This is a genomic window from Halovenus anhuiensis (assembly GCF_037080055.1).
Classification (GTDB): Archaea; Halobacteriota; Halobacteria; order Halobacteriales; family Haloarculaceae; genus Halovenus.
On record NZ_JBAOJI010000001.1, the window covers coordinates 224,868 to 448,231 of the forward strand.

Annotated in this window: 226 protein-coding genes, 2 tRNA genes and 1 pseudogene (2 of these 229 cut by a window edge); 116 read left to right on the top strand and 113 right to left on the bottom strand. The window is 60.6% G+C overall.

Features of this window, described 5'->3' with window-relative positions:
• From V8P86_RS01140 to V8P86_RS01150, 3 genes are all read right to left on the bottom strand, one after another.
• Nucleotides 1–442, bottom strand: partial view of a ferritin-like domain-containing protein gene (locus tag V8P86_RS01140; RefSeq protein WP_336325399.1) — the 5' end (the start) only. 599 nt of this gene lie to the left of the window's left edge; only the first 442 of its 1,041 coding nucleotides appear in the window; it begins with the start codon at nt 440–442; its stop codon lies beyond the left edge, outside the window.
• A 522-nt stretch (nt 443–964) separates the two neighbouring features.
• Nucleotides 965–1,525 carry a class I SAM-dependent methyltransferase gene (locus V8P86_RS01145; RefSeq protein WP_336325400.1) on the bottom strand — a complete coding sequence of 187 codons (561 nt, stop codon included), beginning with the start codon at nt 1,523–1,525 and terminating at the stop codon, nt 965–967.
• Between the two features lies 1 nt (nt 1,526).
• Complete coding sequence (locus V8P86_RS01150) at nt 1,527–1,967, bottom strand: DUF302 domain-containing protein (RefSeq protein WP_336325401.1); 441 nt, start codon at nt 1,965–1,967, stop codon at nt 1,527–1,529.
• Between the two features lie 260 nt (nt 1,968–2,227).
• On the opposite strand from V8P86_RS01150, the gene V8P86_RS01155 reads away from it, so the two are divergent.
• The 7 genes from V8P86_RS01155 to V8P86_RS01185 all read left to right on the top strand — a co-directional run bounded on the left by V8P86_RS01155 (nt 2,228) and on the right by V8P86_RS01185 (nt 8,489).
• A complete protein-coding gene (locus tag V8P86_RS01155) occupies nt 2,228–3,577 on the top strand; it encodes an FAD-dependent oxidoreductase (RefSeq protein ID WP_336325402.1) in 1,350 nt (449 codons plus the stop codon).
• Entirely contained in the window at nt 3,574–4,824 is a 1,251-nt protein-coding gene (locus V8P86_RS01160) for a M20 family metallopeptidase (RefSeq protein WP_336325403.1), read from the top strand. The genes V8P86_RS01155 and V8P86_RS01160 overlap by 4 nt, the downstream gene beginning before the upstream one ends.
• Nucleotides 4,825–4,955: 131 nt before the next feature.
• Complete coding sequence (locus V8P86_RS01165; RefSeq protein ID WP_336325404.1) at nt 4,956–5,192, top strand: sulfurtransferase TusA family protein; 237 nt, start codon at nt 4,956–4,958, stop codon at nt 5,190–5,192.
• On the top strand, nt 5,189–6,334 hold the full coding sequence (locus tag V8P86_RS01170; protein ID WP_336325405.1) for an NAD(P)/FAD-dependent oxidoreductase: 1,146 nt from the start codon (nt 5,189–5,191) through the stop codon (nt 6,332–6,334). The genes V8P86_RS01165 and V8P86_RS01170 overlap by 4 nt, the downstream gene beginning before the upstream one ends.
• 2 nt (nt 6,335–6,336) lie before the next feature.
• Nucleotides 6,337–6,957 (top strand): helical membrane plugin domain-containing protein, encoded by a 621-nt coding sequence (locus tag V8P86_RS01175; protein ID WP_336325406.1) that lies wholly within the window; start codon nt 6,337–6,339, stop codon nt 6,955–6,957.
• 60 nt (nt 6,958–7,017) lie between these two features.
• Complete coding sequence (locus V8P86_RS01180) at nt 7,018–7,356, top strand: thioredoxin family protein (protein WP_336325407.1); 339 nt, start codon at nt 7,018–7,020, stop codon at nt 7,354–7,356.
• A 14-nt stretch (nt 7,357–7,370) separates the two neighbouring features.
• Nucleotides 7,371–8,489: an aminotransferase class V-fold PLP-dependent enzyme gene (locus tag V8P86_RS01185; protein WP_336325408.1), complete on the top strand. Its 1,119-nt coding sequence runs from the start codon at nt 7,371–7,373 to the stop codon at nt 8,487–8,489.
• 99 nt (nt 8,490–8,588) lie between these two features.
• Here V8P86_RS01185 and V8P86_RS01190 read toward each other — a convergent pair whose 3' ends face one another.
• From V8P86_RS01190 to V8P86_RS01200, 3 genes are read right to left on the bottom strand one after another with little or no spacing between them, the layout of a single operon-like run.
• Nucleotides 8,589–8,810 (bottom strand): HalOD1 output domain-containing protein, encoded by a 222-nt coding sequence (locus V8P86_RS01190; protein ID WP_336325409.1) that lies wholly within the window; start codon nt 8,808–8,810, stop codon nt 8,589–8,591.
• 4 nt (nt 8,811–8,814) lie between these two features.
• Entirely contained in the window at nt 8,815–9,387 is a 573-nt protein-coding gene (locus V8P86_RS01195) for a DsrE/DsrF/DrsH-like family protein (protein WP_336325410.1), read from the bottom strand.
• Between the two features lie 2 nt (nt 9,388–9,389).
• Nucleotides 9,390–9,635 (bottom strand): sulfurtransferase TusA family protein, encoded by a 246-nt coding sequence (locus tag V8P86_RS01200; protein ID WP_336325411.1) that lies wholly within the window; start codon nt 9,633–9,635, stop codon nt 9,390–9,392.
• 249 nt (nt 9,636–9,884) lie between these two features.
• Between V8P86_RS01200 and V8P86_RS01205 the strand changes: the two genes are divergently transcribed.
• The 4 genes from V8P86_RS01205 to V8P86_RS01220 all read left to right on the top strand — a co-directional run bounded on the left by V8P86_RS01205 (nt 9,885) and on the right by V8P86_RS01220 (nt 13,394).
• Nucleotides 9,885–11,078: an MBL fold metallo-hydrolase gene (locus V8P86_RS01205; RefSeq protein ID WP_336325412.1), complete on the top strand. Its 1,194-nt coding sequence runs from the start codon at nt 9,885–9,887 to the stop codon at nt 11,076–11,078.
• Nucleotides 11,079–11,085: 7 nt separating this feature from the next.
• On the top strand, nt 11,086–11,643 hold the full coding sequence (locus V8P86_RS01210; protein WP_336325413.1) for a YeeE/YedE family protein: 558 nt from the start codon (nt 11,086–11,088) through the stop codon (nt 11,641–11,643).
• Nucleotides 11,644–11,725: 82 nt separating this feature from the next.
• On the top strand, nt 11,726–12,187 hold the full coding sequence (locus V8P86_RS01215; protein ID WP_442909340.1) for a YeeE/YedE family protein: 462 nt from the start codon (nt 11,726–11,728) through the stop codon (nt 12,185–12,187).
• A 25-nt stretch (nt 12,188–12,212) separates the two neighbouring features.
• Complete coding sequence (locus V8P86_RS01220) at nt 12,213–13,394, top strand: inorganic phosphate transporter (protein ID WP_336325414.1); 1,182 nt, start codon at nt 12,213–12,215, stop codon at nt 13,392–13,394.
• Nucleotides 13,395–13,399: 5 nt separating this feature from the next.
• Here the strand turns inward: V8P86_RS01220 and V8P86_RS01225 are convergent, their stop codons facing one another.
• Entirely contained in the window at nt 13,400–14,245 is an 846-nt protein-coding gene (locus V8P86_RS01225) for a universal stress protein (RefSeq protein ID WP_336325415.1), read from the bottom strand.
• A 286-nt stretch (nt 14,246–14,531) separates the two neighbouring features.
• Between V8P86_RS01225 and V8P86_RS01230 the strand changes: the two genes are divergently transcribed.
• The 4 genes from V8P86_RS01230 (at nt 14,532) to trxA (ending at nt 16,826) form a co-directional block, all read left to right on the top strand.
• Nucleotides 14,532–14,696, top strand: a complete 165-nt coding sequence (locus V8P86_RS01230; RefSeq protein ID WP_336325416.1) for a DUF7512 family protein — start codon at nt 14,532–14,534, stop codon at nt 14,694–14,696.
• Nucleotides 14,686–15,744, top strand: a complete 1,059-nt coding sequence (locus V8P86_RS01235; protein ID WP_442909341.1) for a sulfite exporter TauE/SafE family protein — start codon at nt 14,686–14,688, stop codon at nt 15,742–15,744. The genes V8P86_RS01230 and V8P86_RS01235 overlap by 11 nt, the downstream gene beginning before the upstream one ends.
• A 166-nt stretch (nt 15,745–15,910) precedes the next feature.
• Nucleotides 15,911–16,315: a helix-turn-helix domain-containing protein gene (locus V8P86_RS01240; RefSeq protein WP_336325417.1), complete on the top strand. Its 405-nt coding sequence runs from the start codon at nt 15,911–15,913 to the stop codon at nt 16,313–16,315.
• Nucleotides 16,316–16,469: 154 nt separating this feature from the next.
• Nucleotides 16,470–16,826, top strand: coding sequence for a thioredoxin (gene trxA, locus V8P86_RS01245; protein WP_336325418.1), 357 nt, complete (start codon nt 16,470–16,472; stop codon nt 16,824–16,826).
• Between the two features lie 15 nt (nt 16,827–16,841).
• Here the strand turns inward: trxA and V8P86_RS01250 are convergent, their stop codons facing one another.
• Both V8P86_RS01250 and heR read right to left on the bottom strand, forming a co-directional pair.
• Nucleotides 16,842–17,291: a universal stress protein gene (locus tag V8P86_RS01250; RefSeq protein WP_336325419.1), complete on the bottom strand. Its 450-nt coding sequence runs from the start codon at nt 17,289–17,291 to the stop codon at nt 16,842–16,844.
• A 113-nt stretch (nt 17,292–17,404) separates the two neighbouring features.
• Nucleotides 17,405–18,217, bottom strand: coding sequence for a heliorhodopsin HeR (gene heR, locus V8P86_RS01255; protein WP_336325420.1), 813 nt, complete (start codon nt 18,215–18,217; stop codon nt 17,405–17,407).
• 233 nt (nt 18,218–18,450) lie between these two features.
• Here heR and V8P86_RS01260 point away from each other — a divergent pair, with 233 nt between their 5' ends.
• Nucleotides 18,451–18,627 (top strand): hypothetical protein, encoded by a 177-nt coding sequence (locus V8P86_RS01260; protein ID WP_336325421.1) that lies wholly within the window; start codon nt 18,451–18,453, stop codon nt 18,625–18,627.
• 261 nt (nt 18,628–18,888) lie between these two features.
• On the opposite strand, the gene V8P86_RS01265 is transcribed toward V8P86_RS01260, so the two are convergent.
• Nucleotides 18,889–19,926 carry an AAA family ATPase gene (locus V8P86_RS01265; protein WP_442909342.1) on the bottom strand — a complete coding sequence of 346 codons (1,038 nt, stop codon included), beginning with the start codon at nt 19,924–19,926 and terminating at the stop codon, nt 18,889–18,891.
• Between the two features lie 304 nt (nt 19,927–20,230).
• Here V8P86_RS01265 and V8P86_RS01270 point away from each other — a divergent pair, with 304 nt between their 5' ends.
• Nucleotides 20,231–20,920: a CapA family protein gene (locus V8P86_RS01270; RefSeq protein WP_336326287.1), complete on the top strand. Its 690-nt coding sequence runs from the start codon at nt 20,231–20,233 to the stop codon at nt 20,918–20,920.
• Nucleotides 20,921–21,314: 394 nt separating this feature from the next.
• On the opposite strand, the gene V8P86_RS01275 is transcribed toward V8P86_RS01270, so the two are convergent.
• From V8P86_RS01275 to V8P86_RS01285, 3 genes are read right to left on the bottom strand one after another with little or no spacing between them, the layout of a single operon-like run.
• Nucleotides 21,315–22,394 (bottom strand): metal ABC transporter permease, encoded by a 1,080-nt coding sequence (locus V8P86_RS01275; RefSeq protein WP_336325422.1) that lies wholly within the window; start codon nt 22,392–22,394, stop codon nt 21,315–21,317.
• Nucleotides 22,391–23,299, bottom strand: a complete 909-nt coding sequence (locus V8P86_RS01280; RefSeq protein WP_336325423.1) for a metal ABC transporter ATP-binding protein — start codon at nt 23,297–23,299, stop codon at nt 22,391–22,393. The genes V8P86_RS01275 and V8P86_RS01280 overlap by 4 nt, the downstream gene beginning before the upstream one ends.
• Complete coding sequence (locus V8P86_RS01285) at nt 23,296–24,336, bottom strand: metal ABC transporter substrate-binding protein (protein ID WP_442909360.1); 1,041 nt, start codon at nt 24,334–24,336, stop codon at nt 23,296–23,298. Before V8P86_RS01285 ends, V8P86_RS01280 begins: the two co-directional genes overlap by 4 nt.
• A gap of 466 nt (nt 24,337–24,802) precedes the next feature.
• Between V8P86_RS01285 and V8P86_RS01290 the strand changes: the two genes are divergently transcribed.
• Nucleotides 24,803–25,270 carry a hypothetical protein gene (locus tag V8P86_RS01290; protein ID WP_336325425.1) on the top strand — a complete coding sequence of 156 codons (468 nt, stop codon included), beginning with the start codon at nt 24,803–24,805 and terminating at the stop codon, nt 25,268–25,270.
• The gene (locus V8P86_RS01295; RefSeq protein WP_336325426.1) at nt 25,270–26,202 is read left to right on the top strand and encodes a tyrosine-type recombinase/integrase; all 933 of its coding nucleotides are present in this window, start codon (nt 25,270–25,272) and stop codon (nt 26,200–26,202) included. Before V8P86_RS01290 ends, V8P86_RS01295 begins: the two co-directional genes overlap by 1 nt.
• A gap of 24 nt (nt 26,203–26,226) precedes the next feature.
• Here V8P86_RS01295 and V8P86_RS01300 read toward each other — a convergent pair whose 3' ends face one another.
• Both V8P86_RS01300 and V8P86_RS01305 read right to left on the bottom strand, forming a co-directional pair.
• Nucleotides 26,227–26,490, bottom strand: coding sequence for a type II toxin-antitoxin system RelE family toxin (locus tag V8P86_RS01300; RefSeq protein WP_336325427.1), 264 nt, complete (start codon nt 26,488–26,490; stop codon nt 26,227–26,229).
• On the bottom strand, nt 26,483–26,761 hold the full coding sequence (locus tag V8P86_RS01305) for a ribbon-helix-helix domain-containing protein (protein ID WP_336325428.1): 279 nt from the start codon (nt 26,759–26,761) through the stop codon (nt 26,483–26,485). Before V8P86_RS01305 ends, V8P86_RS01300 begins: the two co-directional genes overlap by 8 nt.
• Nucleotides 26,762–27,024: 263 nt before the next feature.
• Between V8P86_RS01305 and V8P86_RS01310 the strand changes: the two genes are divergently transcribed.
• Nucleotides 27,025–28,386: a hypothetical protein gene (locus V8P86_RS01310; protein ID WP_336325429.1), complete on the top strand. Its 1,362-nt coding sequence runs from the start codon at nt 27,025–27,027 to the stop codon at nt 28,384–28,386.
• A 230-nt stretch (nt 28,387–28,616) separates the two neighbouring features.
• Here the strand turns inward: V8P86_RS01310 and V8P86_RS01315 are convergent, their stop codons facing one another.
• From V8P86_RS01315 to V8P86_RS01330, 4 genes are all read right to left on the bottom strand, one after another.
• Nucleotides 28,617–29,315, bottom strand: coding sequence for a TMEM165/GDT1 family protein (locus tag V8P86_RS01315; RefSeq protein WP_336325430.1), 699 nt, complete (start codon nt 29,313–29,315; stop codon nt 28,617–28,619).
• A 98-nt stretch (nt 29,316–29,413) separates the two neighbouring features.
• Nucleotides 29,414–30,937, bottom strand: coding sequence for an aldehyde dehydrogenase family protein (locus tag V8P86_RS01320; protein WP_336325431.1), 1,524 nt, complete (start codon nt 30,935–30,937; stop codon nt 29,414–29,416).
• Nucleotides 30,938–31,003: 66 nt separating this feature from the next.
• Nucleotides 31,004–31,837: a proline dehydrogenase family protein gene (locus tag V8P86_RS01325; protein WP_336325432.1), complete on the bottom strand. Its 834-nt coding sequence runs from the start codon at nt 31,835–31,837 to the stop codon at nt 31,004–31,006.
• A 101-nt stretch (nt 31,838–31,938) separates the two neighbouring features.
• Nucleotides 31,939–32,211: a DUF7553 family protein gene (locus tag V8P86_RS01330; RefSeq protein ID WP_336325433.1), complete on the bottom strand. Its 273-nt coding sequence runs from the start codon at nt 32,209–32,211 to the stop codon at nt 31,939–31,941.
• A gap of 171 nt (nt 32,212–32,382) precedes the next feature.
• Between V8P86_RS01330 and V8P86_RS01335 the strand changes: the two genes are divergently transcribed.
• Genes V8P86_RS01335 through V8P86_RS01345 form a run of 3 tightly spaced genes read left to right on the top strand, consistent with a single transcriptional unit; the run spans nt 32,383 to nt 36,124 of the window.
• Nucleotides 32,383–33,126 (top strand): PH domain-containing protein, encoded by a 744-nt coding sequence (locus tag V8P86_RS01335; RefSeq protein WP_336325434.1) that lies wholly within the window; start codon nt 32,383–32,385, stop codon nt 33,124–33,126.
• Entirely contained in the window at nt 33,123–34,628 is a 1,506-nt protein-coding gene (locus tag V8P86_RS01340) for a PH domain-containing protein (protein ID WP_336325435.1), read from the top strand. The genes V8P86_RS01335 and V8P86_RS01340 overlap by 4 nt, the downstream gene beginning before the upstream one ends.
• A complete protein-coding gene (locus V8P86_RS01345) occupies nt 34,625–36,124 on the top strand; it encodes an FAD-binding domain-containing protein (RefSeq protein ID WP_336325436.1) in 1,500 nt (499 codons plus the stop codon). Before V8P86_RS01340 ends, V8P86_RS01345 begins: the two co-directional genes overlap by 4 nt.
• Nucleotides 36,125–36,136: 12 nt before the next feature.
• Here the strand turns inward: V8P86_RS01345 and purB are convergent, their stop codons facing one another.
• Nucleotides 36,137–37,522, bottom strand: coding sequence for an adenylosuccinate lyase (purB, locus tag V8P86_RS01350; RefSeq protein WP_336325437.1), 1,386 nt, complete (start codon nt 37,520–37,522; stop codon nt 36,137–36,139).
• 304 nt (nt 37,523–37,826) lie between these two features.
• Between purB and V8P86_RS01355 the strand changes: the two genes are divergently transcribed.
• Nucleotides 37,827–38,273, top strand: coding sequence for a UPF0179 family protein (locus tag V8P86_RS01355; protein ID WP_336325438.1), 447 nt, complete (start codon nt 37,827–37,829; stop codon nt 38,271–38,273).
• A 6-nt stretch (nt 38,274–38,279) separates the two neighbouring features.
• On the opposite strand, the gene V8P86_RS01360 is transcribed toward V8P86_RS01355, so the two are convergent.
• The 6 genes from V8P86_RS01360 to V8P86_RS01385 all read right to left on the bottom strand — a co-directional run bounded on the left by V8P86_RS01360 (nt 38,280) and on the right by V8P86_RS01385 (nt 42,995).
• Nucleotides 38,280–38,687 (bottom strand): hypothetical protein, encoded by a 408-nt coding sequence (locus tag V8P86_RS01360; protein WP_336325439.1) that lies wholly within the window; start codon nt 38,685–38,687, stop codon nt 38,280–38,282.
• Between the two features lie 61 nt (nt 38,688–38,748).
• Entirely contained in the window at nt 38,749–39,558 is an 810-nt protein-coding gene (locus V8P86_RS01365) for a M14 family metallopeptidase (protein ID WP_336325440.1), read from the bottom strand.
• 267 nt (nt 39,559–39,825) lie between these two features.
• Complete coding sequence (locus V8P86_RS01370) at nt 39,826–40,203, bottom strand: DUF2237 family protein (RefSeq protein WP_336325441.1); 378 nt, start codon at nt 40,201–40,203, stop codon at nt 39,826–39,828.
• Nucleotides 40,204–40,251: 48 nt separating this feature from the next.
• Complete coding sequence (locus V8P86_RS01375; protein ID WP_336325442.1) at nt 40,252–40,959, bottom strand: DUF1028 domain-containing protein; 708 nt, start codon at nt 40,957–40,959, stop codon at nt 40,252–40,254.
• A gap of 68 nt (nt 40,960–41,027) precedes the next feature.
• Nucleotides 41,028–41,555 (bottom strand): Holliday junction resolvase Hjc, encoded by a 528-nt coding sequence (gene hjc / locus V8P86_RS01380; RefSeq protein ID WP_336325443.1) that lies wholly within the window; start codon nt 41,553–41,555, stop codon nt 41,028–41,030.
• Nucleotides 41,556–41,612: 57 nt separating this feature from the next.
• A complete protein-coding gene (locus tag V8P86_RS01385; RefSeq protein WP_336325444.1) occupies nt 41,613–42,995 on the bottom strand; it encodes an LVIVD repeat-containing protein in 1,383 nt (460 codons plus the stop codon).
• Nucleotides 42,996–43,106: 111 nt separating this feature from the next.
• Here V8P86_RS01385 and V8P86_RS01390 point away from each other — a divergent pair, with 111 nt between their 5' ends.
• Both V8P86_RS01390 and V8P86_RS01395 read left to right on the top strand, forming a co-directional pair.
• Complete coding sequence (locus V8P86_RS01390; protein WP_336325445.1) at nt 43,107–44,048, top strand: LppX_LprAFG lipoprotein; 942 nt, start codon at nt 43,107–43,109, stop codon at nt 44,046–44,048.
• Nucleotides 44,048–45,367, top strand: a complete 1,320-nt coding sequence (locus V8P86_RS01395) for a hypothetical protein (protein WP_336325446.1) — start codon at nt 44,048–44,050, stop codon at nt 45,365–45,367. Before V8P86_RS01390 ends, V8P86_RS01395 begins: the two co-directional genes overlap by 1 nt.
• A gap of 6 nt (nt 45,368–45,373) precedes the next feature.
• On the opposite strand, the gene V8P86_RS01400 is transcribed toward V8P86_RS01395, so the two are convergent.
• The gene (locus tag V8P86_RS01400; RefSeq protein WP_336325447.1) at nt 45,374–46,753 is read right to left on the bottom strand and encodes an FAD-binding oxidoreductase; all 1,380 of its coding nucleotides are present in this window, start codon (nt 46,751–46,753) and stop codon (nt 45,374–45,376) included.
• A 131-nt stretch (nt 46,754–46,884) separates the two neighbouring features.
• Between V8P86_RS01400 and rpl18a the strand changes: the two genes are divergently transcribed.
• Genes rpl18a through V8P86_RS01420 form a run of 4 tightly spaced genes read left to right on the top strand, consistent with a single transcriptional unit; the run spans nt 46,885 to nt 49,200 of the window.
• Entirely contained in the window at nt 46,885–47,058 is a 174-nt protein-coding gene (gene rpl18a, locus V8P86_RS01405) for a 50S ribosomal protein L18Ae (RefSeq protein ID WP_336325448.1), read from the top strand.
• Nucleotides 47,055–47,522, top strand: coding sequence for a prefoldin subunit alpha (gene pfdA / locus V8P86_RS01410; RefSeq protein WP_336325449.1), 468 nt, complete (start codon nt 47,055–47,057; stop codon nt 47,520–47,522). The genes rpl18a and pfdA overlap by 4 nt, the downstream gene beginning before the upstream one ends.
• 6 nt (nt 47,523–47,528) lie before the next feature.
• Nucleotides 47,529–48,725, top strand: coding sequence for a signal recognition particle-docking protein FtsY (gene ftsY, locus V8P86_RS01415; RefSeq protein ID WP_336325450.1), 1,197 nt, complete (start codon nt 47,529–47,531; stop codon nt 48,723–48,725).
• Between the two features lie 46 nt (nt 48,726–48,771).
• The gene (locus V8P86_RS01420) at nt 48,772–49,200 is read left to right on the top strand and encodes a universal stress protein (protein ID WP_336325451.1); all 429 of its coding nucleotides are present in this window, start codon (nt 48,772–48,774) and stop codon (nt 49,198–49,200) included.
• Nucleotides 49,201–49,221: 21 nt separating this feature from the next.
• Here V8P86_RS01420 and gyrA read toward each other — a convergent pair whose 3' ends face one another.
• The 4 genes from gyrA to thpR all read right to left on the bottom strand — a co-directional run bounded on the left by gyrA (nt 49,222) and on the right by thpR (nt 54,786).
• Entirely contained in the window at nt 49,222–51,756 is a 2,535-nt protein-coding gene (gene gyrA / locus V8P86_RS01425) for a DNA gyrase subunit A (RefSeq protein ID WP_336325452.1), read from the bottom strand.
• Between the two features lie 3 nt (nt 51,757–51,759).
• Nucleotides 51,760–53,700, bottom strand: coding sequence for a DNA topoisomerase (ATP-hydrolyzing) subunit B (gyrB, locus tag V8P86_RS01430; protein WP_336325453.1), 1,941 nt, complete (start codon nt 53,698–53,700; stop codon nt 51,760–51,762).
• A 106-nt stretch (nt 53,701–53,806) separates the two neighbouring features.
• A complete protein-coding gene (locus V8P86_RS01435; protein WP_336325454.1) occupies nt 53,807–54,187 on the bottom strand; it encodes a TRAM domain-containing protein in 381 nt (126 codons plus the stop codon).
• A 47-nt stretch (nt 54,188–54,234) separates the two neighbouring features.
• Nucleotides 54,235–54,786 (bottom strand): RNA 2',3'-cyclic phosphodiesterase, encoded by a 552-nt coding sequence (thpR, locus tag V8P86_RS01440; RefSeq protein WP_336325455.1) that lies wholly within the window; start codon nt 54,784–54,786, stop codon nt 54,235–54,237.
• 53 nt (nt 54,787–54,839) lie between these two features.
• Between thpR and V8P86_RS01445 the strand changes: the two genes are divergently transcribed.
• Both V8P86_RS01445 and V8P86_RS01450 read left to right on the top strand, forming a co-directional pair.
• Nucleotides 54,840–55,583: a tetratricopeptide repeat protein gene (locus tag V8P86_RS01445; RefSeq protein WP_336325456.1), complete on the top strand. Its 744-nt coding sequence runs from the start codon at nt 54,840–54,842 to the stop codon at nt 55,581–55,583.
• 3 nt (nt 55,584–55,586) lie between these two features.
• Entirely contained in the window at nt 55,587–55,886 is a 300-nt protein-coding gene (locus V8P86_RS01450; RefSeq protein ID WP_336325457.1) for a DUF424 domain-containing protein, read from the top strand.
• A gap of 27 nt (nt 55,887–55,913) precedes the next feature.
• On the opposite strand, the gene V8P86_RS01455 is transcribed toward V8P86_RS01450, so the two are convergent.
• Entirely contained in the window at nt 55,914–56,624 is a 711-nt protein-coding gene (locus tag V8P86_RS01455) for an SDR family oxidoreductase (protein WP_336325458.1), read from the bottom strand.
• 111 nt (nt 56,625–56,735) lie between these two features.
• Between V8P86_RS01455 and V8P86_RS01460 the strand changes: the two genes are divergently transcribed.
• Nucleotides 56,736–57,209 carry a hypothetical protein gene (locus V8P86_RS01460; protein WP_336325459.1) on the top strand — a complete coding sequence of 158 codons (474 nt, stop codon included), beginning with the start codon at nt 56,736–56,738 and terminating at the stop codon, nt 57,207–57,209.
• On the opposite strand, the gene aroA is transcribed toward V8P86_RS01460, so the two are convergent.
• Nucleotides 57,210–58,496 (bottom strand): 3-phosphoshikimate 1-carboxyvinyltransferase, encoded by a 1,287-nt coding sequence (gene aroA / locus V8P86_RS01465; protein ID WP_336325460.1) that lies wholly within the window; start codon nt 58,494–58,496, stop codon nt 57,210–57,212. It lies immediately after the preceding gene.
• 89 nt (nt 58,497–58,585) lie between these two features.
• Here aroA and V8P86_RS01470 point away from each other — a divergent pair, with 89 nt between their 5' ends.
• The 13 genes from V8P86_RS01470 (at nt 58,586) to hypF (ending at nt 69,714) form a co-directional block, all read left to right on the top strand.
• The gene (locus tag V8P86_RS01470) at nt 58,586–59,092 is read left to right on the top strand and encodes a CinA family protein (RefSeq protein ID WP_336325461.1); all 507 of its coding nucleotides are present in this window, start codon (nt 58,586–58,588) and stop codon (nt 59,090–59,092) included.
• A 129-nt stretch (nt 59,093–59,221) separates the two neighbouring features.
• Nucleotides 59,222–59,374, top strand: coding sequence for a hypothetical protein (locus V8P86_RS01475; RefSeq protein ID WP_336325462.1), 153 nt, complete (start codon nt 59,222–59,224; stop codon nt 59,372–59,374).
• A 2-nt stretch (nt 59,375–59,376) separates the two neighbouring features.
• Nucleotides 59,377–60,636, top strand: coding sequence for a hydrogenase small subunit (locus V8P86_RS01480; RefSeq protein ID WP_336325463.1), 1,260 nt, complete (start codon nt 59,377–59,379; stop codon nt 60,634–60,636).
• Nucleotides 60,636–62,198: a nickel-dependent hydrogenase large subunit gene (locus V8P86_RS01485; RefSeq protein WP_336325464.1), complete on the top strand. Its 1,563-nt coding sequence runs from the start codon at nt 60,636–60,638 to the stop codon at nt 62,196–62,198. The genes V8P86_RS01480 and V8P86_RS01485 overlap by 1 nt, the downstream gene beginning before the upstream one ends.
• Nucleotides 62,195–63,004 carry a cytochrome b/b6 domain-containing protein gene (locus V8P86_RS01490; protein WP_336325465.1) on the top strand — a complete coding sequence of 270 codons (810 nt, stop codon included), beginning with the start codon at nt 62,195–62,197 and terminating at the stop codon, nt 63,002–63,004. Before V8P86_RS01485 ends, V8P86_RS01490 begins: the two co-directional genes overlap by 4 nt.
• Nucleotides 62,988–63,494: a hydrogenase maturation protease gene (locus V8P86_RS01495; protein ID WP_336325466.1), complete on the top strand. Its 507-nt coding sequence runs from the start codon at nt 62,988–62,990 to the stop codon at nt 63,492–63,494. The genes V8P86_RS01490 and V8P86_RS01495 overlap by 17 nt, the downstream gene beginning before the upstream one ends.
• Entirely contained in the window at nt 63,491–63,667 is a 177-nt protein-coding gene (locus V8P86_RS01500) for a hypothetical protein (protein ID WP_336325467.1), read from the top strand. Before V8P86_RS01495 ends, V8P86_RS01500 begins: the two co-directional genes overlap by 4 nt.
• A complete protein-coding gene (locus tag V8P86_RS01505) occupies nt 63,667–64,026 on the top strand; it encodes a HypC/HybG/HupF family hydrogenase formation chaperone (RefSeq protein WP_336325468.1) in 360 nt (119 codons plus the stop codon). Before V8P86_RS01500 ends, V8P86_RS01505 begins: the two co-directional genes overlap by 1 nt.
• On the top strand, nt 64,019–65,185 hold the full coding sequence (hypD, locus tag V8P86_RS01510) for a hydrogenase formation protein HypD (protein WP_336325469.1): 1,167 nt from the start codon (nt 64,019–64,021) through the stop codon (nt 65,183–65,185). Before V8P86_RS01505 ends, hypD begins: the two co-directional genes overlap by 8 nt.
• Nucleotides 65,182–66,228, top strand: coding sequence for a hydrogenase expression/formation protein HypE (gene hypE / locus V8P86_RS01515; protein ID WP_336325470.1), 1,047 nt, complete (start codon nt 65,182–65,184; stop codon nt 66,226–66,228). The genes hypD and hypE overlap by 4 nt, the downstream gene beginning before the upstream one ends.
• A gap of 25 nt (nt 66,229–66,253) precedes the next feature.
• Nucleotides 66,254–66,628, top strand: coding sequence for a hydrogenase maturation nickel metallochaperone HypA/HybF (locus V8P86_RS01520; RefSeq protein WP_336325471.1), 375 nt, complete (start codon nt 66,254–66,256; stop codon nt 66,626–66,628).
• 12 nt (nt 66,629–66,640) lie between these two features.
• The gene (gene hypB, locus V8P86_RS01525) at nt 66,641–67,420 is read left to right on the top strand and encodes a hydrogenase nickel incorporation protein HypB (RefSeq protein ID WP_336325472.1); all 780 of its coding nucleotides are present in this window, start codon (nt 66,641–66,643) and stop codon (nt 67,418–67,420) included.
• 2 nt (nt 67,421–67,422) lie between these two features.
• Nucleotides 67,423–69,714, top strand: coding sequence for a carbamoyltransferase HypF (hypF, locus tag V8P86_RS01530; RefSeq protein ID WP_336325473.1), 2,292 nt, complete (start codon nt 67,423–67,425; stop codon nt 69,712–69,714).
• An 18-nt stretch (nt 69,715–69,732) separates the two neighbouring features.
• Here hypF and V8P86_RS01535 read toward each other — a convergent pair whose 3' ends face one another.
• A complete protein-coding gene (locus tag V8P86_RS01535) occupies nt 69,733–71,088 on the bottom strand; it encodes a restriction endonuclease (RefSeq protein WP_336325474.1) in 1,356 nt (451 codons plus the stop codon).
• A gap of 59 nt (nt 71,089–71,147) precedes the next feature.
• Here V8P86_RS01535 and V8P86_RS01540 point away from each other — a divergent pair, with 59 nt between their 5' ends.
• The gene (locus V8P86_RS01540; RefSeq protein WP_336325475.1) at nt 71,148–71,630 is read left to right on the top strand and encodes a DUF309 domain-containing protein; all 483 of its coding nucleotides are present in this window, start codon (nt 71,148–71,150) and stop codon (nt 71,628–71,630) included.
• Between the two features lie 48 nt (nt 71,631–71,678).
• Here V8P86_RS01540 and V8P86_RS01545 read toward each other — a convergent pair whose 3' ends face one another.
• Entirely contained in the window at nt 71,679–72,680 is a 1,002-nt protein-coding gene (locus tag V8P86_RS01545; RefSeq protein ID WP_336325476.1) for a flagellin, read from the bottom strand.
• 189 nt (nt 72,681–72,869) lie between these two features.
• The gene (locus tag V8P86_RS01550; RefSeq protein WP_336325477.1) at nt 72,870–73,631 is read right to left on the bottom strand and encodes a TrmB family transcriptional regulator; all 762 of its coding nucleotides are present in this window, start codon (nt 73,629–73,631) and stop codon (nt 72,870–72,872) included.
• Between the two features lie 211 nt (nt 73,632–73,842).
• On the opposite strand from V8P86_RS01550, the gene V8P86_RS01555 reads away from it, so the two are divergent.
• The 4 genes from V8P86_RS01555 to V8P86_RS01570 all read left to right on the top strand — a co-directional run bounded on the left by V8P86_RS01555 (nt 73,843) and on the right by V8P86_RS01570 (nt 78,820).
• Complete coding sequence (locus tag V8P86_RS01555) at nt 73,843–76,413, top strand: efflux RND transporter permease subunit (RefSeq protein WP_336325478.1); 2,571 nt, start codon at nt 73,843–73,845, stop codon at nt 76,411–76,413.
• A 117-nt stretch (nt 76,414–76,530) separates the two neighbouring features.
• Nucleotides 76,531–77,274 carry a 3-oxoacyl-ACP reductase FabG gene (fabG, locus tag V8P86_RS01560; protein WP_336326288.1) on the top strand — a complete coding sequence of 248 codons (744 nt, stop codon included), beginning with the start codon at nt 76,531–76,533 and terminating at the stop codon, nt 77,272–77,274.
• Entirely contained in the window at nt 77,271–78,440 is a 1,170-nt protein-coding gene (locus V8P86_RS01565) for a thiolase domain-containing protein (RefSeq protein WP_336325479.1), read from the top strand. Before fabG ends, V8P86_RS01565 begins: the two co-directional genes overlap by 4 nt.
• A complete protein-coding gene (locus V8P86_RS01570) occupies nt 78,437–78,820 on the top strand; it encodes a Zn-ribbon domain-containing OB-fold protein (protein WP_336325480.1) in 384 nt (127 codons plus the stop codon). Before V8P86_RS01565 ends, V8P86_RS01570 begins: the two co-directional genes overlap by 4 nt.
• A gap of 11 nt (nt 78,821–78,831) precedes the next feature.
• On the opposite strand, the gene V8P86_RS01575 is transcribed toward V8P86_RS01570, so the two are convergent.
• From V8P86_RS01575 to V8P86_RS01595, 5 genes are all read right to left on the bottom strand, one after another.
• Nucleotides 78,832–79,488: a DUF6517 family protein gene (locus V8P86_RS01575; protein WP_336325481.1), complete on the bottom strand. Its 657-nt coding sequence runs from the start codon at nt 79,486–79,488 to the stop codon at nt 78,832–78,834.
• 49 nt (nt 79,489–79,537) lie between these two features.
• The gene (locus V8P86_RS01580) at nt 79,538–80,311 is read right to left on the bottom strand and encodes a fumarylacetoacetate hydrolase family protein (protein WP_336325482.1); all 774 of its coding nucleotides are present in this window, start codon (nt 80,309–80,311) and stop codon (nt 79,538–79,540) included.
• A gap of 141 nt (nt 80,312–80,452) precedes the next feature.
• Nucleotides 80,453–81,082 carry an RAD55 family ATPase gene (locus V8P86_RS01585; protein WP_336325483.1) on the bottom strand — a complete coding sequence of 210 codons (630 nt, stop codon included), beginning with the start codon at nt 81,080–81,082 and terminating at the stop codon, nt 80,453–80,455.
• A gap of 76 nt (nt 81,083–81,158) precedes the next feature.
• The gene (locus V8P86_RS01590) at nt 81,159–81,860 is read right to left on the bottom strand and encodes a MinD/ParA family ATP-binding protein (RefSeq protein ID WP_336325484.1); all 702 of its coding nucleotides are present in this window, start codon (nt 81,858–81,860) and stop codon (nt 81,159–81,161) included.
• Between the two features lie 38 nt (nt 81,861–81,898).
• Entirely contained in the window at nt 81,899–83,728 is a 1,830-nt protein-coding gene (locus V8P86_RS01595; protein ID WP_336325485.1) for an ATP-binding protein, read from the bottom strand.
• Between the two features lie 395 nt (nt 83,729–84,123).
• Between V8P86_RS01595 and V8P86_RS01600 the strand changes: the two genes are divergently transcribed.
• Nucleotides 84,124–84,918: a sulfite exporter TauE/SafE family protein gene (locus V8P86_RS01600; protein ID WP_336325486.1), complete on the top strand. Its 795-nt coding sequence runs from the start codon at nt 84,124–84,126 to the stop codon at nt 84,916–84,918.
• A 12-nt stretch (nt 84,919–84,930) separates the two neighbouring features.
• Here the strand turns inward: V8P86_RS01600 and V8P86_RS01605 are convergent, their stop codons facing one another.
• Nucleotides 84,931–86,739 carry a PAS domain S-box protein gene (locus V8P86_RS01605; protein WP_336325487.1) on the bottom strand — a complete coding sequence of 603 codons (1,809 nt, stop codon included), beginning with the start codon at nt 86,737–86,739 and terminating at the stop codon, nt 84,931–84,933.
• Between the two features lie 156 nt (nt 86,740–86,895).
• Nucleotides 86,896–87,753: an eIF2B alpha/beta/delta subunit family protein gene (locus V8P86_RS01610; RefSeq protein ID WP_336325488.1), complete on the bottom strand. Its 858-nt coding sequence runs from the start codon at nt 87,751–87,753 to the stop codon at nt 86,896–86,898.
• A 254-nt stretch (nt 87,754–88,007) separates the two neighbouring features.
• On the opposite strand from V8P86_RS01610, the gene V8P86_RS01615 reads away from it, so the two are divergent.
• Complete coding sequence (locus V8P86_RS01615; protein ID WP_336325489.1) at nt 88,008–88,616, top strand: hypothetical protein; 609 nt, start codon at nt 88,008–88,010, stop codon at nt 88,614–88,616.
• A gap of 54 nt (nt 88,617–88,670) precedes the next feature.
• On the opposite strand, the gene V8P86_RS01620 is transcribed toward V8P86_RS01615, so the two are convergent.
• The 3 genes from V8P86_RS01620 to V8P86_RS01630 all read right to left on the bottom strand — a co-directional run bounded on the left by V8P86_RS01620 (nt 88,671) and on the right by V8P86_RS01630 (nt 91,594).
• Nucleotides 88,671–89,234: a cell division protein CdpA domain-containing protein gene (locus V8P86_RS01620; protein ID WP_336325490.1), complete on the bottom strand. Its 564-nt coding sequence runs from the start codon at nt 89,232–89,234 to the stop codon at nt 88,671–88,673.
• A 77-nt stretch (nt 89,235–89,311) separates the two neighbouring features.
• A complete protein-coding gene (locus V8P86_RS01625; protein WP_336325491.1) occupies nt 89,312–90,055 on the bottom strand; it encodes a DNA polymerase sliding clamp in 744 nt (247 codons plus the stop codon).
• Between the two features lie 42 nt (nt 90,056–90,097).
• The gene (locus V8P86_RS01630) at nt 90,098–91,594 is read right to left on the bottom strand and encodes a PAS domain-containing sensor histidine kinase (RefSeq protein WP_336325492.1); all 1,497 of its coding nucleotides are present in this window, start codon (nt 91,592–91,594) and stop codon (nt 90,098–90,100) included.
• A gap of 138 nt (nt 91,595–91,732) precedes the next feature.
• Here V8P86_RS01630 and V8P86_RS01635 point away from each other — a divergent pair, with 138 nt between their 5' ends.
• Together V8P86_RS01635 and V8P86_RS01640 are read left to right on the top strand one after the other, a co-directional pair.
• On the top strand, nt 91,733–92,821 hold the full coding sequence (locus V8P86_RS01635) for a M20 family metallopeptidase (protein ID WP_336325493.1): 1,089 nt from the start codon (nt 91,733–91,735) through the stop codon (nt 92,819–92,821).
• Nucleotides 92,822–92,881: 60 nt separating this feature from the next.
• Entirely contained in the window at nt 92,882–94,381 is a 1,500-nt protein-coding gene (locus V8P86_RS01640; protein WP_336325494.1) for a carboxypeptidase M32, read from the top strand.
• 35 nt (nt 94,382–94,416) lie between these two features.
• Here V8P86_RS01640 and V8P86_RS01645 read toward each other — a convergent pair whose 3' ends face one another.
• Nucleotides 94,417–94,872, bottom strand: coding sequence for an archaellin/type IV pilin N-terminal domain-containing protein (locus tag V8P86_RS01645; RefSeq protein WP_336325495.1), 456 nt, complete (start codon nt 94,870–94,872; stop codon nt 94,417–94,419).
• A gap of 31 nt (nt 94,873–94,903) precedes the next feature.
• Complete coding sequence (locus V8P86_RS01650) at nt 94,904–96,133, bottom strand: DUF7094 domain-containing protein (protein WP_336325496.1); 1,230 nt, start codon at nt 96,131–96,133, stop codon at nt 94,904–94,906.
• A gap of 177 nt (nt 96,134–96,310) precedes the next feature.
• Here V8P86_RS01650 and V8P86_RS01655 point away from each other — a divergent pair, with 177 nt between their 5' ends.
• From V8P86_RS01655 to V8P86_RS01665, 3 genes are all read left to right on the top strand, one after another.
• A complete protein-coding gene (locus V8P86_RS01655; protein ID WP_336325497.1) occupies nt 96,311–97,489 on the top strand; it encodes a helix-turn-helix transcriptional regulator in 1,179 nt (392 codons plus the stop codon).
• 241 nt (nt 97,490–97,730) lie between these two features.
• Nucleotides 97,731–98,516, top strand: coding sequence for an electron transfer flavoprotein subunit beta/FixA family protein (locus V8P86_RS01660; RefSeq protein WP_336325498.1), 786 nt, complete (start codon nt 97,731–97,733; stop codon nt 98,514–98,516).
• Entirely contained in the window at nt 98,513–99,469 is a 957-nt protein-coding gene (locus tag V8P86_RS01665) for an electron transfer flavoprotein subunit alpha/FixB family protein (RefSeq protein WP_336325499.1), read from the top strand. Before V8P86_RS01660 ends, V8P86_RS01665 begins: the two co-directional genes overlap by 4 nt.
• 247 nt (nt 99,470–99,716) lie before the next feature.
• Here the strand turns inward: V8P86_RS01665 and V8P86_RS01670 are convergent, their stop codons facing one another.
• The 3 genes from V8P86_RS01670 to V8P86_RS01680 form a co-directional block, all read right to left on the bottom strand.
• Entirely contained in the window at nt 99,717–102,050 is a 2,334-nt protein-coding gene (locus tag V8P86_RS01670) for a methyl-accepting chemotaxis protein (protein ID WP_336325500.1), read from the bottom strand.
• 104 nt (nt 102,051–102,154) lie between these two features.
• Complete coding sequence (gene pspAB, locus V8P86_RS01675; RefSeq protein WP_336325501.1) at nt 102,155–102,775, bottom strand: PspA-associated protein PspAB; 621 nt, start codon at nt 102,773–102,775, stop codon at nt 102,155–102,157.
• 51 nt (nt 102,776–102,826) lie between these two features.
• A complete protein-coding gene (locus V8P86_RS01680) occupies nt 102,827–103,648 on the bottom strand; it encodes an alpha/beta hydrolase (protein WP_336325502.1) in 822 nt (273 codons plus the stop codon).
• A 96-nt stretch (nt 103,649–103,744) separates the two neighbouring features.
• Between V8P86_RS01680 and V8P86_RS01685 the strand changes: the two genes are divergently transcribed.
• The 4 genes from V8P86_RS01685 to V8P86_RS01700 all read left to right on the top strand — a co-directional run bounded on the left by V8P86_RS01685 (nt 103,745) and on the right by V8P86_RS01700 (nt 106,760).
• Nucleotides 103,745–104,101 (top strand): hypothetical protein, encoded by a 357-nt coding sequence (locus tag V8P86_RS01685; protein ID WP_336325503.1) that lies wholly within the window; start codon nt 103,745–103,747, stop codon nt 104,099–104,101.
• A gap of 90 nt (nt 104,102–104,191) precedes the next feature.
• Nucleotides 104,192–105,292, top strand: coding sequence for a 60S ribosomal export protein NMD3 (locus V8P86_RS01690; protein WP_336325504.1), 1,101 nt, complete (start codon nt 104,192–104,194; stop codon nt 105,290–105,292).
• A 50-nt stretch (nt 105,293–105,342) separates the two neighbouring features.
• Nucleotides 105,343–106,395 carry a mechanosensitive ion channel family protein gene (locus V8P86_RS01695; RefSeq protein WP_336325505.1) on the top strand — a complete coding sequence of 351 codons (1,053 nt, stop codon included), beginning with the start codon at nt 105,343–105,345 and terminating at the stop codon, nt 106,393–106,395.
• Between the two features lie 80 nt (nt 106,396–106,475).
• Nucleotides 106,476–106,760 carry a translation initiation factor eIF-1A gene (locus V8P86_RS01700; protein ID WP_442909343.1) on the top strand — a complete coding sequence of 95 codons (285 nt, stop codon included), beginning with the start codon at nt 106,476–106,478 and terminating at the stop codon, nt 106,758–106,760.
• A 73-nt stretch (nt 106,761–106,833) separates the two neighbouring features.
• Here V8P86_RS01700 and V8P86_RS01705 read toward each other — a convergent pair whose 3' ends face one another.
• Complete coding sequence (locus V8P86_RS01705) at nt 106,834–107,667, bottom strand: CARDB domain-containing protein (RefSeq protein WP_336325507.1); 834 nt, start codon at nt 107,665–107,667, stop codon at nt 106,834–106,836.
• Nucleotides 107,668–107,929: 262 nt separating this feature from the next.
• Between V8P86_RS01705 and V8P86_RS01710 the strand changes: the two genes are divergently transcribed.
• Together V8P86_RS01710 and V8P86_RS01715 are read left to right on the top strand one after the other, a co-directional pair.
• Nucleotides 107,930–108,376, top strand: coding sequence for a COG1361 family protein (locus V8P86_RS01710; RefSeq protein WP_336325508.1), 447 nt, complete (start codon nt 107,930–107,932; stop codon nt 108,374–108,376).
• Nucleotides 108,377–108,443: 67 nt separating this feature from the next.
• Nucleotides 108,444–109,631 (top strand): redox-regulated ATPase YchF, encoded by a 1,188-nt coding sequence (locus V8P86_RS01715; protein ID WP_336325509.1) that lies wholly within the window; start codon nt 108,444–108,446, stop codon nt 109,629–109,631.
• Nucleotides 109,632–109,833: 202 nt separating this feature from the next.
• Here V8P86_RS01715 and V8P86_RS18870 read toward each other — a convergent pair whose 3' ends face one another.
• A complete protein-coding gene (locus V8P86_RS18870; RefSeq protein ID WP_442909361.1) occupies nt 109,834–110,271 on the bottom strand; it encodes a GAF domain-containing protein in 438 nt (145 codons plus the stop codon).
• Nucleotides 110,272–110,322: 51 nt separating this feature from the next.
• A pseudogene (locus tag V8P86_RS18875) lies at nt 110,323–111,024 on the bottom strand (PAS domain-containing protein); the annotation flags it as partial.
• 387 nt (nt 111,025–111,411) lie between these two features.
• On the opposite strand from V8P86_RS18875, the gene V8P86_RS01725 reads away from it, so the two are divergent.
• The 3 genes from V8P86_RS01725 to V8P86_RS01735 all read left to right on the top strand — a co-directional run bounded on the left by V8P86_RS01725 (nt 111,412) and on the right by V8P86_RS01735 (nt 114,627).
• Complete coding sequence (locus V8P86_RS01725; protein WP_336325511.1) at nt 111,412–112,095, top strand: VOC family protein; 684 nt, start codon at nt 111,412–111,414, stop codon at nt 112,093–112,095.
• Nucleotides 112,096–112,140: 45 nt separating this feature from the next.
• Nucleotides 112,141–113,073, top strand: a complete 933-nt coding sequence (gene mch / locus V8P86_RS01730) for a methenyltetrahydromethanopterin cyclohydrolase (protein WP_336325512.1) — start codon at nt 112,141–112,143, stop codon at nt 113,071–113,073.
• 249 nt (nt 113,074–113,322) lie between these two features.
• Complete coding sequence (locus V8P86_RS01735) at nt 113,323–114,627, top strand: MFS transporter (protein WP_336325513.1); 1,305 nt, start codon at nt 113,323–113,325, stop codon at nt 114,625–114,627.
• 1 nt (nt 114,628) lies between these two features.
• Here the strand turns inward: V8P86_RS01735 and V8P86_RS01740 are convergent, their stop codons facing one another.
• Nucleotides 114,629–115,720: a DNA topoisomerase IV subunit A gene (locus tag V8P86_RS01740; RefSeq protein ID WP_336325514.1), complete on the bottom strand. Its 1,092-nt coding sequence runs from the start codon at nt 115,718–115,720 to the stop codon at nt 114,629–114,631.
• Nucleotides 115,721–115,724: 4 nt separating this feature from the next.
• Nucleotides 115,725–118,106 carry a DNA topoisomerase VI subunit B gene (locus tag V8P86_RS01745; protein ID WP_336325515.1) on the bottom strand — a complete coding sequence of 794 codons (2,382 nt, stop codon included), beginning with the start codon at nt 118,104–118,106 and terminating at the stop codon, nt 115,725–115,727.
• Between the two features lie 173 nt (nt 118,107–118,279).
• Here V8P86_RS01745 and V8P86_RS01750 point away from each other — a divergent pair, with 173 nt between their 5' ends.
• Nucleotides 118,280–119,341, top strand: a complete 1,062-nt coding sequence (locus V8P86_RS01750) for a phosphotransferase family protein (protein ID WP_336325516.1) — start codon at nt 118,280–118,282, stop codon at nt 119,339–119,341.
• Nucleotides 119,325–120,002: a 2-phosphosulfolactate phosphatase gene (locus V8P86_RS01755; RefSeq protein WP_336325517.1), complete on the top strand. Its 678-nt coding sequence runs from the start codon at nt 119,325–119,327 to the stop codon at nt 120,000–120,002. Before V8P86_RS01750 ends, V8P86_RS01755 begins: the two co-directional genes overlap by 17 nt.
• 4 nt (nt 120,003–120,006) lie before the next feature.
• On the opposite strand, the gene V8P86_RS01760 is transcribed toward V8P86_RS01755, so the two are convergent.
• Both V8P86_RS01760 and V8P86_RS01765 read right to left on the bottom strand, forming a co-directional pair.
• Nucleotides 120,007–121,311, bottom strand: a complete 1,305-nt coding sequence (locus V8P86_RS01760) for a M28 family peptidase (protein ID WP_336325518.1) — start codon at nt 121,309–121,311, stop codon at nt 120,007–120,009.
• Nucleotides 121,312–121,478: 167 nt separating this feature from the next.
• A tRNA-Leu gene (locus V8P86_RS01765) sits at nt 121,479–121,563 on the bottom strand.
• 137 nt (nt 121,564–121,700) lie between these two features.
• Between V8P86_RS01765 and V8P86_RS01770 the strand changes: the two genes are divergently transcribed.
• Nucleotides 121,701–122,633 (top strand): biotin--[acetyl-CoA-carboxylase] ligase, encoded by a 933-nt coding sequence (locus tag V8P86_RS01770; RefSeq protein WP_336325519.1) that lies wholly within the window; start codon nt 121,701–121,703, stop codon nt 122,631–122,633.
• On the opposite strand, the gene V8P86_RS01775 is transcribed toward V8P86_RS01770, so the two are convergent.
• Entirely contained in the window at nt 122,634–123,068 is a 435-nt protein-coding gene (locus V8P86_RS01775) for a universal stress protein (RefSeq protein WP_336325520.1), read from the bottom strand.
• A gap of 52 nt (nt 123,069–123,120) precedes the next feature.
• The gene (locus V8P86_RS01780) at nt 123,121–124,137 is read right to left on the bottom strand and encodes an amidohydrolase family protein (RefSeq protein WP_336325521.1); all 1,017 of its coding nucleotides are present in this window, start codon (nt 124,135–124,137) and stop codon (nt 123,121–123,123) included.
• Nucleotides 124,138–124,223: 86 nt separating this feature from the next.
• Here V8P86_RS01780 and V8P86_RS01785 point away from each other — a divergent pair, with 86 nt between their 5' ends.
• Together V8P86_RS01785 and V8P86_RS01790 are read left to right on the top strand one after the other, a co-directional pair.
• The gene (locus V8P86_RS01785; RefSeq protein WP_336325522.1) at nt 124,224–125,093 is read left to right on the top strand and encodes an alpha/beta fold hydrolase; all 870 of its coding nucleotides are present in this window, start codon (nt 124,224–124,226) and stop codon (nt 125,091–125,093) included.
• Nucleotides 125,094–125,344: 251 nt separating this feature from the next.
• Nucleotides 125,345–127,786, top strand: a complete 2,442-nt coding sequence (locus V8P86_RS01790) for a DUF5059 domain-containing protein (protein ID WP_336325523.1) — start codon at nt 125,345–125,347, stop codon at nt 127,784–127,786.
• A 21-nt stretch (nt 127,787–127,807) separates the two neighbouring features.
• On the opposite strand, the gene V8P86_RS01795 is transcribed toward V8P86_RS01790, so the two are convergent.
• From V8P86_RS01795 to V8P86_RS01825, 7 genes are all read right to left on the bottom strand, one after another.
• Entirely contained in the window at nt 127,808–128,824 is a 1,017-nt protein-coding gene (locus tag V8P86_RS01795) for a tyrosine-type recombinase/integrase (protein WP_336325524.1), read from the bottom strand.
• The gene (locus tag V8P86_RS01800; RefSeq protein WP_336325525.1) at nt 128,821–129,234 is read right to left on the bottom strand and encodes a DUF5805 domain-containing protein; all 414 of its coding nucleotides are present in this window, start codon (nt 129,232–129,234) and stop codon (nt 128,821–128,823) included. The genes V8P86_RS01795 and V8P86_RS01800 overlap by 4 nt, the downstream gene beginning before the upstream one ends.
• 377 nt (nt 129,235–129,611) lie before the next feature.
• Complete coding sequence (locus V8P86_RS01805; RefSeq protein WP_336325526.1) at nt 129,612–130,655, bottom strand: alpha/beta fold hydrolase; 1,044 nt, start codon at nt 130,653–130,655, stop codon at nt 129,612–129,614.
• 242 nt (nt 130,656–130,897) lie between these two features.
• The gene (locus V8P86_RS01810) at nt 130,898–131,869 is read right to left on the bottom strand and encodes an NAD-dependent epimerase/dehydratase family protein (RefSeq protein ID WP_336325527.1); all 972 of its coding nucleotides are present in this window, start codon (nt 131,867–131,869) and stop codon (nt 130,898–130,900) included.
• A gap of 69 nt (nt 131,870–131,938) precedes the next feature.
• A complete protein-coding gene (gene gltB / locus V8P86_RS01815; RefSeq protein ID WP_336325528.1) occupies nt 131,939–136,483 on the bottom strand; it encodes a glutamate synthase large subunit in 4,545 nt (1,514 codons plus the stop codon).
• A 112-nt stretch (nt 136,484–136,595) separates the two neighbouring features.
• Entirely contained in the window at nt 136,596–137,291 is a 696-nt protein-coding gene (locus tag V8P86_RS01820; RefSeq protein ID WP_336325529.1) for a helix-turn-helix domain-containing protein, read from the bottom strand.
• A gap of 51 nt (nt 137,292–137,342) precedes the next feature.
• Nucleotides 137,343–137,747 carry an ArsR/SmtB family transcription factor gene (locus V8P86_RS01825; RefSeq protein WP_336325530.1) on the bottom strand — a complete coding sequence of 135 codons (405 nt, stop codon included), beginning with the start codon at nt 137,745–137,747 and terminating at the stop codon, nt 137,343–137,345.
• Nucleotides 137,748–137,846: 99 nt separating this feature from the next.
• Here V8P86_RS01825 and V8P86_RS01830 point away from each other — a divergent pair, with 99 nt between their 5' ends.
• Nucleotides 137,847–138,467 (top strand): DUF7509 family protein, encoded by a 621-nt coding sequence (locus V8P86_RS01830; RefSeq protein WP_336325531.1) that lies wholly within the window; start codon nt 137,847–137,849, stop codon nt 138,465–138,467.
• A gap of 82 nt (nt 138,468–138,549) precedes the next feature.
• Nucleotides 138,550–139,479: a ferritin family protein gene (locus tag V8P86_RS01835; protein WP_336325532.1), complete on the top strand. Its 930-nt coding sequence runs from the start codon at nt 138,550–138,552 to the stop codon at nt 139,477–139,479.
• 4 nt (nt 139,480–139,483) lie between these two features.
• Here V8P86_RS01835 and V8P86_RS01840 read toward each other — a convergent pair whose 3' ends face one another.
• The gene (locus tag V8P86_RS01840; protein WP_336325533.1) at nt 139,484–140,230 is read right to left on the bottom strand and encodes a hypothetical protein; all 747 of its coding nucleotides are present in this window, start codon (nt 140,228–140,230) and stop codon (nt 139,484–139,486) included.
• Between the two features lie 94 nt (nt 140,231–140,324).
• Between V8P86_RS01840 and V8P86_RS01845 the strand changes: the two genes are divergently transcribed.
• Genes V8P86_RS01845 through V8P86_RS01855 form a run of 3 tightly spaced genes read left to right on the top strand, consistent with a single transcriptional unit; the run spans nt 140,325 to nt 141,820 of the window.
• Nucleotides 140,325–141,314 carry a 3-hydroxyacyl-CoA dehydrogenase family protein gene (locus V8P86_RS01845; RefSeq protein WP_336325534.1) on the top strand — a complete coding sequence of 330 codons (990 nt, stop codon included), beginning with the start codon at nt 140,325–140,327 and terminating at the stop codon, nt 141,312–141,314.
• Between the two features lie 57 nt (nt 141,315–141,371).
• Nucleotides 141,372–141,551 (top strand): HVO_2753 family zinc finger protein, encoded by a 180-nt coding sequence (locus tag V8P86_RS01850; protein ID WP_336325535.1) that lies wholly within the window; start codon nt 141,372–141,374, stop codon nt 141,549–141,551.
• A 2-nt stretch (nt 141,552–141,553) separates the two neighbouring features.
• Nucleotides 141,554–141,820 carry an elongation factor 1-beta gene (locus V8P86_RS01855; protein ID WP_336325536.1) on the top strand — a complete coding sequence of 89 codons (267 nt, stop codon included), beginning with the start codon at nt 141,554–141,556 and terminating at the stop codon, nt 141,818–141,820.
• Nucleotides 141,821–141,868: 48 nt separating this feature from the next.
• Here V8P86_RS01855 and V8P86_RS01860 read toward each other — a convergent pair whose 3' ends face one another.
• The 3 genes from V8P86_RS01860 to V8P86_RS01870 form a co-directional block, all read right to left on the bottom strand.
• The gene (locus tag V8P86_RS01860) at nt 141,869–142,714 is read right to left on the bottom strand and encodes an NAD+ synthase (protein WP_336325537.1); all 846 of its coding nucleotides are present in this window, start codon (nt 142,712–142,714) and stop codon (nt 141,869–141,871) included.
• Nucleotides 142,715–142,764: 50 nt separating this feature from the next.
• Nucleotides 142,765–145,815, bottom strand: a complete 3,051-nt coding sequence (locus tag V8P86_RS01865) for an FAD-linked oxidase C-terminal domain-containing protein (protein WP_336325538.1) — start codon at nt 145,813–145,815, stop codon at nt 142,765–142,767.
• Between the two features lie 168 nt (nt 145,816–145,983).
• A complete protein-coding gene (locus V8P86_RS01870; RefSeq protein ID WP_336325539.1) occupies nt 145,984–147,888 on the bottom strand; it encodes an L-lactate permease in 1,905 nt (634 codons plus the stop codon).
• 611 nt (nt 147,889–148,499) lie between these two features.
• Between V8P86_RS01870 and V8P86_RS01875 the strand changes: the two genes are divergently transcribed.
• Nucleotides 148,500–148,570 (top strand) — tRNA-Gly (locus tag V8P86_RS01875).
• Between the two features lie 532 nt (nt 148,571–149,102).
• Entirely contained in the window at nt 149,103–149,588 is a 486-nt protein-coding gene (locus tag V8P86_RS01880) for a hypothetical protein (protein WP_336325540.1), read from the top strand.
• Nucleotides 149,589–149,628: 40 nt separating this feature from the next.
• On the opposite strand, the gene V8P86_RS01885 is transcribed toward V8P86_RS01880, so the two are convergent.
• The 3 genes from V8P86_RS01885 to V8P86_RS01895 form a co-directional block, all read right to left on the bottom strand.
• Nucleotides 149,629–151,338 carry an NAD+ synthase gene (locus V8P86_RS01885; protein ID WP_336325541.1) on the bottom strand — a complete coding sequence of 570 codons (1,710 nt, stop codon included), beginning with the start codon at nt 151,336–151,338 and terminating at the stop codon, nt 149,629–149,631.
• Between the two features lie 82 nt (nt 151,339–151,420).
• Nucleotides 151,421–151,708: a hypothetical protein gene (locus tag V8P86_RS01890; protein ID WP_336325542.1), complete on the bottom strand. Its 288-nt coding sequence runs from the start codon at nt 151,706–151,708 to the stop codon at nt 151,421–151,423.
• Nucleotides 151,709–151,753: 45 nt separating this feature from the next.
• Complete coding sequence (locus V8P86_RS01895; protein ID WP_336325543.1) at nt 151,754–152,230, bottom strand: hypothetical protein; 477 nt, start codon at nt 152,228–152,230, stop codon at nt 151,754–151,756.
• A gap of 87 nt (nt 152,231–152,317) precedes the next feature.
• On the opposite strand from V8P86_RS01895, the gene V8P86_RS01900 reads away from it, so the two are divergent.
• Nucleotides 152,318–152,908 (top strand): poly-gamma-glutamate hydrolase family protein, encoded by a 591-nt coding sequence (locus V8P86_RS01900; RefSeq protein WP_336325544.1) that lies wholly within the window; start codon nt 152,318–152,320, stop codon nt 152,906–152,908.
• Between the two features lie 32 nt (nt 152,909–152,940).
• Here the strand turns inward: V8P86_RS01900 and V8P86_RS01905 are convergent, their stop codons facing one another.
• On the bottom strand, nt 152,941–153,450 hold the full coding sequence (locus V8P86_RS01905) for a universal stress protein (RefSeq protein ID WP_336325545.1): 510 nt from the start codon (nt 153,448–153,450) through the stop codon (nt 152,941–152,943).
• 90 nt (nt 153,451–153,540) lie between these two features.
• Entirely contained in the window at nt 153,541–154,332 is a 792-nt protein-coding gene (azf, locus tag V8P86_RS01910) for an NAD-dependent glucose-6-phosphate dehydrogenase Azf (protein ID WP_336325546.1), read from the bottom strand.
• A 148-nt stretch (nt 154,333–154,480) separates the two neighbouring features.
• Between azf and V8P86_RS01915 the strand changes: the two genes are divergently transcribed.
• The 3 genes from V8P86_RS01915 to V8P86_RS01925 all read left to right on the top strand — a co-directional run bounded on the left by V8P86_RS01915 (nt 154,481) and on the right by V8P86_RS01925 (nt 156,039).
• Nucleotides 154,481–154,840, top strand: coding sequence for a dihydroneopterin aldolase family protein (locus tag V8P86_RS01915; RefSeq protein ID WP_336325547.1), 360 nt, complete (start codon nt 154,481–154,483; stop codon nt 154,838–154,840).
• Nucleotides 154,841–154,913: 73 nt separating this feature from the next.
• The gene (locus V8P86_RS01920) at nt 154,914–155,252 is read left to right on the top strand and encodes a 2Fe-2S iron-sulfur cluster-binding protein (protein WP_336325548.1); all 339 of its coding nucleotides are present in this window, start codon (nt 154,914–154,916) and stop codon (nt 155,250–155,252) included.
• Nucleotides 155,253–155,454: 202 nt separating this feature from the next.
• Nucleotides 155,455–156,039, top strand: a complete 585-nt coding sequence (locus tag V8P86_RS01925; protein WP_336325549.1) for a DUF7110 family protein — start codon at nt 155,455–155,457, stop codon at nt 156,037–156,039.
• Between the two features lie 48 nt (nt 156,040–156,087).
• On the opposite strand, the gene V8P86_RS01930 is transcribed toward V8P86_RS01925, so the two are convergent.
• The 9 genes from V8P86_RS01930 to V8P86_RS01970 form a co-directional block, all read right to left on the bottom strand.
• Nucleotides 156,088–156,849: an SDR family NAD(P)-dependent oxidoreductase gene (locus tag V8P86_RS01930; protein ID WP_336325550.1), complete on the bottom strand. Its 762-nt coding sequence runs from the start codon at nt 156,847–156,849 to the stop codon at nt 156,088–156,090.
• A gap of 108 nt (nt 156,850–156,957) precedes the next feature.
• Nucleotides 156,958–158,535, bottom strand: coding sequence for a CocE/NonD family hydrolase (locus V8P86_RS01935; protein WP_336325551.1), 1,578 nt, complete (start codon nt 158,533–158,535; stop codon nt 156,958–156,960).
• Between the two features lie 155 nt (nt 158,536–158,690).
• Nucleotides 158,691–159,776 carry an NAD(P)/FAD-dependent oxidoreductase gene (locus tag V8P86_RS01940; protein WP_336325552.1) on the bottom strand — a complete coding sequence of 362 codons (1,086 nt, stop codon included), beginning with the start codon at nt 159,774–159,776 and terminating at the stop codon, nt 158,691–158,693.
• A 2-nt stretch (nt 159,777–159,778) separates the two neighbouring features.
• A complete protein-coding gene (locus tag V8P86_RS01945; RefSeq protein WP_336325553.1) occupies nt 159,779–160,564 on the bottom strand; it encodes a DUF7388 family protein in 786 nt (261 codons plus the stop codon).
• A 45-nt stretch (nt 160,565–160,609) separates the two neighbouring features.
• On the bottom strand, nt 160,610–161,209 hold the full coding sequence (locus V8P86_RS01950; protein WP_336325554.1) for an NUDIX hydrolase: 600 nt from the start codon (nt 161,207–161,209) through the stop codon (nt 160,610–160,612).
• A 53-nt stretch (nt 161,210–161,262) separates the two neighbouring features.
• Complete coding sequence (locus V8P86_RS01955) at nt 161,263–161,733, bottom strand: DUF7109 family protein (RefSeq protein WP_336325555.1); 471 nt, start codon at nt 161,731–161,733, stop codon at nt 161,263–161,265.
• 41 nt (nt 161,734–161,774) lie between these two features.
• On the bottom strand, nt 161,775–162,866 hold the full coding sequence (locus V8P86_RS01960) for a glycosyltransferase family protein (RefSeq protein WP_336325556.1): 1,092 nt from the start codon (nt 162,864–162,866) through the stop codon (nt 161,775–161,777).
• An 89-nt stretch (nt 162,867–162,955) separates the two neighbouring features.
• A complete protein-coding gene (locus V8P86_RS01965; protein WP_336325557.1) occupies nt 162,956–163,315 on the bottom strand; it encodes a hypothetical protein in 360 nt (119 codons plus the stop codon).
• A gap of 100 nt (nt 163,316–163,415) precedes the next feature.
• On the bottom strand, nt 163,416–163,859 hold the full coding sequence (locus tag V8P86_RS01970; RefSeq protein WP_336325558.1) for a universal stress protein: 444 nt from the start codon (nt 163,857–163,859) through the stop codon (nt 163,416–163,418).
• Between the two features lie 122 nt (nt 163,860–163,981).
• On the opposite strand from V8P86_RS01970, the gene V8P86_RS01975 reads away from it, so the two are divergent.
• Nucleotides 163,982–164,668 (top strand): potassium channel family protein, encoded by a 687-nt coding sequence (locus tag V8P86_RS01975; protein ID WP_336325559.1) that lies wholly within the window; start codon nt 163,982–163,984, stop codon nt 164,666–164,668.
• A 71-nt stretch (nt 164,669–164,739) separates the two neighbouring features.
• A complete protein-coding gene (locus V8P86_RS01980) occupies nt 164,740–166,287 on the top strand; it encodes a TrkH family potassium uptake protein (protein WP_336325560.1) in 1,548 nt (515 codons plus the stop codon).
• Nucleotides 166,288–166,511: 224 nt separating this feature from the next.
• On the opposite strand, the gene V8P86_RS01985 is transcribed toward V8P86_RS01980, so the two are convergent.
• Both V8P86_RS01985 and V8P86_RS01990 read right to left on the bottom strand, forming a co-directional pair.
• Nucleotides 166,512–166,829 (bottom strand): RPA12/RPB9/RPC11 RNA polymerase family protein, encoded by a 318-nt coding sequence (locus V8P86_RS01985; RefSeq protein ID WP_336325561.1) that lies wholly within the window; start codon nt 166,827–166,829, stop codon nt 166,512–166,514.
• A 193-nt stretch (nt 166,830–167,022) separates the two neighbouring features.
• The gene (locus tag V8P86_RS01990) at nt 167,023–168,306 is read right to left on the bottom strand and encodes an MFS transporter (RefSeq protein ID WP_442909362.1); all 1,284 of its coding nucleotides are present in this window, start codon (nt 168,304–168,306) and stop codon (nt 167,023–167,025) included.
• Between the two features lie 614 nt (nt 168,307–168,920).
• On the opposite strand from V8P86_RS01990, the gene V8P86_RS01995 reads away from it, so the two are divergent.
• Entirely contained in the window at nt 168,921–169,406 is a 486-nt protein-coding gene (locus tag V8P86_RS01995; RefSeq protein ID WP_336325563.1) for a redoxin domain-containing protein, read from the top strand.
• Between the two features lie 283 nt (nt 169,407–169,689).
• Here the strand turns inward: V8P86_RS01995 and V8P86_RS02000 are convergent, their stop codons facing one another.
• Entirely contained in the window at nt 169,690–170,910 is a 1,221-nt protein-coding gene (locus tag V8P86_RS02000; RefSeq protein ID WP_336325564.1) for an MFS transporter, read from the bottom strand.
• A gap of 286 nt (nt 170,911–171,196) precedes the next feature.
• Between V8P86_RS02000 and V8P86_RS02005 the strand changes: the two genes are divergently transcribed.
• Nucleotides 171,197–171,712 (top strand): redoxin domain-containing protein, encoded by a 516-nt coding sequence (locus V8P86_RS02005; RefSeq protein WP_336325565.1) that lies wholly within the window; start codon nt 171,197–171,199, stop codon nt 171,710–171,712.
• A 152-nt stretch (nt 171,713–171,864) separates the two neighbouring features.
• Here V8P86_RS02005 and V8P86_RS02010 read toward each other — a convergent pair whose 3' ends face one another.
• The 5 genes from V8P86_RS02010 to V8P86_RS02030 all read right to left on the bottom strand — a co-directional run bounded on the left by V8P86_RS02010 (nt 171,865) and on the right by V8P86_RS02030 (nt 177,146).
• Entirely contained in the window at nt 171,865–172,236 is a 372-nt protein-coding gene (locus tag V8P86_RS02010; protein ID WP_336325566.1) for a hypothetical protein, read from the bottom strand.
• Between the two features lie 370 nt (nt 172,237–172,606).
• Nucleotides 172,607–173,056 (bottom strand): HTH domain-containing protein, encoded by a 450-nt coding sequence (locus tag V8P86_RS02015; protein WP_336325567.1) that lies wholly within the window; start codon nt 173,054–173,056, stop codon nt 172,607–172,609.
• A gap of 10 nt (nt 173,057–173,066) precedes the next feature.
• A complete protein-coding gene (locus V8P86_RS02020; protein ID WP_336325568.1) occupies nt 173,067–174,059 on the bottom strand; it encodes a patatin-like phospholipase family protein in 993 nt (330 codons plus the stop codon).
• A gap of 28 nt (nt 174,060–174,087) precedes the next feature.
• A complete protein-coding gene (locus V8P86_RS02025; RefSeq protein WP_336325569.1) occupies nt 174,088–174,951 on the bottom strand; it encodes an SDR family oxidoreductase in 864 nt (287 codons plus the stop codon).
• 53 nt (nt 174,952–175,004) lie between these two features.
• The gene (locus V8P86_RS02030) at nt 175,005–177,146 is read right to left on the bottom strand and encodes a plastocyanin/azurin family copper-binding protein (protein WP_336325570.1); all 2,142 of its coding nucleotides are present in this window, start codon (nt 177,144–177,146) and stop codon (nt 175,005–175,007) included.
• A 184-nt stretch (nt 177,147–177,330) separates the two neighbouring features.
• Between V8P86_RS02030 and V8P86_RS02035 the strand changes: the two genes are divergently transcribed.
• The 3 genes from V8P86_RS02035 to V8P86_RS02045 all read left to right on the top strand — a co-directional run bounded on the left by V8P86_RS02035 (nt 177,331) and on the right by V8P86_RS02045 (nt 180,448).
• Nucleotides 177,331–177,591 (top strand): MarR family transcriptional regulator, encoded by a 261-nt coding sequence (locus V8P86_RS02035; protein ID WP_336325571.1) that lies wholly within the window; start codon nt 177,331–177,333, stop codon nt 177,589–177,591.
• A 69-nt stretch (nt 177,592–177,660) separates the two neighbouring features.
• Nucleotides 177,661–179,085, top strand: a complete 1,425-nt coding sequence (locus V8P86_RS02040) for an FAD-dependent oxidoreductase (protein WP_336325572.1) — start codon at nt 177,661–177,663, stop codon at nt 179,083–179,085.
• A gap of 151 nt (nt 179,086–179,236) precedes the next feature.
• Nucleotides 179,237–180,448 carry an inorganic phosphate transporter gene (locus tag V8P86_RS02045; protein WP_336325573.1) on the top strand — a complete coding sequence of 404 codons (1,212 nt, stop codon included), beginning with the start codon at nt 179,237–179,239 and terminating at the stop codon, nt 180,446–180,448.
• Here the strand turns inward: V8P86_RS02045 and V8P86_RS02050 are convergent.
• Nucleotides 180,445–180,876, bottom strand: a complete 432-nt coding sequence (locus tag V8P86_RS02050) for a universal stress protein (protein WP_336325574.1) — start codon at nt 180,874–180,876, stop codon at nt 180,445–180,447. The two genes, V8P86_RS02045 and V8P86_RS02050, sit on opposite strands and share 4 nt — an antisense overlap.
• 629 nt (nt 180,877–181,505) lie before the next feature.
• Between V8P86_RS02050 and V8P86_RS02055 the strand changes: the two genes are divergently transcribed.
• From V8P86_RS02055 to V8P86_RS02075, 5 genes are all read left to right on the top strand, one after another.
• On the top strand, nt 181,506–182,387 hold the full coding sequence (locus tag V8P86_RS02055) for an SDR family oxidoreductase (protein ID WP_336325575.1): 882 nt from the start codon (nt 181,506–181,508) through the stop codon (nt 182,385–182,387).
• 521 nt (nt 182,388–182,908) lie between these two features.
• Complete coding sequence (locus V8P86_RS02060) at nt 182,909–183,268, top strand: DUF7347 domain-containing protein (RefSeq protein ID WP_336325576.1); 360 nt, start codon at nt 182,909–182,911, stop codon at nt 183,266–183,268.
• A gap of 116 nt (nt 183,269–183,384) precedes the next feature.
• Nucleotides 183,385–184,122 carry an AzlC family ABC transporter permease gene (locus V8P86_RS02065; protein WP_442909344.1) on the top strand — a complete coding sequence of 246 codons (738 nt, stop codon included), beginning with the start codon at nt 183,385–183,387 and terminating at the stop codon, nt 184,120–184,122.
• Nucleotides 184,115–184,426, top strand: a complete 312-nt coding sequence (locus V8P86_RS02070) for an AzlD family protein (RefSeq protein ID WP_336325577.1) — start codon at nt 184,115–184,117, stop codon at nt 184,424–184,426. Before V8P86_RS02065 ends, V8P86_RS02070 begins: the two co-directional genes overlap by 8 nt.
• Nucleotides 184,427–184,694: 268 nt before the next feature.
• On the top strand, nt 184,695–185,540 hold the full coding sequence (locus V8P86_RS02075) for a VOC family protein (protein WP_336325578.1): 846 nt from the start codon (nt 184,695–184,697) through the stop codon (nt 185,538–185,540).
• Between the two features lie 41 nt (nt 185,541–185,581).
• Here the strand turns inward: V8P86_RS02075 and V8P86_RS02080 are convergent, their stop codons facing one another.
• Both V8P86_RS02080 and V8P86_RS02085 read right to left on the bottom strand, forming a co-directional pair.
• Entirely contained in the window at nt 185,582–186,856 is a 1,275-nt protein-coding gene (locus tag V8P86_RS02080; protein ID WP_336325579.1) for an iron-containing alcohol dehydrogenase family protein, read from the bottom strand.
• Nucleotides 186,786–187,748 carry a ring-cleaving dioxygenase gene (locus V8P86_RS02085; protein ID WP_336325580.1) on the bottom strand — a complete coding sequence of 321 codons (963 nt, stop codon included), beginning with the start codon at nt 187,746–187,748 and terminating at the stop codon, nt 186,786–186,788. Before V8P86_RS02085 ends, V8P86_RS02080 begins: the two co-directional genes overlap by 71 nt.
• Before the next feature lie 247 nt (nt 187,749–187,995).
• Between V8P86_RS02085 and V8P86_RS02090 the strand changes: the two genes are divergently transcribed.
• Nucleotides 187,996–189,009 carry an NAD(P)H-dependent flavin oxidoreductase gene (locus tag V8P86_RS02090; RefSeq protein WP_336325581.1) on the top strand — a complete coding sequence of 338 codons (1,014 nt, stop codon included), beginning with the start codon at nt 187,996–187,998 and terminating at the stop codon, nt 189,007–189,009.
• Between the two features lie 111 nt (nt 189,010–189,120).
• Here V8P86_RS02090 and V8P86_RS02095 read toward each other — a convergent pair whose 3' ends face one another.
• Nucleotides 189,121–191,442: a PAS domain S-box protein gene (locus tag V8P86_RS02095; protein ID WP_336325582.1), complete on the bottom strand. Its 2,322-nt coding sequence runs from the start codon at nt 191,440–191,442 to the stop codon at nt 189,121–189,123.
• Between the two features lie 185 nt (nt 191,443–191,627).
• Here V8P86_RS02095 and V8P86_RS02100 point away from each other — a divergent pair, with 185 nt between their 5' ends.
• From V8P86_RS02100 to V8P86_RS02115, 5 genes are all read left to right on the top strand, one after another.
• Nucleotides 191,628–191,819 carry a hypothetical protein gene (locus tag V8P86_RS02100; RefSeq protein WP_336325583.1) on the top strand — a complete coding sequence of 64 codons (192 nt, stop codon included), beginning with the start codon at nt 191,628–191,630 and terminating at the stop codon, nt 191,817–191,819.
• Nucleotides 191,816–192,658 carry a beta-keto acid cleavage family enzyme gene (locus tag V8P86_RS02105; RefSeq protein WP_336325584.1) on the top strand — a complete coding sequence of 281 codons (843 nt, stop codon included), beginning with the start codon at nt 191,816–191,818 and terminating at the stop codon, nt 192,656–192,658. The genes V8P86_RS02100 and V8P86_RS02105 overlap by 4 nt, the downstream gene beginning before the upstream one ends.
• 4 nt (nt 192,659–192,662) lie before the next feature.
• On the top strand, nt 192,663–193,715 hold the full coding sequence (locus V8P86_RS02110) for an enolase-like domain-containing protein (protein ID WP_336325585.1): 1,053 nt from the start codon (nt 192,663–192,665) through the stop codon (nt 193,713–193,715).
• A 252-nt stretch (nt 193,716–193,967) separates the two neighbouring features.
• On the top strand, nt 193,968–194,252 hold the full coding sequence (locus V8P86_RS19070) for a DUF8028 family protein (RefSeq protein ID WP_503629724.1): 285 nt from the start codon (nt 193,968–193,970) through the stop codon (nt 194,250–194,252).
• 146 nt (nt 194,253–194,398) lie between these two features.
• Nucleotides 194,399–194,614 carry a HalOD1 output domain-containing protein gene (locus V8P86_RS02115; RefSeq protein WP_336325586.1) on the top strand — a complete coding sequence of 72 codons (216 nt, stop codon included), beginning with the start codon at nt 194,399–194,401 and terminating at the stop codon, nt 194,612–194,614.
• A 158-nt stretch (nt 194,615–194,772) separates the two neighbouring features.
• Here the strand turns inward: V8P86_RS02115 and V8P86_RS02120 are convergent, their stop codons facing one another.
• Entirely contained in the window at nt 194,773–195,111 is a 339-nt protein-coding gene (locus V8P86_RS02120) for a winged helix-turn-helix transcriptional regulator (protein ID WP_336325587.1), read from the bottom strand.
• 243 nt (nt 195,112–195,354) lie between these two features.
• Here V8P86_RS02120 and V8P86_RS02125 point away from each other — a divergent pair, with 243 nt between their 5' ends.
• The 3 genes from V8P86_RS02125 to V8P86_RS02135 all read left to right on the top strand — a co-directional run bounded on the left by V8P86_RS02125 (nt 195,355) and on the right by V8P86_RS02135 (nt 197,520).
• Nucleotides 195,355–195,993, top strand: coding sequence for an alpha/beta hydrolase (locus V8P86_RS02125; protein WP_336325588.1), 639 nt, complete (start codon nt 195,355–195,357; stop codon nt 195,991–195,993).
• Between the two features lie 151 nt (nt 195,994–196,144).
• On the top strand, nt 196,145–196,522 hold the full coding sequence (locus tag V8P86_RS02130; RefSeq protein ID WP_336325589.1) for a hypothetical protein: 378 nt from the start codon (nt 196,145–196,147) through the stop codon (nt 196,520–196,522).
• Nucleotides 196,523–196,593: 71 nt separating this feature from the next.
• Nucleotides 196,594–197,520, top strand: a complete 927-nt coding sequence (locus V8P86_RS02135) for a ring-cleaving dioxygenase (protein WP_336325590.1) — start codon at nt 196,594–196,596, stop codon at nt 197,518–197,520.
• 156 nt (nt 197,521–197,676) lie between these two features.
• On the opposite strand, the gene V8P86_RS02140 is transcribed toward V8P86_RS02135, so the two are convergent.
• Together V8P86_RS02140 and V8P86_RS02145 are read right to left on the bottom strand one after the other, a co-directional pair.
• Complete coding sequence (locus tag V8P86_RS02140) at nt 197,677–198,495, bottom strand: DsbA family protein (protein WP_336325591.1); 819 nt, start codon at nt 198,493–198,495, stop codon at nt 197,677–197,679.
• A 4-nt stretch (nt 198,496–198,499) separates the two neighbouring features.
• Nucleotides 198,500–198,919, bottom strand: coding sequence for a DoxX family protein (locus V8P86_RS02145; RefSeq protein WP_336325592.1), 420 nt, complete (start codon nt 198,917–198,919; stop codon nt 198,500–198,502).
• A gap of 237 nt (nt 198,920–199,156) precedes the next feature.
• Between V8P86_RS02145 and V8P86_RS02150 the strand changes: the two genes are divergently transcribed.
• The 3 genes from V8P86_RS02150 (at nt 199,157) to V8P86_RS02160 (ending at nt 200,913) form a co-directional block, all read left to right on the top strand.
• Complete coding sequence (locus V8P86_RS02150) at nt 199,157–199,510, top strand: winged helix-turn-helix transcriptional regulator (RefSeq protein WP_336325593.1); 354 nt, start codon at nt 199,157–199,159, stop codon at nt 199,508–199,510.
• A 360-nt stretch (nt 199,511–199,870) separates the two neighbouring features.
• A complete protein-coding gene (locus tag V8P86_RS02155) occupies nt 199,871–200,602 on the top strand; it encodes a DUF91 domain-containing protein (protein WP_336325594.1) in 732 nt (243 codons plus the stop codon).
• Nucleotides 200,603–200,667: 65 nt separating this feature from the next.
• A complete protein-coding gene (locus V8P86_RS02160) occupies nt 200,668–200,913 on the top strand; it encodes a ferredoxin (RefSeq protein ID WP_336325595.1) in 246 nt (81 codons plus the stop codon).
• Here the strand turns inward: V8P86_RS02160 and V8P86_RS02165 are convergent, their stop codons facing one another.
• From V8P86_RS02165 to gpmI, 6 genes are all read right to left on the bottom strand, one after another.
• On the bottom strand, nt 200,914–201,351 hold the full coding sequence (locus V8P86_RS02165) for a CBS domain-containing protein (protein ID WP_336325596.1): 438 nt from the start codon (nt 201,349–201,351) through the stop codon (nt 200,914–200,916).
• A 55-nt stretch (nt 201,352–201,406) separates the two neighbouring features.
• Nucleotides 201,407–201,793: a putative universal stress family protein gene (locus V8P86_RS02170; RefSeq protein ID WP_336325597.1), complete on the bottom strand. Its 387-nt coding sequence runs from the start codon at nt 201,791–201,793 to the stop codon at nt 201,407–201,409.
• Nucleotides 201,794–201,837: 44 nt separating this feature from the next.
• Nucleotides 201,838–202,734, bottom strand: coding sequence for an ABC transporter permease (locus tag V8P86_RS02175; RefSeq protein ID WP_336325598.1), 897 nt, complete (start codon nt 202,732–202,734; stop codon nt 201,838–201,840).
• Nucleotides 202,731–203,660, bottom strand: a complete 930-nt coding sequence (locus tag V8P86_RS02180) for an ABC transporter ATP-binding protein (RefSeq protein ID WP_336325599.1) — start codon at nt 203,658–203,660, stop codon at nt 202,731–202,733. Before V8P86_RS02180 ends, V8P86_RS02175 begins: the two co-directional genes overlap by 4 nt.
• 72 nt (nt 203,661–203,732) lie before the next feature.
• On the bottom strand, nt 203,733–203,951 hold the full coding sequence (locus V8P86_RS02185) for a hypothetical protein (RefSeq protein ID WP_336325600.1): 219 nt from the start codon (nt 203,949–203,951) through the stop codon (nt 203,733–203,735).
• A gap of 42 nt (nt 203,952–203,993) precedes the next feature.
• Nucleotides 203,994–205,598 carry a 2,3-bisphosphoglycerate-independent phosphoglycerate mutase gene (gene gpmI, locus V8P86_RS02190; RefSeq protein WP_336325601.1) on the bottom strand — a complete coding sequence of 535 codons (1,605 nt, stop codon included), beginning with the start codon at nt 205,596–205,598 and terminating at the stop codon, nt 203,994–203,996.
• A gap of 115 nt (nt 205,599–205,713) precedes the next feature.
• On the opposite strand from gpmI, the gene V8P86_RS02195 reads away from it, so the two are divergent.
• Complete coding sequence (locus V8P86_RS02195; RefSeq protein ID WP_336325602.1) at nt 205,714–206,100, top strand: DUF7522 family protein; 387 nt, start codon at nt 205,714–205,716, stop codon at nt 206,098–206,100.
• A gap of 27 nt (nt 206,101–206,127) precedes the next feature.
• Here V8P86_RS02195 and V8P86_RS02200 read toward each other — a convergent pair whose 3' ends face one another.
• Nucleotides 206,128–206,709: an NADPH-dependent FMN reductase gene (locus V8P86_RS02200; protein ID WP_336325603.1), complete on the bottom strand. Its 582-nt coding sequence runs from the start codon at nt 206,707–206,709 to the stop codon at nt 206,128–206,130.
• An 85-nt stretch (nt 206,710–206,794) separates the two neighbouring features.
• Between V8P86_RS02200 and V8P86_RS02205 the strand changes: the two genes are divergently transcribed.
• Together V8P86_RS02205 and V8P86_RS02210 are read left to right on the top strand one after the other, a co-directional pair.
• Complete coding sequence (locus tag V8P86_RS02205; RefSeq protein WP_336325604.1) at nt 206,795–207,793, top strand: DUF5784 family protein; 999 nt, start codon at nt 206,795–206,797, stop codon at nt 207,791–207,793.
• 58 nt (nt 207,794–207,851) lie between these two features.
• Nucleotides 207,852–209,495: an ATP-binding protein gene (locus tag V8P86_RS02210; RefSeq protein WP_336325605.1), complete on the top strand. Its 1,644-nt coding sequence runs from the start codon at nt 207,852–207,854 to the stop codon at nt 209,493–209,495.
• 16 nt (nt 209,496–209,511) lie between these two features.
• Here the strand turns inward: V8P86_RS02210 and V8P86_RS02215 are convergent, their stop codons facing one another.
• Nucleotides 209,512–209,790, bottom strand: coding sequence for a hypothetical protein (locus tag V8P86_RS02215; RefSeq protein ID WP_336325606.1), 279 nt, complete (start codon nt 209,788–209,790; stop codon nt 209,512–209,514).
• A 383-nt stretch (nt 209,791–210,173) separates the two neighbouring features.
• Between V8P86_RS02215 and V8P86_RS02220 the strand changes: the two genes are divergently transcribed.
• The 4 genes from V8P86_RS02220 to V8P86_RS02235 all read left to right on the top strand — a co-directional run bounded on the left by V8P86_RS02220 (nt 210,174) and on the right by V8P86_RS02235 (nt 213,825).
• Nucleotides 210,174–211,346, top strand: a complete 1,173-nt coding sequence (locus V8P86_RS02220) for a thiolase domain-containing protein (RefSeq protein ID WP_336325607.1) — start codon at nt 210,174–210,176, stop codon at nt 211,344–211,346.
• On the top strand, nt 211,343–212,758 hold the full coding sequence (locus tag V8P86_RS02225) for a zinc ribbon domain-containing protein (RefSeq protein ID WP_336325608.1): 1,416 nt from the start codon (nt 211,343–211,345) through the stop codon (nt 212,756–212,758). Before V8P86_RS02220 ends, V8P86_RS02225 begins: the two co-directional genes overlap by 4 nt.
• A gap of 61 nt (nt 212,759–212,819) precedes the next feature.
• Nucleotides 212,820–213,497 carry a hypothetical protein gene (locus V8P86_RS02230; protein ID WP_336325609.1) on the top strand — a complete coding sequence of 226 codons (678 nt, stop codon included), beginning with the start codon at nt 212,820–212,822 and terminating at the stop codon, nt 213,495–213,497.
• A gap of 43 nt (nt 213,498–213,540) precedes the next feature.
• Nucleotides 213,541–213,825, top strand: a complete 285-nt coding sequence (locus V8P86_RS02235; RefSeq protein ID WP_336325610.1) for an amphi-Trp domain-containing protein — start codon at nt 213,541–213,543, stop codon at nt 213,823–213,825.
• On the opposite strand, the gene V8P86_RS02240 is transcribed toward V8P86_RS02235, so the two are convergent.
• From V8P86_RS02240 to V8P86_RS02255, 4 genes are read right to left on the bottom strand one after another with little or no spacing between them, the layout of a single operon-like run.
• Nucleotides 213,804–215,141 (bottom strand): oxidoreductase, encoded by a 1,338-nt coding sequence (locus tag V8P86_RS02240; protein ID WP_336325611.1) that lies wholly within the window; start codon nt 215,139–215,141, stop codon nt 213,804–213,806. The genes V8P86_RS02235 and V8P86_RS02240 overlap by 22 nt on opposite strands.
• A gap of 3 nt (nt 215,142–215,144) precedes the next feature.
• On the bottom strand, nt 215,145–215,690 hold the full coding sequence (gene cgi121 / locus V8P86_RS02245; RefSeq protein WP_336325612.1) for a KEOPS complex subunit Cgi121: 546 nt from the start codon (nt 215,688–215,690) through the stop codon (nt 215,145–215,147).
• Nucleotides 215,690–217,948, bottom strand: a complete 2,259-nt coding sequence (locus V8P86_RS02250; protein WP_336325613.1) for an ATP-dependent DNA helicase — start codon at nt 217,946–217,948, stop codon at nt 215,690–215,692. Before V8P86_RS02250 ends, cgi121 begins: the two co-directional genes overlap by 1 nt.
• A gap of 41 nt (nt 217,949–217,989) precedes the next feature.
• Nucleotides 217,990–219,060, bottom strand: a complete 1,071-nt coding sequence (locus V8P86_RS02255; RefSeq protein WP_336325614.1) for an SPFH domain-containing protein — start codon at nt 219,058–219,060, stop codon at nt 217,990–217,992.
• A gap of 101 nt (nt 219,061–219,161) precedes the next feature.
• Here V8P86_RS02255 and pheA point away from each other — a divergent pair, with 101 nt between their 5' ends.
• Entirely contained in the window at nt 219,162–219,983 is an 822-nt protein-coding gene (gene pheA, locus V8P86_RS02260; RefSeq protein WP_336325615.1) for a prephenate dehydratase, read from the top strand.
• A gap of 3 nt (nt 219,984–219,986) precedes the next feature.
• On the opposite strand, the gene V8P86_RS02265 is transcribed toward pheA, so the two are convergent.
• Nucleotides 219,987–221,867 (bottom strand): cation:proton antiporter domain-containing protein, encoded by a 1,881-nt coding sequence (locus tag V8P86_RS02265; RefSeq protein WP_336325616.1) that lies wholly within the window; start codon nt 221,865–221,867, stop codon nt 219,987–219,989.
• Nucleotides 221,868–221,982: 115 nt separating this feature from the next.
• On the opposite strand from V8P86_RS02265, the gene V8P86_RS02270 reads away from it, so the two are divergent.
• Nucleotides 221,983–223,364, top strand: the 5' portion of a protein-coding gene (locus V8P86_RS02270; protein ID WP_336325617.1) for an acyl-CoA carboxylase subunit beta. It continues 211 nt past the right edge of the window; only the first 1,382 of its 1,593 coding nucleotides appear in the window; its start codon is at nt 221,983–221,985; its stop codon lies beyond the right edge, outside the window.

Below are 223,364 nucleotides of genomic sequence, written 5' to 3' on the forward strand. Positions count from 1 at the left end.
TGATCTCCTCTAAAGTAGCGTACAGACTGCCGGACGCCTGCTGGGTCTGTTGGAGCGCAGAGGTTTCGTTACCGCCAGCGTCGGTCGCGTTCTCGTCTTCTTCATCATCCGGGGCCGTCGTCTCGTTTCCGTCTTCCTCGTCTTCAGGTGCGGTAGCTCCGTCGTCTTCCTCGTCTGTCGTCTCTTCGTCCTCACCGGGCGTGGTCGTATCCTCGCTCTCCTGGTCATCGCCGAAGTCACCCTCGGAGAACTCCTCGACAGCCTGGGCGTAGAGGTCCCGCTGGAGCCGTTTGGCCGGAAGTAGGTAGTTGAGGACGTCGACATCCGTGTTGGGCTGGTCGTCGAACATCGGCTCTTCGGCCTGCTCGTCGTCCTGCTGTGCGAAGGTGGTGCCGGTTCCGAGAAGGAGTAACCCGCCACCTGCTGCCGCCGTGCGTTGCAAGAATGTCCGACGAGAGTCCTCCGAGTCGAACTGATTCCGCACCGATGCTGCTATGCGCTCTGGAACTGTTTGCGAGCTATCTGAGTCAGTCATTTTAACTGCTGGGTATTCCAGCAACCAGAGTCACAACTCCCAGTTGTATTGTTATACATAGCACCTGCAACGGTAATCGGTGCCAAGTGATTGCCGTTGTGAACAACAAGCGCTTGGGTTGGGCACCGTTTGAATCGTTCGCAGCGCAAAAAAGAGCCTAATTCCGCCCCCAGTCGCCAACACGTTCCGTTTCCGTTCGTGCAGGCAGTGTAAGCTCTCCTTATGTGTGGATCGTACACATGGTCGGCTGCGCGATACGCGTATCGGTTCCGATCACTACCACCTACGACGAGTGGGTCCATGCCCGTCGTCGCGGCAGAGTGCCCTCTGAATCGTGTCTCCGCTGTCTCGGAACTCACCAGCCAGAACTTCGTCCCTGCATTGCAGCCGGAAGGGCCAATTCGATACCACCTTCCGATCTGCGGACAGCTATTCCGCGTTCGCGACCAGCAGAAACGTCTCCGGTCGTACCGCCTCGAATTTAATCTCGAATCCGTGTTGCCGGAGTGCATCTGCGGCCTCGGTGGCAGAGAATCGCTCGTCGACGGGCGGACCGTGGTCTCCGCTGCCGGTGGCCGCCCAATCGACGACGACGAGGGTACCCTGTTCGTCGAGCACCCGGGACAGTTCACGCATCGCTAGCTCGCTGGCGAACTCGTGGTAGGTCATCGTCGAGAACGCCGCGTCGAGGCTGTCGGTTTCCAGCGGGAGGTCGTCGATTCCGCTGGTCACGAGGTCGACGTTGTTGGGGACACCTTTCTCTCGGTAGTAGTCGTGCATCGCTTCTTGGATGTCCACAGCGTACACCCGCCCAACCGACGGCGCAACGTCGTCAGTGTAGAATCCGGTCCCGCTGCCGAGGTCTGCGACCGTGTCGTCCCCGTCGGCCGAGAGTGCCCACAGGAGTTCCTCAGCGGAGAGATGCCGGTATCGCTGCCGTGCGTCTTCGAGTTTGTCAGCACGGTCGGCATCGAACGTGTGATGTCCCATCTTAGAGGTTCTCGAAGGCTTCGTCGACGAGTTCGCCGGTGGTGGCGACGATATCTGCCATCTCCTCGTTGTCGGGAGCCATCCCGACGAGTCGCGCGATACGCATGATCGAGACGTGATAGACTCGCTGTTTCCCGGGCTCTTCCTCCCAGATGACGACGTTACAGGCCATCAGGGCACCGAGTTTGTTGTCTGTCGCATCGAGAGCACGGTCGGCAACCTCGGGGTTGCAGGCACCCAGCACGTAGTACGGGTCCCGGCCAGCGTCGACTTTCTCGTTGAGCATCTCCGAGGGAGAGAATTCGACGGGGACGCCGAATCCCGCGTCGGAGAACACCTCACGGACGTGTTCGATTGCTTCCTCGTGGCCCATCTCGAGAGTCGTCTGTTCTTCGCCGATGTCGTCCGGATCGATCTGAGTCGGGTCGATTGGGAGCGTCATTCGTGTGCTGTATTGGGTCCACAGAGCAAAATCACTTTGGGTACCGGTTCCTAATCGAACGAGCCCGAACTCCGGCCTCCGGACCGGACACAGTCCAGTACGCACAATCCTAGAACGGGAGTTGAGCACTCCGAGCACCGACGAAGAGTACGCGCTGTCCAACTGTGGATGATCCCGCCCGGGACGACTGGTGGTAGGAGCAGTTGTGGTATTGTGGAAACCACGAAATTCTTTTGAGCGCGGCGTTCCAACGATAAAACATGAGCGACACGCTTGTGATCGTCGGCGGAGATGCTGCAGGGATGAGCGCTGCGAGCAAGGCCAAGCGCGAGCAGCCAGAGATGGACGTGATCGTCTTCGAGAAAGGCGAGTGGGTGTCGTATGCCGCCTGTGGAATGCCCTATTACGTCAAAGGCGCAGTCGAGGACCTCGACGATCTGGTCACCGTGACGCCCGAGCAGTTTCGCGAGGAGCGAGAGATCGATCTGCGCACGGGCCACGAAGTCGTCGGGATCGATCCCGAGGCCGAAACTGTCACGGTCGAGGGTCGTGGGGAGCAATTCGAGCAGTCGTACGACCACCTCCTCGTCGCGACGGGAGCAACCGCGATCGAACCGCCGTTCGACGGGCTGGGCCTCGACGGGGTGTTCACGATTCACGACATGGACGAAGCCGATGCCATCGAGGAGTACGTCAGCGAGCGGTCGCCGGACTCTGCGGCCATCGTCGGCGGCGGCTACGTCGGTATCGAGATGGCCGAGGCACTGTCGGAACGGGGCCTCGATGTCAGTCTCTACGAGATGCTACCACACGTCCTCCAGCCATTCGGCGATACGGTGGCTGAGGCCGTCGAAGAACATCTGCGAGAACAGGGGGTCGACCTCCATCTCGACACCGCAGTGTCGGGCTTCGAGGGAGAGAGTTCCGTCGAGCGCGTCGCCCTCGAAGACGACTCCCGGGCGGTCGATATCGTGATCGTCGGGGTCGGAGTCGCACCGAACACCGACCTCGCCGAGCAGGCAGGCATCGAGGTAGGCGAAACCGGTGCCATCGCCACCGACGAGTACGGTCGGACGAACTACGAGAATATCTACGCGGCGGGCGACAACGCCGAGGCCCGGAACGTCGTGACCGGCGACCCCGACCACGTCCCGCTGGCGTTGACCGCCAACCGCGCGGGCCGTGCTATCGGACAGACCGTAACCGGCGATCCGGAACCCGTCGGCGAAACTGCCGGAACAGCGATCGTCAAGGCATTCGATCTCGGGGCTGCCAGGACCGGGATCGTCGACGAACAGCGCGCGAGCGAGGCGGGCTTCGATCCCGTCTCGGTATCGATCTCGGCATCGACACGGGCACACTACTACCCCGGCGGCGAGGAACTCACCGTGACGCTGCTAGCCGACCGCGACTCCGGCACGCTCCTGGGCGGGACAGTCGTCGGTCGGGAGGGAGCAAAGCGGATCGATACCGTCGCGATGGCGCTGACCGGTGGCCTGACAGTGTCCGAACTGCGAGACGCCGATCTGGCCTACGCGCCGCCGTTCAGTCCCGTCTGGGATCCGATCCTCACGGCGGCGAAAGTCTTGGCGGGGAAACTCGACGCATGAGCGACGCCACTCCGGCCGAGTTCCTCCGCGACCACCGAGAGGATCTCGTCACACTGGCGCTCGATCTCCTCGCGATGGACACGTCGAACCCACCCGGCGACACGCGCGAGATTGTCGAGGAGATCGAGCGATTTCTCGACCCACTTCCCGTCGACGTCGAGCGCTTCGCGGTCGATCCGGCGAAGCCGAATCTGCTCGTTCGCGTCCCGGGCGCGTCGGACAGGACGCTGTTGTACAACGGCCACCTCGATACGGTGCCGTTCGACATCGAGTCGTGGACTCGTGATCCGTTCGGCGAGCACGTCAATGGTCTCGTCTACGGCCGCGGCGCGACCGATATGAAGGGTGCAGTGGCATCGATGCTGTTCGCGATTCGGGCGTTCGCAGCGACTGACACCGAACCACCGGTCGACCTCCTCGTTGCGCTGGTTAGCGACGAGGAGGTCGGCGGCGACGCCGGCTTACCCGCGCTGCTGGACTCCGGCCATCTCGACGCCGACGCCTGTGTGATCGGCGAGCCAACCTGTGAGATGGGTCGCCACTCCGTGACAGTCGCCGACCGTGGCAGCATCTGGCTGACGCTCGAAGCACGCGGCGAGGGTGCCCACGGATCACGTCCAGCACTCGGTGTCAACGCCATCGACCGCCTCTACGACGCGATCGAGACGCTGCGCAACCGCTTCGGCAGCAAGAAACTCGACATCGATACTGCGGTGGACCCGATCATCGACGAATCAGTCGAGTACTACACCCCGATGATGGGCGAGGATATCGCCAGAGAACTCTTCCGATATCCGTCGATCAACCTCGGTGTCATCGAAGGCGGCGACGCGATCAATAGCGTCCCCCAGTCCGCCCGCGCCGAGATCGATATCCGCCTGACTGCGGGTGTGCAGACGCCGACTCTACTCTCGGAAATCCGCTCCTGCGTCGCCGATTGTGAGGGCATCACAATCGCCGATGTCTCCTGGAGTGTCGGGACTGCCGAGGCACCCGACGGTCCGCTCGTCGAGGCGACCGCGTCGACGGCACAAGCGGTGACGAGCGAACGGGTCTTCCGCCGGAGCGCAACGGGCGGCGGCGACGCCAAGACGCTGCGGAACGCGGACATTCCAGCCGTCGAATTCGCCCTCGGGACCGACACCGTCCACGCCATCGACGAGTACATTCCAGTCGACGCGCTCGTCGACAACGCGGTGATCTACACACAGATTCCGGAGGCGTGGCACTCCCTCAGCGAGCAGTAACGGGGACTCCGTGGTCTGGACTCAGGACTCCACGGTATCCCTCCGCCACGTCCCGAGACGCGTTTTCACAATCTTGGAATAATAGTACAATATTAATGGGGCGGGGTCGTACTTTCAGTTGTGAGATAGCCATGACTGATATCGAACCCGACGAAACCGTCGACGCACGAGGTGCTGCCTGTCCCGGTCCACTGATGGATCTCATCGGACAGATTCGGAGTGCCGAGTCCGGCGACGTGATCCGACTGTTGAGTGACAACGAGCAGTCGCTCACCGACGTTCCGGAGTGGGCCGAGGAGGCCGGAAACGAACTGCTCGCGGTCGAGGAACTCGACGACTACACGGAGTTTTACGTGGAGAAAGCATGACCGAACACGTCGTCATCCTCGGTGGCGGAACTGGTGGGACCGTTCTCGCGAACGACCTCGCGGAGCGACTGGACTCCGAACTGGCCGCCGGCGACGTTCGAATCACGCTGATTAACGACGACCCGGAGCACGTCTACAAGCCGGTCTGGCTGTACGTGCCCTTCGGACAGCGCGAACCGGACGATGGTCGGCGTCCGCTCGACGAACTCGTCGACGACAGCGTCGACCTCTGGATCGACCGCGTGACCGACATCGATACCGACGGCCAGCAGTTGCGGTTTCGCGACCGCCCACAGCCAGTCGAGTACGACTATCTCGTACTCGCGACCGGGTCGACACTCGAACCCGAACGAATTCCCGGCCTCGCGGAGGGTGGACACGACTACTACAGCGAATCTGGCGCGACCGCGCTCCGGGAGGAACTACTTGAGTTCACCGACGGCCACCTCGTGTTGAGTGTCATCGGCTCACCGCACATGTGTCCGGCAGCGCCGCTTGAATTCGTCTTCATGGCCGACGACTGGTTCCGCGAGCGCGGCCTCCGCGACGATATCGACATCACCTACACGTACCCCATCCAGCGCGTCCACGGCAACCCCCACATCGCCGAGTGGGCCCGGCCGATCATGGACGAACGCGATATCGAGGTCGAGACCTTCTTCAACGCCGAGGAGATCGATCCCGACGCAAAGACGATCACCTCGATGGAGGGCTCCGACCTCGACTACGACCTGCTCGTAACGATCCCACCCCACGGCGGCGTCGAGTTGATCGAGGAGGCAGGGCTGGGCGACGACGGCTGGGTCGATGTCGACAAGCGGACGCTCGAAGCCGAGGCCGCTGACAACATCTACGCTCTCGGTGACACTGCCGACACCGGCGTCCCGAACGCGGGCAGCGTCGCCCACTATCAGGCCGGCGTCGTCGGACAGCGACTCGCCAGTGAGATTCGCGGGCGACCGGCGACTGCGATCTACGACGGGAAGACGCTGTGTTTCATCGAGACGGGGATGGACGCGGCGTCGTTCGTCGAGTTCGACTACGAGAGCCCGCCGTCGCCAGCACCGCCCTCGCAGAAACTCCACTGGTCGAAACTGGCGTACAACGAGTCCTACTGGCTCACCGCACGAGGGTTGCTCTGACCATGTCCGACGAACAACTCTCAGAACGGTCCGAGCTCGAAGCGGCCATCGAACAGAATCCCGAAGCGGTCGCCGAGTTCGTCGACCATCTCGACGCAATCAACGAACTGTTAGACGTGCTCTCGCTGGGCGAAAGCGCCCTCGACGACGAGATGGTGCGCGAACTCTCGGCGACGGGGTCGACGCTTGCCGAATCCGCAGACGGTCTCGCAACCGAGGAAACAGTCGCGCTGGCGGAAACAGTCGGTGAGAACGGCGACGACCTGCAAGAAGCTGTCGAGACGCTGCTGACCCTTCAGCGAAGCGGCACGCTCGACGAACTGGCTGAACTCGCCGAAGTCGGTTCGCTGGCGACTGCTGCCCTCGACGACGAGATGGTCAGGTCGCTGTCCGGCACCGGCGCCGCGCTCGGCGAGGTTGCACAGACCGCCGCGGACGAGGACACCCGCGATGGCATCGAGACACTGCTTGCGGGCCTCGGCGAAGCAGAGCGAAATCCCCCCGAGCAGGTCGGCGCTGTCAGCCTGATTCGTGGGCTGCGTGATCCGGACGTCCAGCACGGACTCGGCTACCTCCTGACACTCGCGGGCGCGATTGGCCACCAGCACACCGACGAAACGTAATTCGCATATATTGCACAATATTCCCAAGACTATTACCCACTCGGAGTGTAGCGTACTCACATGGCAACACAGACGACAGAGACTGACGGTGTGGTTTCGCTTGGCGACGACGATATCGATGCGATTGTCCGGGACGGTGGCCTCACGCTCGTGGAGTTTTACACGGAGTGGTGTGGCTCCTGCCAGCAGATGACGCCGATTCTCGAACGGATTGCTGCCGACACCGACGCGACGGTCCTGACCATCGATGTCGAATCTAATCTCGAAACCGCGATCGAATTCGGCGCACAGAGTACCCCGACCATCGTGTTGTTCGCCGACGGTAGGCCGGTGACACAGCGCCGCGGAGCGCAGACCGAGCAGTTACTTCGGGACCTGGTCGCCGAATACAGTGAGTAATTCGGAGGACTACGATGGATCCGAGAGAACTTCGCGCTGATACGCCAGCCCTGCACGAGGACATCTACCTCAACTTCGGCGCACACGGCCCCAGTCCGCAGTACGTCGTCGAGGCTGCCGACGAATTTGTCCAGACACACGAGTACGAGACGAGTGCTCGGAACGATCCCTACGACGTGGCCTTCGACGCGTACGACCGGACGCGCGAACGCGTTGCGGATTTCGTCGGTGCAGATGGCGACGAGATTGCACTCACCGAGAGTACGACTGCAGGCATCAACGCTATCGCGAATGCAATCGACTGGCAACCCGGCGATACCGTGGTTCGGACCGACCTCGAACACCCTGCTGGTACGCTCCCGTGGCAGCGACTCAAACGGGAGGGTGTCGAGGTTCGCGTCGTCGAAACTGAGGCGGGCCGCATCGATCCCGTCGCGTTCGCCGAGGCTGTCGAGGGTGCGCGCCTGGCGTGTTTCAGCGCGGTGACCTGGACCCACGGCACTCGGTTACCCGTCACCGAACTCGTCGATATCGCCCACGAGGCCGGCGCGCTGGCCCTGGTCGACGCCGTCCAGGTGCCCGGACAGTTACCGATGGATGTCGAACTGTGGGGGGCAGACGCCGTCGCAGCGGCGGGCCACAAGTGGCTCATGGGACTGTGGGGCGGCGGCTTTCTCTACGTCGACCGCGACGTGGCCGACTCACTCGCGCCCAGAACGGTCGGCTACCGAACTGTCGAGACACCGACCGCAGATTCTTTCGAGTTCGCGGCTGGTGCCCGTCGATTCGAGATTGGTTCGTCGAACCCCGCCTCACACGTCGCTTTGGCCGAGGCGATCGATGCGATCGACGAAGTCGGTGTCGGTCGAATCTCCGAACAGATCGAGGAACTGGCTGGACAACTCGCCGCCGGTGTCCCCGACGAGCGACTTCTTAGTCCCGTCTCGCCCGAATCTGGGCTCGTTACGATCGACGTGGATATTCCTGAAGCGACGGTCCAGCGGCTCGCATCGTACGGGATTGTCGTTCGTGCGTTGCCACACCCGAATGCCATTCGAGCGTCCGTCCATGCAGTCAACACGCAGTCCGAAATCGACCAACTGCTCGACGCGCTCGAACCCGAGTGGGACTGACGGGACGGCGATACCTGTTTTTAAGCAGTGGACGGAGGCAGTGCTGTTCTCCGATCCTGTAAGCTTCACCCGTCTCCAGCAAGAAATCGAGACTCCAGTTCAGTCGATTCGCACGTGACCGTCCTCGTCGACGATGATCTCGTGACCGCGATAGGTGAACCTGATTTCGAGGGTCGACGTCGTCGACCCTCCGATCAGTTCTTCGAGGGCATCCAGGTCGACGACTTCGGCCAGCGGCGGGTCGAGCAATCGTTTCTCGACACCGTCCGCCTCGGCAACTGCGTCGACGATCCGGGATGTGAGTGTATCGAGTGTATTCATCGCGTTAGACGAGCAACTGAATATCGGAATCAGCCATATCTTCGAGCGCAGTCGCTGCGCCGACGCCAGTTGTGACGCCGTCGTAGAAATCATCTTCGTCGTAATCCATCAGATCGATAGTCATCTGGCAGGCCTGGAACTCGACACCCATATCGAGGCTCGTTTCCAGAAGCTCTTCGATGGACGCGGTGTCGTTGTCCTCGATCCGCCGCTCCATCATCTTCGTCGTCACCCGATCCATGCCGGGCAGTGCCGCGATGGCGTTGGGGAGGGGCATGTTGGGGTTGCCGACAGAGCTGAGTTTGAGATTTTTCGAGCGCTCCTCGTGCAGAATGTCTAGGCCCCAGAAGGTGTGGAAGACAGTCACGTCGTAGCCGAAGGCGGCGGCGGTGCTGGCGAGGATCAGCGGCGGGTAGGCCATATCCAGCGTTCCCTTCGTCGCGATGATGCTCATCTTCTTGTCGTCGTCCTCTGTCGTGGCCTCGGCAAGTGACTCTTCGAGTTCGTCGACGCGTGCGGCCAACTCCGCACGCGAGGGGGCGTCGTCGGCTGGGGCGTCTGGTGTATCCGTACTCATCGTCACTCCGTCTTACGCACGTAGTGTTTGTACACGTCCTCGCCTTCCTCCTGTTCGACGAGTTCGACTCCCTGGGTCCCCGACGCCCAGCCGTCGATATCACTCATGCTGCCAGCATCCGTCGCTAGCACTTCGAGGATGTCGCCTTCTGCCAGGTCGTCGATGGCAGACTTCGTCTTCACGACTGGCATGGGACACGATGCACCTTTCACGTCGAGCGTCTCCGTTACGTTGAATTCCGTACTCATTGGTAATCTGCTCCGATGGTTTGTATTGGAGCTATCGTACAATATCGCAGCCACGGTTATAAGAATGTTGGTTCTTGTGGAAACTCTGAACTGTTATAGGTCACAGACCGCCGCTTTGAGGCAGTATTTACAGTCTAGGGGCATTGAAGAACGCCATATCCTGAGATTTGGGACATACTGTATTGTAAGAATAGTGCATTTCTATGCAAACCCTTTTGTACGTCGATCCAGTACACCAGGGTGTACGACATGAATCCGGAAGATTTCCCAACTCCCGATGTCGAAGTCGAGACGATCACACCAGAAACGCTGAAAGACCGCATCGATGCTGGCGAGGATCTCACGCTTCTCGACGCACGCATGCAGTCGGAGTACGAGGAATGGCACATCGATGGTGAGGCAGTTTCCTCGATCAACGTCCCCTATTTTGAGTTTCTCGACGAGGAGATTGACGAGGGGATCCTCGACGAGATTCCTGCCGACCGCGAAGTGACTGTCCTGTGTGCGAAGGGCGGAGCCAGCGAGTACGTCGCGGGCACGCTCGCCGAACGTGGATACGACGTAAACCACCTCGAAGACGGGATGAACGGCTGGGCCAGCATCTACGAGGCTGTCGAAGTCACCGATTACGACGGTGCCGGGACGCTCCTCCAGTACCAGCGACCCTCCTCTGGCTGTCTCGGCTATCTGCTCTACGACGACGGCGAAGCCGCGATCATCGATCCGCTCCGCGCGTTCACCGACCGCTATCTAGACGACGCAGAAGACCTTGGCGTCGACCTGCAATACGCGCTGGATACCCACATCCACGCCGACCACATCTCGGGCGTCCGCGAACTCGACGCAAACGGCGTCGAGGGTGTCATCCCCGAAGCTGCGGTCGACCGTGGCGTCACCTATTCAGACGATCTGACGACCGCCGAGGACGGCGACACGTTCGATGTCGGTAACGCTACTATCGAGACCGTCGCCACGCCCGGGCACACGACCGGGATGACCTCCTATCTCGTCGACGACAGCCTGCTCGCGACCGGTGACGGACTGTTCATCGAGAGCGTCGCACGCCCGGATCTCGAAGAGGGCGACGAGGGCGCGCCGGACGCCGCGCGCATGCTCTACGAGTCGCTTCAGGAGCGTGTGCTGATTCTCCCTGATGAGACCCTGATCGGCGGCGCGCACTTCAGTGATGCCGCAGAATCCGCCGAGGACGGCACCTATACCGCGCCAATCGGTGACCTCGTCGAGGAGATGGACGCGCTGACGATGGACAGTGAGGAGTTCGTCGAGTTGATCCTCTCGGATATGCCGCCGCGGCCGGCCAACTACGAGGAGATCATCGCGACGAACCTCGGTCAGAACGCCGTCGACGACGACGAGGCCTTTACGCTCGAACTCGGCCCGAACAACTGCGCCGCGAGCCAGGAATCGCTCGCGGGTGACTGAACCGCCGATGGTAGCTGATCCACTCGTCTTGCAACTGGCAGCAGAACTGTTTCCCAACGGCATTAGCCGGTACGCCGTCGGTGGGCTGCTGGTCGGCCTCGGTGCAGTCGTCATCTACGTCGGAACGGGGATTCCCGCGGGCGCGAGCACGTTCCTCGAATCGACGCTGTCGTACGCCTCGGACCAGTCGCGGTTCCAGCAGTACGTCAGTTCGCGCGACTGGCGGGTCGTCTTCACGCTCGGGATCATCCTCGGCGCGACGCTGTTCGCGGCGACGGTCCAGTCAGGCCTCGTCACCACATCGCTCTACGAGCCCGGAACGACCGGCCAACTGTACGAGGTCGGTGGCGTGACGTTCTGGTCGACAGACGTGCAGCCGTCGCGACTGTTCGTCGGCGGAATCCTCGTCGGGATCGGAACCAGGATCGGGAAAGGCTGTACCTCTGGCCACGGCGTCTGTGGCGTCGGTTCGGCCTCGAAAACCTCTCTGATTGGCGTCGCAACCTTCCTGCTGGTCGCGATCGGAACCGCACAACTCGTCGCGGCGCTGGGGGTGAGCCCATGATGCGCGAGACGCGAGCAGAGCGAGGCGCGAGCGAAGTGAGGCCTCAGAAAACGCGAACGGGAGCGAACGGAGGGAGCGACACGTGAGCGAAAACCGCCACCCACTGTTCATGCCGCTGATTCTCTTCGGTGGCATCATCTTCGGGTTCGGACTCGGATTCAGCCAGATGGCTCGTCCGGAGGTCGTGCTGGATTTTCTCCAGTTCGAGGACTTCGGGCTGGTGTTCGTCATGTTCGGTGCCGCCATCGTCTCGGGAATCGCCTTCGCGGTGATGCCCCGAATTCGATCGACTGCACCGCTGACCGGCGATCTGTACGAACGTCGGCTGAAGCCGTTCGACCGAAACGTGCTCGTTGGCGGCGCGATCTTCGGCGTCGGCTGGGGCCTCTCTGGAATCTGTCCCGGGGCGGCCTACGCCAGTCTCGGCGTCGGTAACGTCACCATCCTCTGGGCGTTGGCCGGGATGTTCGTCGGTGCGTACATCCAGGGATACTGGCGGAGTCACGCGGCCGAATCCAGCCCGACGGCAACGCGCGCAGATTGAGCCGCGATTTCATTTCACGTCACTAATGCAGCCTTCACTACTCGCACTGTTCGTGATCGCTAGCCTCGCCAGTCTATTCATGGCGTGGGTGATCGGCGCCGGATCCAGCGGCGCAACTCCATTCGCACCCGCGGTCGGTGCTAACGCCATCTCGACGATGCGGGCGGCATTTATCGTCGGCATCTTCGGCTTCGCCGGCGCAGTCGTTCAGGGCGCGAACGTCTCCAAAGCCGTCGGTCGCGGCCTCATCGGCGGCGTGAGTCTTCCGGCAACGGGTGTCATCACCGTCTTGCTGATCGGGGCTGGCCTCATGGCTGTCGGGATCAAGACTGGCTATCCCATCGCCACAGCCTTCACCGTCACCGGGGCAGTGATCGGCGTCGGCATCGCCCTCGGCGGGAAACCGGTCTGGCCGAAATATCTCCAGATCGGGAGTGTCTGGGTACTGACGCCAGTTGTCGGCGGCGGCCTCGCCTACGGAATCGCGAGCGTGCTCCCGCGAGACGACGCTCCTGAGCGGTACAGTGTCGCCGTCCTCGCTGGGTTGGTGGGTGCAGTGCTAGCGAACGTCAACTTTGCCTACCTCGGCCCCGGTGATTCGATGGACTCGTTGACTGGACTCGCGCGGCGAACGGCCGGAATCGACGGCTTCGCGGTGCCGGTCGCCGTTTCGCTGCTCGTCGCGGCGTCGGTCGCCGCACTCGTATCGTGGGACATCAGACGGGACATGAACGCCGGCCTGCGGCGGGTTCTGCTCGCGCTGGGTTCGCTCGTAGCCTTTTCTGCGGGCGGGAGTCAGGTCGGTCTCGCGGTCGGGCCGCTGCTTCCGCTGTTGGGCGACCTGGAGATGATTCCCGTGCTGGCCGTCCTCGTCGGCGGTGGCCTCGGGATGCTCGTCGGATCCTGGACTGGCGCACCGCGGATGATCAAGTCGCTGTCACAGGATTATTCCTCGTTGGGTCCGCGTCGGTCCATCGCCGCACTGGTCCCATCCTTCCTCATCGCCCAACTGGCCGTCCTTCTGGGCGTCCCCGTCTCGTTCAATGAAATTGTCGTCAGCGCCATCATCGGAAGCGGGGCGGCCGTCGGCGGCGGGGACGCCATCGACTCGACCAAGATTCTCAGGACCATCGGCGCGTGGGTGGGGTCGCTGGCCCTGTCGCTGGGCCTGGGCTACGGACTGACCGTTCTGTTGTCCGTTTTCTGACCGGTTTAGACAGCCCGCGGCGGGGGAACGAGAAACACGTTACCCGACGCCTGCGCGACGATATCTTCTGAGACGCTGCCCAACAGGAGTCGGCGAATGCGGCTTCGTCCTCGCGAACCGACCAGAATCGTCGACGGCATGACCTCGTCTTCGACGGCGAGAATTTCCTCGGCGGGGTCGCCATCTCGGAACTCGATTCGCGTTTCGATCCCCCAATTTTCGAGAGTCTCGGCGCGCTCGGACAGCTGTTCGCGCGGATCGATATCGTCGTCGGACCCCCTGTCTTTCGGCGACCGAACGTGGACGAGCGTCACCTCCTCGGTCGCATGTCGGAGATACGAGAACGCGTCGAAGGCGCGGTCGGCGTTCTCCGAGAAATCCGTCGCGAAGAGGATCCGCTGAAAGAGGTGTTCACGGAGAACTTCGGGGGTGTCGGTCGCCCGTTCGACGCGGTTGACCAGCAACGGGACGACGGTCGTCCGCGCGAGGTTGCGGGCGGTCGATCCGATGATTCGGTTTTCCAGCGGGCTCTTGCCCCGCGATCCGACGATCGTGATGTCGGCCCGGACTGTCTCGGCGATACCGTTAATCCGGCGATAGGGAGTCCCCCGAACCACGTGGGTCTCCACCTCGAAGCCGGCGGCTTCGATCACACTCCGGTAGCTATCGAGTCCCTGCTGACGGCGTTCGTCGAAATTTATGCCCGGCATTCCGGAGTGGACGTTCGACGGGACGACAGTCACGAGATGGATCGTACCGACACCGATACGATCCAGACACTCGAGGCAAGTTTCGTTCTCGATTGCCGCCTCACTCGCCGCCGAAAGATCCGTCGCACAGAGTGCCTTCATATCCGGTAATTCGTCCCGAATCACGAATACTGTTTTGTCGAACGAATGGTATTTCGACACTCGTGTGACGAAGGTCCGTGATACGTTTGTGTCCCTGTTTACAGGTCCGACAGCTGCGACTGGCAGCATATCCTACTCATAACTTATCGATACTCTCAGGAAGGTTATGGGGATATAGTATTGTACAGTTATCCCAAAACCGTTTTATAGAGGGGTATTGTAGGCTATATTGAGTAGAAATGTGCCAATACCGAATTACCGGACTCGCGTATCGGAGGGTGAATAGATGGCTGGATTAGAGATACCGTCGTGGGATCCGGAGACAGCCTTGCTCATCGGGACGATTCTGCTGGAAGCGGTCGTGCTGTACGTGGGTTACGGCGGGCTCGAACGGCTTCTTGGCCCTCGCGTCATGGAACTGCTCGTCGGAGGTGAGAGTCGTGGTCAGTAGCGTCCTCGGCGGGCTCGGGATCCTCGATTCGAGCCCCGAGATGCTGGCGCTGTTCGTCGGCTTCGGGCTCGTCGTCGGGGTTCTGTTCGGATTCTTCGGGATGGGCGGCTCCTTTCTCGTCACGCCCGCGCTGCTGATGCTGGACTATCCCGCACCTGTCGCGGTCGGGAGCGGGATGGCCTTCGTCTTCGGGACGGCAGTCATCGCGACGCTGAAACACCACGACCTCGGGCAGGTCGACTACAAACTCGGTGTGATCATGATCACCGGGACGACTATCGGCATCGAGGCCGGTCGCGCGAGCGTCTACTACCTCGAATCGCTGGGGCTGGCTGGCGGGCTCATCAGTGTCGCGTACGTCGTTTTGCTTGGCGGTGTCGGGGCGATGGTGACTCGCGACGCGATGAAGGGTGACGGCGGCGGCGGGATTGACCACGAGGCTGCCGACAAGGACCTCAGTGAATACGAAATTCCCGAAATCGCCAAGACGATCCAGGAGACAGTCCGCATCCCGCCGATGGTGAGCCTCCGCGGTGATGTCCGCGTCTCTGTGTGGGTCATCACGGCTGTCGCCTTCGCGACAGGGCTCCTGTCGGGCTTTCTCGGCGTCGGCGGCGGCTTCATCCGGATGCCCGCGATGATCTACGCCATCGGCGTCCCAGTGCCCGTCGCGGTCGGAACGGATCTCTTCGAGATCGTTTTCTCCGGCGGTCTCGGAAGCTATCTCTACGGACAGGGCGGCGGCGTCGACCTCGGCATCGTCGTTCCGCTCCTGTTCGGCAGCGCACTCGGAGCCCGAATTGGCTCCGCCGCGACCGCTGTTGTCGACGCAGACGGCATCAAAATCTACTTCGGCGGAATGCTTCTGGTCGGTGCGACTGCGGTCGGGATCGGTGAAATCGGCTCCCTCGTCGGAAGTCCGACCCTCGAACTGATCGGGCTGGTCCTCGTCATCGGTGCGGCAGTCGTCGTTGCGCTTGCGATCATTTACACGTCGGTCGTCTCGCTACGTACATCTCAGAATGGACACGCGACGACCGCTGACTGATTGAGTTTTGCTGTCATCCATACCCCTCTCCCGCGGAAACCGTTCGTGTGTCTCGTTTCAGCAGACGACCGAACGCGCCCGCTTCTCTCTCGTCGATGTGGCACAAAATTGTGCAACCCATGCACAAGTCTTTTAAGAGCTTGGCACGTATATAGAGGTGATACAGATGCCAGATTCGATGTCCGAACAACTGCAGCAGGACATGGCGTGTGAGGGGCTCCTCGAGTGTTTCCACGGCCTCAAGCAGCTCGACAAGGAGATTTTCCAACAACTCGTCCAGACCGACGAGCCGTTGACCATCGACGAGATTGCCGACAAAGTCGACCGCGAGCGGTCGACCGCCTACCGTGCCGTCCAACGGCTCCTGCAGGCAGGATTTATCCAGAAAGAGCAAGTGAACTACGATCAGGGTGGTTACTACCACGTCTACAAGCCGACAGATCCCTCGAATATCGCCGACGATATGCAGCGCATGCTCAACGACTGGTACGCGAAGATGGGCCAGCTAATCAGCGAGTTCGAGGACAAATACGAGCAATCTGAAACCTCGACCCCCACCGTCGAAAGCTAACTCCCTTCTTTCCCCCTGAAAGTCTGATTTGTGCCGGTGTGCTGAGTTTCGGATTTAATACGCTCTCCAAGAGTCGCTCTCTCACACTATAATTGAGCGGTATTGTGAATTTTACCCAAAACTCTTAATTAGCCCAGGCTCGTACGTAGTGGTGATGGCAACTGATAGTCGATCTGAGACAGGTACAGCCACGAACGAGCCACTGCACGTCGATGGAGAGGCCAGCCTGAACGAACTCGTCGACGACCACGACGTGGTCCTCACGGACTTTTATGCCGACTGGTGTGGACCATGTCAGGCGCTGGAACCGATCGTCGAGACTGTCGCCGAAGAGACCGAGGCGACGGTCGCAAAGGTCGACGTGGACGCCAATCAGCAACTCGCCGCAACCTACGGCGTCCGAGGTGTTCCGACACTCGTTCTGTTCGCCGACGGTGAGCAGGTCGAGGAGGTTGTCGGCCTCACGGCCGAACAGCAACTCCGCGACCTTGTCGAAACGTACGCAAGATAGCTGATCGACTTTTTGCTACTCGCTGACTTCGGTTTTGACGACGGTCGCCGGTCGAGTCGTCAATCGGAGCACGCGGTCCGTGACGCTCCCGAGTAACGCACGGTATTCTTCCGGCCGCCGTTTGGTTCCGAGTACGAGCACGTCCGCATCGTTGTCGTCTGCGCGCTCGACGATGGTTTCCGCAGGTCTACCGTGCTGCATCGCTGTCTCGATGCTGACCTCGGCCTCAGATGCTCGACTCCGGAGTTCTGATAGTGTCTCCTCCCCGTGTTCTTCGAGGCCGTGCTCCGGACCTTCGGCTTCGTCGACGTACTCGTCGCCGCTGTAGGCAGTCACGACGTCCTCGTCGACGACGTAGAGGGCGTGGAGAGTGGCGTCGTAGGCCGCGGCCAGTTCGAGTGCGTGTGCTTCAGCCTCTTCAGATGCAACCGTGCCGTCTGTCGACAGCAGAATTCGATCGTACATATGGCGAACTTGAAAGCAAGATACAATAAAACTGGCTTCCGATTCTCACCACGCGGAGAAGTCCGCGAATGGGTTCTTGTGGGCAGATCTCCCGCGGTCCGGAGTCTCGACGCTTAGATCGGGGAGTTTAGCGTGCCGAAATACACCTGCCACGCGAGAGCGGACTTGGCTACTAGACTCAGCAGAATATAGGTTTTCTCGCCGAAGAGGTAGTCCCTCCACCGGAAGACTTCCAGATACTGCAGGACCATATTCAGCGCAAAGAGATTGAAGAAGATGAAAATCGAGACGTAGATGTAGATGACGAACTCGGGAAACTCACCGCCACTGGCCGTTACCGTCCCGACGAACGTGATGGCGATGACGATCCAGGGCACGATACCGGCGAGGACACCGACCCAGTAGGGCGTCCAGTCGGTGGTCCTAGTCGATTCGTTGCGCTGTTCCATCAGGAGTCCGGCGAGGTTCATCACTGCAACGAGTCCGAACAACGCAACGAGCGTCCCGAGGTCCCAGACGCCGGCTAACATGGCGATCACGACGATCATCAGCGAGGCACTGACGGAGTATTCGTACCACCGGTATGGATTCATTCCTCTGTCCAGATACTGCACGTACTCGTCGTACCGAACGGTCGCGATGATGGCGTGTGCAAACGCCGACAGGAAGAGAAACCCAGCCACGAGCAGTGGGAGATTCGCGTCGACGAACGAAACCGTCTCCGGAAAAATCGTCTCTGATTGGGGATCGAACCCGTATCTGGTGCGTGTGACCGGCCACAGGACCCCCTCGGACAGGACGACCATCGCCACTCCTTGCAGAAAGTGGAGGACAGCCATGACGCCGTTCCACAGTCTGAGCCGGGTATCTCGTGCTGACGTTCGCGGGTCGGAACCGACCCTCGCCGTGCCGTGTGAGGAAACCATCCTATTTGAGTTACTGACGGGGATGGGATACGTTTGTGGGGTCGCTCTGTGGAATCGAAGTCCGAGCTAACGGGAATCGCGTGCTGATACAGAAATTGCTACGGAGTGGTTACGATAAGATACGTTCGTATAGAATCAACTTCTCTGATCACAGTTCGTTCAACAGGAATTAATTTATTTATTTTTTATTCAGGTGTATGTCCAATGGCTGAGGAAGACCGGCTGTCGGTCGATTGGCGGGAATTGGCCCGGGCGTTTCCAAGGGGTGGCTCATCTGGCAGCACGATCCAATCGCTGCGGGGGAAGTCCAGTACGAGAATGGCACAGTCGAGGTACAGGGAGAAGTCGAGCAACTCGAAGTTACTGACTTCGGCTTGTGGGTCGTCCCACTGGCACAGCCAAGTCTGTGACGAGTGTCCTACAGGCGCATCGATCGTCGCGCGGTGTTGTTCACAGACATCATCCTCGGCGTAGGCCGCCTCACCAGTTCCGTCGGCAGCACCCTCCTGTGTCGTCACCGACGAGTGAAACTCGTGATTGAGCGAGCGGAGACGCAGCTGTTTAGGGCAATCAATGTGGACTCGAACCGATCGATGGCTAACCGCTCGAACTGAGTCGGGATCTTTCCGGTGATACTGCCCACAACGAGACGCAAACTTTCGTCGCGTGCATCAGGACATAGAAATTCCGCGGCGTCGAAGCGCAGGCGTGATGTTGATCCGTTCGACGGGCCGGTCCGAACGGTGCCAGACGAAGGCCGCACGGGCAAACAGATCCATACATTCGAGCCGGATGCCTCGTGGGTTCCCGTCGGTGAGGTCGTGAATGAGTCGGATCGCGTCTGCCGTAAACAGCGGCGGGTTCTGCCCTTCGTAGGGTTCGTTACGCATGTACGCGAACGAGCGGGAGATGTACTCAGCAACGTCGAGTGGTGAAAACGGCTCGATCCCTTCGTAGTAGCGCAGACGGGAATCGAGCGTATCCCGGAACTTCGCGAGACGCCGTTTCCCCTCGGGAGTTCCGGTCAAAAAAAGCCGGACCCCAAGGTCGGCGGCCGTCTGCATCGGCGAGAGCAACTCCGCGGGGAAATCCTCGATCTCGTCGACGATCAGCAGGATCGTCACGTCGTCAGCGGCCGCGGCGCGGACAACCTCACCGACGGCCTCACGCGTTTCGTCGGTTGCCCACGGAATTCCATCACGGACCTGTGAGTAGTTGGCGGGGTCGATCCCGTATCCTGCTTCTTTCGCGCCCCTGATGATTGTCTCGTAGAGGCCACGCTCCGTCGTCGCGTTCGGGTTCTCGATCATCGTCACGACGAAATCGTCGCGACTGCCCAGATCCCGTACGGCGATCTCCCGAAGCGCCGTCTTCCCAGTCCCGTAGGGGCTGATGAGACCGATGTGCTGGCGTTGTAACAGCCAACTCGTCAGCTGATTGAGCATCTCATCGTCGTGGCGGACGTACAGTTGTTCTGGCATCCCGTCGGTTCCCGATTCCTCGGTAAAGGGCAGGTCAGAAACCCCATCGATATCCCCACCGAGTTCGCTGGCGAAGGCACACAGAAGCTTCGCGACGTCGCTCATCCGACTGCTGAACACTCCCTCCTCGTCTCCCGGATCAACGAGTTGGCTGGCGATGTCCAGCCGAGAGTCGTACTCGCCGGTACTCGTATCGGAGTCCTCAGTCCGGCGATTCTCTCCGGCCATTAATGTGATCTCAGGCGCTTGTCGGTTATGTACTTTATTGACGGATGAAAATTTATGACCGCCGCTACGCAGCAAAAGAACGCCGCAGGACACACCGGTGAGAGATCTCCGCTATTCGTACTAGCTCGAGTGGCAGGTGAGATCTCCTCTGAATCCAACGTAGCAGTGTGACCGTTCTCGTCGTGAGGTGCCGTGTACTGATGACAGGGACTCCTCTGCTCCGCGTCATCCCTCTCTCGTGTGAGCGGGTGTCACTGTGGAGTACCCTTATTAGCCCGTTAGAAGATGTCGCATTAGTCTGGTGATGATTGCCGCCGTTGGGGATATTATGACCGGAAAGTCACTCTCTTGGAGATACAGATCTCTCCCCAATGAAGAAACGAATGCGTACAACGTCGCGACAACCCCGAACGAAGTGCTGGGCGAAGAGGTAGTGGAGACCCTCAATCAGGCAGACCTCGCTATCGGAAACCTCGAGGCACCGATTACCGACAAGTTCTATGCGAGAGGCTTCCCCGATGCAATCCCACCGAGTCTCACCTGCCCGCCGGAAACGACCGAGTTACTGAACCAGGCAGAGATCGGGCTGGTCAACCTTGCGAACAACCACATGCTCGACCACGGAGCGGACTGCGTAGAAGAAACCAAGGCTGCTCTCGATGCTGCGGGAATCGAGTACATCGGTGATCCGCTCACCGAGGAGACTGTGGTGACCATCGATCAGGAGGAGCCAATACACTGTGCTGGGTTCAATTTCACCGACAAAGGTGCCACCGACTCCCCCGAGGAAGTGCGTGCAATGGCCGACCGCCTCGGAGAAAAAGACGGAATATCCTGCCTGGCGCTCCACTGGGGCTGGGGTAATACACACGCCCTCCACCCGTCGCCCGACCAGATCGAGTTGGCTCGTGACATTACCGACAAAGGCGTTGACGTGGTTTTAGGCCATCATTCACCACCTTTCAGCCCGTTGAATTCCACGATGGGGGACTGATCTGTTACAGTCTTGGCAACTTCGTCTTCGACCAGTGGCAGAAGAACAATCGAGAAGCCGGTATCGTAGAAATCCAAACCGAAGACGAGATGACTGTCACGGTAACACCCACAGAGAACAATCACGGGGCGGTCTGGACGCGAGAGCACGATCGTATCGAAGGCATCGTCCCGACCGAAGTGGAGCCGTTGGGTAATTATTCCAGCCACGTCGCTAAGATGCAGCGAAAGTATATGCTGCGGTTCCTGCTCACGTACGCACGCAACATCCATCGATTCCCGATCAGTGATACGACATCGCGAGTTGCGTCCTGGTGGGGGAAGCTTACTTAAATATTGTCGGACCCTGCAGTGAGGTTGTCGCTGCGTCCCGGTGGGGGACCTGGCCGTGGCTCTCAGTCATCGTCCGTTCTGGTGCCGACATCAACGCTGTCGGCTTCGATGCGCCCCATATCTGGCGGGGCCTGTCCACTACGGGCAGATTGCACCTTACCCGCCGCGACGGCACAGATGTAGATGGCCACGGCGACGAGAACGATGACCCCACCGGCTGTGACACCGGCGTAGTAGGAGACGGCGATGCCCAGCAACACCGCGAGTTCCGCGAGGACGACCGAGACCAGCAGTGATTCGGAGAAACTACGGGATACCTGGGTTGCGCCCGCCACTGGAACCACGAGCATCGCCGCGACGAGGATGACACCCATAATCTGCATCGCGCCGACGACGACCATCGCCGTTAGCATCACCATCACTCGATTGTACCAGTTGACGGAGATACCCGAAACAGCGGCCGCAGTCTCGTCGAATGTGACGAACAGGAGTTGGTTACGCGTCACGGCCACAGTTACGACGATGACGGCGAACAGCACCAGGAGAATCCCCGCACTCTGGGGTGACACCGTCGCGAGGTTGCCGAAGAGGAACTGATTGACCCCAACAGCGAGGCCACCCGCGTTGAGGCTGATGAGTGTCGTCCCCAGCGCGAACCCAGTCGACAGGACAATCGCCATCGATACGTCGTTGTAAGCGTCCGTGACCTCGGAGATGAGTTCGATAAACAGCGCGGCGATCATCGCCACGACGACGGCGGTGAGATAGGGCGACACTCCCAGGTCGAGGACAGCATTCAGGAACAACCCGACGGCGACCCCGGCGAATCCTGTGTGTGCCAGCGCGTCCCCGATGAGTGCCAGCTGTCGATGGACGAGGAAGGTTCCGATGAGCGGTGCCATCACGCCGACGCAGAGTCCGACGAGTAGTGCCCGATGCATGAACCGGTAGCGCGGGTTCAGCATCTCCAGACCCGTGAAGTAGTACACCCAGTCCATCAGCCAGTACCACTGCTCTAAGAACCACAGGAGAATCCCGAACACGAAATCGCCGAGTGCGCCCAGTCCGACCTGGAGGGCGAGCGTGGAGTCCAAGACGGCGAGTCCACTCGCCGTGAGCGTGGCCGCCACACCAGCACTCATCCTCCTACCCCCGTGAGAAACCGTGTCTCGGTTCCGAACGCCCGGGCCAGCGCGTCGCTTTCGACGAACTCGTCGGTCGGTCCATCGAAGTAGACTTCGCGATTCAGACAGACGACGCGGTCGGCGTGCTCGACCACCGCCCCGAGGTCGTGCTCGATGAGGATGACGGTGATACCCTCAGCGTTGAGCGCCGCCAAGAGGTCGTAGAAGGCGTCGACCGATTCGGCGTCGACGCCGACGGTCGGCTCGTCCAGCACGAGCAGGTCGGCTTCGCTCGCCAGCGCCCGTGCGATGAACGCCCGCTGGCGTTGCCCACCAGAAAGCTGCGTGACACGCCGGTCGGCGAATGCACTCATACCGACGGTCGCGAGCGCGTCGTCGACGATATCCCAGTCCGCTGCCGAGAGGCGGCCGAAAACCGCGTTGGCCGCGTCAGTGACGGCCCGTACTGGATTCTCGCGTAAGTTGTTCACATCCTTCTCGGCGGCGAAGCGTCCGAGTCCGACGTGGGAAAACCGACCCATCTTCACGACCTCGCGGACGGTGATCGGCATCTCTTTGGCGGCGCTGGCGTGCTGGGCGACGTAGCCGACGCGCTCGCCGTCGTCGAAGCGGACCGCTGGCTCGTCGAACAGTTGGGCCGTTCCCTCGTCTGGGTTCAGCAGACCCAGCATGAGCTTCATCAGCGTCGACTTTCCCGAACCGTTCGGGCCCACGATGGCGACGTACTCGCCCGACTCGACGGTCAGTGACACGTCCTCCACCACCGGCGTCGACGTGTACCCGAATGTGGCACCCGAGAGGTCGACAACTGGCTGATTCGTCGTCGTATTTGGCTCCGTCTCAGTAGCTATCCGCTCGCCTGTCTCTGCCGCTGGCGCGGCATCGGCATTGTCTGTAGTCATATTGGTTCGAAGTTCCGCCACTGTTCGAGCCAGTGCTCCGAGGGGGCGGCCGCCTCGGGCGTCTCGTTGCCGAGTACGATCTCGAACGTGGGCATGTTGATGTTGTACGCAATCTCCTCGTACCCCCAGTTCTCAGCGACCCACTCCTTACGGACGCCGGCGTACGGTGTCACGGGGAAGTACGCTTCGACGGCCGTCTCGCGGAGGAGTTGCCGGGCCGGGCGCTGGGACTCGAAGACGCCGTTTGCGATGTACCGGATATCGTTGTCACGGATGACCGTCGCAGCCTCGCGGATATCGGCGGGCTTGACGTTCCCACTGGCTGCGAGACTCGTCACCAGCGGTCGCATCCGAACGCCGTACCGGACTCCGATGTACTGGAAGGCATTGTGCGCGGCCAACTGGACGATGTCGCGTTCGGCTCGGTCGAAGATGGCCTCGTAGTCAGAATCGATCTGGTCAAGCACCTCGGATTTGTACGCCTCGGCGTTTTCACGGAAGGCCTCGGCGTGTTCCGGGAAAACCTCGGCGAACCCGTCGGCGATATTGTCGACGGAGTCTTTGGCGCGCTGTGGGTCCAGCCAGAAGTGCGGGTCCTTCCCGCGTTGTGCACCGACACCTTCCTCCTCGCGGTCCAGCGACGCGGCGAGGTCCACCAGGTCGATATCTTTTCGGGCGTTGATAAGCGCCGTCTCCACGTCGTCGCCTCTGATCGTCTGGATGGCGCGGTCCGCCCAGGGTTGGAAGTCTTTTCCGACGTGGACGAACGCGTCCGCCTCGATAATTTGCCGGGTGATACTGGCGTTTGGCTCCCACCCGTGTCCGTGCAGTCCCGTTGGGACGAGGTTCTCCACCGTCAGCGGTGTCCCGTCGGCAATCTGTCGACCGAAGTCGAAGAAACTGAAAAACGAGGCTACGGCGACCGGCCCGCCGCTGCTATCGTCGGCCCGTGACGGTGCACTCGGCAGGGCTGTACATCCGGCGACCCCGACGAGCGCCCCCACACCACCGGCTCGGAGTGCGTCCCGCCGCGTCACTGCCCGTCCACCGTCCACCTCGCGTGTCATACAAACCACCCAGCATCACGATTTAGATTCATCTAAATAATTTATTTGTGGCATACTATTTTAGGGTTTCGCCATCCGAAATGTGTGGGTACGGACTGCGTACGCGAGCGACGGGACTTACGAATCCAGGACGCCAAGACACCGGTCTCAACCTGGCGACGCTGGAGAACTGTCTTTCCAAAAACTCGCCAGTGATCTGACTACCAGTCTCATGAGGGAGTCAGCGTACCGATAATCAATGAACGGACTCGACGCTGGTCTGAGCACTCTGCGGGGTGCTCGGTCGCTAGCGGGCGGTTCCCTACTGTGGAGAAGCGGCCTCGGTACTCACGGAGGCTCCGGTTAGTACTAACTATAAAAATATTGATGGGTATGTCATAGATGTGGAGATGGAAAGAGGTGTTGTTAGATGACTGGTTGGAAGGAGAACATGGGTATGTCGCAAGACACCGGACTGGTGAAAATCTACGTACCGATGAGCCACAAGGAGACGTGGCAGCAAGAAGCAGACGAGAAAAATTATAAGAGTACTAGTAAGTACCTGCACGAACTGATCCAAGAAGCCCGGGCAATCAGGGAGGAAGGCTTCCTCGCGCCCCAGGACAGCGATCAGGAAGTCCAGCGACTCAAGAAGAAAATTGAGGAACTGGAAGACAGACTGGCGGAGGCGAACCAGCAGAGCAGGGATTCGGTGATGATCGACGATTCTGCGTTCCTGAAGCAGTTCCTCACCGAGGATTACCAGACCTTCGACGAGGTCTCACAGAAAGTCATCGAGAGCGACACGCTGGATGAGTTGCTGCGGGAACCGGTCGAGGACGAATTGTACTTCTTGGCTGCTCGGGAGGAAGTCGAGTTCGGGCACGGTCATGGGTGGCGACTTGCTGGAGGAGGTGACCGGTGATGGCTGACGATTGGTACGAGACGGTTTACGAGAACAAGCACGACGCGATCAACGACTTCATCAAGCAGAAGCAGACGACGGGACGCAGTCCACGAACGCTGAACTCTTACAGCCGGGTTCTCAAGCGGTACTACCACGAGCACTTCCCCGACCTGACGCCCGAAGAGACGGAGGTGCGGCACATTGAGGAGTATCTGCGTATCCTTGACGACCGCGATGTGAGTCATAACACGAAACGACGGTACCCCGAATCGCTGTCCGCCTTCTTCAGCTATGCGATGAAGCGACCACGGTTCGAAGAGATTACTGGGAATCCCGCTGGCGTCGTTTTGGAGGAGATTCCGAAGCAGATCCGGCAGCGTCCGGACTGTGCGACGTGGGAGAACGCGAAGAAGATCGTGAAGACGATTCCAAATCCGCGGAACAAGGCGGTCGCTGTCTTGCTGGCGAAGACTGGGTGTCGGTTGGAGGAGGCGCTGGATATCAAGATGGACGACCTGATGCTTGAGGAAGGATTCATTCGACTGCGTGAGCGGAAAGGTGGGAAGCAGACAGTCGTGCCGATTGACCGCGAAACGATCCGGACGATCAAACGGTTCAAGCTGATTCGCCGGGACACAGATTTGGATTATTTGTTCGTGAGTATCCGTGACGACCGGTTGACGAAGACCGTGATTCAACGAGCAGTCCGCGAGGCGGCAGTCAGCGAGGGCGTCATGGAGGACGGCGAGGACCGGTTTCACAAGAAGTTCACGCCGCACACTTTTCGGACGGTGTTCACGACACTGATGCGGAATCAGGGGATGAAACAGCACGTCCTCCAGTACATCCGTGGCGATGCCGAAAGCGAGACGATGGACATCTACACGCGGGTTGACAGAGACGAGGCACGAGAGGAGTATCTGGACTGCATCAAACCGCTGGGCTTGTAGCTACGCCGGATTCGGACGGAAATCTCAGGGCGGGAGGTGTCGGTCGTAGATGTTCCGACGATGCCCGACGGCTTCGACGATGAGGCGGTCGTCTTCTCGGTCCCACGTAATGATTGCGCGGTAGTCGCCAGCACGGAGTTTGTAGTAGGGGTAGCCGGTCAGTTTTTTCAGTCGGTGGGAGGTCCAGTCTTTCGCTTCGTCGAGTTTCTTCACCAGTCGCTCTTGTACTTCGGTGTCGAGGCCTTCGAGCAGGTCGAGTGCTTTCGGCGTCCACTCGACCTCAGTCATCGATGCCGAGGCGGTCCTTCACGTCGTCCTGCGACACCGTGTCGCCGTCGTCGCGCTGCTCGCGGCTCTCGGCGAGATGCTGTAGCGCTTCCTCGGAGAGTTGCGTCGGCGGTTCGACAGCGTCACGGAGCGCATCGCGGACGAACTCGGATTTGTTCGCGTATCCGCGTTCCTCCCACACCTCGTCGATGTCGGCGAGAAGCGTCTTCGGTACTCGAACGTTGATTTTCTCCATCTCGCCGTCCGCCCCAGCGTCGCTGTCGGTGCTCATATGCTGTGATACGACTGTATCACACAAGAAGGTTCCTCTCCGAGCGAGACGGCAGACATCTGCATAGGAGTCGACAGGGACGACGCACAGGTGGGGTATCTGCACCGGATGAAACCGCTGGGCCTGTAGCTTGGTGGTGACTGCATCACCGGGCACTCTGTAGGAATTATGACTCTGGCAGTTTTAGCGTCGTGAATGCGGGCCATCCGCGGTTCTCGCAGTTGCAGAACTATTTTGCTACTCGGATTGGAAAGCGTCCGGTAATGAGACGACGGCGTTTCCTCTACGGTTCTGGTATCGTAGTGTCGACACTAATCGCCGGCTGTTCTGGATCTCAGGATGACGAAGACGATACTCCTACAGATAAATCTACAGATACACCGACTGATACCCCGCCGGATACTGATACTCCGGAAGATGACACGCCGACCGACGACGAAGAAGAGACAGACACCGATGAGGAAGAGAATGTTGATCGCCCAGCAAACTACCGGTGGGATATGAAGCCAGGAAGGAATGATGCTCTGCGGAGTGAGCTCGGACAGTATGTAGAAAATCCGGGTTCAGTAAGACAAGAACACCCTACATTCGACTTCTCTACAGAAAGAGAGAACGACGACCATACCGTAGACTTCGAAGCACTGCGAATGATCAGAGACAGCAACTTCGATATATTCGTCAACCAGGTAAGCGATGCACCACTAGAAGACATGGTACAAGCTTTGGTCGACGATTCACTTTATGAACAATCTAAAAATAATTTATTCAAAAGCCACACCGATTCACCCGACACTTATGATGAAGAAGCGTGGCTTAACGCCGATACAGTTGAAGAATCCCTAGATTTGGGTCATAATCTATTGGTAACAATAGGATATGATGAAGACACTCCTATATCTACAAAAGAGACAGCGGTCGCGATTAGAGAAGCATATCAGCATCACCACGATTATGATGTATTAGCTTGGGAAGTACCCATGAACGATGGTGCCGTGAGACAAGGAATGATGTATTCTCCCGATGACGACAAGATAAGGGCTTTTGCAGGACTCGGGGACTGGAACGGAGATGGAGAAGCACAATTCCATACAGAGATACAGGACTGGCGAGTCATCAACGACCCAAGCGAAATCGCAGACGCAGACAGATACCAACACCCAATCCTCTTCCACACCGACGAATGGGACAGACAGGGAGTAACATTTGAAGAGGCTAAAGATAGCGCTGTAGAAATGGTATTTGACATCGGGACTGAAGAATATATAGATTACAACCCGGAAGAAAATCCAGTAGGAATAGTAAACAATATCACAATGACTACGGGCGCTACTGAGCAGTTGACCCGTACGATGTTGGATTACAATGATTCCAATGTTGATGCAGATTTCAGCGATATCAGAGATCTAGCTAGCTTTGCCGTAGGCAAGTACATTGATGACCCAGAACTTAACGGTGTGATTGATACTGTGGTGCCAGGAGACGACAGTTATGATGAGTACTTTGGTGGAGGCTTCGCATTCTACGAAGTTGAAGATGAGGAAATAGTGGACGAAGTCCGAATCGACCAGAGCCACGAGTACGACAACTTTGGCGAGGTCTACGACGAACTCGACGCAGCAGCCTGACCTATACTGCGTAGACTGTTTCTGACGCTCGTCTCGAAATTGCCCGTTTTGACTGCTATAATCGAATCTCCAGAAGTTATAGGACCAATGACGGTCCCACAGTCGAAGGCCTCGGCACTCATAGGGTTCGTCATCCGAGCACGCTACTCACGCACTCTCGGAGGGAGTGTTTCGTCATCGGCCACTCGGACGTACCAGATGATCCATAAAGAGCGTTCCGTCCCGACGACTCAGATCAACGACTGCAGCAGTCCCGCCACACTGTCGACGATGGTTTCCCACACCGAGAAGCCGGTCGTCACGGCCAGCAGCGTGTCCGCGGCGAAGAAGACGAACAGCGCAGCCCCGAACATGTGGGCTTTCCGCACGTCGAACTTGTGCGAGAACGTGTGGAAAAAGTACGCGTTTGCCAGACTCACGGGGATGATGACCAGCATCTCACCGACCCAGATGCCGGGATGGGCACCGAACCGGGCGGCCAGTGTGATCGTGATCAACTGCGTTTTGTCGCCGAACTCCCCAGCGGCCATCATCGCGAAAATTGGTAGGAACCCACCGAGCGCATTCGGCACGTCCCGTCCGAACAACGAAACGTCGAGGTCCTCCCCGACCGTCAACTCACCGCCGTCAGTTGTTGCTGGCTGACTATCCGGTTCGGGCATCGACCGCCACAGCAGGACTGCAAAGACGATGAACAGCGCGGCCGTGATCAGATCGAGATACAACCCTGGGACCACGTTCTGTATCGCGTTTCCGAACAGGATTTCGAGTGCTGTCCAGCCAGCAAACGCTGTCCCGGCCGCTGCGACGACGAGCATCGGATGGTACCGAGCCGAGAGACTGGCGATGATCAGCTGTACTTTCTCTCCGGGCAAGACTGCCAACTGTGCACCCGCGGCGACGATCACGACAGTCAGAAAATCAGCCATCTCCGTTCACCTTCGATAGAATCTCGGCTCTCACTACGAAAGATTAGACACGTCTAATTAGTAAATATTTTGGTGTCGAAAACGGTCGAACTGTCGACTTACCGTTCGTCTCTGGTCTTGATATCCGCAGAGAGTCCCTGTGCCATCTCGATCTCTTTGGCGTTGTTCAGCGTCCACGCGGTTCGATCTGTGACGGCTTCGATCACCTCGCGTGCGGAGGGGTAGCCGTTGCCGGATTTTTTGACGCCGCCGAATGGGAGTTGGACCTCCGCGCCGATGCAGGGGAGGTTGCCGTACGCGAGACCAACTTCTGCGTGATCGCGGTAGTAGTTGATCTGACGGTAATCCTCGGAGACGATGGCTCCCGCGAGGCCGTATTCGGTGTCGTTGTGAATCTCGACCGCACGTTCGATCCCACCCTCGTACTCCATGAGAGCAACGTGTGGTCCGAACACTTCCTCACTCGTACAGCGAAGGTCTGCATCCGGATCGGCCTCGTAGACGAACGGTCCGGCCCAGTGTCCCTCCTCGTGGCCATCCGGAATCTCGCTGCCGTCGAGTTCCGTTCGGTCGACGAGGACGTTCACCTCCTCCTCGCGTGCGAGTTCGTTGTAGCCCGTGACCTTCTCGACGTGGTCGGCCTCGATCAGCGGTCCCATGAAAGTGTTCTCGTCGAGTGGATCGCCGACAGCGACATCCTCGGCGATATCGACGAACCGCTCTCTGAACTCGTCGTAAATATCGGTGTGGACGATCAGTCGCTCGCTAGAGACACAGCGCTGGCCAGTCGTCTTGAACGAACTCATCACCGCCGAGTGGAGCGCGATATCCAGATCTGCCTCCTCGGTGATGACGACGGCGTTTTTACCGCCCATCTCGCAGGCCGCTCGCTTGCCGGAGTGACTGGCTACCTTCTCGGCGACTTCGTGGCCGACTTCCGCAGAGCCAGTAAAGAGGACGGTATCGACGCGGTCGTCGTCGACGATCCGAGCGCCCGCGTCGCCGAAGCCTTGGACGAGGTTGAACACGCCGTCGGGAACCCCGGCGTCGACCATCATCTCGGCGATGATCTGGCCGCACATCGGTGTCTGTTCGGCGGGTTTCCAGACGACGGTGTTGCCCTCGACCAGCGCGACAGCCATGTGCCAGAATGGGATGGCGACTGGGAAATTCCACGGCGTGATACAGCCGACAACACCGCGGGGTTTCCGGCGCATGTATGCGTCCTTCGCCGCGATTTCGCTCGGCACGACATCACCGTCCGGGTGACGGGCATCCCCCGCTGCCCATTCGACCATGTGCCACGCTTCCGTCACGTCGGCTTTCCCCTCAGAGATCTCCTTGCCACACTCGCGGGTGACGATCTCGCCGAGTTCCTCGTGGCGCTCGCGCAGTTCGTGATAGACATCCCAGAGATACTCTGCCCGGTCGATCCGAGAGAGCGAACGCCACTCCGGAAACGCCGCCTCGGCGGCGGCGATCGCCTCGGCTACGTCGCTCTCTGTTGCGCGCCGAAACTCCCCGAGTTGGTCACCGGTCGCTGGATTGTAACTGGTGAACGTCTCCGTCCCCTCCCCGTCGACCCACTCACCGTCGATGTACTGCTTGTGTATCTCTGTCATGTGTGATACTAACTCAACGCGCGGTCAAAAGTCCTCTTGTGGTTCATTCGCTATCTCGTCGGCTGCCTACGAGCCGACGATTGCGCGAGCGGCAAACGAGATGTTCCCCTTGCGCTCGCGCAGTCGCCGATAAAAGTACGAGAGCCACTTGGTTCCGTATGGGATATACTGATAGACTTCCGCCCCGGACTCCGCTGCGAGACTGAACTGGGCCTGCTCACGCACTCCCATGAGCATCTGAATCTCGTAGGGGGTGCCGTATTCGTCGTGGAGGTCACGGGCGTGCTCGATCATTGCCGGGTCATGAGATCCGACGGCGACGCCGTCGTCGAACTCCCGGAACATGTAGCCGAGTTGGTCCCGGTAGACGGCATCGACTGTTTCTCTGTCGGTGTAGGACAGTTTTTGCGGTTCGGAGTACGCCCCCTTGACGAGTCGGACTTTCCCGGGAAGATCAGCTAGCCGGGCCAGATCGTCGCCGGTTCGATGAAGATTCGACTGTATGCAGACGCCCACGTTTCCGCCCGTCTCGCGGGCGTGGCGCTCGAAGGTATCGAGTGTCACGTCTGTTGTCGTGTGATCTTCCATATCGAGCCAGACGAAACAGTCCGCTGCCTCGACGATTCGCTCGAAATTTTGCTCGAACAGTCGCCCGCTCACGTCGACACCCAGTTGGCTCGGCTTGACCGAGATACAGGCGTCGATATCCCGGTCACTGATCTCCTCGACGAGTTCGACGTAGGCATCCGTATCTGCCGTCGCCTCTCCGTAATCGTCGTAGTGTTCACCGAGCAGGTTGAGAATCCCCCCAACGCCCCGTTCGTTGAGTTGGTCGACGTATTCCAGCGCAGCATCCTCGTTCTCGCCGGCGATGAAATTACTGGCAATCGGCGGGATCATGTGCGTAGCTATCAGTGCAACCGCAATAAGTCCCAGCCGAGTGTCTCTCGGTGAGAACTCGCTACCAAACGAACCGGAACTAGACCGGCTCTAGCGCAGAATTAGACGCCGTCGAGCCCTTCTCGGAAGGAACTGAGTTCGTCTCGGGCGTCATCGACTGTCTCGGCGACGTCGTCCCCGACAGCGGACTGGAGTTCGTCGAGGGCGGCCTGAATGCGTGCGATCCGGCCGTGATCGGCTTTCGTCTCCCCCTCTGCAATGTCGGTCACCTGACCGGCCAGTTCGGTGAGACGCTCGCTCGCGTCTTCGGCGGTCGTTTCGCTGGCAGCGGATTCGAGTTGCTCGCTCGCGCGTGTGAGTTCGTTCTGTGTCATGTTTGATGATGGGATACGACAGTGAAAATACGTTGCGATGATTTTACGCGGTCGACAGAGCGTCCAACAGGGTCTCCCGGAGCCGTTCCAGACGACCGGAACTGTAGAATTTCACCCGAGAAACCACCGGCACCCGGGGACTTAACAGCCTACCGCCACGAGACAATGGTGATGACTGACGGAGGTGACGGTGCTCACGGCGACGAGACTGATCGGTTGGCCAGCGATCACTCCGAAGACGAGCCAGCAACCCCCGAGACGCGACCAGACGGCTCGACAGCAGCCGACTCACGGCGGACCAGGTCGGTCGAGGATGGCGAGTCCCCGGCTCCTGGCTCGGCACCCGGCGAGCAGACGAACTCGGTCCTGGCCGAACCGACCCGGGCGCGCCTCGCCCAAATCCAAACGCAGACGGCGGAACTCGAACGAGGACCGATCACCGAGTACACCACTGACCGACGGTCACTCGACAGTACGGTCCAGATCCAGTGGACGATTCGAGTCACGATTCTCGCGGTCGTCCTCGGACTGCTCCTCACCGCCGTTCTGAGCGCTCTTCCGGTCCCGATGCAGTTCGGACTGCTCGCCATCGGACTCCTGCTGGCGCTGGGGGTGGTCTGGGTCGTCCTGAGCTATCGGGTCTGGGTCTATCAGATCCGCGAAGACTCGCTGTATCTCGAACGCGGAGTCGTGACCCACGTTCGAACGATCGTTCCGTACGTGCGCATCCAGCACGTCGACACGAGTCGGAGTGCCCTCGAACGTGCGCTTGGACTCTCGACGCTGGTCGTCTACACGGCCGGCTCTCGCGGGGCCGACGTCTCCGTCCCGGGGCTGAAGCCGAACGAGGCCCGTGACCTCCAGCAACGGCTCAAAGAACTCGCGATCGAGGCCGACGGCGACGACGCACTATGAAACTCGATTACCGATCAGTCCCGTACCGCATTCTGGAGAATGCGACCCGGATTGGTGGATTCCTCATCATCGGTCTCTTCAGCGGCGGCACCAGTAGCGTCGGCTCGCTTTTCGGTTTCCTGCTGGTCGGGATGGTGCTCGTCGGAATCTGGGAGGCTGCAGAGGTCCGGGCCTACGAGTATCGTCTCGACGCCGATACGTTCGATATCTACTCGGGGGTGTTCTCCCGACGCGAACGAGAAATTCCGTTCGACCGGATCCAGAACGTCGATATCGCGCAGAACGTCCTCCAGCGCGGGCTCGGAATCGCGGAGATACGGCTCGAAACCGCCGGCGGAGGTGGTGATTCGGAGGCTCGACTCCAGTACGTGAGCCGACAGGAAGCCACCCGTCTGCAGGAACTCATCAGCAAGCGCAAACAGGGCGACGTTAGCGAACGAGATCCAGGAGCGTCGAACGACATCCTCTTCGAACTCAGTCAGCGAGAACTCGGGGTGCTTGGCCTCACTTCTGCCAACGTTCGGCTGCTCGGGTTGCTCGGTGGACTGTTCGTGATCGTGTCACCGGTGGCGGCCGAGCAGGTCTCGCCTCGCTTGGGTATTCTGTTGTTGCTCGGTCCGGCCTTTGCTATCGCCGGACTCGTCGTTCTCTGGATCGCAAGCGGAGTTCAGGCCGTACTCAGATACTACGGCTTCAAACTCTACCGCCACGACGAGGAACTGCGGTACAAGCGGGGCCTGCTCCAGCAGTACGACGGAACCATCCCGCTCTCGAAGATCCAGACGCTGATGATCCGTGAGAACCTGCTCGCGCGGTCGGTCGGCTACGGGAGCCTGGCTATCGAAACCGCCGGCTACGCACCCGGTCAGGGCGACAACGTCGAGTCCGCGGTGCCGATCGCGAAACGAGAACGGGTGTTCGAGTTAGCGCGAACGATCGAGGACATCGGTGATCCGGAGTTCGAGCGAGTCCCGAAACGGGCCCGACTGCGCTACATTGCCCGGTACACGATCGTTGTCGGCCTCCTCACGGTGATCACCGGTGGTTTCCACCTCGCTACCGATGCTCTCCCGTTCTGGTACGCGACCGCCGCGCTCTGGATCTTCGTCCCGCCGGCCGCACACCTGAAGTGGAAGAACATCGGCTACGCTGTGGGCGAGAAGTACGTCATCACGCGAGTCGGATTCTGGACTCGTCGGACGACTATCGTCCCATACTACCGCGTCCAGACGGTATCGAGCGCCCAATCGATCTTCCAGCGACGGCGCGATCTGGCGACCCTCGCCGTCGACACGGCCACCTCTGGTGGGTTCTGGGGCGGTGATGCCATCGTCCCCGATATCGACGCCGAGGTCGCAGCGGACCTCCGCGAGCAGACCCACGACCGGTTCCAGCACTCGCTGGTCGACCGGCAATCACGTCGGGTCAAAACGCAGTCGAACGGGTTCTCAGGTACCCAGACGAGCAGTCCCGAGCAACGTCCCAGCCACGCCGAGCAATGACGACGAATATCGTCGTCTGGCACCGAAACGACCTCCGAGTACGGGATAACGCCGCGCTCGCTGTCGCTGCGGCCGAGGGAACCGCCCATCCGGTCTTCGTCTTCGACCCACACTTCTATCGGAGTGAGGTCGTCTGCGACGGCCGTATCGAGTTCCTCCACGAATCGCTCGACCAACTCGCTGCCGAGTACAACGGGTTAGGTGGGACTCTCGCCTTCCGACACGGCAGCGCAGAAGACGTACTGGACGAACTACTAGACGACGCAGATTGTCTCTATTTCAACGCAGCCCCGAGTGCCGGTTACGCCCGCGAACGCGACGAACGAATTGCTGCCCGGGAAGACGTACGAACGTTCGGAGACGACGCAATCGTCCGCGACGGCGACTCGCGCTCGAACTGGCAGAAGCAAGCGGAGGCGTACTTCACAGCCGACCCGCACGACCCACCGGATACAGTTGGATCGAATGTAGACTCGACTGCCACGATTTCCGATATCGAAGCCGAGTACGACATCGACTCGACGAAAGAGCGGACCATTCGAGGCGGTTGTCGGCGCGGGCGAGAGCGACTGGAAACCTTCGTTGGGAATATCGACGAGTACATCGGCGGTATCTCACCACCGGCGGCAGCCAGAGAGCGCACCTCGCGGCTCTCGCCGTATCTCAAATTCGGCTGTCTCTCGCTACGAGAAGTCTACCAACATGCCGACGACGAGGGGATGCACAACCGTGCCGTCGAGATGTTCCACTCTCGGCTGTTCTGGAACCAGCATTTTCGACAGAAACTGCAGGACAATCCGACGGCGACCGAGCACGCCGTCAATCCAGTGTTTCGCGGGATGAACCGGGACCGACACGATTCTGACCTCGCCCGGGCCTGGAAGCGCGGCCAGACAGGTTTTCCGATGATCGATGCGAGCATGCGCGCACTCAGAGAGACAGGCTGGCTCAACTTCCGCATGCGAGCAATGTGTGCGAGTTTCTACTCCTACATCCTTCGCTGCTGGTGGAAGCCAGGCGCGGACTGGTACTACCGCCATCTGATCGACGCCGAACCGGGCATCAACTATCAGCAGTGGCAGATGCAGTCCGGCCTCGTTGGCGTCCACCCGCTGCGCATCTACAACCCTCGCAAGCAAGTCAGAGAGAACGATCCAGATGGGGAGTTCATCCGCGAGTTCGTTCCGGAACTCGCCGATCTGCCCGCGGACTTTCTCCCGCGCCCGGAGAAGACGCCGCTGTCGGTTCAGCAGGAGTGTGGTGTTCGTATCGGCGAGGATTACCCCCTCCCTGTCGTCGATTTCGAGCGTCGGCGACGGGAGGCACGCGAGACGTGGGCTGGACTCGACGACCGGGCAAAAGAAGCGCTCACGGACCCAGCCATCAGGCGACGGGCGTCGCTCTCACAGCGACGTGATCGATCAGCGAGCGATGTCGAAGACGGGACGGAGCCGACAGCAGAACAACAGACAGATCTCAGTTCCTTCGGCGAGTAGCCGACTGAATCCCTATTCGAGGCCGCCGACCAGTTCGTCTGCGACGCCGGTGTAGCCCGTCGGCGTCAGTGCCCGCAACTCTGCGCGAACCTCCTCGGGCACGTCGAGGTCGGCGAACAACTCCTGGAAATCGTCCAGTTCGACGCGCTCGCCACGGGTGAGTTCCTTGACCTGCTCGTATGCGTCGGTGTGACCCTCCCGGCGGAGGATGGTCTGGACAGCCTCACCGATAATCTCCGGCGTCGCTTCGAGTTCCTCGCGCATGACCTGCTCGTTCGGGACGACCTTCGCCAGCCCGTTGCCGAGTTTCTGGTAGCCGATGAGACAGTGCGCGAAGGCGGCCCCGATGTTGCGCTTGACCGTCGAATCGGAGAGGTCACGCTGGAGCCGTGAGTTGGTCACGTAGCCAGCGAGGAAGTGGAGATCCGAGTTCGCTTTCGAGAGGTTTCCTTCGCTGTTCTCGAAGTCGATCGGGTTGACTTTGTGTGGCATCGTCGAGGAGCCAGTTTCACCCTCGACGGTCTGCTGACCGAGATACCGGTCGGAGATGTACAGCCACGCATCAAGGTCGAGATCCAGCAGGACGTTGTTCGCGCCCTGCAGCGCGTCGAACAGTTCGGCGAGGTCGTCACAGGGGTTGACCTGCGTCGTCAGCGGTTCGTGCTCGAAGCCGAGTTCGGCGACAAAGTCTTCGGCGAATGCGGGCCAGTCGACCTCCGGGAAGGCGGCGTGGTGGGCGGCGTAGGTGCCGCTCGCACCGGCGAGTTTGCCGGAGAGTCCCTCGTGGGCCTGTTCGATGCGGGCGATCTGCTGGCCGAGTCGGGAGGCGTAGACGGCCATCTCCTTGCCGAAGGTCGTCGGCGTGGCTGGCTGGCCGTGCGTGCGGGCGAGCATGGGTACTTCGCGGTACTGCTGGGCCAGTTCCACGAGGTCGTCCCGGCGTTCGTACAGTGTGGGGAGCAAGACCTCCTCGACTGCGCCGTCGACGAGCAGGCGGTGGGCGAGGTTGTTCACGTCCTCGCTGGTCAGCCCGAAGTGAATCCACTGATCGATTTCGGTTTCCTCGGGCAGACGAAGGCGGATGAAGTACTCGACGGCTTTCACGTCGTGGTTCGTCGCGCTGTACTGGCCGTAGCCCTCGGTTTCGAGCTGTTTGATGACATCTGCGTCCTCGTCATCAAACTCCTCGTAGATTGCTCGTAGCGTTTCGATTTCTTCTTCGGTGAAGGACAACGAAACGGCGTCGAGGTCGGCGAGTGCGATCAGATACTCGATTTCCACCTCTACCCGCGCCCGCATGAGCGCCTGTTCGCTGGCGTAGGGAGTCAGCGGTTCGGTGTACCGCGCGTATCGTCCGTCCAGCGGCGAAACTGCCGTCAGTGGCCCGCGTTCGGTCATATCTGTTGATCCGTAGCGGCTCGAAAAAGCCTGCCGGTCTGCTATGAGTATCTTTTAGCGGCGTGATTGTCGTCTCGAAGAACCAGAAAGCCCCCCGTTCGCTTGCCTATCCGGGGCCTGCTCACGGCTCCGCCGTTCGCACATGCCGAGACGCGTAGCGTCTCGCGCCTTACTTCGCCCGGGGCCGGAGCACGCCGGGGCTTTCTGGTTGTTAGCAGTAGCCACCAGCCCGAACACTGTTATACTAAACATTCCCTCTCCCCGTCCCGAGAGACTTAATCGGCTGGGCGGCGACTAGTCAGGTATGGCAACGCTGACGCTGATCGGGACACGGCTAGCGACGGAGGGCGAGGAGTTCGTCTATCGGGGCGAAGCCGCTGCCTGCGAGGGCTGTCCGTACCGCGATCAGTGTCTCAACCTCACCGAGGGACGCCGATACCGCGTGACAAACCTCCGAGAGAACGCGAGCACGCTCGACTGCGGCGTCCACGACACCGGCGTGACGGCCGTCGAAGTCGAACCGGCCGGCATGAAAGCGAACGTCCCGAGCGCGAACGCCTACAGCGGGAGCAAATCGAAACTCGGCGGCGACTGTCCACACACTGGCTGTCCGAGCCACGAGTACTGCGTCCCGGTCGGGGGATCACCGGACAAGGAGTACCGCATCGCCTCGGTCGAAGGCGAACCGCCACACGATCACTGCCGACTGGATCGAGATCTGACGCTCGTCGAACTCGAACCCGAGGAGTAAAACAGCTCAGCGCTGGATCTGAACGCCCGTGTTGTTGAGATAAGCCTCGAAGGTCTGTTGATCGCCGGTGATGATTCTGCCAATCGTCGCCTGATAGGGCGTGATCGTGTAGGGATCGTTCGGACCCGACGGCGGCTGTGGCAACGGAATGTGCGCGCGGAAATTGTCGACGCTCGCGATTTCGTGATACTCGACCGGCGAGTCACTATAGTAGACGACGTAGCCGAAACTCTGGCTGTTCGCCTGGAGATGCTGCGTCCACGGCTGCTGGAAATTCGAGTCGAGTTGTTCGTACCGCTGAATTCGAAGCTCGACCTCGTCGCGATACGTCCAGGTCCCCATATCGGGAAACGGAATCCACTCACCGGGATTTGACTCGTCGACGGTCGATCTGATCTCCTCCAGTTCTGTCATGCCAATGGGCAGTAGTTGTACCGTATCTCATATAAAATATGTCATCTCCGCCGTCACGCCCTCACTCCGCCAGTTGATCGAACTCCTCGACAGTTCCGAGCCGTTGGGCTGTATACCCGAAGACGGCCTCGTACCCGTACGGTGACATGAGGACTGGATAGAAGGGTTCGTCAGCGGTCACTTCGTGGTCGTCGGCGGCGGCGAAGGACTCGCCCTGTGCGACGCGCTCGAAATTCGAGGCGTAGACGTGGTAGCTACTGGCTTCGGCTTTCGGGATCTGTCGGTCGAGTCGGAACAGCGGCACCGGATCGGCCTCCGGCCGAGTTTCCATCGGTAACGCGCCGGTCGCGCCCAGGAACTCACGGAGCAACCGGCTGGCGTTTTCGGTCGCCTGTTCGGAGCCCTGATAGCCACACTCGACTTCGACGGTGGTCGGGACGGCGTCGAACAACCGACCCTTCGAGTGACTCCCCACGTCGACGACGGCGTCGACCGAGAGGTGTTTCAGCACGGGTGTGACGCGGTCGTCGGGTTCGTGAATCAGTGCGAAGGTCCCATCGTAGGACTGCGTCGAGTGCATCGAGAAAGTGAGACAGTCGTCGAGTTGCTCGGTGAGTTGGGCTGCCAGTCGAGACTCGTGTGTGGGGCCATCTGGATCACCGGGGAACGCCCGGTTGAGATCCTCTTCGAGATATCGCTCGCCCGCTTCGATCGCTTCTTCGTTGGCGATGATGAACTGCACGGCCCGGTCTAACTCCGGCGGATCCGCGAGGAATCGCTCGACTGCGTTGATTCCGCATGGTTCGTCGCCGTGAATACCACCGATGACCGCCAATTCTGGGTCCGATCCACCGAGACACTCGATCCGCATTCGATCAGTGATACGTGACGGAGGGTTATCAATGCTGGAATTTCCACCGAGGAGAGTGCGGTCTCACCGTTCGGCTCGATCCGACTCTCTCAAAACGGCGACCTGACGACGAGAACCACTCACTCGTCCTCGTCGCTGGTGTCCGAGAGGGCCTCACGCTGTTCGGCCACGCTGATTCGCGTCGGACTGTCGGGCAGCAACAGATCCAGCATAGAAGACTGTCCGGCCGTTACTATCAAATAAGTGGTAGCTTTCCAACTGACCGCATCAGCCCTCGTATTCGTACGCTTTCAGCGTCTCGGTGTCGATGTCAGTGAGCACAGATTCGTTGGTCGCTTCGAGGACGACCGGCGGCGCGACGCCGGCTTCCTCGGCCTCGATCCAGCGGTCGACACAGAGACACCACCGATCACCGGGGTCCAGTCCGGGAAAGTTGAACTCCGGCCGGGGCGTGATCAGATTGTTGCCCTGTGCTTTGCTGTATTCGAGAAACTCCTCGGTGACGACCGCACAGAGTTCGTGACAACCCCGATCCTGCGGGTGTTCGTGACAGTAGCCATCCCTGAGATACCCCGTCTGCGGGTCGGTACTACAGGGAAGCAGTTCCGTCCCGTAGACGTTGTTCTGGTCCGTCTCCTGAGCCATACCCGCCATTCAGGGCCGGACACACAAGATAGTTCCCAGGTCGAGTACTCACATTCCGCTCTCGTCGTCTTCTTCGTAGGCCTCCTCGTATCGCTCCAGGGCCATCTCGTAGCTCTCGGTTGCGAGTTTGATTGTCTCTCTCAGATCGACAATCGGCGTCTCTGTCGCGTCGACACGGATGTCGTTGTACGCCGGACTCACCGGCTCGTCTTCCGTCTTGGCGACACGAATCGCGGCGCTCTGGACGTGCAACTCCTCGCGTTTGTCCCCACCTTCGGCGTAGCCGGCCGCGAGACAGTCGAGCAGTCGCTTCGCGAGCGGCAAGTCGTCGCCGCTGCTCTCCTCGTACGTCTCCGCGACTGCCTCGATGACGGCTTCGCCGGTGAGGAGATTTCCGGCGACGGTGTAGTTCTCGCCGACGACATCCCCGTACCAGTCTTTGCACTCCTCGCCCGAAAAGGCAAATTCTCCCTCGTGGCCGACGCCGTGGAGTTGCCGCTGCGGACTGCCGTCGTCTGCCGCTAGCAAGGCGTCGAGCGCATCCTCGACGTGGAGTCCATCAGCAAGATACTCCACGCCCTTCCGACCGAGTTCCGTGTTGACGAAACTCTGTGTTGCGACAGCGCCGTGTTCGTTGACGAACGGACAGAGGTTCCCCACGCCCGCCAGTCGAGTCGTTACGGCGACGCCGAATCGCGTCTGTTCGGTCCCGGTGTCGTCCTCGTACGACTCCCGCACGCAGATACTGAATGTCATACCAGCACCGTAGAGAGCCAGCACAAAAAATCCGGCTGCAAACGCGCTCTCGCCTCGTTTCAGTCAACCTACGAGTCGAGCATCTCGACGCCATCCTCGACGGAGAGATCACCGCGTTCGATGGCTTCGATGATCGGCCGGATATCCGAGGCATCCTGCGAGTCGTCCTCGTCTTCGCCGAGTTCGTCGAGTGTCACCTTCTCGGAGTGGCCGGTCAGTTCGTCGAAATCGACGCCATCTGCGAGTGCCGTCTCCTTTTTGACTCGGTAGTTGCCGCCGTCGGTCTGATAGAGATCGTCGGGATGGAAGAAGTACCAGTCCTCGCGGTCGAACCGGACACCGATCCGGGGTTTCGCGCCGAAGTTCCGCGAGAAATACACCAGCGCGTAGACCTCCTCGCCGCTGAGATAGATCGGATCGCCGGCAGAGGACTTTGCCTCGATTGCGTAGAAGGCCCCTCCGTTGCCGGCCAGCACGTCCGGTAGTTCGCGCTCGGTCGCGCTGCCGCTTGCCGGCGCGCGCATCACGGCAAAGCCCGCCTCGTCGAGTTTGTTGACGAGTTCTCGCTCCCGACGGTCCCCTTTCGCGTTCGACATCGACTCGATGTCAGCGAGCGATCCCTATAAAACCGGCCTTCGCCCCCGGCCGCGCGGTCAGTCCTTTTCGCGGTATCGCTGGAGCCAGTACCCGCCCAGCGCGCCGCCGACGGCCGCGGGAATGCCGAAGCCTGGGCCGGAGCCGTCGGAGTCTTCAGTCGCCACCTTTGGTTGGCCAGTTATCGCTTCGGGAGAATCCGGGAAGACGTAGAGTGCTTCGCGAACGGCGGGTGGATTCTCTCGAAGGATCTTCGAGACATCTGCACTGGTCGCGACGAATCCATCCGTTGCGGCCTCGGCGGTCCAGAAACTCGTCTGTTCGGAATTGCGCCAGTGTCCGATCTCTTCGGGGTTCGATGGCTCGCTGATATCGTGAATCTTCACGCCGCCGTAGTACCACGAACTGTAGAACTGATCCCCGGCGAAATCGAAGTTGTGCGCGCTGGTGAATCGGCCGGATCGCGTCTGATCCTCACCGGGCGGTGGATCGATCCGGGCGAGATGCTGCGGATCTGCTGGGTCCTCCACGTCGTAGAGGTCGATGCCGCCGGGGCCGCCAGAGCCGTTGAAGTCCCAGCCTTCTTCGCCGACGGCGAGCAGTGAGCCGTCGTCGTTGATCATCGTGTAGTGCGCATTCCCCGGCGGCGAGAGCGACTCGCGGATTGCTTGGGGTTGGGAGAACGGCCGCAGGTCAGCGAGGTCGTACTCGCCGATGCTGGCCAGTACCGCGGGATTCTGCGGATCACTCACGTCGACGATCCACGTCCCGGCATCCCAGCATGGGATGTACGCGATGCCATCCTGTACCGTCACGTCGTGGAGACTTCGGGAGGCTCGTTGTACGTCTGCGTATCCCTCGTCATAGTCGTTGAGCGACCAGCGCCCGACCTCTTCCGGCTCTGCCCCCGTCACGTCGACCATTACCAGCGGATTCGCTGGCGCGGCGCTACCGGTCAGGTAGACGATTCCTTCGTCGATATAGAGGTTGTGAATGTAGAATCCGCCGTCCATCGGCTGGCCAGTTTCGTAGAATGCGAGTTGTTCCGGCTCGGTCGGATCGGTAATATCGTACAGCGCGAATCCGTGTGCGGAGTTCGGGTTAAAATTGCCCGGGCCGCCGACGACCAGTCGGTCCTCCCAGACCCAGCAGTCGAGTACGTCCTGAAACGGCGCTCCGGTCCCGGTCTCGATATCTCGTCGCTCGGCGACGACAGTCGGTGACTCCGGCTGGGAGATATCGACGACAGCAACGCCGTCGTCGGCAGCGATGTAGGCGAACTCCTCCTGGACGGTACAGTCCGTCGCCCCGGATACCTCGACCGATCCCAGCGGCGCCAGCGAGGTAGCGTCGTCCCCGGACTGCGCGCCGCTGGCGGGACTCCCGAGGACAGTTACGGCGACAACTCCCCCGCCGGCCTGCAGAAACCGCCGTCGATGCATACTCGAAGGTGACGGGAGTCACGGACAATAAGATGGTGGTCGGGGTTTCTCATCGCGAAACAATCGAGCAAGACGAAAGCATTTATGATTCGGTTGTCGATACGAGGACACATGATAGATATCGAGTGGCCCGGAAGGAAAGGACAACTGGCGGTCATCGCCCTTGCTGCCCTCCTCGTGACCGCGGGTTGTGCAGGTCTCGGTTCGCCCGACGAAACTGGAAACGATACGGTCGATTCTGAGGACCCGGACGATCCGGGAGACGATGAATCTGGAGACGAGAACGAAACTGACGGCACCGACGACGAGAATTCGACAGATGAGACCGACAGCGCGTTCAGTGATCTCGATCCAGTCGAGGAGGACGTGACGGCTGCTGAGTTGCTCAACGACAGCGTCGCCGCCCTCGATACGGTCGAGAGCTACCGACTACAACAGAACATTACGACCGTCCAGCGCTCGAACAACCAGGAAATCACGACGCAGAACAACCAGACTGGTCGTATCGATAGAGCACAACAGCGAGCAGGTATCGAGGGAGTCACCGCATCTCAGGGCCGTTCGATCGAAACCAAACAGTATCTGCTGAACGACAGCCTCTACGAATCGAACGAGCGGATCGCTCAGCAGTACGGCACACAGTGGGTCCGCACCAACCTGACTGGCTCCTACGAGCAGGTGTTCGAGCAGTTCGACTCGATCAACCAACTGGAGCGGGTGTTCGCCAACGCCACGGGAACGGTCGAAGGCCAGACCGAAATCGACGGCGAGGAGGTATACGCGATCAATGCGACGGTTGACAGCGACACAATCGTCGAGACCAGACAGTCGGTCAACGGTGTCGAACGGTTCCAGCTCAATCTCTGGCTCTCGACAGAGACAGCCCTCCCCCGACAGGTTACAGAAGACTCTGCATTGAACCTCTCGACGGCACGTGGCAACTTCACGCAACAGACTGACAGCCTCTTGGCCTTCAGCTACGAAGATGTCGATGTCACTCTCCCCGAAGCGGCCGAGGGTGCGCCGACGGCCGAGGAAGTCACTGGACAGTAATGGATTACGGACGAACGATTGCCGTCGTGGTCCTCGCCGTTGCCCTCGCGATGAGTGGTTGTCAGGCCCCCGGAACGAATCCGGACGCCGTCTCACCCACGGAATCGACACCAGCCGAAGGCCTCCCGTCCAACGAGACAGACCAGAACGGCACGACTGGTGGGTCCGAGGATCCGTTTCCGATCTCTGACCCCGCCAATGTCACTGTCGAGGGCGGAGACTTACGCACTGACCCCGGACTCGTCTACACCCGAGTAGAAGGGTTGCTGGAGACGGAGACTCCCGCACCGGCGTCTGTGCGGGCCTACAATTCGACCGAAGCGTTCGGCGACTCGCTCCCATCCAGCGGAATCGGTATCGGCCAGCCGCGGTTTTTCGATGTCGTCGGGTTCGAGACCGGTGCAATCCGAAACGAGACGTTCATCGACGAGGTGGGGAACGGGTACACGCTCGGATCGGGGTCGATTGCCGTCTTCGTCCAGGAGAACGCGACGCGTGACGAGGAAGAGATGCTCCTCGCCCACGAACTCGCTCACTATATTCAGTTCCAGAACGGCCGACAGAGCCAACTCACCGAGGAAATCGACCCACAGACCGTCGACGGGCAATACGTCGTCCGCAGCCTCGTCGAAGGGACGGCAGTGTTCACGACCGACGAGTACCTCGACAGATTCGGGGAGAACCGGACGACAAACAGCCCGTACTACGACGACGAACAGGCTGCCTATCCACGGGGTCATCTCCGACGCTGGGCCAACAGTCAGTATCAGATGGGGACCGACTACGTCACCCAACGTCTGGACTCACCCAGCGAAGTCGGCGCGATCTACGAGGACCCACCGACCCGGAGCAGAGAACTACTCGACCCGGACGCACCGCAACGTCCCGAGTTGTTCGTCTCGAACACGCTAGCGCGGAGCGAAATCTCGACGAACAGACTGGGTGCGGCGTTCCTCCGGTACGCGCTTGAGAGTCACATCGAGGTCGACCGCGCCGAATCGGTCGCGACCGGACTCGGAACCGACTCCCTGCATCAGTTCCGCTCAGACACCGACACGTTCGGCAACTACGCGTGGGCGACACGCTGGGACAGCGCGGCGGACGCCGACAGGTTCGAGGCCGCCTTCGGCGAATACCTCGATGCGCGCGGGAACGCGAGCGCAGATGGCTGGACGCTCGACGACGTCGATCTGACCGTGCAACTGCGCCGTCCGACACCAGAAACCGTCGTCGCGGTGTTCGGATCAGATTCGTTCGTCGAGGGAACGACTGCGAGCGGAGCAGATGGAGAGATCGTTCTGGAATCCGCTCAGAAGTAATCGCGGTCAGTTCTCTTTTGGGAAGATCTTGCCCGGGTTGAGAATCCCGTTTGGATCCAGCGCGTCTTTGACCGATTGCATTGCCGCAACAGTCTCCGCGCCGTGTTCGTCGAGGAGATACTTCCGTTTGCCCTGTCCGATCCCGTGTTCGCCTGTGGCCGTTCCGCCGACTTCGATGGCTCGCTCGACGGCCTCGGCGTACAGCGCCTCACCACGCTCTAACTGATCTTCGTCGTCCATGTCGACGAGAACGGTGTAGTGGATGTTTCCGTCGCCCGCGTGGCCGAAGCACGGCGTCATGAGGCCGTATTTCTCGCCGAGCGCTTTGATTTCCTTGACGAGGTCGCCGTACTTGCTGATCGGGACCGTGACATCGCCGGGGTGCAGTGGTTGGAGGTCGGGGTCGTACGATCGAACGGCGAAGGCGAGGTCTTTCCGGGCCTGCCAGAGATCTTCCATTCGCTCTTCGTCGGCCATCTCGAACTCGACGAGATCGTGCGTTTCCAGAATCGACCGACAGAAGTCGATCTCTTCGTCGATGCCGTGGTTTGCGTGAAACTCCACGAAGACCATCGGCGAGTCCGGCAGATCCGCGCCCGTGTAGGCGTTCGACATCATCGCCGATTCCTGATCGATCAACTCGATTTTCGCCACGTCGACGCCGGACTGGATCACGTCCGTCACGGCGGCGGACGCGTGATCCAGATCCGGAAACAGTGCGCGACCGCCCTTGATTTGCTCTGGTCGGCCCGCCAGTTCGAGCGTCGCCCGCGTGACGACGCCCAGTGTCCCCTCGCTGCCGATCATGAGGTCTCGCAGGTTGTACCCTGAAGAGGTCTTGACGGCCTTCGAGCCCGCGGTGATAACCGATCCGTCCGCGAGCACCACTTCCAGTTCGAGCACCCAGTCGGCCACTTCGCCGTACTTGACCGTCTGCATCCCACTCGCCGAGTTCGCGATCATCCCGCCGATGGTAGAGATATCACCGGAGGAGGGCAGCGGCGGGAAAAAGAGGCCGTGCTCGCCTGCAGTCTCCTCGATGGTCGGTCCCATCACGCCCGGCTGGAGGTCTATCTGGAAATCCTCCGGGCGTACATCGAGTACGTCGTTCATCCGTGTGAGATCCATGCTGATCCCGCCCTCCGCCGGCACGGCGTTACCCTCCAGTCCCGTGCCCGCTGCGTACGGAGTGACGGGAATCCCACGGTCGTTCGCCGCTTCGAGTACGTCGGCGACTTCCTCGGTCGTCGTCGGGTAGACGACGACGTCCGGTTCGGTGCCTTCCGGTGTCCCCCAATCAGTCGCGTGTTCTTCGAGCGCATCCTCCCCTGTTGTCACCTGTCCATCTCCGAGTGAGTCGGTGAGAAAGGCGGTATCGAGTGCCATGTAGCCCTGTTTGCGAGGCGGTCGCAAAAAGATACCTCCTCACAGCATCGATCCCCGTCGAGCCTGTTAGGGGAACGGAATTGTCTCGCCGAGTAGGAAGATTCTTCCCCGTTGGTGCACCATCAAGTGACATGGACGAATACACGGTTTCCGGCGAGTGGGAAGCCCGAGACGGATGGCAGAGCTTCGAGAAAGCACTCGAAGCGGAGAACGAGGACGTTGCAGTCGAACACATCTACGCCGAGTTCGGCTCGCGTCACGGACTCAAACGCCGACAGATCGAGATTGACGAGGTGGCAGCATGAGCCTCGGTGGTGGCGGTGGCGGCGGCGGCGGCGGTGAGATGCAACAGATCACCCAGCAGATCGAACAGCTCGAACAGACGAAACAAGCCATCGAGGCCGAAATCGAGCAACTGCAGGAGGAGAAACGCGAAATCGACGAAGCCATCGAGGCAGTCGACCAGCTCGAATCCGGTTCGACGGTCCAGGTCCCCATCGGCGGCGGTGCCTACGTTCGCGCAGAAGTGCAGGACATGGACGAAATCATCGTCGACCTCGGCGCGGATTACTCCGCCGAGCGAGGCAAGGAGGGCGCGACCAGCACCCTCGAAGCTAAAAAGGAGAAACTCGACGAAGAGATCGAAGAGTTCCGCTCCGAGATTGCACAGGTCGAAACCGAGACCGAAGAACTCGAAGAGCAGGCCGAGCAGATGCAGGCCCAGCAGCTCCAGCAGCTTCAGCAGCAACAACAGCAACAGGACGAGTAAGGCGCGATGTTCGACGGACTAAAAGACAAGCTCAAAGGCTTCACCGAGGACGTCGAGGACGAAGCGGAACTCGACGAAGCGGAAGCGGAAGCCGACGCCGAGGCTGAAGCCGCACAGTCAGGCTCGGCAAGCGACGAGGAGGAGACCGGTGAGCAAACAGCAGCTAGTGCTGATCCCGTCGAACAGGACGGAACCGATTCTGCACCGACAGCCGCTGAACCAGACTCGGATACTGCCGTCGACACCGAGGAGTCCGCCCCCGACGAGGAGACAGACTCGACTGAACAGGAACCAGCAGATTCCGAAGGCGGCGGACTCGGACTCACCGGGAAGGCGAAAGCGCTCGCGACCGGGAAGACGATCATCGAACAGGAGGAGTTACAGCCACATCTCGACGAACTCGAAGTCGCGTTGCTAGACAGCAACGTCGAACTCGAAGTCACGATCGAGATTCTGAACGGCATCGAAGAAAACCTCGCTGGCGAGGCCCGCGGCCGACTTGAGAGTACGGGCAGCGTCGTCGAGGACGCGCTCCGGGAGGCACTGTACGACGTGATCAACGTCGGCCAGTTCGATTTCGACCAGCGCATCGCCGAGGCTGACAAACCCTTCGTGATGGTCTTTACCGGCGTCAACGGTGTCGGCAAGACCACTTCGATCGCCAAACTCTCGAAGTATCTGGAAGATCAGGGCTACTCGACGGTGCTGGCAAACGGTGATACCTACCGGGCCGGCGCGAACGAGCAACTGCAGGAACACGCCGACGCGCTGGATCGAAAGCTCATCACCCACGAACAGGGCTCCGATCCGGCCGCGGTGATCTACGACGCCGTCGAGTACGCCGAGGCCAACGACGTGGACGTTGTGCTCGGTGACACGGCGGGTCGCCTGCACACCAGCGACGATCTGATGGATCAACTGGAGAAAATTGACCGCGTGATCGAACCCGACATGACCGTCTTCGTCGACGAGGCTGTGGCCGGACAGGACGCGGTCAATCGTGCCGACGAGTTCGACAAGGCGGCGACAATCGACGCTTCGATTCTGACCAAAGCCGACGCGGATCAGGACGGTGGCGCGGCCATCTCGGTCGCACACGTCACGGGCAAACCCATTCTGTTCCTCGGCACGGGACAGGATTACGACGACCTCGAACGGTTCGACCCCGAACGGATCGTCAACGAACTGCTCGGTCCCGAGTAGCTCCGTCCCACCTGTCTTTTTGTAGCCGCCCATCAACCGTACAGACATGACCGTCCTCGTCGCATACGATGGATCAGACCCTTCACAGGCCGCTGTCGAATACGCTATCGAAGAACACGCCGACAAGGAGATTGTGCTCCTACGCGTCGTCGAAGTTGCGAGTGGGATGACCGACGCCGGGATCAACATGATTCAGGAGCGATTCCGAGAGAAACCTGAGAAAGTCAAAAAAGAAGCCCGCAATAAGGTCGCCGAAGAGATCGCTGACCTCTTCGAGGAGGCGGGTCTCGACTTCGAGACGGCGATTGTCTTCGGTGCACCTGCCAAAGAGATCGTCAACTACGCCGAGGAGTACGATATCGACCAGATCGTGATCGGCAACCACGGTCGATCGGGCGTCTCGCGTGTGTTGCTCGGTAGTGTCGGCGAAAAGGTCGTCCGGCGCGCGCCGATGCCGGTGACCGTCGTCCGCTAAATCGCGTTTGAACGCGATACGTTACTCTTCGTCTGCGTTGACGACCGAACCGGGAATCACGGTCACACTCGCCACGCTGTCGCTCTCGTCGACGGCCATCACGTTGACACCTTTCGTGTTGCGGCCGACTGTCGAAATCTCACCGACCGGACAGCGCATGATCTGGCCCTCGTCGCTCATGACGACGATGTGATCGTCTTCTTCGACGGCTTTGACCGTCGCAACCGGTCCGTTTCGCTCGTCGGTCTTGATATCGACCAGTCCCTTGCCGTAGCGGGACTGCGGGCGGTACTCGGTCAACGGTGTCCGCTTGCCGTACCCGCGCCGTGTGACTGTCAGCAGCGCGCGCTCGTCGTCGTCGGTCGTTGAGACCATCCCGGCCACGCGGTCGTCGCCTTCCAGATCGATCCCGCGGACACCGCGGGCTGTTCGGCCCATCTCGCGGGCCTCGCTCTCGTCGAAACGAATGGTCATCCCGTGCTCCGTGGCGATGACGAGATCACCGGTTCCGTCGGTCACTTCGACGTCGATCAACTCGTCGCCGTCTTCGACATCTGCGGCGATGATCCCCGTCGAGAGGATGTTGTCGAACTCGGTCGCACAGGTCCGCTTGACGTAGCCCTCCCGGGTAACCATCGTCAGGCACTCGTCGTCGCCGAACTCGTCGGTGTCGACGACGGCGGTGATCTCCTCACCGTCGTCGAGGTCGATGATGTTGACGGCGGATTTCCCGCGCGCTGTTCGGGACATCTCGGGAATCTCGTAGGTCTTGAGTCGGTAGACCTGTCCCTGATTGGTGAAACAGAGCAGGTAGTCGTGGGTGTTCGCTCGGAAGACCTTCGAGACGCGATCACCCTCCTTGGGATCAGAGCCGATGATCCCCTTGCCGCCCCGGCGCTGGGGATCGAAGGCGTCGGCGGGCATCCGCTTGATGTAATCCTGCTCGGTGATGACGACCAGACAGTCCTCCTCGGGGATCAGGTCCTCGTGAGTGACCTGGCCCTCGTCTTCGAGGATCTTCGTCCGGCGGTCGTCGTCGTACTCTTCTCTGATCTCTTGGAGTTCATCTTTGATGACGCCGAGCAGTTTCTCCTCGGACGCGAGAACGGATTCGAGATACTCGATGGTCTCTTGGACCTCCTCGTACTCGGATTCGATCTCGCCGGCCTCCATCGACGTGAGCGATCCGATCTGCATCCGGAGGATGTGTTCGGCCTGTTCCGCCGAGAAGTCGAAACCTGTCTGCACGTCGGTGTACTCCAGTTCGAGATCCGGATCGTCGAGATCTAGCTCGCCTTCCAGCGCTTTCTGGGCCTGGTCGCGGTCCTCGGATTCGGTGATGAGGTTGACGATTGCCTCGGCGTTGTCGACGGCTTTCATGCGGCCTTCGAGAATATGTGCGCGATCCTCCGCTTCCGCGAGGTCGTGTTCGGATCGGCGACGAACGACCTCCTTGCGGTGGTCGAGGTAGTGCCGGAGCGTCTCCTTCAGCGAGAGCACCTGCGGTTGGCCGTCGACAAGGGCGAGGTTGATAACGCCGAAGGTCGATTCGAGGTGGTGCTCCAGCAGTTGGTTCTCGACCACGTCGGCGTTGGCATCGCGCTTGAGGTCGATAGCAATCCGCACCCCGTCACGGTCGGACTCGTCGCGGAGGTCCGAGACACCCTCGATGGTACCTTCGTTCACGTCGTCGGCGATGCGCTTGACGATCCGGGCCTTGTTCTCTTGGAAGGGCAACTCGGAGATTATAATCTGATCCGCACCCGAGTCGTTGCGCTGAATCTCGTACTCGGCGCGCATCCGGATCCGACCGCGTCCGGTTTCATACGCCGAGTAGATGGGATCCTTTCCGACGATGTTGCCGCCGGTCGGGAAGTCCGGGCCCTTGATGTGCTGCATCAGGTCCTCGGTCGTACAGTCGGGGTTCTCGATCAGGTGGACCGTCGCGTCGACGACTTCGCCGAGGTTGTGCGGCGGGATATTCGTCGACATTCCGACGGCGATTCCCGAAGAGCCGTTCAGCAGGAGATTCGGGAGTTTCGCCGGCAGCACCTCCGGCTCCATGAGCCGGTCGTCGTAGTTGGGCTGGAAGTCGACGGTATCCTTGTCGAGGTCTTCGAGCATCTCCTCGGCGATGGGAGCCATCCGAGCCTCGGTGTACCGCATCGCGGCGGCCGGATCGCCGTCCATCGAACCGAAGTTCCCCTGCCCGTCGACGAGCGGATAGCGCAGTGAGAAGTCCTGTGCCATCCGCACGAGCGTGTCGTAAATCGCCGAGTCGCCGTGCGGGTGGTAGTCACCCATCGTTTCGCCGACGATGGACGAAGACTTGCGGTGACTCGATCCCGACGAGACGCCGAGTTCGTTCATCGCGTAGAGAATCCGGCGGTGGACGGGTTTGAGTCCGTCTCGTACGTCCGGGAGCGCACGGCCCGCGATGACGCTCATCGCGTAGTCGATGTAGCTCTGTTCCATCTCGTCTTCGATGCGAACGTGCTCGACGTTCGCGGCCGGTGCCTCAACGTTGTCCGGGTTGTCTGGTAGATCTGAACTCATAGTTTAGATGTCGACCCACTCTGCTTCCGGCGCGTGCTCTTTGATGAACTCCTTGCGCGGTTCGACGGCGTCACCCATCAGCACCGAGAACATCTTGTCCGCGGCGGCGGCGTCCTCGACGGTGATCTGTTTGAGATACCGTGTCTCGGGGTTCATCGTCGTCTCCCACAACTGGTTGGGGTTCATCTCGCCCAGACCCTTGAACCGCTGGACCTGATCGGGGCTGCCGTTGCACTTCTCTTCGATAATCCGGTCGCGCTCTTCGTCGGTCATCGCGTCGTAGGTCTCGCCGCGATACCGGATTCGGTACAGCGGTGGTTGGGTCGCGTAGACGTGACCCCGCTCCAGAAGCGGCTTCATGTGTCGGTAGAAGAAGGTGAGCAGGAGCGTCCGGATGTGCGCACCGTCAACGTCGGCGTCGACCATAAAGAAGATCTTCTGATACCGCAGGTCGTCGATATCGAACTCGTCGCCGATACCTGTACCGAGGGCGGTGATTAGATTGCGGATCTCGTCGTTTTCGAGAATCCGATCCAGCCGGTGTTTCTCGACGTTGAGAATCTTCCCCTTGATCGGGAGGACGGCCTGAAACTCCGGATCACGGCCCTGTTTTGCACTGCCGCCCGCAGAGTCACCCTCCGTGACGAACAGTTCGGCCTCGGTCGGATCGCGGGTCTGACAGTCCGAAAGCTTGCCGGGCAGCGCCGTCGAATCGAGCGCGCTCTTCCGGCGTGTCAGCTCTTCGGCCTTCTTGGCGGCCTTGCGAGCCTTGGCAGCTTCGACGGCTTTCGAGACGATTACTTCCGCAGTGTCCGGGTTCTCCTCGAAGTAGGTGCCCAGGTGTTCGTGGACCGCAGACTCGACGATGCCTCGGACCTCGCTGTTGCCGAGTTTTGTCTTGGTCTGGCCCTCGAACTGTGGGTCGGGGTGTTTGATCGAGAGGACTGCTGTGAGTCCCTCGCGGATATCATCGCCTTTGAGGGTATCGTCGAGATCTTTCAACAGCCCGTGGTCTTTGGCGTAATCGTTGACGACGCGAGTCAGCGCCGTCTTGAAGCCGGTCATATGTGTCCCCCCTTCGCGGGTGTTGATGTTGTTCGCGAAGGCGTGCAGCGAGCCTTGCAGTTCGTCGGTAGCCTGCAGTGCTACCTCGACGGCGACGACGCCGTCTGCGTCGCCGGCCTCGCCGATAGGTTCGTCCTCGTCGAAGTAGATGACTTCCTCGTGGAGTTCGGTCTTGGTCTCGTTGAGAAACTGGACGAACTCCTTGATACCGCCCTCGTATTTGAACGTCTGAGAGCGGTCTTCACGCTCGTCGGTCAGGACGATCTCGACGCCGGAGTTGAGGAAAGCGAGTTCGCGCAGGCGAGATTCGAGCGTCGAGAAGACGAAATCAGTCGTCTCGAAGATCTCGCTGTCGGGCCAGAACTGGATTTTCGTTCCCGTCTCCTCGTCGGGTTCCATATCGCGGACCCGTTCGAGTTCGTATTCGGGTTCGCCGTGGTCGAAGCGCTGCTGCCAGACCGCTCCGTCTCGTTTGACCGTCACTTCCAGCCACTTCGAGAGTGCATTCACGACAGAGACCCCAACCCCGTGGAGCCCGCCCGATACCTGGTAGGATTTGTTGTCGAATTTCCCGCCAGCGTGCAGGACGGTCATAATCACCTCGACCGCCGGCCGACCGTGTTCCTCGTGGGTGTCGACCGGAATCCCCCGACCGTCGTCCTGAACAGAGACAGAGTTGTCCTCGTGGATGGTCACTTCGATGCTGTCACAGTGGCCCGCCAACGCCTCGTCGATGGAGTTGTCCACGACCTCGTAGACGAGATGGTGAAGCCCGCGGGTGTCCGTCGAACCGATGTACATCGCCGGGCGTTTCTGGACGGCCTGCAACCCTTCGAGTACCTGTATCTGTCCTGCTCCGTACTCACTATCCTCAGACATGAAATCGTAACGTATCGTTGTACCCCACTTGCCTTAAATTCCACGCACGCGCGAGCGCGAGAGCGCGCAATTCTCCATCCGACATTTACTGCCTCCCTAGACGTGATCAGCCGTGATAGACTGCCTCGGCAGACGTTCGGTTCGCCCCGAACGAGGTGATCTTCAGGTCGATTCGATCGCCGACTTCCGTCCCCGGCGGGCAGTCCTCGACGAAGATCACGAAGCCCTCTACCTTGCAGATTGCCTGCTCGCCGCCGGAGTGGTGACTGCGGAACTCAGTCACACCGGCGGTGACCGACTCACCGATTTCGACCGGCGGCTCACGTTCGACCGCCTCGTCGTGTGCATCCTTCGATTCCGCTCGTTCGATCTGTGTTTTTAGTTCGGATTTCTCGACAGAGCGTCCGCGCCACTTGCCGATCTTGTAGAAGATGACTCCGCCGAGGAGAAACGATCCGATCCCGACGCCCACAAGGAGATTCTGCATACCGATCCATCGCCAGTCATCGTGTTAACTCTCACGGCCCTGGGCACTCACAGCGGAAAGCGCTCGACTATCGAGTACTCTGGCCCCTCCTCGGTGAGTTCGCTTTTGATCAGACGAATCTCGTCGAACTGAATCGTCCCGACATCCGGATCTCGACTTTCGACGACATCCTGTACGAGTTCCTTCCCGCCGGCGTGATCCATCCGCGCGATGGTCGCGTGCGGCGTGAAATCGTGGTCCTCGGGGTCGAAGCCGATGTCTGTCGTCGCTGCCTCGATCGATTCGTGTAGACGAGTCAGTTGCTCACTCCCCGCCCGAACACCGACCCAGACGACGCTGATGTAATCGAGATGGGGAAAGACACCGAGGCCGCCAATTTCGGCCTGGAAGGGGGAGACGCTGGCGTTGTCGACGGCCACTTCCAGCGCCTCGGTGAGTTCGTCGAGGCGGTCGGGGTCGGTGTCGCCGAGAAACTTCAGGGTGACGTGGGCCTGTTTAGGATCAGTGGTGCGAAGTCCACTGGCATCCTCGAACAGCGATTGGACGGCCGAAACCTCGTTGGCGAGTCCGTCGAGGTCGGCACTGACGAACAGTCGCATATCGACAGTTGGGTGACGCAGGCCTTAATGCTCACCCTCGCCAAGAGTGGAGTATGACAAAAGAGCCTGAGGATCACGAGTTCTCGGAGGGGCAAGGCTTCGACGACCCTTACGAGGGATTCGATATCGATCCCCCGGAACTCACCGTCGACACAGATCAGGTCGACCCCGTTGACTCTCACTCAGTCGCTGACCTCCTCGACGACGACAATCTCGCCAGTGAGGAGGTCGACGCTGCGAAACTGATCGACGTCGGTCTGGATTACATCCGCATCAATCGCCACGAGCAGGCCACAGAGACCTTCGAGCGGGCCGCTCGCTACACCGACGATGATCTCATCGAGCAGGAGGCATGGACCAACAAAGGCGTGGCACACGCCGAACTCGAAGAGTACGACGCCGCCATCGGCGCGTACAAGGAAGTGATCAACATGGAGGAAGACTCCGAACACGCAGCGACCGCTGAGACGAATCTCGCCTACGCGCTGTGGGAGTTCGGCCGCACCGAGGAGGCGCTGGAACACGCCGAGCGCGCGGTCGAAATCGACCCCCGCTTCGGACAGGCCTGGTACAACCGCGGCTTCTTCCTGAACGAGCGTGGCCTCGCAGAGGATGCCCTGAACGCCTTCGACAACGCGATCCGACTCGGATACCGCAGCGCGGACCTACTCGAAGAGAAAGCGATCGCCCTCGAAAAGATGGGCGAGGACGAACGCGCCGAAGAGGTCGCCGAAGAAGCCGAGGCAATGCGCGCCGACAACGAGGAAGAGGTTATCGGCGAGCAGTTGACGGAGTAAGCGATGGGCGAACTACTGCTGAACGAACGCGAAACCGGGAAAGGCCGACTCGTCTCGGTCTGTGACGCCGAGTTGATCGGCGAAACCTTCGAGAATGGCGAACTTTCCCTGACTGTGAACGCCGATTTCTACGAGGGTGAGGTGGCCGACGAAGAGGCGATTGTTGGCTCTCTCGCCAAGTGTTCAGTGGCGAATATTGTGGGTACGGAAGCAGTCGAACTGGCGATCGAACACGGCTTTGTCGACGAGGAGAACGTCCTCGACATCGACGGTACCCGGCACGCACAACTGCTGATGATGTGACGCTGGGCGGTGCCCGCGGATTCCTGTTCAGGCTTCACCGTAGACTGGAACGGCCGCGCCGCTGGTGACTGAAGACGCCTCGCTACAGAGGAACAGAAACACCGCCGCGATATCTTTCGGATCGACCCACTTCGAGAAGTCGCTGTCGGACATCATGTCACGGTTCATCGGCGTATCGATGACGCTGGGCATCACGGCGTTCGCTCTGACGGTCCCCAGATTCTCCTCCGCAATAGTCTCGGTCAAGATGCGAACGCCCGCTTTCGTGGCTCGGTAGATTCCGTCACCCTCGCCACCCTCTAGCGAGGAGCGTGCAGAGACGCTGACGATGGCACCCTCGCTGTCTTGCAAGTGCGGAAGGGCGTGTTTCGAGGCCAAGAACATCGTCTTGAGGTTAACGTTGAACAGGAAGTCGAAGGTATCCTCATCGGTCTCGTGGATCGGATCGCCACCGCGCCACGTGCCCGCGATGTTGGCGAGATAATCCAACCCGCCGTGGCTGTCGACAATCTCTTCGATCGTCGATTCGACGGTCGATTCCTCGGTGAAATCGCCCTGGTAGAAGTCGATGCGGTCGGGGTCGTCCAGTTGGAAATCGTCGCTGTCTGGCTCGATCAGGTCTGCCCCACAGACTGTCGCGCCTGTTTCGAGATAGGCCTCTGCGATTGCGCTGCCGAGCGCGCCGCCGACACCCGTGACGAGCACCACATCGTCGCTGAAGTCGAAGTCGACTGACATACGAACGTATTCGGGCGCATCTCACATAGTCACTGTGGCGAGCGGTGGCCCTTGCCGGCGAACAGACACGACCGGTGGGTATAGTTGACTGTCGACGCAAAGACGGGTGTAATGGAGCGTCTCGACTGGAGAATTGGAGATCTATTCTACGCTGGATTCCTCTTTGCTGGCCTCCTGATCGCTTACGGAGCGACCGGCTACCGACTCGTCATGGCCGGATTCGTCCTCACAATCGGCCTCGTCGACTGGGTTGAGTCCCGCCAGCGCGAAGCCTCGCAGACGCTCCCTCTGCTCGCGATCACTGCCATCGTCCACGCCGTGTTACTTGCTTGCCTCGCGCTCCCGGAGAGCCGGATGGCAGCGTATTTCGGTGGTCTCAGCGCGGTGTTTTTCCTACAAGCGATCAGGGATGTTCTGGTCTATGAACCGAATCCAATCGCCCTCTTCAGACACGGCTACCCGAGTCTCGTGGGGATGAGCATCGTCTGCAGTGCATTAGCCGACGGCCTCGTCCAGTTCCGCCGGACGCTGATCGTGCTCCTCGGCGTCGCCTTTCTGTTCAGGAAACTCTACGTCCGATGGTAGCTACCGCGACACGCTCGCACCGATGCCCTCGATTGTCTCGAAGAAGTTCGGGAAGGACACGTCGACGTGTTCCGCGCCGGTGATCGTCGTCGATCCTTCTGCGACCAGCCCAGCGATTGCCAGCGACATGATGATCCGGTGGTCTGCTCGGCCGTCAACCGTCGCGCCAATTAGTGACGATTCCGATCCCACGATGGAGAGTGTCTCCTGCTCTTCCTCGATGGTTGCACCCATCTTCTCCAGCGCCTCGGCCATCGCGCTCACCCGGTCGGTCTCCTTGTACCGGACGTGCTCGCAGTCCGTGATCCGAGTCGTTCCGTCGGCGACGGCCCCAAGGACTGCAATTGTCGGCAGTAGATCCGGTGTGTCCGCGACGCTGACCTCGACGCCAGTGAGCGAGCTTTCGGTCACCGTCAATTTGCCGGCCTCCTCGTCCCAGGAAACGTCGCCACCCATCTCTCGAATTATGTCGACGATAGCCTGATCACCCTGTGCGCTCGGGTACGCGCCGCCGATGGTCAGTTCGCCTTCGCCGGCGAGGACGCCGGCGGCGAGTAGATATGAGATCGAAGAGAAGTCTCCGGGCACAGTGTAGCCGTCGCCGGCGTCGTACTCCTGATAACCGCTGACCGAGAAGCCGTTTTTCGTCTTGCGAGCAGAGACGCCGAACGCCTCCATCACTTCGAGCGTAATGTCGACGTACGGCGCGGATTTGAGTTCGGTCTGCAGCGAGAGATCGATCCCCGCGTCGGTGACCGCACCGGCCATCAAAAGCGCCGTGATGAATTGCGAGGAGACATCGCCCGGAATTGCCGCGCTGCCACCGGTAATCGGCCCGCCGACCACCAGCGGCGCCTGCCCGTTCGAGCGTGTGCTCTCCGCGTGTCCACCGAGTTGGTCGATGGCCCGGAGCAGCGGTCCCTGCGGCCGCGAGCGTAGCGACTCGTCGCCAGTCAAGACAGTCAACCCGTCGGCGAGACTCGCTGCGGCCGTGGTGAGTCGAATCGTCGTCCCGCTGTTGGCGCAGTCGATCACGTCCGCCGGCGTCTCGGGGTCGCCGTCGAAGCCGTCGATTTCGAGGCGGTTTTCAGCCTCGTCGTGCTCGACGCTGCCGCCGAAGGCCTCGACAGCGCGCATGGTCGCGCGGGTATCGGCGCTGATCAGCGGATCGGCGACAGTCGCTCCGTCGGCGTATCCGGCGGCGAGAATCGCCCGATGCGTGTAACTCTTCGACGGCGGGGCCTGTGCCCGGCCCGCAACCGTCGATTGTGACATTGTCACGTCCATGCCTGTCGACTGGTCGGGAGGGACCTTGAGACTGCCGGACCGAATCGGAGACCGTCGGTTTCATTTCGGTGTCTCCCAAATAATCGATTATGACAGATGATGACGATCACGAACTCGCCCGAGAAGCGGGTTCGGCGCTGACCGAAGACGACGCGATGGTCGCGGTGGCCGAATCGAGTACCGGTGGACTCGTCGGATCGAAATTCACCAACGTCCCCGGCGCGAGCGCTTTCTTCGAGCGATCGATTGTGACTTACTCTAATGATGCGAAACTGGACCTGCTGAACGTCGATCTACATACGCTCGAAAAAACCGGCGCAGTCTCCGCTGAAATCGCCCGACAGATGGCGAGCGGCGTCCGTGAAAACGCAGGGACGAAGTGGGGTGTCTCGACGACGGGCATCGCCGGTCCGAGCGGCGGGACCCCTGAGAAGCCGGTCGGGACTGTCTTCATCGGAACGGCCTGTCTGGAAGATGGCGAGGAGACCGTCTCGGCAACGCGCTACGAGTTCGAGGGCGACCGAATCGAAAATAAAAACCAGTTCGCTCGACAGGCGCTAACCGATCTCATCGAGGCGATCACGTCGAGACGCTGAGTCTGTGTCACACGATAGCGGGCGAAATTAACTCCCACGCTGACGTTGGGCTATCGTACTTTGCGTGTCTTTTTAAGCACTTCATATATCGGCCAGAGTCACATGGAGATTGCGCTAAGAAGAGCAAGTATGTTAGACGCAACGCTGCACACCGGTATCGAACACCCGAACTTACTCTGGATCGGACTGTCCAGTCTCCTGTCGTTCGGGGCGGGGGTCGCTGTAGAACGGTATCGTGACGATTCAACATACAGCACGGAACCGACTGTCGATACTGAGTAACTATGACGACCACTGACACGGGGGGGGAGACGACGAGTGGTGTATCGGCAACGAGACGAAACTTCCTCAAACTGGTCGGGGCTGCCAGTGCGGGCTCTGTGATCACGGAGTACAGTACGGAGGTCGCCAGAGCGCTCGAGCAGGCCAGCAACGGCGAGAAAGAAGTCGTCTGGATACAGGGACAGACCTGCTCGGCCTGTACTATGTCGACGCTGCAGGGAACGTCGCCAAGCCTGGAAGAGGCGATTTCACAGTTCAAACTTGATGTCACCTTCCACCCGGAACTGATGGCCGAGTCAGGCGAGGCGGCCACCGACGCGATGAGCAAATCGCCGGATATCCTCATGATCGAGGGGGCGATTCCGACGCAGATTCCCTCGGCCGCGACGTTCGGACGGACTGACGACGGTCGACCCAAGCCAGTCGTCGACTGGCTGCTGGAACTGGCTCCAGAAGCTGACTACGTCGTGGGCATTGGCACCTGCGCCTGCTACGGCGGGTGGCAGTCCGCGGAGAACGGCGCGCCGGCCGTCGAGGACTTCGACGAACAGGGGCCGTGGATGGACGCGAACGTCACCGGCGCGAAAGGGCTGCAGTACACCCACCGGAAGGGAGACGCGGGCGTGCTGGGGCCGGAGTTTACCGCCAACTCCGGACTCCCGGTCATCAACGTCCCCGGCTGTATGACTCATCCCGACTACGTCCTGCTGACGGTGGCGACACTGCTCAACGGCCACGAGCCGGATCTCGACGAGTTCAACCGACCGAAAGCGTTCTACGGACCACTTGTTCACGACCAGTGCTCTCGGCGTGGCTACTTCGACCGCGGCGAGTTCGTCGACCACGTCGGCGACGGATCCGGAAAGTGTCTCTACAACGTCGGCTGCAAGGGGCCGTACTGCCACTGTGACGACTCGGTTCGGCTGTGGAACGACGGGACCAGCGTCTGTCGGAACGTCGGCGCGCCCTGTATCGGCTGTATGGAGCCGGGCTTTTGGGATCGGATGACGCCCTTCTACGAGCCAGTCGAATCGCAAGGGCTCGTCCTCGGCGATCTCAGTCTCGCCGGAAAATTGGCTGTCGGGGCCACGGCAGCGGGCCTGACAGCCCACGCGATTCGGAAAGCGATGGGCTACGGCGACGCGGATGAACCGGAGCAAGCGGTCGACCAGAGCGAACAGTCCGGGGAGAGCGAATCGGACGAAACTGCACAGAACGTCCAGGCCGACGGCAGCGGCGAACCATCTGAGGGTGAAAACTGATGCCAGAGATCGAAATCGATCCGACGACACGTATCGAGGGCCACCACAGCACGACGCTACAGGTCGAAGACGGCGTCGTGACGGAGGCCAAAAGTCACATGGATATGTTCCGCGGCATGGAGATGGTCGTGCTGAACCGACCGCCCTCGGACGCGCCGGTGTTTACCCAGCGAGTCTGTGGTGTCTGTTTCACCGTCCACCGCATGAGTTCGCTGCTAGCCATCGAGAACGCCGCGAAGAAGGCAGGCGTCTTCGACGGCGTTCCCGACACCGCCCGGCAGATGCGCAATCTGCTCGAAAAGATCGCGACGCTGTGGAACCACGCGGTCCACATGTTCGCGCTGGTGGGGCCGGACTACAGCGACGCCGTCGCGGACACGGGGCTGGAACGACTCGATCCCATGGAGGGTGAAGGATACAAACGGGCCCTCGAAGCCCAGCGAGAACTGCTCCAGGGCTTCGCGGAGTTTGGCGGGAAGGCTCCGCACCCACTCACGTACGCGCCCGGAGGGATGTCCGCGACGCCGACCGCGGGGAAACTCCAGAACATCCGCGATCAGGTCGAGTTCGTCAGTGAGTGGCTCGGCCCGACCGAGGCGATTCCCGAAGTGATCGAGAACGTCCGCAACGACGAGTTCGATTCGACCATCGGCGAAGGACTCCACGACATCGTCGGCTTGCTGTTTGCCGCCAAGGAGGCCGGCGCGGACGACTTCGGCGTCGGTCCCGGCCGGTACTACTGCAACGGTGTCTATCCCGACGGCGACGGCGGCCGCGAAGTCCCGCCGGGCATTTACGTCGACGGCGAACTCTCACACCCAGACAAAGAGGAGATCACCTCGGCGATCACCGAAAGTACCGCACGGTCGTGGTACACAGACGACTCCGGCGGTCACCCGATGGACGAGTCCCCGCCGAAACCCGACCCCGAGAAGGAGGGAGCGTACTCCTGGGGGAAGGCACCGCGGTACGACGGCATGAACATGGAAACCGGCTCGCTCGCCCGGTTGATCGTCACCGACCAGGATCCGTTCGACCTGCGGGCGACGCTGGGCGGCGATCCCACCAAAAGCAGCACGCTCAACCGGCTGATCGCCCGCGCCCAGGAGGCGGTGCTCCTGCGCGATCAGATCGTCGACCTCCTGGGTGAGATCGAACCCGACTCGACGGTCAATCACGGCTGGACGGACGATTTCAGCGGCGAGGGCGTCGGTCTCTGGGAGGCCTCCCGCGGCGCACTCTCACACTGGGTCAAGATCGAAGACGGGACGATCACGAACTACCAGATCATCACGCCGACGCTGTGGAATCTCGGCCCGCGTGACGAGAACGGAACGCCCAGCATCTTCGAAGGGTCTGTGGAGGGCATGGCCGTCGAAGATTACGAGAATCCAATCAACGTCATGCGGACGGTCCGCTCGTTCGATCCGTGTCTGGCCTGCTCGGTCCACGTCGAGAGTCCCGACGGGACGTACTCAGAGAAGGTCACGCCAGCCTCGCCGGGCGCTGTCGCGGCCAAATCCGAGAAACCCTTCGCCGGACAGGAGGTGGACGAACCGTGAGCACCGACTCAGACACCGATATCCGAGAGCGCCTGCGGGAGTTCGTTTCGGCGATCCGGGCACCCTCTGAAGAGGTCGACGACAAGTACGAGCGGGTTCGAGAGATCGACGAGCGCGAAACTGTCGAGCGCCACAGCCTCGGTGCTCGGCTCTCTCACTGGACACAGGCGACCTTGATGTTCGTGCTGATTGGGACGGGCTATGCCATCTGGACCGGGAGCTACGGCCCGCTGAACATCGCCCCCTGGGACGGCTACTACCTCGCCTTCGGCATGCACATGTGGGCCGGGACGCTGCTCATGGCCGTCCTGTTCGTCCTCTTCCCACTGTATCATGTCGTCGCTGACGGCCACCGTCAACTGGCCGAGCCAGACGATATCCGCGTCACCGTCCGGGTAGCACAGGCGTTCGTCGGTCTGAAGTCCTACATTCCGGGCTATCATCGCGCCCGGGAGACCTACGACGAAGAGGACGGTGACTGGCTGGCCTATCACCCGATGCAGAAGACGTTCTTCTGGTGGGTGTCGATCTTTTTCGGCGTGCTCGCGGTGACTGGCTTTAGCATGTACGCCGAGATGAGTTCCGATCCGGAGTGGTGGGCCGAGCTGATCGGCTTTCTCACGCCCTGGCTCGCCTTCGAGACGCTGCTGCAGATCCACCTGCTGGTGGCGTTTCTGGTCGTCGCCATGGTGATGGGCCACGTCTACTTCGCGATCCTCCCGAGCAATCACGCCGCGCTCAAGTCGATGGTCTTCGGGAAAATGGACGCCTACGTGCTTCAGGAGGACGATGACGACGACGAGTGACGCCCCGGAACCGACCGCCGAGGACGACAGTCATACACAGGCAGTCGTCGGTGTCGGGAGCCGGGTGATGGGCGACGACGGCGTCGGCTTTCACGCTGTCGAGTCGCTGCGAGAGCGGTCAGTCCCCGAGGAGACGACACTCACCCACGCCGGCACGACGGCCTTTCTCGCGCTGGAAGCGATGAGTGGTGCCGACCGGGCAATCGTCGTCGACGCGCTCGGAATCGACGAGCCGCCGGGGACGATCCGTGAGTACAGACTCGACCGCCCGTCCGTGGACGCGCCGGAGGTGACGATGCACGATTACAGTTTCACCGACGCGCTCGCGGTCGGCGATGCGGCCTACAACGTCCCCGAGCGGATCCGGCTGATCGGCATCGTTCCCGAGCAACTGGACCCCTCTCTGGAACTCTCGGAGCCAGTCGAAGCGGCGCTTCCAGATCTGGTATCGCGCATCGAACAACGACTTGCGGACTATCACGACCAATGAACGGACACTGGTACTGCACTAACTGCGGCGAGCGAATCGAACAGAGCGAGATCGACGAGCACGAATCGGACGGCCACCACGTCAAGGGTCGATTCCGTCCCGACCGACTGCTGGCGGGCGATCCAGAGATGATTGGGGCGCAGATCGACGACGGTGACGGAGGTGGCGTCTGATGTGTCTCGGTGTCCCTGGTGAGATTCAGGAGATCGACGGTCACGAGGCGATTGCGGATTTCTGGGGTGTCGAGCGCCGAGTCAGGCTCGATATCGTCGGCGACACAGTCGAGGAGGGTGATTACATCCTCAACCACGTCGGCTACGCCATCCGGAAGATTCCCGAGAACGAGGTCGAGGAGACGATGGAGTTGTTCGAGACGATGCTCGACGCCGATCCCGAGGATATGCTGACGGACGACGTGATGGACGAACTGGAGGCCAACAGCGGTGCGCCGGCCGACAGGCGAGGAACAGAAGCCGAAGAAGAGGAAGAAGAAGACGACGATCTACTCGACGAACTTGGTATCGATGTCTGAAAACGACCCATCCCTCGGCGGCCCGACTGGATCGATCCCCGGCGGCGCGGGCGAAGACGAACTACAGTTTCGCGACCCGGAGAAAGCGGAGGCGCTGGCCGACAAGATCGCCGAAATCGGCGAGGAGATCGACGAGACGCCGGTGAAGGTGATGCACGTCTGCGGGAGCCACGAGCAGTCCATCGCGAAGTTCGGCTTGCGAAGTCTGCTCCCCGACACTGTTCGGCTGGTCATGGGTCCGGGCTGTCCCGTCTGTGTGACGAACATGCCCGAGGTCGACGAGGCGGTGGCGCTGGCCGAAGACGGCGTCACCGTTGCCACCTACGGCGACATGCTGAAAGTCTCGGGCACGTCGAAATCGCTGGACGACGCTCGCTCCGAGGGGGCCGACGTTCGGGTCGTCTACGGCGCACAGGACGCGGTCGAACTCGCCGAAGATGTCGACAACGAAGTCGTCTTCTTCGCGACCGGCTTCGAAACGACAGCCGCACCGACGGCGGCAGTCATCAAATCCGACCCGCCGGAGAACTTCTCGGTGCTGTCGGCACACAAGTACATCCCGCCGGCGATGGAGATCGTCGCCGAGATGCCGGATACGGAGATCGACGGCTACCTCGCCGCCGGCAACGCAGCGATCATCACCGGCCACGGGATCTTCGAGGGCGTTGTCGACCGCCACGGCCTGCCGATCGTCGTCGGCGGCTTCGAGCCCCTGGACATTCTGGCTGGACTGGTCAAACTCCTCGAACACATCCGCGATGGTGAGGAGACGGTCGAAAACGCGTATCCGCGCTGTGTCACACGCGAGGGCAACCGCGTCGCCAAAGAACAGCTCTGGGACGTTTTCGAGGCCGTCGACGGCGAGTGGCGCGGCATCGCGCACATCCCCGACGCCAACCTGCAACTCCGTTCGGAGTACGCCGAGTACGACGCCCGCGAACGCTTCGCGATCGACACGTCGGATCTGCGCGGGGACTCCGGTTCACAGCACTCTGAAGAGTGCATCTGCGGAGATATCATGGCCGGGACCGCAGACCCCGTCGACTGTCCGCTGTTCGGAGAGGAGTGTACGCCCGCCAATCCGATCGGTGCCTGCATGGTCAGCAGCGAAGGAACCTGCAAGATCTGGCACGAATATGGAGGCCGCCCCGATCTATGAGCGAACACGTCTCCGAGTCTGAAGAAGACGAACGAATCACGATCACCCACGGAGCAGGCGGGCAAGCGACCCGAGATCTGGTCTCCGAGACGCTCACCGAGGGGTTCGGAGAGGCCGCCGAGGCGCTCGTCGGCCTGCACGACTGGGACGACGGAGCCGTCCTGCCGGTCGGCGACGAGAATCTCGTCGTGACGACGGATACTCACGTCGTCCAGCCACCCTTCTTCCCGGGCGGGGACATCGGCCGCCTCGCAATTTCGGGGACGGTCAATGACCTCGCGGTGATGGGCGCGACAGAGGTCAAAGGACTCACCAGCGCTGTCGTCATCGAAGCGAACTATCCCCGAGAGAATCTCGAACGGATCGCCGAGTCGATGGCCGAGACCTGCCGAGAGGCGTCGGCTCTAGTTGTCTCGGGCGACACGAAGGTGATGGGAAACGGCGAACTTGACGGCGTGACGATCAACACCGCCGGCGTGGGTATCGCCGAGCACGTCACACCGGATTCCGGCCTCGCTCCGAACGATGTCGTCCTCGTCACCGGAGCGATCGGCGAGCATGGAATCTCGCTGTTGGCCGAGCGTGAGGGTATCGACTTCGAGGCCGAACTGGAGTCCGACGTACAGCCGCTGAACGACCTGCTGGCGAGCGCGCTCGATGCCGCCAGCGAGTCGGTGACGGCGATGAAAGACCCGACACGCACGGGACTCGCTGGCTCGCTCAACGAGATGGCTCGAAAGAGCGATGTCGGCATCGAGATCACCGACGAGCGCGTCCCGGTGACCGAGGACGTGACCGGGGCCGGCGAACTGCTCGGTCTCGATCCCTACCAGATCGCGAACGAAGGGGTGGCGATTCTCGGCGTCGAACCGACCGCTGCGGAGAGCGTGCTCAAAACCCTTCGGGATCATCCGAAGGGAGCGAACGCCGCAGCCATCGGGAAGGCTATCGACGACCACCGTGGACGGGTCGTCCTCGACACCGGAATCGGAAATCGCTACCTGCGCGAACCGAGTAAAGAGGCAGTCCCACGGATCTGCTGACGATGGGCCGATCAGCAAGGTAACTATGCACGAACTTTCGATTGCTCAGTCGTTGGTCGATCAGGCCGTCGACGCAGCAGCGGAACACGGGGCGGAGCGGATCGACCGTCTCGAACTGGCCGTCGGCGAGGCGACCCATCTCAATCCCGACCAGCTAACGTTCTGTATCGAGACTGTCGCGGCAGAGACGCCCGCCGCAGACGCAGAGATTGTCGTCGACTCGATCCCGCCGGAGGGTGCCTGTGAGTGTGGCTGGACGGGCGAACCCGAGACGCTTCCTGATCTCCCGATGGCGGCACCGGATCTCCGCTGCCCGGACTGCGAGAACCGGGTCGAACTCACTGCCGGAACCGAGTGTCGACTCGCACGGATCTCCGTTCCCAATTCGACCGAACCGTGACCAACACTAACTATGTACCAGACACACCGATTCGACCGATCACTGGATCGACTTCTGACCGACCTGCTCGGGCCGCTCTCGGCCCATCGTTTTGGCCACGATCACGGCCACGACGACGGTGAGCGAACTGACGAGGACGACGTACTCGCCAGACTTCGCGAGCAAGCCGAAGAGGTACACGAGACAGTCGTCCACGACCACGGTATCTCCTGTATCGAGTTCCTCGGGAGCACCGGCAGCGGCAAGACGACAATCGTCGAACGTCTCGCCGAGCGCGCGCCGCCGGAGGAGATCGTCGGTGCGATCGTCGGTGACGTGGCCGGCGATGACGATGCCCGCCGACTCGAAGCCCTCGGTGTCGAAGTGGCCAACGTCAACACCGGGAAGGAGTGTCATCTCGATGGCTCGCTCGTCGCCGATGCAGTCACGGAGTTCGACCTCGATGCACTCGACCGACTCTACGTTGAAAACGTCGGCAACATGGTCTGTCCGGCAGATTTCCCGCTCGGTGCGCAAGCGCGTGTCCTCGTCGTGAGTACCACCGAAGGCGACGACGTGGTCCGAAAACACCCGCTGCTCTTTCAGGCCTGTGACGCCGCCGTCGTGAACAAAGCCGACATCGCCGAAGCGGTCGGGGCCGACATCGAGCGGATGCGTTCTGATATCGAAGAGATTGCCCCCGGAATGGAGGTCTTCGAGACCAATGCACGCGATGGCGACGGAATCGATGAACTCGCGGCCTATCTCGGAGAGTCAGCCCACAGCCACACCGGTCACCGCTATATCCACTGACGATGGGTGAGCGCGTCCGCGCGTCGGTCCGGATCGATGGCGTCGTGCAAGGTGTCGGCTTCCGACCGTTCGTCTATCGGACGGCCATCTCGGCCGGTGTCGGCGGCTACGTCCGTAACGACAGCGGCGCCGTCGACGCTGCCTTCGAAGGTAACCGAGAGTCAGTCGAGACCGTTCTCTCCACACTCGACTCGGAAAATCCGCCGCTCTCAGCAGTCGATGCTGTCGACGTGAGGTGGATCGACACGACTGGAACGAAGGAGTTCGAAATCCGCGAGTCCCAATCTGACGACGCCGAGGCCAGCAGGATTCCGGTACCGCCCGACACCGGCATCTGCGAGCAGTGTCTCGACGACCTCCGAGATCCGGATTCCCGATACCACGGCTACTGGGCGACCAGTTGTGTCGATTGTGGCCCGCGATACACCGTCGTCCGAGACGTGCCCTACGACCGAAAACGAACCTCGATGGACGAATTTCCCATGTGTGAAGACTGTCGGGAGAGCTACGAAACGCCTGCTGATCGACGATATCACGCACAGACCGTCGCGTGTCCGGCCTGTGGCCCCGAACTGCGATACGAAGTCGACGGCGACGTACTCGACGGTGATCCGCTCGACAGGGCGACGAAGGCGCTCACTGATGAGAAAATTGTTGCCGTCAAAGGAACCGGAGGCACGCATCTCGTCTGTGACGCCACTGATCCGAATACAGTCGACCGGCTCCGGGATCGAACCGGCCGGCCGAGTAAACCCTTCGCGCTCATGGCACCCTCAGTCTCTGCCGTCGAGTCATTTGCGACCGTGGGACCGACCGAGCGAGAGGTGTTGAGGGACCTTCGGCGACCGATTACGGTGCTCGAAACAGCGACCGACGCGTCGTGGCTGGATGCCGTCGCACCGGGGCTGCACACCGTTGGTGTCATGCTGCCGTACTCCGGCCTGCATCATCTGCTGTTCGACGGGATCGACGGACCGCTCGTGATGACGAGCGCGAACCGACCCGGCGAGCCGATGGTCACGACGGCGGCGGGCGTCTGGAATCGCCTGGACGAAGTCGTCCACGGCGCACTGGTGCACGACCGAGCAATCGTCACACGGTGTGACGATAGTGTCGTCCGGGTCGTCGACGGCGAGGATCGATTCATCCGTCGCTCTCGTGGCTGGACACCCCGAGAACTCCCCAATCCTGCTGGGACAGACGAATCACCGTCTGTGCTCGCGCTCGGGCCCGGCCGGGACGTGACGGTTGCCGTCGCCGACGGGACGACGGTCGTTCTCTCGCAACACGTCGGCGAGGTCGACGGGCCGGACGGAGTGGCCTTTCACCGCGAAGTCGTCGATCATCTGACCGATCTTTCCGGCATCGAGCCAGACCTCGTCGCCTGCGACCGCCACCCGGAGTTCCTGACGAGCGAAGAAGCCGACCGCCGCACAGCAGAACTCGACGGCCCCGTCCGTGTCGGCCATCACCACGCCCACGCCGCGGCGTTGTGCGCTGAACACGAGATCGAACGCGCACTCGTTATCACCGCTGACGGGACGGGCTACGGCCCGGATGGAACCATCTGGGGCGGAGAGATACTCGACACTCGCTACCACGAGGCCGACCGCGTCGGCGGGATCGCCGCGTTTTCCCTGCCCGGGGGTGACGAAGCCGTTCGGTATCCCGCTCGAACTCTGACGAGTCTGCTCAACGATCCAGACCTCGTCGACGAACGACTGATCGAGACGGGAGCGGTGGAGAACGCTGACCAAGCGAGAATCGTCCGCCAACAGGCCGGATCGGGGACCAACGCGCCCGAGACGACCAGCGCCGGCCGGTATCTCGATGCGGTCAGCGCACTGCTCGACATCTGCGGTCGGCGGCAGTATCAGGGTGAACCCGCACTCAGGCTGGAGGCTCGCGCGAGCGAGGGGACGGCGCGGGATATTGAACTCCCGACGAGAACTGCCTCGGGACGGTTCGTGCTGGATACTCCGGCGCTCGTCTCTCGGCTCGCGGCAATGGCCGAGGAGATGCCGGCAGCCGATGTAGCCGCAACCGCGCAAGAAGCCCTCGCTCGCGGCCTCGGACACATTGCAATCGAGTGCGCCCGTGACCGGAACGTCGAAGTGATTGGATTCACCGGTGGCGTCGCGTACAACGATGCGATTCACTCGACAATCCGAGAGACAGTGCAAGACGCCGGGCTGTCGTTCGTCGGTCCGGACCGCGTCCCGCCCGGCGATGGAGGAATCGCGTACGGCCAGGCGGTCGTCGCGACTGCACGACAACGGTCGAGAGACCTGTGATGGTGAATCCTCCGTCGATCAGACGAGACCCGACAGGACGAACAGAACTAGCAGAACGGCTGCGAGCGCGACACCCGCCACGAGAGGCTTGTTTTCGAGCGCTTTCTCGTGCAGGGGCATGGCTTCGTACTCCGCGCGGAACTGCTCCAGATTCGATTCGTCGTAGAAGTACTTCGTGCTGTAGAAGAACTGCTCGGTCACGGCACAGCCAGTGCAGACCGGGTCGCCGACGAGGCGTTCGGTCTTCGTGTGATCCGGGCAGTTGATGCTGTCGCAGTTTCCACAGAAGGTGAACGAGTCCTCGTCGGCTTCGCCGCACTGCCGGCAGCGGTGGATCCCGTCGTTGACGGTGTATCTCGACGGGCCGGCAGCGTAGTACTCGTAGGGATAGCTGTACCGACCGAAATCGACGATAGCACGGATTCGCGGGACGTATACCGGCGTGATCGACTCGACAGAGATGTCGGACTGGTTGGGTTCGCACTCCTTCGTATAGGTGACGTTGTTGTCGCCGGTGTACTGGACGGTCATCGTGTGTTTCCGCCGAAGTCGGTCGACCGACCACTCCTTGTACTCTGTCTCGGTCTGTCCGAACCGCTCGGTCGAGAGTTCGGTGAACGTCTCGGCCAATTGCTCCTCGTTCAGTTCGATTCGCTGGTCGAGGTTCGCGGAAACGAGTCGAGAAAGCGGTCGTGAAGCTCGCTCTGGCCCGTCCTGTGATGCCTCGATGACAACCCGATCACGCTCTCGGATCTGGTGGATGATGCCGACGCTGGTCTCGAAGGTTGCATCCACACGGGCGCTGACAGTCACGGTCGGCTGGAAGTTTACCCAGAGTTCGGGGTCGGGAATCTCCGTCGCGTCGATGTTCTCGATATCTCTAAACGCGTCTTCGACGGCACCGGCGGGCCCGCGGGTGGGGTCGTACGGCCGCAGGGTCTCGTCACAGAGAATTTCGATGCGGCCGTTGTACAGATCGAGTCCGACGTCGTCGGCCAGTTCCCGCAGGTCGGAGCCGTCGAGCAGTTCGATTGGGTACGGATCGTCGTTGGCATCCAGTTGCTCGGTGTACTCCTCGGCAGGCCCGGTGAATCGGCCGGTCGTGGCGACCATCCCGCGTTTGGGCCCGTCGTAGTCGTAGGTTGCCACCGCCGAGTGGAGTTTCTGGACGACGGGCCGCCCGACTGAATCCGTGTGCTTGCACTCGACGATAACCGCCCGGGACTCCCCGTCGACAGTCTCCTCCATGATGATATCTCTGCCTTCGTCGGCAACGCGGTCGGCTTGCCGGACGTTTTCGTAGCCGAGATTCCGGAAGACATCTTCCATCACGTCCTCGAACTCGAAGCCCGACAACTCGTCGAGTACAGTCATTCGGTACCGTGATTGGACTGAACTTACAAATAAGTGTCCGAGACGCGTAGTTTCTGCTCATGGACGAGCACACGAACGCATCCGGCGTCGACCCGCCGGCCGAGGACGTGCCGGGATGGCGCGCCGACGAGCAGCGGTGGGAACACGCGACTCTTCGCCGGGCGGTGGTTCACGGCGTTCGCCTGTACAATTCCGGCGCGTATCACGAATCCCACGACTGTTTCGAAGACGAGTGGTACAACTACGGGCGCGGGACCACCGAAAGCGCATTCGCCCGCGGGATGGTGCAAGTCGCGGCGGGCGCGTACAAACACTTCGACTTCGAGAATGACGACGGGATGCGGAGTCTTTTCGAGACCGCGTTGCAGTACCTTCGCGCGCCGCCCGCGCAATTCTACGGTGTCGACCTTCTCGATGTCAGAACGACGATCACGAACGCAATGGACGATCCAGCCGTTCTGGTCGGGTGGCAGATCACAGTAGACGGAGGGCGACCGGAAGCAGGACCGGACGATTACGAGTACGCCGAAGGACTCGAATGAGGGGCATGGCGCGGTTGAACCCACTACTACGGTAGATTAGAGGGGGTATCATAGATCGACAGCTTGGCGCGATAGTGACGAGGGAACCGTGAGTTGCAAGCGTGTCTGGCTTCCCTGTGCTGTCCCAATATCAACGACCGCCTCCTCGTCTGGCCGAAGTCCCAATCCCGGTGCGAGAGCACGAGTATCGAGGATAATCGTCACTCGGTCGCTGTCTTCCTGAAGAATAATGTCGTCTCCCGACAGTGCCTCAGTTCCGAACGTCGTTTCACTTGCACCTGATGATCCGTACGTGAGGTGCTGGTAGGTATCGGAATTGAGGTATCTGACGACAGCACTACGGAGGTCGATGGTATCCGCTCCCGGTGACCGCTGTACTGTGATCCGTGCCTCGGTCACAGAATCTTTTGCGAACCGGAGTTCTGCAGTGCCTGACTCGTCCACTTTCCAGCCTTTCTCGAAGTCATTCGTTTCGATAAAAGTGAGATGTCCGTCACAGCCTGTACTATCGGGATCATCGATCCGAGCAGAGAGCTCTGGTGATGCCGTTGTAATTACGTAATTCGGGTTGTCGTCGTCGAGGTGTCTTATACGCAGTTTCTCGTCGGCAGTCTTCGTTATCTTGAGTCTGTCATCGGATATGGTCACTGGATTGTCTGAGCGAGTACCATCGATAATCAAATCGAACGGCGGCGAGCAATCTGAATCCCCGCCCTGGATCTGCGCCTCAACTTCGTCTCCCGACCGAATGATGAACTGCTCCTCTGCTCTTCCGTTTTCTTTTTCGGCATCGTTGAGCGGACTGCTATCGAGTACGATCCGATCCTTGGCTTCGGTGACCGTTCCAGATGTGCCAATGACTGAAACGCGGTCGCTGACTGCCGAAGTAGTGTCTTTGCCCGTTTCCTGAGAACTCGTCTGAAGCGAATCACCAGTCGTGAGCAAGACGCCCGCGCTGATACTCGCAACCAGCACTAACGCAACAAATACGATCAGCGTCCCAATCCCAACTTGGGCCCTGAGTGGTTCGGCCTGTCCGTTCTTACTCATACTGCGGGTTGATAAATTCGAGTTTAGCCGTCTCTGAGTAATAACTACTGATGCGTTATCAGCGGTGAAATTACTATTATCAGTGTACCTCGAAAGAGTACAACAGATGCACCTTTGGAAGGAAAATCGGCTGAGTGAATTCGATCAGGCTATTTGGTGGTCGGTTTCTCGCAGTCGGCCCGGTTGCGATCACTCCTGCTGTCGCTTCCGCCCGGACTCCATTCCCGAGCGCATGAACGTCGACAGGATACGGCCGATACTCGAATCGCCCGTCCAGAGAGCCTCTTCCTCGATGGGTTCGTCGTCTGTTTCGGCGGCGAGTAACACAGTACGGTCGTCGACCATCAGCGCCCGGCCGGCGAAGTCCGCAGGATTGTCCTGGGACATGACGAAGACGCTCACCGGACTGTCCGCGAACACGTCTTCGAGTGCGTCGTCGGCGGTCACGACAGTGACATCCACCTCGTCGGTGCCTGCCACTCGGAGTGCGTCTGCAATTCTGTCGGTCGTTGCTTCCGCCGCTGGTGAGACGAAGACGACAGTGTGGGTCGCCGACTGAACTAGCGTCGCAATCCGGTCGTTGATCGGCTGTCGGCCCCGGAGCGTCGAGATATCCTGGTCATCTCGGGGACCGGACTCCATCGTGCGGATCGATTCGAGGTGGTCGAACGCCCGGTCAGTCTCCGTTTCGAGTCGGTCAGTCAGGATGTCACGCGCCGTCGACAACGCCACGGGTCGGTAGGCCTTCGGCGAGGCTTCGACGACTTCGACTAAACCGCGTTCTGCCAGGTCGTCGGCCGCTCCGTACACCTGCGAGCGGGGCACGTCCGAAAAGTCACTCACCTCCTGAGCGGTGCCGCTACCCAGTTGCTGGAGGGCGACGAACACCTGTGCTTCGTAGTTCGACAGCCCCAGCGTCCGTAACGACTTGACGGCCTCCTGTTGACTCATCGTCTGTTCTAGCTCCGTGGTTGCTGTATTTTGCTCTTGTCCCGTCTCGGACGACACTGATTCGAGAACAAATATAGTAATTTTCTACAAACACATAAATACGATGGCCGAGAAGAGTGCACAACGAGGTATTAGAGGTGTATAAGAACTACGGGAGTGATCAACGGGGAGTCCTGCAAGCGCACTGGTATTGGATAGCACAGCGGTAACCATGACCGGGAACCTATCGCGGTGGTACGCGGAGAAGATCACGGACCATAGCAAACTCGTCATCATCGCAGTACTGGTGCTGACGGCGTTCGTCGGTGCTGGAACGGCGATGGGTGGTGCAGGCGAGCAGGACCTCGGTGGATTCGAGGTGGACTCGGAGGAGACTGAGGCACAGGAGTTCGTCCAGAGCAACTACGGCGGTGATGCCGGTGTCGTTGCACAACTCGTGGTTCGTAACGAGAGCGGCGACGTGCTGACGCGGGAATCGCTGCTGGACGGGTTGTATCTGCAACAGGAGATTCGCAACGATGAGTCGCTCAATGCCACGCTTTCCGATCCGGGACTGGTCGGTATCGAGAACGTCGTTGCGACGGCCGCCGTCTACGAGCAGCGTCGACAGCCACCGACCAGCCAGCCATCGCTGTCCGAACAGATTGAGGCACTCGAATCGCGGGACAGCCAGGCAGTCGAACAGTTGCTCGCCGAGGTGCTCGATCCCGAGAGCGACGCGCTCGGCCAACAGAATCCGTACGACTTTCTGCCCGTGAGTTACGAGCCAGGATCGACTGAGGCGTCGGCACGGCTCACACTCATCACACAAGTCGACGACAGCGGCGAGAATGCAAATCCACAGGCGGCTTACGACGCCCAAGTGGAGATCGATCGGTTAGTTCAGGACCGATTCGACGACGCGTTCGTCTTCGGCCAGGGGATCCAGGACGACGCCTCCTCACGGGCAACGGGCGATAGTTTCGCGATCATCACACCGTTTGCGCTCGTGCTCATCGTGCTCGTACTCGGGATTACCTATCGTGATCTACTCGACATTCTGCTCGCGTTCGTTGGGATTGCCATCGTACTGGTCTGGCTCGCGGGCCTGATGGGGTGGCTCGCCATCCCGATGAACGTCATCCTCATCTCCGTGCCGTTCCTGCTTATCGGGCTGAGCATCGACTACGCGTTGCACGTCGTGATGCGCTATCGCGAGGCCCGCGACGGGACGTTAGACGAGCGAAGAGAGGACGAAGCAGTCACGTCGGATCGCTCAATTCGGTCTGCAATGACGGTCGGACTGGGAAGCGTGGTCCTTGCGCTTGCCGCTGCCACCGTCTCGACTGGTGTCGGCTTTCTCTCGAATGTCGTCAGCCCGCTGCCAGCGATTCAGGACTTCGCCGTCTTGAGTGCGGGCGGTATCCTCGCGACGTTCGTCGCCTTCGGTGTGTTTCTCCCCGCAGTGAAAATCGAGGCTGACGGACTCGTCGAGAACCGACTCGGGCGAAGCAGACAGAAATCCGCCTTCGGCGTCGACAGCGGCCTCGCCAACACCGCTCTCAAAGGGCTCGCAGATCTCACGACCCGTGCCCCGGTCGTGATCATCGTCGTTGCGCTGGTGCTGGCGTCGGCAGGTGCGTACGGCGCGACGACGCTCGACACGGAATTCAATGAGGCTGATTTCCTCCCCGAAGACGCACCCGACTGGGCACAGTATCTGCCAGGCGGGTTGGCACCGGACGACTATACGATCGCAGAGGACTTTCAGTACCTCAGCAACAACTTCCAGCTCCGAAGTGACAGTGGGCAATCACAGATACTGATACGCGGCAACGTCTCGGATCCAGCGCTTTTGCAAACGCTCGACGAGGTACGAGAGGGGAGCCAGGTCAGCAGTTCCGTCCAGCGGCAACCTGACGGTCGGGCGGCCGTCGACGGACCAGGGACGCTAATTCGCAACACTGCAGCAGAAAACGAATCCTTCGCGACGCTGGTCGAGCGCTTCGACGGCGACGGCGACGGCCTCCCGGACGAGAACGTCTCGACGGTGTACGCTGGGCTGTTCGAGGCCGACCAGCAGGCCGCCAGTCAGTTCCTCAGCCGCGACGACGACGGGCAAATCACGTCCGCACGATTGCTGCTGTCGGTCAAAAGTAGCGAGTCAGCGCAAACGATTGCGACGGATACCCGGTCGTACGCGGAGCGAATCGAACGTGGGAACGCCGATGTCAGCGCGGTCGCCACCGGCGGAATCGTCACGACCGCCGTCATTCAGGATGCACTGCTCGAAACGCTCGTGCAGGCGTTCGCGGTGACTCTCGTCGTCATTCTCCTCTTCCTTACCGGGTTGTTCTGGGCGCGGTATCGGTCCGCATCGCTCGGTGTTGTCGTCATCGTTCCGGTCGTCGTCGCACTCGCGTGGTTGCTGGGTGCGATGGCGCTGCTCGGTATCGCGTTCAACAGCGAGACGGCAGTGATTACCAGCCTTGCTATCGGTCTCGGCGTCGATTACAGCATCCACTTCGGCGAGCGGTTCGTCGACGAGCGCAAGAAGTGTGAGACGCTCGAAACGGCAGCCAGAAGTACGATCACCGGAACCGGCGGGACTCTGCTTGCCAGTGCCGCCACGACTGCCGCCGCATTCGGGGTCCTCGCGCTTGCGCTATCGCCCCCGCTCCAGCGGTTCGGCATCGTGACCGGGCTGGCGATTCTGTTCGCGTTCGCGGCCGTCGTCACGATGCTCCCAGGCCTGCTCGTCTTACGAGAGCGAGCGCTCCTTCGATGGCGAGATATAAAGTAATCTCTGGCCGTGAGCCGAGATTCGCTGGAACTGAGGAACGTAATGAACATTTGTCCAAAATAGTTGAATAAACTACTTTTATATCAGTGCGAGTTGAATACCAAAATGAGGGGAACAATGCTACTCGAAGACAGAACCTGTTTGGTAACCGGCGGTTCACGGGGAATCGGCCGCGGGATTGCAGAGGAATTAGGCGACCACGGTGCGAACGTCGTTATCAACTACCGATCTTCAGAAGACGAGGCCTACGCTGCGCGAGATACCATCGAAGAGGGTCCTGGGACGGCGGTTGTCGCGCAGGCCGACGTTTCCAACTTCGACGAAGTACAGGCGATGTACGAGGCGGTAAGTAACGAATTCGGCTCCGTCGACGTGCTCGTTAACAACGCCGGCATCACGAAAGATACGAAGTTCTCGGAGATGACCAGAGAGCAGTGGGAGCAGGTGATCGATGTCAATCTCGGGGGGGTATTCAACTGTACGAAGGTCTGCTACGACGACCTGCGCGAGGCCGAAGAAGGCCGGCTAATCAACGTGTCCAGCGTCGTCGGACAGCAGGGTAACTACGGGCAGGCCAACTACGCGACGACCAAAAGCGGACTGTTCGGCTTCACTCGGACGCTCGCTCTGGAGATGGCCCAGGCTGGCTCGACCGCAAACTGTGTCGCCCCGGGGTTCGTCGAGACGGATATGCTGGCTGACGTCCCGGAACGCGTCCGAAATCAGATCCTCGAACGGATTCCGCTCGACCGATTCGCGGAAGTCGAGGACATCACTGGTATCGTCCGATTCCTCGCGAGCCACGAATCGAGCTACATGACCGGACAGATTCTCGGTCTCAACGGAGGGATGGAGTGGTGAGCGACGTTCACATTGCCGGCGTCGGGATGACAAAATTCGGCGCCTCACCCGAGCGGACTGCACGAGATCTGTTCGCACAGGCATCTGGAGAGGCCTTCGACGACTCGGGTATCGATCCCGATCAAGTCGAAGAGCTGTTTTACGGCAACTTCATGGGCGAATTCGCCGAGACGCAGGGTCATCAGGGACCACTGATGGCCGACGCCGCCGGCGTCTCTGCGCCCGCGACGCGGATCGAATCAGCCTGTGCATCCAGCGGTGTGGCCGTCCGATACGGCGTCAATCACGTCCGCAGCGGGATGGCCGATGTCGTGCTGGTCGGCGGCGCGGAACGGATGAAAAATCTCTCCACGCCCGAAGGAACTAGAGCGCTCTCGGCGGCCGCAGACGCACTCTACGAGGTCAAATCCGGCGTGACCTTCCCGGGAGCGTACTCGCTGATGGCGAACCGATACTTCGAGGAGTTCGGTGGCACACGTGAGGATCTGGCACACGTCGCCGTCAAGAACCACGATAACGCCGTCAACAACGATCTCGCGCAGTTCAATCGTGCCATCGATATCGAGGACGTCATCGAAGCGCCGATGGTGAGCGCTCCGTTCGGCCTGTACGACTGCTCACCGATGAGCGACGGCGGGGCCGCGGCAGTGCTGGTCAGCGACGAGTTCGTCGAGGAACACGGGCTGGACACTGACGTGAAGATCACCGGCGTCGGGCAGGCGTCGGACTCACTGGCCTTGCAGGATCGCGTTTCGATTCCGCGGACACCGGCAGCCGTCGAGGCTGGCCAGACTGCCTACGACGACGCGGGTATTGGCCCGGAAGATATCGATATCGCGGAGGTCCACGACTGCTTCACGGTCGCCGAAGTGCTCGCACTCGAATCGCTCGGTTTCTACGAGCAGGGCGAAGCAATCACGGCCGCTCGCGACGGCGAAACGACCATCGACGGCGATCTGCCGGTGAACCTCTCCGGCGGGCTGAAAGCCAAGGGCCACCCGGTCGGTGCGACTGGCTGTGCCCAGATTTCCGAGTTGACGAAACTGCTCCGTGGCGACCACGTCAACAGCGATGCAGTCAGTGACGCCGAGGTCGGACTGACCCACAACGCAGGTGGGACCGTGGCGAGTTGTGTCGTCCACATCCTCGAGGAGGTGAAAGCATGACTGAAACACGTGACGAAGGGTACGACGACTTCCTCGACGCCATCGAGGAGGGTGATCCCTACTACCTCGAAGGGCCAGAGGGTGACGGCTCGCTACCGCCCAAACGGATCGACCCTGCGACGGGTTCACAGGAACTGACCGAACAGCCGCTACCAGAAACAGGTGAGATTCTGACGCTCACACAGACACACGTTGCGGCCCCGGACTTCGCCGACGACGCGCCATTTGTCGTCGCCGTCGCGGACTTCGGGCCAGTCAGCGTGACCGGACAGATCCGCGGTGCGGAACCCACCGACGTCGACATCGGGCAGGAAGTGACCATCGGCGTCGACCGAAGAGAGACCACAGAAGAACGCCTCGTCGTCTTCGAGCCGGTCTAACTCGGCTCGGCTTACGGTTCCGTCGGGTGTTCGATCCCGCGGACGAGCGTGTCGATTTTTCCCGATTCATCGCCGATCCCGAACTGCGACGGCGCGGGGTGTGAGCCGACGATGACGAGCGCATCGCCGTCGTTGGTGAGCGATCCGACGTGAATCCGGATGTCGACCGACTGTCCACCGATCTTCTGAGTCGTCTCGTACTGTGTGAGTTCGACCGATTGGTCCAGTGTATCGACGGATCGAGTGCCGACTTCTTCGAGATCGTTGTCTGGCTCGCTCCGCCCGGAGCGGCGACTCACTTCCCGGATCAATCGTTTCTCGCCGAACTGCTCGAACGGGTTGGCCGACTGGCCGCCGACGGAGATCGTCGGCGTACTGAAGAGCAAGAATCCAGCGGCACCGTCGGGCGCACCGCTGGGCGTTCTGGCGTACTCGCTCAGCCAGTTCGTCAGCGAAACATCCCGTTCCTGATCACCGGTGGAGACAGTTTGCTCGAACGTTTGGTCTCTCGTCCGCTGGTGCGTGTATCCCGTCTCCGATCGAGCATTCTCGGAGACGCGGGCGGGATTCGCTTCGGCTTCGATCGAGCCTGTAAACAAACCACAGCCTGCGACCGAGACTGTCGCCGCTCCGGCGAGCGTCGCCACGAGTTGCCGTCGAGTCGTCATATGGTATCGTGGCCAGTGAAGAGTATATCTCTTTGGACACCTCGGCTCGTCACGGAATCGAAACCGTGTGTTCCAGTCGACCGATACCTTCGATTTCGACGGTCACGGTGTCTCCGTCCGAGAGCGGGCCGACGCCCTCCGGAGTACCCGTGGCGATCACGTCGCCCGGTTCGAGCGTGAGATAGGTCGTAATCTCGCTGATGAGTTCCGGGATCGAGAAGATGAGATGCTCCCGAGTGGAGGACTGCCGTTTGTCGCCGTTGACCCACAGTTCGACGCTCGCGTCATCGGGGACGTGTTCTGGGTCTGCGACCACGGGCCCCATCGGTGCGGCGTTGTCGAAGGCTTTGCCGCGGACCCAGTTCTGTTCCTGTCGCTGGTCGTCGCGGTTCGAGAGATCCACCAGACAGGTGAATCCGTCGACGTACTCCATCGCCTCGCTCGGGTCGACGTTGCGACACTGCTGGCCGATCACGACGCCGAGTTCCGCCTCGTAATCGATCCGATCCTTGCCGGCCGGCAACTCGACATCGCTGCCGTGGCTCGTGACGGCGTTGGGCGGCTTGAGAAAGAGCAGCGGACGATCCGGGACCTCCGAGTCCTGCTCGTCGGCGTGATCCGCGTAGTTCAGCCCGATACAGACGACTTTCGAGGGATCGGTCGGCGGCAGGATGTCGACCGCTTCGGGGTCGTACTCGCTGTCGGCAAATGCGACGACGCCGCCGTCGCCGGCCGTGTCTGTGTCTGCTGGCTCCCCGTCTTCGTCGAGCCACTGCCCGGTTCTAATGGCGCCTGCTGGATCGCGGAATCTGACTCGTTTCATGCCCGCCGATTCAGCGGGCGGCAAATAAGGTGTTGCGGTTGGTGCTGTTCGGGTGACAACTCATACTGGTGGTTCGGAGAAACTGAAGAATTTTGCCCCCTCGTGGGACCGAATACCTTTCCAAATGTACAGCCGCCCGTATCAGGCGATATCTCGGCTCGTATCGATCGAAACCTCCTCGACCAGATCGAGTTTGATCGTGTCGGAGGGTGCCCGGCCACCGCGGAATTTCGGGATCGCCATCCGGTTTTCGACCTCGTCGCCCGTGATGTCTGTCTCCAGATGGAAGACCACATCGGCGAAGTGTTCGGTCGTATCTCGCAGCGGGGGCACGTCCCGGCCTTCGAGACAGTGCATGATCGCGACGCTGTTGGTATTGAAAATGTGATTCTGGAGGTCGTTCATGAACGAGCGAAACCGCGAGGGTGGCTCCTGCGATTCCAGCACATCGAGCGGGTCGACGATGAGGTTCGAGGTTTCGGGAAGTGCGCTGATCAGTTTACTGGCGTTGTCCAGCGGCGCTTCCCCGGAGATGTGTCGGACCGTTGGATCGCCGGTATCGGTCGGCGTGTTCTCGATGCTGTCGGTAACGGCTTCGGCGGTCCGATTGAGCGAGAGCCACAGCGTGCCGCGGGTTGCAGTGAGTTCGTACAGAAAAAGCTCCGCCTGGCTCGATGGCGGCGCTGACAGAGCGACCATACTCCCCGCTGGGATCCCCCCATCGAGTTTCCTGTCGAGAACGTCGATCCCTGTCCGCAACCGATCGGTCATCAGTACAAACCTATTCATTACCTCCCGTTAAAGATTCCGACTCGCACATTAGAAAGTCTGAAATTCTGTTTGAATATTACTTTTGAAATGACTGCCGGCCAGCCTCCTTGCGGCGAGAATCGCGTTCGTCCGTTGCCGGGGAGCAGTTGCCGGATGCGCCGGGAGATCCGGAGCGAATTCGCTGGACGACCCCGCTCCAGTTGGCCCTGACCTGTGGATGGTCCAGCGGAGCCTCGACCGAGTCGATACGGGCGAGAACCGGCGACCTGTCGGTCCAGTCAGCATCGCGGTCCGCGGCAGTCGACCGGACGATCGCGCCCGCCAGCGAAGTCTCGAGTTGGCGTGCGGTCTCCGCGGTCGTCCGTGCGTCGGCCACAGACTCGGGTTGGTCGGTCGAGACGATGACCGTCTGCTGTGCGTGACGGAGCGGTCTGACGGCATCGGGGCCGACACCCGGAGGGCAGTCCAGTATAACGGGGTCGTGCCAGTCGGCGACCCGGGAGAGCGCAGCGTCGACATTCGACCGCGCCCCGGCGGGAAGGCACCTGACGCCTGGGGCACGCGGCGAGAGTTGGCAGGCGCGTTCTATCGACGCTCCCGCAGCGACGGCATTTACTCCTTCGGTGCGCTCGATTTCGAGCAGATGGTGCAGATCAGGCATGTCACAGTCACAGTCGACGACGACCGGGTCCAATCCCTGTCGAGCCATCACGGTGGCGAGTCCGAGTGCAGTCGTCGTCTTGCCACTTCCGCCCTTGCCGCCCGCGATTGCCAGCATAGGGCGAGTGGTCGCGTGCCGGTACTTGAACGTTCGGCTCAGTCTCGGCCGTGGCGGGTGAGACAGTGCGGCAAACCGATCAATTCGACCGGCTCGGAGTTGTCCGGCGAGTAGACGACCATCTGCCCTTTCTCCATGTAGGGGACTTTAGATTCGAGGTTCGCGGGGATGTTGACCGCGCTGATCGCGTCTTCGTCGCCGAGATTGAGCACGATAGTGGTATTGATCTGTTTGAACACCGGATCCGCGATGTCCTGGGGGTCCTGCGTGATCAAAAAGAGCCCCAAACGTTCCTTGCGGCCCTGTTTGGCTGCGTCGGTGAATTTGCCGATGACTCGCTGGGCCTGGACCGTGTCGGCGTCGGTCAGGAAGTTGTGCGCCTCGTCCATCCCGACGATCAGCGGCGTCTCCTTGATCCGGTCGTACCGCGGATCGTTCGAGAGTTTCTGATCGACGAGCAGCGAGGACAGCGCCAGCACGACCGTCTCGGCCGCTCTGCTGTCCGCGATGTGGTAGGTCGGGACGACACTCAGTCGACCCGGGCGGACGAACTCGTGGATCATTTCGGTGATCGGCCGGGCGTCTCCGTCGAAAACGGCACCGAACCCGCGGGCACGGCGGGCGACGGCATCGAACGTCGCTTCGTGGACCTTGCCGCTCTCGTCGAGTTCCTCCTTGAGCGCTTGGTCGTCGAGGAAAGTCAAAAACTGGTCGTAGGTGGCCTCCTGGCCGTAATTGCGCCGGAACCGATCGAGCAGGATGTTCACGAGTGCGTTGTACTGGTTCTCGTTGAGTCCGCTGCCGGCGATCAACCAGGGATTGTCGTGGACCATCGAGAACGGGATGGTGAACTCGACCTGTTCGGCCCGGTGGTGGCTCGCGGAGTACGTCGCAGAACCGACTTTCGGAATGAAGGCGACAGTGTCGTCGTGGCCGCCGTGAGCGATACCCTCGGCGTCGAACTCGCGGCCGACCTCTGCGTCGTACTCCCCATCGTCGTGCATCTGGGCGTACTCGTCCTGGGGATCGAACTGGACGATTGCCGGTCTGACCGTTCGATCGCTCCCGCTCTCGACGGGGTAGGTCCTGTCTTCGTCGAGATACTGTCGCAGGATGTTTTTCGCGCCGTGAGTCTTCCCCGACCCCGTGCCGCCGGCAATAAGCGTATGGCGGAAGACGAGCGGATCGCCGGCTTCGTAGTCGTCTTTCAGCCGGTAATCGATGGTCGGCGGCTCTGCCGCAGTACGGACTTTCTGGCCGCCGACCGAGAGATGACCGAGGAAGACTCCCTCTTCAGGCATCTTCAGACCGGTCTTGATATCTGTCTTGTTCGAGGCCTGTTCGATGACTGTCTCGGGTTTCGGGACGCGGTCGGTCATCCGGCGTTTCAGTTCGCCGTCCTCTTCGTATAGCACGGCGACCGGATCGAGCGTCGCCATCAGTTTGAAATCTTCCTCGTCGATGCCGTCGCTTCGCATCGCGCGGCGGGCGTGGATCTCGGTCGCGTCGTCCGCTCGGTACTCCTGTGTGTATTCGAGTGCCTTGATCCGACAGAACAGACGCTCACCGTCCGGGTAAGGAGCGAGAAGATAGGACCCGATCCGGACGTGTGAGCGGTTGCCCGCAGTCACGTACGCACACAGATCTGTCTCGTCTTCGTCTTCGCTGATCTGGAGCCCCTTCGAGGCCGAGAGGACACCGATACCAGTATCGGTCCCGGAGGGTGTCGCGTCGTAGGTCTCGAATTCGTCATCCGTCGATGCTTCTGTACTGCTGGGTTCGGTGTCTGTACTCGATGTAGCCCCATCGTTACTATCAGTCGTCGACTCGTCCGTGAGATCACTACTGAAATCCCCGAGATCCGTCATTACACGCAACATGCGTGGCCATCGTCAAACCCGTTTCCCCGGAGCACCGCAGCGAAGCCAACGAGACCGCAGGTATTTCGACAGCTGTCGTATACAACCTTAAGTTCTGTCGTAACATATTCGTACACGATGACACCAGTCCCATACGACGAGACCGGACGGACAGCACCAGCCGATCAGCCAGTACAGTTCGCTTGCCCCGATTGTTCGCAGGATCTCACCAGAATTGGGAGGACAGTCGCCTGCCCGGAGTGTGGGTACGTTCCACGGCAGGGTGCTGATTAACCCCCGAGCAGGGCATCTTCTGATCGCTCGATTCGACTCGCGGACCAATGCTCGTATTTATCTCCGCCGCTATCCTGTAGTATGGACTCCGATCACGGGAGGTGGCAGTAATGGTCGCCCTATTCGGGACGGACGTTGTGCTCTTTTTAGTGATCGGCTTGCTGGCGGGAGCGCACTGTATCGGGATGTGTGGGCCGCTGGTGACGATTTACGCGAAGCAGATGGACGGTACTCGGACCGACGGCGGAACAGCCACCGCGAGGGGACAGCGACGGGGGCACCTGACGCTGTACGAGGTTCGACAACACGCGTTGTTCAATCTCGGACGAACGCTCAGCTACACGATAATCGGAGCACTCGTCGGATTCCTCGGTAGCGTGGTGTTTCTCGGCGCGGGCGAACTCGCTGCGACGGCGAACACGGTCAGAGGAGTCGTCGGCGTCATCATCGGAATCTTCGTTATCGGGACTGGTGTCGTGTACGTCCTCGGCCGCGTGTCGGTGGGTCTGCAACTCCCCGGAACACAGCGAGTCACTCGCCGTCTGACTGGGGCTGTCGACCGACTCGCAAACAGTCCGGGAATCGTCGGCCTGGGGGCGATTCACGGATTGCTTCCCTGTCCGATCCTCTATCCGGCGTATCTCTATGCCTTCTCGACCGGATCGCCGGTCGCCGGTGGCATCGCTCTGTTCGCGCTCGGGCTCGGAACGATTCCGACCGTCTTCGCCTACGGGACGATCATCGACAGCGTCGGCGCGGTCCACCGACGCCGAATGCACCGGGTGCTCGGTGTGTTATTCGTCGTCCTCGGTTACATCCTGTTCGCGCACGGACTGATGGCGCTGGGCTATCAGATTCCACATCCCATGTTTCCGTTCTGGGATCCACTCGGTATGCCGATGTGATGAGGCTCCAATTCACTCCGCGGGCGGCAGCATCTCGACATCACTGATCTCAAAGCGCGCCCCTCCGTCGTCACTGTCGGTGACAGAGAGTTCCCACCCGTGAGCGTCGGCGACCTGATCGACGATCCGAAGGCCGAAGCCCGTTCCGTCCGGTGTCGTCGAATAGCCAGCCTCGAAGACCTCAGCACGGTCTTCCGGCGGGACTCCCGGACCGTCGTCGGTAATCGCGAGGCCATTGGTTTCGAGTTCGATCACGACATCGACATCCGGTCCAGCGTGTTCTGCGGCATTACCGAGGACGTTTTCGAGCAAGTGCCGTAGTCGGTCTCGGTCAGCGACGAGACGACTCTCGGGGGAGGGCTGCCCAGTGAATTCGAGCGATGGCCGCTCGTCGTTGTCGACGACCAGTTCCCACGCGGATTCGACGGCGGATCGGATCTCGATCGGTTCCGTCTCGCCGAGTTCACGACCGTTTCGGGCGAGCCACAACACGTCTTCGATGATCCGCTCCATCCGGGTGAGCGCCCGATCGATCGGCTCGTGATGCGGTGAGTCACAATCGTCTCTGGCGAGTTCGAGTCGAGCAGTCGCCGTGTTCAGCGGATTCCGGAGATCGTGGCTGACGACGCCGGCAAATTCGTCGAGTTGTTCGTTCTGCTTTCTGAGCTGTTTCTCGTATGCTTTTCGATCGGTGACATCCCGAGAGTTGATCAGATATCCCCCGATCTCTCCGTCTGTGTGATCGCTGGCCAGCGATTCGAGCCAGATCCACGACCCCTCGCTGTCCTGGAATCTGAACTCGGCTCTGACCGAGTCTGTCTCGGGATCTTCGACCAGGTCGGTGAACACGGAGAGCACCCGCTCACGGTCCTCCGTATGCAGGTGACTGAAGCCATCTGTCCCGAGCAAATCTTCGGGCTCGTAGCCGAGCACATCCGCGGCAGCGGCGCTCTGATAGATGATCTCTCCCGTCTCGTCGAGCACAGTGATGATATCCTGCGTACTCTCGACGTAGGCCTGATATCGCTGTGAAAGCCGTTCCAGTTTGCGTTCCTGTGCCTTTCTGTCGGTGATGTTTCGGCTAAATCCAGCGACTCGGACAACGTTGCCCGCGTCGTCGAAGATCGGTGACCCTTTGACCCAGACCCAGCGGGTCTCGTCGTCGTGGCTCAGTTGGTATTCCAGATCGACGCTCTCGCCGGCGGAGAGTTCCGCCATCTTCTGGCGGACCAGATCACGATCCTCCTTCTTGACAACGGTGAGAAAATCCTGCGGCTTCTCTTTGATCTCGGAGACCGGCCTGTCGTACACCGCCTCGTAGCCCGAGATGAAGAGCAGATCCTTCCACTCGCGGTCGAACATCCACACGCAGTCCGGAATGTTCTCGGTTAGCTCCGTGAGTCGTCGCCGCGTCTGTTCGACCTCCCGTCTGATTCGTCGCTGTTCGACGGCGTTTCTGATCCGATTCGCGAGAATCGTATACTGACTCGTCCCCGACTCTTTCTGGAGGTAGTCCGTCACGCCGGCAGTGATTGCCTCGCTTGCGACCGCTTCGCTTCCCTTTCCCGTGAACAGAATAAACGGCAACTCTGGCGACCGCTCACGGACGCGCGTCAGAAAGTCGATCCCCGTCGACTCGGGCATATCGTAATCCGAAACCACACAATCGATCGCTTCAGCCTCCAGTACGTCCAATCCCTCGTCGATGCTGCTCGCTGTCCTCACCCGAAACTGTTCGCCTTCTGCCTCGAGGCAGGTCTTCGTCAGATCCGCAAACTGTGGATCGTCGTCGACGTGGAGAATCTGAACCGCGCCACCCATGATATCTATATCATCGGTAGCTGAATTAACTGTTCCGGGGGGTTCTCAGTTCTGATAGCGCAAGCGCCGCTATACGCTACATTTGATCTGGATCTGCTTCTATTTTACTGCTTTTTTCAAGTTATCATTCAGGTGGCCGAGGCGAGCACCAAGGTATTACTGCTCAGGATTGGTGATCCCATCGTCGGTAATGACACGGTTCAGCAGTCGCGTCGGCGTGGCGTCGTACGCCGGGTTTTCGATCTCGAACCCTTCGGCAGGTTCGCGCATCACCTCGCTGGCGACGCGCTCTTCGTTCTGGAAGGCGAATCCGCCGTCTACCAGTTTGGCCGAGGAGCCGACGATGTCGACCGGAACGTCGCTGTCGGATGCTGTCGTCGCAATCGGGTAGGTGCCGACACGGTTGTACAGCGTGTCGTCGACAATACAGGTCATGCCCAACAACACTCGGTCGACGTTCTGCATGACGTGTCCGCTGGCGCTGTCGACGATCAGCGTCGTGTCGATTTCCTCGATTTCCGCCAGTCTGCGTGCCATTTTCCGACCAATGTATCGGGGTCGCGCCTCGGTGATGTAGACGGAAAATTCCTTGCCGTCCGCGACGGCACGGGTCAGCGTCGACAGTACCGTCGTCGAATAGTCGTGGGTCAGTAGCGTCTCACCGTCGCGCAGTTGGTCGGCCGCTAGCTCCGCCGCTTTTCGCTTCCCCGCCTCGACCTGCTCGATCACGTCGTCGATAACCGTGAGTGTCTCGACCTGTGCGTCCTCGACTGTCTCGGCGTCGAATTCGTTGATATGTTCGACGATCTGTTGCTGCGTGTTGTGGAGCGAGGCGTGAGAGGGGTTCGCCCGCTGTAATGCGTTGCTGTTGCGTTCGAGCGCTCGCCGATACTCGTCGACGGTCGGAAACTCTCGGTCGGTGATTTCCCTGAGCGCCTGTGCTGCTTTGACTGCCACGACGGAGGAACTGTGTGTCTGCATGTCCGCAATTTCGCCCGCAGTCTCGTCGATCATATGTCGACATTCGACGGGCGACATAAAGTGCGTTCCGCCCCACCTTTTTCAGCGTCGGGTGTGCAGAGCGCACCCTCTTGGAAAACGTGGGGCGAAAAAGCTCTTGCCACGAACGAAGCGAGTGTCGAGTGGGAGGGCCTTCGGCGCGGATGCTCGCAGTTGGCATTCTATTCGACAGCCAACAATAATCGGATACCCACCGACTGAGAATTCAGGATAGACCTTTTTGAGTGTTCGAGAGATGCGAGACTGTGTTGCGTAGACGCATGCTACTCGGAACGATCGGGACGGCGGGAGTAATCTCGTTCGCGGGGTGTACCAACAGTCAGGACGACAATTCTGGAGACGATACCGACGAGAGTTCTCCTGCAGCAGGGGTCGTCGAGGAGTATTACACGGCAGTCGCTGACGGCAATCTCGAAGGTGCGGCCAGTAATCTGGCGATGACACAGTTTGAGGGTGGCGAAGGCCGGTCAGTAGAGCAAATGGCGACGGCACTCCGAGAGCGAGGGCTGAGCGAAGACGGTGTCGATGTCTCACTCGGCGAGTTTACCGAACTGTCACTGTCAGAGTTTACCGAATTCACGTTTCGATCAGACGGGGGCGAACAGCGCCAGCAGACTACACAGGACGTGTCCGAACTCGTACCGGACGCATCGGCCTTCGGTGGCGACGAGGAGCCGGTTACTCTCGTCCATCACACCGGCGGTTTCCTGCCGGAAATCTGGGTCCCGTACCAGCCGACCGAGGCACCCACCGACGGCTGGGGAGAGGTGATAATCGAAGTCGGATCCTACGACGGTGACCTGTTCGTCATTGGCGATTTCCGAACGTACACCGATCTCAAAGTCGTCGAAAGCTGAGGCTCGGAGGTCCGACATCGAGACCGTACCGCAGAACAGTTCTCTTGGTTTCAGTCAGTCTTCGAGGTCGTCGATATACTCACCCGGATCGCCGCCGTCGCTTACCAACTCGCGGTACTCCCGGTGGCTCACTTCGACTGTTTTCGTCTCGCCTTGCGTGACGACTTCAAGCGAGACGGTTCCTTGCGGGTTGTTCCGGAGTCGCGTATTGGCAATCGCCGTGAAGACGAACCAGACGGCAATCGCACAGCCGAGACCATACAGAAGGAGCGTCTCGAAGGCGAGCGGGTCGGCGGTTCGGGTCCACCGACTGGGGTAGGCGTACTGGAACAGCCAGAGACCGCCGCCGGCGAGCGTCGTTCCGGACAGGACTCCGACTCGAGTTCGCGTGCTCGCAGGCAGAACGACGACGATGCCCAACAGCATCAGCGGAATACCGACCCCAGCAGCGAGGCCGGCAGACAGTTTTGCGGTCGTGCTCTGGCCGCCGGTCCAGACGGCCGCCATCGCAGCGACGATGGCGAGCACACCGATCCCGACGAGCGCCCCGCCAGCGGCCGCCTGCCGCGGTCTCGATACCGGGGAATCCTCGTCGTATGCCTCGTCGAGGCTAGTCATACGAGACTGTTGCCAACCCGGACACAAAACTATACGTCAGACGGATGCATGACGAGACGACAGAACGCGCTCGCCGATCAGTTGCTCTGGATCCGCGGCGCGAGCATGTAGGTTACCGCTCCTTCGCCCTCGGCGATATCGAAATGCAGTTTGACGGGGAACTCCTCGCCGAGTTCCATCGTCACTTCGGCGTCTTTCGGAATCGCTTTGTTCATATCCTGCAGGTAATCCAGCGAGAACAGCGAGGAGGCCTCGCCGGCCACCAGATCGATCAGATCCTCGCCGTCCAGTTCGAGGTGCACGTCGTCGGTGTCGCCCTCAGCTTTGACGTAGAAGACCTCGTCAGTCTCGTTGACCCCGAGTTCGATGTGATCGCTGACCATGTCCGCCGCCGTCACCGCGCGGTCGATATCGCGCCCTTCGATGACAATGGTCGAGGAGAGATCGAGATCCGGTAGATCCGGCTCCTCGCGGATCGATTCGGGGTCGATCAACGCGAGCGTGTATTCGAGTCCGTCGATCGAAATATGCAGTTTCCGGGTTTCCTCGTCGAGTTCGAGTTCGACCAGCTGGCCGCTGTCGGCCATGCCGGCGATATCCTGCAGTCGAACGAGGTTGACGCCGATCAGTCCGCCGTCGGCCTCGTAGGACTCGAAGGCCTCGGCATCCAGAGAGAGATCGACCATCCCGACGTTGGCTGGATCGACCGCCCGGATCTCGATCCCGCCATCGTCGAGGTGGATCTTGCATTCGTCCACCAGCACGCCTACCGAGTCGAGCGTCGACTGCAGCCGTTCCGCTCGCACTATCGCCTTGAACATCTTGTGCCGGGCTACGTTGCCTTCGGTTAAAAAGGCACGTCATTACGCGCCGTCGGAAGCACTGTCCGCCTGGACGGTTACGTTCGTGAAATCGAATCTCGCCCCAGGGTTGTCCTCGTCCGTTCCATCGAGTTCACTCTCCGTGATCGTCAGCGTCCAGCCGTGAGCGCGGGCGATTTCGTGGACGATGGCGAGTCCGAACCCGGAGTGTTCTTCGTCGGCCCCAGTGAATCCCGGTGCGAGTACCTTCTCGCGCTGTGAGCCCAGAATGCCGGGGCCGTCGTCCTCGATGAAAAACCCATTCTCGAACACCCCGACACGGATCGTCGGATCCGGGCCGGCGTGGTCCAGCGCATTCCAGAAGAGATTTTCGAGCAACTGTTTGAGCCGACTCTCGTCGGCCCGAATGTATCCAACCTGACCGAGTTCGAGCGCGCCGCTGGACTGCTCTTCTCGACAGTTCTGCCAGCAGCCTTCGACAGTGTCGGCCAGCCGAACCCACGTCGTCGAGTCGATCTGCTCGCCGTGATCGACCAGCGTGTACATATCTGAGATGACCGATTCGATCCGGTCGTGTGCGGTCGAGACCTGATCGAGATGAGAGACGTCCTCGTCAGCGCGAGCGAGATCGACGCGGGTCTCGGCGACAGTGAGGTGGTTGGGGATATCGTGGGTAATCACGTCGACGAACGCTTCGAGTCGTTCGTTTTTGCGTCGCAGATCACGTTCGTGGTCGAGCCGTCTGAATGCCGTTTCCGCGTTCGACGCCAGTATCGATGCTAGATCGACATCCGTTTCGTCGAACGCGCTCGGCTCTTGATGGGCGATGCTGATGAGTCCGTACGATCCGACTGGGAGATACATCACCGACACCGTGTTGCCGCGATCGTAGCCATCGTCGACCTCCCTGACGTCGTCGATGACGACTGTTTCACAGTTGGTGAAGGCACGGACGGCTTCGGCATCTTCGTCCAGTTGATACGGCCAGGCGTCACCCACATCGGCTCTCGCACCCTCGGTCACTAACACGGGTTCGAGGACCCCTGATTCAGACTTGACTCTGACGACCGTCCGCTCGAAATCCAGAATCTGTTTCGCCGTCTCTGAGATGACGCGTGCAATCTCGTCGACCGAATTCGCTTCGATCAGTTCGTCGGAGACTGTATGGAGTTGATTGAGTTGGCGTTCGCGGCGTTTCTGGATCGAGATATCTTGGATGGTCCCGACATTGTACGGCCCTACTGGCGTCTCTACTCGCGTCGTCACCGTTCGCACGTTGACAGCAGTGTCGCCGAATTCGTGGACAGCCTCGGCTGTTTTTGTCTCTCCGTCGCTAAAGGAGTTCCAGTACGTATCGAATTGGTCGGGGTCGACAGCATCGTTGACCTCCCAGATCGGCGTGTCGAGCAGCGATTCGCGATCCGTTCCGAGTACGTCGGCGTACGCCTCGTTGACGTAGCTGTATCTTCCGGTTTCGTCGTATGCGCCGACACCGACACCGACCGCGTCGATCATCTGCCCGAACAACTCCCCGTCCATCTGTTAGACTTATATTAGTGAGGTTCACGTATCACTGTTTTCCCTTAACCTCCCCTGCTGAGACTCCCGAATACACACGCGCTCTCACCAGTCTCGAAGACCGGAGGGCTTTAGCGGCTCTCGTGAGTGTTCGACTCCATGGGGCCGACCGAACTCACCCGCGATCTCGCTGGGATCGCGAGCCACGACGACGAAACCGAAGCCGGCGACTACATCGAACGCTGGCTCCGCGACCGGACTGACGGCGAGGTGAACCGTGATCGACACGGCAACGTCATCGCCCGACGCGGTGCGGGGCCACAACTCGCGCTCGTCGGTCATCACGATGTCGTCCCGCCCGCCGACGAACAGGTCGACGAAAGCGGTGATTACCGGATCGACCGTCGGGACGACCGACTGTTCGGCCGCGGCACTGCCGACATGAAGGGGGCCGTCGCAGCGGCGATGTGTGCCTTCCGGGATGCGACACTCCCCGACGGAGAGTTGATCTTCGCCTCGTTCGTCGGCGAGGAGACCGGCGGCCGTGGCGCACGGGGGGCGATCGACGACGGATTTGCGCCGGCGTACGCCATCGTCGGTGAGGGATCGACGGGCTACTCTGCAGCGGGCGTTACGGACGTTGCAATCGCTCACAAAGGCCGGCGAGCGAGTACAGTACAGGCCGAGGGCGTCCGCGCTCACGCGAGCGAACCGGAAGCGGGGAAGAACGCGATCTACCGTGCGAGCGAGGCTGTCGAGGCGATCCGTGACCTCGCTGTTCCCGAGACAGACGTACTGGGCCGGAGATTGTCGGGATCACTCGCTGTGACGGAAATCGAGGGCGGATCCGCGTGGAACGTCATCCCCGATTCGTGTACGATCACCGTCGACGAGCGGACAGTCCCCGGCGAACGGGCCGACCTTTCCTCGGTGGCCCAGCGGCCGGGAATCTCCGTCGACATCGAGCAGGATCTCCCGCCGATGGCCTGTGACGAGCCGCAATTTGCCGACCTCCTCACAGATGTCGCGAGTTCGGCACAGGACGGGACCCCGGAGCAGATCAGCAAACCGCACGCGACCGATGCTGGCTGGCTCGCCGGGGCTGGAACGACCTGTGTCGTCTGCGGGCCGGCCGAACCCGGCGAAGCCCACACCGCCGAGGAGAGCGTCTCTCTCGATGTTCTCGACCGCTGTTATACGATCTATCGCCGGGCTGCCGAGCAGTTTGCGCCCCGTTTGATCGTCTGACCGACAAGGAGCCGAGTCTGTCGGCGATGCGTTGATGGGCCATCGGGCCAAATTCGGGGTATGGCCAGCAAGGAGACGACCGATTCGGACCGATACGAGGAGTTTCTCGATCACGTACGGAAGTACAACTACGTCGGCGACGCCGCGGGCGTGTTGAGCTGGGACCAACAGGTGATGATGCCCGACGACGGCACACCGGCTCGCTCGAAGCAGTCCTCCACACTCTCGACACTCGAACACGAATTACTGACGGACGACGATCTGGCGGCCCATCTGGAGGCACTGGACGGCTCCGTCGACGACGACCAGCAGGCTGTCGTCCGGGAGGTCAAACGGAAACACCGACGCGCACGCGAAGTTCCGGAAGAACTCGTCGAAGAACTCTCGGAAGCTAGCTCGAACGCGCTCCCGGTCTGGGAAGAAGCAAAAGCCGAATCCGACTTCTCGAAGTTCGAGGAACCGCTCGAACACCTCGTCGAACTCCGGCGGGAGTACGCCGCCGAAATCGACCCTGACCGTGACCCTTACGAGGTACTCGTCGAGGATTACGAACCGTACCTCGACATCGAAACGATCGAGAAGATTCTCGGGGAACTCAAGTCCACGCTGCCGGACCTGATCGAACAGGTCAGCGAGAGCGATGTCGAACTCGCCGATCCGTTCGACGGCGAGTACGACGAGGCCGATCAGGAAGCACTCGTCCGGGAGGCACTCGACGAGATTGGCTACAACTGGGATCGCGGTCGTCTGGACACTGCGCCGCACCCGTTCTCGACGGGCACGCAGTTCGACGCTCGCGTCACGACGCGATTTTCGCCTGATGATCCGCTGGACGCACTGGGCTCGACGATCCACGAGTTCGGCCACGCCAGATACACCCTGGGTCTGCCTGACGAGCAGTACGGCACCCCGCTGGGAGAGAGCCGGGATATGACCGTCCACGAATCACAGTCTCGCTTCTGGGAGAATCACGTGGGACGGACGCTTCCGTTCTGGCGGCTGTTCGGCTCGACCGTTGAGGACCATCTCGGCGTCGATGCCAGCCCCCAGGAACTGTACGAAGCCTCCAACGAGGTTTACGAAGACAACCTCATCCGGGTCGAGGCGGACGAACTCACCTACCACATGCACATCGTTCTCCGGTTCGAGATCGAACGCGATCTGATCCGCGGCGACCTCGACGTGAGCGAGGTCCCGCAGGTCTGGAACGAGAAGATGGAGGAGTATCTCGGCGTGCGCCCGGAACACGACAGCGAGGGCTGTCTACAGGATATCCACTGGACCTACGGAAACTTCGGGTACTTCCCGACGTACTCGCTGGGTTCGCTGCTCGCCGCACAACTGGACGCGACGGTCCGCGAGGAGTTCGACGACCTGGACGCGAAGATCGAAGCCGGCGAGTTCGAGCCGATTGCCGACTGGCTCACCGAAGAAATTCACCAGCACGGCTGTCGGTACACCACGCCCGAACTGATCGAGCGGGCGACCGGTGAATCCCTCACTGCAGAGTATTTCCTCGACTACGCTGGGGAGAAATACGGCGATCTCTACGACTTCTGAGCAGCCGTCGGCCAGCGGTACACTTGCCTTCGTTCTCAGGCGGTGGCTGTCAATTCTGCGAGTTCCGTTCCGTCAGTGACGATCCGGACGGTGACCGTCGAACCCGGCATCAGCTGGGGGTCGTTCGTGCTGGCAATCTGGACTCGACCAGTCTCGCCCGGGCGCCACATGTTCGGGCTAGCTGCGTTGAACGGCCCCGAGGGACCGCTCTCGAAACCAGTTGCGGCAAAGAAGGGAATCGGCGGATCGGTCTCCAGAGACTGGCCGTCGATTTCGACGTGTACCGCCGTCTCGGTGAGATCGATAGGGTCACCACCCCGATGAGTAAGAGTGAGCGAGTTACTCTCCGCGTCGGCCGCGAGTTCGAACGACGCTAATTCCGGGGACGTTCTCGGTGTAGATTCGACCGCGAGTCCCACGGTAGCAGCACCGATCACGGTGATCGCAACGAGCAAGATGATACCGACGACTGAACTCGTCGCCCGTTCCATAGCGGGCGTGGCCCCCCGGTCGTATTTCAACCTACGGGAACGAGACTGACGCCGTTTGCTCGTCTGGAGTCGTCACGGTCACCTCGAATTCGGTGAGTGGCTGTACCGTCCACAGTTGGCCCTCACCGTCAGTCGTGCCGACCAGTTGGCCGTTTACTCGAACGTCCGCATCCGAGATCGGCTGTCCGTCGTCCTCGACGGTCACTCTGAGCGGTCCGGACTCGTGAGTCAATCCGAGGCTGATCCGCAACGAATCAGTCCTGTTGGAGACGATTCCCTCGATCGAATAGGAGTCGACGGATCCTGCCTGATTCTCGTGGAAGACGTTGCGGGTCGCCCCGTCGAAGTATGTGGTAAGCTTCCCCTGTGGATTCGGTAAATTGAAACTGTAGATCCGGCTGAGTGGATTCACCGCCCCCGGCTGTATCTGTCTGATGTCGTACGCCCACGGATACAGTTCTGCGAGGCGAGTCTGTGCCTCACTGTACCCCTGCGGAGTCGCCCAGTCGTCGTCACCGATAGTGATGTTCTGTGCGAGTTTGAACTGATCCTGACCACCGAAGTCACGCTCACTGAGGACCGTCGCCTGTCGGGTGAACTGCTCGTCAGTGACCGTCGCAATCGCCAATCCCTCGTCGGTTGCTTGCAGGTAGACGATCTGTCCATCGTCGCTGCTCGACATCGTCTCCGCAACGAGGTCGACGACTGGCTGTTCCGGTGTCAGCCCGTCTGCGAGGGTTTCGAGTTGGGCGAGGCGTTCGATCTCGATATCGGTGTTGCTGACCGCCCTGTTGTAGTTCTCGACCTGTGCCTGTGCGATTATCTGGAGGGTTGCGAGATTGCGGAGGAGAACACGATCAGAGATTTCCCCAGCAGTGTAGGCCTCGAACAGTTCGTGTTGGCGCTGGGCGATCAGCTCGAATCGGGTCTCGACGTTGTCTAGCTGGGCGTCCGCGATGAACTGCCGGGTCGACTTGTTGGCAGTTGCCAACTGCTCGGCCCAACTCCGGCTGTCGTGTTCACTCTGAATCGTCTGGGCGCTGATACTCGCAGCACTCGACACGTCGGCGCTGATCTGTTCGTATCCCTCAGTATCGGGAGTAATCGGCGAGAGGTAGTTCGTTCCGTTCGCAGTAGCCGTAATCGTCGCCTGACTATTGGTGGTCTCCTGTCGTGCCAACTCGCCGCCAGCAGGCACGACAGCGCTGAACAAAAGACAGACGACCACCAGAAAAGTTCCACAGCGGAGGGCCCAATTCATCTCACGGTACAGTTCTCCGCAAGTGCATAAAAACCCAGTGGCTTTCGGGACTCTCTGAAGGCTGATCGAACCAGTCGATACCAGCGCTCAAACACCACGAACGGCGCCGAGATCGTTTATACAGCGATGTGACGTTTCATAGAAAGGGTTTTCCGGACAGGGGACGACAACCCGGGTATGTCTCCGCCGTCGCGTGTCGTCGCTGCCGCCCTCCTGTTTGCTGGTCTTGTCGCCGTGGCATCGGTCCCGGTCACGGGGAATAACCTGTCTCCAGACCGGATTGTCGACCAGGACGACCCCAATGGGCTCGGTGGCAATCCGGAAGTGAGCTTCGCAGCCGAGCTGCAGACGAATGGGGATGCACGGTGGAATATTACCACGACGGTATCACTCGACTCGGAGTCTGATGTCGAATCCTATCAGTCGACTGCTGCAGACTTCGAAGACGGCCAGTTACCGCCACTTGGCTACAGCGCCTTCGAGACTGGGATGGCGGACGTGAACGCCCAAACCGACCGTGAGATGGAACTGACAGATTTCCGTCGAGAGACTGCGACACAGAGCGAAATCGAAAATGGCGTCGGCAGATACACTGTCGAGTTCACGTGGAAGAACTTCCTGGTAGAGCGTGACAACCAACTGCTGATCGACCGTGGCGTACTCATCATGCAAAACGGTGATCTCTGGTTTCCAGGACTTAGTGACTCACAGACGCTAGAGGTTACTGCTCCACCGGGGTACGCGGTTCTCGATTCCACCGTCCCAGCCCGTAACGGGCAACTTCTGTGGCAAGGACCCGAGACGTTCGACGAGACATCCCTGCAGGCAACGTTTCTCGGAACAGGAAACGGACCAAACAACGACAGCAATGGAACCGAGCTAACTGATCGGTCTGGTGTCTTTCCGTGGCTGTTCGTTCCGATCATCGCGATTGGCATCGCCGTCGCGGTGTTTCTGAGCCGTACGAAGCAGGTTCGACTGGAACTTCCAACCGACCTCAACGTGACCGACGCGCTCTCGACGGGTACCACGGGTGGGGCCGCCGAGAAAGACGCTGTTGCAGACAAGACCGACACCCGCGACGGACCGACGGGCGACGATGTCGATGACGGCAGTGACGACGACGAGATAGATACGGAACTGCTGAGCGACGAGGAACGCGTCGAGCGGTTGCTCTCCTCGAACGGCGGGCGGATGAAACAGGCAGATATCGTCAAGGAGACCGACTGGTCGAATGCGAAGGTTTCACAGCTTCTGTCTGCGATGGAAGAGGAAGGCCGAATCGACAAACTCCGGATCGGTCGAGAGAATCTCATCTCGTTTCCGGACGAGGATATCACCGACTCCGGAGAGTAAGTTGCGCGTACGTGAGAGAATTTTCACATACCGGAGCGGCGGTCACAGACAACGACGGCTCCGTAGCAGGAATGGGATCAGTACCATCGGTGAGAGGTTAGCAACTGCCACGAGTACCGAAACTATTCTGTCCCGTGTAAGGACCTAACCGGGAGTTAATTACCATGGTAAAAACAAACTGCTTGTCGGTTTCCAGCCGTATCGAAAATGTTTACCTCATGTGCGAAAATATGCACAGTGTATGAAGATCCTCGTAACAGTGACAGAGGTCGCTGACGCGGACGACGAGTTCGAGATCAGCGGGACATCGATCGCCGATCAGTACCTCACCTACGACCTCAACGAGTGGGACGACTACGCCATCGAGGAAGCCGTCCAGCTCAGCGAAGAACACGACGACATCGAGGTCGTCACAGTAACCTTCGGCGCCGAGCGCGTCGAGGAGACCATCCGAACGGCGTTGGCCAAAGGAGCCGACCGCGCCATCCGCGTCTGGGACGACTCTTTCGAGGGCGAGACGGTCCTCGATCCCTCCCAGAAGGCCGAACTGCTCGCCGGCGTCGTCGAGGAAGAAGACCCCGACCTCGTCCTGTCGGGCGTCCAGTCCGGCGATGTCGCCATCGGCGCGACGGGCGTCGCGCTCGCCGAGAACATCGGCTACGAGTGGGCAGCAGTCGTCAACCAACTCGACCTGGACCGCGACAGCGGCGTCGCGAGCATCCACCGAGAGCTCGAAGGCGGTGTCGAGGAACTCACCGATGTCGAGCTTCCGGCCGTGCTGACGATCCAGACGGGTATCAACGAGCCACGCTACGCGAGCCTGCGCGGAATCCGACAGGCCCAGAGCAAGCCGCTCGACGTGATGAGTCCGGACGACCTCGGCGTCGAGGTTGGCGAGTCCGCCATCGAACTGACCGAACTGGTCGAGCCCGAAAGCGAAAGCGACACCGAATTGTTCGAGGGCAGTGCCGAGGAGGCTGCCGGGCAACTCGCTGAATACCTCCGCGAACAGGGGGTGGGAGCATGAGTGACGTACTCGTCGTCTCGGAGCACCGTCGTGGTGAACTCCGTGACGTGAGTTACGAACTGCTTACCGCCGGTCAGGAACTCGCAGACTCCACCGGTGGCGACGTTCACGCGGTCGTCATCAGCGGCGATGTCGACGAGTACGCTGACGATCTCAACCGCGAGGGCGTCGACGCCGTCCACACCGTCGACCACGGTGAGGAGTTCAACCACGGCGTCTACACGCAGGCTGTCGAACAGCTCGCCGAGGAAATCGACGCCCAGTACGTCGTCGCAGGAAACACCGTCAACGGTCTCGATTTCGTCCCGGCCGTTGCGGAGCGACTTGACATCCCGCTGGTCACTGACGCAGTCGCCTTCGACACGAGCGACGGCCTCTCGGTCGTCCGCGAACTGTACTCCGGTAAGACCGAAGCTACTGTCGAGGTCGACTCCGAAAGCGCCTTCGTAACGGTCCGACCCGGCGAGTGGCCCGCCGCCGAAGGGACCGGTGACGCCGCCGTCGAGGCATTCGACGCCGATATCGACGAGAGTGAACTCAACTCGACCGTCAACGGCTTCGAGGAAGTCGGTTCCGGTGACGTGGATATCACCGAAGCAGACGTGCTCGTCTCCATCGGCCGTGGAATCGAGGAGGAGGACAACCTCCCGCTCATCCACGACCTCGCCGACGCTCTCGGCGCGACGGTTTCTGCCTCCCGACCGATCGTCGATAACGGCTGGCTCGGCCAAGAGCGACAGGTCGGCCAGTCCGGGAAGAAGGTCACGCCGGATATCTACATCGCCATCGGCATCTCCGGTGCTGTCCAGCACGTTGCTGGGATGAAAGGTGCTGACACGATCATCGCAGTCAACAACGACCCGAGCGCGCCGATCTACGACATCGCAGATTACGGTATCGTGGACGACCTCTTCGAGGTTGTTCCTGCGCTGACCGAAGAGTTCGGCGGATAGAGTTAGTCCCGGACGCGAACAACGTGAGCGTCCAGCTTTTTCGCCCACGTTTTTGCCGCGAGCGGTGGCTAAGTGAGCGAAACGAACGCGGGCACCCGAGCGGCAAAAAGGTGGTACTGGTATCGTGGACGACCTCTTCGAGGTTGTTCCTGCGCTGACCGAAGAGTTCGGCGGATAAGTTCCCGAGAGAATTCGCGGTCGCCTTTTTTGAAGCAAGTTGAGCTGAGAAGTGAATACGCCCGACCAATCAGTCGTCTGCTGCGGTTTCGACGGCGTCGGTGTCCTCGCTGGTCTCGAACTGACCAGCAATATCGCCTAGCCGTTCGGCCCGCTCCGAAAGCGAGTTCGCACTGCCTGAAATCTCCTGAATCGCGCTGGTCTGTTCTTCGGCCGCGGCGGAGACGTTCTGTGATTCCTCGGCCGTTCGGTCGCTGACCTCGCTCGCCTCCTCGACCATCTCGACGACGTTCTGTGTCGATTTGGCCTGTTCGTCGGTCGCGTCGTTGATCGACTGGATGCCGGAGTTAGCTGCGTCGATCTTTTCGGCGATCGATTCGAGCGTCTCGACGGTATCGTCGACCGCTTGCCGGCCGTCTTGGACCTCGTCACGCATGTCGAACATATCTTCGGCGACAGATTCCGTCGAGCCTTCGACAGTCATGACGACTTCCTCGACTTCCTGTGTCGCGGCGGCAGTCTCCTCGGCGAGAGCTTTGATCTCGTCAGCGACGACAGCGAATCCTTCGCCGGCCTCGCCGGCGCGGGCAGCCTCGATGGAGGCATTCAGTGCGAGCATGTTCGTTTGCTCTGCGATCTCGTCGATCAACTCGACGATCTCGCCGATCCGCTGGACCTCCTCCTGCAGTGATTCCATCTCGGTCGCGGTGTCGACCGCCTTCGACTCGATGTCTGCCATCTTGTCGATCGTCTCGTTTGCGGTCTCCATGCTCTGTTGCCCCTCCTGAGCGGCTTCCATCGATCGCTCTGCGACCTCTCGGGAGGAGGAGGCAATCTCCTCGACCGTCGCCGAGAGATCGTTCATCTCCGCAGCGGCCCGATTGAGCTTCTCACTTTGGGTGTCGGCCCCGGCGGAAATCTCCTCGACGCTGTCGGCGACTTCGGTGCTGGAGCGGCGAATCTCGCCCGTCGAGTTGGTGACTTCGGAGCTTTGCTCGTCGACTTCGGTGGCGAGTGACTGAATCTGGACGACGAGCGCTTCGATATCAGCGAGCATCTCGTTGATCGAGGTCCCGATTTCAGTCATCGCTTCGCTCTCGCTTTCGGTATCCAACCGCCGGGTGAGATCACCGTCTGCGGCCGCCTGAATGTCTGTACGATACTGTTGGGCTTTCGTTTCGAGGTGGTCGCTGAGGGCTTCGGCTTGTTCTTTTGCCTGCTGGGCGTCGAGTTGTGCCTGTTCGGCTTCCTCGCGGGCGCGTTCGGCCTCCGTGGCTTGCTCCTCGACTTCAGCCAGTTGCTCGTTGAGTGTATCACGAATTCTCCCGAAGGCACTGGCCAACCCGCCAAACTCGTCGATTCTGTTCTGTTCGATCTCGACATCCAGGTTGCCGTCCTCGATCTCTTTCGCGTAGGTCGTCATCTGACCGAGCGAGTTGTTGATGTCACGGATGATCGCAGCACCCACCGCGACAAGTCCCAGGACGGCGATACCGATCAAAATCAACAGATTCTGAGAGACATCCTGTGCAGTCGAGAAGATGCTACTTCGGGGCCCCGCAGCGACGACTGACCAGCGAGCGTTCTCGACCGGGGCAGAGGCAACGAGCATCTCAGACCCGTTCACCTGGTCCGTCTCGGTCGAGACCTCGTCGATACGCGTCTCGGTGTTCGAGATCGTGAGAAACTCGAGTTCACTGGCGAGGAAATGTTCGTTGCCGATTTCGTCGAGATTCTGTGACAGCACCACCGATCCATCTTCGTGAGTGACAACCTGAATGCTGCCGCCTTCGATTGGCGATTCGAGCAACTCGCTCCGGTCAGAGAGATCGACAACGACGACAATCGCGTGTGACTGCTGTTCGTTGACGAGCGAGGTGAACCCAAGTTCCTTCTCACCGTCGACCTCGTACGGCTGGAAGGGGAGCGTATCGCTCGGCGTGATCGTCCCTGGATCGACAGCCCACGGGTACTCCCCGCGCTCGAATTCTTTGCCGCCCCACTGCTTGTCGGTACTCGTCTCGATCTCGTTGTTTTGGAGGTCGACGTAATGGATCGCCTTGACGGTATCTGGCAGGCGTTCGAGTTCGCCGCTCAATTCCTGCTGGCGACGCTGTTGGTCCCAACTCGAAATCCCCTCGACCGACGAAAGTCGGAAGGCATCTCCTCCTCGCTGTTCGATGAATCCTTCGATACCCGCCGCTTCACGTTCGGCCGAGTCTGCGAGTCGATCCTCTGCATCGGCCTCAATGTTGGCCTGCACCGTCGTGAACGTAAAATACCCAACCCCCACGAGCAGCACTGTGACGACCAGAATCGCAATCCCGATCTTGAACGCATACCGTCCCCGTATCCGGTCGTACACACGGCGAAATCCATTTCGTAGACTGTCAACCCGTGTCATTGGAGTACTGTATTCTGGACCCACACATAAACGTAGTCTCCGATAATCAGCACTGATAATTCGGTGATGTCACCGCCGTTGTCCTGCCTGTGTTCGGAGAGAACTCAGTCCCACGGGTGACTACCGGGATTGTCGGGCCAGAGCGGATACCAGTACTCCCTGTCGTCTTCGATCGTCAGTTCGCCGTCGAGGACGGTTTGCAGTTTCATCTCTGTCGACTGATCGCGGGACTGCTCACCGTCGGGAACGAACGGATAGAAATTGCCGCGGCGAAACGAGTAGATCCAGTACGCGAGCGCGCCCGTCTCGGCGCTGGCCCGGTCAGTTGCCTCGAACGCAAAGACAGCGGCTTGCAACCGCGAGCCGTATCGGTGTTCGATCAGCGTATCCGATCCAAAGTGAATGCCGGTCACGAGGTCCTCGAATTCGCTCGCTTCCAGAACGATCCAACGGTAGCCGTACTCGTCTTCGCGGAAATCGGCCACAGTGCCGGACTCGCCGACAGTCAGAATTTCCTGGACTGCGTCGACAGCGTCCTGAAAGTCAGTCGAATCGACGTTGCCGAAACAGAGCGCTGCCTCACCTGTCGGGACGAACCCCAGATTTGCCTCCATCGTCAGCGTAGCGGTGCTCATCTCGAAGAGATCCTCCGGATCGGCCTCGCGAGTCGCCGCCTGTTCGGCACTGATCCCGAGCAACTGCCGAACCGAACTGAGCAGTCCCATCGTGACAGATGATTCGACTGACGCGATAAAGAAGATACCCTTTGGAACCGGTTATCCGGAGGGGCTGGTCACCCGCGATCGATCAGCCGTCTGGTTTTGCAGCCACGGGACGACAACCTCGTTCAGTCGGCGGTGTGCCGTCTCGTAACTGGTACCCGAGGGTTCGTCCTGTCCCCGGTAGGTGCCGAACTGGCTGTGGTTCACCCCGGGCAATTCTGCTGTGGTCGCTGTCTCCGGCAGGTTCCTCAGGCCGCGCTCGTAAGCGTCCCGGTCGATCACAGTATCTGCTTCACCAGCGACCGAGACGACAGCAAGCGAGCGCTCACTGATATCCACGTCGCAGTACGACGCGTAGAGCAACAGCCCCGTCACCTCCCGATTCGAGTGAGCGTATCGACACGCCATCGCCCCGCCGAGTGAGTGGCCGCCGACGTACCACTCCTCGACAGCGGGATGCCGCGACATGGCCCGGTCTGCGGCGTGGCTTCCGACTGGGGTCTGACCGATCCCGTAATCGACGACAGCGAGATTGAGTGGCAGTCGTGGGACGACGATTGTCGCGTTTGCCTGCCGAGTGAGATCTGCGAGTGATCCGACGTATGCGCCCGGGCTGACGCGAGCACCGGGATAGAAGACGACGCCAACATCCGAAGACCCTGCTGCGGGTTCGATGACGTACCCCTGGTCCGTTTCTGTCAGCGTAACACCGTCGTCCGCTTCGACGGCGTCGATGCTCTCCGGCTGAGCCTGATACGGCGTCGACAGAAATACGAGTGCGACGGTCGCTGCGACGAGCAACGCTGCAACCAGCCAGACTGTCAGTCGTTTTCCCTGACGGCGAAGTCGCGGCCGGTATCCGCTCTCGGAAGCCATCGTACTGATATTCGATCGAGCGGACGACAAGAATCGTTCGGTCAGGTTGGGGGGTGACACAACTTTGAAACGAGTTCGGCACGATGACAGGTGCATATGCCGAGTCGGAGCAACAAACACATCAAAAAGTTCAATCAGCTTGTCGAGGTCTACGAGCCGGACGGGATCGACCCGCTCGATACAGTCACCTCTCGGGAAACGGAGTACCTTGAAAGTCGACAGGCCGAACTCTCCGACTACCGACCTCGGGTCGCAGAACTCGGAGCAGCGGACTTTTTCGATGCCGATCGAAAAGCCGAGATCAAGGAAACGGACAGCCTGCCGGACCCCGCCTCCGTCGCCCAGTCCCAGCGCGAGGAGATGCTCGACAGACTCGATCTAATCGAAGAGGCACTCGAAGAGACAATCGAGAACGGAGACGTACTCGACACGTCTGACGGTCTCGACTTGTAGAATGGAGTCGTTCGACCGTCGCGCTGCAAATTCACCGCCGGCCGAACCCGAGAACGTGGTGTTTACAAACGACAGCGGCCAATGGCTGGTATGAGCCGTTCTGGAGCGTTCTGTCCGCGATGTGGCGAAGCGATCGAGCGACCAGCAGAACGCTCATCGCGTCACGACGACCGACTCTGTGACGCCTGTTACATCGACGAGTACGACCTTGTCGACGCGCCCGACCGCATCGAGATCAGCGTCTGTGCCCAGTGTGGGGCCGTCCACCGGGGCAACCGCTGGGTCGATGTCGGGGCCGAGGATTACACCGACATCGCAATCGACGAACTGACCGACGCGCTGTCGGTCCACGTCGATGCCACGGGCATTTCCTGGCAGGTCGCCCCCGAGCAGGTCGACGAAACGACGATCAAGATGCACGTCCAGTTTTCGGGCGTGCTCCGAGAGACTGCACTCTCGGAGGAACTGATGGTTCCAGTCAAGATCGGTCGGCAGACCTGCACGCGGTGTGGCCGGATCGCAGGCGGATCCTACGCCGGAGTCGTCCAGTTACGGGGAGTCGACCGCGAACCGACTGAGGACGAACGCGACCGGGCGAAAGAGATTGCACACAGCCTCGTCGACGAACTCGAAGACAAAGGCGACCGCGAGGCGTTCGTCACGGAGATCAACGAAGTCGAGGGTGGGCTGGATATGCGACTCTCGACGACCCGACTCGGTGAACAGATCGCTCGCCGAGTAACGAACGAACTGGGTGGGGAGTTCACCGACCACGAGACACTCGTCACCGAGGACAGCGACGGCAACGAGGTCTACCGAGTCACTTTCGCCGTCCGACTGCCGCCGTATCGACCCGGTGAAATCGTCGATCCCGGTGACGGCGACGGCCCAGTGCTCGTCGAGAGCGCTCGGGAGACGATGCGCGGGACGCGACTCAAAAGCGGGGACACATACGAGACGCCCTTCGAGGACGGTTCCGCCCCGGACGCGGACCGACTCGGCTGGGAGGACGATACCGAGGAGACGACCCTCGTCGCTGTCGAGGACGATCACGCCGTGCAGGTGCTCGATCCCGACACTTACGAGACGAAATCAGTGCCGAGGCCGCCGTCGCTGGAGACGGACGCCGAGACAGTGCGGGTATTTCGGGGTGACGGCGAGCTATACATCGTTCCCGAAGCCGAGGAGTAGTGAGGAGACCGTTCACAACCCTTTTTTCCGGTCGGAATCTCTGAGAGTGCATGGTTGACTGGAAAATACTCCTGGGTGTGTTCACCGGTGCCAGCCCGATCCAGCGCCCGGAGTGGCTTCCGAGTCGGATCCCGACTGCTGCGGTCGATCTCGTCGCATCAATTCTTGTCGTCGTGCTCGCATGGGTAGCGGCGCGATTGCTCGTTCGCGTCTTTAGCCGGCGGATTGCCCACTACGTGGATCGGCCGAGTCTCACTCGGGTCTCCCTGGCGGGCATCCGAATCGGAGTGTACATCTTCGCGCTGCTTACGCTCCTGCGTATCAACGGGCTCGATCTCGGCAACATCGCACTCTCGGTGACGGTGTTCTCGGCCGTGGTTGGTGTCATTCTCGCACCGATTGTCGGCAGTGTGATTAGCGGCATCTTCCTGCTCGCCGACCAGCCCTACGAGATCGGCGATATGATCGAACTGTCCGAACGGGGCACACGCGGGTTCGTCGACGATATCACGCTTCGCTACACCAAGATCTTCACACTCGATAATACCTTTCTCGTGGTCCCGAACGGTGAAATGCGCTCCCGAGACGTGACCAACTACTCCGCCGAAGATACTCGTGTTCGGCTCACGCTCGATGTGCTGATCACCTACGAGAGCGATCTTGCGATGGCGCGACAGAAAATCGAGGAAGCAGCACGTTCCGTCGAGGATGTTATCGCTGGCGGCCCGCAAATACGAGTCGGCAGTGCTCGATACCCCGCGGGGCCGGACTGTCTGATCAGCGAGTTTGGCGATCACGGCATTCTTCTGCGACTGCGGTACTGGGCTAAAGAGCCCTATCGACTCCAGACGGTGCAATCGAAGGTCCAGACGAACATCTGGGAGGCTTTCGAGAAGGCGGACGTCGAAATTGCCTACCCGCATTCACATCTGTTCTTCGACGAGACCAGCGGGGAATTACAGATCGATACGACCGACCAGCGCGGACAGTACCGCGGTAGTCCGGGCCCGCAGGTCCGAGGCGGGAGCCAAGTCGCGGATCCTGATTCCCCAACCAATCCCACTGCTCAACGCGACCAAGATTCTGACAGTTCCCAAGAATGAGCGCCGGTCTGTCTGGTGTCGTGCGAAAGGGTACCACCGACCTCGCGGGGGTTTACATGCACGGGGAGCGTAGTGGAGGTGTGACAGAAGAACGAGGGCATAAGAATCTCAGAATGCCCAACGATGACGAGCTGTTTGCCGTGGTCGAGAGCCACGATGGCGGGAACCACGTCAGCCTGCAGTGCGAAGACGGCGAACGACGAATGGGACGCATCCCCGGACGCATGAAATACCGCGTCTGGATCGAAAAAGGCGATGTCGTCCTCGTCGAACCGTGGGACTGGCAGGACGAGAAAGGCGATATCGAATGGCGTTACGACAGCCAGGCCGCCGACCAGCTCCGGCGTGAAGGCCACATCGACTAATCGACGTTTTTTCTGCGTTTTTTCGACTGGTGAGCCGCTGGTCTCCGGAGCGTTCGCGATGAATCTCGGGGCCTCAATGGTCTCCAGTCCTATCTCGTTTCAGCAGGTAGCTCGCACCACCGAGCGCAGTTACCGCGCCGCCGATACCGAATCCGGGACCGAAGCCGTCGCTACTGGAGTTGTCGGCATCGGTCTCCCCAGTTCCGTCGCCCGAAGTCGCTGTGACGGGCCCACTCGCCGTATCGTGCGCTGTCTGGACTGCGTGAGATGACTTCCCTTCGTATCCGGAGGTATCGGTCACCTCGAACTCGATGGTGGTACGTTCACCGCCGTCGAGGGTCACACTCGTCGATGCCACGACCTCTCCGTAGAGGGTGTAGGTCACTTCCTCCGTCGTCTCCTCATCAAAAGCGTTCGTGATCGTCGCAGTCACGGTGATCGGCTCTCCCCGTTCGATGGTCAGTTCTTGGGGGCTGAAATCGGCCACTGATAGCTCCGAATTCGAGTGGTCGTACGTGACGGTCAATTGCCCGGTGTAGCTGTGGTCGTCGGTGTGAAATCCGTGTTCGTACACATCCGGCTGGTCCGGAGCGGAGACCTGATAGGAGACAGTCCTCTGCTGGCCTGCATCGAGAGCGACTTCGGTACTTCGGACTGTCTCGTCGTCGATTCGGAACTCGACGACTTGTTGGCCGCCCGCGGTTCCGAGGTTTTCGACCGTCGCCGAAACCTCGAACTGCTCGCCTCGGATCACAGTCGGCGCGCTCGGCGTGAGATCAGAGACCGCGAACACGGCCCCACCCTCTGATCCACCATCGTCGCCGCTGGACTGCGCACGGCTCGCAGTCACTCCGACCGAGGAGATCCCGAACAGAGCAGCCGTCCGGAGGAGGCTCCGCCGGGACAAAGACTCCACCCGTCTGTTACTCGAATCCGAACCGTGTGAGACCGAACTGCTCCCGTGGGAAGTGCCGTGAGAGGTTTCTTCGCGGAGACCAGGACGGTTCATACGTCAGTGTCCCCACAGGATGGTAAGTATTTTCTGGCAAAACGAATTGGAATAAATTCGCTGTCGGAGGTCGTAATCTCCTCACTACTTTCCGTCAGAGTCTGGCTTTTCGCGGTTCGGCTCCGTAACGCATATCCCTATACTATCTGACACTCCACGTATGAAACGTCGCCGTGTGCTCACCGTGGTAACGCTGGGCGCGACTGCCGGCTGTTTCCGAAGATTCACGGCCGACCGGGCAGACGGTCCGCCCTCGGTCGATGCACCGACAGTCGAACTAGCCCCGGGCGAAGAGACGACCGCCACGGTAATAGCAGAGAATGTCGGGTCGATGAGTATCCACACACTCGTCGCCCCGCCAGATGGCGAGAGAGAAAGCCGTCCAGTAGTCGAACTCGCGGACGAGAATCTGTCACCGTCGCCGACCAGCGTCAACGAGAGTATGCCGCCTGAGTGGCATTGGTCACCCCCGCGGGCGAGAGTTACCTATGAGGCACCGATCCGCGTTCCCAATGATGTCTCGTCTGGAACGTACGACTATCGAGTCGGCATCTCGAAGGAGACAGATAGAGACTCCGAACCAATCGAAATCCGAGTAACAGCGTGAGAAGGGTTCTCTGACACACCAGACATAGATACGTCGCCTTTTATTCGTCGGGAGACTTCTTCAGCCAATGAGTTACCGAATCGGTCTCGTCGGCAAGCCCTCCGTAGGGAAGTCGACGTTTTTCAATGCGGCGACGATGAACGACGTGCCCGAGGGAGCCTATCCCTTCACGACCATCGATCCGAGTCTCGGCGAAGCCTACGTGCGAACGGACTGTGCGGCCCCGGAGTTCGGTCACACCTGCCAGCCCTCGGTCGGCAAGTGCGAGGACGGAACCCGGTTCGTCCCCGTGAAACTCGTTGACATCGCGGGACTGGTCCCCGGCGCTCACGAGGGCCGCGGCCTCGGTAATCAGTTTCTCACGGACCTGAACGAGACGGACGTGCTCGTCCACGTGGTCGACTTCTCTGGAACCACCGACGCCGAGGGCGAGGCGACCGAGAACCACGACCCACGGGAAGACATCGACTTCCTCGAAGAAGAACTGGACGCGTGGTATCTCGATATCCTCCAGAAGGGGATCCAGCGCTACGAAGACAAACAGCTCTCGGATCCCGACCCCGAGGAGATTCTCGGCGAACAACTCTCGGCGTTCGGTATCAGCCCCGCCGAGATCAAGCAGGTCATCCTCTCCATCGACCTGCCGGTCGAACCGCCCGAGTGGGACGACGAGGATCAGCAGGATCTGGCCCGCGAGATTCGCAAACGGACGAAACCGATGGTTATCGCGGCGAACAAGATGGATATGCCACAGTCGCAGGACAACTGGGCGGAGATCACCGACGACCCCGCCTACGACCACCTCACGTTCGTCCCCGTCTCCGCGCACGCAGAGAAGGCGCTGAAAAACGGAGCCGAGCAGGACGTACTGGAGTACGTGCCCGGCGACGACGAGTTCGAGATCACCGGCGATCTCCCTCGGAAGAAAAAAACTGGGCTCGAACAGATCCGGGAGTTCGTCACTGATTTCGGCGGCACGGGCGTCCAGCAAGCGCTGGAAACCGCGGCCTTCGACGTGCTCGATCTGAAGGCCGTCTTCCCCGGGTCGGCGTCGGACGACTGGACTCACGGCCCGTTCCGGGACTGTTTCCTTCTTCCCTCCGATGCCACAGCCGAGGAGTTCGCCTATCACCTGCACAGCGACATCGGCGAGGGCTTCCTGCACGGCATCGACTGCCGGAACGACCGACAGGTCGGTGCCGAGACGGTGCTGGATCACCGGGCGGTCGTCGAGGTTATCTCGACGAATCAGTGAGCGGGGGCGCGAGCAACCGTGTCTATCGTCTCTGCTTTGTCCCACACGTTAGTCGCCAACGACTCGAGAGCGGCCTGTTCTGTCTCCTCGATGAATGCATCACGCGTCTTGGAGAGTACGACCGGCGTCGCCGGCCTGCGGGGAATATCTCGGAGGGCAACGTCACCAGAGGACTCTGTCGTTCGTTTTGATTAGTGAGTCGTTATTCCTGAGCGCGCAGTTCTTGCTCCCGAGCGACGCGGTCGAGAGCAGTTCCGATGTTCTTCCCGAGAATCTGAGCGAGCGTAAAATCGCTCTCGTCGAATGCGGCCTCCTGCCGGCGACCTGCGAGAAGGACACCGTGGTCAGCTAACGGTACGATCATCTCAGACGAGATCGGCGTGTCGGGGTTGTGAATCGAATCGAGTTGTGTCACATCTGTCGTATGCAGCGGTTCGCCGGACTCGTACACCTCCCAAGCGACTGCTTCGTCGCGTTCCAGTGGCTCGATTTCGTTGAATAACTCCTCAGCGTCCTCGCTGCTAGCGACCGGTTCGAGCTCGCCGTCTGATTCGAAGAACACCGTCGATATCGAAAGATCTAGAATATTCGACGCGGCCACGATCCCGGACTCTGCGACCCCTTCTGGTGTATCAGCCATAACCAACTCCCGCGTTGCCGAATGCAGTGCATTCAGTCGGCCCCTGTACCGGCGTTCTCGCTCTTCGAGTTCTCGTTTGCGGTCTTTCTGTTCGGTGATGTCCTGGACCGTACAGACGCGTTCACCCTCCTCCGTCGAGGCGAGCGTGTGGTCCTCGATGAACGTACTCCCGTCGGCGCGGATTCCGATCGTCTCCCCACGCCAGTGCCCGTTTTCTTCGACCGATGGGATGATTTCGTTGTGGACTCGTGGGATATCTTCGTCCCGGTAGATCAGTTCCCAGCGTTCGCCGATCATCTCTTCTGTCTCGTACCCGTATAGATCAGCGAACGCCTCGTTCACGTAACTGAACTCACCGTCCTCGTTGAAGATAGCGATGCCCTCGCGTGTTGTTTCGATGGCATCGAGGTGGCGCTGGCGTTCCCGCTGTGCGCGGGTCAGTCTGACGGCGTTGTCGATTCTGTTGGCCAGCAGTTCGTATCGTTCGGTGCCGGACGCTTTCTGCAAGTAATCCGTGACACCGGCGGAGATGGCCTCACTGGCGACTTCTTCGCTCCCCTGGCCAGTGAAGAGAATGAACGGGAGGTCGGGATAGTTCTCGCGGACACGTTCGAGGAACTCGATGCCGTCCCTCCCAGGCATATTATAATCGGAGACGATACAATCGATGTCGTCTTCGGCGAGTCGATCCAGCCCCTCCGTTGCACTCAGTTCCGTTGTAACGGTGAATCGCTCGTCTTCGTTTTCGAGCATCTCGGCCGTGAGCGATGCGAAGGCCGCATCATCATCGACGTGGAGAATCTGGATAAGAGGCGGATCATACATGTGGATTTATATGTACTTGAGGATGATAAAAATAGGCCAATATTTTACGAAACAGAGAATAAGTAGAAACCTCGACGAGATCGAGGCTAGCGACCTAAAAAATGTGTTCAGTTCCGATAGCGCAGTTACGACTCGGCGTTCTCGAAGGAGCAAACAGATCGCTATCAGCCGGTCCACACGCTCACCCCTGACAGTTGATCCGATAGCCAGCAGAACACAGCTAGTCGTCAGGGATGATTCGGCAACCATCACATACCCACTCGTCCGACGACCGTTGACCCAACAGTCATTGGGGCCGCGGTAATACGGTCGAGTATGCTTAACGGACTCCGCTGGCTGGCGCTCGAAGTCAAGTATCTCGACCGGGCACAGTCGTTCTACGAGGCTTTTCTCGATCTCGATGTGCGTTCGACGAGCGACAACGAAGTCGCCCTCGGGGTCGGCGAGACTGATCTCGTCCTCAGACGACCACAGAGCGTCCCGCGGGGCGGGCTACACACTCACTACGCGATGTCGATTCCCCGCGACGAATACGATTCGTGGTACGAGCGACTCGACGACCGGTTCGATCTGGTCGAGCACTCCTTCGGCGACTCGAAGTCGCTGTACTTCTACGATACGGAGGGCAACTGTGTCGAACTCGGGCAGTCGGACGTGGCTGGTCCCGGCGTCGACGGAATGTTCGAGGTCGTGTTCGAGGTTGAAGACCTCGACAGCGCGCAGTCGCGGTACGAGCGACTTGGTTTCGAGACAGTCGACGAGGGAGAGGGGCGCAAACGTGTCCGGATGACCGCCGGGTCGTTCGATATCGAACTCTGGGAGCCACATCTCGGACTCGCGGACGCCCGCGGGGGCGTCCACGTCGACGTGGGGATTGCGACTGAAGACGCCGAATCTATCGTCGCAGCGGTCCGGGACGACATGGCAGTCTCCGAACTCGACGACGGCTACAGGCTTCGGGATCCGGACGGCCACTATCTTACCCTCGTCGAGACGTAGAACAAACCCCACGCTTTTCTATCGGCGGGCGCAGAAATGAACAGCATGGAGAGTCTCAACAGGATGGCGACGGAGTTGGTCGACGAAGCGATCGAATTCGCCGACGAACTGACCGTCGACGTCCACCAGCTAACAGGTGACGCCGCAGTCTTCGATTTCGGCGTCGACACACCGGGTGCGATCGAAGCGGGATTGCTGCTCGTCGAAATCCAGACGGCCGGACTGTCGACGGTCCAGACAAAGAGCGGAACAGTCGGGGGGACACCGCGGACTCATGTCGAACTCTCGACCGATCAACCGGCACTCTCCTTGCTCTGTGCCGGCAAGGGGGGCTGGGAACTGGTGACCGACTCCTTCGAGGGGCTGGGAAGCGGCCCGGCCCGGGCGCTGGTCGCCGAGGAGGATATTTTCGACCGCGTCGGCTACGCCGAGGAATTCGATTTTGCCGTACTGGCCGTCGAATCCGAGCAGCTACCCGACGAATCTGTCGCCCAGCAGGTCGCCGACCGGGCCGGCGTCCCCGAGAGCGGTGTCTTCCTACCCACCTACAGCGCCGCGAGTATCACCGGCAGCGTCGTCGGCGCGGCCCGCGCCGCGGAACTGGCCGTCTACCGACTGACTGAACTGGGCTACGATCCGCTCGATGTCCTCTCTGCAAACGGCTCCGCGCCGGTCGCGCCCGTCGCTGGAGACGAATCGACTGCGATGGCCTACACGAACGACGCCGTGATGTATGGCGGTGAGGTCCACCTCGTCGTCGACGAATCGTTCGACCGCTTCGACGAAGTCGCCTCGACTGCCCGGACCGAGTACGGCGAGCCGTTCAGCGACATTTTCGAGTCCGTCGACTACGAGTTCGGCGAACTCGACCGGGAACTGTTCGCGCCGGCGCAGGTGACCATCGATGTCGTCGGCGGGGACACACACGTCGTCGGCGAGACTGCCGAGGACGTACTGGTCGAGAGTTTCGGACTCTAGAGCCACTGAATCACTCCGTTACTAGCTCTTTTGCCGATACGGCGAGAAACCGGGACACATTCCGAGAGCCCTTCTTTGCCGACCAGATATGCCGTTTGACTGATTGGATCCGGGGACGAAAGGAAATTCTCAAGTACTGACTGACCATTCAGTCAATGTGGTCAGCGGCACGGAACACCCCCAAACGAACTGGACGGTTTCTTCGCGACGGAACGACGCTCCCGATTGTCAGGGCGGGAGTGAGTTCCGATGAGCGGCGCGGACGCCACCGACGGCGGGTCGGGGCTGACACGCGAGCAGTACACCATCGTCGGGTCAGTCATCGCCAGCACGTTTTTCGTCGGCTTTGGCGGCGGTGTCATCTTTCCAATACTGCCGAATCTCGGCTCAGTGCTGGGCATTTCGCCGTTTTTCGTGGGATTGATCCTCAGCGCGAATCGATTCTCTCGACTCGTCGCGAACGCGCCGGCCGGGAGTCTGGTCGACCGCGTCGGGACGCGGACACCATTTATTATCGGCCTGTTCATCCAGGCCGTCGCCACGTTCGGATACGTCATCGCATACGCGGCACCGTTTCCAGAGCCGTGGTTTCTGCTCACACGGATCCTCTGGGGCGTTGGTAGCGCACTGGTCTTCGCGACGGCCTATACGATTGCGGCCGATGTCAGCCAGAGCGGATCGCGAGGCACCAGCATGGGACTCATCCGTGGCGGGACGATTTTCGGCTTCCCAACAGGTCTGGTCGTCGGCGGTGTCGTCTCCGATGTCGCCGACGGTGTCATCGCCAATATTCCGGGGGATGTCGTCGCCTTCGTCGTCGCGACGATGTTCGCGCTGTTCGCGACGGTGCTGGCCTACCTTTTCGTCCCCGAAACACACGTCGAAGGCGGCTCGAACGAGTCGGTAAAACCGTGGGAGATCGACCGCAGCGCGACGACACTCACGATTGGGCTGGTGAATTTCACGATCCTCTTCGGTTACATCGGTGCGCTGTTCTCGACGCTCGTGCTCTTTCTCGGCGAACGCAACCTTTCCGTCTTCGGCTTCGACGCACAGGGAACCTCCGGGATGTTCATGGCGATTACCGTCCTCTCGGCGGCCGTGTTCATGCTCGGCGGCGGCTACCTGAGCGATCACCGGAAATCCCGCGTGCCGACGCTTCTCGTCTTCGTCACAATCGCCGCGGTGGGCTTTCTCGTGCTCGCAGTCGCCGATTCAGTGCCGGTTCTGGTGGTTGCCTGCGTGTTGATCGGAAGCGGGCAGGGCGGGACGAGCGGCCCGCTCGTGGCGCTGCTTGCCGATCTCACTCCCGTCGATCAGATGGGCCGAGCCACCGGAACGAACAACGTCCTCGGCGATGTTGGTGGCGGATTGGGACCGCTCGTCTCCCTTCCACTGATAGAACTCGTCGGCTTCACGCCAATCTACGCGGCGTGTGCTCTGCTTCCACTCACTGCAGGACTCATCTTGTTGATCGGCATCCGGTACGAAACAGGTCGGCTGTTCCCCGAAACGGACTATATCGATGTCTCGACCGATTCGACCGCCGACTGAATTACAACACGCCCATCTCGTCGAGTCGCTCCGGCAGGTAGGTGTCGGTGACGAAATCCAGCCCGCGAGAGGCCAGTGACTGCTGTTCGGATTTCTTCTCGATGTCGAGTTGTAGTTCGATCTGTTCTTCCCAGAACTCGGTCTGGAACCGCGGATCGTCCAGTTCGGACTCCAGGGCGTTGATATCCGAATCGCTGAGCGGATCGGTCGGCAGATCGTATTCGACGATGTCCTGCGGTCGGATCCCGACGAAGTCCGCCTCGGGCGTCGCCAAGTACTCCGAGAGGTGTGCGCTCTTGATCGATCCGTAGGCGACGGAGCCGTAGATCCGGTAACTCCACGGGTCACCGTCAGTGAAGACCACGACCGGAAGGTCGAGTTCGTCGTGCAGTCGTTTGGTGATCCGGCGAGTCGCCCGCGCTGGCTGTCCTTTGAGGTGGACGATGATCGTATTGTACTCCTCGTCGAAGCCGTTTTCGACGAGTCGGTCCCGCATACCACCGGTCTCCACACAGAGGACGAAGTCGGCGTCGTTGTCGAGGAAGTCGATAGTGTCGGGGTTGTTCGGAATCTGGTAGCCGCCCTCACCAACGTCTTTCTGACAGTGAATCTCGCGCTCACCGCGGCGGGTCTGCTCGCGCAGTTCGAGCGGCCCCATGATCGTCGCGCCGGATTCTTCCGGGCGCATGTGGAAGTCCTCACGGGTCGCCCCGGAGACGATTTCCAGATCCTCGATCAGCGAGTTCGATTCGTCCTGACTGCCGAACTGGGCTTCGTTGAGATCCCACGACTCCGAGAGATAGTAGAGTTCTCGCAGCGTCGACGAGCGCTCTTCTTCGATCTGCTGGACGAGAAAGTCGATGGTGTAAGAGGCTTTCAGCAGTTTCTCTGCGCCGCTGACGGTCTTGGCCGTCCGCGTCGAGGTCCGGTCGCCGTAGACCCAGACGTGTTTGTCCTCGTCGTACTCGATGTTGGTCTTGGTCCGGGTCGGGACCTGCATCCGCGGAACGTCTCCCTCCTCGAACTGCTCGTAGAACTGTTCGGCAAGCGCCATCAGTTGCTCGCGTGCGTCGGGTGTATCTTCTGTGCTCATGTGTTTAGGCGTCGATTGTCAGTTTCTCGTCTTCGATGCCGTCGATGGAAATCTCCGGATCGGCCGACTCGGCAAGTTCGTAAGTCAGCGTCTGTTCGTCGCCGCTGTCGACGGTCGGATTCCATTTGATGAACCACTCGCCGTCCATCTCGATGACCTGTGCGTCGCCGTTTGGATTCGGTTCGGCGGTGACGATTTCGGTGATCTCCAGGTCTGCGTTCGTGTCGGCGTTGTTCTCCACAGTCAGTTCGACTGCGCCGTCGTTCTGTGTTCGCTCGACGAGCACGTCGTTCATGATCCGTGCCAGCGTGCCGTCGATTTCCAACTCCTGATTGCCGGTGACGCTGGTGAGTTTCTCGGCCATCTCGGGGAGAATCGTCGCCAGTTTGTCCTGCTTCTGGCGGCGCTGTTGCATCGACCGCCGCTTTTTGAGGAAACTCTTGAGTTCGCGGGCCGCCTCCCGCACCGCGAGTTCGATCTCGTGTTCGATCTCCGGGACGTTCGCCACGGCGTCTTTGGACTCGCTTGTGAACGGCACGTTCGTCGAGGCGATGTGGACCATGATGACCGCCGGGCCATTCGGGAGGCCACTCCCGCCGGGTTGATCCAACCCGTAGTTCCGCCAACCGATGTCTTTCAGTACGTCCGTCGTCGCACATGCCCCGCGCTGGTAGACCAGCGGGACGCGGTTGGCGAATCGCATCACGTCGGCTTTCCCGCCGTCTTCGAGGTCGCCGCCGTATGCGATGCCAGCCTCGACGATGAACGGGTCGCCGCCGTGGACGGAGGCATCGCGGGTTGACGCGGCGTAGAAATCGGCGTTGTACTCCTTGCGGAGGCCGGCCTCGACCAGTTCGTCGGTGATCGGTGCCAGACAGTCCGTCGGCGGCGAGATTATGTCCGTCTCCCGCATCGCTTCCAGTAGTTCGGAAGCAGCGTCCCGATCCGTCGCCACGTCGCTGATTTGAGGCGGATCGTCCGGGACGCGGGAAGCCGTCTCCCACAGTTGATCGGTGATATTCTCCCGGGCAGTGTCGCCGAAGGTCGCGTCGTCGCGGTCCTCGGTCATGTCGGCCGCGCGGTCCACGAGTCGGCGGACCTCGTCTTCGATGAGTCGGTGACGATCACCTGGCTCGAATTTCGCGGCCAGACGCTCGGCCATCGCCTGCACCACGGCGTCGTCCTTCCGGGTCGTCGTCGCGTCATCGACCAGTGTGTAGAGATCGGATTCGCGCTCGTTTGTGATCGCATCCCACGCGGCATCGCGGGCCTTCTCTCGAACCGTCGCACCGAATGTCGTACCGTGCTCGGTCTGGATCGCATCCGCCGTCTCTTCGACGATTGCGGTCAGTTCGTGGTGGGCGATCCGATCCTGGTCCTCGATAACGTCGAGTACCCTACTTGCAAACTCCGCGGTCACCTCCGACCCTTTGTTCGCGACGGCGTCGGTAATCGCCGCCTCTATGTCGACCTCTTCGTGGGCTTGCGGGGGCCGCCAGGTCAGTTCGCGGCCGTAGTGTCGGTCTTTGAACGCGTCGATGACCGAGTCGGCGGTCTTCTGGCCGACGCGGGTGAACTCCTCCTGCATGAAGCCAGACAGCGAATAGGAATCGGTCGCCTCGGCCATCTTGATGACCGTCCCGAGTTCGACGCCGTGGGGGTGCGGGCGGATCTCTTCGGTCTCGGCGGGGAGTTGGTCGGTCGCTCGCTCGAATTTGAACTCTTCCTGGGGTTCGCGAAGTTCGAGGCGGGCGTGGGGGTTGACGACCGCTGTGTGTTTGATGTAGTCGTGGAGTTGCTGGCGGGCGCGCATGTTCGCCTCCATCTCCAGTTCGATTCTGGTGCCGTGGGGGCGATCCCAACTGGTCGGCTCTTCTTTGCTAATCTCCGGTTCGTTCGTCTCGGTATCGACGATCAGCTCGAAGTATTGGGCTTGATCGCCGCCTTCCGTTCGAGAGGTGATCTTGGCGGGTTTGCCGGAGGTCAACTGTGAGTACAGCACTGCCGCAGAGATCCCGATCCCCTGCTGACCACGATTTTGCTCGCGCTTGTGGAATCGGGAGCCGTAGAGTAGTTTCCCGAAGACTTTCGGGACCTGCTCTTTCGTGATTCCGGGGCCGTTGTCCTCGATCACGAGGGTGTAGTAATCGCGGTTTTCCTGAATCTCGACGTAGATATCCGGGAGAATACCGGCTTCCTCGCAGGCGTCGAGTGAGTTGTCGACGCCTTCCTTGACAGCAGTCACGAGTCCTCGGGCTCCAGAATCGAACCCGAGCATGTGTTTATTCTTCTCGAAGAACTCGGCAATGGAGATAGATCGCTGGCTCTCGGCCAGTTCCTCGGCGATCCCCTCGTCTTCGCCGAGCTGGGACTGGTACGATGTCATCGCCTGTCCATACCCGGCCAATCCTTAAATGTTGTACGCAAGCGGGGTGAAACTGAAACTGTCCGGGGCTGGTTTCCAAAAACTCGTAGAAACCCGCACGTAGTTTCCAGCCGTAACCGAAATCCCAGTTCGGCTTAGCAAGCTATTTACTCCTCACAAGAAAATGGGGGGCAATGGCAACCGAATCTGATCTCGTCGACCGCGAGCATCTGCGGTCGTTTCTGGAAGAGCACCTCGGCGAGGCCGAGGAGTTCGATGTACAGCGCCACGATCAGGGCTTCTCCAACGAGACACTGTTCGTCTCGTGGGACGACACGGAACTGGTCATCCGCCGGCCACCCATCGGCGAAACGGCCGATACCGCCCACGACGTGCTGAGAGAGTACGAGGTGGTCGACGCCTTGCAGGACACCGATGTGCCTGTCCCCACGACAGTCGCGGCGACCGAAGATAGCGACATCATCGGCGTGCCGTTCTACGTCATGGAACGCCTCGACGGCGACGTACTGCGCTATTCCGAACCCGACCGCTTCCAGAATTCAGACGCGCGGGCAGGCGTGGGCGAAGAGATGATCGACACGCTCGCGGCAATCCACTCCGTCGATTACGAAGCCGTCGGTCTGGGCGAGTTCGGAAACCCGGAGGGGTTCACCGCGCGGCAGGTCGAACGCTGGCAGGGCCAGTTCGAGTGGGCATTCGAGGAGACCACCGAGTCCCGCGAAGTTCCGGAGATTGCCGAAATCGGCGAGTGGCTCGAAGCCAACGTGCCCGACGAACCAGCCCACACGCTCGTCCACGGTGACTACAAACTGGACAACGTCATCTTCGGTCCCGATCCGGAGCCGGAGCTGGCGGGCGTGCTCGACTGGGAGATGAGCACACTCGGGGATCCGTTGACGGATCTGGGCTGGTTCCTGTTCTTCTGGCTCGACCCAGTCGAGGGCGAGATGTCGTCGCTGATGCAGACGATGGCTCCCATGTTCCTGACCGACGACGACTATCACACTCGCGGCGAACTCCTCGACCGATACGAAGAGCAGACCGGCGTCGAGGTCCAGAACCTCAAATTCTACCGCGTACTCGCGGTCTACAAGATGGCCGCGCTGGGTGAGATGTTTTACGCTCGCTACCTGATGGGCAACAGCGACAGCACCTTCTACGCGATGATGGAGGACGGCGTCCCGCAACTGGCCGACCACGGACTAGAGATCATCAATGATGAACGACCGATCTGAAGGGGCCTGCGAGCGCGTCGAGCGATTAGAGGACATTCCAGAACCGGTTCCCACCGGCGAGTTCGTCGTCGTCGACGTGATTATCTCCTCGACGAGCATCGTGCGATTGCTCGAAGGCGGTGCGGAGTACGTCAAACCGTTCGGCGATCCCGAAGCGGCACTCCAATTCAAAGAACAGACCGAGGACGCCCTACTCGTCGGCGAGGACGGCGGCGGTGCAATCGAGGGATTTGACCTCTCGCCGCTGCCCTCGATCATTGCGGACGCGGACGTGGCGGGACGACCGGTCGGGATCCGAACCTCGAACGGCACCCGAGCGATGGATCGGATCGGTCACACCGACGGTCTACTCGTCGGGAGTACGGTCAACGCTGCCGCGGTCGCGGAGGAACTGTCCGAGCGCGGAACGAACTCACTGATCGTCGCCGCGGGTCGGCAGGGCGAACCGACGCCTGAGGACTCCGTCGGGGCCGAGTTGATTCAGGCCCGCTATCGCGCGAATTCGCTCGACGAAGATGCTCTCCGCGAGCGGATCCTGGAGTGCTCGACGGCCGAGTGGCTCAGAAGCATGGGCTACGACCACGAAATTGACGCGCTGCTAGAGTTCGATTCAACCGAGACAGTTCCCACACTCAAAGACGGCGTCTTCATCGACGCCTGAGAATCTATACGTCGTATCCTTCTTCGCGTGCCCGCTCGTGAACCGTCTCTGCGGAGACGCGTTCGGGTGAACAGCCCTCGTCGGCGAGTTCCAGCACCGCTTCTGCGAGCGGAACCGCTATCTCGCGCAGATCCCGGCGGTCGAGTTTGTCGAGGGTATCACCGTGAGTGTGGCCCCAGCCACGGCGGTCTGATCCGCCGATGGAGTAGGCCATCGCCGCTGGGACGCCCTCCCGAGCGAACGGCCAGTGGTCGCTGTGCGTGTTGACCTTCTCGTTGATATCGACGAGACTCTCCTGTGTCGCTGCGACACTCTCGAAGGCTGCACCGAGCGCCGGAAAGCCGTGCGTGTCGACCGCGAGGTTTCGCGTACTGCCGATCCCGTCGAGGTTCAGCAGCGCTTTGATTTCTTCCAGTGGGCGATTGTCGGCCGCGTGCGTCGAACCCAACAATCCGACCTCCTCGGATCCGAACGTCGTCACTCGGACGGCGGTATCGAGATCGTCCTCGACAGTCTTCAGCAGTCGAGCGACTTCGGTGACGAGCGCACAGCCACAGCCGTTGTCCAGCGCGCCCTCGGCGATGTCGTGGGCGTCGTGGTGAGCAGTGAGAAGCACCTCCCGCTCGGTGTCCGGTCCGAGTCGAGCGGAGACGTTTCCCGACGTGGCGGGTTCGGTACTGCACTCGACGGTGAGTTCCGCTTCGACGGTTGCTCTTTCGGCTTTGCGCGCGAGTCGACGACCGAGTTCGCGGGAGATACCCACCCCCGGGATTTCGCCGGGTGGGTCGCCGTCGCCGAGATCACCCGTCGGCGGCAGACAACCGTCTCGACGGCTCTGGAACAGGAACCCGTTCGCGCCGCGTTCGATCGCGAGTTCGTACTTCTCGCGGCGGTGGAACCACCGGTCGTAGCTCTCCGGCGTCCCGCCGGCGACAATGACGAGGCTGTCCTCGACGGATTGCTCGTCGAACTCCTCCGGTGTCCCGTGGCCGACATCGACGACCGGGCCGGAGGCCGTTCCTGCCGGCGACCCAGGAAGCCCGATGACCTCGTGGTCCCCGTCGTAGCGAGTCCCAGCGTCGACTGACAGCGCTGACGACCCGCGGGACCACGCCGAAAGATCGAATTTCTCGACTGTTACGTCGCGCAATCCCAGTTCTCGGAAGCGCTCAGCCAACCGATCGATCGCCGCCTGTTCGCCCTCGCTGCCCGCCATTCTGGGCGCACAATCGACCAGCGACTCCAGTACGTCCCACGAGACCGCATCTGTGTGTGCGGTCCCGACGCTTCTGTCCGGTAATCGTCCCATACTCCCGGTTGTATATCCAGGGGCCTGAAACTATGGATGACAGAGATAGCTCTCAGAGAGTAACTTCGGGAAAAGTTGCGTGGGTGCTGATCCCTGAAGGGATATGCACCCGCACTTTCTGTCCGCACCTGAGTCGGTGCATCTCGCACCTGAGCGCAGACAATCAGTGCGTGGGACCGGATTTGAACCGGCGGACCCCTACGGGACAGCGCCCTCAACGCTGCGCCGTTGGCCTGGCTTGGCTACCCACGCACGCTGTGTGCATTCCATCGTTCTGCCCGGGTGAATAAAAGGACTTTCCTTTCCGCCCGAGGGATGGCGGATAGCTATCAGGTTGCGAGCAAGTCAACGGGGCAACTCCTGTATAGGTCGGGTGTCTACTCGGAGATATGCACCCGACACGGAAGCAGATTCTCACGACGATTGCCGAGCGGCCGACCAGTGGCCCTGATCTCGCCGCTGAACTCGAGATCTCCCGGGCAGCCGTCTGGAATCATGTCGAAGGACTCCGCGAGGACGGATTCGAGATCGAGAGCCAGTCGGATGGCTACACACTCGCAGGAATTCCCGACTATGGCGGCCCGGCGCTGGAATACGGGCTGGATGCACCACTGGAGATCGAGTACCACGACGAGATCGATAGTACGAACGAGCGCGCGCGCACGCTGGCCGACGACGGCCACTCAGATGTTGTCGTCGTGGCAGACCGTCAGACTGGTGGCCGCGGACGCCTCGACCGCGAGTGGGCCTCACCGAGCGGCGGCATCTGGCTCTCGCTGCTTTCCCGCCCCGACATCCCGCCAGCGAGCGCTCCGCTGTATACGCTCGTCGCTGCCGTCGCGGCGGCCCGCGCTGCGCGCGACGCTGGCGTCGACGCGACGATCAAATGGCCAAACGACGTTCGCGTCGGCGACCGAAAGCTCGCGGGGATTCTCACCGAGATGGAAGGCGAAGCCGACCGGATCTCCTGGCTCGTCGTTGGCATCGGTCTCAACGCGAACGTCGACCCCGAAGACCTCCCCGGCGATCAACCAGCAACGTCACTACAGTCGGAGGTCGGCGCTGTCGACCGCCGGGCGGTCGCCCAGACGCTACTCGAAGAATTCTGGACGCTCTCGACCGTAGACGCAGAGGAGATCATGGCTGCGTGGCGAGAACTTGCGTCGACGCTTGGCCAGCGAGTCCGAGTCGAGACACCGCGAGAAACAGTCGTCGGTGAGGCTGTCGATATCAAAGCCCCGGGAACGCTCGTCGTCGAAACTGAGGATGGTCTGCGTGAGATCACCGCGGGCGATTGCGACCACCTTCGCCCAGCAGAGTGATCAGTCCAGTTGGTCGACGTTTACTGTCATCACCGGGACCGGTGCGGATCGAATCACTCGTTCGGCAACACTACCGAGCAGCAGTCTGTCGACCCCCGACCGACCGTGTGTCCCCATCACGATGACATCACAGCCCTCGTCCTCTGCGTAGGAGACGATTTCCTTCGAGGGGGATCCATCGACAACACCCGTCTCAACCGGCAGATTACCGATCGATTCCTCGACAGCCTGGACTGCTCGCTTGCCCTGCTGGTGCAGAGCGCTGTTGACTCCCTCCCACGAGGATTCCATCGGGAGATCCGACAGCGATGCCGTATTCGCCACGTAGAGCGTATGGAGCGTCGCGTCGTGTACCGCGGCCAGTTCTCGGGCGTGCTCGATGACGACGTCCATCCCCTCAGAGCCGTCTGTCGGGAGTAAGATATTATCGTACATTAGTTGAAATATCATCAGCCCCGGACTTAATTCCACCTGTCGATTCCAGCCGCTAGCTCCTAACTACTCGTTTGACATCGTCGACTCCAGCGCGGCGCACGACCGCGCGACGAGGATCCTGTGCGCCGCTGAGGTTGTCCGAATCTCCGTCGAGAACGAGCAGTTCGCTGTCCCGACCGGGTTCGACCAGCCCACAGTTCAGCCCCGCAATCTCCGCCCCGTTGATCGTCGCCATCCGTAGCACTTCGACCGTCGATACGTCCATCAATTTCGCCGTAAAGGCCATCTCTCGGAACATCGACGGGCTGTTGAGAAAGACGTTGTCGGTCCCGAGTGCGACTGTCGTCCGGTCGAGTAAATCCCGAACTGGCGGCAGTCCGACGTTGGTAACGGCGTTCGAGCGCGGACAGACGACGACTGGCAGTTCGCTGTCGGCGAGCCGTTCGAGATGGAGCGTTTCAGGGTGGACCATGTGAACGAGAAAGTCGGGCTTCAGATCGAGTGCCGGGTTGATGTCGCTACTATCGACCTCCCCAGCGTGAATCCCGAACAGCTTGTTAGCCTCGGCAGTCTCGCTGCGCTCGTGAACGAAATCGCCATCGTTCGCGCCACTGGCGCCAAATCCATCGGCAGCCTTCATCGCAGCCGTCGTCTCTCGGCCGAGCACGACTGCCTCGATATCGTCGCCAACGAGCGCCTCTTCGATCGCCTCGACTCCGTCGACCCCACCCTCACGGAACTCGATGAACCCGGCGGTACCAGACTGTTCCATAAAAGAGAGCGTCCGGGACATCGCTGCGACCAGTTCGTCTCGATTCGCTTCATCGAGTAGTCGATGTTTCAGCCCGTCCGGTGGCGCGACGAGTTCTTCGAGACTCAGCCCCTCGCCGGCCTCTTTGGCAACCGAGTCACCGATGTGGGTGTGTGCGTTGACGAACGCGGGGAGAATGATATCGTCGGTGTGTGCCGTCCCTTCCTCGATATCGAGAATCTCGCCGTCCTCGACGATGACCCGTCCTTCCACGGGTTCGAACCCACGGCCGCGGAGGATGGTCCCTTCGAGAAGCATACGCTCACCTTCGGGAGCCGCCGGTTTCAACGCACCGGACTCGGGGAGCCACGGGATACTTCTACCATCCCCTTCACAGTCACCCTATGTCAGACGCGATGCCCAAGTTGAACCACCGCACTGTCGAGACGAACGGACTGGAGTTGCACGCCGTGACTGCCGGCCCGACGACAGGCGAACCCGTCCTCGCGCTGCACGGCTTCCCCGAGTTCTGGTACGGCTGGCGACATCAGCTTCCGGCGCTGGTCGACGAAGGGTATCGTGTGATCGTCCCTGACCAGCGGGGCTACAACCTCAGCGACAAACCCAGCGGTCTCGACAGCTACCGACTGACCGAACTCGCTGCCGACGCCGTCGGGATACTCGACGCGCTGGGTTACGAGGAAGCCCGATTGCTCACCCACGACTGGGGGGCAGCCGTCGGCTGGCAGGTCTTGCTCGAATACCCCGAGTACGTCACACAGGCAGTCACGATGAATATCCCACACCCTGCAGTGTTCGACGAATACCTCTTCGGTGATCTGAAACAGACGATAAACAGCACCTACATGTACCTCTTTCAGGTGCCCGGGCTTTCGGAGTGGGCACTCACTGCTCGCAACTGTCGCGGACTCGAGCTCTTTCTCGACACGACCAACAGCGAGGATGCATTCACGCCAGCGGATCGAGAGCTGTACCGGGAGGCGTGGCAGCAACCCGGCGCAGCGACAGGGATGTTGAACTGGTATCGGTCGCTTCTCAGGCGTGATCCGGGAGGGGTTCCGTCGATGACCGTCGAGCCCGAGACGATGGTGATCTGGGGAACTCAAGACCGACTTCTCAGGTCGGCGATGGCCGAGGACAGCCTCGAATTCTGTCCGAACGGCCGCCTCGAACTGATCGAAGATGGTACACACTGGATCCACCACGAGTGTGCGCCGCGAGTCAACCAACTGGTCTGTGAATTTTTCGAGTGACCACTCGACGACCGGAGTAAAATGAGTTGACCCCCAGGGTGAGTTCCTGATAAATCTGCATCCGCCTTGCTTCTGTATATCGTCATGCGATTTATACGCTGCCACTCCGACAGTAGTAGATTTAATTTCGTGATGAATTCATAAGAATACAACCAATTAAACGCTTGTATTGGGGCAACCCGCTATGTTGCCGTGTTTTAGGTGTACCTAAATTTCGAAACACCTTTGTTTGGTTTAGGCAAGCCTAAATCATGGAGCAGACAAGACGCAAGTTGCTTCTCGCATCGGGAACGGCACTCGCAAGTGTTTCGCTCGCTGGCTGCTCAGGCGGGACAGGCGACGAAGAGCCCGACGACAGCCCCGAGAATAATGAAGACGATCCCGAGTCGGCCGATACCCCCACCCAATCGGAGGACGGAACAGCCTTCGAGGCCGTCGATGTCGGTGTCGTTTCGGAGTGGAATGCCATCAGGTCTCGGCTTCGTGACCCAGTGGCTCTCGGTCACGCAGGTGCCTACGAGTCTGCAAACAGCATTGTCGAAGATATCTTCGAGCGATTCGAGACGGCGTCCGGCGAACACAACGCCCACGAAACCCTCGAAGAGACCGACGAATCGTACTACGAAGGGTTCGAGGGCGCACTGAACGAACTCGGCGACGCACTCGACGCAGAGGACCTAGAGGGCGCACACGAGGCCATGCAGAGGGCCGACGAAAACCTGCTCTCCGCCCAGACGACGCTCACCGACGAATCCGTCGCAGAATCGCTAACTCTCCTCGTCATGGCCGCACACGTCGAGGACGGGCTGATATTGCTCTCGCGCGGAGAACCCGAGCCGGCCGCTGAGGAGTTCACCCAAATCGGTGACCGGTTCCTGGATACTGGTCTATACGACACTGTTGCCGAAGTCGATCAGGAGGCCGCCGATACCTTCCAGGCCGCAGCTTACGAGGCCTCGTCTGCCGCTGAAGATGAGGACGCCGAGGCAGCGACAGAGTCAGCACACGAGGCTTTTGAGGCCGCCGCACAGGCGCTGTACACCCTCGAACCGGAAGCTTTCGCGGGTGCGCTCAACATGGCCGCATTGCAGGCGAGAGGCTGGGACGGCGCGGCGGTGGCTGCTGCTGGCGGTCCAACACAGTCGTTCGCCCACGCCGCGTCCCTGAACGAGTATCGCGCTCGTGCCCGCGATGCAATGCTTCTCTTCGAGAATGATGCCCCCGATGCTGCAGCGGAAACCGTCAAAAAATCACTCGAAGGCTTCGAGACCGCCCGCGCCCACGACCCCCTCGAAGAAGCGGATCACGAGAGTTACGAATCCTTCGAGTCGGGGTTAGAAACGCTGCTGGCGGCCATCAACAACGACGACGCCAGCGGTGTCAAAGATGCCGTCGAGACGGTCGACTCGGCGCTCAGATCCGGTATTGGCGCGCTCGTCACCGGTGCAATGCCGAGCCTGCTCGAAGCCAGTCACGCGCGAATTCGCGTCGCTGACGCCGTCGAACAGTACCGCCTCGGGCGTCAGGAGCGGGCGCCCGAACTCGTCCAGAACGTGCTCGCAGACTTCGAGGCAGACCTCGCTGGCTTCCACGAAACCCTCGAAGAGACGGATCGAGAGCTCTACGAGGCCTTCGAGCACGAACACCTCGAAGGGCTGCTGACCGCATTGGAGAACGGCGACGACGAAGCCGTCGCTACGCACGTGGACGGGATTCACGAGGCCCTCAGCGACTTCGAGCAACAGCTCACCGGCACAGCGGCCGTCAGCGGCGCAGAGAGCGGCTACATGCTCGGGCGAATCCTGGATGCCTCCGCGGTCGCTGCACTGGGTGAATCGGACCGGGCCGAGACGATCACAAACGACACGCTGGGCTACTTCGAGCGGGGTGCCGCCGGCTTCCACGAAGCTCTCGAAGCAGCCGATCACGACCTTTACGAACGGTTCGAGGCGGCCATCGAGGCCGGCCCGTCCTCGGCAGAAGATGCCGTTAGCCGGGCTGTCGACGCTATGTACGCGGTCGTGGCAGCCGGCGGTGGCGCGGGTGGAAACGCTGGTTCGATCCTCAGCGACGTTTTCGCACACTTCGAGGAGGCGAAGGTCCACGATCTCGTCGAAGAGGCAGATGAAGAGAGTTACGAGACCTTCGAGCGGAATCTCGAAGCCTACATCGAAGGACTCGATGCCGGAGAATCGCCCGACGAATACGCCGCGTCCTACGCTGAAAGCTGTCTGCAGGCGCAGTTTGCGGTCGCGGGCGCCCCCGACGAAGCGCCGGCCGATCCCGAGAATGAAAACACGAGTAAGGAGTCCGAACCTGACCTCGAAGGCGGGCCGAACGTCGTAGAGGGCGTGCCGGACGAAGCGGATCACGTCGTGGACATGCAGGCTGTCTCGTTCGATCCCGAAGAGATCACATTCCAACAGGGAGAGACCGTCGCATGGCGGTTTGCAGCGGGTGAACCGCACAACGTCGTCGCTTACGAGGCCGAGATTCCGGACGACGCCGAATACTGGGCCTCCGGCGGGTTCGAGAGCGAATCTGCGGCCCGCGAGGGCTGGGAGAACGGTCAAGGAGCCGTTCAAGAGGGTCAATCCTACGTAAAAACCTTCGAGACACCCGGTGAACACGGGTACTTCTGTGTGCCACACGAGACAGCAGGAATGGTCGGAACCGTCGTCGTCGAGGAGTAGACTGGCGGTTACGCCGCTGCCTTACAGGAGCGAGTAGATATTTTTCCGGTACACCGTGCGAATCCGGTCGCCCCAGTCGTGGGTGTAGGTGTCGATCACGTCGGTCGCAACGTCGCCGCGCAGGTATTTGACCACGCCGCGGTCCCCCGTTCTATCCCGGAGATGTGTCGTGAAGAAGTGGCGGAAATAATGCGGCGTGACGTTCTCTTCCGGGCCCCCGTGGTCGTGATACCAGCCGTGCTCGCGGGCATGTCGCTCGACGATGTGGTGGATCATGTCTGGGGTCAGTCGCTGTCCCCAACTATCTGTCGTCGAGACGAACAGCGGCTCTGCCGGGGAAACCGGGTCTGGCCGAACCTGGAGCCACGTGTCGAGTGTCTCGGCGAGTTCGTCGTCGACCGGAATCGTCGTTGCCCGCTTGCGCTTGTTCGAGGCCGTCCGTCGCTCGCCGTTGTAGACCGAGCCCGCACTGGGTGTATCGTCGACGAATAGCGAGTCGGGTCGGCCATCGAGCCGTGGTCTATGCTCGCCCTCTCGATCCGAAAGCGAGAGATCTCGAAGGTCCAGATTGCACATTTCACCGGCTCGAATCCCGGTTTTCAGCAGTGTGAGTATAACCGCTCGGTCGAGTGGATGCTGAAGTTCGGCGACGAATTCCCGCATTGCAGGGACGGAGATATCCCGGCGTGCGGGGTCGGTGTTGATCTGTTCGTCCATCTCCTCGACGACGATAGACATGGGGTTGTCGGTGAACTCGTCGACGCGGATCATATAGTCGTAAAAGCGGTTGAGATAGGAGGCGTACGTCGCGACGGTGCTCTCTCCGAGTTCGCCGCGGAGCTGGTGGATGTAGGCCATACAGTCCCTGTGGTTCGCTTCGTCGATGGCGAGGTCTCTGGAGTCCAGGTACGCCCTGAAATCGCCCAAGACACGCTCGTACGCTTCCTGAGTCCGCTCGCTTTTCCCCTGGTAGCCGATATCTTCGAGGAAGTACTCGACGTGTGAGCCGCCGGATTTCGTCGGATCGAGTTCGCTCACGAGTCGCCCTCCACGAGCACGTACCCGTCCGCCCGGCCGCTGTAGCGGATCTCGTTCGACTCCTGAAGCTCTTGCAAGGTTTCGTCGAGGCGGCTTTCGATGTCGTCGGTCAGAGACGCCAGTAGCTCGTCCCACGAGAGCGCGTCAGCGTCTTCGAGTAGTGCCGTCACTTCGCTTCCGAGCGATTGCTCAGCGTCGCCGGAATCGTCGTCTATCGAGCCATCGGCATCGGGAATCAACTCCGGATCGTCACCGATCTGTCGACGACCCGCCTGTACCATCGTCTTGACGAACTCGCTGCGTGACATGTCTAGTCGATCGGCGTGGTCATCCCACACATCGCGCTGGTAAGCCGGCACGTATGTCTGGACCACTGTCCGCGAGGTATCGACTTCGCCGTCGCCGCTCATACAAGCCCGCTCACACCCCATCAACTTCAATCTAATGTCACACACACGTCTAAAAGGCATTATTTGTGGAAGTGATATTGCTATTTGCCGAGTGAGCGGCAGTAATCCAGAGAGTACTATTACAGACACAACTAAAAATTGAATTTCTAGCACAGTCGCCTCTGGCAGAATCAATTCGAGGTCCGAACTGGTGTTCAATTCACACTTGATGAATAGAATAGATCCTTTGCCAACACTAACCGCTGACATACTGCCGTCAAATCGAACCCGGACTTGGGCCCACGAACCCCACACATCTGATGATATGATAGTCATTGACCGGTGTTTTAAAATAGGGTAGATATGACTGCGTGGTGCCGGTTAATGATAGAGTAGTATCACAAATTCTCGATGAGAGCGGACAGAACTGTCCCGGGTTGCTCGATGTGCGGAGAGTGTCCCGCACCGTCGACGACGATTTCTTCGTATTCGCCCCCGGCATCCTCGTACTCTTCCAACAGATCACGAGTCTGGGCGACCATTGGCTGTGGAGGGTACTCCTCCTCACCTGGCCAGCCCGGCAATTCGCCGATCTGTCCCAGGTAGCCGGCCTCGAACAGCGAGCCATTCGCGACGACCAGATCCTCGGAGCCGCGAATCCAGCAGACTGGCGGTTTGGTATCAATATCGACGAACGCCGTCAGGTCGCAGTACTTCGGGGAAAGCGCGTTGTTGACACCGCGCTCGCCAGGTGCCATCCCTGGCCAGTGCTCGGAGCCAGTCTGGTCGCCGGGATAGTAGTCGTCCCCCACTTCGGTGTCGGTGATCGCTGCGACGTAGTCGTCTTCGACAGCAGGGTCGAGTTCTGTGGTGGCTGCTGTGTATACCGTGTTGAGAACGTTTCGCGGAGAAGCGTCTCCCTCGGCTCCGTGATAGTCGTTGGCCATCCCCTCGACGAACTCCTCGTTGACCAGTCCGCCACCTGTACCCGCGTAATCCGGCTGGCAGGGTGTTCCGTCGCGTTCCGTTCCGCCGTAGCCGTACGGTGGAACGGGATTGATCAAACCCACTGAGTCGACGCCATCCGGGTGATCGATTGTATATCTCAGCGCAACACCGCCGCCGGTCGACCACCCAACCAGCGAGGGAGTGGAAATATCGAGGGCCGAGAACAGCGCGTGTACGTCGTCGGCAAAATCCCTGAGTCCCCGAGTCGCATCGATCGGCCGACGCTCCGAGTCCCCGAACCCGCGGAAATCGGGGGCGACTGCGTGATACTCGTCCGGGAGTTCCGCCATCAATTCGGCGAAGAACCGTGACGACGAGGCATTCCCGTGGAGGAAGACCACAGTATGCTCTCCTCCGGGATTTGTTTCGAGGTAGTAGGTATCGAGTCGATCCGTCTCGGTCCGCTGCCCAGTGACGTTCGCTGGTAATGCCATATGCCAACTGTACACGTACAAATCGAAAATAGGTTGTGTACGAATAATATCATATGTATGATAATCCTCGGCAGTAAAAGTTGATTAATTACCCGTTATACTGGCGCAGTCCGCCTGATCTGTGACAAGTAAACCAAATAACGCTATATCAATGATTGGCCAGGCTGTTAGAATTTTTGCGGCAACAATATCCGCAGATAGCGAGGTATCGCAGAGAGTACGTGTTGGTCGTTGCTTCTCCCTTACAGCGAATCGAGAACCGCCTCCTCGGCAGCGCGGTCCGGTCCCGGATCGCGCTCGGGTTCACCCTCCCAGTCGACAGTGCGGGCAATCGCCTCTGCGGGACTGAGTGGTTCCCACCCGATATCTGCCAATTTCTCCGTCGAAAGGATGTGAACGTCAGGATTGTACAGCGGGAAGTCGGTCGATTGCAGGCCGGCAGCCGAGAGTTCTCGGTCGTTAGCAGTCACGAACTCCGGATCGGCACCGACTGCGTCCGCGGTCTGTTCGAGAAGGTCTTGGAGCGTGAGGATCGTCCGGTCACCGGCGTTGTAGGCTTCGCCGGGTTCGCCCGATTCCGCGACCGTCCGAATTGCGCGCACGGTGTTGTACACTGAGACGAGGTGGTGAATGTTCGTTCCGTCGCCCGGGACGAGTACGCGGTCGTATTCGGCGATGCGGTCGATCCAGTACTGATAGCGGCCGGTGTAGTCATGCGGGCCGTAGACGATGGTGGGTCGCACGCTCATCGCGTTCACTCCTTCCTCGGCGGCCTCGAAGACGATCCGATCACCCTCGGCCTTGCGAGCCCCGTAGGTCTCGTGGCTATCGTCGACGGCCTGGTCGTCGGTGCAGGGTTCCAGCGGCGTCTCGTCTTCGCGTTTCGGAATCACGTCCGGTCCGTAGGCGGCCCCGCTGGAGATGTAGACGTACGCCCCCACGTCCTCGAAGGCCTCGACTGCGAGTTTGACCTCACCCGGATAGTAGGCCACGCAGTCGACGACGATGTCGGGTTCGACGGCTTCGTTCGCCTCCTTGAGCGCTGCGCCGCTCGTTCGGTCCCCCGTATACTGATCCACGCGGTCGTGATCCGCGAAGGGATTCTCGCGCGTGCCGCGGTTGAACAGTGTCACCTCGTACTCGGCGTCGAGTAGTTCCGTCACCAGATGGCGGCCGATGAAGCGCGTCCCGCCGATAATGAGTGCTGTGTCCATACAGGCGGGGTCGTCCGTCAGCCGTGAAAACGCTCCGATTGCGACAAAAAAGTGTCCGCAGCGTGACGATCAGTCCGCGTTCGAGTGCATCGTCGTCGACAGTTCGCCTGCTTCAAGCGTCGCCGCTTCGGGGAGTTCGTTGCGAACGTCGTCACGTTCGCGCTCGGCGATGATCTCGGCGTAGGCGTCGGGCATCACGCGCGTGAAGTTCTCGATTTCCTCGTCCCACTCCTCGAGTAGTTCAGCCGCTCGCTCGGAGTCGGTATAGGCAGCGTGGTTCTCGACGAGTCGGGTCAGCATCTCCCGGTCTTTCTCTTCGAGGGTGTCCGACAGCGAGGCCATTCCGGTGTTGGCACGTTCCTCGAAGGAGCCGTCGGGATCGTACACGTAGGCGACACCGCCGGACATCCCGGCCGCGAAGTTCTTGCCCGTCTCGCCCAGCACGGCGATTGCGCCGCCGGTCATGTACTCACAGCCGTGGTCGCCGACCGATTCGACGACACCTTTGACTCCGGAGTTTCGCACGGCGAAGCGTTCGCCGGCAGCACCGTTGACGTAGCACTCGCCCTGCGTGGCACCGTAGAGTGCGACGTTGCCGGTGATGATGTTCTGGCTGGCGTCGTAGCTGGCCTCTTCCGGTGGCCGGACGATCAGTTTGCCGCCAGAGAGCCCCTTACCGAGGTAGTCGTTCGCAGAGCCGACCAGTTCCATCGTCACGCCGTCCTGCGTGAACGCACCGAAGCTCTGGCCTGCGGTCCCGTCGAAGCGAGTCGTCAAGGTATCTTCCGGCAGGCCGTCGACACCGTGGACTTTCGAGATCTCGTTCGAGAGCGTCGCACCGACCGCTCGGTGAACGTTGTTGATCTCCTTGGTGAGCGTCGTCGGCTCTCCGTGTTCGATAGCGTCGCTGGCCTCCTCGATCAGTTCCCAATCGAGTTGTTCGTCGACATCGTGATCCTGCTCACGAGTCTTGTACCGGTCGACACCCTCCGGACGCTCCGGCTCGACCAACAGCGAAGAGAGGTCGAGTTTCGCCGCCTTCTCCTGGGTTACGTCGTCGCGCTGCTGGAGCAGTTCGACGCGGCCGATCATCTCCTCGATTGAGGAGAAGCCGAGTTCGGCCATGATCTCGCGCAGTTCCTGCGCGATGAAGGTCATGTAGTTGATGACGTGCTGGGGCTGGCCGGGGAATCGCTCGCGAAGCTTCTCGTTCTGCGTTGCGATACCAACCGGACAGGTGTTCTCGTGACACTGCCGGGCCATCACACAACCGGAGGTAACCATCGACGCCGTCCCGAAGGTGTAGCCCTCGGCACCGAGGAGCGCAGCGATTGCCACGTCACGGCCGGTCTTCATCCCGCCGTCGGTCGTCACGCGAATCCGGTCGCGGAGACCAGTCTGACAGAGTAGCTGGTTCGCCTCGGCGACACCGAGTTCCCACGGCACACCGGCGTTTTTGATGCTCGTCTTCGGCGACGCGCCGGTTCCGCCTGAGTCACCGGAGATGTGAACCACGTCGGCGTTCGCCTTCGCCACACCGGCGGCGATAATGCCGACACCGGCCTCGGCGACGAGTTTGACATTGATGTCCGCCTCGGGGTTCGAGGCTTTCAGGTCGTGGATCAACTGTTTCAGATCCTCGATGGAGTAGATATCGTGCAGCGGCGGCGGCGAGATGAGGCCGACACCCGGCGTCGCGTACCGGACGTGAGCGATCATCTCGTTGACCTTCTTGCCGGGCAGGTGACCACCCTCACCGGGTTTGGATCCCTGCGCCATCTTGATCTGGAGTTCGTCCGCAGCAGTGAGATACGTCGAGGTCACACCGAAGCGACCGGACGCGACCTGCTTCGTGTGGGATTCTTTCTCGGTCCCGAACCGTTCCGGTGGTTCGCCACCTTCACCGGTGTTGGACTTGGCACCGATCCGGTTCATCGCGATGGCGTTGTTCTCGTGCATCTCGGGCGAGAGCGAGCCGAGCGACATCGCCGCCGTCTCGAATCGCTCGACGATGGAGTCGACGGATTCGACTTCTTCGATCGGAATCGACTCGCGGTCCTCGTCGTCGAATTCGAGCAGGCCCCGCAGCGTGGCGAGTTGCTCCTGCTGGTCGTTGACGAGGTCGGCAAACTCTTTGTAGGTCTCGTAATCGCCCTGCCGGACAGCCTGTTGGATCGTGCTGACCGTCTCGGGATTCCACTGGTGGTAGATGCCGCCGGTGCGGTTCTCGTACTCACCGACGCGCTCCATGTCGCCGTCGTTCCAGGCGACTTCGTGGCGGTCGAGCAGGTCGGATTCGATCTCGTCGAGCCCGATCCCCTCGGTACGGTTTTCGGTTCCCTCGAAATACTCGTCGACGAGGTCCGAGGAGAGACCGACTGCCTCGAAGATCTGTGCGCCTTGGTAGCTCTCGACCGTCGAGATACCCATCTTCGCCATCGTCTTGAGCAGGCCGTCCTCGACGGCGTTGATGTAGGCGTCGATGGCTTTGTGCGGATCTGCGCCGTCGGGTCCAGCGACGAGGTCGGTGATCGTCTGGTAGGCGAGATACGGGTTGACTGCGCCCGCGCCGTAGCCGATCAGCGTCGCGAAGTGATGGACCGCTCGCGGATCGCCCGATTCGAGGACGAGTCCGATGTGGTTACGCTGGCCGTTGCGGACGAGGTGGTGGTGAACGCCGCCGACGGCGAGCAGTGACGGGATCGGGACACGGTCCGGATCGTTGGTTCGGTCCGAGAGGACGACAATATCGTTGTCCTCGGCTGCGTTGGAGGCGTTCTCGCGGACCGCCTCGACGGCGGATTCGAGGTCGTCTTCGTCCGGGTCGTAAGTGATGTCAACGACGCCGGTCGACATGCCGTTCTCGCCGAGATTCTTGATGCCATCCATCTCCTGGTCGGTCAGGATCGGCGAATCGAGGACGAGTTGGCGGGCGTGTTCCGGCGTCTCGTCGAGCAGGTTGCGCTGGTTGCCGAGTCTCGTTTCGAGACTCGTCACGAGTTCTTCCCGGATGTAATCCAGCGGCGGGTTCGAGACCTGCGCGAATAGCTGTTTGAAGTAGGTGAACAGTGGTCGGTTGAACTGTGAGAGCACCGACAGCGGCGTGTCGTCGCCCATCGACCCGATCGGGTCCTTCCCTTTTTCGGCCATCGGTTCGAGCAGGTGATCGATCTCGTCGTAGGTGTAGCCGTAGGTCGACTGATGGGCGCGCAGTTCCTCGACGGAATGCTGTGGTGTGTTGTCGTCGTCCGGGGAGATATCCTCGATCTGGACCTGCTCCTGGTCGACCCATTCGCCGTATTTGTCGTCGATGAGGCCGTCGAAAACCTCCTCGTCAGGAACGACTCGACCCTCTTCGGGGTCGGCGAGGAAACACTGACCGGGCGAGAGGCGGCCGCGCTCTCGGATTTCGCTTTCGTCGTAGTTGAGCGCGCCGACCTCCGAAGACATCACGAGCGTGTTGTCTTCGAGCACGTCGTATCGGCACGGACGAAGTCCGTTCCGGTCGAGCACTGCACCGACGCGTTCACCATCGGTAGCGGCGACGAGTGCAGGGCCGTCCCACGGTTCGACGAGTGAGGCGTGGTAGTCGTAGAACTCCCGGCGCTGGCCGGAGACGTTGTTCTGTTCGCCGCGCCACGCTTCGGGGATGAGTGTTCGGAGGGCGTGTGGGAGCGAACGACCGGATTCCATGAGCAGTTCGAGCGCGTTGTCGACGCTCGCGGTATCGGACTGCTCGGGGTCGTCGATGATCGGCTTGATCTTCTCGATATCCTCACCGAAGGCCTCGTCCTGAATGTCAGTCTCGCGGGCGCGCATCCAGTTGATGTTGCCCTGAATCGTGTTGAACTCGCCGTTGTGGATGATGTTGCGGTATGGGTGGGCGAGATGCCACGCGCCGAGAGTGTTCGTCGAGAACCGCGCGTGGACCATCGCGAACGTCGAGTGCATCCGCTCGTCCGAGAGATCGAGGAAGTAGTCTTCGACCTGTTCGGCTTTCAGGAGTCCCTTGTAGACGACCGTTTTCCGGTCCAGCGAGACGATGTAGAAGCGGTCGCTCCCGTCGGGCTGTTCGTCTTTGATCGTGTTTTCGACGACGCTGCGTCCGATATAGAGCTGTCGGCCGAACTCATCCTCGCTCACGTCCTCGTTCGAGGTGACGAATACCTGTTCGATCTCCGGTTCGGAGTCGAGTGCCGTCTGGCCGAGGCCCTTGTTGTTCGTCGGAACAGAGCGCCAGGCGAGCACGTCAAGTCCTTCCTCGTCGAGCAGTTCCTCGACGCGTGTCTTCAGTGCTTCACGGTCGTCCTCGTCTTTCGGCAAGAAGAGCGATCCGACAGCGTATTCGCCGGGGTCGGGGAGATCGACATCCAGTTCGCCAGCAAAGAATTCGTGGGGAATCTGGAGGAGAATACCAGCGCCGTCACCAGTCTCTTTCTCCGCACCGGTCGTGCCGCGATGTTCCATACACTCTACCAGTTCGAGTCCGTCGCGTACGACCTCGTGGCTGCTCCCGCCATCGAGGTCCATCACGACGCCAACCCCACAGTTGGACCGAGCATCCGTGGGGTCTGCGAGACCGTCCTGACCAGTCTCTGTGCGTCGGTCTGTCATATCACGAGTACACAAGTGCCCCAGCCATATCAGGCTATTCCTGAAATGCCTCTCCTCTATAATAGTGAAATAAGGTGGTATTATGCCACTAATATGTCCTCCTGCAGACGACTCAAGGAACGATCTCTGCGAAGACGCGAGCCTCGATTTTGCGGAGATGTTCGCCGACAGTGACGGGTGCCAGATCGAGCCTGTCGGCGAGTCCTTCGTGGGTGACCGCTTTCGGGACGTTGTAGTAGCCGGCTTCGACTGCCGTGGCGAGAATCTCCTGTTGGCGTGGCGTGAGTTGTGAGTACAGCGTCCGCTCGGTGGGGTGATACTCGCCGGTTGCGAGAAGCTCCGTCTCGATTCGGTCGGGGAGGACGCCCACCGCGTTCGTGATGGTCTGCTGGTCGCCCATCACGAGGACGGTGATTCCGCCGCCTGGGAGACACTCGATGGGCGTTTCGATAACGAGGCTGTACTCCTGAGGAAGTTGGAAGACGGACACAAGCGTCTCGTTCGGATCGATGTGGATGTAGGTGTGAAGCGTCTGCCGGCGGGGTAAGCCATTCGACTGCCCGCGCGCGCTGTCCGGTTCTGCGCCGGGAGCGATGCTGTAGGCCAGCACGTCGTCGTTGGCGTCGAGAACCTCCCGGGCCCGGGACCTGATGCCCTGTAACTCGTACAGTAATACGACGGTCCCGTCGTCAAGTTGGTTGACGTGATGGATCGCAATCCGTTGGATGTGGTCGCTGTCGGTGAGTTTCCGGTCTGCCGGATGGAATCCCTCAGGGCCGGGGTCCAGTCTGACCTCCGCGTAGCGCATGTCACTCTCTTTGGAGCCATCGGCTTAACTATGGCTGGTCGAGTGACAGGATCAGTCCGCCGAACTGTCGTACATCGACTCGAACTCGTGTTCGCCGCGGATCAGTTCGTCGACGCCTTCTGTGAGCGTGACTGTCCCGAAGATAGTCGCCCGATAGTAGGTGTCCAGCCCATCCTGATCGCGGTCCGTTCGCTTGCGTTTCTCGACGAGTCCGGCATCGACGAGTGTGTTCAGGTGATAGTGGAGCGTGCTGTCGTCGATATCGACGACTGCGTCGAGTTCGGTCGGACTCATCTCGCCGTTATGGACGAGTCGGTAGAGGATTTCGTACCGGCTCCGGTGGCCGACGGCGGCGTGCATATCGAGATATTCGTCGAGAGAGAGGATACTGTCGTCCGGCAGCAACTCCTCTGGATCGGGCGGCATTCCCCCGTCTATCGTCTGGTCCGTTGCCATCGTATCCTAGATTACGCGGAGAGGTATACTTAGGTATTATCAAGCCAAATATTCTCAAAATCACTGTCTTTTATATACTGCCCGGGAGAACAGCGCGGCATGTCGGAGGAGATTACCCGGGATCTGATCGCAGATCGGTTGGGGGCAGTCCAATACGACCGGTTTCTCTTCTACCTCATGGGGCCGTACAAGTCGTTCAATCTGAACTACGTGCTCAGCGAGGACGAGCGCAGCCAGATCGATATCGAGGATCTGCCCGGGCCACTGCGTCGTCTGTTCCGGAACGAAGACGAAATCAACGAAGCTCAAGCCCTCCTGCGTCGAGTGCAGGGCGAACTCCGGACAGATCCGGGAGTGAACGCGTTCCTGGCACTGGATGTCGACATCGATACAGACGAGGTAGACGCGGTGACCCAGAGCATCGAATTCACGCGCTGCAGTAACGCCACCGCGTTCGTGCTGCCGTTTCTCGGGCACAACTTCGGCGTCGGGGAAGAGGCTGGCAGCATCCTCGAAGCCCTCTCGGAGCGCCACGGCGAGCGCGTCGTGTTTGTCCACGAGGACGACGTGACGAGTGCGATGATCCGGTCGGCGTCGACACGGTGGGATCTCCGGGTCGAAACCTACGAGACTGAGGCGGAACTCGTCGACACGCTCAGGCGGTTCGCGGGTGAGATCATGCATCGTGAACGGCGCGGCGCACTGGATCGACTCGACTGAGACCGTTCGAGGAGTGCCGTATTTAAACGAACAATCAATACACGGCAGTACAGCAAGGCGTTTGGGCCCATGAACTCGTGTCATGGCAACGAACGACGCCACGGGGATGCAGTTGGACGAGGGGGCACTGTCACAGGAGTATTTCACGAACGCGGTCTACCGACACTGGGACCCGGGAGCCATCGAGGAACTGGATGTCGACCGCGAGCGACTGCTCAACGCTGATCTCACCGAGGAACAGTTCGAGGGGATCCGCCGGACCGTCGCTCGGTTCGGCGCGGGCGAGGAGTCGGTGACGGAGGATCTGCTGCCGCTGGCACAGGTCAGCGAAAACATCAACGACCAGATGTTCCTCTCCAGTCAAATCTACGAGGAGGCCAAACACACCAAGTTCTTCGACCGCTACTGGCGGGAGGTGATCGATCCGGTCGCAGAGGGGCAGGGGTTCGAGCGGACAGCACCGACCGAAGACCGGTATTTCAACAGCCAGTACACCGAACTGTTCGAGCGAACCGAAGACGCGATGCAGCGATTGCTGACCGATGACACGCCGAAAAACCGCGTCGTGGCCTACTGCCACTACCACCTGACTATCGAATCGGTACTCGCTCAGACCGGCTACTACGGAATCCAGTCTTCGTTTTCCGAGAGCGGGAGCGACGAGGTGACCGACGAGGAGTTCGTAGAGTTGCCGGGACTGGTCAACGGTATCACGAAGATCCGAAGCGACGAGGGCCGACACGTTGGCTTCGGGATGGCGAAGGTCCGTGAGCACGTCCAGACCGGAACAGTCGAGGAGTCGGTCGTTCAGAACACGCTTCAGAAACTGCTTCCGCTCGTCGCCGGCACAGTCAACGACCTCGGGGTGGCGATCAATCCCGACCCGCTGGTCGAGTACGCGACCGAGAAACTGACACGACGCATCGAGATCATCGCCGATGCGGAGGCCGAGATTCCACCAGTCGACGAACTCGTCGAAATCGATGACACTGCAGCGCAGGCGTCTGATTAAGGATTCACAGACTCGCGAGGTTCTGTCGGAGTTTGATCGTCGCCGTCATCAGCGCCGTTGCGGTCATGATGAGAAAGACCAACTGGACGTGGAGGACAATCGTGCGGTCCGTTCCGAGGGGGATCGCAAGGGCGACGATGCTGACCAGCGCGCCGAAGGTGAGCACCGGGAGCAGATGGCGGACCAGCGAATCGAGCATCGTTCCCTGGAGGCGCGTGCTGGCAATCTGGCGTCTGAAGTACACGACGCCGTAGGCAAGAAAGCCAATTCCAGTCAGTCCCTGAACGATCGCAGATGTCGCCGATTCACCGAACACGAGCGTAATTCCAGCGTACAAAACGATCCCGGCGATGAGTCCGAGCCGAACGGCCTGGTCGAGTTGTATGAGTTCCGAACCGACATCGCCGGCGGCGGTGACAGAGATCTGGCGCAAAGAGAGCACCAGAAAGAAGATCATCGCCAGCCAGATCCCGTTTTTCGGAGCGATCCGGATCGAACTCACGATTTCGAGAATCCAGACCAGCGCGTAGAGCGCGCCGAGCGCGCCGATAAACTGCAGATACTCCCAGATCCGTCGCTGGGAGTCGATCCGGGTCTGACGCATGTTCTGGTTCGCGTAGTAGGAAAACCGCAGCCCCAGCGCTGCGAGCAGCGAGACTCCCAGAAAGGTGATAAACGTCAGGGTGGGGTCTTCTTCGACGAGATTTACCCCGAAGTCGACGAGCAACGTAACCGATCCAACAGTACTCATACACATCTAACCTCCGTAATTCGACCACGAGACCTGCCTGTCTGCACCGAGTCTACCCAGTCTTTTCCGCGGAGCTGCTTTTATGTTTGGGGATATGTCGACCCGGACACAAGATGGAGCGACGCCACCAACGCTTACAGTGCTCGGGTTGGTCTGGACCAGTATGAACGTTGCAGTACTCGGGACCGGAACAGCGGGGCGGGATATCGCCGCCCGGTGTGCACGGGTTGGACACGCCGTGAGTTTACAGGCCGACGACGCGACCGAAGCGATGGATCGCGTCGACGATATCGAGGGGTTACTCATCAACGCCGTCGAATCGGGGGCCATCACTGAACGACGGAAAGACGATGCGCTGTCGGAACTGGAAGCGACGACAGATCTCCGTGGTGCTGTCTCGGATGCAGATCTTGTCATCGAGACGACTATCGCCGACACCGAACCCCTCCAGGAGAAGTTTGCTGATATCGAATCAGCCGTCGACCGCGAGACGTTGATCGTCACGAGCCAGCCAGCGGTCCCGGTCACCGCCGCAGCAGCGGGGCTTCGACAGCCGGATCGTGCGCTCGGCATGCACTTCGTCGACGCACCCGACGCCGCCGTCGTCGAGCTGTTGGTTCCCGAGCAGACCGCCGAGGAACCGGTCGAGCGCGCAGAGTCGTTCATCTCAGAGTTGGGGGCGACGCCCATCCGCGTTCGAGATACGCCCGGTATCGCCTCGACCAGAGTCCGCCTCGCAATCGAGGTGGAGGCGATGCGGGCCATCGACGACGACGTGGCTGGCGTCGAGGGGGTCGACACGATTCTGGAAGAGGGATACGACTACCCAGAGGGGCCACTCGTCCGAGCGGATCGAATCGGTCTCGATAATCGGCTCGAAACATTGCGGGAACTGACGGAGACGCTGGGACCGCGCTTCGAGCCGCCAGAAGTACTCGAGCGACTGGTCGAAGCGGGCAAGACCGGTGCGGATGTCGGCGAGGGATTCTACCGGTGGGAACTTGGCGAAGCGGTCGAACCGGCCGTCGAGGGACCGGATCTGCCGAATCGGGAAGGCCGACCGGACGACCCGGTGAATCGGTGAGCGGGATCCGCGAGTAACTTGGCAAGGGTTAAAAACGGGGCTGCGGTATAGGGGTACATGAGCAAGAGTCAGCTAGACCAGTCACAGAAGTGTAACTCCTGTGGCATCCGCATTGCCGGGACCAATGCGGCCACGTTTGCGTGCCCGGATTGTGGTCACGAGATCCACCGGTGTGGAACGTGTCGCAAACAGAGCAACCTCTATCAGTGCCCCGACTGTGGGTTTACAGGACCATAACCATGGGAAAAGTAGCAGCCGCTATCAAAGTCATGCCGCAGGATCCGGAGATCGATCTGGATCAACTGCAGGAACGTCTCGAACAGAACCTCCCCGAAGGAGCCAAGATCAACGGCTTCGACCGTGACGAAGTCGCCTTCGGACTCACCGCGCTCATCCCGACGGTCATCGTCGCCGACGAGGCTGGCGGGACCGAAGCCGTCGAAGAAGCCTTCCAAGGTGTCGAGGACGTCGAGAGCGTCTCCGTCGAAGACGTGGGCCGACTGTAAAACAACGACTTTTTGCGGTTTTTGCGACCGAGTAGCACGACGCTTCTCTCAGTACAGCGTTTCGGGACCGGGCGGTGCCTGCCGTTTGTGCGCACTCCGTTCGTACAGGCCCCGAACGTCCTCGACGAGTGATTCGTCGACACCGAGTTCGCGGGCGGTCGCAGTCGTCGAGAGCGGTCCGTCGACGTGGAGCGCGAGAATCGAGTCCAGTGTCTCGTAATCCAATCCGAGTTCGCCTTCGTCGGTCTGGTCGGCCCACAGTTCGGCGCTCGCAGTCTTGGCTGCTAAATCTTCGGGGACGCCGATGTGGCGGGCGAGTTGGCGGACCTGTCCTTTGTAGAGGTTCGCGATCGGATGGCAGTCGACGGCCCCGTCGCCGTATTTGGTGAAGTAGCCGACGGCCGCTTCGCTGCGGTTGCCCGTCCCGAGGACGATTCCATTCCGGCGGTTGGCCTCGAAGTACGAGAGCACCGCGCGGAGGCGAGCCCGGAGGTTCCCGACAGCGACCCGAGTCTGTTCGTCTTCGCCAGCATCGGTGGAGACCTTGGGGTTGGCGTCGAGCACTGCTTCGACGAGTGGCTGAATTTCGATCACGTCGTACTCGATATCGAGCAGTTCGCTGGCGATCCGTTCGGCGTCGCTCATGTTCTGCTCGCGGTTGACGGTGCTCGGCAGGACGAGTCCGTAGACGCTCCCGGAGCCGAGCGCCTCGACGGCTAGGTGGGAGGTAAGCGTGCTGTCGATACCGCCAGAGAGGGCGATCACTGCCGTGTCGGCCCCCGCGGCCTCGTACTGCTCGGTGACGAAGGAAGTGATGTGCTCGCGGTGCTGTTCGAGTTCTGCCTCGGAAAAGCGCAGATCCAGTGGCGAGTCGGCGCTGTCGATTTCGGCCATATCATTCTGTTAGCGCTGTTGAACAAAATACCCCAGCATCCCAGCGGGGGTTACTGTGGCCGCAATACTTCCGAGACTTTTTCGATGGGATGGGCGGGCTTTTCGGACCGGTCCTCCGATGCGAGCAGTTGCGACCGACAGGAGGTGCCCGGTGCGACGACGGTGTCGGCTGGCGAGTCACGGACCTGTTCGAACAACAACTCGCCGATAGCCATGCTCATCGAGTAGTGTTCGGCCTCGTAACCGAACGAGCCAGCCATTCCACAGCAGGTCGAATCTATCTCTTCGGTGTCGTAGCCGACCGCCTCCAGTGCGGAGGCTGCGTGGTGTTCGCGCTTGATCGCAGTCTGGTGGCAGTGGCCGTGATAAGCCAGCGTCTCCTCCGAGACGATGTGATCGACATCGTCAAGCAGGCCGAAACGGTCGAGATACTCCATCACGTCGTAGGTGTTCGCAGCGACCGTCTCGACATCATCGCCAGCGAGAAGATCCAGATAATCCGACCGGTACATGGTCGCGTCGGAGGGTTCGAGACTCACGATGTCCCAGCCCGCTTCGATCTGTGGTGTGAGGCTCTCGACGTTCGCGCTCGCCGTCGCGCGTGCGTGGTCGATCATCCCCTTCGAGTGGGCTGGCCGGCCGCTGTCGGTGACCTCACTCGATACGTCGACGTGGACGCCGGCGGCTTCGAGCGCATGCACGGCTGCTTTCCCGACTTCGGGCTGGGTATAGTTGGTGTACGGGTCCGCGAGCACCAGCGCCTTCCGATCAGCGAGATCCGCGGGGATCTGTGGACTGCGGTCGGCGGCCCACTTCTGGAAACTCTCCCGTTTGAACGTCGGTAGGTCACGCTCGCGAGCGATTCCCAGCGCCTTCTCGGTGACCAGATCGGCACCGGGCAGGTTCATCGCCCAGTTCGAGACCGGCGCGAAGGTACTTCCCAGACGATAGAGTGTCTCGACGTTGGCGAACAGTCGATCACGCAGCGGAATTCCGTGGCGCTGGTGGGCCTGGTGGGTGACCTCCATCTTGAGTTTCGCCATGTCGACACCGCTCGGACAGTCTCGCTTGCAGCCCTTACAGCCCACACAGAGATCGAGCACTTCGGTCCGGAACTCCTCGGAGGTGGGGTCTTCGGGCAGGTCACCGTCCATGGCCCGTCTGAGCATGTTCGCCCGGCCGCGGGTCGAGGTGATCTCTTCGTTATCGGTCGCCCGGTAGGTCGGACACATCACGCCGCCGGTGGTCTCCTGATGACCGGTACAGCCGCCACAACCGTGACAGAGTTCGACCATCCCCTGAAAGCCGTTCTCGTTGTCCCAGTGCAGATCCGGTTCGAAGCCGGCGTCGAACTCGTAATCGGCGTCGTAGCGGAGGTTCTCGGTCGGATCGTGGTCCCCGCAGACGTTGCCGGGATTCAGCAGTCCCTGTGGGTCGAACGTCTGCTTGAGTCGCTGGAACGACCCCCAGAGCTGGTCGCCATACAGCTTCCGGTTCCACGTGGTCCGGGCCCGCCCGTCGCCGTGTTCGCCGGAAATCGAACCGCCGTACTCGATGACGAGGTCGGTGATCGATTCCGAAATCGAGAGCATCGTCTCGATGCCATCCTCGGCTTTGAGGTTGAGCAGCGGCCGGATGTGCAACACGCCGGGGCCGGCGTGGGCGTAGTACGAGGCGAAGGTGTCGTGCTCGTCGAATAGCTCCTGAATGTCGGCAACGTACTCCGGCAGATTCTCGGCCGGGACTGCCGTGTCCTCGACGAACGGCCAGTGCTTGTCGTCGCCAGTGCGAGAGAGCAGGATCGGCAGGCCCGCCTTGCGCATCTTCCAGAACTTCGCCTGCCGGTCTGAATCGTACGCTTCCAGCGCGTCGACGGCGCTGACCGGAGAGTCGGTCAGATCGCCAGCCCCCTCGCTCGGCGTCATGCCAGTTGCTGGCTCTACCCCCGGGAGCCGGTCGGCGAGCAGATCAGCGACTTTCTGTTTGCCCTCCGCTGGCGAGTCTGCGTAAAACTCCACGAGAAGCGTCGAATCCGTGCCCTCGGGGAGTGTTTTGACCAGATCGGAGAACTCGGCGGTCTCTCTGGCCAGATCCAACAGCACGTCGTCCATCACCTCGACGGCGGCGGGGTCGTGTTCGAGAATCGGCGCAACGTCTTCCATTGCGTCGAGAACGCCGTCGTAGGTGAGGAGCACGACCGACTTCTCCGGTGGGATCGGCTCCAGTGAGACAGTCGCTTCGGTGACGATGGCGAGGGTCCCCTCGCTGCCCGCCATCAGTCGCCCGACGTTGACTTCTCCCCGTTCGCGGGCGTCTTCGAGCAGTTTGTCGAAGTTGTAGCCGGAGACGTTCCGGATGAGGTCGGGATAGCGGCCCTCGATCTCTTCGGCGTCTTCGCGGAGGATACGCGACACTTCCGCGTAGACCTGCTCTTCGATGGGGTCGCCGTCCTCGACGGCGTCGGCGCGGTCGTGTAACTCGTCGACGTCCATCCAGCCGAAGGTCGTGACCGTTCCGTCAGCAAGGACGACTTCGACCTCCTCCAGATAGCCGTCTGCTTTCTGGTACTTCAGTGAGTGTGCGCCGGTCGTATTGTTGCCGATACAGCCGCCGAGGACGCTCTTGTCGCCCCAGGCTGGGTCGGGGGCATACTTCAGCCCGTGGCCTTCGAGGGTGTCATTGAGACGAGCGAGCGTGATACCGGGCTCCGCACGGGCAAGTTGGGACTCCGGATCCACGTCGAGCACGCTGTTCATCTGCTTTTTGAAGTCGAGTACGACTGCTTCGTTGACCGCCTGCCCTGCAAGGCTCGTTCCGCCACCACGGGGCAACACCGGGATTGATTCGTCGGCGCAGTACTCCATCACGGCCTGTACGTCCTCGGTGGAGACCGGAGCCACGACGCCAATGGGCAACTGCTGATATGCGCTGGCGTCGGTTGCGTAGAGGTTCCGCGTGTACGTGTCGAATCGGACTTCGCCGTCGACACGCGCACGGAGTTCGGCGAGGAGCTTCGGTCGCTTGATATCCTCGTTCGTATACTCGTATTCACTTCGGGGATCTGTCGCCGGATCGAACCCGGACTCGGCCGTGTCACTCATAGCGAACTCCCCCGGTCGGTGCGTTTCTGGCTGCCAATGGCCGCGTTCCACAGTCCATGTGTGCTACTAACAATCATATTTTGATGTGAGAGTACTTTTGTGTTATCCGTTCTGGCTCGGCCAGGCGCCTGCAACCGCAAATAAAAGCCGTTCTCCCGGCCGTTCCAACTACACGAACGGGAGGATCACGAACAGGTCAGTGAAGAGGACGAACGAAAACAGCATCGTCAGCAAGCCGACGAAGAAGGCGTAGTAGGCGACTGGTATCAGATTCAGTCGGATGACTCGCCCTTCCTGACCGATGAGTCCGACCGTCGCGACGGCGGCGACGACGTTGTGAATCGCGATCAGATTACCGATCGCTCCGCCGACGGCCTGGGCGCCGACGATCAACTGCGTCGGGACGCCGATCTGCTGGGCGGCGGTGAACTGGAACTGCGCGAAGGTGAGGTTCGAGACGGTGTTCGATCCGGTCATCGCCGCGCCGAGCGCACCGATCAGCGATGCAATAGCCGGATAGGCGTTTCCGAGCGCCCCCGCGGTGGCGACCGCGAGCACCTCGATCATGTTGGCGTTGCGCCAGAGGTCATCGCCGCCCTGGGAGATGACCTGCTCTGCGCCGGATGCGTCGATTCCTTCGATTCCGTAGTAGGTCCCGGTGTTGAGCATCACCTGGACCATCGCGATCACGAACACCAGCGCGATGACCGGGGAGACGAGTTTCTGTCCCGCCTCGCGCCAGGCGGAACCGATCTCGTCGCCGGACATCCCGAAGATGAAGATCGCTGCGACTGCGGAGACGAACAGCCAGAATCCGGGGACACTAACCCATCCGATTCCGCCGGCGAGCTGTTCGTAGCCGAGGATACTGCTCCAGTTAATCACGACGCCGAGCTGGAAGGAACCGAGCCCGGAGACGGCGAACTCGACGGAGTTCTCGGGGTTGCCGATCGGTCCGGAGATCGCGTCGACTGCGCGGGTGATCACCAGCAGAATCACGAGCAGGATGTACGGCGACCACGCCTTCAGCAGGGACATCTCGTCGCTGCCGTCCTCACTCATGTCTGCGCTACCTGGTTCGATATCGCCGACCCAGTGATCAGCCCAGCTGTCGCGGTCGGGGAACCGCCACTCGGTATCGGGAACCAGGTAGCCCGCTCTGAGCAGACTGACGGTGAACGCACCGCCGACCATCGACCCGATCAGCGACGGGAACTCCGCGGTGAAGAACCACGCGGAGATCCAGTACGGAATCGCGAAGGAAACTCCCGCGACCAGACACAGCGGGATGACTTCCTTCGCCGGTTCGAGCGACTTCTCCTCGCCGAAGAAGTACGTGACCATTGCGACGGCGATCAGCGGCATCATGAAGCCGACCAGCGCGTGGTAGGTCGCCGCCCATGCGGCGACTTCGACGGCGTAATCGCCTGCATTGGCGAATCCGCCCTCGGCGATGGCTTCCGGATACCGACCCGTCGAGAACGGCGCCTCGATACCGACGATGATCGGCGTGCCGACTGCACCGTAGGTCACGGCGATGATGTGGCCGATAATCGCCGCGATGACTGCCGCGAGCGCTGGGAATCCGAGCCCCAGAAGCAGCGGCGCGACGACCGCCGCTGGGGTCCCGAACCCGGCCGCGCCCTCGATGAACGTGGCCATGAAGAACCCGAGCAGGACGATCTGAACCCGTCGGTCCTCAGAGATCCGGGCGAAGCCTTTGTTGATCCTGTCGAGCGCACCGGCCTGCATCATCGTGTACAAGAGAACGATTGCACCGGCCACGATAAACAGGATCTCGAAGGCTGTCATTACGCCGACGATAGACGAGGCGGCAAGCCACCGTATCGGTACGCCCCAGATTACGAAGCCGATAATGACGGCTGAGATCCAGGCGATAGGCATCGCGCGCGTCGCTGGCCACAGGAATCCGACCAGAAGTACCGCCGTGATGAGCAGCGGGACGGCCGCGAGCAATAGTTGGAGCGCACCCGCCTCACCAGCGCCCGGAATCGCGCTGTCTTGGAGTTGCAGCGGGACGGTCGCGAAGGCCCCGGCAACGCTTGCTATCATCGGTTCCACCCCTCTGAACTGCGTCGTTCGTATTTGCCGGTCTGTGCAGTCTCGTGGTGAAGATCGTGCATATTGTGTACCCCCGTAGTGGACGAGTGTGTCAACCGACAGTCGGTCGCGACGACTCCTCAGCAACCCAGTCTCGCCAGACCGACACAGGCAACGGTTGTCTTCGACTCAATTACCAGCCTCGTTACCAACTAGCGACCTATACATATGATGGGGTATAAAAATTTTCGACACATATAAGAATATTGTTACTTTATCACTCAGCGGACAACCCTGTAGGAGGTCCAAAATTAGGATGTTAGGATATTCATACTTGTTATGTATCATCTACCGTAGCATCTGTGGCTGTGAGCACAGCGAAAGTACCCATAGTTCCACCGGTCGGGACGCGCATGACTGTGGGAGCTGGCTACAGGTGGGGGCGACAGTCGACAGTCCGGAGGATTTGTAAGTCCTGGCGTGGAACTTCGAATTGAGCGTTCGTGGTGAGCAAATCTAGCGGATTTGTGAGCCTCGGGGCGAACGGGCGAAGCGGACGAGCGCTGGTGATGAGTAAATCCAGCGGATTTACGAATCTCGGGGCGAACGAGCGAAGCGAGTGAGCGCCGGTGGTCTAGTGGTAGGACATGAGCTTCCCAAGCTCATAGCCCGGGTTCAATTCCCGGCCGGCGCACTACCTCTTTTTACTCGGTTGGGTTTCCTCGCGAGCCGAAGGCTCGCGGCTCCGCCGCTCGCCTGACGAGGTCTCACTTCGTTCGACCTCGCGCTCGCTGCGGGAACCACGCCCTCGCAAAAACTAGGGGAAAAACGACCTCCGCCGTCGCTTCGCTCCGGCGGAGTGAACCGCGCTCGCTCTGCTCGCGCGGATGCTAGCGGGCCTAGAGTGGACAAAGAAAATGGAGGCTACGGTTACTGTTTGGTTACTATTTACTGTAGCAAATATTATCATCTTGATGGAACATAGAAAATATATAATTAAATCATGGATGTAAGTAAAGCACATTTGAAAATTCCACTTTTGACATACAAGAGATCTTCACCACTCCGTAGTTGGATAGGTGCTTTCCTATGGGGGATACAGCAGTCTTTTATTAATTACATTAATGTATCAAGCAAATTAATATCCCAACGGTGCATCCGGGTACAGTATCGTATTAGTTGTAATATTACTCATTCTCAGTACGTTTGTTAGCCTTCTATTCAATGTGGTCTGGGATAGTGTTGTAGGAACAATCTTTGGAATGGCAACGATATTTCTCCTCTATCCAACAGTCATTTATATAGGGATGACAAATCCTATACTTTCTTTTACATATGAGTGTAACGGGTGCACAAACAGACCATTTATATTAGCAAGTACTGTTCAAACAGTTATCCTTGGGATGGTTTTTGCAGTGTACAGTTGTTCTCCGATTCCTAAGTTTATATTCCATATAGAGGCTCTTGAGTTACATCTAACTAGATGGTGGAGAATAACACAGGCTATTTTATCAATATCAATTGCGCTGGGCATTGGTTTATTTGCACAGTTTGTAATATCTAGTCAAAATATATTCATTGTGAATTTAATTCCTCTAATCACAGTATTGGGGATAGGGATAGTGGCAATACTCGTATTTATATTTTGGAAAATGTACTTAATTGAACTGAGTATTGACCGTAAGAGTGGAATAGGCCACCAATTCACTTGACTTAGGGTTGGTAACGCCAGAGGACACAGAAGTCCTGCAATTAATCTGTCTCTGTGGACGTAATCTTCTCATCGGTCTCCAGCACAGCATCGTAACTCGCCGCAATCGGATACTTCCAGCCGCGGTCGAACGATTTTTTGGTTATCCGGAGCGGCGGCGGCGTCTGCCAGCGTTTGAACTCCGAGCGGGCAATCCGTGAGAGCGCTTCGTCGACGACATGATCCGGGAACTCCCCGCGCAGGTTGTCACCGGTCGCCTGCCCGTGAATGTACGCTTCGAGAACCGGATCGAGAGCGTCGTACTCTGGGAGTTCGTCTTCGTCGGTCTGGTCCTCGCGGAGTTCCGCCGTCGGCGGTTTGTCGATGACGCGCTCGGGAATAATTGGCTCCGAACCGACCGGCGGGTGGTCGTTGTAGTACTCGGCCAGTTCGTAGACGAGGGTCTTGTAACAGTCTCCGAGTGGCGCGAGCGCGCCGACCGTATCGCCGTAGAGTGTGCAGTAGCCGACCGCCGCTTCACTTTTGTTGTCCGGCGTGAGGACAAACGCCCCTCGGGTGTTCGCGAGTGTCATGAGGACGACCCCGCGAGCGCGGGCCTGAATGTTCTCCGCCGCCAGCCCCTCGACTGCCTCGCCCGTTGCGGATTCGATCGTCGCTTCCAGCGTTTCGACCGCTCCGCCGACCGGGACGACGTCGAACTCGATGCCGAGATTGTCCCCAACAGCGCGTGCGTCTTCGATACTGGCGTCGCTCGTGATCGTACTCGGCAGTGAGACGCCGTAGACGTGCTCGGGACCGAGTGCGTCGACCGCGAGGATGGCCGCCGCTGTCGAATCGATCCCACCGGACATTCCGATGATTACATCGTCGAAACCCGTTTTTTCCATGTAGTCGCTGACACCGAGGCGGAGTGCCTTGCGGGCCTGCGAAGCGCGCGAGGCTCTCGTCGTCGAAGCGTTCGTATCACCGCCCTCGAAGAGATCGACAGTTGCCGTCGCTTCCTCGAAGGCTGGAAATCGCTCGATAACTCGGCCCTCACCGTCGATACCCAGCGAGTTGCCGTCGAAGAGCAGGTCGTCGTTGCCGCCGACCTGATTGGCGAAGACAATCGGAAGATCCGTCTTGGTCGCGTGTCCCGCGAAGCGTTCGACCCGCCGCTGTGGCTTGCCGAGACTGAACGGGCTCGCCGAGAGGGTAACGAGTAGATCCGCACCGGCGTCGGCGAGTTCGCCCAGCGGGTCGATGCCGTGGCGACGCTTGCCGGTGATCGAGGCGTCGTGCCAGGCGTCTTCGCAGATGCTCACCCCGACCGTCACATCGTTGATGTCGACGGTAAGCGGTTCCCGACCGGGATCGAAATATCGGTGTTCGTCGAAGACATCGTAAGTCGGGAGCAGTCGCTTGGCGTAGGTTGCTCGTCGCTCGCCACCAGCCAAGACCACGGCACCGTTCTGCAGCGGTGGACCAGTCGCGAAGTCGGACTCTGTCGCCACGCCGACGATCACCGCTGGACCGGTTTCGGTCAGGGCAGCGAGTCGGTCGATAGCGGCTTCCTGTGCTGCAAGGACGCCGTTTCGGTGGAGGAGATCACGCGGTGGATAGCCCAGCACCGCGAGTTCCGGAGTGACGACCAGATCGGCACCGGCCCGACTCGCGGCTTCGATCTCGTCTTCGAGTGTGGCGAGGTTACCGGCCACATCGCCCACTATCGGATCGTGCTGTACCAGCCCCACGTGAAACGATTGTGGCATTCAAGCGCTAGTTGGTGTACTCATTGAATTAAATTACGGTCGTCACTGTTGGTTTTCGTCGCGAGCACCGAAAAGACTCGAATTATTTGTCTGATGGCAAGAGGCCGCCGTAGTACAACAGGTGTGCTCCGGCGGCGACCAAACCGAGTCCGAGAGCGCGAACGCGGGTCGATGCCCCTTGACGAGGCTCGAAGTCGACGCTCAGGACGAGTCTGTAACTGCGCTCGGCCAACCCGAGCAGGGTCGTCGGTGCAACGAGGTGAACGAGCCCAGTGACGACTAACAGGGCACCCGCAATCCTCGGCTGTGTCGGGTCCGAGCCCGAATCACCTGGTGACTCTTCTCGTGTATCGCTCGGTGGCTGTTTCATTGTTTTCGTAGAGATGATACAACACTAACAGTCTAACGACTTCCATCAGGTGAGCAACTGGTTTCCGAGGGTGACTGCCGGAACGAGAACGAGCAGGTAGCCAGCGGCCATAATCGCCCAGTCACGGCCCGTCGTCCGCCGGCGATCCGAGGACAGTCCCGGGGCCCGCGGCAGGGGAACGAGCACGAAAAAGCCGACCATCAGGACGTACAGCACCACACCGGTGACGACGGTCGTCAGCACTGAGGAGCCGGACGCGAGCGCTTCAGTCGCAAGCGAGAGCCAGACGAAAAGTAGTCCCGTGCCGACACCGGCGAGATAGTGCGCAACAGTGCCGAGTCGGTCGGGGGCCTTATCCGGGTGAGTCTTCGTCAACACACCGGCCGCGACTCCGGGTGGCGTCTCCCCTTCCGGGAGTCGTGTCATGATGAGATCCATTGCCAGCGTTGCGAGCACTCCGCCGACGAGGCCGATCGGAAACCGGACGACCGGTGCTGGGACAGCGACAGTCTCGGTGACCATGCCGGGATTACGACCGCGTTCAAAAGAGGATATCGACCGCGTTGTCGGAACCACTACGGTTAATGATCCATGCTCCGATTGGTAACTGTGACTCGACGGTTCATCTCGACACAACCGGTAGAGGTCGGCGAGACGGCCCATCTTATCGAGTTGCTCTACGACGACGGCGCGCACGATGGGACGCTAATCTGTGCTGGCCACGGGGGCGCTGTCGAGCCCGGAACGGCCGAACTCGCCCTCGAAGTGGCGATGGACACCGACGACGCGAGCTGTTGGGCGACGCTCGGCTACGAGGGAGACGGCAGCGCGTTCGACCGCTTTCACCCCCCTTCGAAGGCAATCGATCCACCGAAGTATCCGCTGCTCGGCGAAATCGCCGAGAGAGGGTTCGAGCACGTCCTCAGCATCCATGGCCTCGCTGACGACGAAGTACTGGTCGGTGGGGGAGCCAATACCGCGCGGAAGGAAGCAGTCGTCGACCGACTAGACGAGGCGCTTTCAGTCCCAGTCCGCGTCGCGACTGACGGGCAGTACACCGGTACGCATCCCGAGAACTTCGTCAACTGGCTGGCCGAATCTGACGGAGGGATCCAACTCGAACTCGGACCCACCGCCAGATCAGCGCAAGCGACGGAACTCCGGCGGGCCCTCGGCGCGTTCGTCCGTTCAGCGGAGTGAGATCAACCTGAGGAACGAACGGCACGCGGAAGTTACTCCGAGAGATAGAAGTCTGATCGCGACTTTTTGTGCGGAGAGACATCGTTAAGTTTGGCAATCTTGGCCGGACTCCGGTCTCGAACGATGACGACATCGTAGGCTTCGTCCGCTGCGACAGTCTGTCCAACGCTGCTGACTGTCGTGACGAAGTGACCGGCGTTTTCGCTGCCAAGGAAGACCATCGATGCGTCTTCTTTACGGGCAATCTTCCGCAGACGTTTGGCTATCGAGCCTGCTGGTGCGTACCGGTCGACGACCGTGTGCCGGAAGTTTGTACTCGGGCACAGATCGGTCACCTGCTCGTGCAGCGTCGAAACGACAGCGTTTAGATCGAACTCCTCGCCCTCCTCGATCCAGCCGCGTTCGCTGGCGTAGTCCGTGTCTCCGTCCGGAATGACACTGACAGCCAGCACATCTTCGTCGAAGACGTGCCCGAACTCTGCGGCACGAACGAGTGCCGCCTCAGCCAGTTCTGAGCCATCGAACGGGACGAGCAGGGTCATAATGGCATCTCGAGTATCAATAAACAAAGAACATTGGGGGGGTTCTCGGGTGCTGAGAATGCCACAGTTGGACCGCACGTCGAGAAAGAGTTACTCGCCCACGTTGACCGATTCGCTGTTGCCGGAAATTCGCGTCTCGCCGTCCCACTCCGCGGAGTTGTCGTCTGGCTCGTAGCCGAGCGCTTCCTTGGCCCGTTCGAGGGAGTAGTACTTGCGGTCGTTGTCGGAGATGCCGTAGACAATCTCGAAGTCGTAGTCGGCTTCGAGTGCACGCGCGTGGATCTGGGCGCAGTCGCGTGGCGAGAGCCACATTGCTTGGCCGCGTTCGTAGTCGATAGGCGGGTGGTCCTCGTTCAGATTGCCGATGCGGATGTTACAGACAGAGATGTCGTGTTGGTCGTGGAAAAAGCGGCCGATCACCTCACCAGTAGCTTTGCTGATTCCGTATCTGTTTCCGGGACGGGGGAATTCGTCGCCTTCGAGCCGGAAATCGTCGTGTTCGCGGTACATATCCGGGGTTCGGTCGTCGGTCTCGGCGGCCCCAACAGCGTGATTCGAGGAGGCGAAGATCATCTTCTCGACGCCGGCCTCGATGGCACACTCGTAGACGGTGTGCGTGCCGTCGATGTTGTTCGAGAGGACACTCTTCCAGGGGGCCTCCGGGCGTGGATCACCGGCGAGATGGATAACTGCGTTGACATCCTCCATCGCAGGGCGGACATCGGCGTGGTCTTCGACCTCGCCGGTCCAGTAGGGAAACTCCGGTTCGTGAGCCGGCTGGCTGTGAAACATGAGTCGCCAGTCATACTCCTCGCGCAACCCGTTCAGGACTGTCCGTCCGACGTGGCCTCCTGCTCCAGTGAGTAATACCGGGTCGTCCATTCAGTTTTCACAAACACAGGGAGTAATAAGTAGCATACGATTCGGCCGTAACCTGTTGACAGCGCGCCGACAAACGGCCCACTCAGGGGCCGCTGTCGGCCCTTGCCGGGACCGACGCGCGGTTTATGCTCGGGCGGGAACGAGCAGTATGAGCGAACGAGAGCCACGAAAGACCGAGGAAGCCTGTTTCGAGGCGGGGATCAAGTTCGGGACGCTGTATCACCAGTTCGCCGGTGCACCGGTCAGCCCCGACAGCGCCGCCTCGCTTGCGGCAGCGATAGAAGAGTCAATCGAGAACCAACCCCACTGCGAGGCCGTCCGTATCGATATGGATACCGACGCACTCGCGTCGACTATCGACGAAGGACCGGCGTCGTACACCGAACTCACGGGGAAGTTCATGGACGTAGAGATGGACATCGAGTACGACGGAATAGCAGTAACGACGGAGATGCATATGGAAAATGGCTATCCACTGATGGAAGTGACCGGAGTCGACGACCAGTGACAGGTATTCCGTCGCCGCACTCAGGTCACTGTATTGATAAAGAATTTAGTTATCGACCGTCGAATCAGTGCATATGACAGAGTACACCGTCGAGTTCGTCGGGACCGGCGAGAGTCTGACAGTGTCGGATAAGGAAACGATTCTGAGCCGGTGCATCGAAGCGGGCATCGCACAGGAGTACTCCTGTCGGGTCGGAATGTGTCTGGCCTGTTCGGCGAAAATCGAGGAGGGCGACGTAACGCAACCTGCCGCTCGGGGACTGACACAGGCAGAGCGCGAGGAGTATGCGCTGACCTGCATGGCCCGCCCACAGTCAGATCTCAAACTCGACCGCGGAAAATATCCGCCGAGTATCGAAAAGGAGTATCCGACGACCGACGACGGTAACGATACCGCTGCCGCAGACGACTGATTACCTGCTTTTATTCGGACACCTTCAGCGTTGGCCGATCCTGCCCGCGGACCGGGTGGAGACAGCAACACCACCAAACGTGGGTAATCGGAGTCGATTTGCCGTTCTCGAAGAGTAGACCCTATATGGGTGGGGGCCATAGTTAGGGGTGAACACTCGGCGCCAGTGCAGGGCTGACGACCGAACTCGAACTCCTCAAACTATGACCAGCCGCGTATACAGACTTCATTCGACACTGGAACTCCCGCTCGAGGACGTCCACGAGTATTTCGAGGACCCGGAACTACCGGACGGAATCGAGGACGTGGATATCACACGACGAAACAATACACTCATCATCAGCGCGGTGCCGGATGATGACAGTATCAGCAAGTACACGCCGACTGCGCAGTTGAAAGCGAGTGTCACCGAAAACCGCGTGTACGAGGAAGACCCCGAGGCAGGGCCAGGCGGCCCCTCCCCCGGTGGCGGCCCGCAGTGGGGATCGCTCGAAGAAGAAGAGGAAATCGAGTCCGAACTCGTCGAGTATGCCTGTTTCAAGGGAGACCGCGAGACTGTGCTCCAGAACACGGCACTCCAGTACGAGATGTTCCAGGTTCTCTGTCAAATTGCCAGCCGAGCAGAGAAAGGGACGCTCACTGCCGTCGCCGCCACCGAGGAGGATATCAAGGCCATCCAAATCGTCGATGGTGAACGACGCCCGGCATCGGTCACCGTCGTCGAGGACCCAGGCGAAGCCGACGAAGACGACGCGGTCGATTGGCGAAACAACGAGTTCATTAGCTGATCCGGGACTCCGACAGGAGTTCTCTCTGAACAGTACTGCCAGTAGCGGTTAGCTCGTTCGGAATCCACCGTCGACGACGAGGCCGTGGCCAGTCACCCACGACGCCTCGTCGCTGGCGAGGAACAGAATACAATCTGCGATTTCTTCCGGTTCACCCAACCGTCCGAGCGGGTAGTCCTGGCGGAGTTTCTCGCGGGCTTGTTCGGGGTCGTCGGCCGCCGCGAGGAACTGATCCAGAAGCGGCGTGTCGGTGAAGCCGGGACAGACCGTGTTCGCACGGACACCTTTCGGGCCGGCTTCGGCCGCGACAGCGCGCGTGAAATTGAGTACTGCGCCCTTGCTCAGAGAGTAGGCGGCCTGTTTGGGGAGGCCGAAGATACTCGCCAGTGAACCGACGTTGACGATCGAACCCGACCCTTGTTCTTTCAGATGTGGGAGCGCAGCGTGACAGCCGTTCCAGACGCCCTTGATGTTGACATCCATGACGAAATCCCGCATTGTGGTGTCAGTATCCTCGACGTAGGAGGAGGGATGACCCGTGCCAGCGTTGTTGACCAGAATATCGAGTCCGTGTGTCTCGTACACCTCCTCGACGAGGTCGTCGAAGCGCTGCTCGTCGGTCACGTCGAGTTCGTAGAAGGTCGCTTCCCCGCCCGCCTCGTTGATCTCTTCGGCGATTTTCGGCCCTTCGTCGCTGTTGATGTCGGTGACGATGACCTCTGCGCCCTCTTCGGCGAACCGCAGGGAAGTCGCTTCGCCGATGCCAGATGCCGCACCTGTGATAAGTGCTGTCTTGTCTTCGAGTCGCATGATTCACACGGGACTACCAACAGCAAAATAACTGTCCCTTTCCATCGGAAAACCCAACAGTAGTTTCGCCCAACTGCGGTGGTTGCATATCGTGCAGGGGCTACGTTGTTAACATAACAGCCAGCAGTCGTCGTCCTCTTCAGGTGCGTTCTCGTCGGGCCGCTGTGGGAGATGCAGCCGTGAGTTTGTGGCGTCGATTGTCACGCCGTCGGACTCACGGGAGTCGAGATACCACGGGTTCGTGACACTGATTTCGAGTCCGATGGAGTCGCCTTCGTTGACGAACTCCTGAATCGCAGGATACTGGACGCTGATGTCTCGCGTGCTCGAAGAATCGATCAGCATCGGCTGGTCCATCCCGTTGATGTTGTCACCGTCGTGGAACAACTCGAAGAAGAGTCGCGCTTCCGGCCCGGCCACGTCGACGGTCAGGTCAATGGTGGGTTCGCCGATCAGTTCGATATCTTCTCCGGCGGTCCACTTGTAGGTGACAGCCTCGTCGGTCCACCAGCCCCAGCCCTGTTCGAGTTCCGCGCTGGAGCCTTCCCCGCCGTCGGCGAGTTCGTAGGTCTCCGTGGTCGTGTCTGCGGGCGGGAACTGCGCGTCTTCACGCCAGCGGTCACGCTGTGGCAGGTAGTTCGATATCTGCGCCACGTCGGTTTCTCCGCCGCGGACGTGCTGGTCCATCCACCGGACAGCGTGATCGTTCATCCGGCCGCGGTCCGAGAAATCGACCGTGAGTTCGGTCAGGTCGTGGCCACCCTCGTAGAAGAGCAGTCGGCTCTCGGTGCCTGCGTCCTGCAGTTGCCGGTACGTATCGAGCGCCTCGGTCGGGTTGAACAGTGAATCGGTCCAGCCCTGCATCAGGAAGGTTGGCGTATCGATGCCGTCTTTGTACGCGACTGAGCGGCTCTGGAACGCCTCGATAGCCTCGTCGGGGACTTCGTTGTTTTCGATGCTCTGTTCGTACCAGCGGCTGAGATTGTCAGTGACGTCTGCATCGTCGTCGAACAGCGTGTTGATCTCACCGAGGCCGAGCAGTGCGGTCAACCAGCCTGATTTGACGACGCCACCTGGGGCCAGCGAGTATTCGAGGTCGTTCCAGGTGATCCGCGGCACCAAAGCGTCGAGTCGGTCGTCGGCCTCGGCGACCTGGAACTGGATCCCTCCAGCGTAGGAGATGCCGTCCATCCCGACTCGCGGATTGTCCGGTCCGTCGAGGGCGACATCGATGCCGTACTGACCGGTCTCGTTCGCGAGGAAGTCGATCATCCGCTGGGCATCTCTGGTCTCGTTGGGCCCGTTCAGGCCGACAGTCCCCTCGGAGGAACTGAACCCACGAGAATCGTAGGTCAACACCGTATAGCCATTTTTCGCGTACTCCTTGGCTTTCGGGACTGTGATCGGACTCTGCCGGAAGGCACCCCAGCCGTGAGTCATCAGTACCGACGGACGCGGGCCGTTCTCCGGCGGGACGTACAGCGTCGCGCCGAGTTCGGTCCCATCGAAGGACTCGATTGTGGTTCGTTCGAAGGAAATTGATGCCGTCGAGCTGGCCCCTGCCGATCCGGAGACACCCGCACCGCCTGCGGCCACCGCCGCCGCCGTTGCCGTTGTCTTCAGCACTGTCCGCCGGTCGATTTGACTCCCCGATACCCCACACTGAGTGGTCTGTTCCCGTGACATGGCTTACATACCCCCTCACAGACCCCCCGGCCCGTGAGTAGCGTTATCACAATACGATAGAGGATACTACTTAGCTACTGCCAAATTACTGGCACGTTTATTGCCGTTCCCTGTACCAGTTATCGATACTAATAGCAGAGATGCCGCCGGGTCGATCAATCAGTCACGCCGAACGGGAGTGAGACGGGTTCGTCGCCGTCGAAGCGATTTGGATCGAAGCCAGGAATCGATTCACCGCCGAGGATCTGGTCCGCGATTGCTCGGCCGAGTGCAGGCGACCGCATCAATCCGTGACCGCACAAACCCGTGACGACGAAGACGCCGGGTTCGAGTTCGCCGGCCAGCGGATCGCGGTCCGGGGTCGCCGTACAGAGGCCTGCCCACGACCGATCGGCGGTCAAATCCGTCCGTAGTCGATGATCGAGTCCGCGAAGTCGCTCCGAGACGAACCGCTCGTCGGCCCCACGGTCGTACTCGGTCGGCTCACCGTGGTACATTTCCGAGCCGTCACCGGCGAGAATCCCACCGGGAGTCGGGCGGGCGTATCGCTCCGTCGACGCGTCGTAGTAGATCGGAAGGGCACCCTCCACAGGGCTCGCTTCGAGTGCCTGCGTTCGGTACAGACCGAGCGCCAGTCCGGAGTCCAATTCGGAGAGTGCCGCCGACGTTCCTGCACCAGCGGCGACGAGGATAGCATCGGCCTCCCGAACCGACCCGTCTACACGGACACCCCCATCCACTGTCACCGTGGCTGGTGTGTTCGTCTGAATCGAGACGCCTGCGGCCCGTGCTCGCTCTCCGAGATGGGTGACGTACGCCTCTGGATCGACGTAGCCGGCGTTGTGCGCGACGGCGGCCGTCTCGATATCTTCGGTGACGAGTGCCGGGAACCGATCCGCGACAACGTGGTTGTTGATAATCTCGACATCCCGGCCGTGGTCGGCCATCCTGGCAGCCTGCGATTCGATAGCGGTGGCCGTCTCGTCGTCGTGGGCGAACCAGAGATAGGGGCAGTCGGTCAGGAGGTCGTCTGTCCGGAAGTACTCGACCGACTCGGCTGCGATATCCGCGTCGCGTCGGTCGGCGTATGCGTCGTAGCAGATACCCGCGGCGCGGCCGGACGCACCGCTGCCGAGTTCGCCAGCCTCGAACAGAATCACATCGATATCGCGGTCTGCGAGGGCAATTGCGGCTTGGAGGCCGATTGCGCCCCCGCCGACGACGGCGACTCGGTCGACCATCGTCACCCGAGAATCGGATCGAGGCCGCGGGCCGGATAGCCGACGATCCGGTCGACACCTGCGTCGTGAAGCCGCTGGACGCGGTCACGGACCGTTTCGGGACTGCCGACGAGGGCGTAGGCACGACAGCCACGGAGGAGTTCTTCCCGACCCTCGCCCGTGGCGTTGCTGTCGTGGGGCGTCCCCGCCGGCAGTCGTTCTCGGACGCGCCTGCGCCGCGCAGCGTACTCCCCGACGGCGTCGAGAATAGTCGAATCGTCGGTCGAGAGGACAACCGGTGCATACAGCGCGACATCTGTGGAACTATCTGCTTCCCGCAGTGCCCGGACGGAACTGGCGGTGCCAGGCGAGAGCAACTCGAACTGCGTGCCGCCGACGGCCAGTGCGAGTCGTTCGATCCCCTCGGTTCCGATCCACGGATCTGTCGCAGCGTCGGCGGCCGCGGTGAGACGGGGCGCGACGGCTCTCTTCTGCTCGTGATCGTCGAGATAGGCCTGATGGCCGGCGACGAGTACCTCGCCGACAGAATCCGGAAGCGATTCGCGAGCGCTCTCGTCGCCCTTCGGATCGAAGCCATCGACTCGAATCGGTGTGGTCATCCGAACCTCGTAGGTGTCGGCCAGTTCGTGAAGCGTCTGCGGGTCCGGGACGTGTTCGCGACCCTCGAAATCGATCGTAATCGTCTCGACAGCGAGTTCCGCCGCGCGCTTGACAGCAACCTCTGTCGGTTTGATCGCAACGGCATCGATGCCGACATCGGTCAGTGTCGTCCCGGTCAGCGCAGTCATATGGCCGTTTTCGCGTCTGGACGCGCTTAGCCCTGTCGTTTGCTCTCAGACCGGGTAATCGGCGTCCGGGCCGACTTCGCGGTCTGGTTCCGGCGGAACCGTCCAGTCGGTGGCGAGTTCAAGCAACTGGACGAGCATTCGCGCAGTCGCTCCCCAGACGGTGTAGCCGTCGACGTAGAAGTAATGCAGGCGAATCTCGCCGTAGTGAGGGTGTTCGCGGTGTTCACTCTGGTAGTTCTCCCGATCGATCAGCGCCGAGACTGGCAAGATTGCCAGTTCTGCAACCTCGCCATCGTACGGCTCGTACGTTCGGTCGGGGATTTCGGCGACGAACGGCCGGACGGAGTAGCGAGTGATCGTCCGGATATCGTCCAGTCGGCCGACGATAGAGACCTCTTCGGGTCTGAGCCCGATTTCCTCGTTGCCCTCGCGTTTGGCAGTCGCCTCCAGTGAGTCGTCCTCGGGTTCGCGGCCGCCGCCGGGAAAACTCATCTGGCCGGGATGATCCGAGAGATGTTCCGCTCGTTTGGTGAATAGGATATGCGAACCGCTCTCCCTGTCGATTACGGGGGCGAGCACGGCCGCTTCACGCTCCTGATCGTCGACCGTAACCGGCTCGTGATCGCGCACACCCACGAAATCCATGTATCGGACACGGAAGGGGTCCAGAAGCTTAATTTGTTGGTATCACTCTCGGGTTAGCGGCTCTCGTCGAGGTGACTGCGGATTTCGTCGAGTGTCACCGGAGCCCACGCCTCAATGTCGTAGCTCACGTCGATCAGTCGCTCGATTTCCGCAGTATTTCCCATCTCGATGGCGAGTGCCGCCTCTTCGCGAAGGCGTTCCATCGCAGCCTCGCCCGCGCGCTCGCGGTCGATTTCACGCTCGCCAATATCGAGAATGTGTCGCAGGTCCTGTGTGCCCTCCGGGCGGGTCGGAAAGGCGGAAGGGCCGACGACGAGAAGCGGATCCCGGCCGGACTCCGTGGTGTCGAGACTGATCAGTTGATACCCGTCGATTGCCTCGTCGATCAGGTCCTCGAACGTTCCGGAGTCGGCGTCTTCGCCCTGTTTGAAGGCGAGTTCGGCGAGCGCATCCCGGAGTTCGCCACGCGTGAGCGCACCGAAAGAATCGACCACACCGGCCAGGTCGTCGCCTGAAAGCTCCATACCGGAGGCTGGCCCGGTTCCCTCTTAGAAGTTGTGTCCCGCTATCGGCGCTCGTCGAGTGCGGCTTCGGACCGCTCGGCGACCGCTTCGGGGTCGATCGGAGCTGCTCGCCACGTCGGAAGTCTGTCGTCCTCGCCGGGTTGCTGGATCGACGGCGCGTACGTGTCGACCTGTTCGCGCTCCTGCTGGGGATCGTACGCGAAGTCGTTGAACGCCGCATCGCCGGCGTACTGCTGAACGAGTCGCTCTGCGTGCTCCCGGTATCGTTCACGCAGTCGGTCGTACTCGATGTCGACGCCGTGTTCTTCGACGACGGTAAACAGCGTCGCCGCGACCTCGTTACACATCTCACCCAGTCCGCCCGACCCCTCGACGGATCGGTGTTCGTGTTCGTGGATACCGAGATCCACCTGTGCACTGTCGGCGAAGCCAGCGTGGTCGAAGACACCGCCGAGTGTGCCCAGTTCGAGTCCCCAGCCACGCGGCGCGCGAATCGAGTGAGCGAGATCGCCGGTCACCGCAAACTCGCCGGCGAGCGCGTACCGGAAGCTATCGAGATAGGTGACGAAGTCCTCGGTGCTCTGGTCGCGGAGCGCACTCACCAGCGGCGCGTAGAAGAGCCGGAAGAGCCGGCCGTACAGCTGTTCGTCCTCGACGCGAGCGTAGTATCCCTTCGTGAACTCGTAGCCGTCGGCCAGCGGCGAGAGCAGTTTCGGGACGTGGCGGTCGTCGTAGGTCAGCGCATCGGCGTCGTGGACGGCGACGTACGGCGACTGGCCGGCGATTCCGAGCCCGAGCCAGACATCTCGGCCTTTGCCGGCCGCACCGTTGAGGCCGTACTCGGCGAGTAGCGATTCGACTTCCGGGGCGGTACACCACAACACCGTCAGATCGAGGTCGAACGATTCCAGCCACTCGGTCACGTCGGCGACCGTCGACTCTCCGGCCCGCAAGGGGACGAGCACGCGGCCGGGATCGACGGACTCCAGCGTCTTGAGGACCCCCTCCGTGGCAGGACTGCCCTGATCGCGTTCGGCGAGCGGAACGACAACTGTCGCCTGATCGACCGGCGCGGAGGGATCGGCACCGCCGTAGTCGTGGAAGGTTCCGATCCGCTCCTGAACGTATTCCATCGGCTAGAGGTAGGGCAGGAGCTCAAAAAGCGCCGCGATTACCGGGGTATCCTGCCGGGGTCGACAACCCGGATGCTCCTGTACCATGGTTAGTCGTCCTCCTCCGGCGCGACTTCGCCGATGAGCGTCCAGTGAGTGTGCGTCCCACCTTCCGGGCGTTGTTCTTCCGTGACATGATAGAGGTACGGGCCGTGCGGGCAGTCCTCGCAGCCCTCCGCACAGGGGACTGTCTTGACGACTTCGGTATACCCATCCTGCTCTTCGATTCTGATTACGTTCTCACCCGGGTTGAGTTCGATAAGTGACGGAGCATCCGCCTGATGCTGAAGTAATTCCTGCGCGTGGACGATCGTCCGGCGCAAGTCTTCGAGGGACAGATCACCGAGTTCCGCCACGAGCGAATCAGGTAATCCGTCCGGCGGAGTGGGCCCATCAGAATTCTGAGACATAGCTGATCGTTCGTCTCCGTGCGATATAAATAATCTGTCGAGGCACAGGACGGGAGACGGGATCAGCCAGGGATCAAGACCAGTGTCCGTTTTTCTTCAGTCAATCGTCGGCGGACTCTGAGCGCGGCAGAGCTATTACAGGTCGGTCTCCCTGTGTGACCAGTTTCAGCGAGAGATCGCCGGAGAGAAATTGCATGATTCGGTTGTCGCTGCGGGCTCTGTACGCAACGGCACTCGCGTCGACTTCCTCGGCGGCCGCGAAGATTTCGTCGACGACATCCCGGCCGTATGCGGTGTGGTCGTCTGCATCGGGAAAGACCGTCCGGACCGCATCATAGGATTCCTCGGCGACTTCTTCGGATTGCTCGACCGGCGTCTTGTCGGGAACTCCCCTGCCTTTCTCGACGACGTGGAGAGCCGTCACGTGCTCGGGGTCGTACGGTTCGAGGGCGGTCGCCGTCGCAAGCGCGTCCTCCTCGTTAGCGACCGGCAGGAGGACGTGACCGAGTAGCTTTTCGGACTCGCTTTCGCTGTGGCTGTTCATATCGGCTGTAACCACCGCTTGCGTTAAGAATGTGCGTCTTCCCCGCCCCCAGTGGGGGTCCTGCGGTCCGAGAAACCAGAGAGACGATACGTTTTCAATCGAGACGGCTGAATGGAAGATATATGTACATCATCGTCGTCGGTGCAGGCGATATCGGACGCCCGCTGATCGATATCGCGACGAAGTCCGGCAACGAAGTCGTCGTCATCGAAAAAGACGAGCAACGCGCGGACACCATCGCCAGTGAATACGACTGTTTGGTGCTCAACGCGGACGCGACGATCAAAGAGACACTGAAAGACGCCGGTGCAGACCAGGCGGATGCGATCATCTCGACGACCGATCAGGACGCAACGAATATCATGATCTGTCTGCTCGCAAAAGAACTCGATATTCCGTCAGTGATGTCTGTCGTCCACAACCCCGAACACATGGCACTCTACCGGCAGATCGGTGTCAACACGATGGAGAACCCGCAGGAACTCATCGCCGAATATCTCTACCGGGCAGTTGCTCGGCCGGCTATCGTCGATTACATGCGGATCGGCGAGGAGGCGGAGGTGTTCGAGATAACCGTCTCAGACGGCGCACCGGTTGCGGGCAAGACACTGCACGAAGCAGCAAAAGCCGAGCTGATTCCGAGCGATGTACTCATCGTGGCAATCGAACGGGAGGGAGAGGATCCGCCCATCACCCCCCGCGGAGACACCGAAATTCACCCCGATGACCTGTTGACCGTCTATTCTGCCTTCGGCGCAACCCCCGAGCTAACGGATATCTTCGGCCACTACGAGGACGACGCCAAATAACACGATGAGGGAAGACGAATGTTGCAAATCGCGACACAGATGGAAATTGCTGTCCAGATGGAGCTAAGCCGATGAGAGTGAACACACCGACTGTCGCGCGCGACGTTGGCCGCATCCTGCAGGTGGTTTCGTTGATGCTGGTCATCTCGCTGATAATCGGCGTTCTCAACGGGGAGTTCTTCACGGTTCCAGCATTCCTGCTCTCGGCGGGCATCGTCGCCGGCATCGGAACCGGACTCGCAGGACGGTATCGGGACGCGGAGCCGCCGGAGAAACTGGAGGCGATGGTAACGGCCGCAGTTGGCTGGGCCGCCACCGGTGTCCTCGGTGGTCTCCCCTTTATTCTGGTCGCAGCGACGATGCAGTACGATCCTCTCCCCGCGTACGCCAACACGCCGGCGATGAACGATACGGTGGTCGTCTTTCTCAACCCGCTAGATGCGGTGTTCGAGAGCATGAGTGGCTTCACCGGGACCGGGTTGACGATGGCCGCTGTCGAGGAACAACTGCCGAGATCACTCCACTGGTGGCGGTCGTTCACGGAGTGGATCGGCGGCGTGGGCGTTATCGTGCTGACCGTCGCGATCCTGGCTCGGCCCGGCAGCGGATCGCTCACGCTGTACGAGAGTGAAGCTCGTTCCGAGAAGATTCACCCAAGTGTTGTCTCGACAGTGCAGGAAATCTGGAAGATCTATCTGGGACTGACCGTCGGTTCGATTCTGCTCTTTCTCGTGGTCGGGATGCCGCTGTGGGACGCGATCAACCACGGGATGACTGGCATCGCGACTGGGGGATTCTCGGTGCACGCGGATTCGATCGGGCACTACGGCAGTCCCCTGATCGAGTACGCCGTCGTTCCCGTCATGGTCGCTGGCAGTATCGCATTCCCCGTCCACTATCTGATCTTCAAAGGCGAACTGCGGAATTTCTATACCGATCTCCAGACTCGGTGGGTGTTCATCTGGTTCACTGTCGGCTCGATCGTCTTGACGGGACTCCTGCACGCAGGTGGCCAGTACGAGACACTCGAAGAGACGTTCCGAATCGCGCTGTTCCAGTTCGTCTCGGCGACATCGAACGCTGGCTTCGGGACCGCGTCCGTGGGTGCTGGAACCGAACGAGTCTGGGGAGCAGGCCCGACGCTTTTGGCCTGTCTCGGAATGTTGACGGGCGCAGCCGCGGGGTCGACGGTCAGTGGTCTCAAACTCATCCGCGTCATCACGCTGATCAAGGGAACGGTCTGGCAGATCAGAAACGTCTTCCAGCCCAGCACAGCCGTTCGCTACCTGCGGATCGACGACCGCAAACTCAGCGAGGAGCAGGTCCAGCGGGAGTACACCGAGGCGACAGTGGTGCTAGTGCTGTGGCTCTCGGCGCTCGTCGTCGGAATCACGGTCTTTCTGGCCGCTCTCCCACCAGAATATCCGCTCGAATACGTCATCTTCGACGTGATGAGTGCGCAGAGTAACGTCGGTCTCTCCTCGGGAATCACCGGCCCGGAGATGCCATCGGCCGCCAAAACCGTCTTGCTGTTCAACATGTGGGTCGGTCGGCTGGAGATCATCCCGGTCGCGGTTCTGCTGGGTGCGGTTTTCCAGCGGCTGAATCTCTATCAGTGAGCGGCCCCGTCTTCGGTTTCGTTTTTGCACGGAGTGTTCCAACAATTACCGCACTGCTAATTCGGGTAGTGAACATTCTACCAACAGTCGGTGATCGCCGCAAGGAAGTTGTGGGAGTTGGTTTGGCGTCGATGTGTGGCACCACTTGAGCCCGAGTACCCACGAGCGGAGAGTCTGAGTTGGCTGTCTGTGCACCTGTGAGCGGCGGGGTTCGTGAGATGGGGTCAGGACTCGCGCCATTTGTGGCCACACTCGACGCAGGTGAACAGCCGAACCTCGTAGGAGCCACCCGGCTTCGGTAGCATCTCGTAGTAGGCCTGATCGCTGTCGCAGTCCTCGGCCGGACAGGGCTCCTGCATCGTCTCGGAGGAGTCCTGGGTCGCGTCAGCCACGTCGGGTACTCCGTCGTCCCGCTGTCCGTCCTGGGTTGTCATCGCCGCTTCTGCTTGTGAGTCCCGCTGCTCCTCGTTCTCACAGGAACGACACACCCACGTGTCGTCCTCCGTGTGCATCATCGAGCCACACTCGTCACAGAATCGCATATAAAATAGGGATAGATGGTTGTTGGATATATGTGTTAACTTCCAATCCGTCGTGGATGTCGCACTCACGGTGGGTATGGACAGTGGGTGTGCCTGATCGTGAGTGAATCCCGGTGACGGTCTTCCCACGAGCGGTCTTTGGGATTGTCTTGTCCGATTCAGGAATTCGAGTGCCACTCCGTAGCTGTGGTTCTTACCATGCGGTCAGTGCTCTCATTCCGTGGGTGAGGAGAAGAATGGTCACAAAGACACCAGCCCCCGTGAGTGCGAACGCACCACCAATATAAAAGACGGAAGCCATGCTGACCTCCACCATCAGCCACCCAGCGATGAGTGGACCCAGCACGGATCCAGGCCGCCAGACGAGTTCGCGGACGCCGAAACTCGACGCGACGCTGCCGTTGTCGGTCCCCTCGTCAGCAAACAGCGCCATGCTCGCCGGTTCTCGAAAGGAGTCTGCGACGCCAAGTAGTCCGGAGAACACAACGAGTGGAACGTACGCTGCAGGGATGGAGCCGAGGATTGGGAGCGTCATTGCCGTCCCGAGGTTCGACCCGATTGAGGCGGCGAATGGAATCATGATGGCAACGAGCCCGTACGCAGTACCGCCGGCGAAGACGAACAATGCGCGGCCGTACTCGTCCGAGAGTTGGCCGGTGAACAGCTGGCCGACCATATTCGTCGCCTTCTCCGCTGTGACGGTGACGGCGACGGCGGTGCCGGCGACACCGAGCCCACCCGATGCGACCGCCGTCCCGGCGTAGATCGGGACCCACGTCCGGACGATGGTTACGGCGAAGGCGTACTGCGCCCGAAAGCTCGTCATTGTCAGGATCCGACGGTTGACCGCCAGATCAGAGAACGGAAATCCCTCGATCCGCGTCGGGTCGGGATCGAGTAGGCCGTACAACCCGACCCACGCGACGGTCAGCAACACGACGATAATCGCAAAGATAGGGGTGAACCCGAATAGATCGAGGAGCCAACCAGCGAGCAGCGAGCCGAGAATCGACGCCAGAAAGGAGGCGGCGTTGGCTCGGCCGATCCGCTTGGCACGAGTGCTCATCGTCGCGAGTTCTCCGACCAGCGAGAGCGTCATCAACCCGGCACCGGTGACCGCGACGCCCTGCAAGGCGCGGATCAGAATGAACGAGGCCGAGGAGTCGACGAGCGGAAAGAGCGCGTACACTCCTGCACCGAGACCGAGGATTACAAGCAAGATTGTTCGCTTATCGAATCGGTCACCCGCCCACGCCAGCGGCACGACTGCGACGGTCTGTGCCAGTGTGAACCCGGTGGTGTACATCCCGATTATGAAGCCAGCGCTGACTGTTAGTCCGAGAATTGTGGTTTCCTGCGGCTGCAGCGTATTGATGTACGCCGGCAGGAGCGTCAACAGCGTGATGAAGCCGAATCCTTCAGCAAACCGCGTGAGATAGAGAACATAGAACTGAACATCTACTCCGCCCTCGTCTATCGAGAACCGGGTACTCTCACCTTCTGTTTGCTCGTCTCCGTCCACACATTGTCTGCTTGGTTCTTGATAAAATCTATTTTGATTCGATTGTCTTCCTTATGTGAATTATTTGGACTGAGATACCGATCTGATGTTAGCCACTAGCAGGCTCGTCACCCACAGAAGGGCAGAGCAGTGGAAGACCAATGTTCCGAGCTAACTTCTGTATGGTTGTTCAACGCCCGAAAGCGTGGTGTCCACGACACAGACGACCAACCGAAATATCGCGGGTACAGGAAGAAACCATGGCGCGGTGGATGTCACAACCGTACTCTTCAGTTGCACTTGGCCGATTTTGAGGGGCTTCCAACCGGTAGGCTATGCTTCGACTCCCAGCAGGCGGTGTACTTCCTGCATCATGGCGGCGCGGCCTCCGGTACAGGAGACGACCACAGTTTTGTGGCTGAGCCATGCTGTACAGTGCTGCGGTCATCCCAGCAGGACCGCCCCCAGCCACGTCGACTTCGTACTTCTATCGATATCCAAGCGCGGACTGGATAGAGAGACAACCAGTACGTCTCTGGGTTACCAGACCGTAAGTGAGAATTATACATTCAGCTTCTGTCTTATTCACTATGATCGCCGAAGGAGTTGCAGCACCGACCTTCGAGTTGCCTGGAACGACCGACGGGAGCGAGGATTTTGAACAGTATGGACTCGCAGAGGCGTTGGCTGCGGGACCCGTCCTATTGAATTTCTACCTGTTCGATTTCAACGCGGCGTGTACGGACCACGTCTGTTCGATAAACGACCTCGCGTGGTTCGATCTGGAAAAGAACCTCTCCGTGTTCGGCATTTCGACGGATCGGACATTCAGCCACGCAGCCTTCGCCGAACGGGAGGGTGTGGAGTTCCCGCTGTTGTCGGACAGTGATGGCAGCGTCGCCGAGGAATACGGCGTACTTTACGACGAGTTCCGAGGGCACAAACGCATCGCCAAACGCTCGGTCTTCCTGATCGATTCTGACGGAGCCATCCAGTATGCGTGGAGCACTGACACGCCGGACGAGCAACCAGACTGGTCGGCAGTCAAGACGGCTCTCGATCAACTCCGAGAGTAAGTTAGCGCCCGCTGGATTGTTTTCACTCCGATTCCGTCTCGCGGTCGTACAGCACCACATCGTTGTCGGCGAGTTTTCCAGAACCGCAATAGGTGAGCGTTTAATCCTCACGGGTTCGGTCGGACTCACCGCGCTAGCACAGAGCGAACACCCCGTCACTGCGGCCGGGTCGCCGTCGATAGACGGGATCTCATCCTTCGGGAGCAACTCGACGACGGTGGATTCACTCACCCCGGAGATAACGTGCGAATCTACCGGAATCTGTTTGAGAGCACAACAACACTCACCCGCGGCCGCCAGCGAGCAATTCCGCTCTGGGAAGGCGACGCAACATAAGCATCGCACTCGTGCCGACTAGGGGGCCGATTGCGAGCGGGGCGAATGCCCACTGCCACCCAACCCAGTCCGCAATAATGGGCGTCAGTTGTATCGACCCCAGCGTGAGAAGGTATCCGATCGCAGTCTGGAAAGTCAGTGCGCTCCCAACGTACGAATCGTCCGCGAGTTCCGAGACAGCAGCAGAGAACTGTGCGGAGTCTGCGACGATAGCGAACCCCCACAGGAGGACGAACGGAACGACCACGACTGTCGGCGCACCGAAGACGAATCCGGCGGTCAGGCACGCACCCCCGCTGACGACCATACTGGCGCTGGTGACGGTCGTTCGGCCCAGCCGATCCGCGCTGATGCCGGCAAGCACGGCACCGATCCCGCCGATGGCAATGGTCCCGAACGTCACGAACGCAGCAAACGCGTCACTCTCGCCACCGTTTTCGGCGAAACTCAACGAGAGATACACCGGAATCCATGCCCAGACCGCGTACAGTTCCCACATGTGACCAAAATAGCCGAGATTGGCGAGAGTCGTCGCTCGGTCGCCAGCGATCCGGCGGATCGCACTCGGATCGAACGGTGCGGCCGGTGCCTGGTGCGGACCGGGTTCGACAAACAAGACCAGCACGGCTCCGACGGTTGCGAGGCCCGCAGCGCCGAGCAATACAGGGGTTGGCTGTCCGACACCGCCGATTCCGCGCAGGAGGTGTGGCGTCGCGGACCCGACAGTCAAGGCACCGACCAGCACTCCGATTGCGAAGCCTCTGCCAGCCTGGAACCAGCCCGCCATAATCTTCATGCCAGGCGGATAGACCCCTGCAAGTGCCACGCCGGTCAGGAATCGAAGAACAACCGCAGGGAGAAAAGAACTGACACTGGTCGCGATGATTACCGTCGCAGCCGCACCCACGAGCGCCGAAGCCGAAAACAGATACCGCGGCTTGATTACATCGGACACTGTGAACAGCGCCGAGAGGAGCGCGCCGACGACAAAGCCGAGTTGTACCGCGTTGGTCAGCCACGCAGTTTCGGCACCCGAGAGCCCCCAGGCCGTCGCCAGTTCTGGCCCAACTGCCGAGACGCTGAACCACAGCGTCATCGCCAGTAATTCAGCTGTTGCCAGCAGCGCGAGCACCTGATACTTCCGCGAGCGCGTGTAGCCTTCAGCCATTATCTCACGCGAGCAGTGTCGCTGTACCAGCCGCTCCAGTAGTTCGAGCAGTCTCTGACTGGCCGAACAATGGGGTGTATTGTATTCTGAGTCATCAAATGTATTCGTCCGTCTGTGAGAATCTCACACTAATACGCATTAAATCCCAGCCTACGTGGAAGTAGGTCCGGTCCGGCTACGCAATATAGATAACAGAGTGACTGAACCCTTCACTGGAGGGGTCGATTGTGTGATGATAACACATATGTGAGCTAGTTACATTCGGGCCGATCAGAGAGTATCAGGTATGATTCAGATCGGACAACAGGCTCCCGGTTTCGAGGTTCCGGGGGCTGCCGGGGGGCGAGTAGACACACACAGCCTCGAAGAGTACACTGAACACGGCTGGGCAGTCGTGGTCGTGTTCTACCCGTTCGATTTCCACCCTAGCTGTACCTCACAACTGTGTATGCTCCGGGACGCAGACGATCTCTCGATGGTTGAGAATACGGTCGTCTTGGGTATCTCGACGGACAGCGCACATTCGCACCGAGCGTTTGCCGAAGAGCACAGAATCGACTTTCCGCTGCTGTCCGACAGCGATGGGACCGTCGCCGAAGCGTACGGTGTACTCGTCGAAGAGATGGAAGATCACCGACGCGTCCCCCGATCGGCGCTATTCGTCGTCGATCCGGGCCAGGAGGTCCAGTACGCCTGGCAGAGCGAGTCGCCGGACGATGCGCCGGATATGGCGGCTGTCGAGAAGGCGACAAACTGTCACGGGAGTCGCTGTGAGTTGCCGGAAAGCAAGTCCTATCTCTGATCGCGGTCCGCGGCCCACTCCAACAGCGGGGTGAGACGCGTTCGGATTCTCGCACTCTTTTCGGCCTGCTCCCAGTTTCTCCGAAGTGTTCAAGCAGGCCTGTCAGGCTTTCCGACGAGATACTTTGAGGATAAGTTGCTGCATCGAATAAACTACTCGTCCCGGTAGACACAGTGGAAGTCGGCGACGTGCTTGTAGAAGGTCGGAATGATATCCGTCCGGAGGTCGGCGCTGGGCTGGTCCGCGAACTCCGCTTTCGTATGAGCGCGGGCATCGTCTATCGCTGCCGCGACGTGTTCCGGCACGCCACGCTCTTCGGTCGTCCCGAGATACGCCCAGATGAAGGCTGACTCAAGGGCATCAAAAAACGACTCCGTCGGCTGGTACTCGGTGTGTGCCGAGCGCAGCCGGTGATAGGTGCGGCGGATGAGTGTCGAGCCATCACTGATTTGATGGTCAGCGAAGGAACTCGTGGTTGTACACGCTGGCGTCCGGTCAGAGGTGTGTGGTTCGTCGCCCCCCATACCGTGACAGAAGATGGGAACACACTAGTATCCGAGTCGGATATGCAACAGTGACACACGTTACCAAAAAGGTGTTCGGAGACTCGCCCTGCCTGCATTTCTCGGCGCAGTTGCTCAAATCCAAAGACTGTGTGTTGCAGGCCCGCCAGGAGTAGTCCATCCTAAAAAATTGAATGCCAGACGGAACAGTCCAGTGTGGACCCAGTCACACAGACTTGGAGCCGTTCCGGTCACAGGCAGATACTCGCGAAGCCAGTCGAGGCTGCCGAGCGGTTGGGGTTCGGCAGTTGTTTTCGGCAGCCCCATCTGCCTGTTTTAGAGCCGTCCATATATCCCTAACTGAGGTACTCCTAACCGCATGAGCCTAATGTTACCCGTCGTAGAAATCGAGTCGATCAGATATGCTGGTCGTCTCGGAGCCGTTTCTCGATGGGGCAACAAACGAAGGCGAATCTGCACGGAACTCAATGAGCAACATCCGGGGGAAGGAAACCCCCGCAACGATCGTTCCGGCGATTGTCGTGTCCGTTCCGTGTTGCTCGAATCCGACCAGGTCTCGGTTGCGGTTCTCGGCCCACTGTTTAGCCATTCGATGCCGAGCAAGCAAACGTTGTCCGATTTTTGTCTCGGCGGTAACCGAGGAGGGGCAGACCGTCTCGCCACAGACAACGACCTCGAAGTTAGCGATAGTGTCGTCAGCATCGAGGTGTGTGAGTCGTTCGAGGACCTGTTCCTGTTTGTCACGAATATCTGTCGGGGCGAGCGAGCGCACGTACAATTCGACCCGCGGCGGATCGTTGGTGGCTGGATCCCCAGTCATAGCTACACTCTCAATGGCCCCCATCAGTGGCCGACTCACCGCTCAGATCTCCGTCGAGAAACGCCGCCGCCCGTTCCCGGCCCAGATCGATCAGTTCGTCGATGAACTCGGGGTCCCTGTCCATCTTTGTCGAGCAGTGGTACCGCCGCCCCATCTCGATGCGGCGAATCTCGGTGTGTCTGAACTCGTCGGACGGGAGTTTGCCCGCTTCGATCCAGTCGTTGATTCGTTCGATGAATCCCAGTTCCTGATTCAGCGAGATATTTCCGGAGAGTTCGTTGCGCCGATCGCCGATCTCGTCGAGACTCGTCGGCTCACTCTCCAGTTGCTGCGGGTTGATCTGAATGATCCAGAGTTTGTCTGGCTTGCGCTCCGGTGGCTGATGCATCAGATCACGGACCGGCGGATTCTGTGAGAACAGTCCATCCCAGTGGTAATGGTCGTCGATTTCGACGGCCTCGAAGAGATTCGGAACCGCCGCCGACGCCAAGACGGCATCGACGGTGACGGACTCGTTGGTGAACGTCTCGAAGACACCGGCGTTGATATCGACTGTCCCGACGACCAGATCCGGTCTCGTCGGCTGGCAGTGGGTGGGGATGGCGTCGAAATCGATATGCGCTTCGAGAATCTCTCTGATTCGCTCCTTCCCCAGCTCGGGGCCGGGTATCTGATACGGGCTAAATTGTGGGAACGGCATGCCCGCGCTCTGGAAGCGATTGAGCAGTTTTAACCAGTCGTTCGTCGCTCGTTCAGTGTATCCGTTCGCAGCGATGTCATCCCAGAGGTCAATCACAATCCCAGCGGCATCGTCAGTGTCGCCCGTTACCAGTCCGTACCACGCGGCGAGCGCGTTGAACGCACCGCCGGAAGTGCCGCTGATCCCGACTAACTCGTACTCGTCGTCCCAGTTCTCGAAGAGGTGTTCGAGGACACCGGCAGTGAAGGCGGTGTGGCTCCCGCCGCCCTGGCAGGCGATTGCGATGTTTGTCGACTCGCTCATCTGTCAGTCCTCTGCCATTCTACGTCGATCATTGGTAGGTGTTTGTGTAGCCGCCGTCCCAGAGCATGTCTGCCCCGTTGAGGTGTTTCCCGTGTCGAGAGAAACCGATGGTGAAGAGGTTCGCCACCTCCGCGGGAGTCATCATCTCTTTCGTTCGGGCCTGTCCAAGCATCACGTCCTCAACGACTTCCTGTTTCGAGATACCGCGCTGCTCGGCGGTGTCCTCGATCTGGTTGACCATCAGCGGCGTCAACACGTAGCCGACCGAGACCGAAAAGCCGCGGAGAGTCCCGTTCCCTTCGGCAGCTATCGCACGTGTCAGTCCGGCGATCGCGTGTTTCGCGGTGATGTAGGCAGGCTTGCGCTCGGTCGCGTAGTGGCCGTGAACCGAGGACATGTTGGCGATTGCGCCGACGCCGTCGTCGGTGTTCTCGATGTGCGGAATAGTCTTCTTCGCCGTCACAAAGGGCGACCGGACCATGAGATCCTGCAAGAGATCGTACTTCTCCATCGGGAACTCCGCGATGGAGTCGATGTGTTGCATCCCGGCGATATTGGCCACGTACCGAAGGTCGCCGAGGTCGGCGGCCGCCTCGACGACTGCGCCGACATCCTCGTCGTCGGTCAGGTCTGTCTCGACCGCTTCGATGCGTCCGCTGGCGCCCACATCGTCTGCGATCTCTTTTGTCTCCTCCATCCCGTCGGTATCGATATCCGCACCGACCACGGTCAGGCCGTTGGCGGCGAGTGCAACCGCTGTCGCCTGCCCGATACCCGAGGCCGCACCGGTCACGAGTGCGACTGTCTCCTCGGTGAAACGCGGGTCATCCACGATCAGGAGATCCTCACGACTCAGTTCTGGCTGGGTCAGATCGAAATTGTCGTCTGTCACAGGTGAACTACGTCACAGTCACTGATAAAAATCGGAGTTAACGCACGATAACGTCACTCCAGCGTGTCCGTCCGTCCGGGGACACCGCGGCCCTGATAGAACTCCCCGCCCCACTGGCTGATCCAGATCTCTTGATTCGAGAGATACAGCGCCATTTCGGTGTCGAAGGTGTCGTCGGTGACCGACCACTCGTCGGCCGCGGTGTCGTAGGCAACCTCGCGGTTGTAGACCGCCGCCTGACCGAACTCGCCACCGGCGTTCGGCGGCAGCGGGAGCGTGTACTCTGCGTTTTCTTCCCGAGAGTTCGGCCGCTCGGCCCGCTGGAGGCGGCCGCGATTGAACGTCTGGTTGAAGAAGGAGGCGTACTGGGACTGTATCTCCGAGCGGTCCAACAGCACGTCCGCAGCGTTCAGCCCACCGGTGATGTCGCCCGCGTCCCGCGCCGTGATGGTGTACGTCGAGTCGTCCGGCCCGGATGCGAAGGTGCCGGCATCCTCGTCGTACAGCTCCTCGGACAGGTAGCCCAGCACGTTATCGGCCGTATCTGAGTGGTCGACGCCGTCGATCTGTGAGGCCCAGAGCAGCCCCTGCCCGACGACGCCCTGCGTGGCGGCCTGGTTGGCAGCGCCGCTGTCGACGCGGCCGTTATCATCGAGGTTGGCCTCGATACGGCCGGCCAGTCCGTCGGCGTAGTCGGCCGCCGCAGTTCGGAGTTGGTCCTGTTGGGTCTGGGTGCCGAACCAGCCGATAGCGCCGAGCAGTTCGCCAGCCAACCGGGTGTTCTCTACACTCGCGGGATCGACGGCGTTCATCGTCGTCTGACCCATCCCGTTGGTGAGCATCTGGATGTTCTCGGACGGGATCAGCGGCTCGGGGTTCTCGTAGCCGAACCAGCCGCCCTGTGCGAGGCTGTTGAGGTTCGAGAGAAACCACAGCATCGAAGAATGGTGACGGGGCTGTGGCGTCTCGTCGACCAGTCCCTCGCCCGGCCGGAACGCAGAGCCGACCAGCAGGTTCTCGTCGTTCAGCCGGAAATTGCCGCCGCCCTGCTCGCCGACGAGGGCGAAGACGGTGCCAACCTGGGCCATCGTCGATAGGACCATCGCCCGGAACCGAGGCGCGAGTGCCGCCGGCAGAATATCGGCGTGATCCTCGAAGTTTTTCGCCCAGGTGATGCCCTTGAGGTGGGTCCAGGCCAGCGACGAGGGACTGACTGTCATCGACGAGCCCTCCCGGTCCCACATGAGTGTGCGAGCATCCGGCCGCCCGCCGTCGCCGTCGAAGACTGGCTGTTCGGTGAACCTCGGATCGCCCTCGGTGAACGGCGCCATGTTGAGGTTCGGCTCGATGACCGGCGGTTGGTCAGCGTCGGCGGCCTCGACGATTGCCGGGAATCGCTGGTTGAACTGTTCTCGTTGCTGGTCGGTGGCCGGGAAGATGATCCCGTTGCCCGAGAGCGTAATCGTCGTGCTCATATTGTACAGCGAGTACCAGTACGAATCCCACGTCCCGTCCGTCCAGTCGTAGCTCACTGTCGGGGCTTCGATCTCGACGCCAGTCAGTTCGAGCAGGTCGGCCAGTCCGGTGCTCTCGGAACTGCCGAGGTCTTCGATCGGAGCCGTTCCGGGACCGGTTGCAGCCTCGCCGACGATCACGAGCCCGACCATCCCCAGCCCGCGGTGCGGCCGGCAGTAGTAGTTGTAGACGCCGGGCGTCTCGAAAGTATGCTCGAACGTCCCGCCGGACATCGTCCCGGAGTCGAAAGAGTCGGCGCCCTCTGGAATCCGCAGCACTGCGTCAGTGTCCGGATGGTAGGAGGTCGCAGAGTGGTTTCCGCTCGCAATCTCCCATGTGACCGTCGCGCCCTCCTCGACCCACGCGACCGCGGGCGAGAAGACGTTTTGCCCCGCACCCTGATCGGAGTCGAGTGAGAGCGCCTCGACCGTCGCGGAGGACTGGAGATCGTCGGGGCCGCCGATGACATCCGCGCCCGGCACCTGTTCGTCCTCCGTTCCCGATCCGTCGTCGGTCTGGTCGGCCGAGTCGTTGTCGTCGTTCGGCCCGTTGGTATCGTCGTCTTGGCCATCAGAACTATCGTCGTCGCTGCTCCCACAGCCGGCCAGCCCGACCGTTGCGCCGGCACCGAGCACCTGCAGGAGTCGTCGCCGGTTCGTCTCTCCCGTGTTTCGTGTCATACAGCAACACCTTCGAGAGTAGGGGGTATGATGCTGTGTTCGTCGTGTGTCCACGACACCAATCTGCGAAGGGATTATGTGATAGAACGCGCCTACCACGGGGTTTGGACCAGTGTGACCGGTTGTGCAAACAGGATACACATCACCGGGAAAGGTTATTGTGTCCTCCACGACAGTGAAATGTATGGCAAAACAGTCGCGTTCTGACGAAGCGACTGCGCTGTCGGAGATGCCGCCTAGCGCGAAACTTGTCGTCAAGACGCTCGAACACGAAGGTGAACTCACACAGCCACAACTCGCCGAGCAGACGCTTCTCGCCGGTCGAACAGTCCGGTCTGCCCTCTCAGAACTCGAAGACGCCGGTGTCGTCACCTCCAGAAGTTCCGTCGTCGACGCACGGAAGACGCTGTACTCGCTGACCGAGTCGGAGCAACAGACAGAGTAATCTCAGCGTGCAGTCGAGGGTTACCGGATTCTCACCAACACTTACCAGCGAGACGGGAGAGAGGCCTGTATGAGCGAACCATTCGTCGTCGTCGGCGGCGACGCCGCCGGGTTGAGCGCAGCGAGTAAGTGCAAACGAGAGGATCCCGACCGGGAGGTTATCGTCTACGAAAAAAGTGACTGGATCTCCTACGCTCACTGCGGGATGCCATACTACGTGAAAGGCGAGGTCGATTCGATCGGCGATCTACTCTCGCTGTCACCCTCGGAGGTCCGCGAGCGCGGCGTCGACCTCCACCGCAATCACGAAGTCGTCGATATCGACCCCGACCGACAGGTCGTCCGCGTCGAGGCTGACGGCGAATCCGCTGAGCAGTCCTACGGTGATCTTCTGATCGCGACGGGCGCGCGGGCGGTCAGCGCTCCCATCGACGGGACCGATCTGGACGACGTCTTCACGATGCACCACATGCACTCGGCGGCGGCGCTGCGGGCGCTTCTGACCCCGCCCGAGGAAGCCGACGACTCGATTTTCGACGCTGGCTACGTCGACCTCTCGGAGATGACCGAGTACTTCGAGCGCGACCCGCCCGAAACGGTCGCCATCGTCGGCGGCGGCTACGTCGGCGTCGAGATGGCCGAGGCATTCCTCGCGTGGGACCTCGACACGTATCTCTACCAGCGCCCCAGTCGTCCGGCCCCGCCCTTCGGCGAGGCTGTCGGCGACGAACTCGTCGAGTATCTCGACGAATCCGGAGTCGAATTGCATCTCGACACCGAAGTCGAAACCCTCGACGGCGACGGAAGCATCGAGCGCGTCGTCGCCGAGGACGGGACAGTCGAGGTAGATCTAGCACTCGTCGGGATCGGAATCCGGCCGAACACGGGACTCGTCGCGGACACGGGCGTCGAGCTCGGCGACTCCGGCGCGATCACAGTCGACGAGTACGGCCGGACAGCGGTCGAGGATATCTACGCGGCGGGCGACTGCGCGGAGGACCGCCACGCCGTCACCGGGGAGGACGAGTGGGTGCCGCTCGGACTGACGGCCAACCGCGCCGGCCGCGCTATCGGCCAGACCGTCGCTGGCGGCCTCGAACCCGTCGGCGATATCGCCGGAACGGCGGTGCTGAAGGCGTTCGATCTGGAGTGCGGTCGGACGGGAATCGTCGACCACGACCGCGCCGAGGCGGCCGGCTTCGATCCCGTCTCGGAGACGATCACTGCGGGGTCGCGGTCGGGCTACTACCCCGGCAACGCGGAGACGACAGTGACGCTGACCGCCGACCGCGGGAGCGGCAAACTGCTCGGTGGCACCATCGCCGGCGAGGATCGGGCGGCGATCCGTATCGACACGCTGGCGTCGGCGTTACACAAGGAGACGACAGTTGGCGAACTCGAACGGTTCGACCTCGCGTACGCGCCGCCGTTTAGCCCGGTCTGGGATCCGATTCTCGTCGCGGCAAAAGTGCTAAACGGGTCGCTCACGGGGTGAAAGTCCGGTAGGCGAAAGATCGAGAGCGGAAACTGCGAAGGCAATACGTTGTGCTGTGACCCGGGAGGATATCGCCTCACAGGAAACTTTATTCGAGCCCCTAGAGAAGCCAAAGATATGAGTCATCGCCAGCGCTGTGGGGGGAGGTGACGTGCCGGGGCTCGTTTTTTGGGCGCTCGTCGCACTGGCAACCATCACCAGTCTCGCCACGGCGTGGGCCCTCGGGGCCAACAGCAACTCGCCACCCTTCGCCCCCGCTATCGGTGCCAACGCCATCTCGACGATGCGGGCGGCCTTTCTCGTCGGGATTCTCGCTGCGCTCGGTGCACTGGCACAGGGCGGAGCAATTTCCGAAACAGTCGGTGCGGGCCTCATCGACGGCGTACAGATCACGTCGCTGGCAGCGACGGCGGGCCTGCTGACCGCGACGACGTTCATGGTCATCGGCGTCTACACCGGCTATCCAGTGCCCGCAGCGTTCGCCACGACGGGGGCGATGGTCGGCGTTGGACTCTCGCTGGGCGGTGATCCCGCCATCGACACCTACCGCCAAATCGCGATATTCTGGGTGCTCGTCCCCCCTGTGTCGGGCGGACTCGCCTATCTGACCGCGACGCTACTCCGGCGCGACGATATTCCCGAGACCACCAGCGTCCCGTTGCTGGCGGCAATCGTTGGCGGTATCATCGCGAACGTGCAACTGACGATCATTCCCTCTCCTCCAGGGGTCGATCAGAGTTCCATCGGGTCGTTTTTCGCGAGACAGGTCGAGACACCGACAGTCGCCGGGATCGATCCGCTATTGGTGCTCGTAACGCTGGCCGTCGCGGCGGTGAGTTTCTCGATCATGCGCCGACGGACAGAAGAGTCCGCAGAAGGAGGAATCCGGGCCTTTCTCGTCGTCCTCGGGAGTGTCGTCGCCTTCTCCAGCGGCGGCAGCCAGGTTGGATTGGCGACCGGTCCGCTCGAAAACCTCTACGGGACCGAACTCGGCCTGCCCGGAATCGTGCTGCTCGCTCTCGGTGCGACCGGCATCCTCGTCGGCGCGTGGATGGGCGCACCCAAACTGCTCCAGGCGACCTCCCGGGAGTACGCGCAGTTGGGCGTCCGCCGCTCCATCGCCGCGCTCGTGCCCGGCTTTATCATCGCACAGCTAGCCATCGCGCTGGGAATCCCCATCTCGTTCAACAACATCATCATCTCTGGCGTGATCGGCGGCGGCCTCGCTGGTGGCTCGGCGGGCGTCTCGCGGCGGAAAATCGGCGTGACGCTCACGTTCTGGGTGATCACGCTGGTCAGTTCGATCGCGGTCGGATTCGGGTTGTACAGAGTCTTTGCCGCGGTACTCGGCGGCGGAGTTTAGCGGACGACAGTCACAGTCACCGGAGCCTCGCCGACGACAGTCGTCGCAACGGTCCCGAGCAATCGGCGGGCGATACTGCTCCGCTCGCCGCCGTGGCCACCCATCACGACCCGGTCGACATCGTGTGCGTCGACGTACGCGAGGATGGTTTCGGCCGGGTCGCCGGTCTCGACGGCTGTCTCGATCGTTCGCTCGGCCTCGGCAGCGCGCGTCGTTGCCGCCTCGACGATGTGGTCGGCCCGCTCACGTGCGCTTTCGCGGCGGTCCTCGCCGGCGTCGAGCACGCCGCCCTCGCTCATCCTCACGTCGAGCGGCGTCACCACGTTCAGCACCGTCAGACGACAGTCGAAAAGTTCCAGCGCCTCGTCGAGTGCTGCATCGGCGAGGGGAGAACCATCGAGTGGAACGAGGACGTGCGATGGAGCCATACGACGAGTTGCATCCGATGGTACATATCGGCAGCGGTCACCCAGGCCAGAGAGACGTATGCTTACATGCGATTGCGGGGCCAGCCGCCCTATGTCCGAACAGGCCCACGTGATCGCTGGCCGTCGTACGACCGTCTTCGAGGGAACCCGTAAGCAGGAACAGCACGGCGAGATGCTCGTCGTCAAGCCCGACAACACTGGATAACTACTAGTAGCAGACTGTCAAGAAGCCAGCTGATGCAATCAAGGACGAAAGCGTCAGTAAATACTGCTAGTGACTGAGGAGCTATCGCCGCGGCTGTCGAAGAGTACGAGATGCTGTGCGTTGGAGAGTCTGAACCGTCGCTTCGCGAACGCATTTGTTGGCCAACACCGGCTCAGGTCGTCGAGCGATTTTCTCAACCAGTGCTGGTCGTCCGCGACCAGTAATCGTGTGCAGTGACAGTGATTATCACAGGTCTTTCCCACCATGCCAGCACAAAACGCAAATCCCACACCGTAATCTGTGACGTAGCCACGAAAACAACCACAATAATCGCGATGAGAAGCAAGTAGTTGGGTCCCCGTCACCTGGTTGCGCTATTGTTGCCAGAACTATATATTAGTTCAATGGCTAATTAGAGAACGAAATGGCGTTGCAAGATTCGACGGTGCTCGTGACCGGTGCCACCGGGAACATTGGGTCCGTAGTAGTTCAGCTACTCGCAGAAACTGACGTATCAGTGAGGGCGATGACGCGCAATCCGGAGAGCGTCGATTTGGGCGAGAATCAGAATGTAGAGGTAGTCAAAGGCGATTTTATGGTTCCGGAAACACTCGATTCTGCGCTTCAGGGAGTCGAGAAGGCATTCTTGCTCTCACCGAACGTCGAGAACATGGCTGAAATGCAATCGAACTTCGTAACGGCTGCTGAACGTGCCGATCTCACGCATCTCGTCAAGCTCTCTGCTGCTGGGGCAGATCCCGACACGTCGTGGGATATTGCACGGTGGCACGGTCGTATCGAGGAAGAAATTGAAGCATCTGATATCGAGTATACGTTTGTTCGGCCGGTCAGCTACATGCAAAATCTGCTGGATGACGCAGCGACGATTCGATCGCAGGGAGTGTTTGCCCGAGCAACTCCAGCAGACGCCAAAATCAACGTTGTCGATACGCGCGATGTCGCGAGACTCGTCACCCATGCCCTTCGCGACGAAGGCCATCGGGGACAGGTGTACAAACCGACCGGTCCGGAACCGATTACATTCGGAGCCATGGCGGCAGCACTCACCGAAGCCACCGGCCGGCAGGTAGAATTCGAGGAGTTGACACCCGCTGAGGCCAAACAATCGATTCTGAACGAGGGAAATCCGGAGTGGTTAGCAGACGCGATGGTCGGTCTTCAGGTGGCATTTGGAAACGGGATTGCCGACTTGAATACCGATCACATTACCCAAGTCACCGGGGAACCGCCGGGGAGTTTCACCGAATTCGCTCACGACCACACCGAGACCTTCACTCCAAACTGAGTCATTATCAGAAAATTCCAGATAGATGTTAGGTTATACATTGTCCTGGATACACAACCTATCGAGGACCGGTTACTACTCGACGGTACTGCACAGTATCGGAGTCGTGCTTAGTATTATCGCAGTGGGTTTGCGAGGTCTCGGACATCCAGCGATTGGATTCCCCATCGCGATAGGGATCCTCGCAGGGCTAGGATTACTGTCGTCCCCACCCACGACGGATGCACCAGCAGTACTCCGGACTATCTCCGGCGGCCCGACAACCGGTGGAAAAAAGCAAGGAGCCACGATCAAACTGTTGTTCGCGGTGGCTCTGCTCTATACCGCACTATCTCCCGCACTGACAGCGTTCGGAGAACCCTCGACCACGGACATGCTTCTTGGGGTTGCGCTGTTTTCATCTAGTATCGGAACCGCTCTAGAGGCAAAAGAGATCGATAGACGAATTACTGACTCCGAGATGTCCGGTAACTAAAACCACTGAGCAGGATATATGAGAGCTTATCGCTAACAATTCAGTGATGGCAATACCAGACTGGCGCTGGTCCACTGCTAGTTTCAGGGACCAAACGACGCAGTCGTCTGCTGAATTTCTCCAAGAGTCTGAAATTGAAGCCGCAACTGGGCTATTTGAGGTACTATCGAATACGACCCGGCTTGAGATTCTTGCCGCCCTGTACAACCAATCAGACTCACTCTCCTACACAGCGCTTCGAGACTCGACATCAGTCAGTGATAAAGGGAAATTCAACTACCATCTTCGGCAACTCGAACAACTCGTTCAGAACCAGGATGGACAGTATACGCTTTCTGACCGCGGTGAAAAACTAATGCGGAGCGTACTCTCCGAGACAGAGATCTGTCGGTTCGGAGAGAGGTAGGCGGCCGAGGAGAAATTGAATTCTCCGAGCTTTTAGGTCATTCCGTCGTCTTACCCGTGTTGTGACCGTGTTAGGCTCGACTACCAACCAGAGTCACGTCTATCGGAGTCAAGACCATGAGTGGTAACAAGGCTGATATTTCGCACCAAACAGCGTCCTCCGGAGAGTCGTCTCTGCGATTTTCCGTTGGAGGGCTTCGGGATGGATTCATCGAGTGCGTACCGATTGCACTCGGTGTGGCCGGGTACGGGATTGTTTTCGGCGTCCTTGCTCGGCAGGCGGGATTAAGCGTCGCTGAAGCAGCCTTCATGAGCGCAACTGTTCTCGCAGGGGCGGCACAGTTGATTGTGATCGAGTTATGGGAAATGCCGATCCCCGTGATCGCTGTCATCGGGACGACATTCATTGTGAATCTTCGCTACGTGTTGATGGGAGCGGCGCTACGACCTTGGTTCAGTCGGCTCACCCCACTGAAAGCGTACGGCAGCGTCTTTTTCACCGCAGACGAGAACTGGGCACTGACCATGGGAAAGTTCAAATCCGGGAGCCAGCAGGGAGCGTATCTTCTCGGGAGTGGGCTCGCTATCTGGTCGTTCTGGGTCGTTGCGACAGTTGTCGGTGCGATCGCCGGCGGCGCGATCGGTGAGCCGTCACAGTACGGCCTCGATTTCGTTCTCTCAGCCGTCTTCATCGCGATTGCAGTTGGACTCTGGGAAGGCAAATCGAGTCTGTTACCGTGGATTACAGCCTTTGGAGTCGCCATTCTCGCTGCTCAGTATCTGCCTGGACGGTGGTACATCCTTCTCGGCGGAGTCGCCGGCAGTGTCGTCGAGGTGATTCGCTTCGATGAGTAGACTCCAGTTGGATCCGTTCGTCGTGGCCGTGGTCCTTGGAATGAGTGTTGCGACCTACGTGACGAAAGCAGGGGGACTGTGGCTTCTCAGCCGTATCGAGGTCTCAGACCGGGTTGAATCTGGACTCGAAATACTGCCCGGCGTAATTATCATCTCTATTCTCGGCCCTGAACTGATCAGTGCTGGCCCAGCAGAATGGGGCGCAGCAGGTATCGTTCTCTTTGTGATGTGGCGTAGCGACAACGTCGTTCTTTCGCTCCTCTGCGGTGTTGTCGCCGTGCAGATATTCAGACTTCTGTTGTGACCGTATTCGTCGATCCTGTCTCTGCGTACGAGACCAGTGGTTGGGGCGGCAGTACCTGATCACCGCAGTGTTGCCTGAGCTATATTTGGGTATACAAACAAACGGAGTACTGTACTCGAACGCCAGAATGCAACAGTACTCGCGACCGGTGCGACCGACAACAGGGGCCCAGATGTGACGAGCCAGTTCAGTACCCACGGCGGCCCACCTCCTGAGCTGCCTCGACCGAGGGCCAGGAACCGATTAACAGCACTCGCTTTACTGACTCATGAATACAGACGAACTCCCAGAAGACACACGGATTGGACGCACAGCACTCCTGGTCTCGAATCTCGCGGAGATGACCGAATTCTACCAGCGTGTCGTCGGGCTCAGTGTTCTGGACCAGTCGACCACCGTCTCGGTCCTCGGTACTGGAGAGACCCCTCTCCTCGTCCTCGAGGAGGCAAACACACTCCCGGAAAGTGGACCAACTGCAGGGCTCTTCCATACTGCATTCAGAGTTCCCTCGCGTGCAGCACTCGGTGATGCACTCGGTCGGATTCGGGAACACTCGCGGCTCAGCGGTGCGACCGACCATCGGGTCAGCGAGGCACTCTACTTCACAGATCCCGAAGGGAACAGTGTCGAAATCTACCGCGACTTCCCAAAGGCGGAGTGGCCTATCGCCGACGATGGCAACATTCGAATCGGTAACGATCCGATCGATATCGATGGGATCGAAGACGCAGCTGAAGGAGAAACACAGGCACCCGCGGGAACAGACATCGGACATGTCCATCTCGAAGTCTCCTCACTCGAGGCATTCAGGGAGTTGTATGTAGGCACTCTCGGATTCGGGGTGAAAACTGCGTTCCCAAACGCATACTTCGTCTCCGCCGGGCAGTATCACCATCATATCGCGGCGAACACGTGGCATCATCGAACGAAACCGCGCAGCGGGAGCGGCTTATCCTGGTTCGAGGTGGTTCTGCCGGAACAAGCGGCACTCGAAGCCCTTCGAGACCGTCTCGCCGCCAGTCAGTGGACAGTGACCGAAACAGACGAGGGCATCTCTGTGACAGATACGGACGAGATCGAGATACGGTTCAGATGGGATACTGCCAGCACTTGACATTCCGAATCAACAAGAGGGCGCCCAAAGAGTGCGTGTGGTCAGTAGGACCGCCTCAGGATTGTTTCGAGTTCGTCCTGCGTAGGGTCGAGTCCTGGCGGCGCATTCCTCATGAAGGGGTCGTTGCGGACAGCCTGGGCCACCTCGGAGAATTGTGCAGGGTCGGGCCCAGAAACGTCTCGTAATCTGGTCGGAAGGTTCAGCGAGTCCCCAACACGCTCGACAGCCTCAACGATGGAGGTGGCGGAGTTGGACCCCTCAGCAACACCAACTGCATCTGCGAGCACCTCGCGTCGAGCCGCACCATTCTCGAAAAGATATCGAAGTACCTGGGGCGCGATTATCGCATGCGCAGCACCTTGCTGGACATCGTACGGTCGGGTCAATCCGTGACCAAACGCATGGATAATCGAAAGCGTCGTCTCCTCAGGTCGGGATACGCCGTACTGAGTGAGCAGAATACCTTCGACAATGGGTTCCAAGACTGCTTCGTCAACGGTGTGCTCGCCAAACTGTTGCAATCCGTCGTGAAGCAATCGAAGCCCTCGACTCGCAGTCGCGTCGGTCACCGGGGTCGCGTTACGAGCATACAGGGTCTCGATGCCTTTGTTGAACCCATTCATCGCGGACGCAGCCAGAATCGGTTTAGGTGTGGTCGCAACCAGTGCAGGGTCGTATATAATCGACCGTGGCATCAGCTGGGAGGCAGAGATGCTGCCACTCGCCTGTTCGTCGACCAAACCAGACGAAGGGGATGCTGTGAGGCCAGCGACACTGGAGTGGTCGGCACCAGCTAGCGTCGTCGGAACGGCCACGATTGGCGTCAGTGATCCAGATGGAACGGAGACTGATCCGGTCTCAGCGAGTTCTCGTCCGACTTCGGACGGTTCGCGGTCGGTTGCAGCGAGGACGCTGATTACTTTCGTTACGTCAAGGCTGCTGCCCCCACCCAGGCCGACCAGTACGTCGGCATCGTGTTTCCGCATCACTTCGAGTCCGCGGACTGCTGTCTCCAGTCGCTTGTCCGATGTCGTCTCCGGGAAGATACCTGCCAACCGCTCACCGAGCCCTTCGATAAGGGGGTCGATCACTTCGGTTGTATTGCCGACGGTTGATCCGCACACCACGAGCGCTCGTTCGAGCCCTTGTTCGGCGAGTTCATCCGCAAGCCTCTCGACAGTTCCGGTGCCGAATCTGAGGACTGCGGGCTCGTACTCGAACCGAGATTGGGTGCCCTGGCTCACGTCAGTTCTCTCCGGCTCCGACTGTCGTCGGATCGAACTCGGGGAGTTGTGCTTCGATCTGTGTGCGCTCATCTTCCAGCCACTCCGGAAGAGTCAACCTCGATCCCAGTTCGTCCACCTCCTCATCGGCGGTGAATCCAGGGTCAGTCGTTGCAATCTCGAAGAGAACGCCCCCCGGTTCGCGGGAGTAAATCGAGTGGAAGTACTTCCGATCGATGACCTCGGTCACGTTTTGTCCGTGAGAACTAAGCGCATCCCGCCAGTGTTCTTGCTCTTCGACGTCAGTCGCCTCGAACGCGACGTGGTGGACGGTTCCGACGCCCATCTGCCCACGTCCCGCGTCGATTTGAACGAGGTCGACGGTCGATGCGGGGCCGGAGCCGACCACGTAGCGTCGTCTCCCGTCAGCCTCAGCCTCCAGTTCGAACCCAAGAACCTCTGTGAGGATCGATTCGGTTGGTCCGTACTCCGCGACGGCCAGGGTGACACTGTGAAACCCACGGAGCTGATGGTCTTTCGGGACTGGACTCTCTTCCCACGGCTTCGCATCGGCAGTTGCAGCCGAGTCCGAAGCGACGAGTTCGAGTCCGATTCCGTCCGGATCGTCGAACTGGAGAACGGTCTCCCCGAACCGTTCGCTACGGTCAACGTCTACGCCTTTGGATTCGAGACGATCAACCCAGTACTCGACTGACTGCGGATGGATGAGGTAGGCCGTATCTTGGGTCTGTCCTGCACCGAACTCCCCCTGACGACCGTGATCAGTCCACGGGAAGAACGTAATGTTCGTTCCGGGTGTCCCTTCTTGATCACCGAAGTAGAAGTGGTACGTCTTGTTATCGTCGTGGTTGACGGTCCGTTTGACGAACCGCAGTCCGAGTGTGTCTACGTAGAACTTGGCGTTACGTTCCGGATCACCCGCGATCGCGGTCACGTGATGAAGGCCAGATGTTGTCGACGACATTGTGTGTCCCAGTAGCAGACGGACAAACATATCGTTTTCCAGACACTTATGTGACCAGGTAACGCTAGGACAACTCGCCGGCATACATGTCGCCAAGACATTATAAAATCCCTCTCGAAAGAATTGGGATGATGAGTTGGCATCTGGAATGTCCACGAGAGTCGAACGGCAAACGGATCATCGCCGGAGAGCCACGGATGTCATCTTCGATGGAAACAGTTCGGGGTCTTGTTCGAGGAAACCAGCCATGAGTCTCTCGACGTCTCTCTGTGAACGGCTCGGAATCGACTATCCCATCGTACAGGCTCCAATCGGCAGCGCGACCCAGCCAGAACTTGCCGCAGCGGTGTCGAACGCCGGCGGCCTCGGCATGCTCGCGGTTACATGGCGGTCGCCAGAGAAGGCCGCCGAATTTGTCGAGCGAACCCATGAGTTGACCAACGCACCATTCGCCGTGAATATCGTCTTGGACCCCGAGGCGAAAGAAATCCCAACCGAGGTACATCTCGAGGCAGTTCTCGAGGCGGGAGTTCCCGCGGTCTCGTTTTCCTTCGGTGACGCGACACAATATATTGACCGCGTTCATGACGCGGATGCGCTCGCGCTCGTAACGGTCGGGAGCGCTGACGAGGCGAGGGAAGCCGTCGATTCCGGCGCGGACGTGGTCGTAGCGCAGGGCTGGGAGGCTGGCGGTCATATCCAGAGTGAGGTTGCGACGCTCCCTCTCGTCCCATCCGTCGCCGACGCAGTCAACGTACCGATCGTTGCAGCCGGTGGAATCGCCGACGGTCGCGGCGTCGCGGCCGTTCTCGCCGCCGGGGCTGATGGCGCCTGGCTGGGCACCCGGTTCGTTGCGACCGAGGAGGCCGCTGTCGAATCACTCTACCGGGAGCGAATCGTCGAAGCGGACGAAACTGATACGGTACATTCGGAGCTATTCGACAGCGGTTGGGAGGGGACGCCACACCGAACGCTCCGCAATAGCACCATCGAAGACTGGGAGTCGGCCGACCGCCCAGCATCCGGCGAGCGACCGGGTGAAGGCGAAACCGTCGCAGAATCCCCGACCGGACATCCGATCGAGCGCTATAGCACGGATCTACCGGTGGCAGGCAGCAATGGCAACCTCGAGGCGCTCGCTCTCTATGCAGGCCAGAGTAGCGGCCAGACAGACGATGTCATTCCGGCTGCCGACGTTGTCGAGCAGCTGGTCGCAGAAGCCGAATCCTGTATCACACAGCTTTCGCGTATTGTCGACTAGCTATTCGCAGCTCTAGGCCCGGTTCCCCGCAGCACGCCTGCCAGACGTGCCGACGGTTTTCTCCAACTGCCCTCGTATACCCGAAGTTGTCGGTACGAGTCGACAGTGAGGCTATTCAGTTGTGAACTCGACGCCGGTAATCTCGAACCGTGCTCCCTGCTTCGAGCCGTCAGCGACACTGATCTCCCAGCCGTGGGCGTCAGCCACCTGCTTCACGATCCGGAGTCCGAATCCGGTACCTCCCCTGGCGGTTGAGTAACCAGATTCAAATATTCGATCACGCATCTCTTCAGGGATTCCCGGACCGTCGTCCTCAACGACAAAGCCTGTGTCTGTCATCTCGAACCGAACCGTCACGTCTGGACCGCAGTGATCGATCGCGTTCCGGAACAGGTTTTCGAGTAGTTGCATGAGTCGATCCTCATCGGCGCGGACGGAATCTTTTGGTTCCGAGCTATCGTCGGCGAATATCAGCTCCGCCCCCTCTCGATCGTTTGCCGTAATCGTCCACGCGGCTTCTGCCACACCCTTGACCGTTACTGCCTCGGTCTCGCCAATCTCCTGTCCCTCATTGGCGAGCCACAGCATGTCGTCGATAATTCGGTTCATCCGATCGAGTGCGTCTTCGATAACTGCGAGGTGATCATTATCAGATTCATTACGCGCGAGTTCGAGCCGTCCCTCGATCAGGCTAAGTGGGTTCCGAAGGTCGTGCGACACGACGCTGGCGAATTCGGCCAAGCGTTCTTTTTGTTGTCTGAGAGATTCCTCTCGATTGCGTTGCTCCGTGATGTCACTGATTACTGCGACGACCTGGTCTGTCGTCTCAGTATCGGCCGTGAGCGGCGTCGCACTGACCGAGAGGTACCGTTCCTCGCCATCGGGCCATCTGATTCCATGTTCGTAGCCGTGGACAGGCTCACCGGTCTCTCTCACCCCCGCAAACGGGAGGTCGTCATCCGGAATCGGCTCGCCGTCTTTGTCGATGATTTCCCACTCCGGGTCATCGTAGGTTAGTCCGGTCCCCTCTGGTTCGGTGAGTCCGAGTACCTCTTCGGCACACTGATTCGCTTGTGCGATCGTTCCATCGGCATCGAGAATCGTGACGCCAACGGGTAGTGTCTCGAACAGTGTCGTCAGAAGTGTGTTTGCCGCGTCGAGTTCCTGTTCGCGGGAACGGAGTTGTTCGGTCCGGTCGGCTTGCCCCAACGCCGCAGTGATCGTATCGGCCAGAATTTCCCCGAACACGACATCTTGCTGATCAAATGCGCCGGGCGTCTTGGAACTAGCTGTCAGGATGCCGTGGTCGCCGAGCGGTAGATAAAGTTCGCTCTGTAGATCGGTGTTTGGATTGTGGATATCCGGATCTTCGTGGATATCGGTAAGCGCGAGTGACTCGCCTTGCTGGTACACTCGCCATGCGATGCTGTCTCCGCCGGTGAATGTCGGCGGATCCGGCACGATATCGGCCATCCCCTTCGTCTGCGCGACCGGCGCGAGTCCGGATTTCTCGTCGTCAAACAGATGGACCGCATTCGTCTCACACCGCAACACGTCACGAGCCGCCGTAACACTGCTCTCGGCGACGTGCTTGCGACTTTCAGTGTGTAACAGGTTATTGGTAACGTCGTTGAGTGTTTTGAGTCGTTGCTCACGCTCCTTGTGGTGGGTAATGTCACGAACGACGGCCAGAACTCGCTCGGTACCCTGGATGCGAACGGAAGTAAGATAGACGTCTACCCAGAGTCGGTCGTTATCAGTGGTGACCCCGAGCCATTCCAGATTGTGTGGGCCTCGGGTGACGGTCTCGTGAATGTGCCCCCGGGCTTGCTCTCCGGTAAAGGGAGACTCATCGGAAAGAATCGTCTCAAAACCGGCAGCCAGTAACTCCTCCCGCCCGTAGCCGAACAAGGAGGCAAATTCGGCGTTCATATCGGTAAATTCGCCGGTGGCTGGGTCGTGGATTGCAATCCCACCGGGGAGGTTTGTGACAATTTCACGACAAGCTTCTGTCGCGTTACGGTGCTCGACCGCAGTCCGGACTCGGTTCGCCAGAAGCTGGTATTGTTCTGTTCCAGTCTTTTTTTGGAAATAGTCGGTGGCCCCGGCAGAGATTGCCTCGCTAGCGACGCTCTCTGCGCTCTTGGCCGTGTACAGAATAAATGGGAGGTCAGGATGGTCCGTGCGGACAGCTTCGAGCAACTCGATGCCGTTGCGCCCGGGCATACTGTAATCGGAAATGATACAGTCGAACGTAGCTTCAGAGAGGCGATTTAACGCGTCCTCTGCGTTGATTACCATCTCAATGTCGAAGCACTCGTATTCTCGTTCGAGGAACGTCGCAACGATGTCGGCCAGTTCTGAATCATCGTCAACGTGTAGGATTCGAATCTCGGTAGGTGAGAAGCCAACAGGGTTCAGTTCACTACTCATTATGAATCGCCCGCAATTGCGGCCACATGATGGAGGCCAAGTCTGGTCAACAACATGATGTCCGTGGCAGTAGAGCGCCAGTAAAATATTGTTTTCCGGACAGGAAGACCACCAGGTAATATCAATGTAATCCCCCGGCATAAATGTCGCCAAACCATTATTTGCTCCTCCTGATAATGACGCATATGACCTGTCCACATCTGGAGTATCGGCGTGAGTCAAACGACGAACAGTTCGACCACACACGAGCATACTGCACTGTCACAGGCCAGTTCGTCCAACCGATGCGGGCCGATATCTGTAACGATCGGTACGATCTCGATCATTCGGAACACTGTGAAATCTACCGCGAGAACCGTGGGGAGGAAGACTCGTGAGCTACGAGAACTACCTTGCCGGCGATCCGATGATCATTACGGCGGCCTTGACTGGTGGGGTACACGGAAAGGAGGCGAACCCGAATCTGCCAGAGACCCCCGACGAGATCGGGCGAGCAGCCGCGGCCGCGGAGGATGCGGGGGCCGCCGTAGTCCATCTCCACGCGCGGCGGCCGAACGGTGAGCGATCATTCGCTACTGAGCGATTCGAGGAGATCGATGAGGCGGTTCGAGCACATGCTGACGATATTATCCTCCAGCATTCGACGGGCGGAACCGGCGCACCGGTCGAGCGTCGTGTGCTCCCGCTTCGGACGGATCCGCCGCCGGAGATGGCGTCGCTCGATATGGGTCCGCTGAACAGATACGACCATCTGACGAGTGAGAACACACGAGCAGTGGTCGATACACTGTACGATGAGATGCAGGAGCGCGGTATTAAGCCGGAGTTAGAGGTGTTCAACGACGGTCATCTGAACGAGGTTTACGGGTTGCTCGAACGGCATGAACTTGCCGAGCCCGTGTATGCAACCCTGATTTTCGGAGAGGGGACACTCACTCGCCCCCGGCCGCGCAATCTGCTGAACGCGGTCGAGAACCTTCCAGACGGTGCCCTGTACAATACACTCGGGTTCGGTCCGCATCAATTGCCGTTTGCGACGATGGGGATTCTTTTCGGTGGGCACGTTCGCGTCGGGTTAGAGGATAACGTTTACTACCAGCGTGGCACACTCGCTGAGAGTAATGCACAACTCGTCGAGCGCGTCGCCCGTGTTGCCACCGAACTCGGACGTGAGGTTGCGACGCCCGCACAGGCACGGGACATTCTGGGGCTCTGAACGGATGTCGCTGTACGATTTGCTGGCCGATTTATCGGTCGAGATCGCGGACTACGAGATCGAACTGTACGAGCAGGAAACGACGAGCGAATTCAAGCGAGTAACGAGTGTCGTTCGGCTATCTGGTAGTGGAGAGACAGGCACAGGGGAAGACGTTACCTACGAACCCGAAGTTCATCGGGCACTCATCGAGGACAATCCATCGCTGCCAATCGCTGGAGAGTACACCCACCGATCGTTTTCAGACACGGTCACAAGTCTCGACCTGTTCGGAGCCGCCGATCCAGACCGTGCTGACTCACACCACTACCGCCAGTGGGCCTTCGAGAGTGCTGCACTCGACCTCGGGTTGAAACAAGCAGACACAAACCTCGCTGCCATGCTGAACCGTGAGTACGATCCGGTTCGATTCATCGTCAGTACGAGACTAGGAGAGCCACCGACGCTCGACCGATTATTCACCTGGTTGGATATGAATCCCGAACTGGAGTTTAAACTCGATCCTACGTCCAACTGGACCCAGGAGATCGTCGATGAGTTGGCAGCGACTGGGGCGGTAACGGTCGTCGATCTAAAGGGGAAATACAGCGGCACTCCAGTCGATCAACGGGCGGATCCTGACCTATATGAACGCGTACTCGACGGGTTTCCGGAGGCGCTTATCGAGGATCCAGAACTCACCGACGAAACACGACCGCTGTTTGACGGCCACGAACACCGTGTGACGTGGGATTATCCGATCACAGGCGTCGAATGTATCGATCAACTCCCGTTTGCGCCCGAGTGGCTAAACATCAAGCCGTCGCGGTTCGGTACCGTTGAATCGGTTCTCGATACGATCGAGTACTGTACCGAAAATGATATCCAAATGTACGGAGGTGGACAGACCGAACTAAGCGTTGGCCGGAAACATATTCACGCATTCGCGTCGATATTCTATCCGAACTCGCTAAACGATATCGCACCCCGGGAGTTCAACGACCCGATACCACGTGCTGGACTCCCAGCGAGCCCACTCCATCCTCGGAGTGATCTTGACGGGCTCCACTGGGTGTGAATCCGGGCCAGAGAGCCACTCTTCGACCGGGCGTCAATGACGAATCCGCGGTCGATTTCTCATCATCGTATCCGGTGCACCTCTGAGACGACAGATGACATCGATGTTACGCCCTAACCCAAGTATCGCATGAATTATATATTGATCTGGCTGCAACGTAGGTATTGTAGTGAACGTAGAGAGACCAGCACAATCGAGCGCACGGATCGTAGTCCCCACCAGGGCCAAGAGTGGCTTGGAGATGAGTACGTAATGGTGGCTCTTGGGATCAACATAACAGGTCTGCCGAAGCTAGTGTGCAAACACTACTCGGTACGATTATCGGGTGCCACAGAAGGGGTTGGCAACTGGCAACAACGCTGGTTCACCACGCCGATTCGCGTCGTTAGCTTCTGGACGGCAGTCGTACTCCCCTTTCTGTATCTCCCGCTAGTCGCGGCAGGTCTCGATTCCACCAGTGAGATCACTGGCTTTGCGGTCCTGCTCGTGTTGAATCTCATAGCCCTACTGTTGGGACACGACTACAACTCAGGATAAGTGTTCAAGCAAATCACTCAGCCGCGAATCCCGACCGCATCCCGTGCCACAGCCTCAACCACACCCAGTAGAACCGAACCCCTGGGCTAACTCGGGCGGCGGTCGATCAAGCAGACGGACATCACACCAATCACGCTAACGCAATCATGACAACGACAGAACGCACTACGCACGAAATTGTGACCCGGGTAGCCGAACAGGAAGGGATCCAGCGCACCGAGTTACCCCCCTTGGCCGAGTGTATCGATCCAGATGCGTTGGAGACGTTGGTTGACTCCGGGGTAGACTATATCGAGTTCGAGTACTGCAAGCATCGAGTCGTAATCAAGCAGTCCGAGGTAACGGTCCGAACGGCCAACTGACGGACTCTTTGCCTCTGGCCCCTCGGCAGGAATAACAGAACTGATGAAGTCATCGGTCGACTTCAGCTCCAAAGAGTCGAGATATCAGTTCGCATAGCGAGGACTTGTTTTCGATATGCGTGAGCGAATGAGAGTCGAGGAACGATCGTGGATCTGGTTTAGAGCCACTCGTTCGACCAGGCTTCGATCGCACCGAAGACAGGGCAAAGTGACTCCCCTTTCTCCGTGAGTGAGTAGTACGTGGCAACAGGTGCGTCTTCTTCGAGCCGGCGATGGACGAACTCGGTATCCTGGAGATCGTCGAGAACCCGCGAGAGCGTCCGCGAACTCGCTCCGGTCGAGCGTTTGATCTCGTTGAACCGCTTCTCATCACCCTGGAGATCGTAGAGGATGATAAGCCGCCACTGTGATGCGATCTGATTCAGTGAATCGATAACCGAACACGCACTTTCACCGTACCGTTCCTCAGTCTTGGACTGTCCATTAGCTTGAGCCATCTGTTTGGTCCTACATACCAATATATTCTCTAGACACATATAGATTCGTTTTCGAACCAGGTAACATTTTGAAACTGGGAGAGACACCAATGTCCTCGGCTAACGAGTATATCTCCCGGTACCACGACCGTCGGAGCATACACAAGTAGCTCCAAAAGCAAGTTATCGACGTGATGCCAGCGGCGAGTAGACTACTGCTCGGATCAGAGACCAATCAGTCACAGAGCCCAGAGATGAGCTGACATGTCCGGCCCACATGGAGACCAGCCGTTGATCACGGCGGGAGCGCCTTTCGAGGTCGCTGAGGCTGCGCTCATCCTCGTCCACGGCCGGGGAGCGCGCGCCCAGAACTTCGTCCAGATAGCCGATGAATTCCACCAACACGGTGTCGCGTATCTCGCTCCACAGGCTGCGCGAGACACGTGGTACCCGGATGCGTTCACCGCACCTATCGAATCGAATGAGCCCGAGCGTTCGTCGGGATTACAGGCGATCGACAATGCAGTACGTGAGGCGACAGACGCGGGAATTCTGAGCGACCGAGTCATGATCCTCGGATTCTCCCAGGGTGCATGTCTGGCCAGCGAGTACGTCGCACACACACCCCGGAGATACGGCGGGCTTGCAGTGCTGAGTGGTGGTCTCATGGATGAATCCGTCGATCTTGCTGACTACGATGGCGATCTCGAACGCACGCCAGTGTTTTTCGGATGCAGCGATGATGATCCGTACATTCCCGAACGTCGGGTACACAAATCGTCGGCAATATTCGAGCAGTTGAATGGTGACGTGACAAAACGGCTCTACGAAGGGTTGGGTCACGGCATCAACCAAGACGAGCGTGAATCTGTCTCGGAGATGGTCGCGAACCTCCTGAAGTAGAAAACCGACGACTACCTCGAAGACTGATTACAAACCAATTTTTCGGCTTCGGCGTGTGCTCAGTCTGGGGTGGCTGGTGACATCGGTACTATCTACTAACCGCCATGTCACCAAACCTACATGTAGGGCCGAGACCAACGTCGGTAATGTAATGAAACAACCGTCTCCAGACGCTCACGAATGGGACTTCGAGAAGCGCGGCGCCGTCGGTATCTGGAACTTCCACGGATGGGAGGGCTGGGACAACGAGGAACTCGAATCACTCAGCAATCACTATCGCACGCGTGCAAGCAAGGCAGATATTACCGCGACGGTCGCAATCTTCGGCGAAAAAACGAACCTGCCGGCGGAAACGCAGGAGTATATGGCCAGTGAGTGGACGGACAACGTAAACTACGCCGATGTCCAGCGAGTTGCGTTCGTCGCCGAGGGAATCACCGGCATGGCCGTCAAGTCGCAACTCGAAGTCGACGCGAAAACCGAAGACTTCGATACTCTCGACGCGGCGCTCGAGTGGGCGAGGCAATAAGTAACAGTCGTGCTCACGTCGGTACCGACGTAGAAGAGACCCAATTGACAAGCACGAACATACCACAGATCATGGCAAACGAGACACCCGGCCTGCATCACGTATCAGTGATGGCAGGTCATCCTCAGGAGACCGTCGACTTTTATACCGATGTGCTCGGGCTCAAACTCATCAAGCAAACAGTGAACTTCGACGATAAGTTCATGTACCATCTCTATTATGGAGATCACTCGGGCTCGCCGGGGACGATCATCACCGTCTTTCCCTCTGCACGTGGGAGAGAGGGACGAATTGGGAAGGCTCAGCCCTCTGCGACCGCGTTTACCATTCCGAGCGACGCTGTCCAATACTGGTGTGACCGACTCGAGAGTCGTGGCGTAGATGTTACAACGCCTTCCGAACGTTTCGGCGAGACCGTGCTGACGTTCCGCGATCACGACGATCAGCCACTGGAGTTCGTCGCACGCGATACCGATCGGCCTCCAGTGACTGGGTCAGTTCCCGCAGAATACGCGATTCGTGGGCTTCACAGTGTCACCCTGTTGTCGGCGAGTGTATACCATACTGCGGCGACACTGGAAGTACTGGGGTTTACATTGATCGGTCAGGAGGGTGACCGCGTCCGGTATCGTTCGCCAGGGCCGGCTGCTGCCACTGTCGATCTTCTCGAGAGAGAGTCGTCGTATGGCCGGGAGGGGATCGGAACTATCCATCACATTGCATTCCGCGCCGGCAAGGGGACACTTTCTGAGTGGCGCGAATGGCTCATAGACGCGGGATTAGAGCCCACCTGGATCAAGGACCGACGGTATTTCGAGTCGATATACTTCCGTGAACCGGGTGGCATCCTGTTCGAAATTGCAACCGACAATCCAGGGTTTACGATCGATGAAAACCGAGCGGATCTGGGGACCTCATTGCAACTCCCCCCACAGTACGAATCAGATCGAGAGATGATCACCGAACAACTTCCCGCCCTCGATCTATCCTCTACCTGACCTTTTGTGAGTTTGTACTGAGTTGGTTCACGGTATTTAGCTCCGCCTACGCGGCGACGATTATACTGTTGTATCACCAGCGGACCTGCTGGCCTCCGGCTCGACGAATGCATACTCGACGAGTTGTCCACCCAACAAGTGTGTTCATTGCGCTGCTCAGTTGGCAACCGACTTCCAGAGTGATCCGGTTCCGCGCCTCGATCGCTCGATAACGCCATCGGTAGCAAGTTCCTGTAGCCGTTTTTCGGCTGTCTCGTCTTCGAGTTCGTAGACTTCCGCGACTTCACGCGTTGCAACAGGAGTATACTGCTCGATAAACTCCGATAACGGCCGTGGTGCGGTCTGCTCCAGTCCTGGATCTACCGCTTCCAACTCTGAGACAACAGTCTCGAACGACTGTGAGCCGGCGAGCCACTGTTTCGTATCGTTTCCCGAGATACGGAACGTGGGAAAGGTCTGGACGCCGAGATCGCGGGTATAGGCTCTATCTTCTTCGAATGCCGCTTTCGCTCTGTCACTCTCGATATCCGTTTCGAGTTTGTCAGTGTCGAGACCTACGTCCGCTGCTAATTCGAGGAGAACATCTCGTTCGTCGATTTTCCGCCGTTCCGTCGCGAACGCTTCGCGGAGTCGCCGAAGGTATTGATTTGCGAGATCCCTTTCCTGAAACTCTGCTGCCTCGAACGCAATCGAGGCCGGGTACGAAGACTGTGGCGGGTTTTCATGCCAGACGTCAGCGTCGACTGGCATCCCGTGACGAGCTGCTGCTTCCTCCCAGTGGGGGGCGACATCCGAGGGCTCCGTGATCCCGTTCGCCGGATCGTGAAAGGAATCGAAATCTGCAATCAATCCACCCATCACGAACTCAACATGAAGTTGCTTGCCGTACACTTCTTCGAGACGGCGGAGGAGCGGCTCTGCACCCCAGCACCACGTACAGAACGGATCAGTAAACTCGGTGATTGTCACTGACATCGGACTAGAGCACTCCGATATCTGCGGCGTACGGCCACACCGTGCTCGAAAGGGCAAAAAAGACAAGTGCCCCAGCAAGCAGACCCACGTTTTTCAGGAAGTGAATCTGTTCGTTCTGTCTGTCCTGTCCCTCCATGGCCCAGAAATCGTGCATCACCGGAGTAGTCCCGATCAGAAAGGCGATGATTGCTATCGCACCGAGGGCCGGGTACGCACCAACGAGAATTGATCCCGCGCCTGCGAGGAGCGTCACCGACATCATCGGGACCATGAACCGCGGCGCGGGCGCCCCTTTACTCCGGGCGTATGCAATCGTGTTCGAGAGATCCAACAGGTTCCCGAGTGCGAGGTAACCGAGAATACCTGCGAACGCGATCCGAGCCAGGAGAAACGCCTCAGCGGTGACTGTCGATTCGAACGTCATCGGGAGACGCCCTCCAATCCTGCGGTACCTTCATCTGTTCTGTGCTGCTGTGATTGTTTCAATTTGTTCATCACACTCCGACAAAGGGACCGTGACTACATAAATTGTCAAGTATATTAAACATTACCGGGAGGAGTTATGATAACCAGGTATACTGTGGTATATCGGATATGCTGTGACGGGAAATCAGATACAGGATATATAGCCAAGAATGTCGTATAATGAAAGGGAACGACCATGAATTCCGGCGATAACGACGAAGTGGTTGAATTGAATCCAGAAGCCTGTCCGACCGTCGAATCACTGGACGCCATCGGGACGCAGTGGCGGCTGAACGTGCTGTACGATCTGCAGGACGGCGAAAAGCGATTTAACGAAATCAAAGAATCCACAGGTGCGAGTTCAAGAACTCTCTCTCAGACGCTAGATCGACTACAGGCGATAGGGCTTGTCACAGAACGAACGGAACGCGATGCGCCAATAGCTGTCTATTATAAACTCACAGAACGTGGAGAAGCCTTAGAGACGGTTTTTGACGAACTTGACGCGTGGGCGCGAGAACACATGGACGTTACCGAACCCGATATCTAAACTGCGACTTACATCATCCAGGTGGCGGTGCACAGATTAACACCAGTCAGAGTGTCTGTTTCTGCCAGCAAACCAGCCGAATCCCGGCAGCCTCCGAAAATCTGAGGGTTTCGGACAGTCGGAAGGCACCGTCTCCGGGCAAACTGAAAGGACGTTCACGTCTTGTGCGGCGCTACGCGCCGGGGAAGCGGTGCAACCGCCACTCACAGAGTTCGGGAGACGGCATTCGCCAGTGAGACACTCCCGACGAAACAGCCACATTTGTCGAACCCATGGCGGAACTGGTTGGGGAGCTCAGCCAACCACAGCGGGACGAACCCGTACTGACGTTTATATCCAATCACGGGACCAGCACGGTCCATGCCCGAGCAAGCCCACATCATCGCTGGCCGCTGTACGACCGTCTTCGAGGGAACCAGAGAACAGGAACAGCACGGCGAGATGCTCGTCGTCGTCAAGCCCGACAACACCGTCCTCGTTCACGACGCGGACGGCTACCAGCCAGTGGCCTGGCTCACCCGTCCCGACTCTGTCACTGTAACCAGCGATACTGTCGCCGCCCGCGACGGGGACCAGTCGCTCACCGTCACGGTTCACGAATCCCGCACCCACGGGCGACACCAGATCAGCGAGGCAGGGCTTCCGGTCGGTGACTGCCCGGAATGTGGCAACGAACTGCTCCGGACCGACGGCAGGATTTCCTGTCCCGACTGCGAGACGGCCTCTCCGGTTCCCCGTGACGCGACGGTGCTCAACGACCGGTGTGCGGACTGCGGACTCCCCCGGGTGCGGGTGCAGCGTGGCTGTTCGCTGGTCTGCTGTCCCGACTGTGACTCACTGACTGACCGCGTGCGCGAGGCCTTCGACCGCCAGTGGGGCTGTCCGGAGTGTGAGGGCGACCTCCGCGTGCTCTACCGCGGCGGACTCCTGCTGGGCTGTGATCGCTATCCCGACTGCGAGGTGGCCTACTCCTTCCCGACGGGCACCCACGATGGCGAGTGCGAGTGTGGGCTCCCCGTCTTCGAGACGGCGACGGGCCCGCGCTGTCTCGACAGCAGGTGTGAGTCACACCACGCCAATGTCGCGGACTGAACCGCAGGCATGGAGGCTCCTGCGGTATCCACCACCTCTATGCCCGTCGGTCGCAAACTGAGAGTATGCGAATCGAATTCGACCGGGATACGTGTATCGGCATGTTCCAGTGTACCGCGGAGTGGGACGCGTTCGAGCGCGACGAGGACGACGGCAAGGCAGACCTGGCCGATAGCGAGGAGACGGACGAAGATCTCTTCGTTCGCGAGGTGCCCGAGGGCGAGGAACTCGACGCGAAATTCGCTGCTCGGAGCTGTCCGGTCGACGCGATCGTCGTCTACGACGAGGACGGAGAACAGCTAATCCCGTAGTTACTCGAACTCGCCTTCCTGAACGTCCTGTTCCGGCCGGGCGGCCATCGTGATCCGGTTGCGCGGGAAGAAGTGTGCCAGATCGGTCGTCGTCACGATACCGACGGGCTCTCCGTCTTCCGTGACGGGGAGTTTCTTGACGGCGTTGTGCCCCATCCGCTCGCCAGCGACGTGGACGGCCTCGTGTGGGCGGACGGTCACGACAGGATCTGTCATGATCTCTTCGACCGGCGTCGAGTCGAGATCGAGCCCTTCACTGACCGCACCGACAACGTCTGTCTCCGTGATGATCCCCTCGATGATGTCGTCCCCCACGACGAGTGAGCCGATGCTTTTCTCGCGGAGCACCTGTGCGGCTTCGGTGATCGTGGTGTCGCTCGTGACCGTCGCAACGGGTGAACTCATGATCTCCTCGACAGGAGTTTCTTCTTCGGACATAGCTGTCCCTTCGGTGCGGTCTGTCTTTAATTCCGGTGGCTGTTCCCGCGGTCGTTCAGACAGGAACGACGACGACCGGCCGTTCGGTCTCGGCGAGTAGCTCCCTGGCGGTCGATCCCGGTGGCTCTCCTGCCGTCTCGGGGTCGCCGCGATTGGCGCCGATGACAATCTCGTCGGCGTCGTATTCGTCAGCCAGTTGTCGGAGCACCCCCGAGATGGTCTCGCTTTCCGGGAACGAATCGGGATCGAGAATTTCGACGGCAGGTTCGATCAGGCGAGTCCGGGCGACGTTTCCGGCGTCGCCGGCGTCCCGTTCGGAGACTTGACTATCGGGAATCGAGCAGAGATAGGCCGTATCATCGCTGTCCAGACGCGGGCCGAGATAATCGCAGGCCGCGGCCGTCGTATGGACCGAATCCGTGCCGACGAGGACTGTTGTCATGGGTCAGTATCGGGGAGCCGAGCAAATATAGCCACGGTCCGCGGTCAGTCCACGATGCCGTAGCCCCGCCGGAACAGCCAGATATCCAGCCCGATCACCAAGGCCGTGAACGCGCTCAACACCAGTAGCGCCATCGTCGGTTCCACGTCGGAGTAGCCAAGGAAGCCGTACCGGACACCGTTGACCATGTAGACCATCGGGTTCGTCAACGAGAGCAGGCGGTAGACCGTCGGGAGCACGTCCAGCGAGTAGAAGACGCCGCCAAAGAACACCAGCGGCCGGACGATGAACTGATTCATCACCGTCAGGTAGTCGAAATCCTGCGCCCAGAGGCCACCGATGATGCCGAGGCCGGCAAAGAGCACCGAGATGACCAGCATGAACGCGACGAGATACAGCGGTTCGGCGATGACCAGCGAGCGGTCGGTCAATGTCACGAAAACCAGGCCGATGGCTGCGATGATCGATCCGACGAGAACGCCGCGAATCGCCGAGGCGATGACGTAGGCGGCGACGAACATCCAGTTCGACAGCGGTGAGATGATGACCGTCTCGATGTACTCGTTCCAGCGGCCGTGAAAGATCGAAAACGAAGCGTTCTCGAAGGCGTTCGAGATCGTGCCGAGAACGATCAGCCCCGGCAGCAGGAAGACAATGTAATCGAAGCCAGCGATTTTGTCGATCCGACCGCCGAGGATCACGCCAAAGACGGCGAAGTACAGCACGTTCGTGATCATCGGCGGCAGGAAGGTGTTCCGCGGACGGCGAACGAACCGAAGGATTTCCCGGCGGAGCAGCGCCTGAAAACCGGTGAGTCCGCCGGCTTTCTGCCCCGCCTCGGCGGCCGTCGTCGCCTCCGTCCCGAGGAGTGAGATGTCCTCGGCCTGTCCGGTGCCGCCGTCTGTGCGAGCCTCGTCTGCCTGTTCAGCGGCGTCACTCATGCTTGCCCCTCCGCGGTACGAGTCATGTCGACGAACACTTCTTCGAGCGACGCACGGCGGATGTCCAGATCCGAGACGGTGTAGCCGTCGGCCTCCAGATCACGGAGGATATCGGGGACGAGTCCGCTGCCGCCGCGGGCGGTGACGAGGAGGCGGTCGTCGTCCATCCGGGCGGAGACGACACCCTCGCGGTCGATGTTGGGGGCAGTTGCGGGCGGATTTTCGAGGCCGATATCGAGCGTGTCAGTGCCGCGGCGAGTGAGTTCGTCCGGCGTCGCCACCTCGACTTTCCGGCCCTGATCGAGAATCGCCACGCGGTCACAGAGCCGTTCGGCCTCCTCGATGTAGTGGGTGGTGAGCAGGATGGTCGTCCCGGCGGCGTTCATCTCCTCGATGATCTCCCAGAGGTCGTGTCGGAGTTGCACGTCGACGCCAGCGGTCGGTTCGTCGAGAATCAGCAGTTCCGGCCCGGAGACCAGCGCGCGGGCGAGCATGAACCGCCGCTTCATCCCGCCGGAGAGTTGGTGAAAGCGAGCGTCGGCCTTCTCGGCGATATCGACCATTTCGAGCGCTTCGCGGGCGCGCTTGCTTGCGGTCTTGCGGTCGAAGCCGTGGTAGCCGGCCTTGTGTTCGAGCACCTCCTGGATCGGGAAGAAGCGGTCGACGTTGTACTCCTGTGGCGCGAGACCGATCCGGTCGCGGACCTCGCGGTAGTCGTCGACGACATCGTAACCGAAGACGGAGGCTTCGCCGCCGCTGGCGCGGACCAGCCCCACAAGAACGTTGATGAACGTCGTTTTGCCCGCGCCGTTTGGACCGAGCAGACCGAAGAACTCACCTTCCTCGACCGACAGCGAGAGGCCGTCGAGCGCCTGCACGTCGCCGTAAGATTTCTCCAGATCACGAACGCGAATAGCCGCATTCATTACCTGAAAGGAGGCGATTCACGCGGTTAAGGCCGTTGCACTGGCCCTAAAATGATAACTGTCGTGAGACGACTACTCGGCGTCGCCAGTCAGGATGTCGATATCGGTCTCGCGGTCGTCGTTCAGAAAGTCGGGGTCGCCAGCGCGGGACGAGATATCGACCGACACGTCGACCGCGTGTTCGTAGGCTTCGTCGATTGCCTCGGTGGCCTCGTCCTCGTCGTCCAGATCCAGCAGTTCGCGGGCAATCGCGTCCTTGGCCTGCATATCCGAGTGGAAGGGGACGTACATACTAGCTAGTTCGGTCTCCAGGGTGGTATGGGTTGTGCCGGGCTATTCGAGGAGGGACTGGCCGGTCATCTCCGCGGGCTTCTCGACCCCGAGGAGACGGAGAATCGTCGGCGCGAGGTCTGCGAGCGTACCGCCGTCGCGGATTTGCTCGTCGCCGTCCGTGCCGTCGGGCGCGCGGTAGAAGACCGGGACCGGATTGGTCGTGTGAGCGGTATGCGGCTGTTCGGGCGTGCCCATCTCGTCGGCGTTACCGTGGTCAGCCGTAACCAGGGCGTGGGCACCCGCATCTGCGAAGGCATCGAGCAGGCGTGAGAGATTCGCATCGACGGCCTCGACGGCTTCGACGGCAGCCTCGAAGTCGCCAGTGTGGCCGACCATATCCGGGTTGGCGTAGTTGAGCACGATCACGTCCGGGTCGTCCTCCTCGATGCGTTCGATGGCCTGGTCGGTCACGCCCGCAGCGCTCATCTCCGGCTGCAGGTCGTAGGTAGCCACGTCAGGGCTAGGGACGATTTCGCGGAATTCGCCCTCGAACTCGACTTCCCGGCCGCCGTTGAGGAAGTAGGTGACGTGGGGGTATTTCTCGGTCTCGGCGATGCGAAGTTGTGTCAACCCGTGAGCGGCGAGCACCGCACCGAGCGTGTTTTCGGGCTGGTTGGGCGGGAAGGCGACGGGCAGGTCGAAGGTCTCGTCGTACTCGGTCATCGTCACGAACTCGATCTTCGGGGGATTGGTCTCGAACGACCAGACCGGATCGATATCGGCGAGCATCCGCGTCAACTGCCGGGCGCGATCCGACCGGAAGTTGAAGAAGATTGCCGCGTCGCCGTCGTCGAGCGCAGGGCCGCCCTCGATCAGCGTCGGTTCGATGAACTCGTCGGTCGTCTCGCGGTCGTAAGACGCTCTCACCGCGGCGGGGGCGGACTCGGCAGTATACTCCGCCTCACGCGAGACGATAGCGTCGTAGGCGCGTTTGGTCCGCTCCCAGTTCTCGTCGCGGTCCATCGCGTAGTATCGTCCGGAGACGGTTGCGATGTGGCCGGTTCCCTGCTCCTCGGCGTGGGCCTGGAGTTCGTCGAGATAGCCCGCGCCGGATTTCGGCGCGGTGTCTCGGCCGTCGGTGAAGGCGTGGGTGACCGCTTCGACGCCGCGGTCGGCGGCGAGTTCAATCAGCGCGTGGAGATGAGACTGGTAGGAGTGGACGCCGCCGTCGCTGACGAGGCCGAGTAGATGCAGGCGGCCGCCAGACTCCTCGACGTGCGCGAGGGCGTCGGTGATGGCGTCGTTGTCGTCCAGCGGCGGGTCGGTCGGATCCTCGAACGAGCGGTCGGTGCTACCGACCGCCTCCTGACGTGGCGGCGAAGCCGCCACGCGCTCTTCGCCGCGCCAGCGCGCGATGGCGTCGGTGATCCGGGCGGATTCCTGGACGAGCACCCGGCCCGCGCCGATGTTGAGGTGGCCGACCTCGCTGTTGCCCATCTGTCCCTCGGGAAGGCCGACACGGCGGCCGTACGTTTCGAGCGTGCTGGACGCGGCCGTCTCGCGGAGGCCGTCGACCGTCGGCGTCTCCGCTGTGGCGACGGCGTCTCGGGCCTGCTCGTCCGGATTCAGCCCCCAGCCGTCGAGAATGACGAGTCCAATCTTCATACTCGGTGCTCGGGCCGCCCGCCTACGACGTTTTCGGAACTGGCCGGTGAGTGAATCTGTCGAGTAGGTTGGAGAGCCCACCGGAATTATGTGCCCGCGGCGAGTTGGCTCAGATATGACCAGCCAACTGCTCTCCGAGGACTTCGCCGAGAACATCGTCACGACCGCACGGACGGCGACGGGCGATAGCCTCCGCTCGGTCACCTACTTCACGCGGTCGGATTTCGACCAGTTGTATCTGCGCGACGATCTCGAACAGGACGCCGACCTCAACACCTTCGTCGGCCACGAATGGCGCGGTTACCGCGAGACCCAAAACGCCTACCAGCAGTCGGAACTCGGCCAGTGCAAGTTCACCGTCCGCTCGTTCGAGAACGGCTATCTGCTCCGGGTCGCCGAGGACCGCCGGGGCGTGCTGATCACCACCGACGGCCTCTCGATGCAGAGCTACGAGGAAATCGCCGAGGCGCTGAAACGAATGTTGCAGGACGCCGACGAATAGGTGATCGCTGTCGCCGTCGAGGTGTGATCAGTCGTTGCCGCCGACGTTTTCTACACTTCTGAACGACGGCGGATCCGGTTCGATGTTCGCGTATTCAACCGTCCGCTGGCCGAGGACGGCGACTCGTTCGGCCATCTTCTCGTCGACGAACTCGCCCTCGTCGAACTGTTCGTAGGCGTTCGGGACCACCGCCTGATGAGGGATCACCCAGGCGTTGAGCGCCCGACAGATCGACCGCAGATGTTCGACCGTCCCGGTTGGGAACTTCCCGCCGGAGATGCCGAGCAGGCCGACCGTCGTGTTCTCGAACTCGTCGAATCCCGAGTAATCGAGCGCGTTTTTCAGCGGGGCGGAATAGGAGCCGTGATACATCGGAGAGCCGAGAACGATAGAATCGGCGCGCTGGAGTTGCTCCTGAAGCCTGTCGGCGTCACCGGCCTCGCTGTCGTCTGGATCGAACACCGGCAACTCGTACTCCCGGAGGTCGATCATCGTCGTCGTTGCGCCAAAGTCCGCTGCCTCGCTCAGTGCGTGTCGAAGGGCAATCCGTGTGTAACTGGCGTCTCTGAGGCTGCCACAGAGTCCTGCAACGTGTGGTTGCTCACTCATACCCTGATTACAGAGAGGGATGCAAAAATAGCCACGGGGCTTGAGATGCCAAGAGGTTTATTTTGAGTTACCGTATACCAAGATAGTGGCACAGCCTCTCCGCTTTCGATTCTCGCCTCACTCCTGGAGCGACTCGCAGGTTCGCTCCCAGATCCTCCAGCCCTTGCAGTCGAACATCGGCGCCCAGTCGGTCGACCCGCGGTTCGATATCAACGGCCCCTGGGAGACCTACCGCTTCGAGATGGACAACGACGATATCGCCCTGTTTGCGACCGACGAGGACGCTTACTGGATGGGCAACACCGAGACGCCCGAGTCGCTGTGGCGCACCGACAAGATCGACTGGGAAGAGGCCCCCTATCCGGTCGCGCGGTGGGCCCAGCGCGAACTGCTCGATACGCTGCACGAGCGGGATCCGTGGCTGGAATCGTATCCCTATCTCTCGTGGTTCTTCCTGCCGGTGTTCATGTCCAAGGACGGCCGCGGGTCGACGCAGGATTTCTTCAGGAAACACGCCGCGGGCTTTCCCGAAACCGGCTGGCGGGAAGCGGTCGCCTTCTTCGAGAACTTCCTCGCAACCGGTGTGCTCGACGAGTACCGCTACACGATGGCCGGGAAACTCGGGACGAGTCCGTCGGTCGACGACACCCGGATGTCCGCGGCGATGGCGGAGTTCATCGGTGCTAAACTGCTGACCGAGGCCGGCTACGATGTCGTGCCCGAAATCGAAGTGACGACCGGACATTCGCTGGATTTCCGGGCGACCGATTCGGAGACGAACGTCCTCGTCGAGGTGACACGGCCAGTCAATCCCGACGACAGGCAGGCGGCGGCCGTCGCTGCTGTCCGCGAGACGGCGGCGACGAAGACCAGCGGCCAACTCGCCGAACACGGCGGCGGCGCAGTACTGTTCGTCGATTGCTCGAATTTCCGTCGTGTACAGTGGGAGGAGGTGCTCGACGAACAGCCCTCGGTCGGTCACCGGCCGGCAATCGTCTATCGCGCGCGCCCCTCCGGACACATCGAGGGCTACGCTGAAGGACGGCTTCCGCTCGCTCTCGACGAGTCGATGGAGTTCGTCTGACCCGCTCGGAGAACGCGAGCGAAACCATCATAGGTCCGCTGTTGGATGAGTACAACAGATGGTCTCCGCGACAGGCAGCCTTCTCGCGATCATGTTCGTCGCGGGGAGTCTGCTCTGTGTGTTCGGGGTCGTGAGCTATCGGCGGCGAGACGATCCCGGATCGACGCTGTTTGGCGTCTTCGTCGGACTGTGGGGAGCCATGCCGATCATCGACGCCGTCGCCGGCGCCGTTCTCGGAATCGCCGGAGTGTCCGGGATTCTGTGGGTCGTGGCAGTCGTGCCGTGGTTCCTGTTTACGCTCCAGTACACCGGCAGAGAGTTCGGGTACCGAAGTTGGCTCTTCTTGCTGGCTCCGGCGCTGGGTGTGCTTCCGTGGCTCTGGTCGGCCAGTATGGGACGGGTCGTCCCCGCCTTCGAGGTGGTCGGGATTCTCGTGTTCGTCTACTACGCTGCGGTGGCGGTCATCGGATCGTTGCTCGTCCTGCAGGCGGCAAACAGGTACGGCCACCTCTCGCTGGCACAGGGGGTGTGGCTGGCACTGGCCGGAGCGATTCCAGCGGTGACGATGAACACTTTCGGCGTGTTGACCGAACAGTTCGACGATGCGCTGCTGTTCGGGGTCTACACCGCCGGACTAGTCGGGAGTTGTGTCGTCGTCGCGCTCGCGCTCTTCTGGGAGGACGTGTTCGACTCGACACCTGCCGCGGGAACGGTCGGCGAACGAGCGATCATCCGCGAGACGGAAGACGTGATCGTCATCACCGACGACGGGGGTGAGGTGATCCTGCACAACGAGACGGCTGACCCGAAAGTACTGGCCTTCGAGGGAGACGTGGTCGGTGATCCGATCGAAGTCCCACTCGGACTCAGTATCGACGACCTCGCCGCGAAGGAGACGGTCGAACTCCAGACCGACGAGGGGATCCGCCGGTTCGATCCGCGAGTGACGGCACTCACGGACCAGCACGACCGGCGGATCGGATCGATGATCAGTCTGCGGGATATCACCGACCGAGAGATCCGTCGCCAGCGACTGACGGTGCTCAACCGGATCGTCAGGCACAACTTCCGCAATCAGGCGAGTGTGATCAAGGCCAACACCGAGGTCGTCGCCGACGAACTAAACGACGAGCAGCTGCTCGACCGACTCGATACCGCCGCCGAGTCGGTGGATTCGCTGACCGCGCTCAGTCACAAGGCGAAAACAATCGAGACGATTCTCGGCGACGAAAGCGAGACGACGACCGTCGACCTCCGTGGTGTGCTCGACGATATCGCAGCCGAAAGCAGCGAGCGGTGGCCGGAGGCGACGGTCGCGGTCCGAGAGTGTCCGGACGTGCGTATCGAGGCCAACCGTCGAGCGGTCGAGTTCGCCCTCTCGAATCTCGTCGAAAATGCGGTCGAACACGCCGACAACGATGCCCCCGCGGTGGAGTTGGCCGGGTCAGTCGAGCGTGACGCACAGCGAGTGACGATTACGGTCGCCGACGACGGGCCGGGCATCCCCGACCGGGAGGTCGAAGTACTCGAAGCAGGAGAGGAAACGCCGCTGAAACACGGCAGCGGAATCGGGCTCTGGGTGACGAACTGGACGGTTCGCGAACTCGGCGGCGAACTCACCTTCCCCGAGCGTGGGCCGGACGGGAGTACCGTGGCCGTTCAGTTGCCGACCCGACCACGGACGGATTCCCAGTCAGCCTAAAAGGTGGGACCGGCCGTCACCGCGGGACGTACGGATTCAGCGGTGCGGTCACCCGCGCCAGGACCTGCAGGAACTGCTCGCGGAGCGTCGGCGCCGGGCGACGAGTCGTCGCGGTTCGGAACGCCCTCCCCCCGCAGTGCGGACACTCCGTCGGAAAGTCGGTCACGACGGACTGACAGTCGAGACAGACGTAGTGCCGGTCAGACTCCGTCTGTCCTGAGTGATCGTCCCGGATGGTGGTCGGACCGCGAGCAGTTCGTGCGGGTCGGTCGGCTGTTTGGTCTGTGCGATGCATCTGGTCGTCAGGTCCACGTTGTTGCGGACCGGTGTGGTTCCCCATGTGTGATCCCCGTCTGCTGGCGTCGTTGCAATACGATACCGGTGCCTGCGGGAGCGCGAGACAACGGCGACTGGTTGGACGGCAAAGCGAACTGGCATCTCCGGGCTCGGCGCGGAGTCAGTCAGTCTCCGAACACACCAGACGGCCGACGATTGTCGCGGACAGCGGTGCAACGCTGTCCGTCCCCCGTTGGCGACTGACCTGTTCGCGACCCACCAGTATTAACGTTGAGCCTGAAATTCAATGCAGTTTATACTTCTGTGGCAACTGGCGTGTGAGATAAAAGGGTCCGCAGGAGAGCCCGCGGAATTATGTGCCGGGTCGAACTAAGCAGGGATATGCGAGACGTATATCTGGTCGGGGCGGGACAGACCCCCTTTGGCTCCTTCCCGGAGCGGAGCTACCGGGACCTGTTCGCCGAGGCGTATCAGAACGCACGAGAATCGGCCGATAACCCGCCGGATCCGGACGATATCGACGAGGCTGTCGTCGGGTCGCTCGGTGTCGGCGGACGACAACTCGGGCTCTCCGGACCCGCGGTCACCGAACACGTCGGCCTACACAACGTGACCTGTTCGCGGATCGAAAACGCCTGTGCAGCGGGCGGGTTCGCCGTCCGGCAGGCGATTCAGGCGATCAAAAGCGGGATGGCCGATGTCGTCGTCGCCGGTGGCTACGAGGTGATGACAGACATGTCCAGCGACGCGACGAAGTACTGGCTGGGTGTCAGCGGCGAGACCGAGTGGGAACGACTGACTGGTACTACCTTCGCGGGCGTCTACGCCCAGATGGCAAGCGCCTATCTCGACGAGTACGACGCGACCACGGAGGACCTCTCCCGCGTCGCCGTCAAGAATCACGGTAACGGCGCGAAGAACCCGAAGGCACATCTCGGCTTCTCCTGTTCGCTCGAAGACGCGGTCAGCGCGCCCGATGTCGCCGCGCCGCTCAATCTCTATCACTGCTGTCCGACCTCCGACGGCGCGGCCGTCGCGCTCTTTGTCAGCGAGGATGTCGTCGATCAGTACAGCGACGAGCGGATCCGCGTCGCTGGCTCCGGCGGCGCGAGCGACCACGTCGGCCTCGCAGAGCGGGACAGCTACACCTCACTGTCGGCGACGAAAACGGCCGCCGAGTCGGCCTACGAGGAGGCCGACGTTGCGCCCGACGATCTGGATTTCGCCGAGATTCACGACTGCTTCGCCATCGCCGAACTGCTCGCCTACGAGGATCTCGGCTTCTGCGAGGAGGGGCAGGCACACACCCTGCTGCGTGAGGGCGTGACCGATCCCGACGGCGACCTCCCGGTCAACACTTCCGGCGGGCTGAAATCGAAGGGTCACCCCATCGGCGCGACGGGGACCGGACAGGTCGTCGAGGTTTTCGATCAACTCACCGGTTCGGCGGGTGAGCGCCAACTCGACGATCCGACGCTCGGGCTGACACACAACGTCGGCGGCAGCGGCGGGGCGACCGCTGTACACATCTTCGAGCAGGAGGTGGGACGATGACGGCAATCGAACAACTCGGTACGTACGTCCCGCGGTACGCGCTCTCGGCGGAGACCGTCGAGGAAGCGTGGGGGCAATTCCACGGGGCTGGCATCGAGCAGACGGCCGTCCCCGGCGGCGACGAGGACACGCTGACAATGGCCTACGAAGCCGCGGCGAACGCGCTCGCCGCCAGCGACAGAAACACGGCGGAAATCGACCGGTTGATCGTCGCAACGACGACCCCGCCGCTCGAAGAGGAAGCGATGGGGTCGCGCCTGCGGAGCACTCTCGGACTCGACGAGTCGATCCGCTCGCGGCAACTCACCGGGAGCACACGCGCGGGCGCCGAGGCGCTGCTGACCGCGGCAGAAGCCCCCGGGACGGCGCTGGTCGTCGCCAGCGACAGCCCGCGGGGCGCACCCGACAGCGAAATCGAGCAGGCCGGCGGCGCGGGCGCTGTCGCCGCCGTCGTCGGCGACGACGACGGGGGAGAGATCACGGATCACGCCGCCCACGTCGAGGCGGTCCCCGGAACGCGGTTCCGGCCGGCAGGTGACGGCGAGACCGACGGACTAGGAATCGCGACCTACGACAGAGCGGCCTACACCTCCGCGGTCGGTGCCGTCGGAACCGAGGTCGGCGTCGAGGGTGTCGATGCCGTTGCTCTGCAGGCCCCGAACGGCAAACTCCCGTATCGGGCGGCAGGTGCCCTCAACGTGGAGACAGAGACGATTGCGGCCGGCACGAACGTCTCACAGATCGGCGACACCGGCGCGGCCAGCACGCTGTTCGGATTGGCGACGGCCGCCCGGTCCGAGGCAGAAGAGACGGTGATCATCGGCTACGGTTCCGGTGACGCGACTGCCCTCGCAGTCGACGGATCCGTTCCGGTTGCGACAGATCCCCACGACGAGATCGTTCCGACCGAGCGGAAGTCGCTCAGCTACGGCGAGTACCTGCGAATTCGCGGAGAGATCACCACCGGCGAACCGGAAGGCGGCGGCGCTTACGTCAGCGTCCCGAGTTGGAAGCGCACGATGCCCCAGCGGCACCGACTGGTCGCCGGGGAGTGTACGGACTGCGGAACGCTCGCGTTCCCGCCGGAGGGTGCCTGTACGGAGTGTGGGACCTTCGAGTCCTACGAGCAGATCGTACTGCCTGGCACCGGCACTGTCGAGGCGGCGACAGAAATCGGCGCGGGCGGCGCGCCGCCTGAGTTCGTCGAACAGCAGGCCAAGGCCGGCGCGTACACGAGCGCAGTTGTTGCCCTCGACGGCCCCGATGGTGGCTCGGTCTCGATCCCGGCACAGGTGCTGGGCGACGAGGAGACGACGGTCGGTGATCGCGTGACCGCGACGATTCGGCGCGTCTACACCCAGGAGGATGTGATTCGGTACGGGTTCAAGATGCGCCCGCTGTCAGAGCCCTGATCGGTTCTGACCCGGAGACTGTCCGTCTGCTTTTTTATCCCCGATGTGAGTATGGTCGGGTATGTCGGGAGACGATTCAGATCGCTCACTCGGCGGCAAGTTCGCAGATGTTCTCGACAGCCTCGGACTGGAGAATCTGACCGACGACTACCGCGACCACAAACGGGAGGCCGACGACCGACTCGAACGTGCCTTCGAGGTGGGGCCGAAGGCGGTAGCGACGACGCCGGAACTCGCTGAGGTCGACAAGGTGAACGTCCACCGCGACGGCGGAGACGTGCTCGTTCCGGTCGTGACCGTCATCTTCGAGGATGGCGGCGAACCTGCAATGGAGACGGTCTGGCGACTTACGGATGAGATTCTGTCGGCGATTCACCCGGTCTTTCGAGACCAGCACGTCCGTCACTACGACATCCAGTTCGGCTACGCGAACGCGGAGGAGACGGAGGCGGTCTTCCGGCGGATGACCGCTCAGCAAGAACTCGCCGAGGAGTTCGTGACCGATCCGACGGTAGATATCGAGATGCTCCGTGAGCGAATCGAGGCGGGAGACGACGGCGACGACGGCGTCCCGCCGGTGTACTGGCAGGTCTTCGACGCTCGTTCGCCGGCCGGGTCGGGTGCGTACGCTGGCCCCGCACCAATCTATGCGGCCTGTCAGCGTGAGCCATCCAGTGCGGTCGGCGAGGTGCTTGCCGGCCAGGAGATGGTCTACACCGGTGGTGCGGCCGGGTTCTGAGAGTTCCGAACTCGTTTTGTGTCACAGAGACGTACGGAGTCTAATGGCAGAGAAGACCGAACTCGAAACCGAGACCGAACAGTCCCCAGCAGAAGCGGCGGAGATGCTCCGTAACATCGCCGACGAAATCGAATCCGGCGACGAGATCACGGTCAAAGGGAACGACGCAGCGATCACCGTCCCCGGGACCGTCGAGAAACTCGGGACAGAACTCGAAGTCGAACACGAGATCAAAGGCAAGTACGATCAGGTCGCCGTCGAGATCGAATTCGACTGGACGATCATCCCCGACGAAGAAGACGAGGATCACTCCGAGTCGTCGGAGTAGTCGCGATAGACGCCCTTTTGTTCGAGATTCGCGCGCTTTCGGACGATCGGCGGCGTGCGACAGCGCCCGGGTTCGCCGGTCGCCTGCGGAACCGTACAGTTGTTACAGCTCTCACAGAGCGCGCGCTCACCACGGAGCAGTCGGGCGGGAAGCCGCGGCTCCGCGTAGAAGGGGCGGCCGATCCCGACCAGATCGGCAGCCGGCTCCGAGCCGCCAAGCAGTTCGTCGGCGTGCTCACGCTCGCGAATCCCACCTTCACAGAGGACCGGCACGTCGACAGTCTGGCGGACCCGCCGACAGATGTCTGCGTTCCAGCCCGGTTCGGCCGGAAACTGGCGGGCCTGTAAGCGATTGAGGGCGGAGACGGCACGCGCTCGGAAGCGAGAGCCGAACACCGAGGCGTACTCGGACTGCAGATCTTCGGCCGCCCACGCACGGTCGGGGTAGGCCCCGCGGATGAGACTCATATCCCAGTAGACCGAGCAGTTGACCGGGACGAGTGCGTCGTAGCCGGCGTCGTCGAGGCGTCGGGCAATCCTGACGGTGTCCTCGGGAGAAAGATGCGTCCGAACGAACGGCGGGGCCGCCGTCTCGGCGGGAATCTTCGTCACGAGTGGGATGTCGCCGGCGTGTTCTCGAACAGCGTCTCGGATTGCGAGCAGAAAGCGAGCGCCGTCGCCGAACTCGTCGTTGCGGTCGTTGTAGTACGGAGAGAGAAACTGCTGAATGATGCCCATGTTGGCTCCGGAGAGGTGGATGCCGTCGTAGCCCGCGTCGGCCGCGTAGCCCGCCGCGCGGCCGAACTGCTCGGCGAGTTCGCGGACCTCAGGAGTCGAGAGCACCTGCGGATCGAGGTCGATCAGTCCCGCCCGGTCGGCGAGTCTGAGATGGAGGGGTGGCTCGGAGACGGCGAGTTGTCCCTCGTCGGGGTTGCGCTCGCGGTACTCGCTGTGCCAGAGGCTCATGCTTCGGAGGCCGCCGTGGGCCAGTTGGACGAAGATCCGCGAGCCGTGCTCGTGGATGCGGTCGGTCAGTTCTGAGAGTCGATCCACGAAATCGGGGTCGTGGACCCGGGTCATGTTCGGCGCGGCACAGCCACCCTCCCCGGTGACGATGCTCGCACCCTGACAGATCAGTCCTGCGCCGGATTCGGCGGCCGGTTCGAGTTCGTCGATGTAGGTGTCGACGGCATCGGGGCCGTTGCCGGCGCATTCGAGTAATGGAGCGCGATAGAGGCGATTCGGGAGTTCGACGCCGCCGATTTCGACGGGATCGGTAATTTCCGAGTCAGTCGCTTGTGGATCGGTTGCGGTCATGAGTTATCGGTCGACGACGAGCAAAGTAACGCGCTCGCGGACCAGATCGCTGAGCGTCCCGTCAGTCGCGGCCAGTTCCCGGTCCGTGACCTCGAAGTACGAGCGCAGTCGCTTCTCCTCGGTTGCGTCGAGTGTCGATTCGGGGTCGAGTTCGGCTTCGAGTGCCGCCGCAGCGTCTCGTTCTGCTTCGGTCGAGGGTCGGTCGGCGGTCCCCACGGGGTCGCCGCGGTAGTCGTGAGCGTCGCAGTCGACAGCTACCCCGACGACGGGACACTTGCCGGCGGAGACACCCATCTCCAGCGCGCGGTTAATTTGGCGGCGGCCCGCCGCGTACAGCAGGATCTCGACACCCGGATCGTCGGCGATGGCCTCGCCGCGCTCGATTGCCCGGACAGCGTGATCGACGGCGCGGCGGAGGTGGGCGGCGTCGGCGACGTAGCGGGCGTCGAAGGTCTGGACAGTGACGCCGTGTTCGGCACCAATCGCACTGATCTTCTCAACGAAAGTATCGATGTCGTCGATTTCGGTGCAGCCTTCCACAAGATGCATCAGAAATCACCCAGGTTCGCCTGATCGTCCGAAGCGCCGGCGTCGCCGTCAGTATTACCGCCGTCCGGTGTCGTCACCTCCGCAGATTCGACATTCGGATCGGGCACGACATCGTCCATCGATGGATCACGGTGGCCGGCGTTTTCGAGAATGTTCTCTGCGGTCTTCTCGCGGCCCCGAAGTGCGGCGAGGACGACCGATTTGTCGGCCTCTCGTAGCGCCGCCCGGTCTTCGATGCCGGCGTCGTAGAGTCGACGGGCGCGCTTCCGGCCGACGCCGCGAACTCCTGCGAGGTCGACCAACTCCGCCCGGACGCCGTGTTCGACCCGAAGCCGTGCCTCCCGGATTGCGCCGCCGACGCCGAGACCGAGTTCGGTCGACAGCGACTCCGCCGCGCCGAGCAACCACTGTGCGGTGTCGACTTTCCCACGGATATCGCCGGGCCCGATTCCGTACCGGTCGGTAATCTCCGATTCGTCGAGTTCGCTCGCCCAGTCTTCGAGCAGGCGGGCGGTTTTCAGCGCCGACAGCCAGTCGTCGAAGTCGTCGTCGAACTCCGAGGGCGCGTGGCCGAGTAACTCGCTTTCGCGCTCGTGGGCGAGCATCGTGTACTCCTCATCCTCCCCCGAGCGCAGGTAGAGTTCGTACATGTCCGGCGTCCGGCAGACCAGATGATAGAGGCCAAGCGGCGTCGGATCGCCGTCTTCGAGGCCGTCGATAATTTCGGCGGCGCTCATCGGATCGAGATAGAGCCGCGAGACGGTGTGGCCGAGGTTCGTCGCCGAGAGGTCGTCGCCCTCGCGTTCGAGGAAGTCGTTGACTTCGAGATACTCGATCACGTCGTCGACGACGAGTTCGAGGCGGTCGCGGTCGGCGGTCTGGGCGGCGTACAGTGTGCCGTCGAGGAAGTCGAGCAGACCCTCCCGGGAGCGGGCGAACCCGGAGGCGACAGTCGCGAGGATGTGGGTGCGCAGCGCGGGTTCGGCGGCGAGTTTCGACCGCACTGGCTCGGGATCGGCCCAGACGTACCGCTCGAACAGTTCGTCGAGTTCGTCGTGGCCGGAGGCGAGCAGAACGGCCTCGCCGTAGGGGTCCCGGCCCGGTCGGCCGGCCCGGCCCATCATCTGGTGGACTTCGAGCACCGAGAGTGGTTGCATCCCGCCGGCGGTGCCGTCGTAGCGCCGCCAGTCCCGGACGACGACCCGCCGCGAGGGGGTGTTGACACCGGCGGCGAGCGTCGGCGTCGCGGAGACGACCTTGACGAGTCGGTCCCGGAAAGCGTCCTCGACGAGCGTCCGGTGGTCCCGCGAGAGCCCTGCGTGGTGAAAGGCCGCGCCTTTCTCGACGGCCTCGGCCAGGTCATCGCTCGTGTCCGTGTCGCTCACGTCGCGGATTTCCTCGGCAATGTCCGCGAGTTCGGCCTGCTCCTCGTCGGTCAGTGCGTCGCCGGTCGTGCTGGCGAGTCGGCGGGCCGCGGCCTCGGCGTTGCGCCGGGAGTTGACGAACACCAGCGTCGAGCCGTCGTCTTCGAGTGTATCGCGAACGATTGCGGCAGCCTGTTCCTCGCTCGATCTGACGGGCAGGCGTTGCTGGCTCCCGTCTTCGAGATGCAGCGCTTCGCCGTAGTGGACGCCCTTTTTGAGTTCGATCGGTCGCCAGTCAGAGTCGACCAGTTCGGCGTCGAGCCAGTCTGCGAGTTCGTTGGCGTTGCCGATGGTCGCCGATAGCGCGACCGTCTGCAGGTCGGGGTTCAGTGAGCGGAGTTTGGCGAGGGTCACCTCCAATGTAGGGCCGCGTTCGCCGTCGTCGACGAGGTGGACCTCGTCGGTGACGACACAGGAGAGGTCGTCGAGCCACTTCGCGTCGTTTCGCACGAGGGAATCTACCTTCTCGCTGGTGGCGACGATGATGTCTTTGCCGGCGAGCCATCCGCCGTCGGACTCGTAGTTGCCGGTCGTGACGCCGACATCGAGGCCGTACTGCTCGAACTCAGCGAACTCTTCGTGTTTCTCGCTTGCGAGCGCGCGCAACGGGACGATGTAGAGGGCCGTCCCGCCGCGGTCGACTGCGGCCGCCATCGCGAGGGTAGCGATGAGCGTCTTGCCGCTGGCGGTCGGAATCGAGGCGACGAGATTCTCCCCCTCGGTGACGCCGGCCTCGACAGCCTCCGCTTGTGGTGGGTACAGCGATTCGATCCCGTCGGCTTCGAGATGCTCGGCCAACCAGGAGGGAATCGCCGGAATCTCCGAACTATCCATTACCGATACGTGGGGCGTGCTCGGTTTTTAACGTTCGTGTCCTAGTTCATCCCGTCGTCGAAGGTGCCCTCTTTGACCTCTTTGGCCGCTCGTTCCATCTCTTCGAGGTCGACATCTGCTTCCTTGTCGATTTCGCCGAGAATCTCCTCGATGTCGTCTAGACCGAGCATCTTGCGGGTCTCGTCGTCGAAGTCGCCGCTGTCGAGGACGTGGCCGTTCTCCTTGGCGTCACTGCCCTGGAGATGTTTGCCGTACCGGCCGACCAGCGAGGTGAGTTCCTGCGGCAGCACGAACTTCGTCGATTCGCCCTTGCCGATCTCTTCGAGCGTTTCCATGCCGCGTTCGATGACCGCCCGTTCGCCCATCGACTCGGCGGATTTCGCTCGCAGCACGGTCGAAATCGCGTCACCCTGTGCTTCGAGGATCTGGCTCTGTTTCTCACCCTGGGCGCGGATGATGTTCGACTGCTTGTCACCCTGTGCCTCCTCGATGGCGCTGCGGCGTTCTCCCTGGGCTTCCAGAATCATCGCACGGCGGCGACGCTCCGCGGAGGTCTGCTGTTCCATCGCCGTCTGGACTTCGGGACTCGGATTGACCTCACGGACCTCGACGGACTCGACGCGAACGCCCCACTCGTCGGTCGGTTCGTCCAACTCCGTCCGGATCCGGGAGTTGATCTCGGAGCGTTTCGAGAGCGTGTCGTCCAGTTCCATGTCGCCGAGCACCGCTCGCAGCGTGGTCTGCGCGAGATTCGAGACAGCCCGGCGGTAGTCGTCGACTTCGAGGAAGGCCCGTTCGGCGTCCATCACACGGATGTAGACGACGGCGTCGGCGGTCACTGGGGAGTTGTCCCGGGTGATCGCTTCCTGCTGGGGCACGTCCATCGTCTCCGTCCGCATGTCGAAGGTGTACGTCGCGGAGATAAAGGGAATGACGAGGTTGATCCCTGGGTCCAGCAGACGGCGGTACTTGCCGAAGACAGTGAGGGCTTTTTTCTCGTATGCGTTGACAATCACGACGGATTTGTACGCCGTGACGACTGCGAAGACGAGCAGTAGCCCGGCCAACAACAGAAACGTTGGGGCGGTTTGCAGGGGGATACTCATACACATGTTACGCGCGGAGACATAAATAGTGCCAAGTTCACTCGGTTCGTGACGCGGAGTCACAGGGGACCGGCGTGTTTTTACCCCTCAGTCGAGTACCGGCGGGTATGAGTACGCAGGCGCTCACGCTGGGGCCGGCCGGCACCTACTCGCATCGGGCGGCGCGTGCCGTCGCCGACGACGAGGAGATTACCTTCACCGAATCGGTCACGACGATCATCGAATCGGTCGCCGAAGGCGAGTACGGCCGCGGGGTCGTCCCCGTCGAAAACAGTATCGAGGGCTCTGTCACCGAATCACTCGACGCACTGGCCGAACACGAGGTGGCGGTCGTCCGCGAAGTCATCACGCCGATCCGCCACGCCCTGATCGCACAGGGCGAGGAATTTTCGACGGTCGCGAGCCACGCACAGGCGCTCGCGCAGTGTCGCTCCTACCTCGAAGCGAACTACCCGGAGGTCGAACTGGAGGCCGTCGCCAGCACCGCCCGCGGGGTTCAGCGCGCACGTGAAGATGGGTCTGTCGCCGCAATCGGCCACCCGGCCAACGCTGAGGACGGTGACAGCCTCGTCGTTCTCGGCGAGGACATCCAGGATCGGAGTTCGAACGCGACCCGGTTCCTCGTCGTCGCGCCGGCCGACGAACGGACCGAAGCCGGCAGCAAGACCTCCTTCATCGTCTACCCGAACGTCGACTATCCCGGCCTGCTGTTGGAGTTGCTCGAACCCTTTGCCGACCGGGATATCAACCTGACGCGGGTCGAATCCCGCCCGAGCGGCGAACGACTCGGCGATTACGTCTTCCACATCGACATCGCCGCAGGGCTGTACGAACAGCGAACACAGGACGCCCTCGCGGTGATCGAAGAGATTGCAGAAGACGGCTGGGTCCGGCGACTCGGCTCCTACGACAGCGAAACGGTCGTCTAACGGTCAGTCAGGGTTGACGAGACTCATTCCCTCGCGAACGGTGTCGTGTCGACCCATGAGCGTCACGTAGTCTCCTTCTTCGATGACGGTGTCGGCAGTCGGTACCTCGCCGGATTCGCGCCCCTCTTTGCTGAGCAGCGCAATCAGGCAGGCCTCGGGGAGCTTCGGACCGACCTCGCGGACGGATTTGTCAAAAAGCTCCGGATTCGTGACTTCGATCTCCTGGATATCGCCGGTATCGCCGACCTTCGTCATCCAGTGTGCGATTGCGGGCCGTTCGATCTCGTTATCGATGGCCCACGCGGCCGCCATCGCCGACGAAATCGTGTTCACGTCTAGCTCCTCGAAGGCAGCGACGTTGTCGGAGTTGTTCGCCCGCGCGATGACGTTCTCGACGCCAAACTTCGATTTCGAGAGCTGTGAGACGAGCAGATTCGCGTCGTCGTTACCGGTGGCAGCGACGACGATTTTCGCGTTTTCTGCGCCGGCCTCACGTAACACATCTGTGTCCGTTCCGTCGCCGATAACGGTGGCGTAGCCGGCGTTTCGGACCAGTTCGACTGTCGGTTCGTCTTCTTCGATGATGACGACGTTCTCTCCGCGGTCTTCGAGGCGTTTGGCGAGCGCACGGCCCACCTGTCCGCCTCCGACGATGATTACTCTCATTGGGATCACGTTCAGGTATTGTGCGATGTAGCGTGCCAGTCCGCCCTCGACGATGGCGGTGGCGAAGATGACCAGAAAGACGGTCCCGAGCAGCAAGTCAGCCTGACTCGCCAGCGCGGGATCGCCAAGTTCCTCGGCGGCAGTCCGGAGTTCGATGGCAAACAGCGTCGCGACCGACGCCGGAATGATGCCGCGCGGTCCGACGGCACTGACGAACAGTCGCTCCTGGAAAGTAAACCGGTCGCCAATCGTCGAGATAAACACCAGCGCCGGACGGATCACCACCGCAACGACGAGCACGACAGCGACACCGCCAAGTCCAACGTCGAGGATCGCGCCCGGCGGCAGTTGGGCGGCCAGCGCGATGAACACGAACGACAGCACCAGCAGCGTGATATCGCCCTTGAAATCGGTGATCTCGGACTTGTACGGCACGTCGAGATTCCCGAGAATGATGCCAGCCGTCGCGGCCGCCGCAACGCCAGCCTCGCTCGCGAGTTGGTTCGCGCCCGCGAAGGAGACCAGCGCACCGGCGAGGACGAGCAGGCGTGCGTTTCGCGGGGCTGCTCCCGGCGAGAGATCGACGTACCGCAGCAGATAATAGAGGATGGCAGCGACGACAGCGCCGACGAGCAGCCCCTCACCGAGACGGAGCGCAAATCCCTGAACGATCCCCTCACCGCTGGCAGTCGGGTTTGCGACCTCGAAGATGACGACCGCAGTGATAGCGGCGGTCACGTCGTTGACGATTCCTTCTGTTTCGAGGACGGCCGCGACGCGGTCACGAACCGGAACGACATCGAGGATTGGGGTAACGACGGTCGGCCCGGTCGCAACCAGCAGCGCGCCGACCACGAATGATAGTTCCCAGGGTAACCCGATGAAAAACCGGACAGCAACGGCAGTACCGATGAACGCAATTGCAGCACCGATGGTCACGAGTCGAAGCGCGGCACCCGGCGCTTCCCGGATACGGTCGAATTCCAGGTGGAAGGCACCCTCGAAGACGATGATCGCAACCGCGATTCCGACGATTGCCGGCAGCGCAGAGCCGAAACTCTCGCTCGTGACCAGCCCCAACCCCGGTCGACCGATGACGACACCCACGAAGAGAAAGAAGATGATACTGGGGACTTGCAGCCGCGCAGCAACGAGTTGTGCGAGCACTCCAAGTGCGATAATACCGGCGACCAGCGGGATCAGTAGTCCTTCTGCCACGGCTAATTATCCGTACAATCTGTCCGATGGCGCGTCGGGGTAAAAAACAGTTGGTTGCCGCGAACTGTCGGCGGAGACCCCTACTTTCTTGAGAGTATTGCCCTATTGCGGTGGTATGACACACCGCGAGGACCGCGACCTCGATGCGCTGATCGAACAGGTGCGCGAGGCCAAGCAGGCGGTCGAAGACGAGGGCCGCCCGGAGGCCGTCGACAGCCAGCACAGCCACGACAAACTCACCGCACGCGAGCGCGTCGAGTATTTCTACGACGAGGATACTTTCGACGAAATCGGCCAACTGGCCGCACCGGCACCCACGACGCCGGAAACGCAGAACTGGGAGCGCGAGGACGCCCCCGCCGACGGTGTCATCACGGGTATCGGCGAGATTGAAGGGCGTTCAGTGGCGATGATCGCCACAGATTTCACCGTGAAGGGCGGGTCGATCGGTCACACCGGCGGCCGAAAGATGGACCGGGTCTCCGATCTCGCACTCGAACGCGGGATTCCGCTCGTCATGTTGCACGACGGCGGCGGCCATCGGATTCAGGAAGGACTCGACGCGCGGCCCTTCGCCCGTGGTGACGACGGTTTCGCGAACAAACAGGAGACGATGTCCGGATGGATCCCGATGGTCTCGGCGATGATGGGGCCGGGATTCGCGGCGGCGACGAACTTCGCTGCGCTCTGTGATTTCGTCCCCATGGTCGAGGGGACCTCGACGATGGGCGTCGCGGGCCCGAAACTCGTCAAGGCCGCCCTCGGCGTCGACATGACGAAACAGGAACTCGGGAGCGCACAGTTCCAGACCAGCGAGACCGGGATGGCCGACCTGTCCTGTCCCGACGACGAGGCCTGTCTGGACGCCATCAAGCAGTATCTCTCCTATCTCCCCCGGAACGCCGAACGCGACCCCCCACGGGTCGACGACTGGGACGCCCCCTCCGACGAGCAGGTCGCCGAGATGCAGGAGGTCATGCCCGCCAACCCGACGAAAGGCTACGACATCTACACGATTATCGACGGTCTGGTCGATCAGGACTCCTTTTTCGAGAAGAAACCGACCTACGCCCGAAATCTCGTGACGGGGTTCGCCCGCCTGCGTGGCCGGCCCGTCGGGGTCATCGCCAACAACCCGCGGATGAAGGCCGGGACTATCGACACGGCGGCCTCAGACAAGGGGAGTCACTTCCTGAGTATCTGCGATGCCTTCGGGATTCCGATCGTCAGCCTCGCCGACGTGCCCGGCATTTTGCCGGGCCCGGACTCAGAGCGAGAGGGAATCGCCCGTCACTCCGCGAAGATCCCCTTCGAGTTGAACCGCGCGACGGTGCCGAAGCTGAGCGTCGTCCTCCGGCGTGGCTACGGCTTTGGCTACGTGGCGATGGGGGCAGGCCGGTCGACGGACACCGACCTGACCGTCGTCTGGCCGGCCGCCGAAATCGCCGCGATGGGGATCGAGGGAGCGGTAGATATCGCCTACGGCGACCAGATCGA

Excerpts from the sequence above, each read along its gene's own strand:
- V8P86_RS01145 (WP_336325400.1), bottom strand. The coding sequence starts at position 1,525 with ATGGGACATCACACGTTCGATGCCGACCGTGCTGACAAACTCGAAGAC.
- V8P86_RS01150 (WP_336325401.1), bottom strand. The coding sequence starts at position 1,967 with ATGACGCTCCCAATCGACCCGACTCAGATCGATCCGGACGACATCGGC.
- V8P86_RS01155 (WP_336325402.1), top strand. The coding sequence starts at position 2,228 with ATGAGCGACACGCTTGTGATCGTCGGCGGAGATGCTGCAGGGATGAGC.
- V8P86_RS01160 (WP_336325403.1), top strand. The coding sequence starts at position 3,574 with ATGAGCGACGCCACTCCGGCCGAGTTCCTCCGCGACCACCGAGAGGAT.
- V8P86_RS01165 (WP_336325404.1), top strand. The coding sequence starts at position 4,956 with ATGACTGATATCGAACCCGACGAAACCGTCGACGCACGAGGTGCTGCC.
- V8P86_RS01170 (WP_336325405.1), top strand. The coding sequence starts at position 5,189 with ATGACCGAACACGTCGTCATCCTCGGTGGCGGAACTGGTGGGACCGTT.
- V8P86_RS01175 (WP_336325406.1), top strand. The coding sequence starts at position 6,337 with ATGTCCGACGAACAACTCTCAGAACGGTCCGAGCTCGAAGCGGCCATC.
- V8P86_RS01180 (WP_336325407.1), top strand. The coding sequence starts at position 7,018 with ATGGCAACACAGACGACAGAGACTGACGGTGTGGTTTCGCTTGGCGAC.
- V8P86_RS01185 (WP_336325408.1), top strand. The coding sequence starts at position 7,371 with ATGGATCCGAGAGAACTTCGCGCTGATACGCCAGCCCTGCACGAGGAC.
- V8P86_RS01190 (WP_336325409.1), bottom strand. The coding sequence starts at position 8,810 with ATGAATACACTCGATACACTCACATCCCGGATCGTCGACGCAGTTGCC.
- V8P86_RS01195 (WP_336325410.1), bottom strand. The coding sequence starts at position 9,387 with ATGAGTACGGATACACCAGACGCCCCAGCCGACGACGCCCCCTCGCGT.
- V8P86_RS01200 (WP_336325411.1), bottom strand. The coding sequence starts at position 9,635 with ATGAGTACGGAATTCAACGTAACGGAGACGCTCGACGTGAAAGGTGCA.
- V8P86_RS01205 (WP_336325412.1), top strand. The coding sequence starts at position 9,885 with ATGAATCCGGAAGATTTCCCAACTCCCGATGTCGAAGTCGAGACGATC.
- V8P86_RS01210 (WP_336325413.1), top strand. The coding sequence starts at position 11,086 with ATGGTAGCTGATCCACTCGTCTTGCAACTGGCAGCAGAACTGTTTCCC.
- V8P86_RS01220 (WP_336325414.1), top strand. The coding sequence starts at position 12,213 with ATGCAGCCTTCACTACTCGCACTGTTCGTGATCGCTAGCCTCGCCAGT.
- V8P86_RS01225 (WP_336325415.1), bottom strand. The coding sequence starts at position 14,245 with ATGAAGGCACTCTGTGCGACGGATCTTTCGGCGGCGAGTGAGGCGGCA.
- V8P86_RS01230 (WP_336325416.1), top strand. The coding sequence starts at position 14,532 with ATGGCTGGATTAGAGATACCGTCGTGGGATCCGGAGACAGCCTTGCTC.
- V8P86_RS01240 (WP_336325417.1), top strand. The coding sequence starts at position 15,911 with ATGCCAGATTCGATGTCCGAACAACTGCAGCAGGACATGGCGTGTGAG.
- trxA (WP_336325418.1), top strand. The coding sequence starts at position 16,470 with ATGGCAACTGATAGTCGATCTGAGACAGGTACAGCCACGAACGAGCCA.
- V8P86_RS01250 (WP_336325419.1), bottom strand. The coding sequence starts at position 17,291 with ATGTACGATCGAATTCTGCTGTCGACAGACGGCACGGTTGCATCTGAA.
- heR (WP_336325420.1), bottom strand. The coding sequence starts at position 18,217 with ATGGTTTCCTCACACGGCACGGCGAGGGTCGGTTCCGACCCGCGAACG.
- V8P86_RS01265 (WP_442909342.1), bottom strand. The coding sequence starts at position 19,926 with ATGGCCGGAGAGAATCGCCGGACTGAGGACTCCGATACGAGTACCGGC.
- V8P86_RS01270 (WP_336326287.1), top strand. The coding sequence starts at position 20,231 with ATGATTGCCGCCGTTGGGGATATTATGACCGGAAAGTCACTCTCTTGG.
- V8P86_RS01275 (WP_336325422.1), bottom strand. The coding sequence starts at position 22,394 with ATGAGTGCTGGTGTGGCGGCCACGCTCACGGCGAGTGGACTCGCCGTC.
- V8P86_RS01280 (WP_336325423.1), bottom strand. The coding sequence starts at position 23,299 with ATGACTACAGACAATGCCGATGCCGCGCCAGCGGCAGAGACAGGCGAG.
- V8P86_RS01290 (WP_336325425.1), top strand. The coding sequence starts at position 24,803 with ATGTCGCAAGACACCGGACTGGTGAAAATCTACGTACCGATGAGCCAC.
- V8P86_RS01295 (WP_336325426.1), top strand. The coding sequence starts at position 25,270 with ATGGCTGACGATTGGTACGAGACGGTTTACGAGAACAAGCACGACGCG.
- V8P86_RS01300 (WP_336325427.1), bottom strand. The coding sequence starts at position 26,490 with ATGACTGAGGTCGAGTGGACGCCGAAAGCACTCGACCTGCTCGAAGGC.
- V8P86_RS01305 (WP_336325428.1), bottom strand. The coding sequence starts at position 26,761 with ATGAGCACCGACAGCGACGCTGGGGCGGACGGCGAGATGGAGAAAATC.
- V8P86_RS01310 (WP_336325429.1), top strand. The coding sequence starts at position 27,025 with ATGAGACGACGGCGTTTCCTCTACGGTTCTGGTATCGTAGTGTCGACA.
- V8P86_RS01315 (WP_336325430.1), bottom strand. The coding sequence starts at position 29,315 with ATGGCTGATTTTCTGACTGTCGTGATCGTCGCCGCGGGTGCACAGTTG.
- V8P86_RS01320 (WP_336325431.1), bottom strand. The coding sequence starts at position 30,937 with ATGACAGAGATACACAAGCAGTACATCGACGGTGAGTGGGTCGACGGG.
- V8P86_RS01325 (WP_336325432.1), bottom strand. The coding sequence starts at position 31,837 with ATGATCCCGCCGATTGCCAGTAATTTCATCGCCGGCGAGAACGAGGAT.
- V8P86_RS01330 (WP_336325433.1), bottom strand. The coding sequence starts at position 32,211 with ATGACACAGAACGAACTCACACGCGCGAGCGAGCAACTCGAATCCGCT.
- V8P86_RS01335 (WP_336325434.1), top strand. The coding sequence starts at position 32,383 with ATGACTGACGGAGGTGACGGTGCTCACGGCGACGAGACTGATCGGTTG.
- V8P86_RS01340 (WP_336325435.1), top strand. The coding sequence starts at position 33,123 with ATGAAACTCGATTACCGATCAGTCCCGTACCGCATTCTGGAGAATGCG.
- V8P86_RS01345 (WP_336325436.1), top strand. The coding sequence starts at position 34,625 with ATGACGACGAATATCGTCGTCTGGCACCGAAACGACCTCCGAGTACGG.
- purB (WP_336325437.1), bottom strand. The coding sequence starts at position 37,522 with ATGACCGAACGCGGGCCACTGACGGCAGTTTCGCCGCTGGACGGACGA.
- V8P86_RS01355 (WP_336325438.1), top strand. The coding sequence starts at position 37,827 with ATGGCAACGCTGACGCTGATCGGGACACGGCTAGCGACGGAGGGCGAG.
- V8P86_RS01360 (WP_336325439.1), bottom strand. The coding sequence starts at position 38,687 with ATGACAGAACTGGAGGAGATCAGATCGACCGTCGACGAGTCAAATCCC.
- V8P86_RS01365 (WP_336325440.1), bottom strand. The coding sequence starts at position 39,558 with ATGCGGATCGAGTGTCTCGGTGGATCGGACCCAGAATTGGCGGTCATC.
- V8P86_RS01370 (WP_336325441.1), bottom strand. The coding sequence starts at position 40,203 with ATGGCTCAGGAGACGGACCAGAACAACGTCTACGGGACGGAACTGCTT.
- V8P86_RS01375 (WP_336325442.1), bottom strand. The coding sequence starts at position 40,959 with ATGACATTCAGTATCTGCGTGCGGGAGTCGTACGAGGACGACACCGGG.
- hjc (WP_336325443.1), bottom strand. The coding sequence starts at position 41,555 with ATGTCGAACGCGAAAGGGGACCGTCGGGAGCGAGAACTCGTCAACAAA.
- V8P86_RS01385 (WP_336325444.1), bottom strand. The coding sequence starts at position 42,995 with ATGCATCGACGGCGGTTTCTGCAGGCCGGCGGGGGAGTTGTCGCCGTA.
- V8P86_RS01390 (WP_336325445.1), top strand. The coding sequence starts at position 43,107 with ATGATAGATATCGAGTGGCCCGGAAGGAAAGGACAACTGGCGGTCATC.
- V8P86_RS01395 (WP_336325446.1), top strand. The coding sequence starts at position 44,048 with ATGGATTACGGACGAACGATTGCCGTCGTGGTCCTCGCCGTTGCCCTC.
- V8P86_RS01400 (WP_336325447.1), bottom strand. The coding sequence starts at position 46,753 with ATGGCACTCGATACCGCCTTTCTCACCGACTCACTCGGAGATGGACAG.
- rpl18a (WP_336325448.1), top strand. The coding sequence starts at position 46,885 with ATGGACGAATACACGGTTTCCGGCGAGTGGGAAGCCCGAGACGGATGG.
- pfdA (WP_336325449.1), top strand. The coding sequence starts at position 47,055 with ATGAGCCTCGGTGGTGGCGGTGGCGGCGGCGGCGGCGGTGAGATGCAA.
- ftsY (WP_336325450.1), top strand. The coding sequence starts at position 47,529 with ATGTTCGACGGACTAAAAGACAAGCTCAAAGGCTTCACCGAGGACGTC.
- V8P86_RS01420 (WP_336325451.1), top strand. The coding sequence starts at position 48,772 with ATGACCGTCCTCGTCGCATACGATGGATCAGACCCTTCACAGGCCGCT.
- gyrA (WP_336325452.1), bottom strand. The coding sequence starts at position 51,756 with ATGAGTTCAGATCTACCAGACAACCCGGACAACGTTGAGGCACCGGCC.
- gyrB (WP_336325453.1), bottom strand. The coding sequence starts at position 53,700 with ATGTCTGAGGATAGTGAGTACGGAGCAGGACAGATACAGGTACTCGAA.
- V8P86_RS01435 (WP_336325454.1), bottom strand. The coding sequence starts at position 54,187 with ATGCAGAATCTCCTTGTGGGCGTCGGGATCGGATCGTTTCTCCTCGGC.
- thpR (WP_336325455.1), bottom strand. The coding sequence starts at position 54,786 with ATGCGACTGTTCGTCAGTGCCGACCTCGACGGACTCGCCAACGAGGTT.
- V8P86_RS01445 (WP_336325456.1), top strand. The coding sequence starts at position 54,840 with ATGACAAAAGAGCCTGAGGATCACGAGTTCTCGGAGGGGCAAGGCTTC.
- V8P86_RS01450 (WP_336325457.1), top strand. The coding sequence starts at position 55,587 with ATGGGCGAACTACTGCTGAACGAACGCGAAACCGGGAAAGGCCGACTC.
- V8P86_RS01455 (WP_336325458.1), bottom strand. The coding sequence starts at position 56,624 with ATGTCAGTCGACTTCGACTTCAGCGACGATGTGGTGCTCGTCACGGGT.
- V8P86_RS01460 (WP_336325459.1), top strand. The coding sequence starts at position 56,736 with ATGGAGCGTCTCGACTGGAGAATTGGAGATCTATTCTACGCTGGATTC.
- aroA (WP_336325460.1), bottom strand. The coding sequence starts at position 58,496 with ATGGACGTGACAATGTCACAATCGACGGTTGCGGGCCGGGCACAGGCC.
- V8P86_RS01470 (WP_336325461.1), top strand. The coding sequence starts at position 58,586 with ATGACAGATGATGACGATCACGAACTCGCCCGAGAAGCGGGTTCGGCG.
- V8P86_RS01475 (WP_336325462.1), top strand. The coding sequence starts at position 59,222 with ATGTTAGACGCAACGCTGCACACCGGTATCGAACACCCGAACTTACTC.
- V8P86_RS01480 (WP_336325463.1), top strand. The coding sequence starts at position 59,377 with ATGACGACCACTGACACGGGGGGGGAGACGACGAGTGGTGTATCGGCA.
- V8P86_RS01485 (WP_336325464.1), top strand. The coding sequence starts at position 60,636 with ATGCCAGAGATCGAAATCGATCCGACGACACGTATCGAGGGCCACCAC.
- V8P86_RS01495 (WP_336325466.1), top strand. The coding sequence starts at position 62,988 with ATGACGACGACGAGTGACGCCCCGGAACCGACCGCCGAGGACGACAGT.
- V8P86_RS01500 (WP_336325467.1), top strand. The coding sequence starts at position 63,491 with ATGAACGGACACTGGTACTGCACTAACTGCGGCGAGCGAATCGAACAG.
- V8P86_RS01505 (WP_336325468.1), top strand. The coding sequence starts at position 63,667 with ATGTGTCTCGGTGTCCCTGGTGAGATTCAGGAGATCGACGGTCACGAG.
- hypD (WP_336325469.1), top strand. The coding sequence starts at position 64,019 with ATGTCTGAAAACGACCCATCCCTCGGCGGCCCGACTGGATCGATCCCC.
- hypE (WP_336325470.1), top strand. The coding sequence starts at position 65,182 with ATGAGCGAACACGTCTCCGAGTCTGAAGAAGACGAACGAATCACGATC.
- V8P86_RS01520 (WP_336325471.1), top strand. The coding sequence starts at position 66,254 with ATGCACGAACTTTCGATTGCTCAGTCGTTGGTCGATCAGGCCGTCGAC.
- hypB (WP_336325472.1), top strand. The coding sequence starts at position 66,641 with ATGTACCAGACACACCGATTCGACCGATCACTGGATCGACTTCTGACC.
- hypF (WP_336325473.1), top strand. The coding sequence starts at position 67,423 with ATGGGTGAGCGCGTCCGCGCGTCGGTCCGGATCGATGGCGTCGTGCAA.
- V8P86_RS01535 (WP_336325474.1), bottom strand. The coding sequence starts at position 71,088 with ATGACTGTACTCGACGAGTTGTCGGGCTTCGAGTTCGAGGACGTGATG.
- V8P86_RS01540 (WP_336325475.1), top strand. The coding sequence starts at position 71,148 with ATGGACGAGCACACGAACGCATCCGGCGTCGACCCGCCGGCCGAGGAC.
- V8P86_RS01545 (WP_336325476.1), bottom strand. The coding sequence starts at position 72,680 with ATGAGTAAGAACGGACAGGCCGAACCACTCAGGGCCCAAGTTGGGATT.
- V8P86_RS01550 (WP_336325477.1), bottom strand. The coding sequence starts at position 73,631 with ATGAGTCAACAGGAGGCCGTCAAGTCGTTACGGACGCTGGGGCTGTCG.
- V8P86_RS01555 (WP_336325478.1), top strand. The coding sequence starts at position 73,843 with ATGACCGGGAACCTATCGCGGTGGTACGCGGAGAAGATCACGGACCAT.
- fabG (WP_336326288.1), top strand. The coding sequence starts at position 76,531 with ATGCTACTCGAAGACAGAACCTGTTTGGTAACCGGCGGTTCACGGGGA.
- V8P86_RS01570 (WP_336325480.1), top strand. The coding sequence starts at position 78,437 with ATGACTGAAACACGTGACGAAGGGTACGACGACTTCCTCGACGCCATC.
- V8P86_RS01575 (WP_336325481.1), bottom strand. The coding sequence starts at position 79,488 with ATGACGACTCGACGGCAACTCGTGGCGACGCTCGCCGGAGCGGCGACA.
- V8P86_RS01580 (WP_336325482.1), bottom strand. The coding sequence starts at position 80,311 with ATGAAACGAGTCAGATTCCGCGATCCAGCAGGCGCCATTAGAACCGGG.
- V8P86_RS01585 (WP_336325483.1), bottom strand. The coding sequence starts at position 81,082 with ATGACCGATCGGTTGCGGACAGGGATCGACGTTCTCGACAGGAAACTC.
- V8P86_RS01590 (WP_336325484.1), bottom strand. The coding sequence starts at position 81,860 with ATGCTGGCAATCGCGGGCGGCAAGGGCGGAAGTGGCAAGACGACGACT.
- V8P86_RS01595 (WP_336325485.1), bottom strand. The coding sequence starts at position 83,728 with ATGACGGATCTCGGGGATTTCAGTAGTGATCTCACGGACGAGTCGACG.
- V8P86_RS01600 (WP_336325486.1), top strand. The coding sequence starts at position 84,124 with ATGGTCGCCCTATTCGGGACGGACGTTGTGCTCTTTTTAGTGATCGGC.
- V8P86_RS01605 (WP_336325487.1), bottom strand. The coding sequence starts at position 86,739 with ATGGGTGGCGCGGTTCAGATTCTCCACGTCGACGACGATCCACAGTTT.
- V8P86_RS01610 (WP_336325488.1), bottom strand. The coding sequence starts at position 87,753 with ATGATCGACGAGACTGCGGGCGAAATTGCGGACATGCAGACACACAGT.
- V8P86_RS01620 (WP_336325490.1), bottom strand. The coding sequence starts at position 89,234 with ATGACTAGCCTCGACGAGGCATACGACGAGGATTCCCCGGTATCGAGA.
- V8P86_RS01625 (WP_336325491.1), bottom strand. The coding sequence starts at position 90,055 with ATGTTCAAGGCGATAGTGCGAGCGGAACGGCTGCAGTCGACGCTCGAC.
- V8P86_RS01630 (WP_336325492.1), bottom strand. The coding sequence starts at position 91,594 with ATGGACGGGGAGTTGTTCGGGCAGATGATCGACGCGGTCGGTGTCGGT.
- V8P86_RS01635 (WP_336325493.1), top strand. The coding sequence starts at position 91,733 with ATGGGGCCGACCGAACTCACCCGCGATCTCGCTGGGATCGCGAGCCAC.
- V8P86_RS01640 (WP_336325494.1), top strand. The coding sequence starts at position 92,882 with ATGGCCAGCAAGGAGACGACCGATTCGGACCGATACGAGGAGTTTCTC.
- V8P86_RS01645 (WP_336325495.1), bottom strand. The coding sequence starts at position 94,872 with ATGGAACGGGCGACGAGTTCAGTCGTCGGTATCATCTTGCTCGTTGCG.
- V8P86_RS01650 (WP_336325496.1), bottom strand. The coding sequence starts at position 96,133 with ATGAATTGGGCCCTCCGCTGTGGAACTTTTCTGGTGGTCGTCTGTCTT.
- V8P86_RS01655 (WP_336325497.1), top strand. The coding sequence starts at position 96,311 with ATGTCTCCGCCGTCGCGTGTCGTCGCTGCCGCCCTCCTGTTTGCTGGT.
- V8P86_RS01660 (WP_336325498.1), top strand. The coding sequence starts at position 97,731 with ATGAAGATCCTCGTAACAGTGACAGAGGTCGCTGACGCGGACGACGAG.
- V8P86_RS01665 (WP_336325499.1), top strand. The coding sequence starts at position 98,513 with ATGAGTGACGTACTCGTCGTCTCGGAGCACCGTCGTGGTGAACTCCGT.
- V8P86_RS01670 (WP_336325500.1), bottom strand. The coding sequence starts at position 102,050 with ATGACACGGGTTGACAGTCTACGAAATGGATTTCGCCGTGTGTACGAC.
- pspAB (WP_336325501.1), bottom strand. The coding sequence starts at position 102,775 with ATGGGACTGCTCAGTTCGGTTCGGCAGTTGCTCGGGATCAGTGCCGAA.
- V8P86_RS01680 (WP_336325502.1), bottom strand. The coding sequence starts at position 103,648 with ATGGCTTCCGAGAGCGGATACCGGCCGCGACTTCGCCGTCAGGGAAAA.
- V8P86_RS01685 (WP_336325503.1), top strand. The coding sequence starts at position 103,745 with ATGCCGAGTCGGAGCAACAAACACATCAAAAAGTTCAATCAGCTTGTC.
- V8P86_RS01690 (WP_336325504.1), top strand. The coding sequence starts at position 104,192 with ATGAGCCGTTCTGGAGCGTTCTGTCCGCGATGTGGCGAAGCGATCGAG.
- V8P86_RS01695 (WP_336325505.1), top strand. The coding sequence starts at position 105,343 with ATGGTTGACTGGAAAATACTCCTGGGTGTGTTCACCGGTGCCAGCCCG.
- V8P86_RS01710 (WP_336325508.1), top strand. The coding sequence starts at position 107,930 with ATGAAACGTCGCCGTGTGCTCACCGTGGTAACGCTGGGCGCGACTGCC.
- V8P86_RS01715 (WP_336325509.1), top strand. The coding sequence starts at position 108,444 with ATGAGTTACCGAATCGGTCTCGTCGGCAAGCCCTCCGTAGGGAAGTCG.
- V8P86_RS18870 (WP_442909361.1), bottom strand. The coding sequence starts at position 110,271 with ATGGCTGATACACCAGAAGGGGTCGCAGAGTCCGGGATCGTGGCCGCG.
- V8P86_RS01725 (WP_336325511.1), top strand. The coding sequence starts at position 111,412 with ATGCTTAACGGACTCCGCTGGCTGGCGCTCGAAGTCAAGTATCTCGAC.
- mch (WP_336325512.1), top strand. The coding sequence starts at position 112,141 with ATGGAGAGTCTCAACAGGATGGCGACGGAGTTGGTCGACGAAGCGATC.
- V8P86_RS01735 (WP_336325513.1), top strand. The coding sequence starts at position 113,323 with ATGAGCGGCGCGGACGCCACCGACGGCGGGTCGGGGCTGACACGCGAG.
- V8P86_RS01740 (WP_336325514.1), bottom strand. The coding sequence starts at position 115,720 with ATGAGCACAGAAGATACACCCGACGCACGCGAGCAACTGATGGCGCTT.
- V8P86_RS01745 (WP_336325515.1), bottom strand. The coding sequence starts at position 118,106 with ATGACATCGTACCAGTCCCAGCTCGGCGAAGACGAGGGGATCGCCGAG.
- V8P86_RS01750 (WP_336325516.1), top strand. The coding sequence starts at position 118,280 with ATGGCAACCGAATCTGATCTCGTCGACCGCGAGCATCTGCGGTCGTTT.
- V8P86_RS01755 (WP_336325517.1), top strand. The coding sequence starts at position 119,325 with ATGAACGACCGATCTGAAGGGGCCTGCGAGCGCGTCGAGCGATTAGAG.
- V8P86_RS01760 (WP_336325518.1), bottom strand. The coding sequence starts at position 121,311 with ATGGGACGATTACCGGACAGAAGCGTCGGGACCGCACACACAGATGCG.
- V8P86_RS01770 (WP_336325519.1), top strand. The coding sequence starts at position 121,701 with ATGCACCCGACACGGAAGCAGATTCTCACGACGATTGCCGAGCGGCCG.
- V8P86_RS01775 (WP_336325520.1), bottom strand. The coding sequence starts at position 123,068 with ATGTACGATAATATCTTACTCCCGACAGACGGCTCTGAGGGGATGGAC.
- V8P86_RS01780 (WP_336325521.1), bottom strand. The coding sequence starts at position 124,137 with ATGCTTCTCGAAGGGACCATCCTCCGCGGCCGTGGGTTCGAACCCGTG.
- V8P86_RS01785 (WP_336325522.1), top strand. The coding sequence starts at position 124,224 with ATGTCAGACGCGATGCCCAAGTTGAACCACCGCACTGTCGAGACGAAC.
- V8P86_RS01790 (WP_336325523.1), top strand. The coding sequence starts at position 125,345 with ATGGAGCAGACAAGACGCAAGTTGCTTCTCGCATCGGGAACGGCACTC.
- V8P86_RS01800 (WP_336325525.1), bottom strand. The coding sequence starts at position 129,234 with ATGAGCGGCGACGGCGAAGTCGATACCTCGCGGACAGTGGTCCAGACA.
- V8P86_RS01805 (WP_336325526.1), bottom strand. The coding sequence starts at position 130,655 with ATGGCATTACCAGCGAACGTCACTGGGCAGCGGACCGAGACGGATCGA.
- V8P86_RS01810 (WP_336325527.1), bottom strand. The coding sequence starts at position 131,869 with ATGGACACAGCACTCATTATCGGCGGGACGCGCTTCATCGGCCGCCAT.
- gltB (WP_336325528.1), bottom strand. The coding sequence starts at position 136,483 with ATGACAGACCGACGCACAGAGACTGGTCAGGACGGTCTCGCAGACCCC.
- V8P86_RS01820 (WP_336325529.1), bottom strand. The coding sequence starts at position 137,291 with ATGCGCTACGCGGAGGTCAGACTGGACCCCGGCCCTGAGGGATTCCAT.
- V8P86_RS01825 (WP_336325530.1), bottom strand. The coding sequence starts at position 137,747 with ATGGCAACGGACCAGACGATAGACGGGGGAATGCCGCCCGATCCAGAG.
- V8P86_RS01830 (WP_336325531.1), top strand. The coding sequence starts at position 137,847 with ATGTCGGAGGAGATTACCCGGGATCTGATCGCAGATCGGTTGGGGGCA.
- V8P86_RS01835 (WP_336325532.1), top strand. The coding sequence starts at position 138,550 with ATGGCAACGAACGACGCCACGGGGATGCAGTTGGACGAGGGGGCACTG.
- V8P86_RS01840 (WP_336325533.1), bottom strand. The coding sequence starts at position 140,230 with ATGAGTACTGTTGGATCGGTTACGTTGCTCGTCGACTTCGGGGTAAAT.
- V8P86_RS01845 (WP_336325534.1), top strand. The coding sequence starts at position 140,325 with ATGTCGACCCGGACACAAGATGGAGCGACGCCACCAACGCTTACAGTG.
- V8P86_RS01850 (WP_336325535.1), top strand. The coding sequence starts at position 141,372 with ATGAGCAAGAGTCAGCTAGACCAGTCACAGAAGTGTAACTCCTGTGGC.
- V8P86_RS01855 (WP_336325536.1), top strand. The coding sequence starts at position 141,554 with ATGGGAAAAGTAGCAGCCGCTATCAAAGTCATGCCGCAGGATCCGGAG.
- V8P86_RS01860 (WP_336325537.1), bottom strand. The coding sequence starts at position 142,714 with ATGGCCGAAATCGACAGCGCCGACTCGCCACTGGATCTGCGCTTTTCC.
- V8P86_RS01865 (WP_336325538.1), bottom strand. The coding sequence starts at position 145,815 with ATGAGTGACACGGCCGAGTCCGGGTTCGATCCGGCGACAGATCCCCGA.
- V8P86_RS01870 (WP_336325539.1), bottom strand. The coding sequence starts at position 147,888 with ATGATAGCAAGCGTTGCCGGGGCCTTCGCGACCGTCCCGCTGCAACTC.
- V8P86_RS01885 (WP_336325541.1), bottom strand. The coding sequence starts at position 151,338 with ATGCCACAATCGTTTCACGTGGGGCTGGTACAGCACGATCCGATAGTG.
- V8P86_RS01890 (WP_336325542.1), bottom strand. The coding sequence starts at position 151,708 with ATGAAACAGCCACCGAGCGATACACGAGAAGAGTCACCAGGTGATTCG.
- V8P86_RS01895 (WP_336325543.1), bottom strand. The coding sequence starts at position 152,230 with ATGGTCACCGAGACTGTCGCTGTCCCAGCACCGGTCGTCCGGTTTCCG.
- V8P86_RS01905 (WP_336325545.1), bottom strand. The coding sequence starts at position 153,450 with ATGACCCTGCTCGTCCCGTTCGATGGCTCAGAACTGGCTGAGGCGGCA.
- azf (WP_336325546.1), bottom strand. The coding sequence starts at position 154,332 with ATGGACGACCCGGTATTACTCACTGGAGCAGGAGGCCACGTCGGACGG.
- V8P86_RS01915 (WP_336325547.1), top strand. The coding sequence starts at position 154,481 with ATGAGCGAACGAGAGCCACGAAAGACCGAGGAAGCCTGTTTCGAGGCG.
- V8P86_RS01920 (WP_336325548.1), top strand. The coding sequence starts at position 154,914 with ATGACAGAGTACACCGTCGAGTTCGTCGGGACCGGCGAGAGTCTGACA.
- V8P86_RS01925 (WP_336325549.1), top strand. The coding sequence starts at position 155,455 with ATGACCAGCCGCGTATACAGACTTCATTCGACACTGGAACTCCCGCTC.
- V8P86_RS01930 (WP_336325550.1), bottom strand. The coding sequence starts at position 156,849 with ATGCGACTCGAAGACAAGACAGCACTTATCACAGGTGCGGCATCTGGC.
- V8P86_RS01935 (WP_336325551.1), bottom strand. The coding sequence starts at position 158,535 with ATGTCACGGGAACAGACCACTCAGTGTGGGGTATCGGGGAGTCAAATC.
- V8P86_RS01940 (WP_336325552.1), bottom strand. The coding sequence starts at position 159,776 with ATGGTCGACCGAGTCGCCGTCGTCGGCGGGGGCGCAATCGGCCTCCAA.
- V8P86_RS01945 (WP_336325553.1), bottom strand. The coding sequence starts at position 160,564 with ATGACTGCGCTGACCGGGACGACACTGACCGATGTCGGCATCGATGCC.
- V8P86_RS01950 (WP_336325554.1), bottom strand. The coding sequence starts at position 161,209 with ATGGATTTCGTGGGTGTGCGCGATCACGAGCCGGTTACGGTCGACGAT.
- V8P86_RS01955 (WP_336325555.1), bottom strand. The coding sequence starts at position 161,733 with ATGGAGCTTTCAGGCGACGACCTGGCCGGTGTGGTCGATTCTTTCGGT.
- V8P86_RS01960 (WP_336325556.1), bottom strand. The coding sequence starts at position 162,866 with ATGGAATACGTTCAGGAGCGGATCGGAACCTTCCACGACTACGGCGGT.
- V8P86_RS01965 (WP_336325557.1), bottom strand. The coding sequence starts at position 163,315 with ATGTCTCAGAATTCTGATGGGCCCACTCCGCCGGACGGATTACCTGAT.
- V8P86_RS01970 (WP_336325558.1), bottom strand. The coding sequence starts at position 163,859 with ATGAACAGCCACAGCGAAAGCGAGTCCGAAAAGCTACTCGGTCACGTC.
- V8P86_RS01975 (WP_336325559.1), top strand. The coding sequence starts at position 163,982 with ATGTACATCATCGTCGTCGGTGCAGGCGATATCGGACGCCCGCTGATC.
- V8P86_RS01980 (WP_336325560.1), top strand. The coding sequence starts at position 164,740 with ATGAGAGTGAACACACCGACTGTCGCGCGCGACGTTGGCCGCATCCTG.
- V8P86_RS01985 (WP_336325561.1), bottom strand. The coding sequence starts at position 166,829 with ATGCGATTCTGTGACGAGTGTGGCTCGATGATGCACACGGAGGACGAC.
- V8P86_RS01995 (WP_336325563.1), top strand. The coding sequence starts at position 168,921 with ATGATCGCCGAAGGAGTTGCAGCACCGACCTTCGAGTTGCCTGGAACG.
- V8P86_RS02000 (WP_336325564.1), bottom strand. The coding sequence starts at position 170,910 with ATGGCTGAAGGCTACACGCGCTCGCGGAAGTATCAGGTGCTCGCGCTG.
- V8P86_RS02005 (WP_336325565.1), top strand. The coding sequence starts at position 171,197 with ATGATTCAGATCGGACAACAGGCTCCCGGTTTCGAGGTTCCGGGGGCT.
- V8P86_RS02010 (WP_336325566.1), bottom strand. The coding sequence starts at position 172,236 with ATGGGGGGCGACGAACCACACACCTCTGACCGGACGCCAGCGTGTACA.
- V8P86_RS02015 (WP_336325567.1), bottom strand. The coding sequence starts at position 173,056 with ATGACTGGGGATCCAGCCACCAACGATCCGCCGCGGGTCGAATTGTAC.
- V8P86_RS02020 (WP_336325568.1), bottom strand. The coding sequence starts at position 174,059 with ATGAGCGAGTCGACAAACATCGCAATCGCCTGCCAGGGCGGCGGGAGC.
- V8P86_RS02030 (WP_336325570.1), bottom strand. The coding sequence starts at position 177,146 with ATGACACGAAACACGGGAGAGACGAACCGGCGACGACTCCTGCAGGTG.
- V8P86_RS02035 (WP_336325571.1), top strand. The coding sequence starts at position 177,331 with ATGGCAAAACAGTCGCGTTCTGACGAAGCGACTGCGCTGTCGGAGATG.
- V8P86_RS02040 (WP_336325572.1), top strand. The coding sequence starts at position 177,661 with ATGAGCGAACCATTCGTCGTCGTCGGCGGCGACGCCGCCGGGTTGAGC.
- V8P86_RS02050 (WP_336325574.1), bottom strand. The coding sequence starts at position 180,876 with ATGGCTCCATCGCACGTCCTCGTTCCACTCGATGGTTCTCCCCTCGCC.
- V8P86_RS02055 (WP_336325575.1), top strand. The coding sequence starts at position 181,506 with ATGGCGTTGCAAGATTCGACGGTGCTCGTGACCGGTGCCACCGGGAAC.
- V8P86_RS02060 (WP_336325576.1), top strand. The coding sequence starts at position 182,909 with ATGGCAATACCAGACTGGCGCTGGTCCACTGCTAGTTTCAGGGACCAA.
- V8P86_RS02065 (WP_442909344.1), top strand. The coding sequence starts at position 183,385 with ATGAGTGGTAACAAGGCTGATATTTCGCACCAAACAGCGTCCTCCGGA.
- V8P86_RS02070 (WP_336325577.1), top strand. The coding sequence starts at position 184,115 with ATGAGTAGACTCCAGTTGGATCCGTTCGTCGTGGCCGTGGTCCTTGGA.
- V8P86_RS02075 (WP_336325578.1), top strand. The coding sequence starts at position 184,695 with ATGAATACAGACGAACTCCCAGAAGACACACGGATTGGACGCACAGCA.
- V8P86_RS02080 (WP_336325579.1), bottom strand. The coding sequence starts at position 186,856 with ATGAGCGCACACAGATCGAAGCACAACTCCCCGAGTTCGATCCGACGA.
- V8P86_RS02085 (WP_336325580.1), bottom strand. The coding sequence starts at position 187,748 with ATGTCGTCGACAACATCTGGCCTTCATCACGTGACCGCGATCGCGGGT.
- V8P86_RS02090 (WP_336325581.1), top strand. The coding sequence starts at position 187,996 with ATGAGTCTCTCGACGTCTCTCTGTGAACGGCTCGGAATCGACTATCCC.
- V8P86_RS02095 (WP_336325582.1), bottom strand. The coding sequence starts at position 191,442 with ATGAGTAGTGAACTGAACCCTGTTGGCTTCTCACCTACCGAGATTCGA.
- V8P86_RS02100 (WP_336325583.1), top strand. The coding sequence starts at position 191,628 with ATGACCTGTCCACATCTGGAGTATCGGCGTGAGTCAAACGACGAACAG.
- V8P86_RS02110 (WP_336325585.1), top strand. The coding sequence starts at position 192,663 with ATGTCGCTGTACGATTTGCTGGCCGATTTATCGGTCGAGATCGCGGAC.
- V8P86_RS19070 (WP_503629724.1), top strand. The coding sequence starts at position 193,968 with ATGGTGGCTCTTGGGATCAACATAACAGGTCTGCCGAAGCTAGTGTGC.
- V8P86_RS02115 (WP_336325586.1), top strand. The coding sequence starts at position 194,399 with ATGACAACGACAGAACGCACTACGCACGAAATTGTGACCCGGGTAGCC.
- V8P86_RS02120 (WP_336325587.1), bottom strand. The coding sequence starts at position 195,111 with ATGGCTCAAGCTAATGGACAGTCCAAGACTGAGGAACGGTACGGTGAA.
- V8P86_RS02125 (WP_336325588.1), top strand. The coding sequence starts at position 195,355 with ATGTCCGGCCCACATGGAGACCAGCCGTTGATCACGGCGGGAGCGCCT.
- V8P86_RS02130 (WP_336325589.1), top strand. The coding sequence starts at position 196,145 with ATGAAACAACCGTCTCCAGACGCTCACGAATGGGACTTCGAGAAGCGC.
- V8P86_RS02135 (WP_336325590.1), top strand. The coding sequence starts at position 196,594 with ATGGCAAACGAGACACCCGGCCTGCATCACGTATCAGTGATGGCAGGT.
- V8P86_RS02140 (WP_336325591.1), bottom strand. The coding sequence starts at position 198,495 with ATGTCAGTGACAATCACCGAGTTTACTGATCCGTTCTGTACGTGGTGC.
- V8P86_RS02145 (WP_336325592.1), bottom strand. The coding sequence starts at position 198,919 with ATGACGTTCGAATCGACAGTCACCGCTGAGGCGTTTCTCCTGGCTCGG.
- V8P86_RS02150 (WP_336325593.1), top strand. The coding sequence starts at position 199,157 with ATGAATTCCGGCGATAACGACGAAGTGGTTGAATTGAATCCAGAAGCC.
- V8P86_RS02155 (WP_336325594.1), top strand. The coding sequence starts at position 199,871 with ATGCCCGAGCAAGCCCACATCATCGCTGGCCGCTGTACGACCGTCTTC.
- V8P86_RS02160 (WP_336325595.1), top strand. The coding sequence starts at position 200,668 with ATGCGAATCGAATTCGACCGGGATACGTGTATCGGCATGTTCCAGTGT.
- V8P86_RS02165 (WP_336325596.1), bottom strand. The coding sequence starts at position 201,351 with ATGTCCGAAGAAGAAACTCCTGTCGAGGAGATCATGAGTTCACCCGTT.
- V8P86_RS02170 (WP_336325597.1), bottom strand. The coding sequence starts at position 201,793 with ATGACAACAGTCCTCGTCGGCACGGATTCGGTCCATACGACGGCCGCG.
- V8P86_RS02175 (WP_336325598.1), bottom strand. The coding sequence starts at position 202,734 with ATGAGTGACGCCGCTGAACAGGCAGACGAGGCTCGCACAGACGGCGGC.
- V8P86_RS02180 (WP_336325599.1), bottom strand. The coding sequence starts at position 203,660 with ATGAATGCGGCTATTCGCGTTCGTGATCTGGAGAAATCTTACGGCGAC.
- V8P86_RS02185 (WP_336325600.1), bottom strand. The coding sequence starts at position 203,951 with ATGTACGTCCCCTTCCACTCGGATATGCAGGCCAAGGACGCGATTGCC.
- gpmI (WP_336325601.1), bottom strand. The coding sequence starts at position 205,598 with ATGAAGATTGGACTCGTCATTCTCGACGGCTGGGGGCTGAATCCGGAC.
- V8P86_RS02195 (WP_336325602.1), top strand. The coding sequence starts at position 205,714 with ATGACCAGCCAACTGCTCTCCGAGGACTTCGCCGAGAACATCGTCACG.
- V8P86_RS02200 (WP_336325603.1), bottom strand. The coding sequence starts at position 206,709 with ATGAGTGAGCAACCACACGTTGCAGGACTCTGTGGCAGCCTCAGAGAC.
- V8P86_RS02210 (WP_336325605.1), top strand. The coding sequence starts at position 207,852 with ATGGTCTCCGCGACAGGCAGCCTTCTCGCGATCATGTTCGTCGCGGGG.
- V8P86_RS02215 (WP_336325606.1), bottom strand. The coding sequence starts at position 209,790 with ATGCATCGCACAGACCAAACAGCCGACCGACCCGCACGAACTGCTCGC.
- V8P86_RS02220 (WP_336325607.1), top strand. The coding sequence starts at position 210,174 with ATGCGAGACGTATATCTGGTCGGGGCGGGACAGACCCCCTTTGGCTCC.
- V8P86_RS02225 (WP_336325608.1), top strand. The coding sequence starts at position 211,343 with ATGACGGCAATCGAACAACTCGGTACGTACGTCCCGCGGTACGCGCTC.
- V8P86_RS02230 (WP_336325609.1), top strand. The coding sequence starts at position 212,820 with ATGTCGGGAGACGATTCAGATCGCTCACTCGGCGGCAAGTTCGCAGAT.
- V8P86_RS02235 (WP_336325610.1), top strand. The coding sequence starts at position 213,541 with ATGGCAGAGAAGACCGAACTCGAAACCGAGACCGAACAGTCCCCAGCA.
- V8P86_RS02240 (WP_336325611.1), bottom strand. The coding sequence starts at position 215,141 with ATGACCGCAACCGATCCACAAGCGACTGACTCGGAAATTACCGATCCC.
- cgi121 (WP_336325612.1), bottom strand. The coding sequence starts at position 215,690 with ATGCATCTTGTGGAAGGCTGCACCGAAATCGACGACATCGATACTTTC.
- V8P86_RS02250 (WP_336325613.1), bottom strand. The coding sequence starts at position 217,948 with ATGGATAGTTCGGAGATTCCGGCGATTCCCTCCTGGTTGGCCGAGCAT.
- V8P86_RS02255 (WP_336325614.1), bottom strand. The coding sequence starts at position 219,060 with ATGTGTATGAGTATCCCCCTGCAAACCGCCCCAACGTTTCTGTTGTTG.
- pheA (WP_336325615.1), top strand. The coding sequence starts at position 219,162 with ATGAGTACGCAGGCGCTCACGCTGGGGCCGGCCGGCACCTACTCGCAT.